The organism is Aeromonas sp. 600282, assembly GCF_049175755.1.
GTDB classification, from domain to species: domain Bacteria; phylum Pseudomonadota; class Gammaproteobacteria; order Enterobacterales; family Aeromonadaceae; genus Aeromonas; species Aeromonas veronii_A.
This window is the reverse complement of sequence record NZ_JAAKVR010000005.1, coordinates 1-224,727: the sequence shown is the minus strand read 5'-3', so window position 1 is coordinate 224,727 and position 224,727 is coordinate 1. Positions and strand designations below refer to the sequence as shown.

At 57.7% G+C, this 224,727-nt stretch carries 205 protein-coding genes, 3 tRNA genes, 1 pseudogene and 1 other annotated feature; of the genes and pseudogenes, 114 read left to right on the top strand and 95 right to left on the bottom strand.

Annotated features, from left to right (window positions below; translation table 11 throughout):
- The 5 genes from G5137_RS07675 to G5137_RS07655 all read right to left on the bottom strand — a co-directional run bounded on the left by G5137_RS07675 (nt 1) and on the right by G5137_RS07655 (nt 2,157).
- Nucleotides 1-77: transfer RNA gene (locus G5137_RS07675), tRNA-Val, on the bottom strand.
- Between the two features lie 18 nt (nt 78-95).
- Nucleotides 96-172, bottom strand: a tRNA-Val gene (locus tag G5137_RS07670).
- 13 nt (nt 173-185) lie between these two features.
- Nucleotides 186-262 (bottom strand) — tRNA-Val (locus G5137_RS07665).
- Nucleotides 263-421: 159 nt separating this feature from the next.
- Nucleotides 422-1,801 carry an MATE family efflux transporter gene (locus tag G5137_RS07660; RefSeq protein ID WP_040069252.1) on the bottom strand — a complete coding sequence of 460 codons (1,380 nt, stop codon included), beginning with the start codon at nt 1,799-1,801 and terminating at the stop codon, nt 422-424.
- Nucleotides 1,802-1,950: 149 nt separating this feature from the next.
- Nucleotides 1,951-2,157 (bottom strand): YaeP family protein, encoded by a 207-nt coding sequence (locus G5137_RS07655; RefSeq protein WP_005345813.1) that lies wholly within the window; start codon nt 2,155-2,157, stop codon nt 1,951-1,953.
- A gap of 132 nt (nt 2,158-2,289) precedes the next feature.
- Between G5137_RS07655 and G5137_RS07650 the strand changes: the two genes are divergently transcribed.
- A complete protein-coding gene (locus G5137_RS07650; RefSeq protein ID WP_216978855.1) occupies nt 2,290-2,907 on the top strand; it encodes a riboflavin synthase subunit alpha in 618 nt (205 codons plus the stop codon).
- Nucleotides 2,908-3,081: 174 nt separating this feature from the next.
- Here G5137_RS07650 and G5137_RS07645 read toward each other — a convergent pair whose 3' ends face one another.
- From G5137_RS07645 to G5137_RS07630, 4 genes are all read right to left on the bottom strand, one after another.
- Complete coding sequence (locus G5137_RS07645; RefSeq protein ID WP_005336871.1) at nt 3,082-3,285, bottom strand: CPXCG motif-containing cysteine-rich protein; 204 nt, start codon at nt 3,283-3,285, stop codon at nt 3,082-3,084.
- A gap of 271 nt (nt 3,286-3,556) precedes the next feature.
- Entirely contained in the window at nt 3,557-4,216 is a 660-nt protein-coding gene (gene hxpB / locus G5137_RS07640) for a hexitol phosphatase HxpB (protein WP_421204960.1), read from the bottom strand.
- 126 nt (nt 4,217-4,342) lie between these two features.
- Nucleotides 4,343-5,521, bottom strand: a complete 1,179-nt coding sequence (purT, locus tag G5137_RS07635) for a formate-dependent phosphoribosylglycinamide formyltransferase (RefSeq protein ID WP_421255177.1) — start codon at nt 5,519-5,521, stop codon at nt 4,343-4,345.
- An 85-nt stretch (nt 5,522-5,606) separates the two neighbouring features.
- The gene (locus tag G5137_RS07630; protein WP_224967576.1) at nt 5,607-6,497 is read right to left on the bottom strand and encodes a DMT family transporter; all 891 of its coding nucleotides are present in this window, start codon (nt 6,495-6,497) and stop codon (nt 5,607-5,609) included.
- 226 nt (nt 6,498-6,723) lie between these two features.
- On the opposite strand from G5137_RS07630, the gene G5137_RS07625 reads away from it, so the two are divergent.
- Nucleotides 6,724-7,311, top strand: coding sequence for an FMN-dependent NADH-azoreductase (locus G5137_RS07625; RefSeq protein ID WP_005352326.1), 588 nt, complete (start codon nt 6,724-6,726; stop codon nt 7,309-7,311).
- Nucleotides 7,312-7,495: 184 nt separating this feature from the next.
- Here the strand turns inward: G5137_RS07625 and G5137_RS07620 are convergent, their stop codons facing one another.
- The 4 genes from G5137_RS07620 to G5137_RS07605 form a co-directional block, all read right to left on the bottom strand.
- The gene (locus G5137_RS07620; RefSeq protein ID WP_421255176.1) at nt 7,496-7,675 is read right to left on the bottom strand and encodes a hypothetical protein; all 180 of its coding nucleotides are present in this window, start codon (nt 7,673-7,675) and stop codon (nt 7,496-7,498) included.
- Nucleotides 7,676-7,838: 163 nt separating this feature from the next.
- Nucleotides 7,839-8,027 carry a DUF4250 domain-containing protein gene (locus G5137_RS07615; protein ID WP_204383253.1) on the bottom strand — a complete coding sequence of 63 codons (189 nt, stop codon included), beginning with the start codon at nt 8,025-8,027 and terminating at the stop codon, nt 7,839-7,841.
- Between the two features lie 2 nt (nt 8,028-8,029).
- Entirely contained in the window at nt 8,030-8,494 is a 465-nt protein-coding gene (locus tag G5137_RS07610; protein ID WP_005345795.1) for a MarR family winged helix-turn-helix transcriptional regulator, read from the bottom strand.
- Nucleotides 8,495-8,664: 170 nt separating this feature from the next.
- Nucleotides 8,665-9,879: a YecA family protein gene (locus G5137_RS07605; RefSeq protein ID WP_421243529.1), complete on the bottom strand. Its 1,215-nt coding sequence runs from the start codon at nt 9,877-9,879 to the stop codon at nt 8,665-8,667.
- Nucleotides 9,880-10,110: 231 nt separating this feature from the next.
- Between G5137_RS07605 and G5137_RS07600 the strand changes: the two genes are divergently transcribed.
- Both G5137_RS07600 and G5137_RS07595 read left to right on the top strand, forming a co-directional pair.
- On the top strand, nt 10,111-10,989 hold the full coding sequence (locus G5137_RS07600; protein WP_005345791.1) for a CvfB family protein: 879 nt from the start codon (nt 10,111-10,113) through the stop codon (nt 10,987-10,989).
- A 1-nt stretch (nt 10,990) separates the two neighbouring features.
- Nucleotides 10,991-11,302: a DUF1289 domain-containing protein gene (locus G5137_RS07595; protein ID WP_005345788.1), complete on the top strand. Its 312-nt coding sequence runs from the start codon at nt 10,991-10,993 to the stop codon at nt 11,300-11,302.
- 55 nt (nt 11,303-11,357) lie between these two features.
- On the opposite strand, the gene G5137_RS07590 is transcribed toward G5137_RS07595, so the two are convergent.
- Complete coding sequence (locus G5137_RS07590; protein ID WP_005336851.1) at nt 11,358-11,681, bottom strand: HI1450 family dsDNA-mimic protein; 324 nt, start codon at nt 11,679-11,681, stop codon at nt 11,358-11,360.
- Between the two features lie 147 nt (nt 11,682-11,828).
- On the opposite strand from G5137_RS07590, the gene G5137_RS07585 reads away from it, so the two are divergent.
- On the top strand, nt 11,829-11,957 hold the full coding sequence (locus G5137_RS07585) for a hypothetical protein (protein WP_019445852.1): 129 nt from the start codon (nt 11,829-11,831) through the stop codon (nt 11,955-11,957).
- A gap of 3 nt (nt 11,958-11,960) precedes the next feature.
- Here G5137_RS07585 and mtgA read toward each other — a convergent pair whose 3' ends face one another.
- The 5 genes from mtgA to minC form a co-directional block, all read right to left on the bottom strand.
- Entirely contained in the window at nt 11,961-12,752 is a 792-nt protein-coding gene (gene mtgA / locus G5137_RS07580) for a monofunctional biosynthetic peptidoglycan transglycosylase (protein ID WP_410489648.1), read from the bottom strand.
- A complete protein-coding gene (locus tag G5137_RS07575) occupies nt 12,737-13,063 on the bottom strand; it encodes an HI1450 family dsDNA-mimic protein (protein WP_421255175.1) in 327 nt (108 codons plus the stop codon). Before G5137_RS07575 ends, mtgA begins: the two co-directional genes overlap by 16 nt.
- Before the next feature lie 196 nt (nt 13,064-13,259).
- Nucleotides 13,260-13,529 carry a cell division topological specificity factor MinE gene (minE, locus tag G5137_RS07570; RefSeq protein WP_005345779.1) on the bottom strand — a complete coding sequence of 90 codons (270 nt, stop codon included), beginning with the start codon at nt 13,527-13,529 and terminating at the stop codon, nt 13,260-13,262.
- Nucleotides 13,530-13,531: 2 nt separating this feature from the next.
- Nucleotides 13,532-14,344 carry a septum site-determining protein MinD gene (gene minD / locus G5137_RS07565; RefSeq protein WP_005336847.1) on the bottom strand — a complete coding sequence of 271 codons (813 nt, stop codon included), beginning with the start codon at nt 14,342-14,344 and terminating at the stop codon, nt 13,532-13,534.
- Nucleotides 14,345-14,362: 18 nt separating this feature from the next.
- Nucleotides 14,363-15,082 carry a septum site-determining protein MinC gene (gene minC, locus G5137_RS07560; RefSeq protein ID WP_013723728.1) on the bottom strand — a complete coding sequence of 240 codons (720 nt, stop codon included), beginning with the start codon at nt 15,080-15,082 and terminating at the stop codon, nt 14,363-14,365.
- Between the two features lie 107 nt (nt 15,083-15,189).
- On the opposite strand from minC, the gene G5137_RS07555 reads away from it, so the two are divergent.
- The gene (locus tag G5137_RS07555) at nt 15,190-15,468 is read left to right on the top strand and encodes a YcgL domain-containing protein (protein WP_421255174.1); all 279 of its coding nucleotides are present in this window, start codon (nt 15,190-15,192) and stop codon (nt 15,466-15,468) included.
- Between the two features lie 853 nt (nt 15,469-16,321).
- Here G5137_RS07555 and G5137_RS07550 read toward each other — a convergent pair.
- The 3 genes from G5137_RS07550 to G5137_RS07540 all read right to left on the bottom strand — a co-directional run bounded on the left by G5137_RS07550 (nt 16,322) and on the right by G5137_RS07540 (nt 19,790).
- Nucleotides 16,322-17,692, bottom strand: coding sequence for an L-serine ammonia-lyase (locus G5137_RS07550; RefSeq protein WP_005336844.1), 1,371 nt, complete (start codon nt 17,690-17,692; stop codon nt 16,322-16,324).
- A 275-nt stretch (nt 17,693-17,967) separates the two neighbouring features.
- Nucleotides 17,968-19,353, bottom strand: a complete 1,386-nt coding sequence (locus G5137_RS07545) for an L-serine ammonia-lyase (protein ID WP_421208999.1) — start codon at nt 19,351-19,353, stop codon at nt 17,968-17,970.
- 152 nt (nt 19,354-19,505) lie between these two features.
- Nucleotides 19,506-19,790: a pyrimidine/purine nucleoside phosphorylase gene (locus G5137_RS07540; RefSeq protein WP_421255173.1), complete on the bottom strand. Its 285-nt coding sequence runs from the start codon at nt 19,788-19,790 to the stop codon at nt 19,506-19,508.
- A gap of 270 nt (nt 19,791-20,060) precedes the next feature.
- Here G5137_RS07540 and G5137_RS07535 point away from each other — a divergent pair, with 270 nt between their 5' ends.
- On the top strand, nt 20,061-21,302 hold the full coding sequence (locus G5137_RS07535) for a dicarboxylate/amino acid:cation symporter (RefSeq protein ID WP_040069277.1): 1,242 nt from the start codon (nt 20,061-20,063) through the stop codon (nt 21,300-21,302).
- A gap of 1,596 nt (nt 21,303-22,898) precedes the next feature.
- Here G5137_RS07535 and pfkA read toward each other — a convergent pair.
- The 3 genes from pfkA to elyC form a co-directional block, all read right to left on the bottom strand.
- The gene (gene pfkA, locus G5137_RS07530; RefSeq protein WP_005336840.1) at nt 22,899-23,870 is read right to left on the bottom strand and encodes a 6-phosphofructokinase; all 972 of its coding nucleotides are present in this window, start codon (nt 23,868-23,870) and stop codon (nt 22,899-22,901) included.
- Between the two features lie 149 nt (nt 23,871-24,019).
- On the bottom strand, nt 24,020-24,775 hold the full coding sequence (gene tpiA, locus G5137_RS07525; protein ID WP_120414341.1) for a triose-phosphate isomerase: 756 nt from the start codon (nt 24,773-24,775) through the stop codon (nt 24,020-24,022).
- 135 nt (nt 24,776-24,910) lie between these two features.
- Nucleotides 24,911-25,681, bottom strand: coding sequence for an envelope biogenesis factor ElyC (gene elyC, locus G5137_RS07520; RefSeq protein ID WP_421255172.1), 771 nt, complete (start codon nt 25,679-25,681; stop codon nt 24,911-24,913).
- Between the two features lie 101 nt (nt 25,682-25,782).
- Between elyC and cmoM the strand changes: the two genes are divergently transcribed.
- The 6 genes from cmoM to G5137_RS07490 all read left to right on the top strand — a co-directional run bounded on the left by cmoM (nt 25,783) and on the right by G5137_RS07490 (nt 34,447).
- Nucleotides 25,783-26,559, top strand: a complete 777-nt coding sequence (gene cmoM / locus G5137_RS07515) for a tRNA uridine 5-oxyacetic acid(34) methyltransferase CmoM (RefSeq protein ID WP_421204955.1) — start codon at nt 25,783-25,785, stop codon at nt 26,557-26,559.
- 100 nt (nt 26,560-26,659) lie between these two features.
- Nucleotides 26,660-27,994 carry a chromosome partition protein MukF gene (gene mukF / locus G5137_RS07510; RefSeq protein WP_026034988.1) on the top strand — a complete coding sequence of 445 codons (1,335 nt, stop codon included), beginning with the start codon at nt 26,660-26,662 and terminating at the stop codon, nt 27,992-27,994.
- On the top strand, nt 27,975-28,694 hold the full coding sequence (gene mukE, locus G5137_RS07505) for a chromosome partition protein MukE (protein WP_421255171.1): 720 nt from the start codon (nt 27,975-27,977) through the stop codon (nt 28,692-28,694). The genes mukF and mukE overlap by 20 nt, the downstream gene beginning before the upstream one ends.
- Nucleotides 28,695-28,697: 3 nt before the next feature.
- Nucleotides 28,698-33,125, top strand: coding sequence for a chromosome partition protein MukB (mukB, locus tag G5137_RS07500; RefSeq protein ID WP_421255170.1), 4,428 nt, complete (start codon nt 28,698-28,700; stop codon nt 33,123-33,125).
- Nucleotides 33,126-33,371: 246 nt separating this feature from the next.
- Entirely contained in the window at nt 33,372-33,761 is a 390-nt protein-coding gene (locus G5137_RS07495) for a septal ring lytic transglycosylase RlpA family protein (RefSeq protein ID WP_421255181.1), read from the top strand.
- Between the two features lie 158 nt (nt 33,762-33,919).
- Nucleotides 33,920-34,447, top strand: coding sequence for a DUF6979 family protein (locus G5137_RS07490; protein WP_337072288.1), 528 nt, complete (start codon nt 33,920-33,922; stop codon nt 34,445-34,447).
- A gap of 36 nt (nt 34,448-34,483) precedes the next feature.
- On the opposite strand, the gene G5137_RS07485 is transcribed toward G5137_RS07490, so the two are convergent.
- The 3 genes from G5137_RS07485 to G5137_RS07475 form a co-directional block, all read right to left on the bottom strand.
- On the bottom strand, nt 34,484-35,110 hold the full coding sequence (locus G5137_RS07485; protein ID WP_236348320.1) for a heme-binding beta-barrel domain-containing protein: 627 nt from the start codon (nt 35,108-35,110) through the stop codon (nt 34,484-34,486).
- Nucleotides 35,111-35,408: 298 nt separating this feature from the next.
- A complete protein-coding gene (locus G5137_RS07480) occupies nt 35,409-35,612 on the bottom strand; it encodes a hypothetical protein (RefSeq protein ID WP_042055946.1) in 204 nt (67 codons plus the stop codon).
- A 479-nt stretch (nt 35,613-36,091) separates the two neighbouring features.
- A complete protein-coding gene (locus G5137_RS07475) occupies nt 36,092-37,333 on the bottom strand; it encodes an alpha/beta hydrolase (RefSeq protein WP_204479376.1) in 1,242 nt (413 codons plus the stop codon).
- A 212-nt stretch (nt 37,334-37,545) separates the two neighbouring features.
- Between G5137_RS07475 and G5137_RS07470 the strand changes: the two genes are divergently transcribed.
- Complete coding sequence (locus G5137_RS07470) at nt 37,546-38,550, top strand: Wadjet anti-phage system protein JetD domain-containing protein (RefSeq protein WP_042055949.1); 1,005 nt, start codon at nt 37,546-37,548, stop codon at nt 38,548-38,550.
- Nucleotides 38,551-38,591: 41 nt separating this feature from the next.
- On the opposite strand, the gene G5137_RS07465 is transcribed toward G5137_RS07470, so the two are convergent.
- The gene (locus G5137_RS07465) at nt 38,592-39,185 is read right to left on the bottom strand and encodes a hypothetical protein (RefSeq protein ID WP_005336813.1); all 594 of its coding nucleotides are present in this window, start codon (nt 39,183-39,185) and stop codon (nt 38,592-38,594) included.
- 612 nt (nt 39,186-39,797) lie between these two features.
- Between G5137_RS07465 and ygeW the strand changes: the two genes are divergently transcribed.
- From ygeW to G5137_RS07430, 7 genes are all read left to right on the top strand, one after another.
- A complete protein-coding gene (gene ygeW / locus G5137_RS07460) occupies nt 39,798-40,985 on the top strand; it encodes a knotted carbamoyltransferase YgeW (RefSeq protein ID WP_421255169.1) in 1,188 nt (395 codons plus the stop codon).
- A 156-nt stretch (nt 40,986-41,141) separates the two neighbouring features.
- Entirely contained in the window at nt 41,142-42,341 is a 1,200-nt protein-coding gene (dpaL, locus tag G5137_RS07455; protein WP_139396288.1) for a diaminopropionate ammonia-lyase, read from the top strand.
- Nucleotides 42,342-42,480: 139 nt separating this feature from the next.
- A complete protein-coding gene (locus tag G5137_RS07450) occupies nt 42,481-43,698 on the top strand; it encodes a YgeY family selenium metabolism-linked hydrolase (protein ID WP_187267268.1) in 1,218 nt (405 codons plus the stop codon).
- A gap of 105 nt (nt 43,699-43,803) precedes the next feature.
- A complete protein-coding gene (hydA, locus tag G5137_RS07445) occupies nt 43,804-45,228 on the top strand; it encodes a dihydropyrimidinase (RefSeq protein WP_421255180.1) in 1,425 nt (474 codons plus the stop codon).
- A 95-nt stretch (nt 45,229-45,323) separates the two neighbouring features.
- A complete protein-coding gene (gene arcC / locus G5137_RS07440) occupies nt 45,324-46,256 on the top strand; it encodes a carbamate kinase (protein WP_421255168.1) in 933 nt (310 codons plus the stop codon).
- Between the two features lie 171 nt (nt 46,257-46,427).
- Complete coding sequence (locus G5137_RS07435) at nt 46,428-47,351, top strand: DMT family transporter (RefSeq protein WP_076491567.1); 924 nt, start codon at nt 46,428-46,430, stop codon at nt 47,349-47,351.
- 160 nt (nt 47,352-47,511) lie between these two features.
- Nucleotides 47,512-48,597, top strand: coding sequence for a calcium/sodium antiporter (locus G5137_RS07430; RefSeq protein ID WP_151285962.1), 1,086 nt, complete (start codon nt 47,512-47,514; stop codon nt 48,595-48,597).
- A gap of 119 nt (nt 48,598-48,716) precedes the next feature.
- On the opposite strand, the gene yqeB is transcribed toward G5137_RS07430, so the two are convergent.
- Nucleotides 48,717-50,309 (bottom strand): selenium-dependent molybdenum cofactor biosynthesis protein YqeB, encoded by a 1,593-nt coding sequence (yqeB, locus tag G5137_RS07425; protein WP_421255167.1) that lies wholly within the window; start codon nt 50,307-50,309, stop codon nt 48,717-48,719.
- 27 nt (nt 50,310-50,336) lie between these two features.
- Entirely contained in the window at nt 50,337-51,185 is an 849-nt protein-coding gene (gene yqeC / locus G5137_RS07420; RefSeq protein ID WP_421255166.1) for a selenium cofactor biosynthesis protein YqeC, read from the bottom strand.
- A gap of 1 nt (nt 51,186) precedes the next feature.
- On the opposite strand from yqeC, the gene mocA reads away from it, so the two are divergent.
- The 11 genes from mocA (at nt 51,187) to xdhC (ending at nt 69,123) form a co-directional block, all read left to right on the top strand.
- A complete protein-coding gene (gene mocA / locus G5137_RS07415) occupies nt 51,187-51,834 on the top strand; it encodes a molybdenum cofactor cytidylyltransferase (protein ID WP_421255165.1) in 648 nt (215 codons plus the stop codon).
- Between the two features lie 332 nt (nt 51,835-52,166).
- A complete protein-coding gene (gene ygfK, locus G5137_RS07410) occupies nt 52,167-55,277 on the top strand; it encodes a putative selenate reductase subunit YgfK (RefSeq protein ID WP_421255164.1) in 3,111 nt (1,036 codons plus the stop codon).
- Nucleotides 55,278-55,307: 30 nt separating this feature from the next.
- Nucleotides 55,308-56,636, top strand: a complete 1,329-nt coding sequence (gene ssnA / locus G5137_RS07405; RefSeq protein WP_421255163.1) for a putative aminohydrolase SsnA — start codon at nt 55,308-55,310, stop codon at nt 56,634-56,636.
- Nucleotides 56,637-56,716: 80 nt separating this feature from the next.
- Complete coding sequence (gene ygfM, locus G5137_RS07400; RefSeq protein ID WP_421231025.1) at nt 56,717-57,493, top strand: molybdopterin-dependent oxidoreductase FAD-binding subunit; 777 nt, start codon at nt 56,717-56,719, stop codon at nt 57,491-57,493.
- Nucleotides 57,490-60,387 (top strand): molybdopterin-dependent oxidoreductase Mo/Fe-S-binding subunit, encoded by a 2,898-nt coding sequence (locus tag G5137_RS07395; RefSeq protein WP_421255162.1) that lies wholly within the window; start codon nt 57,490-57,492, stop codon nt 60,385-60,387. The genes ygfM and G5137_RS07395 overlap by 4 nt, the downstream gene beginning before the upstream one ends.
- 95 nt (nt 60,388-60,482) lie before the next feature.
- Complete coding sequence (locus G5137_RS07390) at nt 60,483-62,006, top strand: nucleobase:cation symporter-2 family protein (protein WP_421255161.1); 1,524 nt, start codon at nt 60,483-60,485, stop codon at nt 62,004-62,006.
- Between the two features lie 52 nt (nt 62,007-62,058).
- On the top strand, nt 62,059-63,375 hold the full coding sequence (guaD, locus tag G5137_RS07385) for a guanine deaminase (protein WP_139429891.1): 1,317 nt from the start codon (nt 62,059-62,061) through the stop codon (nt 63,373-63,375).
- Nucleotides 63,376-63,772: 397 nt separating this feature from the next.
- On the top strand, nt 63,773-65,074 hold the full coding sequence (locus G5137_RS07380; protein WP_180343373.1) for an NCS2 family permease: 1,302 nt from the start codon (nt 63,773-63,775) through the stop codon (nt 65,072-65,074).
- 377 nt (nt 65,075-65,451) lie between these two features.
- Complete coding sequence (xdhA, locus tag G5137_RS07375) at nt 65,452-67,770, top strand: xanthine dehydrogenase molybdenum-binding subunit XdhA (protein WP_421255160.1); 2,319 nt, start codon at nt 65,452-65,454, stop codon at nt 67,768-67,770.
- The gene (gene xdhB / locus G5137_RS07370; protein WP_421255159.1) at nt 67,763-68,641 is read left to right on the top strand and encodes a xanthine dehydrogenase FAD-binding subunit XdhB; all 879 of its coding nucleotides are present in this window, start codon (nt 67,763-67,765) and stop codon (nt 68,639-68,641) included. Before xdhA ends, xdhB begins: the two co-directional genes overlap by 8 nt.
- The gene (gene xdhC / locus G5137_RS07365) at nt 68,638-69,123 is read left to right on the top strand and encodes a xanthine dehydrogenase iron sulfur-binding subunit XdhC (RefSeq protein WP_058056839.1); all 486 of its coding nucleotides are present in this window, start codon (nt 68,638-68,640) and stop codon (nt 69,121-69,123) included. The genes xdhB and xdhC overlap by 4 nt, the downstream gene beginning before the upstream one ends.
- A gap of 115 nt (nt 69,124-69,238) precedes the next feature.
- Here xdhC and G5137_RS07360 read toward each other — a convergent pair whose 3' ends face one another.
- A complete protein-coding gene (locus G5137_RS07360; protein ID WP_026035120.1) occupies nt 69,239-69,778 on the bottom strand; it encodes a glycine zipper 2TM domain-containing protein in 540 nt (179 codons plus the stop codon).
- 501 nt (nt 69,779-70,279) lie between these two features.
- Here G5137_RS07360 and G5137_RS07355 point away from each other — a divergent pair.
- On the top strand, nt 70,280-70,468 hold the full coding sequence (locus G5137_RS07355; RefSeq protein ID WP_040069812.1) for a hypothetical protein: 189 nt from the start codon (nt 70,280-70,282) through the stop codon (nt 70,466-70,468).
- A 62-nt stretch (nt 70,469-70,530) separates the two neighbouring features.
- Here G5137_RS07355 and G5137_RS07350 read toward each other — a convergent pair whose 3' ends face one another.
- Entirely contained in the window at nt 70,531-72,057 is a 1,527-nt protein-coding gene (locus tag G5137_RS07350; RefSeq protein WP_421255158.1) for a YfcC family protein, read from the bottom strand.
- Between the two features lie 667 nt (nt 72,058-72,724).
- Here G5137_RS07350 and G5137_RS07345 point away from each other — a divergent pair.
- Nucleotides 72,725-74,347, top strand: coding sequence for an acyl-CoA synthetase (locus G5137_RS07345; protein ID WP_421255157.1), 1,623 nt, complete (start codon nt 72,725-72,727; stop codon nt 74,345-74,347).
- Nucleotides 74,348-74,446: 99 nt separating this feature from the next.
- Here the strand turns inward: G5137_RS07345 and G5137_RS07340 are convergent, their stop codons facing one another.
- Nucleotides 74,447-75,736, bottom strand: a complete 1,290-nt coding sequence (locus tag G5137_RS07340) for a GGDEF domain-containing protein (RefSeq protein ID WP_337072267.1) — start codon at nt 75,734-75,736, stop codon at nt 74,447-74,449.
- Between the two features lie 359 nt (nt 75,737-76,095).
- Here G5137_RS07340 and G5137_RS07335 point away from each other — a divergent pair, with 359 nt between their 5' ends.
- Nucleotides 76,096-77,571 carry a KAP family P-loop NTPase fold protein gene (locus tag G5137_RS07335; protein ID WP_421255156.1) on the top strand — a complete coding sequence of 492 codons (1,476 nt, stop codon included), beginning with the start codon at nt 76,096-76,098 and terminating at the stop codon, nt 77,569-77,571.
- A 35-nt stretch (nt 77,572-77,606) separates the two neighbouring features.
- Here G5137_RS07335 and hisIE read toward each other — a convergent pair whose 3' ends face one another.
- The 8 genes from hisIE to hisG are packed head-to-tail and all read right to left on the bottom strand — an operon-like array spanning nt 77,607 to nt 84,852.
- On the bottom strand, nt 77,607-78,257 hold the full coding sequence (hisIE, locus tag G5137_RS07330; RefSeq protein WP_421247344.1) for a bifunctional phosphoribosyl-AMP cyclohydrolase/phosphoribosyl-ATP diphosphatase HisIE: 651 nt from the start codon (nt 78,255-78,257) through the stop codon (nt 77,607-77,609).
- Nucleotides 78,250-79,023, bottom strand: a complete 774-nt coding sequence (gene hisF, locus G5137_RS07325) for an imidazole glycerol phosphate synthase subunit HisF (RefSeq protein ID WP_058056834.1) — start codon at nt 79,021-79,023, stop codon at nt 78,250-78,252. The genes hisIE and hisF overlap by 8 nt, the downstream gene beginning before the upstream one ends.
- On the bottom strand, nt 79,023-79,784 hold the full coding sequence (hisA, locus tag G5137_RS07320) for a 1-(5-phosphoribosyl)-5-[(5-phosphoribosylamino)methylideneamino]imidazole-4-carboxamide isomerase (protein WP_042030922.1): 762 nt from the start codon (nt 79,782-79,784) through the stop codon (nt 79,023-79,025). The genes hisF and hisA overlap by 1 nt, the downstream gene beginning before the upstream one ends.
- Entirely contained in the window at nt 79,785-80,426 is a 642-nt protein-coding gene (gene hisH, locus G5137_RS07315; RefSeq protein WP_421255155.1) for an imidazole glycerol phosphate synthase subunit HisH, read from the bottom strand. It lies immediately after the preceding gene.
- Complete coding sequence (hisB, locus tag G5137_RS07310) at nt 80,426-81,535, bottom strand: bifunctional histidinol-phosphatase/imidazoleglycerol-phosphate dehydratase HisB (RefSeq protein WP_421255154.1); 1,110 nt, start codon at nt 81,533-81,535, stop codon at nt 80,426-80,428. Before hisB ends, hisH begins: the two co-directional genes overlap by 1 nt.
- A gap of 15 nt (nt 81,536-81,550) precedes the next feature.
- Nucleotides 81,551-82,621, bottom strand: a complete 1,071-nt coding sequence (gene hisC / locus G5137_RS07305; RefSeq protein WP_421255153.1) for a histidinol-phosphate transaminase — start codon at nt 82,619-82,621, stop codon at nt 81,551-81,553.
- Nucleotides 82,618-83,943, bottom strand: coding sequence for a histidinol dehydrogenase (gene hisD / locus G5137_RS07300; RefSeq protein WP_421204935.1), 1,326 nt, complete (start codon nt 83,941-83,943; stop codon nt 82,618-82,620). The genes hisC and hisD overlap by 4 nt, the downstream gene beginning before the upstream one ends.
- A 12-nt stretch (nt 83,944-83,955) precedes the next feature.
- Nucleotides 83,956-84,852, bottom strand: a complete 897-nt coding sequence (hisG, locus tag G5137_RS07295; RefSeq protein WP_071910208.1) for an ATP phosphoribosyltransferase — start codon at nt 84,850-84,852, stop codon at nt 83,956-83,958.
- A 28-nt stretch (nt 84,853-84,880) separates the two neighbouring features.
- Nucleotides 84,881-85,005, bottom strand: a sequence feature (His leader region).
- Between the two features lie 187 nt (nt 85,006-85,192).
- On the opposite strand from hisG, the gene G5137_RS07290 reads away from it, so the two are divergent.
- From G5137_RS07290 to rnd, 7 genes are all read left to right on the top strand, one after another.
- A complete protein-coding gene (locus G5137_RS07290) occupies nt 85,193-85,438 on the top strand; it encodes a hypothetical protein (protein WP_047440092.1) in 246 nt (81 codons plus the stop codon).
- Between the two features lie 67 nt (nt 85,439-85,505).
- Nucleotides 85,506-87,425 carry an ATP-dependent DNA helicase gene (locus tag G5137_RS07285; RefSeq protein ID WP_421255152.1) on the top strand — a complete coding sequence of 640 codons (1,920 nt, stop codon included), beginning with the start codon at nt 85,506-85,508 and terminating at the stop codon, nt 87,423-87,425.
- A 90-nt stretch (nt 87,426-87,515) separates the two neighbouring features.
- Nucleotides 87,516-88,217 carry a tRNA (adenosine(37)-N6)-threonylcarbamoyltransferase complex dimerization subunit type 1 TsaB gene (tsaB, locus tag G5137_RS07280; protein ID WP_219594273.1) on the top strand — a complete coding sequence of 234 codons (702 nt, stop codon included), beginning with the start codon at nt 87,516-87,518 and terminating at the stop codon, nt 88,215-88,217.
- A 119-nt stretch (nt 88,218-88,336) separates the two neighbouring features.
- The gene (locus G5137_RS07275; RefSeq protein ID WP_019446435.1) at nt 88,337-88,852 is read left to right on the top strand and encodes a Slp family lipoprotein; all 516 of its coding nucleotides are present in this window, start codon (nt 88,337-88,339) and stop codon (nt 88,850-88,852) included.
- A gap of 20 nt (nt 88,853-88,872) precedes the next feature.
- Nucleotides 88,873-89,739: an alpha/beta fold hydrolase gene (locus G5137_RS07270; protein ID WP_421255151.1), complete on the top strand. Its 867-nt coding sequence runs from the start codon at nt 88,873-88,875 to the stop codon at nt 89,737-89,739.
- Between the two features lie 198 nt (nt 89,740-89,937).
- Nucleotides 89,938-91,614, top strand: a complete 1,677-nt coding sequence (gene fadD, locus G5137_RS07265) for a long-chain-fatty-acid--CoA ligase FadD (RefSeq protein WP_421255179.1) — start codon at nt 89,938-89,940, stop codon at nt 91,612-91,614.
- Nucleotides 91,615-91,722: 108 nt separating this feature from the next.
- Nucleotides 91,723-92,835, top strand: coding sequence for a ribonuclease D (gene rnd, locus G5137_RS07260; protein ID WP_421255150.1), 1,113 nt, complete (start codon nt 91,723-91,725; stop codon nt 92,833-92,835).
- A 190-nt stretch (nt 92,836-93,025) separates the two neighbouring features.
- Here the strand turns inward: rnd and G5137_RS07255 are convergent, their stop codons facing one another.
- From G5137_RS07255 to G5137_RS07230, 6 genes are all read right to left on the bottom strand, one after another.
- Nucleotides 93,026-93,670, bottom strand: a complete 645-nt coding sequence (locus G5137_RS07255) for an MBL fold metallo-hydrolase (protein WP_193859206.1) — start codon at nt 93,668-93,670, stop codon at nt 93,026-93,028.
- 22 nt (nt 93,671-93,692) lie between these two features.
- Entirely contained in the window at nt 93,693-94,808 is a 1,116-nt protein-coding gene (gene mnmH / locus G5137_RS07250; RefSeq protein WP_421255149.1) for a tRNA 2-selenouridine(34) synthase MnmH, read from the bottom strand.
- Nucleotides 94,805-95,842 (bottom strand): selenide, water dikinase SelD, encoded by a 1,038-nt coding sequence (selD, locus tag G5137_RS07245; protein ID WP_421255148.1) that lies wholly within the window; start codon nt 95,840-95,842, stop codon nt 94,805-94,807. Before selD ends, mnmH begins: the two co-directional genes overlap by 4 nt.
- A 413-nt stretch (nt 95,843-96,255) precedes the next feature.
- Nucleotides 96,256-97,440 (bottom strand): acyltransferase family protein, encoded by a 1,185-nt coding sequence (locus G5137_RS07240; RefSeq protein WP_421255147.1) that lies wholly within the window; start codon nt 97,438-97,440, stop codon nt 96,256-96,258.
- 345 nt (nt 97,441-97,785) lie between these two features.
- The gene (locus tag G5137_RS07235; protein WP_421221715.1) at nt 97,786-98,979 is read right to left on the bottom strand and encodes a class I SAM-dependent methyltransferase; all 1,194 of its coding nucleotides are present in this window, start codon (nt 98,977-98,979) and stop codon (nt 97,786-97,788) included.
- A 113-nt stretch (nt 98,980-99,092) separates the two neighbouring features.
- Complete coding sequence (locus G5137_RS07230; protein WP_421255146.1) at nt 99,093-100,523, bottom strand: methyl-accepting chemotaxis protein; 1,431 nt, start codon at nt 100,521-100,523, stop codon at nt 99,093-99,095.
- Nucleotides 100,524-100,605: 82 nt separating this feature from the next.
- Here G5137_RS07230 and G5137_RS07225 point away from each other — a divergent pair, with 82 nt between their 5' ends.
- Nucleotides 100,606-100,878, top strand: a complete 273-nt coding sequence (locus tag G5137_RS07225) for an acylphosphatase (RefSeq protein WP_005345583.1) — start codon at nt 100,606-100,608, stop codon at nt 100,876-100,878.
- A gap of 15 nt (nt 100,879-100,893) precedes the next feature.
- A complete protein-coding gene (locus G5137_RS07220) occupies nt 100,894-101,760 on the top strand; it encodes a CHAD domain-containing protein (RefSeq protein WP_227342957.1) in 867 nt (288 codons plus the stop codon).
- 137 nt (nt 101,761-101,897) lie between these two features.
- Here G5137_RS07220 and metG read toward each other — a convergent pair whose 3' ends face one another.
- Nucleotides 101,898-103,931: a methionine--tRNA ligase gene (gene metG, locus G5137_RS07215; RefSeq protein WP_026034905.1), complete on the bottom strand. Its 2,034-nt coding sequence runs from the start codon at nt 103,929-103,931 to the stop codon at nt 101,898-101,900.
- Nucleotides 103,932-104,117: 186 nt separating this feature from the next.
- Here metG and apbC point away from each other — a divergent pair, with 186 nt between their 5' ends.
- From apbC to G5137_RS07190, 5 genes and pseudogenes are all read left to right on the top strand, one after another.
- Nucleotides 104,118-105,200: an iron-sulfur cluster carrier protein ApbC gene (gene apbC, locus G5137_RS07210; RefSeq protein ID WP_005345574.1), complete on the top strand. Its 1,083-nt coding sequence runs from the start codon at nt 104,118-104,120 to the stop codon at nt 105,198-105,200.
- 110 nt (nt 105,201-105,310) lie between these two features.
- Nucleotides 105,311-105,955, top strand: coding sequence for a uridine kinase (udk, locus tag G5137_RS07205; protein WP_005345570.1), 645 nt, complete (start codon nt 105,311-105,313; stop codon nt 105,953-105,955).
- A gap of 63 nt (nt 105,956-106,018) precedes the next feature.
- Complete coding sequence (gene dcd, locus G5137_RS07200) at nt 106,019-106,600, top strand: dCTP deaminase (protein WP_421255145.1); 582 nt, start codon at nt 106,019-106,021, stop codon at nt 106,598-106,600.
- 377 nt (nt 106,601-106,977) lie between these two features.
- Complete coding sequence (locus tag G5137_RS07195; RefSeq protein WP_216950818.1) at nt 106,978-108,447, top strand: inorganic phosphate transporter; 1,470 nt, start codon at nt 106,978-106,980, stop codon at nt 108,445-108,447.
- Between the two features lie 135 nt (nt 108,448-108,582).
- Nucleotides 108,583-109,205: pseudogene (locus tag G5137_RS07190) on the top strand (IS3 family transposase); the annotation flags it as partial.
- 446 nt (nt 109,206-109,651) lie between these two features.
- On the opposite strand, the gene rne reads toward G5137_RS07190, so the two are convergent.
- Nucleotides 109,652-112,729 carry a ribonuclease E gene (rne, locus tag G5137_RS07185; protein WP_421255144.1) on the bottom strand — a complete coding sequence of 1,026 codons (3,078 nt, stop codon included), beginning with the start codon at nt 112,727-112,729 and terminating at the stop codon, nt 109,652-109,654.
- Nucleotides 112,730-113,142: 413 nt separating this feature from the next.
- On the opposite strand from rne, the gene rluC reads away from it, so the two are divergent.
- Nucleotides 113,143-114,087, top strand: coding sequence for a 23S rRNA pseudouridine(955/2504/2580) synthase RluC (gene rluC, locus G5137_RS07180; RefSeq protein ID WP_005351815.1), 945 nt, complete (start codon nt 113,143-113,145; stop codon nt 114,085-114,087).
- Nucleotides 114,087-114,773: an HAD family hydrolase gene (locus G5137_RS07175; protein ID WP_421255143.1), complete on the top strand. Its 687-nt coding sequence runs from the start codon at nt 114,087-114,089 to the stop codon at nt 114,771-114,773. Before rluC ends, G5137_RS07175 begins: the two co-directional genes overlap by 1 nt.
- Before the next feature lie 105 nt (nt 114,774-114,878).
- Here the strand turns inward: G5137_RS07175 and G5137_RS07170 are convergent, their stop codons facing one another.
- Complete coding sequence (locus G5137_RS07170) at nt 114,879-115,460, bottom strand: Maf family protein (RefSeq protein ID WP_216953600.1); 582 nt, start codon at nt 115,458-115,460, stop codon at nt 114,879-114,881.
- A 119-nt stretch (nt 115,461-115,579) separates the two neighbouring features.
- On the opposite strand from G5137_RS07170, the gene yceD reads away from it, so the two are divergent.
- The 15 genes from yceD (at nt 115,580) to G5137_RS07095 (ending at nt 127,754) form a co-directional block, all read left to right on the top strand.
- A complete protein-coding gene (gene yceD / locus G5137_RS07165; protein ID WP_337072246.1) occupies nt 115,580-116,101 on the top strand; it encodes a 23S rRNA accumulation protein YceD in 522 nt (173 codons plus the stop codon).
- A 19-nt stretch (nt 116,102-116,120) separates the two neighbouring features.
- Entirely contained in the window at nt 116,121-116,288 is a 168-nt protein-coding gene (rpmF, locus tag G5137_RS07160; RefSeq protein WP_005300935.1) for a 50S ribosomal protein L32, read from the top strand.
- A gap of 9 nt (nt 116,289-116,297) precedes the next feature.
- Nucleotides 116,298-117,317, top strand: a complete 1,020-nt coding sequence (plsX, locus tag G5137_RS07155) for a phosphate acyltransferase PlsX (protein ID WP_005351844.1) — start codon at nt 116,298-116,300, stop codon at nt 117,315-117,317.
- Between the two features lie 7 nt (nt 117,318-117,324).
- Complete coding sequence (locus tag G5137_RS07150; RefSeq protein WP_040065495.1) at nt 117,325-118,284, top strand: beta-ketoacyl-ACP synthase III; 960 nt, start codon at nt 117,325-117,327, stop codon at nt 118,282-118,284.
- A 71-nt stretch (nt 118,285-118,355) separates the two neighbouring features.
- Nucleotides 118,356-119,291, top strand: a complete 936-nt coding sequence (gene fabD / locus G5137_RS07145) for an ACP S-malonyltransferase (RefSeq protein WP_255912249.1) — start codon at nt 118,356-118,358, stop codon at nt 119,289-119,291.
- A 13-nt stretch (nt 119,292-119,304) separates the two neighbouring features.
- Nucleotides 119,305-120,039: a 3-oxoacyl-ACP reductase FabG gene (fabG, locus tag G5137_RS07140; RefSeq protein WP_005333159.1), complete on the top strand. Its 735-nt coding sequence runs from the start codon at nt 119,305-119,307 to the stop codon at nt 120,037-120,039.
- Between the two features lie 158 nt (nt 120,040-120,197).
- Nucleotides 120,198-120,434: an acyl carrier protein gene (gene acpP, locus G5137_RS07135; RefSeq protein ID WP_005300909.1), complete on the top strand. Its 237-nt coding sequence runs from the start codon at nt 120,198-120,200 to the stop codon at nt 120,432-120,434.
- 82 nt (nt 120,435-120,516) lie between these two features.
- Complete coding sequence (gene fabF, locus G5137_RS07130; protein ID WP_005360452.1) at nt 120,517-121,758, top strand: beta-ketoacyl-ACP synthase II; 1,242 nt, start codon at nt 120,517-120,519, stop codon at nt 121,756-121,758.
- 68 nt (nt 121,759-121,826) lie between these two features.
- Nucleotides 121,827-122,633 carry an aminodeoxychorismate lyase gene (gene pabC, locus G5137_RS07125; protein WP_421255142.1) on the top strand — a complete coding sequence of 269 codons (807 nt, stop codon included), beginning with the start codon at nt 121,827-121,829 and terminating at the stop codon, nt 122,631-122,633.
- A complete protein-coding gene (mltG, locus tag G5137_RS07120; RefSeq protein ID WP_042083043.1) occupies nt 122,623-123,624 on the top strand; it encodes an endolytic transglycosylase MltG in 1,002 nt (333 codons plus the stop codon). Before pabC ends, mltG begins: the two co-directional genes overlap by 11 nt.
- Nucleotides 123,624-124,265 (top strand): dTMP kinase, encoded by a 642-nt coding sequence (gene tmk / locus G5137_RS07115; RefSeq protein ID WP_421255141.1) that lies wholly within the window; start codon nt 123,624-123,626, stop codon nt 124,263-124,265. Before mltG ends, tmk begins: the two co-directional genes overlap by 1 nt.
- Nucleotides 124,250-125,197: a DNA polymerase III subunit delta' gene (gene holB / locus G5137_RS07110; protein ID WP_421255140.1), complete on the top strand. Its 948-nt coding sequence runs from the start codon at nt 124,250-124,252 to the stop codon at nt 125,195-125,197. The genes tmk and holB overlap by 16 nt, the downstream gene beginning before the upstream one ends.
- A gap of 25 nt (nt 125,198-125,222) precedes the next feature.
- Nucleotides 125,223-126,002 carry a TatD family hydrolase gene (locus G5137_RS07105; RefSeq protein WP_421255139.1) on the top strand — a complete coding sequence of 260 codons (780 nt, stop codon included), beginning with the start codon at nt 125,223-125,225 and terminating at the stop codon, nt 126,000-126,002.
- Nucleotides 126,003-126,287: 285 nt separating this feature from the next.
- Nucleotides 126,288-127,316: a site-specific integrase gene (locus tag G5137_RS07100; protein ID WP_115522457.1), complete on the top strand. Its 1,029-nt coding sequence runs from the start codon at nt 126,288-126,290 to the stop codon at nt 127,314-127,316.
- Nucleotides 127,317-127,469: 153 nt separating this feature from the next.
- Nucleotides 127,470-127,754, top strand: coding sequence for a RepB family protein (locus G5137_RS07095; protein ID WP_041235150.1), 285 nt, complete (start codon nt 127,470-127,472; stop codon nt 127,752-127,754).
- A gap of 226 nt (nt 127,755-127,980) precedes the next feature.
- On the opposite strand, the gene rsmF is transcribed toward G5137_RS07095, so the two are convergent.
- The 4 genes from rsmF to G5137_RS07075 form a co-directional block, all read right to left on the bottom strand.
- Entirely contained in the window at nt 127,981-129,411 is a 1,431-nt protein-coding gene (rsmF, locus tag G5137_RS07090) for a 16S rRNA (cytosine(1407)-C(5))-methyltransferase RsmF (protein ID WP_268011495.1), read from the bottom strand.
- A gap of 146 nt (nt 129,412-129,557) precedes the next feature.
- Nucleotides 129,558-132,110, bottom strand: coding sequence for an MlaD family protein (locus tag G5137_RS07085; protein ID WP_421255138.1), 2,553 nt, complete (start codon nt 132,108-132,110; stop codon nt 129,558-129,560).
- A 55-nt stretch (nt 132,111-132,165) separates the two neighbouring features.
- The gene (locus tag G5137_RS07080) at nt 132,166-132,768 is read right to left on the bottom strand and encodes a paraquat-inducible protein A (RefSeq protein WP_421236500.1); all 603 of its coding nucleotides are present in this window, start codon (nt 132,766-132,768) and stop codon (nt 132,166-132,168) included.
- On the bottom strand, nt 132,752-133,378 hold the full coding sequence (locus G5137_RS07075; protein ID WP_411663468.1) for a paraquat-inducible protein A: 627 nt from the start codon (nt 133,376-133,378) through the stop codon (nt 132,752-132,754). The genes G5137_RS07080 and G5137_RS07075 overlap by 17 nt, the downstream gene beginning before the upstream one ends.
- A 147-nt stretch (nt 133,379-133,525) precedes the next feature.
- Here G5137_RS07075 and prpB point away from each other — a divergent pair, with 147 nt between their 5' ends.
- From prpB to G5137_RS07060, 3 genes are read left to right on the top strand one after another with little or no spacing between them, the layout of a single operon-like run.
- A complete protein-coding gene (gene prpB, locus G5137_RS07070) occupies nt 133,526-134,413 on the top strand; it encodes a methylisocitrate lyase (RefSeq protein WP_151286052.1) in 888 nt (295 codons plus the stop codon).
- Nucleotides 134,414-134,423: 10 nt separating this feature from the next.
- On the top strand, nt 134,424-135,551 hold the full coding sequence (gene prpC, locus G5137_RS07065) for a bifunctional 2-methylcitrate synthase/citrate synthase (RefSeq protein ID WP_421255137.1): 1,128 nt from the start codon (nt 134,424-134,426) through the stop codon (nt 135,549-135,551).
- Between the two features lie 10 nt (nt 135,552-135,561).
- A complete protein-coding gene (locus tag G5137_RS07060; protein ID WP_421255136.1) occupies nt 135,562-137,007 on the top strand; it encodes a bifunctional 2-methylcitrate dehydratase/aconitate hydratase in 1,446 nt (481 codons plus the stop codon).
- 99 nt (nt 137,008-137,106) lie between these two features.
- Here the strand turns inward: G5137_RS07060 and G5137_RS07055 are convergent, their stop codons facing one another.
- Nucleotides 137,107-137,835 carry an FFLEELY motif protein gene (locus G5137_RS07055; protein ID WP_337072236.1) on the bottom strand — a complete coding sequence of 243 codons (729 nt, stop codon included), beginning with the start codon at nt 137,833-137,835 and terminating at the stop codon, nt 137,107-137,109.
- Nucleotides 137,836-138,094: 259 nt separating this feature from the next.
- Between G5137_RS07055 and G5137_RS07050 the strand changes: the two genes are divergently transcribed.
- Together G5137_RS07050 and G5137_RS07045 are read left to right on the top strand one after the other, a co-directional pair.
- Nucleotides 138,095-138,427 carry a polyhydroxyalkanoic acid system family protein gene (locus tag G5137_RS07050; protein WP_100645872.1) on the top strand — a complete coding sequence of 111 codons (333 nt, stop codon included), beginning with the start codon at nt 138,095-138,097 and terminating at the stop codon, nt 138,425-138,427.
- 255 nt (nt 138,428-138,682) lie between these two features.
- On the top strand, nt 138,683-140,113 hold the full coding sequence (locus G5137_RS07045; RefSeq protein WP_005333122.1) for a wax ester/triacylglycerol synthase family O-acyltransferase: 1,431 nt from the start codon (nt 138,683-138,685) through the stop codon (nt 140,111-140,113).
- Nucleotides 140,114-140,229: 116 nt separating this feature from the next.
- On the opposite strand, the gene G5137_RS07040 is transcribed toward G5137_RS07045, so the two are convergent.
- The 4 genes from G5137_RS07040 to G5137_RS07025 form a co-directional block, all read right to left on the bottom strand.
- Nucleotides 140,230-141,018, bottom strand: a complete 789-nt coding sequence (locus tag G5137_RS07040; RefSeq protein ID WP_421255135.1) for a hypothetical protein — start codon at nt 141,016-141,018, stop codon at nt 140,230-140,232.
- A gap of 25 nt (nt 141,019-141,043) precedes the next feature.
- Nucleotides 141,044-141,685: a TetR/AcrR family transcriptional regulator gene (locus tag G5137_RS07035; RefSeq protein WP_227342928.1), complete on the bottom strand. Its 642-nt coding sequence runs from the start codon at nt 141,683-141,685 to the stop codon at nt 141,044-141,046.
- A 1-nt stretch (nt 141,686) separates the two neighbouring features.
- Nucleotides 141,687-142,874 (bottom strand): patatin-like phospholipase family protein, encoded by a 1,188-nt coding sequence (locus G5137_RS07030; protein WP_042055038.1) that lies wholly within the window; start codon nt 142,872-142,874, stop codon nt 141,687-141,689.
- 94 nt (nt 142,875-142,968) lie between these two features.
- A complete protein-coding gene (locus tag G5137_RS07025) occupies nt 142,969-143,541 on the bottom strand; it encodes a phasin family protein (RefSeq protein ID WP_005333118.1) in 573 nt (190 codons plus the stop codon).
- 248 nt (nt 143,542-143,789) lie between these two features.
- On the opposite strand from G5137_RS07025, the gene G5137_RS07020 reads away from it, so the two are divergent.
- Nucleotides 143,790-145,763 carry an SDR family oxidoreductase gene (locus G5137_RS07020; protein ID WP_266134647.1) on the top strand — a complete coding sequence of 658 codons (1,974 nt, stop codon included), beginning with the start codon at nt 143,790-143,792 and terminating at the stop codon, nt 145,761-145,763.
- 90 nt (nt 145,764-145,853) lie between these two features.
- Here the strand turns inward: G5137_RS07020 and G5137_RS07015 are convergent, their stop codons facing one another.
- On the bottom strand, nt 145,854-146,729 hold the full coding sequence (locus tag G5137_RS07015; RefSeq protein WP_335844080.1) for an esterase/lipase family protein: 876 nt from the start codon (nt 146,727-146,729) through the stop codon (nt 145,854-145,856).
- A 170-nt stretch (nt 146,730-146,899) separates the two neighbouring features.
- Between G5137_RS07015 and G5137_RS07010 the strand changes: the two genes are divergently transcribed.
- The 7 genes from G5137_RS07010 (at nt 146,900) to fabA (ending at nt 153,132) form a co-directional block, all read left to right on the top strand.
- A complete protein-coding gene (locus G5137_RS07010) occupies nt 146,900-147,202 on the top strand; it encodes a YebG family protein (protein WP_005333111.1) in 303 nt (100 codons plus the stop codon).
- A 378-nt stretch (nt 147,203-147,580) separates the two neighbouring features.
- Nucleotides 147,581-148,864 (top strand): tyrosine-type recombinase/integrase, encoded by a 1,284-nt coding sequence (locus G5137_RS07005; RefSeq protein WP_421255178.1) that lies wholly within the window; start codon nt 147,581-147,583, stop codon nt 148,862-148,864.
- Nucleotides 148,865-149,299: 435 nt separating this feature from the next.
- Entirely contained in the window at nt 149,300-149,677 is a 378-nt protein-coding gene (locus G5137_RS07000) for a hypothetical protein (protein ID WP_421255134.1), read from the top strand.
- A gap of 70 nt (nt 149,678-149,747) precedes the next feature.
- Entirely contained in the window at nt 149,748-150,029 is a 282-nt protein-coding gene (locus G5137_RS06995) for a hypothetical protein (protein WP_421255133.1), read from the top strand.
- The gene (locus tag G5137_RS06990; RefSeq protein ID WP_421255132.1) at nt 149,950-150,390 is read left to right on the top strand and encodes a hypothetical protein; all 441 of its coding nucleotides are present in this window, start codon (nt 149,950-149,952) and stop codon (nt 150,388-150,390) included. The genes G5137_RS06995 and G5137_RS06990 overlap by 80 nt, the downstream gene beginning before the upstream one ends.
- A 127-nt stretch (nt 150,391-150,517) precedes the next feature.
- Complete coding sequence (locus G5137_RS06985; protein WP_421255131.1) at nt 150,518-152,494, top strand: Lon protease family protein; 1,977 nt, start codon at nt 150,518-150,520, stop codon at nt 152,492-152,494.
- 98 nt (nt 152,495-152,592) lie between these two features.
- On the top strand, nt 152,593-153,132 hold the full coding sequence (gene fabA / locus G5137_RS06980; protein ID WP_196783564.1) for a 3-hydroxyacyl-[acyl-carrier-protein] dehydratase FabA: 540 nt from the start codon (nt 152,593-152,595) through the stop codon (nt 153,130-153,132).
- A gap of 84 nt (nt 153,133-153,216) precedes the next feature.
- On the opposite strand, the gene rmf is transcribed toward fabA, so the two are convergent.
- The 6 genes from rmf to G5137_RS06950 form a co-directional block, all read right to left on the bottom strand.
- Nucleotides 153,217-153,396: a ribosome modulation factor gene (gene rmf, locus G5137_RS06975; protein ID WP_005315693.1), complete on the bottom strand. Its 180-nt coding sequence runs from the start codon at nt 153,394-153,396 to the stop codon at nt 153,217-153,219.
- Between the two features lie 158 nt (nt 153,397-153,554).
- Entirely contained in the window at nt 153,555-155,468 is a 1,914-nt protein-coding gene (locus G5137_RS06970) for an ABC transporter ATP-binding protein (protein WP_421255130.1), read from the bottom strand.
- Between the two features lie 73 nt (nt 155,469-155,541).
- Nucleotides 155,542-155,772, bottom strand: a complete 231-nt coding sequence (locus tag G5137_RS06965) for a glutaredoxin family protein (RefSeq protein ID WP_064336064.1) — start codon at nt 155,770-155,772, stop codon at nt 155,542-155,544.
- A complete protein-coding gene (gene rlmKL / locus G5137_RS06960; protein WP_021230101.1) occupies nt 155,772-157,967 on the bottom strand; it encodes a bifunctional 23S rRNA (guanine(2069)-N(7))-methyltransferase RlmK/23S rRNA (guanine(2445)-N(2))-methyltransferase RlmL in 2,196 nt (731 codons plus the stop codon). Before rlmKL ends, G5137_RS06965 begins: the two co-directional genes overlap by 1 nt.
- Before the next feature lie 140 nt (nt 157,968-158,107).
- Nucleotides 158,108-158,233 (bottom strand): type B 50S ribosomal protein L36, encoded by a 126-nt coding sequence (gene ykgO, locus G5137_RS06955; RefSeq protein WP_123173069.1) that lies wholly within the window; start codon nt 158,231-158,233, stop codon nt 158,108-158,110.
- Nucleotides 158,234-158,497, bottom strand: a complete 264-nt coding sequence (locus tag G5137_RS06950; RefSeq protein WP_042055007.1) for a type B 50S ribosomal protein L31 — start codon at nt 158,495-158,497, stop codon at nt 158,234-158,236.
- A 72-nt stretch (nt 158,498-158,569) separates the two neighbouring features.
- Between G5137_RS06950 and G5137_RS06945 the strand changes: the two genes are divergently transcribed.
- Nucleotides 158,570-158,890 (top strand): hypothetical protein, encoded by a 321-nt coding sequence (locus tag G5137_RS06945; RefSeq protein ID WP_254204265.1) that lies wholly within the window; start codon nt 158,570-158,572, stop codon nt 158,888-158,890.
- On the opposite strand, the gene G5137_RS06940 is transcribed toward G5137_RS06945, so the two are convergent.
- The 9 genes from G5137_RS06940 to G5137_RS06900 all read right to left on the bottom strand — a co-directional run bounded on the left by G5137_RS06940 (nt 158,878) and on the right by G5137_RS06900 (nt 172,549).
- A complete protein-coding gene (locus G5137_RS06940) occupies nt 158,878-159,414 on the bottom strand; it encodes a cell division protein ZapC (RefSeq protein ID WP_270656823.1) in 537 nt (178 codons plus the stop codon). The genes G5137_RS06945 and G5137_RS06940 overlap by 13 nt on opposite strands.
- A gap of 90 nt (nt 159,415-159,504) precedes the next feature.
- Nucleotides 159,505-160,515 (bottom strand): quinone-dependent dihydroorotate dehydrogenase, encoded by a 1,011-nt coding sequence (gene pyrD / locus G5137_RS06935; protein WP_005336601.1) that lies wholly within the window; start codon nt 160,513-160,515, stop codon nt 159,505-159,507.
- A gap of 77 nt (nt 160,516-160,592) precedes the next feature.
- Nucleotides 160,593-165,431 (bottom strand): NAD-glutamate dehydrogenase, encoded by a 4,839-nt coding sequence (locus G5137_RS06930; protein WP_421255129.1) that lies wholly within the window; start codon nt 165,429-165,431, stop codon nt 160,593-160,595.
- Nucleotides 165,432-165,709: 278 nt separating this feature from the next.
- Nucleotides 165,710-165,931 carry a DUF2835 domain-containing protein gene (locus G5137_RS06925; RefSeq protein ID WP_033136823.1) on the bottom strand — a complete coding sequence of 74 codons (222 nt, stop codon included), beginning with the start codon at nt 165,929-165,931 and terminating at the stop codon, nt 165,710-165,712.
- A gap of 70 nt (nt 165,932-166,001) precedes the next feature.
- Nucleotides 166,002-168,626 (bottom strand): aminopeptidase N, encoded by a 2,625-nt coding sequence (gene pepN, locus G5137_RS06920; protein WP_421255128.1) that lies wholly within the window; start codon nt 168,624-168,626, stop codon nt 166,002-166,004.
- A gap of 144 nt (nt 168,627-168,770) precedes the next feature.
- Complete coding sequence (gene prc / locus G5137_RS06915; RefSeq protein ID WP_421255127.1) at nt 168,771-170,786, bottom strand: carboxy terminal-processing peptidase; 2,016 nt, start codon at nt 170,784-170,786, stop codon at nt 168,771-168,773.
- Between the two features lie 8 nt (nt 170,787-170,794).
- Entirely contained in the window at nt 170,795-171,433 is a 639-nt protein-coding gene (proQ, locus tag G5137_RS06910; protein WP_005351923.1) for an RNA chaperone ProQ, read from the bottom strand.
- A gap of 102 nt (nt 171,434-171,535) precedes the next feature.
- Nucleotides 171,536-171,994 (bottom strand): GAF domain-containing protein, encoded by a 459-nt coding sequence (locus G5137_RS06905; RefSeq protein WP_040065573.1) that lies wholly within the window; start codon nt 171,992-171,994, stop codon nt 171,536-171,538.
- Nucleotides 171,995-172,087: 93 nt separating this feature from the next.
- Entirely contained in the window at nt 172,088-172,549 is a 462-nt protein-coding gene (locus tag G5137_RS06900) for a hypothetical protein (protein WP_040065751.1), read from the bottom strand.
- Nucleotides 172,550-172,830: 281 nt separating this feature from the next.
- On the opposite strand from G5137_RS06900, the gene ccoN reads away from it, so the two are divergent.
- From ccoN to ttcA, 11 genes are all read left to right on the top strand, one after another.
- Complete coding sequence (ccoN, locus tag G5137_RS06895) at nt 172,831-174,255, top strand: cytochrome-c oxidase, cbb3-type subunit I (RefSeq protein WP_005336616.1); 1,425 nt, start codon at nt 172,831-172,833, stop codon at nt 174,253-174,255.
- A gap of 16 nt (nt 174,256-174,271) precedes the next feature.
- Nucleotides 174,272-174,886 (top strand): cytochrome-c oxidase, cbb3-type subunit II, encoded by a 615-nt coding sequence (gene ccoO / locus G5137_RS06890; RefSeq protein ID WP_021230095.1) that lies wholly within the window; start codon nt 174,272-174,274, stop codon nt 174,884-174,886.
- A 10-nt stretch (nt 174,887-174,896) separates the two neighbouring features.
- Nucleotides 174,897-175,076: a CcoQ/FixQ family Cbb3-type cytochrome c oxidase assembly chaperone gene (locus G5137_RS06885; protein WP_005336620.1), complete on the top strand. Its 180-nt coding sequence runs from the start codon at nt 174,897-174,899 to the stop codon at nt 175,074-175,076.
- The gene (gene ccoP, locus G5137_RS06880; RefSeq protein ID WP_421221769.1) at nt 175,076-176,059 is read left to right on the top strand and encodes a cytochrome-c oxidase, cbb3-type subunit III; all 984 of its coding nucleotides are present in this window, start codon (nt 175,076-175,078) and stop codon (nt 176,057-176,059) included. Before G5137_RS06885 ends, ccoP begins: the two co-directional genes overlap by 1 nt.
- 140 nt (nt 176,060-176,199) lie before the next feature.
- Entirely contained in the window at nt 176,200-176,700 is a 501-nt protein-coding gene (locus G5137_RS06875; protein WP_421255126.1) for a FixH family protein, read from the top strand.
- An 86-nt stretch (nt 176,701-176,786) separates the two neighbouring features.
- Nucleotides 176,787-179,171 (top strand): heavy metal translocating P-type ATPase, encoded by a 2,385-nt coding sequence (locus tag G5137_RS06870; RefSeq protein ID WP_421255125.1) that lies wholly within the window; start codon nt 176,787-176,789, stop codon nt 179,169-179,171.
- A gap of 138 nt (nt 179,172-179,309) precedes the next feature.
- Complete coding sequence (gene ccoS, locus G5137_RS06865) at nt 179,310-179,498, top strand: cbb3-type cytochrome oxidase assembly protein CcoS (protein ID WP_005360558.1); 189 nt, start codon at nt 179,310-179,312, stop codon at nt 179,496-179,498.
- The gene (locus G5137_RS06860; protein ID WP_279502064.1) at nt 179,482-180,168 is read left to right on the top strand and encodes a sulfite exporter TauE/SafE family protein; all 687 of its coding nucleotides are present in this window, start codon (nt 179,482-179,484) and stop codon (nt 180,166-180,168) included. Before ccoS ends, G5137_RS06860 begins: the two co-directional genes overlap by 17 nt.
- Before the next feature lie 68 nt (nt 180,169-180,236).
- A complete protein-coding gene (locus G5137_RS06855; protein ID WP_005336632.1) occupies nt 180,237-180,992 on the top strand; it encodes an FNR family transcription factor in 756 nt (251 codons plus the stop codon).
- 151 nt (nt 180,993-181,143) lie between these two features.
- Nucleotides 181,144-182,091 carry a universal stress protein UspE gene (gene uspE, locus G5137_RS06850; protein WP_201956730.1) on the top strand — a complete coding sequence of 316 codons (948 nt, stop codon included), beginning with the start codon at nt 181,144-181,146 and terminating at the stop codon, nt 182,089-182,091.
- A 74-nt stretch (nt 182,092-182,165) separates the two neighbouring features.
- The gene (gene ttcA, locus G5137_RS06845) at nt 182,166-183,074 is read left to right on the top strand and encodes a tRNA 2-thiocytidine(32) synthetase TtcA (protein ID WP_005336634.1); all 909 of its coding nucleotides are present in this window, start codon (nt 182,166-182,168) and stop codon (nt 183,072-183,074) included.
- A gap of 103 nt (nt 183,075-183,177) precedes the next feature.
- Here ttcA and G5137_RS06840 read toward each other — a convergent pair whose 3' ends face one another.
- Together G5137_RS06840 and G5137_RS06835 are read right to left on the bottom strand one after the other, a co-directional pair.
- Nucleotides 183,178-183,864, bottom strand: a complete 687-nt coding sequence (locus G5137_RS06840) for a DUF2987 domain-containing protein (protein ID WP_368174065.1) — start codon at nt 183,862-183,864, stop codon at nt 183,178-183,180.
- A gap of 16 nt (nt 183,865-183,880) precedes the next feature.
- Nucleotides 183,881-184,618, bottom strand: a complete 738-nt coding sequence (locus tag G5137_RS06835; RefSeq protein ID WP_279502858.1) for a hypothetical protein — start codon at nt 184,616-184,618, stop codon at nt 183,881-183,883.
- Between the two features lie 201 nt (nt 184,619-184,819).
- On the opposite strand from G5137_RS06835, the gene potA reads away from it, so the two are divergent.
- The 4 genes from potA to G5137_RS06815 all read left to right on the top strand — a co-directional run bounded on the left by potA (nt 184,820) and on the right by G5137_RS06815 (nt 188,713).
- The gene (potA, locus tag G5137_RS06830) at nt 184,820-185,923 is read left to right on the top strand and encodes a spermidine/putrescine ABC transporter ATP-binding protein PotA (RefSeq protein ID WP_005351940.1); all 1,104 of its coding nucleotides are present in this window, start codon (nt 184,820-184,822) and stop codon (nt 185,921-185,923) included.
- Nucleotides 185,910-186,797, top strand: coding sequence for a spermidine/putrescine ABC transporter permease PotB (gene potB, locus G5137_RS06825; RefSeq protein WP_421255124.1), 888 nt, complete (start codon nt 185,910-185,912; stop codon nt 186,795-186,797). The genes potA and potB overlap by 14 nt, the downstream gene beginning before the upstream one ends.
- Entirely contained in the window at nt 186,794-187,564 is a 771-nt protein-coding gene (gene potC, locus G5137_RS06820) for a spermidine/putrescine ABC transporter permease PotC (RefSeq protein ID WP_005336644.1), read from the top strand. Before potB ends, potC begins: the two co-directional genes overlap by 4 nt.
- An 81-nt stretch (nt 187,565-187,645) precedes the next feature.
- Entirely contained in the window at nt 187,646-188,713 is a 1,068-nt protein-coding gene (locus tag G5137_RS06815; RefSeq protein ID WP_421255123.1) for an extracellular solute-binding protein, read from the top strand.
- Nucleotides 188,714-189,104: 391 nt separating this feature from the next.
- On the opposite strand, the gene G5137_RS06810 is transcribed toward G5137_RS06815, so the two are convergent.
- Nucleotides 189,105-189,896, bottom strand: a complete 792-nt coding sequence (locus tag G5137_RS06810) for a hypothetical protein (RefSeq protein ID WP_266134629.1) — start codon at nt 189,894-189,896, stop codon at nt 189,105-189,107.
- A gap of 653 nt (nt 189,897-190,549) precedes the next feature.
- Between G5137_RS06810 and G5137_RS06805 the strand changes: the two genes are divergently transcribed.
- The 7 genes from G5137_RS06805 (at nt 190,550) to G5137_RS06775 (ending at nt 197,302) form a co-directional block, all read left to right on the top strand.
- Nucleotides 190,550-191,167: a glutathione S-transferase family protein gene (locus G5137_RS06805; protein WP_266134628.1), complete on the top strand. Its 618-nt coding sequence runs from the start codon at nt 190,550-190,552 to the stop codon at nt 191,165-191,167.
- Between the two features lie 233 nt (nt 191,168-191,400).
- Complete coding sequence (gene rbsD / locus G5137_RS06800) at nt 191,401-191,820, top strand: D-ribose pyranase (RefSeq protein WP_021230086.1); 420 nt, start codon at nt 191,401-191,403, stop codon at nt 191,818-191,820.
- Between the two features lie 36 nt (nt 191,821-191,856).
- Nucleotides 191,857-193,386 carry a ribose ABC transporter ATP-binding protein RbsA gene (rbsA, locus tag G5137_RS06795; RefSeq protein WP_421255122.1) on the top strand — a complete coding sequence of 510 codons (1,530 nt, stop codon included), beginning with the start codon at nt 191,857-191,859 and terminating at the stop codon, nt 193,384-193,386.
- Nucleotides 193,383-194,351 (top strand): ribose ABC transporter permease, encoded by a 969-nt coding sequence (rbsC, locus tag G5137_RS06790; protein ID WP_005336670.1) that lies wholly within the window; start codon nt 193,383-193,385, stop codon nt 194,349-194,351. The genes rbsA and rbsC overlap by 4 nt, the downstream gene beginning before the upstream one ends.
- A 30-nt stretch (nt 194,352-194,381) precedes the next feature.
- Nucleotides 194,382-195,257, top strand: a complete 876-nt coding sequence (gene rbsB, locus G5137_RS06785; RefSeq protein WP_005351947.1) for a ribose ABC transporter substrate-binding protein RbsB — start codon at nt 194,382-194,384, stop codon at nt 195,255-195,257.
- A gap of 108 nt (nt 195,258-195,365) precedes the next feature.
- Nucleotides 195,366-196,298 (top strand): ribokinase, encoded by a 933-nt coding sequence (gene rbsK / locus G5137_RS06780; protein WP_216962783.1) that lies wholly within the window; start codon nt 195,366-195,368, stop codon nt 196,296-196,298.
- Nucleotides 196,298-197,302 (top strand): substrate-binding domain-containing protein, encoded by a 1,005-nt coding sequence (locus tag G5137_RS06775; protein ID WP_216962786.1) that lies wholly within the window; start codon nt 196,298-196,300, stop codon nt 197,300-197,302. Before rbsK ends, G5137_RS06775 begins: the two co-directional genes overlap by 1 nt.
- 87 nt (nt 197,303-197,389) lie before the next feature.
- On the opposite strand, the gene G5137_RS06770 is transcribed toward G5137_RS06775, so the two are convergent.
- The 13 genes from G5137_RS06770 to G5137_RS06710 all read right to left on the bottom strand — a co-directional run bounded on the left by G5137_RS06770 (nt 197,390) and on the right by G5137_RS06710 (nt 215,371).
- Nucleotides 197,390-199,039 (bottom strand): diguanylate cyclase domain-containing protein, encoded by a 1,650-nt coding sequence (locus G5137_RS06770; RefSeq protein WP_421255121.1) that lies wholly within the window; start codon nt 199,037-199,039, stop codon nt 197,390-197,392.
- A complete protein-coding gene (locus G5137_RS06765) occupies nt 199,039-199,515 on the bottom strand; it encodes a hypothetical protein (RefSeq protein WP_421255120.1) in 477 nt (158 codons plus the stop codon). Before G5137_RS06765 ends, G5137_RS06770 begins: the two co-directional genes overlap by 1 nt.
- 89 nt (nt 199,516-199,604) lie before the next feature.
- Nucleotides 199,605-200,378 carry a Sir2 family NAD+-dependent deacetylase gene (gene cobB / locus G5137_RS06760; RefSeq protein WP_421255119.1) on the bottom strand — a complete coding sequence of 258 codons (774 nt, stop codon included), beginning with the start codon at nt 200,376-200,378 and terminating at the stop codon, nt 199,605-199,607.
- 59 nt (nt 200,379-200,437) lie between these two features.
- Nucleotides 200,438-201,079: a GNAT family N-acetyltransferase gene (locus G5137_RS06755; protein WP_421255118.1), complete on the bottom strand. Its 642-nt coding sequence runs from the start codon at nt 201,077-201,079 to the stop codon at nt 200,438-200,440.
- Between the two features lie 3 nt (nt 201,080-201,082).
- Nucleotides 201,083-202,327: a response regulator gene (locus G5137_RS06750; protein ID WP_216978764.1), complete on the bottom strand. Its 1,245-nt coding sequence runs from the start codon at nt 202,325-202,327 to the stop codon at nt 201,083-201,085.
- Nucleotides 202,314-206,303: an ATP-binding protein gene (locus G5137_RS06745; protein WP_421255117.1), complete on the bottom strand. Its 3,990-nt coding sequence runs from the start codon at nt 206,301-206,303 to the stop codon at nt 202,314-202,316. Before G5137_RS06745 ends, G5137_RS06750 begins: the two co-directional genes overlap by 14 nt.
- Nucleotides 206,304-206,318: 15 nt before the next feature.
- The gene (gene ihfA / locus G5137_RS06740) at nt 206,319-206,615 is read right to left on the bottom strand and encodes an integration host factor subunit alpha (RefSeq protein ID WP_005300715.1); all 297 of its coding nucleotides are present in this window, start codon (nt 206,613-206,615) and stop codon (nt 206,319-206,321) included.
- A gap of 3 nt (nt 206,616-206,618) precedes the next feature.
- On the bottom strand, nt 206,619-209,006 hold the full coding sequence (gene pheT / locus G5137_RS06735; protein ID WP_421255116.1) for a phenylalanine--tRNA ligase subunit beta: 2,388 nt from the start codon (nt 209,004-209,006) through the stop codon (nt 206,619-206,621).
- Between the two features lie 12 nt (nt 209,007-209,018).
- Nucleotides 209,019-210,002: a phenylalanine--tRNA ligase subunit alpha gene (gene pheS, locus G5137_RS06730; protein ID WP_421255115.1), complete on the bottom strand. Its 984-nt coding sequence runs from the start codon at nt 210,000-210,002 to the stop codon at nt 209,019-209,021.
- Between the two features lie 469 nt (nt 210,003-210,471).
- Entirely contained in the window at nt 210,472-211,458 is a 987-nt protein-coding gene (locus tag G5137_RS06725) for a phage integrase (protein WP_421255114.1), read from the bottom strand.
- Between the two features lie 358 nt (nt 211,459-211,816).
- Nucleotides 211,817-212,470 carry a DUF2290 domain-containing protein gene (locus tag G5137_RS06720; protein ID WP_421255113.1) on the bottom strand — a complete coding sequence of 218 codons (654 nt, stop codon included), beginning with the start codon at nt 212,468-212,470 and terminating at the stop codon, nt 211,817-211,819.
- A complete protein-coding gene (locus G5137_RS06715) occupies nt 212,467-214,590 on the bottom strand; it encodes a DEAD/DEAH box helicase (RefSeq protein ID WP_421255112.1) in 2,124 nt (707 codons plus the stop codon). Before G5137_RS06715 ends, G5137_RS06720 begins: the two co-directional genes overlap by 4 nt.
- Before the next feature lie 91 nt (nt 214,591-214,681).
- On the bottom strand, nt 214,682-215,371 hold the full coding sequence (locus G5137_RS06710) for a LexA family protein (RefSeq protein WP_421255111.1): 690 nt from the start codon (nt 215,369-215,371) through the stop codon (nt 214,682-214,684).
- A 129-nt stretch (nt 215,372-215,500) separates the two neighbouring features.
- Between G5137_RS06710 and G5137_RS06705 the strand changes: the two genes are divergently transcribed.
- The 12 genes from G5137_RS06705 to G5137_RS06650 all read left to right on the top strand — a co-directional run bounded on the left by G5137_RS06705 (nt 215,501) and on the right by G5137_RS06650 (nt 221,335).
- Entirely contained in the window at nt 215,501-215,785 is a 285-nt protein-coding gene (locus tag G5137_RS06705; RefSeq protein ID WP_323916897.1) for a Cro/CI family transcriptional regulator, read from the top strand.
- Between the two features lie 40 nt (nt 215,786-215,825).
- On the top strand, nt 215,826-216,095 hold the full coding sequence (locus tag G5137_RS06700; RefSeq protein ID WP_213387180.1) for a DNA-binding protein: 270 nt from the start codon (nt 215,826-215,828) through the stop codon (nt 216,093-216,095).
- Between the two features lie 37 nt (nt 216,096-216,132).
- The gene (locus G5137_RS06695) at nt 216,133-216,642 is read left to right on the top strand and encodes a phage regulatory CII family protein (protein WP_421255110.1); all 510 of its coding nucleotides are present in this window, start codon (nt 216,133-216,135) and stop codon (nt 216,640-216,642) included.
- An 8-nt stretch (nt 216,643-216,650) separates the two neighbouring features.
- Nucleotides 216,651-216,875, top strand: a complete 225-nt coding sequence (locus G5137_RS06690) for an ogr/Delta-like zinc finger family protein (protein WP_005351998.1) — start codon at nt 216,651-216,653, stop codon at nt 216,873-216,875.
- A gap of 49 nt (nt 216,876-216,924) precedes the next feature.
- The gene (locus G5137_RS06685) at nt 216,925-217,377 is read left to right on the top strand and encodes a hypothetical protein (protein WP_421255109.1); all 453 of its coding nucleotides are present in this window, start codon (nt 216,925-216,927) and stop codon (nt 217,375-217,377) included.
- A 65-nt stretch (nt 217,378-217,442) separates the two neighbouring features.
- Nucleotides 217,443-217,631, top strand: coding sequence for a hypothetical protein (locus G5137_RS06680; protein WP_058056131.1), 189 nt, complete (start codon nt 217,443-217,445; stop codon nt 217,629-217,631).
- Nucleotides 217,632-217,634: 3 nt separating this feature from the next.
- A complete protein-coding gene (locus G5137_RS06675; RefSeq protein WP_005352009.1) occupies nt 217,635-217,895 on the top strand; it encodes a helix-turn-helix domain-containing protein in 261 nt (86 codons plus the stop codon).
- A 193-nt stretch (nt 217,896-218,088) separates the two neighbouring features.
- The gene (locus G5137_RS06670) at nt 218,089-218,295 is read left to right on the top strand and encodes a hypothetical protein (RefSeq protein WP_421255108.1); all 207 of its coding nucleotides are present in this window, start codon (nt 218,089-218,091) and stop codon (nt 218,293-218,295) included.
- Nucleotides 218,292-218,492: a hypothetical protein gene (locus tag G5137_RS06665; RefSeq protein ID WP_111809537.1), complete on the top strand. Its 201-nt coding sequence runs from the start codon at nt 218,292-218,294 to the stop codon at nt 218,490-218,492. Before G5137_RS06670 ends, G5137_RS06665 begins: the two co-directional genes overlap by 4 nt.
- Complete coding sequence (locus G5137_RS06660) at nt 218,470-218,781, top strand: hypothetical protein (protein ID WP_201889344.1); 312 nt, start codon at nt 218,470-218,472, stop codon at nt 218,779-218,781. Before G5137_RS06665 ends, G5137_RS06660 begins: the two co-directional genes overlap by 23 nt.
- Entirely contained in the window at nt 218,778-219,035 is a 258-nt protein-coding gene (locus tag G5137_RS06655; protein WP_005352024.1) for a hypothetical protein, read from the top strand. The genes G5137_RS06660 and G5137_RS06655 overlap by 4 nt, the downstream gene beginning before the upstream one ends.
- Nucleotides 219,032-221,335 (top strand): replication endonuclease, encoded by a 2,304-nt coding sequence (locus G5137_RS06650; RefSeq protein ID WP_421255107.1) that lies wholly within the window; start codon nt 219,032-219,034, stop codon nt 221,333-221,335. The genes G5137_RS06655 and G5137_RS06650 overlap by 4 nt, the downstream gene beginning before the upstream one ends.
- 500 nt (nt 221,336-221,835) lie before the next feature.
- Here the strand turns inward: G5137_RS06650 and G5137_RS06645 are convergent, their stop codons facing one another.
- From G5137_RS06645 to G5137_RS06635, 3 genes are all read right to left on the bottom strand, one after another.
- Entirely contained in the window at nt 221,836-222,639 is an 804-nt protein-coding gene (locus tag G5137_RS06645; RefSeq protein ID WP_421255106.1) for a hypothetical protein, read from the bottom strand.
- 140 nt (nt 222,640-222,779) lie between these two features.
- A complete protein-coding gene (locus tag G5137_RS06640) occupies nt 222,780-223,106 on the bottom strand; it encodes a hypothetical protein (protein WP_421255105.1) in 327 nt (108 codons plus the stop codon).
- Between the two features lie 33 nt (nt 223,107-223,139).
- Nucleotides 223,140-224,102: a hypothetical protein gene (locus G5137_RS06635; protein ID WP_421255104.1), complete on the bottom strand. Its 963-nt coding sequence runs from the start codon at nt 224,100-224,102 to the stop codon at nt 223,140-223,142.
- Nucleotides 224,103-224,727 lie beyond the last annotated feature (625 nt).

The window sequence follows — 224,727 nt, the reverse complement described above, 5'->3', positions numbered from 1 at the left end:
TGGTGCGTCCTAGTGGATTCGAACCACCGACCCCCACCATGTCAAGGTGATGCTCTAACCAGCTGAGCTAAGGACGCATAATCAGTGTTCTGTAATGGTGCGTCCTAGTGGATTCGAACCACCGACCCCCACCATGTCAAGGTGGTGCTCTAACCAGCTGAGCTAAGGACGCATCTCAGAAAAAGTGGTGGGTTTAATTGGATTCGAACCAACGACCCCTACCATGTCAAGGTAGTGCTCTAACCAACTGAGCTATAAACCCACTTTCTCTTACTTCACTACGCCAGCGCTGCTGACGTGGTCGGCATACTACCCATGCCCCCCAAGGCTGTCAACAGGCCATATGCACAAAGGAGACTGTTTGCCCAGTTCTTGCGCAGCCTGTTGATTTTGCAGGCGAGTTGTCGCTTGCCAAGCCCTGTTACTGAGATCGCGACAGGGTAGTGCAGGCCTCCGGAGTGGCAAAACGGCCGTAGATGTAGCGCAATCTTGCCCCCAGCATCAGGGCCGCACTGGTGAGGCCGACGATAAAGCCGATCCAGAAACCCTGCGGCCCCATCCGTGGCACCAGCCAGTCGGTCAGACCCAGGATCATGCCGGTGGGCAGCCCCAGTCCCCAGTAGGCGACGATGGTGACGTAGAAAATCGCCTGGGTATCCTTGTAACCGCGCAGTGCGGCGGCCGCGACCACCTGTACCGAGTCGGAGATCTGATAGATGGCGGCGAAGAACAGCAAAATGGCCGCCAGGACGATCACCTGCTGATCATCGGTATAGATGGAGGCGATCTGCTCGCGCAGTAACACCGTCATGGCGGCAGTGGCAGCGGCAATGGCCATCCCCAGCATCAAGCCGGTGCGAGCCGCCACCCGAGCATGATGGGGCTGCCCTTCGCCGATGCTGTGACCGACCCGGATGGTGACACCCACCCCGATGGAGAGGGGCAGCATAAAGACCAGGCTGGAGAAGTTCAGCGCAATCTGGTGGCTCGCCACCGTCTCGGCGCCGAAGGGGGCCAGCATCAGGGCCACCACGGTAAACAGGGTCACCTCGCAGAAGATCGCCATGGCGATGGGGAACCCTAAGCGGAACAAGCGCCAGATCCGGCTGCCGTTGGGGCGAGCCAGCTGGGAGAAGAGCCGGATCTCGGTGAAGTGACGGGAGAGCTTCACATAGAGGATCATCGCCAGCAGCATGGCCCACAGCACGATTGCCGTGGCCACGCCACAACCCACCCCGCCAAGCTTGGGCATGCCGAAGTGACCGTGGATGAAGATGTAGTTGGCGGGAATATTGACCGCCAGCCCGACAAAGCCGATCACCATGGTGGGCATGGTGTGGGAAAGCCCCTCACTGAAGTTGCGCAGCACCTGGAACATCACGAAGGCGGGCAGGCCCCACAGGATGGCGTGCAGGTAACCAGTGGTCTTGGCGGCCATCACAGGCTCCACATCCATGAACTGCAACGCCAGCGGGCTGTAATAAAGCGCAATCATCGCCAGCGGGGTGACGATCAGTGCCAGCCAGAAACCCTGATGAACGGCCGGGCGAATGGCTTCGCGTTTACGGGCGCCATTGAGCTGGGAGACGATGGGGGTGAGCGCCATGATGATCCCCTGCACCAGCAGGATCACCGGTAGCCAGAAGCTGGACGCCACCGACACGGCGGCCAGATCGACCGCACTCACCTGACCCGCCATCACGGTATCGACGAAGTTCATGGCGACCTGAGCCACCTGGGCGACCAGAATGGGGCTGGCTAGACGGACGAGCTGCTTCGCCTCGGACCAATAACGTTGCACTGACACCTCCGAGTGGATCAGATAAGAGTAAAAAAGAGCGGAAATCGGGAAGAGCCTTTGCACTTTCGGACGAAAGTGCAAAGGGTGGGGGAGGCATTCTAGCCTGAAATTCAGCCAGGACGAAATAGTTGCCACCCCAAGGGGCAGGATCAGGCGTCTTCGTGATCGCTGATCAGCAGGTTGGCAGCGGCATAGGCAGCCTGCTCGCGCAGCTCGGCGGGTACCCGCTCATCAGCGGCGACCGCGTTGAGGGCGCGGATAGTAGCGGCGATGGCGTTTGGCACATAGCCCTGCTCGCCGGAGCCAATCTGGTTATAGGCGATACGGATCGCTTCACAACATTGATATACCTGCATTTCTTTTTCCTTGTTTACCCGGATGTGAACGGCGTCACTATAGCGATCGGGCGCAAGCTTGTCAGCCTGTACCCTTGTCTCACCCTCTGCCCGAGGTTAACCTGCCCTTTTTGCAGTAGCAGGAGACGAGAGATGTTCACTGGCATAGTGCAGGGGACCGCCGAACTGGTGGCCATCGAAGAGCAACCCAACTTCCGTACCCATGTGATCCGCATGCCCAGCCGGGAGTGGGGGGAAGGGTTGGCCCTCGGTGCCTCGGTCGCTCACAACGGCTGCTGTTTGACCGTCACCCGGGTCGAGGGGGAGCTGGTCAGCTTCGATTTGATGCAGGAGACCCTGCGCCTGACCAACCTCGGCAAGCTGCAGGTGGGGGACAAGGTCAATGTGGAGCGGGCTGCCCGCTTTGGCGACGAGATCGGCGGTCATGCCATGTCTGGCCATATCATCGGCATGGCAGAGGTTACCTCGGTGATCGACACACCCAACAACCGTCAGGTGTGGTATCGCCTTGCTCCCGAGCTGATGAAATATGTGCTGACCAAGGGGTACATCGGCATTGACGGCATCAGTCTGACCATCGGCGAGGTGCGTGAGCGGGAGTTCTGCGTCCACCTGATCCCCGAGACCTTGGCCCGCACCAACCTGGGTTGGGCCAAGGCTGGCTGGCAGACCAATATCGAGATCGATCCTCAGACCCAGGCCATCGTCGATACCGTGGAGCGGGTGCTGGCGGCACGCGGGGGTAACTGAAAGGAAACGGCTCTGTTTCAATCCCCTCATAAGCAAGGGCCTGCAGTGTGCAGGCCCTTGTTATTTACATGGTGAAAAAATCCACTCAACTTTTTATGGCTCGCAGTCACAACATCTGCTCAGCTCTTTGCGACTTGCATGCAAAACAGCTGCTCGGCCTTTTGTGACTCGTAATCAAAACAGTTGCTCGTCGTCTGCATCCACAAACAACTGCAAACAGTCGCGTGCTTCGTCGCGGTGAAGCCGCAGATGGATCGGATTGCAACAGGCCATGCAATCTTCGTAAAACTCCTGATCACCCTGGCTGGCATCCAGCTCGACCCGGGTATGGTGGCCGCAGTGGGGGCAGACGATGCGCTTGCTGGTGTACTCGATCATGATAACCTCCTCGGGCCCTGAGGCCGCCTATCTACCCTGATTCTAGTCGGGCTGCAGGGGGTTAACCGCGAGCAAACGCACGTTTATGACAGAGATCAAGCCTGAGGGATGGCAAGGTGAAACCGGCTGGACTGGTCGTGTGCGATAAGCACAATCCGGTTGTGATTGACGGGTGAAAAGAGGGGAATTGCCAACGGTTGTTTGGCAATAACAGGGGGCTGGAGCCCCCTGCGGATATGAGAACGCGAGCGCAGCAAGGCGCCGATAGGCGCTATTTGACCCAGCTGGCCAACATGTCGGCATTGAGTTCGGCCAGCGAGCCGAGCTGGTAGTTGGCGATGGCCAAGCGTGGGTCGCCCACTAAAGCGGGATCCGGCACGATCAGCGCTGTCATGGAGGCCGCCTTGGCCGCCAGCAAACCGGTAAAGCTGTCTTCGATGGCCAAGCAGTGCACCGGTTCCACCCCCAGTTTCTCGGCGGCGTGGATATAGACATCCGGGTGCGGTTTGCCGAAACGCTCGATTTCCGCAGAGTGAACCGCCATAAAGCGATCGCGAATGCCGAGTTTGCCGAGTACAGCTTCTACCATGGCAAAGGGTGAGGAGGTCGCCAGACCCACTTTCAGGCCGCGGGCCTCGATAAGGTCGAGCGCCTCCTGCACACCGGCTTTGGCCTGACCTTCGGAGAGGATCAGGGCGTTGACCCGATCCAGAATGCGCTGTACCACCTCTTCCTGAGTCGGGCCGCTCCACGGGCGCAGGCGATACCAGTGGGCAACCAGCTGATCTATGCGCACGCCGATGGTCGACTCACAATCCTCGACGGTGTGGGGGTGGCCCAGATCGGAGAAAACGGCGATTTGGGCCCGTTGCCAAAAGGGTTCCGAGTCGATCAGAACACCATCCATATCGAAGATCACGGCAGCTAACATCTTGTACTCCTGACAAATTTGAAGAGGGGATTATAAGCCTGACGGGGAAATGCAAAAGGGGCATTGCCATGCCCCTTGCGCTCGATCACATCGGCAAACGTTTGTTTTGCTGTGGCAAAAAAGCCCTTAGAACAGTACTTCGACCTTGGCGGCCACAGCTTTGGCTTTTTCCACCGCATCCTGGCAATCCGCTGCGCGGGTCAGCGCCACGCCAAGACGGCGGCGACCGGCGATCTCCGGCTTGCCAAACAGCCGCAGCTGGGCGCCCGGCACCAGCGCCAATGCCTCACCAATTCCCTGATAGCGGATGTCCTGGCTGTGCCCTTCGCGCAACACCACGGCGGAGGCACTCGGCCCGTACTGGGTGATGGTGCCGACCGGCAGCCCCAGAATGGCGCGCACGTGCAGGGCGAACTCGGAGAGATCCTGCGAGATCAGGGTCACCATGCCGGTATCGTGGGGGCGGGGGGAGACTTCGCTGAACCACACCTCATCCCCCTTGATGAAGAGTTCGACCCCGAACAGGCCGTAACCGCCGAGGGCCTCGACCACCTTGGCCGCTACCTCTTTGGATCGGACCAGCGCCAGCTCGCTCATCACCTGTGGCTGCCAGGATTCGCGGTAGTCGCCATCTTCCTGCCGGTGGCCGATAGGGTCGCAGAAGTGAATGCCATCGACGGCGCGTACCGTGATCAGGGTGATCTCGTACTCAAAGGGAACGAAGCCCTCGACGATCACCTTGCCACGACCGGCGCGGCCACCCTCCTGGGCGTAGGTCCAGCTCTCATCCAGCTTGGCGAGATCGCGCAGTACACTCTGCCCCTTGCCGGACGAACTCATCACAGGTTTCACCACGCAGGGCAGGCCGATAGCCTCGACGGCGGCGACAAACTCCTCTTTGCTTTGGGCAAAACGATAGGGTGAGGTGGGCAGACCCAGGGTCTCGGCGGCGAGGCGGCGGATCCCTTCCCGGTTCATGGTGAGTTGGGTAGCGCAGGCGTTGGGCACTACCTTGACCCCTTCTTGCTCAAGGGCAGCCAGGGTATCAGTGGCAATCGCTTCAATCTCGGGGATGATGAGGTCGGGTTTAACCTCGGCAACCAGGGCACGCAGGGCGTTGCCATCGAGCATGTCCAGCACGTGGGCTGCGTGGGCCACCTGCATGGCGGGGGCGTTGGCATAGCGGTCGGCGGCGATCACTTCGATCCCGAACCGTTGCAACTCGATGGCGACCTCTTTGCCAAGTTCGCCGGAGCCCAGCAGCAGGGCACGGGTGGCGCCGGGGCGGGTTGCGGTTCCAAACATACGATCTCTCCTGATGTCGATGGTCATTGTTGATGATCGCTATCGCACGAATAGCGGACAAAAAAAGAGGCACGCATGGCGTACCTCAGGAAACGGGTTTGTGAGCGCGCTGCTCCAGATGGGTCAGCAAGGTAATGGCGCCAATGATGATGGCGGCGCCAAGCCACAGACGGCCGGGGGGCGCCCAGCCAAATACCAGCCAGCCCGCCAGCACGTTCATCGGCAGCTTGGCAAAATCGAAAGGCTGCACGAAGGAGGCCTCTGCCACGCTGTAAGCGCGAGCGATGGACATTTGGGCCAGTGCCGTCAGCACGCCGGAGGCGGCTACCAGCAGCCACTGGCTCTCGCTTGGCCACTGCCACTCCGGCAGGGCCAGCATGATGTTGAACGGGGTACTAAAGATAAGCAGATAGACCACAATGGTGTGGGATGATTCGTTGGCCGCCTGATAGCGCACCATCAGGGAGTAGCCGGCCCAGAACAGCGCCGCCGCCACCGGCAGCAGGGAGGCCCAGTTGAACTCGTCAGTCCAGGGGGCGAGGATCAGCATGGCGCCGGCAAAGCCCGCCAGGGTGGCCAGAATGCGGGTGCGGCTCACCTGCTCCTTGAGCAGCAGGGCGGAGCCCAGGGTGGCAAACAGCGGTGAGGTCATCAGCAGGGCGATCCCCTGCCAGATGGGGACGGGGTACGCCAGTGCCCAGAGCCAGAGCTGGATGCCGATCACTGCCAGCAATACCCGCAACAGGTGCAACCGGAACTGATTGGTCATCAGGGATTGGCGCAAGCCATGACGAACCAGCCAGGGCAGCAGGCAGATCAGGGCGATCAGGTATTGATGGAAGGCGACCTGAGTCGATGGGAGGCCAAGCTTGAAGCTGACATACTGGCTCAGGCTGTTGACGGCGGCGAAGCAGAGTCCTGCCACCATCATCCAGACTGCACCGGCCAAAGGAGAGTGCCTGCGCGAGGGTATCATGGGATCCGGGTCGCTGGAAAAAAGTGCGGCGGATCATAACGGCAATCGTTTGTTCTGCCAAGGGTGGAAGCGCGGCCGCAGGGTTGGCTGGCGAGGAAGTGGCCTTGCATCAAAAAATTTGAACAAGTTGAGCATCTATTTTCGCTATCAGCAAATAAGCACAATGTTTAGAGTGACCTCCATCGACAGCAAGGCTGTTCAACCGACAACCAAATGGAGTTTCACCATGGCCAATATCCTCGTACTCAAATCCAGCATCCTGGGTCAATATTCCCAATCCAACGCCCTGATCGACGGCTTCCTGGCTGATCATCAAGATGATGCCGTCACCGTGCGTGATCTGGCGGCCCTCAACCTGCCGGTGCTGGATGGCGAGCTGGCCTCCGGCCTGCGTGGTGGTGATAACCTCAATGAGCGTCAACTGGCGGTGATCGCCCAGTCCGACGAGCTGATCGCCGAACTGAAAGCGAGCGACTTGGTGGTGATTGCGGCCCCCATGTACAACTTCAACATCCCGACCCAGCTGAAAAACTGGATCGATCTGGTGGCTCGTGCTGGCGTCACCTTCCGCTACACCGAGACCGGTCCGGTGGGTATGGTTGAAAATACCCGTGCGCTGGTGATCAGCCCCCGCGGCGGCATGCACGTCGGCAGCGCCACCGATCTGGTCACTCCCTACATGCGTACCGTGCTCGGTTTCATCGGTATCAAAGAGGTGGATTTCATCTACGCCGAAGGGATGGGGATGGGCCCGGATGCCCAGAGCAAGGGGATGGAAGCGGCCAAAGCGCAGCTTGAGGCTCTGGCTATCTAAGGGCTCTCTTTTATAAGGGCTCTCTATCCCGTCAGGGGTTATCTCTTCAAGGGGTTGCCCCACCAGATACAAGAACGCAGCCATCAGGCTGCGTTTGTTTTTTGGCTCGATATGATTGTGACAGGCGTTGCTGCTACAGAGAGTATCGCGGCAAGCGGTCGGTATGGACGCTCTGGCGGAGTCACTACTCCATCATAAAGCGGCGACAACCGCGCGCCAGCAGCAGTGCCACCGCGACCAGCAGGCCAAGCAGGAGGGTGGTTAGCCACTGTTCGGTACTTTGCGGCAAGTGGGGCGTGAAGAGGCTGATCATCAACAGGGTGCAGAGCGTGATCAACAGGCTCTGTCGGGTCATCAGTATCATGGGGTCATCCTTGGTTTGCTCACCTGAAACGATTTTAATGCCCTCTTGTGACAGGGTGATGTATCCGTGCATCACCCTGTTGGGGCTCTTCAGACCATATCAGGTTTTTACCGCAGAGCCAGCGCCATCACTGGCGCTGTGATCCCGATCCCGCTAGCTCTCTTTATCTGAACTGTTTCTGCGCCGGCTGGTAGTGAAAATCGCCGCTGGCGAGCCGCGCTTCCAGTGCTGCTTGATCGATCTCCTGCGCCTTGCAGAGATCATCCAGGTCGTCATAGTGATCACGCAGCTGCATATTGACGACGCTCAACAGCATGTTGATATCCATGGTGGCGAACTTTTTCAAATCCATGATTATTTCTCCCGATCCAGTGATTGCAGCTGCTCGATGGCGGCGCTGACGCTGTGCAGATGCTGGCGGATCGCCTCGCGGGATTCGCTCGGCAGATAGTCGGTCAGGGTATGTTGCCAGCTGCCAGCTTCGCTCTTGAGCTGCAGGAAGAGTGCCTGGCCGGCATTGGTGAGGGAGACCAGGCTGATGCGTTTGTCCTGCTCGCTGCTCTCGGTGAAGATGATCCCTTTTTCGACCAGACGGCGGATCTCGCGGGAGATGCGCACCTTGTCCATGCCGCTCGCCTCGACCAGCTCTTTCTGGCTGATGGGGTAGTTGGGGCCGAGCACCATCATCAGGCGCCATTGCGGCACGGTCAGCTGGTAACGCTGTTCATAAAACTGTTCGAAGGTATCCCGTAGCATCTCGGCGGCATGTACCAACTGATAGGGCGGGTAGTGAGCGAGTAACGCTATGATTTTTGACATATTACACCCTGCTGTGACGGCTGCATCAGATGCAGTTTCTTTTGATACTTTGACATTGATGATACGAAACTCAAGCTGATTTGTCTGACCCGGTTGCGATGAAATGTGCGGTGGCGCACGCCCTCAAGGAAAAACCGGGTCTGACCGACGGGATTTTAAGCCAACGCTGTTCAGCCTTTACGCAACCAGATGAGGGCGTTCTGCTTGAGCCAAGCCTCGCGAGTGTGGATGGCGTAGAGCGCCGCCTCGTCACGGCTGCCCGCTTGCCAGCTTTGCGGCTCCTGTTTGGGCAGCTTGCGCTGACCCAGCAGGCAGGCAGGAATGTGCGGGTTGGCCTCGATGGCGACCAGCAGATGGGGCTTGGCTGCCTCGGCACCCTCGGTGGCAAAGACCATCAGCGCCTTGTTGTATAGCAACCAGCTGGAAGCTTCATCAAAGCGCACCAGCAGGGCGGCCAGCGCCTGCCAATCCCCTTGCAGTGCATAGAGAGTGGAGAGGTTGTAGCGGCAACCCAGCTCATCGGCCACGCAGATCGTCAGCAGATCCAGATACTCCGCTTTGGCTTCACCCAGCTTGCCAAGCCGCAACAGGCAGTCGGCGCGCCCGGCTCTGGCGGCCAGCAGGGGGCGCAGTTCGGGGGCACTCCAGCCGTGGCCAGCGATTTGCTGCCAAAAGGCTTCATCAAAGAGCGGAGTGGCATCGGCGATGATCTTCTCGAACCAGCCGAGGCGGGCCTGATGATCGCGGCAGCTGTCGGCCAGTTCGAACCAGGTCTGCCACTGTTGGGCCTGTTCGCCATTGAGGGAGACATCAGCGCTGGGAGCTGCCTGATACTGGTCGAGGTTGAGCAACTGGTTGAGGGCGGTTTTCATATTCTGGCGCTGTCGTTTGCAGAACTCGACAAAGGGGAGTTCGCTGGCGGCGGCGCTATAGAGCATCTGGGCCATCTGCTTGTCGCGAAACAGGCTCAGCTCGGCGGCCAGACTGAAGCGGTACTGGGTGGTCGGGTCGTTCAAATCCTTCGGCTTGGGCCAGGTGGCAAAGCCCTGGCTGAAACCGTAGCACCACTGACCGAGGGGATGGCTCTGCTCGAACACCTGCTCCGGGTTATCGCTGGGCAGGCGGCATTGGCTCGGCAGTGCCAGCTGGGCGTCGTCGGCCTGGGCTTCCAGCTCGGCGATCAGATGGTTGAGGGCTTCTGCGCTTTTTTCATCCAACTCGGCATCCTGTTCCAGCAATCCAGCCAGCGGGCGTTGCCAGTCAGGGGTCTCTGGCCCTACCAGACGGGCACAGAGAAAACCGTGCAGGGCCGGGTAGGTCATGTCTTGCTGGCTGTGGCTCTGGATCCATTGATTAAGATGGCGGGTACGAGTGGATGGGTTCATCGACAGTTCCTCTGGATTTGAACAGCCGCGAAGTCTACCTAAAAGTGGGGTTATTTGCAGCAAATGGCCGCCTGTTTGGCGATTTAATCACCATTGGCGGATAAGATAAGGGCGAAATGGCGGCCAGTGGTGGCTTGGGGACTAGGCCGGATCACCGCTCTTGAGGTAACATGCGCGCCCATAGGGGCCATGATCAATTGGCCCATCCGGGTAATGAGAAAAGAGAGCACCATGATACAGATTGGCAAGATGAACACCCTCACCGTTGTTGAACTCGAAGATCGCGGCGCCTGGCTTGCGGCCGATGAGTACGGTGAACTGCTGCTGCCCAAGCGTCAACTGCCGGAAGGGGTGAAAGAGGGGGATAGCGTGCAGGTCTTCCTCTATCTGGATGCCGATTGCGAGCCGGTGATCACCACCGACAAGCCGTTTGCCATGGTGGACGAATTTGCCGGTCTGAAAGTGGTCAATGCCAACAAGATTGGTGCTTTCCTCGACTGGGGCATGAAAAAGGATCTGTTTGTGCCCAGCCGCGAGCAGAACAAGCCGATGCAGGTGGGCCACGTCTATCTGGTGCGTCTGCAACTGGATAACGAAGGACGCATGGTCGGCACCAGCCGCATCGAGCGTTTCCTGACACCGGCCGGCAGCAACTTCAAGGTCGGTGACGAAGTGACCGCGCTGCCGGGGGAGCATTCTCCTCTAGGTATCAAGGTGATCGTCAACGGTCAGTATCCCGGCATGCTGTTCAAGAACGAAGTGTTTGGCCGAGTGATGACCGGTCGGCCGCAAACCGCCTGGGTCAAGCAGGTGCGCGAAGATGGCAAGCTCGATCTGACCCTGCAAAAGCCGGGTCTGGCGCGGGTCGATGATGCCGGTGAGCGCATTCTGAGCCGGATGAAAAAGCAGGGCGGCAGTCTGGCGGTGGGTGACAAGAGCGAACCCGAGCTCATCTACAAGCTGTTCAGCATGAGCAAGGGCACCTTCAAGAAGGCGATCGGCGGCCTCTACAAGCAGGGCAAGATTGTCATCGAAGATAACGCCATTACCCTGACCGACGCCGGTGCCGCGCAGGTACAAGCAGGTGAGCAGGCGCAGGATAGCGAATAAGATGCCGAGCCCCTGTGTTGGCCTCTGCAAGGCGAAAGACGGGCTTTGCCTTGGTTGTGGCCGCACCCTGAGCGAGATCGGCCACTGGTCGGCGATGGATAGCAAGGCCCAGCTGGCGGTGATGGCCGAGCTGAATGGCTCGAAAAGTACTCACCTCTGTCCGGGTTGTGGCGAACCGGCCTATTGCGCCGTCTCTGCCGGTCAGACCATTGCGCAGTGCTGGTGCAGCCAGTTGCCGGTACTGCCGATGCAGGAGGCCAGCGCTTGCTGGTGCCGCCGCTGTCTGGCCAAGGCCATCGCGGCGCAGGATTAGCAGAAAACTGAATTAAGTGAAAATAGAAACAAGAAAGGCGCCGATGGCGCCTTTTTTATGCCTGCTGCTGGCGATGCCAGCGCACATGCACTTGATCTTCGGTCAGCAGACGGGGCAGCAGGAAGGTGGCGAAGATCACCTCAAACTCATCCTGATGATCCAGCAAACCGACCCACACTTCGACCCAGCGCTCCATATCGACCGGTTCACCCAGCTCGGTCGACCAGTCGGCATTGGGCAGGGTCGCCTCCACGGCGCCACGCTGCTCAAACTCCAGGGTGATGTCGACTATTTGTTCGGGGGCCAGCATATCGGCGGCCTGCTCAAGAAACTGATCATAGGCCCATTCGACCAGCTGATCCGGGGTACGCTGTTCCATGAAATCACTCCAGATACATCGAGGTTCGTTACTGTAACAATTATTGGCTGTGGCGGCCAGACCAGTGCGCCGGGCGTGGCTGGCCTGTCCAAGTTGCCGTTGGGGGAGTATGGTTAAGGCGCGGATCAGCTGGCAGGGAGTAAGGGGATGAAGCAGCGGGGACGGCGGCAACAGATCAAGCGACGGCGCGAGGCCTGGTGGTGGCACTATCTGCCGCTTCACCGCGAAACGGTGGGCGGCCATCTGGGCCCACCGGAGAAACCCGATGAGCCCTGAGGATCAGTCGGCCTGATGCACCCGATTGAGGGTGATCTGGCCCAGTTGTCCCATCTGGCGGCGGATCCAGACCGAGCGCTTCTGCACATAGGGTGAAGGGGGCTTGACCCGATAGCGCCACGGATTGGGCAGGGCAGCAGCCAGCAGGGATGACTCGTAGCGGGTCAAGCGGCTGGCCGGTTTGCCAAAGTAGGTGCGGGCAGCGGCTTCGGCGCCATAGATGCCGGGGCCGAACTCCACGATATTGAGATAGACCTCGAGAATACGGGCCTTGTCCCAACCCAGCTCCATCAGCAGGGTAAACCAGGCCTCCAGCCCCTTGCGCAGGAAGCTGCGATCACTCCACATAAAGAGGTTCTTGGCGGTCTGCTGACTGAGGGTGCTGGCGCCGCGCACCCGTTCGCTGTGCTGGTTGTGCTTGAGGGCCGCGTTGATGGCATCCATGTCAAAGCCGTTGTGATCGGCAAAGCGCTGATCCTCGGCGGCGATCACCGCCAGTTGCAGCTCCTTGGAGATGGACTCCAGATCTACCCATTGATGGCGCACCTGGGTGATCTTGGCGGGCGGAAAGAGGGCCCGCTCGATACGCCAGCTCCACATCGGCGGATCGATAAAGCGCAGCAAGGCGACCGAGCCGACCGAGCAGAGCAGCCCGGCCAGCGCGATCTTGCCTGCCCACCTCAACACCCGGCGCCCAAGGGATGCAGATGGGCGTACGGGGGCCACGGCGTCAGGGCTAGACTCCCACTGATAGTGGCTGGGATCATCGGGATCCGGAATTATTGGGGCAGCCATTCGATGTGGCAGAACTTCTCGTCAACACGGCGGGAGAGCAGCATGCGGGCAAACAGATGCTCATACTCTTGTTCTTCATTGCCAAGGCCAACCCAGATCTCGGCATAGTCGGTGTCGCTCACCGCAAAACCCACGTCCGCTTCCCAGTCATCGGCCGGGTCGGTTTCGGCCAGCAGGCCGCGGTCGTTGAACTCCTGATTGAAACGGGCGATCTCCTGCCCCGGCAGGTTGTCAGAGGCCAGCTCCATAAAGAGTTCGAGGGCGGTATCGAGCAGTTCCTCGACGCTGTGCATTTCGTCATTCATAGACATAAGCGGTCTGTTCCAGAAAAGAGAAAAAGGTGCCAGCGCAGATCACTGCCTGCGGGGCGGCGCTATTCTAGCGGTCGGCAGACCCCTTGGCGAGATGAGGCGAGCCGCTGTGACCTGTTTTTGTGCCAATAAAAAACCGGATCCTGCCAGGGGATCCGGTTTCATTGGGGGAAGGGGTCACGCATAGGGCGTCAGCTCATCCCTTCTTGTTGTCATCGGCGAAGGTGATGTTGAGCTCCAGCACTGACAGCTCATCACTCTTCTGATCCAGTTGAACGGTTATCTTCTCCGGATCAATGTTGACGTATTTACGGATCACATCGAGGATATCCTGCTTGAGCTGGGGCAGGTAATCCGGCCCCCCTCTGGATGAACGCTCGTGAGCAACGATGATCTGCAACCGCTCTTTGGCCAGTTGTGCGGTGTTCTGTTTCTTGTTGGAACGAAAATAATCCAATAATGACATGTTTAACTCCCGAACAGTCGGCTAAAGAAGCCCTTCTTCTCTTCTTCCAGAAAACGAAATTCCTTGGCATCGCCCAGCAGGCGGGACACCGCATCTTCGTAGGCCTGACCGGCATCGGACTCCTTGTCCAGGATGACCGGTTCGCCGGAGTTGGAGGCGCGCAGCACCGCCTGGGACTCCGGGATCACCCCGAGCAGCGGGATGGCCAGGATCTCCTGCACATCCTGCACGCTCAGCATGTCGCCGCGGTTGACGCGGGTCGGGCAGTAGCGGGTCAGCAGCAGGTGCTCCTTGATGGGGTCTTCGCCACGCTCGGCGCGGCGAGACTTGGAGGCCAGGATGCCAAGGATGCGGTCGGAGTCACGCACGGAAGAGACTTCCGGGTTGGTGGTGACGATCGCTTCATCGGCAAAATAGAGCGCCATCAGTGCGCCCGCCTCGATCCCCGCCGGGGAGTCGCAGACGATGTAATCGAACTTCATCTCCGCCAGTTGATCCAGGATCTTCTCGACCCCCTCACGGGTGAGGGCATCTTTGTCCCGGGTCTGGGAGGCGGGCAGGATAAACAGATTTTCCGAGCGTTTGTCCTTGATCAGCGCCTGATTGAGGTTTGCTTCCCCATTGATGACGTTGACGAAGTCATACACCACGCGCCGCTCGCAGCCCATGATGAGATCCAGGTTTCTCAGACCGATGTCAAAGTCAATGACCACTGTCTTGTGACCACGCTGGGCTAAGCCGGTGCTCAGGGCCGCACTGGTTGTGGTCTTGCCAACGCCACCTTTACCCGATGTAACGACTATGATTCGCGCCATTCTCGCTTCCTTGTAACTCTATTTGATACGGTCTATTCGGAGTTGTTCATTGTCCAGCCGGACGTGTACCGGTTGCTGGATCAGGCCTGCCGGCAATGCATCGCTCAGCTGGAATGTGCCCGCGATGGAGAGCAGCTCGGCCTGTAATTGCTGGCAATAGATCCGGGCCTGGGTGTTTCCCCGGGCACCGGCAATGGCTCTGCCACGCAGGGTGCCATAAATATGAATGCTGTCGTCGGCGAGCACTTCGGCTCCTGGACTGACGGACCCCAGCACCACCAACGAGGTACCGGCGGCATAAATCTGCTGGCCGGAACGAACCGGTCCCACATGTACCTTGCTCGGGATCAAGGGGGCGGGTTCGGGCTCGGGAACCACCTCAGGGGCGGCTGGCGCGGGGGCAGGCTCGGGTTCCGGTTCGCTCTTGCGACTCTTGCCCGAGGCCATCACTGCCAGTCCCACCGCCTTGGCGGCCGTCTTCATCTCTTCACTGCGCGCCCCCGTGATGCCAACCAGCACAAACTCTTCGGACTCCACCAGCTCCTTGAGCTGTTCGAAATCGGGAATATGTTCCAGTCGGGAAACATTGATCACCAGCGGCGCACAATTAAAAAAGTAGGGTGCCTGGGCCACTTTTTCGGCCAACAACTGACGTATCCGCTCAGGCTCGCCATCGCTGATATGCAACACAGAAATAGTGAAGGTGGTCCCTTTCAATTCGTTATCGCGCTCAACCATGAATCTTCCCCGAGGCAGAGATGCTAATCCGTTATTGTTATTCAATTCCTGATGTTATAGTTTGCCCCCATCAGAGGCAATAAACTCGTCGGATTATATCAATTTCCATGTTGTGTGCAGTCTATAAAAGTCGCAAAAAAGCCGAGACCTACCTTTTTGTTGAGAGAAGAGAGGATTTTTCCCGCGTCCCCGCGCCCTTGATGGGGGTGTTTGGCCGCCCAGAACTGGTATTGATGACCAAACTGGACCCCGCTAAGCCCTTGGGAATGGCCGATGTTGGCAAGGTAATGGAGGCGCTGACGACTCAGGGCTTCTACCTGCAGGTGCCGCCGCCCCCCGAGAATTTGCTGGAGCAACACAAGGCCAGCCTGAAAAAACCAGCCTGAATATCCAGCCCCGTTGTGCGTTCTGCCAAGCGGGGCTAATTCTTTGTGACTCTGCATGACGCATTTCGGCCCCGAAGAGGTAGCTTGCGATAATCCCGTGACAGGATCTGGCCAAATTAAACCCTCCCTTTGGTGATATTCACTTTTCGCTGTTTAAATAGAAAGTCAATCTGCTCCCAACACCATATCCTCAACCTTTGCTGGCGCTCACAAAAATAGCGAGTAGCGCGTACTCATATCCTCCATTTCAACGACTATTGGCTCATTCATCGATTATTTTCAGCCTCTTCCTTGGGCGCTTTTTGGCCTCCACTGCCCGATGCGTTTTACATCAAATAGGGCGTAAAGAGGGCGGTGATAACTGTGCTAAAACCAGTTTGTGCGATGCGCTGTGGCTAAAATGATGAGCTAACCCTCTGTTTGTGTGCTTGATTGTTTGCCCTGATCACGAAAGTACCACATAGGAGGCAATCAATGTGGCGGCGTGATAATCCGCAGGGTGAGCGGTAACCGCGTCTTGCCAAACAAGGGTATGACCAAAGGGGGGATATTGAGCTGAGGGGCCATCTCGATATCGATTAGTTGTGAAATTGTGACCGGGGCAAGATAGCAGGTACAGGTTTCATGTAGGGGCGTAATGTCCCTCTCAATGCATTGAGAAGAGTTAATCAAGGTATGTAATTAGAGAGGTATGCAGACAAGGCAATCCGCATTGCGGTGGCGTAGCAGGGTATATCAGCGACGCCCTACAGTGAAATGGTCGGTATGCCGGTATAAGTGCCCGGCATCCCATTCGGGCAATAAAAAAGGCGGGATATCCCGCCTTAGTTCAGATGAGGGTCGCAACCCTTATTTATTCGCAGGCAACCTGCATCACCTTGATGGCCAGACCGCCACGGGAGGTTTCACGGTACTTGGAGTCCATGTCCTTGCCGGTGATGTACATGGTCTCGATCACCTTGTCCAGGGAGACGCGCGGCTTGGAGGTACGACGCAGGGCCATACGGGAGGCGTTGACTGCCTTCATGGCGGCGATGGCGTTACGCTCGATGCAAGGCACCTGTACCTGACCGGCAACCGGATCACAGGTCAGACCCAGGTTGTGTTCCATACCGATCTCGGCGGCTTCGCAAACGTGCTCCGGGCTACCGCCCATCAGCTCGGTTAGACCGGCAGCAGCCATGGAGCAGGAGACACCCACTTCACCCTGACAGCCCACTTCGGCGCCGGAGATGGAGGCGTTCATTTTGTAGAGGATGCCGACGGCACCGGCAGCCAGATAGAAGCGGGTGTACTCGTCGCGGCCAACCGGCTGGATGAACTTGTCGTAGTAAGCCAGTACGGCCGGGATGATACCGGCAGCGCCGTTGGTCGGGGCAGTGACCACGCGGCCACCGGCAGCGTTCTCTTCACTCACGGCCAGAGCGAACATGTTGACCCAGTCAACGATGTTCATCGGATCGCTCGAGAGGTTCTCGTTGGTGTTGAGCTGACGATAGAGCGGCGCGGCACGACGGGGTACGCGCAGCGGGCCGGAGAGCACGCCTTCGGTACGGCAGCCGCGCTCGATACCTTCGCGCATGGTGTTCCAGATCTTGCCGAACTTCTTGTAGATCTCTTCCGGAGTGTTGAAGCACTTCTCGTTTTCCATCATCAGGGCAGAGATGGAGAGACCGGTCTGGCTGCAATGGGCAACCAGCTCAGCGGCGCTCTTGAACGGATAGCGTACGGACATGTCGCCGCTGTCAGCCTTGCCGAAGTTCTCTTCGTCAACGATAAAGCCACCACCGATGGAGTAATAGGTCTTGCTGTAGACCACTTCATCTTCGATCAGGGCAGTCAGCTTCATGCCGTTTTCGTGCAGCGGCAGGGCTTCGTCGTGGAATACCATGGCGTCGCGCGGGAAGCTGACGGTGTGGCAGTGCAGGCCGATCGGCAGGCGCTCGGTCTGCTCAACACGGGAGATAAACTCGGGGATGGCATCGATATCGACATTTTCCGGCAGGTTGCCAGCCAGGCCCATGATGATGGCAGTGTCGGTATGGTGGCCTTTGCCAGTCCAGGAGAGGGAGCCGTAGACATCGACATTGATCCGGGTTACATCGCGGATCTTGCCGCCCGCGCGCAGCTCGTCAACAAACTGCTTGGCCGCTTTCATCGGGCCAACAGTGTGGGAAGAAGAGGGGCCTACACCGATTTTGAAGATATCAAAAACGCTGATCATGTCACTATTACCTCAGGGTAGAAGGGGGCGGCATGCCCACTCACAGAAATTTGGGAGATCCATGGAACGCGCTTGTCAGCGCAGGTCACAGAACCAGATAACCGTAGTGTAACGGCTCCAGACCTAAAAAAAGTTGAAATAGATCTATTTTTGTTGAATCTGAGGCGCGAGTATAAAATTTATTTTTGTGCTTATCCATTTTGTTAAGCGTTTGCCCATAAAAATACCCGGCGATGCCGGGCATTTCGGAACCAAATGGATTCACTTTCCGTTTTTTAACATTCGGTAATGTTAACGGCGAGGCCACCACGGGCCGTCTCCTTGTATTTGGTCTTCATGTCGTTGCCGGTCTCCCACATGGTCTTGATCACCTTGTCCAGCGACACCTTGTGCTCGCCGGTGCCGCGCAGGGCGAGACGAGCTGCATTGATCGCTTTCACTGCGCCCATGGCGTTGCGCTCGATGCAGGGCACCTGTACCAGCCCGCCAATAGGATCGCAGGTGAGCCCGAGGTTGTGCTCCATGCCGATCTCGGCGGCGTTTTCCACCATGGCCGGGCTGCCACCCAAGAGTTCGGTCAGCGCGCCGGCCGCCATGGAGCAGGCCACGCCAACCTCACCCTGACAGCCCACTTCCGCTCCCGACAGGGAGGCATTCTTCTTATATAAGATGCCGATGGCAGCCGCGGTGAGGAAGTAGCGGATCAGCGTCTCGTCATCCACCTTGTGGACGAAGCGATCGTAGTAGTGCAGCACGGCGGGGATGATGCCCGCAGCGCCATTGGTGGGGGCGGTGACCACCCGGCCACCGGCGGCGTTCTCTTCATTGACCGCCAGCGCAAAGAGATCGACCCACTCCATCACCATCAGCGGATCCTTGTTGAAGTTGGTCTCGCAGCTTAACTGGCGGAACAGCCCCGGGGCGCGGCGCCGAACCTTGAGGCCTCCCGGCAGCACCCCTTCGCTCTTGCAGCCACGATCGACGCAGCCTTGCATCGCCTGCCAGATCTTGCGCAGCCCCGCTTTTATCTGCTCATCGCTGCGAAAGACCCGCTCATTGGCCAGGATCAGCCCCGAGATGGAGAGGCCGCTCTCCTGACAGTGGGCCAGCAGTTGGGCGCCGCTGTCGAACGGATAGGGGACAGGGTGTTCGGCATCGGACTTGGCGGCCTCCTCCTTGGCGGTAGCAAAGTGGCTCTCTTCAATGATGAAGCCGCCCCCGATGGAGTAGTAGGTCTGGCTGAAGCGCAGGTTTTCCTCTTTATCAAAGGCCCGCAGAGTCATGCCGTTGGTGTGGGCCGGCAGGGTTTTGCGGCGGTTGAAGATGATGGCACCGATGCGGGGAAAATAGCTTGGCTGTTCGCCAGCCAACTGTAGGCTCTGCTCCTTTTCCACGTGTGCCAGAATGGCGGGGATGGCATCGATATCGACAGATTCCGGTTCAAAGCCCGACAGCCCCAGAATGATCGCCTTGCCGGTACCGTGTCCCTTGCCGGTCTGTCCCAGCGAGCCGTAACACTCCACTTCGACTCGCGCAGTATGAGGCAGATGGCCATGGAGCTTGAGCTGCTGCACAAAAGCATAAGAGGCGCGCATAGGACCGACTGTATGGGAAGAGGAGGGGCCGATACCGATAGAGAAAAGGTCAAACACACTGATCATGACACCACTCCGGTGATGGTTTATGTCTGTTTATTCTAGGATTTTTGCCATGGATGAAAAGCGGGGATGTGCGGTGCTGTGACATGGACACAGATAATGGGGCTGGGGGGGCCAATAAGGTTGAAGGGGGTGCTCCCCTTCAACCGGCCTGATCAGTCGAGAAATTCGCACAGATAGGCAGTGGGAGTTGTCACTTCCAGTTTGAAGGAGGAGTGACCGGCCACCAGGAAGGATTCACCCTGGCTGTAGGTGTGCCACTCATCTTCATCAGCCAGCTGGATGGTGAGGGCGCCCTTGATCACTGTCATCCGTTCGGGGGCGGCAGTGTTGAACAGGTAGTCACCGGCGTTCATCACCCCGACGGTTGATTTCTCGCCTTTTTGTTCGAAACCGATGGATTTTACATTTCCGTCGAAATACTCTTTAACTTTCAGCATCTTTACATCCCTGTGTGTACGTTTGTGCAGCCAAACTAGCACAATCTTTTGCCAGTTGTCATGGGGGATGAGGTAAAAATCGCCGAGGCCGCTTTGAATCTTCACTTTTTCGCAAACTTATTAATAGCCAAGGTTAATGATTTGCTGATTTAAAACAGCAATTAAATGTGAGATAACACGCGCAAACAGGGGAATGGGCAGCCGCTCATTCCCCTGTTTGGTTAATTGCACTGGGAAAAGTGTGAATTTTGCTACATAAAGGAACATATTGTGTTAACTAAAGGACTCATAAAAAATATCGGCTTCCAGGTTGTGGTCGCCATGGTACTGGGCGCAGTGGTCGGCGCGTTCATGGGTGAACAAGCCATCGTGTTTGCACCGCTCGGTACCCTGTTTATCCAGCTGATCAAGATGCTGGTGATCCCGCTGGTGGCGGTAGCCATCCTCTCCGGCGCCGCCAATCTGGGCGCCAGCCCCGCTGCGGGCAAGATCGGTGCGGCTACGCTGGCCTTCTTCCTCGTGACCTCAGCGTTGGCCGTGTTGCTGGCACTGGTGATGGGGCAGATCTTCAAACCGGGTGTCGGGGTCGATTTCGCTTCCGTCGCTTCCATGTTTGGCGGTGACTATGCCGATAAAGGGGCGTTGCCGGATGCAGTCGCCACCTTGCTTGGCATGATCCCCACCAACGTCTTCAACTCCCTCAACGAAGCGAACATCCTGCAGATCCTGGTGTTCTGCATGTTCCTCGGCATTGCGCTGGCCAAACAGCCGCGCGAGCGGGCCAAGCCACTGGTCGATGGGCTCAATACCCTGGTGGATGCCTTCGTCTGGATGATCAACAAGGTGATGATCATCGCGCCGCTCGGGGTGTTCGGTCTGATGGCGGAAGCCATCGGTACCTATGGCTTCGATGTGCTGACCCTGGTACTCAAGCTATTCGTGGTCTATGTGGCTGCCATCCTCATCTTCGGCTTCGTGGTTTATCCGCTGCTGGTGATGATGTTCTCCAACACGCCGGTGATGAAGTACCTCTCTGCCATGAAGAAGCCGCAGATCGTGGCCTTCTCCACCGCCTCTTCCATGGCGACCCTGCCGGTCAATATGGAGACCTGCGAGCATGATCTGAAAGTGACCAACGCGACCGCCTCCTTCGTGTTGCCGCTGGGTGCCACTATCAACATGAGTGGCAACGCCATCTATTACGGCCTGGTCGCCATCTTCTTCGCGCAGGTTTACAACATCGATCTGAGCGTCGGCGCCTGGGCGGCCATCATTGTGACCTCCACTCTGGGGGCGATCGGTCAGGCCGGTGTGCCGGGCCCAAGCTTCCTGGTGGTTGCCGTGCTGCTGGCGGCCGGGATCCCCATTGAAGGGTTGCCGCTGCTGTTCGCGCTGGATCGTCTGTTCGACATGATCCGCACCTCCCTCAATATCACCGGCGATGCGGCCTGTGCTGTCATTGTTGACCGCTTTAGCCCGGAATATGACCCAGAGCGCTGGAACAAGGCATAATTGCTTTGAGCTGGACTGAGATATAACAGCCCTGAGCTGACACTGCGTAACGCGAGCCCCTGCCATGATGGCGGGGGCTTTTTATATCTGCCGGACAAGCATCAGAGCAAAGGTGTGCACAAGAGATTGCTGACGGATTTAGCTGTGTTGAATGGATAGCACAGGAGGGGAAAACATCAGTTGTGGGCATGGGCCGTATGGCGTTAACCGGCCTGTTGTAGATGCCGGGGTAGGGGATTGTCAAACGGCGGGTAACAAAAAGGGGAGCCTCGCTCCCCTCGGATATGATTTGCTGCTGGTTCTACTCCATCAAGCCATATGGTTAAACCATCCTGGTTACACCCTTGTGGCGAAAGAAACAGCGTCAACGTGATGAAATCATATCTATGTTGACCATCTCGGCATTATTACTGAAAAGCGCCAGTTGGTGGTGATTAAACAGACATGGCAAAGAGGGTCGGTCCGGATTGATGCCTCTCTATCCGGCTCAGAACTGTGACAGTGAGGGCAGAGAGACAGCAACCAGGGTGAAAAACACCGTGAAAACGGCAGTAACGACAAACTCTTTCATTTTTCTCTCCCTAAGTTGTTGGTTGATGTAGTCAAGATACCATAACAAGGGGGTAAAACAAGGTGTAAATTGATAAAATAGCCATTTTATGTTTTGGGTTGGTTGAAATGGCTGTTTTTGTCATATTGAGCTGATTTTATCACCTGCTCTGGCATGGTAGGCATTCAAGATTCTGTTTTTATGATTATTTCATTTAAATTCAATTGGTTGTTGAGATGCTGGTTGGCTTGGTGGTGGGTCTTGTATGGAGCTTTAGTGGCGTTTTATAAGTTTTCACCCTTGCAACAGTGCCATTGAGGCCATAAAAAGTGTGTAAGGCCATAGTTTGACGATTCCTGACGTAGATAGCTCATCCAAAAGAAGTCTATGGAGACAATCTGGTTGCCAGCCCTTGTCTTACCATCACTTTATCAGTCCGGAGTCTCCGCATTTTTACAGCAATATACTGGGTTCATAGGGAGGAGAGCGGTGCATCGGGGGGATACAGAGTAGCAGCTGGCTGTTTTATCACCGCCAATTTTCCCGTCGGTCTCGGTATAGACATGGCCGCAGCAAGAGTGAGGTGCGCAATAGGCCAGAGGCGTATCCTCTGGCTGGGCTGGGTGCGAGCAGCGATTTGCGTGGGCGGTACATCTGCGTGAGTCATGTGAGTGCAATACGAGAGCTGCGCCGGAGCATGGTTGGGTGAGATATCTGAATCCCTTCTGCAAGATTGAGACATAAAAAGCGGCGTATGACGAGGAGGCCGAACAAGCTCGTTTCAGGGTCGACAGAACACAGGTCAACGTAATCCGGTTCGCAGTGATAAAACATCCACGACAATACCGGAACTCTGTTCGTAGGCTGAAGCCGGTTGCTGTGAGGAGAGGAAGGCTAGTGATCAGTCAGATGGCGCAAGGGTTGGAATCAGGCAACCCGTATGGTGAGGGCCACACAGCGTGTCGATGCCCCCGTTTTTGTAAGATATTAAAAAACCCTCCGATGGAGGGTTTTTGTCATCAACAGCCGGTAAAAAGCCGCGAGGCTTAGAACAGGGTGGTGGAGAGGTTGTAAAGCTCCTGATCGAACGGACGCTTCATGTTCTCGATGCAGTCGATGATGTCGTGGTGTACCAGCTCGTTGCGCTGGATACCGACGCAGCGACCACCGTGACCAGCCAGCAGCTGCTCAACGGCGTAAGCACCCATACGGCTGGACATGATGCGGTCACGAGCAGTCGGGGCTCCGCCACGCTGGATATGACCCAGGATGGTGGCGCGGGTTTCACGACCGGTCAGGGCTTCGATGTCTTTCGCTAGGGCGTTCACGTCGGTAACGTGCTCGCAGATGGTGATGATGGCGTGCTTCTTGCCCTTGGCTTCGCCTTCCTTGATCTGCTTGAGCAGCTTCTCTTTGTCGAAGGCTACTTCCGGCACGATCACATATTCGGCACCACCGGCAACGGCGGCAGACATGGCCAGGTCGCCACAGTGGCGGCCCATGATCTCGACCACGGAGATACGGTGATGGGAGCTGCAGGTGTCGCGCAGACGGTCGATGGCGTCAACAACCACGTTCAGGGCGGTATCAAAGCCGATGGTGAAGTCGGTACCGGCGATGTCGTTGTCGATGGTGCCCGGCAGGCCGATGCAGGGGAAACCTTCTTCGGTCAGCTTCTTGGCACCCATGTAGGAGCCGTCACCACCGATGACGACCAGCGCATCGATACCGTGTTTTTTCAGGTTTTCGATCGCTTCGGCGCGCACTGCGGGGTCTTTGAAGGCAGGGAAACGGGCGGAGCCGAGGAAAGTACCACCACGGTTCACCACGTCGGAGACGCTGTGACGCTCTAGCTTGACGATGCGATCCTGGTGCAGACCGAGGTAGCCATCATAAATACCGTAAACTTCCAGGCCATGATGCAAACCGGCGCGAACCACGGCGCGAATGGCTGCGTTCATACCCGGTGCGTCGCCACCACTGGTCAAAACACCAATACGTTTGATTTGTTTGGTCATGAGTGCCTCTGGATCTGAGTTGTCAAATACGAATGTTTAAATAGACAAGCCACTTTTACTATATCGGCTTTCATATGGGATGCGGGGGCCACCATAGGAAAAGCGATACAAGAGAGGGGACGAGCCCCTCTCTTTGCCGTAATCAACGATTACTTGGCAGCGCCAGCGATGATCTGGGAGAAGTCGTCCACTTTCAGGGACGCACCACCGACCAGGCCACCGTCGATGTCCGGCTGACCGAACAGGTCGGCTGCAGTGGCGCCAGTGACGGAACCGCCGTACAGGATCTGTACTTTGGCAGCAACGGCGGCATCAAAACCGGCCAGGTACTGACGGATGTGAGCGTGAACGGACTGAGCGATCTCCGGAGTGGCAGTCTTGCCAGTACCGATGGCCCATACCGGCTCGTAAGCGATAACGGCGTTGTTGAAGGAGGCGATGCCGCAACGGTCGATAACGGCTTTCAGCTGGGTCTCAACCACGTTCTTGGTCACGCCGGCTTCGAACTGCTCCAGAGTTTCACCGATGCACAGAACCGGGATCAGGCCGCCTTTCTGTATCGCTTCGTACTTGGCAGCAACCACGTCGTCACTCTCTGCGTGCAGGGTACGACGCTCGCTGTGGCCGACCAGAGAGTAGGTGCAACCAAAGGCTTTCAGCATGGAGGGGGCGTTTTCGCCGGTGAAGGCACCAGACTCGTGAACGTCAGCGTTCTGGGCACCGTAGGCAATCTTGCTGCCAGCGGTCAGTTGCTCAACCAGACCCAAAAAGATAACCGGCGGGCAGACGGCGACTTGTACAGAAGGATGAGCGGCAGCAGCCGGGGTCAGTCCTTTGATCAGAGCTTCTACAGAAGCCTTGGTGCCGTTCAGTTTCCAGTTACCCATTACCAGGTGCTGTCTCATCTTGTATATCTCCTAGGCATTTGATTGCGCGACATTATATGAATTGAACCGAGCCCAAGATAGCTGACCCGGCGGCAAATGACGTAATTTTTTTTCGCTTTCCTGATCCAAATCAGGAATGAAACGCTTGATCGCTCATTCGTTAACCTGCCCCCGCAAGCGAGCCCACCATACCCCAATCCATTCGTGGATGGCAGCTTCGGAATACATCAGATAACGTCCTTTGGGTAAATAACTGTAGAGCGGCTGGGGTACCTGGCTCTGCTTGGCGGTGTAATCGGTGGGGGCCGGCACGGCATTGAGTCCCTGACCCTGATAGAGGGCCATGGCACGTGGCAAATGAGTGGCCGAACTGACCAGCGCCACCTCTTTTCCTTTCAGATGGCGGCTGATACTGACCGCTTCATCATGAGTGTCTTTGTTGTTTTCAAACAACGTCATCCGCGAACGGGGAATGCCGAGGCTCTCGGCCATCCGGGCATTGACCTCGGCATTGGAGAGGGGATCCCCCGATACATAGCCGGAGAAAACCAGTTCGGCTTCGGGATAGGCCTGGGCTAGGCGCACCCCTTCGAGAGTTCGTGCCAGCGAGATATTGTTCTGCCAACTGCGCATCGGTACCGCCGGGTCGCTGACATGACCATTGCCGAGTACCACGATGGCGTCGATTTTGGGATGCTGGCTCACCTCGAACGGCGGGAAGGTTTGCTCCAGCCCGCGGGCCAGTTCGTAGCTCACCGGCCGCATTCCCAGCAGGGCAACCAGCAGCAGCGAGAGAGTCGCCAGCAGTTTGCCGGTTTTCTGAAAACGGGTGAACCAGAGCAGCAGCAGGGCGATCAGCAGCAGGGAGAGGGAAAAGGGGAGCGGCATCAACAGTTGACCCAGCCACTTTTTGAGCACAAACACGGCAGACACTTCCTTGAGTTTTCAGCAAATTCGGGATGTGACAGAATACCTCTCTTTTTTGGGATGGCCACAATCCTGTGGCGCTAATGTTGAGTTTCTCCTTGAAGCACGATCAGAGTTTTGACGGGCGCGCCGACAAGTTCGCCCGCAACATTTACGACTCCACCAAGGGGCGCATCCGCACCACCATTGTCTGGAGCGACATCGAAGCCTGCCTGGCCCGCCTTGGCAACCGACCGCTGCGCATCCTCGATGCGGGAGGCGGTTTTGGCTATTTCGCCCAGAAGCTGGCGGCCATGGGCCATCAGGTGGAGCTGTGCGATCTGTCAGCCGAAATGCTGGAACTGGCCCGCAGCCAGATCGCCGAGAAGGGGCTGGAAGACAAAATTCGTCTCATCCAATGCCCCATTCAGGATCTGAAGCAACACGTGACCGGTACCTTTGATCTGGTGCTCTGCCATGCGGTGCTGGAGTGGCTCGCCGAGCCGCGCCAGACCTTGCTGGGTCTGTTCCCTTTCGTCAATGCCGGGGGCATACTGTCGCTGCTTTTCTACAACCGTCATGGTTTGCTGTTCCAGAGCTTGGTGGTGGGCAATTTTGACTATGTGCGCCTTGGTCTTCGCAAGAAGCGGCAGACTGCGCTTACGCCCACCAACCCCCAGTTGCCGGAGCAGGTCTATGACTGGATTGGTCGCGGGGGGCTGCGCATCATCGGCAAGACCGGGGTGCGGGTGATCCACGACTATATGCGTCACAAGCAGGATCAGGTGGAGAAGTTCGACGATCTGCTGGCCATGGAGCAGCAATATTGCCGTCAGGAGCCTTTTGTCGCCCTCGGTCGCTATATCCATGTGATGGCCCAGAAGCCGGCCAGTTGATTGCTCGCGGTTCACTTCGATGTGAACCATGTTTTCGATGCTACCGGATGTAGCCGCGCGCACGATTTTGCGCCCAATACAACAACGAGATGACAACATCATGATGAGTACATCCCGTACCCTGCCAGAGCGTTCTTTACCGGAGCTAGTAGGGTGGGTCAGACAGGAGGGGTTGGCGTTGAGCCTGCCAACCGACCGGCTGGCCTTTCTGATTGCAATCAAGACCCTGTCCGAAGATGAGTCGGACTTGTCGGAAGCGGCGCTGCACGACGCCTTTGGCTATGTCAGCAGCGCTTTCGGCCAGATGGACGAGACCCTTACCGGTCGCGCCAACAACGCCATCAACGATCTCATTCGCCAGCAGCTGCTGTCGCGCTTCAACACCGACATGGTGGCGGGGGAGAGCCTCTACCGCCTGTCACGCCTGGGTGTGAGCATCGTCGACTTCTTTATGGATCAGCGTCAGGTTGACTCCATCAAGCTCTCCATTCTGCTCGAACACCTGGCTGCCGAGCTCGACACCGCCCGCAAGGCGGCGCTGGAAACCAACACCCGTGAGCAGTGGGATGCCGAGGTGCTGCCGCGCCTCACCTTCTCGCTGGAAGAGACCCTGGGGCGCATCGATCTCACCCAGCGCGCCATGGATGAGCAGCAGAATCAGGTCAAAAGCGAAATCGCGGCCCTGCTGACCCAGAACTGGGTCGATGCCATTCACAGCTGCGAAAAGCTGCTGCACGAGACTGGCCAGACCCTGCGCGAGCTGCAAGATACCCTGGATGCTGCCGGCCACCGCTTGCAGGCGGGGCTGCTCAATATTCAGGAAGCAGCGCAGGGGCGCGACGATCTGTTCCACGTCGAGGAGCTGACTCACGCGTTGCAAGGTCGTCTTGACGTCATCACCAGCTGGGGTCAGCAGTGCATCGAGCTCTGGTCCCGCTACGACAGGCACGTCCACAAATTTATCCGCAACGCCATCGACATGGACAAGAACCGCGCCTTCAGCCAGCGGCTGCGCGAGTCCATCCGCAATTTCGAGCAGCACAACTGGCAGCTGCGGGTGGCCGAAGAGCCCCGTCTGCTGGAGTTGCGCGACGAAACCATCGCCATCCATGACGAGGAGGTGACCGGTGAGGTGCCCCTCGAGATGGAGTACGTCGAGATGGTGGACATCAACCAGGAGCTGGCCGAGCGGATCGAGCGCTATCTGGCCCGCTACCCCGAGCAGGGTCAGCAGCTGGACTTGGCCGATGTGCTGCGGGAATACCTGCTGGACTACCCGGCTCATGCCCACTTCGATGTGGCGCGTCTTCTGATCGACCAGGCCGTGCGCCTGGGCCATGCCAGCGGCGAGCGCGAACTGCATCGCCAACCCGCATGGAAACCCATTAACCAAGCTGGATCCAAGGTTCAGGCCTATGTCATTGATCAATTCTGAGTTTCCCTTGCCGCTGCGCCTTGCAGAGGCGATTGCCAACCCCTTGTTTCCGCGCATCGACACCGCCTTGCGCTCCGGCCGCCACATCAGTGCCGACGAGTTCGAGCAGCATTCGGCGCTGGTCGAGTATCACAGCGAGCTGGAGATCTTCTACGGCCGCTATCAGGTGGAGCTGATCAAGGCGCCGGAAGGCTTCTTCTATCTGCGTCCGCGCCCGAGCTCTGACATCGGCACCACTGTGCTTTCCGAGCTCGATATGCTGGTGGGCAAGGTGCTCTGCTACCTCTATCTGAGCCCGGATCGTCTCGCCTCGGAAGGGGTATTTGCTATGGCCGAGCTGCAAGAAGAGGTGTTGAGCCTCGCCGACGAGAAGCAGCTGCTGCGGATGGTCAACAGCCGCTCCGGCGGTACCGATCTCGACAAGAAGAAGCTGCTCGAAAAGATCCGTACCTCCATGCGCCGTCTGCGCCGCCTTGGCATGATCACGGCTCTTTGTAACGGGGATAAATTCCGGGTCAACGAATCGGTGTTCCGTTTCGCCGCCGACGTGCGCTCCGATGAAGATCCGCGTGCCGTTCAGCTGCGGATGATCCAGGAGGGTGAAGCCATCTTCCACGACGACGAAATGCCGAGCAGCGACTCGCTCTTTGATGACATCGAGGCGGATCTCGATGAAGAACAACTGGATCTGGAGGTATAACCGGTGCGAGGCAAGTTCAAATCCCTGACCATGGTCAACTGGAACGGCTTCTTTGCCCGGACCTTCGATCTCGACCAGCTGGTCACTACCCTTTCCGGCGGCAACGGCGCGGGCAAGTCCACCACCATGGCGGCCTTTATCGCAGCGCTCATCCCCGATCAGTCACTGCTTCACTTCCGCAATACCACGGAAGCGGGATCGAGCAGTGCCTCCCGTGACAAGGGGCTCTACGGCAAGCTGCAGCGCGGCCACTGCTACTCACTTCTGGAAGTGATGAACAGCCGCGAACAGCGGATCTGGGTCGGCGTGCACCTCGAGCAGGTGGCCAACCGCGACAACAAGGTCAACATCACCCCGTTTGCGCTGGTGGATGTGCCGGAGAATCTGGCACCGACCGATCTGCTGCTGGAGAAGCTTGATGGCGGCAAGGGGCGGGTACGTGCCTTTACCGACCTGAAAGGAGCGGCCGCCGAGCTGGGGGCGCTGAAAGTCGCCAAATTCAATACGGTGACCGACTATCACAACTTCATGTTCGAGTTCGGCATCACCCCGAAGAAGCTGCGTGATCAAAAAGATCGCGGCAAGTTCTACCGCCTGATCGAAGCCTCTCTCTACGGCGGCATCTCCTCGTCCATCAGCCGTTCCCTGCGCGAATACCTGCTGCCGGAAAACTCCGGGGTGCGCAAGGCGTTTGCAGACATGGAGGCGGCCATCTACGAAAACCGCCGCACGCTGGAAGCGATCAAGGAGACCCAGGGTCAGCGGGATCTGTTCAAGAACCTGATCACCGAGACCACCCACTATGTGGCTGCCGACTATGTGCGCAACGCTGCCGAGAAGAGCCGCCTCTCCGAGCTGGCCCTCAAGGCGCGTCAGGAGCTGGCCGACAAGCGCCGCATTCTGGCCGAAGAGAAACAGCGCGCCATCTATCTGGCCGATGAAGTGGAGCAGCTCACCAACCGCGAAAAATTGCTGACCGACGAGCTGGAGTCTGCCTCCGAGCATCTGGCCAAGGTGATGGCCGCAGTCAGCTTGCAGAAGAAGATCGAGATGTACCGCGCCGATCTGGCGGATCTCTCTGACAAACTCGAACAGCAGCAAGCGGTGGTGGAGGAGATCCACGGCCAGCTGCTGGAAGTGGAAGAGCGCAAGGAGCTGGCACAGGCAGAAGTCGACAGCCTCAAGACCCAGCTGGCCGACTACCAGCAGGCGCTCGATATCCAGCAGACCCGCGCCATCCAGTACCGTCAGGCGGTGCAGGCGCTGGAGGCTGCCCGCGAGCAGTGCGAGCTGCCGGGGCTGACCGCCGAACAGGCGAGCGACACCCTGCACCAGTTCCGCGCAGCTGAGCAGAGCCTCACCAGCCGGGTGCTGGGGGCAGAACAGCAATTGGCGCTGGCCAAGGCGGCAGTGGCCGAGCACGAAGCGGCACTGGCACTGCTTTTGAGCATCGCCCCCGAGACAGTGCGCGAGGCCGCCTGGCCCACTGCGCAGGCGCTGCTCAAGCGTCACATCGAAGACAAGGCCCGCATTGCCCAGGGGCAGGGGCTGCGCGCCGCGCTGGCTCGCCTCGAGAAAGAGAGCGAAAGCCAGAAGAGTCTCTTCAAGCTGCGTGACGAGCTGCAGCAGGCCTCCGGCCAGCTGATTGCCAGTAGCGATGAGCTGGAGATCTTCCTCGAAGCCCAGCGCACCCGTCAGGAGGATCTCTCCGAGGAGCAGGCGGAGGTGAACCAGCGCCGCGCCGGCCTCGAGCATCAGGGCACCCAGCTGGGGCGCGATATCAGCGATCTCACCAAGCTGGCGCCGCGCTGGCTGAAATCGTTCGAGAAGCTCGAGCAGCTGCGCGAGCAGAGCGGTCTGCCGCTGACTACCGCCGAAGAGCTTTCGGCCGGTATGCAGACCGTGCTCGACAAGGAGCGCGAGTTCGAACAGGAGAGCAACCGCATTGCGGCGCAGAAACAGGCGCTGGAGCTGCAAATTCGCAACCTGCAGCTGGGGGCAGGCGAGGCCGATCCCCGTCTTGCCCGCATCGCCGAGCAGGTGGGGGGGGTGCTGCTCTCCGATGTCTACGACGACATCTCCATTGACGATGCCCCTTACTACTCGGCGCTCTACGGCCCGGCTCGCAGCGCTCTGGTGGTGCTCGACCTTGAGGGTGCCATCGAGCGGCTGAAAAAGCTGGAAGATTGCCCGGAAGATATCTACCTGATTCAGGGCAACCCCGACTCCTTTGACGAGGATTTGGTAGAAGCTGACGAGCTGGGAGACGCCGTGCTGGTGCGCACCAGCAAGCGTCAGGTGCGCTTCTCCCGCTACCCCGAGCTGCCGCTGTTTGGTCGCGCCGCCCGGGAAAAACGGATCGAGCAGCTCGACCTTGAGCGTGAAGGGCTCATCGAGGGTTACGCCAAGGCCGCCTTCGAGCAGCAGAAGTACCACCGTCTCTACGGTCACTTCCGCGACTTTATCGGTCAGCATCTGGATATCGCCTTCCGTCCCGACCCCGAAGCCGAAGTTCAGGCCAAGCAAGCCGAACTGCGCGCGCTGCAAGGTGCCATCGGTGAGTGCGACAAGCAGTTGGCCGAGGCCAAAGCGGCCGGCGCCCAGCTGACTCGCCATATCCAGCTGGTGCAGGGCATGCTGCCCTTTGCCCACCTGTTTGCCGAGACTGATTTGGCGGCCCGCCTCGAGGCGGTTCACGCCGATGTGGAAGCGCTAAAACAGGCCGAAGCCTTTATCGCCAAACACGGCAAGTCGCTGGAAAAACTGGAAACCATGGTGCAGGTACTGCGTCAGGATCCGCAGGATCTTGCGGTGCTGCAGGCTGCTTACGATGAGGTGAGCGATCTGCTGGCCGAGCAGAAGCGCCGTTGCTACGCCCTCGATCAGCTGGTGGCCCGTCTGCCGCACTTTGCCTATCAGGATGCACAAGATCTGCTGGGCAAGGCCTCTGAGATGAGCGAGCGGCTCAAAGAGAAGCTGAAAGCGGCCGAGCTTGCCGCCCGCACCGCTGGCGAGCAGCACAAGCAGATTGCCCTGCGCCACACCGAGGCGTTGCAGCTGCGCACGGCCCTTAACTCCAGCGTCGAGGCCAAGCGCCAGACCCTGACCGAATTCGAGCAGGAGCTGGCGGCCATGGGGCTGACCCTCTCTGACGATATGGAAGAGAAGGCGCGCGCTCACAAGAAAGAGATCGAAGAGCTGCTGATCCGCACCCGTTCCCGTCGCACCAGCGCCGAGGCCCAGTTGCAGGTCACCAAGCGGGAGATCGAATCCCTCGGTGGCCGTCTCAAGCTGGAAGGCAAGGATTACTACAGCGCCCGTAAATCCCTGGTGGGTCACAAGGCGAGCTGGTCGCGGGTGGTGCGGCTGGCGCGGGAGACCGATGTCGAGAAGCGTTTAAATAAGCGCGAGCTGGCGTACCTCGACAGCGACGAGCTGCGCTCCATGTCGGACAAGGCCCTCGGCGCCCTGCGGGTGGCGGTGGCGCACGACGAGGCCCTGCGTGATGCGCTGCGTCTCTCCGAGGGCAACCGCAGCACCGAGCAGAAGGTCGCCTTCTACGTGCAGGTCTACCGTTATCTCAAGGATCGCATTCGCAACGACATCATCCGTTCCGATGATCCGGTCGAGGCGATCGAGGAGATGGAGATCGAGCTGGCCCGTCTGGCTGACGAGCTCAAGCAGCGGGAAACCCACCTGTCGCTCTCCTCCCACGAGGTGGCGGCCAAGATCACCAACATCATCCGCCGCGAGCAGAACCGCATCCGGGTGCTCAACCAGGGCTTGCAGAATATCGCCTTTGGTCTGGTGCGGGGGGTGCGCCTCAACGTCAATATCCGCGAGGCCCACACTCGTCTGCTGACGGCACTGGCCGATCAAACTGCCATGCACAACGATCTGTTCGCCGACAAGGAGCTCAGCTTCTCCGAGGCGATGGCCAAGCTGTTCCAGCGTCTCAATCCGCAGATCGAGCAGGGCGATCGCAGCTATCAGGTGATGGGCGACGTGCTGCTCGACTATCGCAACTATCTGGAGCTGGAGATCGAGGTGCAGCGCGGGGCCGATGGCTGGCTGCGTGCCGAGAGCGGTGCGCTCTCCACCGGCGAGGCGATCGGTACCGGTCAGGCCATCCTCTTGATGGTGCTGATCAGCTGGGAGGAGGAGTCCCGCCGTCTGCGCGGCAAGGATATCGCCCCCTGCCGCCTGTTGTTCCTCGACGAAGCGGCCCGTCTGGATGGCAAATCCATCGCCACCCTGTTCGAGCTGTGCGAGCGGCAGGATATGCAGCTGCTTATCGCGGCGCCCGAGAACATCAGCCCCGAGAAGGGCACCACCTACAAGCTCATCCGCAAGGTGCAGGGCAAGCACGAGCACGTGCATGTGGTGGGCCTGCGCGGCTTCGGCTTTAGCGATGACAAGCTGATTGCCTGAGAAGTCTCTGGCCCATCCCGACAAGGGATGACCGGTAACTAGTTGAAAGGGAGGCATTTGCCTCCCTTTTTGCATGGAAGATATGGCAAAGTAGCCGCGCGGTCGCTGCTGCCTGACAACAAGGCGAGTAACATGATGAGTGCCTTGGAGCTATGGCAAGGTGAGGTCTCCGCCCGTGTCGCCAGCGTCACCTGCCGTATCGAAGAAGAAAAATTGCGCATAGCGAAAAGAAGAGAGGAGAGGGGAATGGTGCAATATATCCAGAAAGGGCTGCTGTTATCTCTTTGCCTGCTGCTGGCGGCCTGTAGCAGCCGTTATGACGAGAGCCACGGTGGCAGCTGGCGCGGTTATAGCGAGACCGGTTACGCCAGTTATTATGCCGACCGTTATCACGGCAAAAAGACTGCCAGCGGCGAGATCTATCGCAACAACCTCAACAGCGCCGCCCATATGGAATTGCCCTTTGGCGCTATGGTGCGAGTCACCAACCTCGCCAACGGCAAGAGCGTAGTGGTCAAGGTCAATGATCGCGGCGCCTTGAAAAGGGGGCGTATTATCGATCTCTCCAAATCTGCGTTTAGCACCATCGGCAATATTCGTGACGGGATTATCAATGTAAAAATAGAGGTGCTCTAGGCTGGGGGAACCTGTTTATACACGAAAATGGATGTTGATGAATGATATTGGGAGGCTGACATCGACCAGTCAGCCTTTCGGTAGATAAAGATATAACATTGATTTGGATCAATATTTAATTCATCTACAAATGGATTTGTTATCAATGGAAAAACTCGATGGTCGTGATTGATATTTATTTTAGCCTATCTCGCCTGTTTGGCCTTACTATGTGGCAAACGGAGGGATTAGTGATGATTATCTATGGTAAATACGGTGGAGCAGCGCTGAGAGCTGTTCATCTGATGGTACAGAATAATTACGGTCATGTCACCGCCTGGGATATGGCTATTGCTGAAGCATTTGGTGATGATATCAGTACAGGTAAATTTAAAAATAATCCAAAGGTCACGTTTCTGACTCTTTGCAGTCTTGGTTGTATCAGTTGCATCATGCCAGTTCATTATGTAGCTGCGACCAAAACCAGAGCATATGTGTTGGCTGCCATTGATTTATTGTCACACAAGGATATTACCAAACCGATCGATCCCGAGCAGTTATGGCTGGAGGTGCTCTCGGCCTGTAAGAGCGGCAAGGTTGTGAAGCATAACAATCAGATGGATGTCATTCTGACACTCTGGTATGCCGGTGTGCTCAATCCCGAGTGGGATAAGGATGCCATCAGGATAGACTATCGACGAATATAAAAAAGCCAAGATAATGAATACCTTGGCCATGAAACATCAATTGGTTCTGGTCAGGGATGCACTATCGGAGTGTGCGAATGGCTTGCCATACACCATTAGGTTGGTGGTTTGACTGTATTTGAGGAGATTTTTCTCTGAGAAGTCCAGAGTCATCGAGAAATCCGCGGTGGAATCATTAATGGTCATATAATTGCTTTCCGCAATACCGCGCTTGCCCGTCTTGAACTCGATTTTGTTACCCGCTTTGCCTTCAGTGACCACACAGACTGCACGAGGTATACAGTATGAGTTGTAAACAAGCTGATTGGTCTTGTCATAAATCAGATAACCGCGTTGGTCATGAAATTTCCCATTATCGCTTTTTCTGAATACTTCCTGCTTGTAATACATGGCTACCAGATATTGTTCGCTGGCATTTTTTGCATCGGCCGCCGGTTCAAAGGTGATGATTTCGTAAAAGGGTTCCACTGCCGGCCCCCCTTTGCCAACTTTGCTACCCTCCTGGCCGGGTGCTACATCTACACCACCAGCATCGGTGCTTTTCCATGTGCCAGCCAACTGAGCTAATGGACCAAAATCCAGACCGTTGATAATAGTGCTGGACTCTGCGTGAGCGAGCGTGGCACAGGTAATTAATGCTATGGGTAAGATAACTTTATTCATTGTGATAACTCCATCACTAATAATGACTTGCGAATAAATATGTTCAGCAAAGTAATTGTTATAACGCACCAAGGGTGTGGTCAATGATATTGAGTGATAGTGGTTCGTTTTTGTGATGTATGATTTGCTTTTTCGTGGCTAAATAAATTGAATTTGATATAAGACAATGTTGTATTTTTTCATCGCGCTTCCTCAGATATATCGTGATAGAGATAAAGGAACATTGACATGATGCGATGATTATTATGTCAACGGCGTGAATATTTCACTCAGCCCCATCAATTGAAGGCGATAGCCACTAACTCTGTGGCACCCTGACCCCTTTATCGAGATAGAGGCTGCTGTAGTGGGCGCGGTGGGTGACAAACATCACCTGATGGCGGCTGCCGTCGGAGAGGATAACAAAATCCCCCGCCTGAGCGGGGCTCTGCAAGGTGATCTCCTGCTCGGGGGCGGTCAGGCGATCGACATCTTCCTTGAAAGTGAGGGTGTAAGAGTACATATGGCGCTCCACTGCTGGCTCATATCAAACACTCCGTTGAAGGTAGTTGCTGACAAGGGGGCGCGCGGCGCCCGATTGGCGCTGTTAGACCAAATAGCGGTGATGAGAACGTGCGTGGTTTCAGCTGGGTTGTTCTGCTGAGGTGCGCTTGAGGCGTTTACATCAAGGCCATTGGTATCAAAACGATGGTAAAGGGGCGAAAGGGGGATGAAAAAACCGCCTATTGGCGGTTTTTCTTATGCAATGGGCCCTACTTCAGGGCCTTCTTCAGCTTCTTGATCTTGCTTTCATGCTTGGCAATTTTCTCAAGACGAGCGGCGATCTTCTTCTTGATCTCTTTTTTGCTTGCTTTGGTCATCGGTGGCGCTCCTTTGCAGTGGGGACACATCAAGTGTCAGTGTGGGTCTTCCCTTTGACGTCCCAGAGTGCCACAGGGCTCCTTTGTGAACCAGCATTCTGTTGCTTTAATAGCCAGTTCGCTATAACTGCAAGGGGCTGAGCCAGCGCAGCAGTTGCTGGCCAACCTGCGGGTTGGCCAGCAGGGCCATATGGCTGGTGCGATAGACAATCAGGGTATGGGCAGGAAGAAAAGCCAGCTGATGGCGCGCTTCGTTGTGCTGACCGAGGGCACTGCGTAGCGGCACCAGTCCATCGCCAATCAGCCGGTCGGCCAGCAGGCTGCGCTTGGCGGCAGTGGTCGCGGCGATGGCATAACAGTTGACGCTGCAGGGTAAGGGGAGTGGAACGCGGGGATCGCGCAAGGGCACGGCGGGGTCGGGTTGGGCCACTTCGTCGATCACCTTGCCGTGGCGCAGATCCTTGATGCCTGCACTGCGCAGCCGCGCCAGTCTGACGAAGGGTTCGCTGTAGGCGGTAGCGGGCAACAACTGTTCCAGCCAGTGACCTGCATGTTCGAGCGGTGCGCCGTGGTGTGGTGTGCCGAGAAATATCAGGTTGGCAAGGTGCGCAGGCCAGGTGAGCCCGGCCACGCCGGCATGGTGGCAGGCGCTGCGTGCAACCAGTCCCCCCATGCTATAGCCCATTATCGTTATCTCTTTGAGCTCTCCCGGCCAGTGGGCGAGCAACTGCTCCAGCAACAGAGCAAGTTGCTGCCCGTTTTGTGCGATGGGCAGGCCCGAGTTGTAGCGCAGGTAAAGAGGCTGATAGCCAAGCGCGTTGGCAAGTTGCTCTCCGTGATTGACCGGCTTGCCTTGATGCTCGGTCTGCCACTGCCGATCGTTCATGCACAGGCCATGGATCATCAGCAGCACCCGTCCCTCGCGGGGTAGATCCTTTGGCATCGCCTGCCAATCGAGGGGCTTGCCCTGATAGCGCAGTGTCATGGGGGTGGCGAGGGCATTGTGGTGATCGACCAGCTTGTCCCCCAATACGCCGTTGAGCGTGGCGATCAGGGCTGCACGTTTCGGGGTTTCGGGGATCTGGTGGGGCGGCGGAGTGGCAGGCAGGCGGCTGAGCAGTTGGTTGATGCCGCTGCCCAGGGTGTTGGCGGTGCCATGTACCCCCTTGTAGACCAGCCCGGTGATCCCGGCTGTTTTTCCCTCATCTCGTCCCTTGAGCCCCATACCGCTCAGTACCGCCTGATGTACCGCTTCGGTGATCTCTACCGCGGCGGGCAGCGCCAGAGTCAGCAGGTGCGCCAGCTCGCGGATATCCGAAAGATGCCAGGAAGAGGATGGCGATGGGTCTGTGGCGTCGGTCATGGCAAGCCCTTGTGAAAGCGGGTATCGCGTTGTTGTGCCGCGAAGAGCGCAGTGTGTCTCTATATCAAACCAGCTTGCGCCCTTTGTGGCAGGTTTACCAGTAACGGGCCATGCATGGCGGGGCTGATAAGAACCGCTTGCGAAGCCGGTCACGGTAATGACAGGGAAAATCACCTCTACTTCGTCATATGAAGCCACATGGAGAGGTGAGGATGTCGTTGTTTGATGAGGTGCGGGTACAGGATTTGTGTGCACGGTTGCTCGATAGCCAGAACGAGAAGGGGTGCACCCTTGAGAGCAGGCATGGCCGCAAGTTGAAAGAGTTGTTGCAGACGAATTGTGGGTTAAGACCTTTTGGGCGAAGCGCTCGTCATGTATTAACCGAGGCGGGACGGGCTTATCTGATCAGACAGCTGGCGCAGGTCGATCCCCCCGAACCGAACAAGGGTGAGCTGCTGCAACGTTTGGGAGTGAGTTTGCCTGCACGGCTCAATCAGGCCTGCTTTTATGCCCTCTGGCATGGGGACAGCAAGCATTCGCGGTCAGCATCCCTTGCAGCGCCACAGCTTGCGGACTTGACGCTCACGCAAGATGAGGTGATCCGCATCCGCACCCTCGAGCCGCTCTCACTGGTCGATCGGCAAGGCCAGCAGCACGATATGACGGTAATGATGGCACTACTGGGAGAGTTGGCGTTGCCGGAGCGGACTCTGGGCACGCTGGCGGCCATCGGCTGGCAGGGGGAGCGGGTCATTACGGTGGAGAACAAGGGGGCCTTTGTCGACTACCAGCTGCAACCCGGGCAACTGCTGCTCTTTGCTCCCGGTCGCAATACCTCCCTGGCCAAACAGCTGATTCCGCTGCTGCCTGCGGGCGTGCAGTGGGCACATTTTGGCGATCTCGATCAACGGGGTATCGATATTGCCGTCGAGTTGGCGCGCGAGCTAAATCGACCGGCCATGCTCTGGCTTCCCTGTGAGTTGCAACCTTATCTGGAGCACTATGCCCGCCCTGTTCGCACCTTTGCAACGGACAGTGGCAAGGTGCCCTGGCGTGTGACGACGCAGGCTGATCAGGTTGATGGTCATGGCACGCCGGCAGGTGTTCCCTGGCTCGATAAACTGATCACAGACGGGACTTGGCTGGAGCAGGAGGTTTTGATTCTGGCCCCTCACTGGCGGAGCTGGTCATTGGAAGAGATGGGCAATCAGGGGTGAAACGGGGAGCCTGTGCTCCCCGTTATTTCGTGGTCAGCTGTTTACTTGGCGTTGATGGGCCCCTTGGTGCCGGCATCATTATCGACCCAGCCATCTTCACCCTTGATGCGGCGATCCCCCTGAATTGTGTAGATGACCATGCCATCCTTGAACACCAGCGCGCCATCGGATTTCTTGGCATTGACCTTCTTGTCGTTGACCCACACCTGATCCTTGCCATCGATGCGGATATTGGCCACGGTGGCGCCGGTTTGAGGGAAGGTGGCGATCCAGTTGCCCGCATAGGGGCTGCCGCTGGTTGCCGCGGCCGGAGCATTGCCAACACCGGCAGCAGCGTTCTCAGCCTTGGTTTTGTTGATATCGCAGCCATTGAGCTCGCTCACCTGAGTGCAGCCCGAGCGCTCCAGCTTCTGCTCATAGCTCAGATTCAGACCGCCCTCCGCCGCAGGGGCGGCCGCGCCAAATCCCGCCTTGGCATTTTCCGCTTTGGTTTTGTGAATGTCACAGCCCTGCGCCTCGGTGACCTGGGTGCAGCCGGATCGCTCCAGTTGCTCGGCATATTTGGCACTGATGGCGTGGGCAGGGGTGATACCGAGCAGGGTCAGGGTGATGAGCAGAGCAGCATTCCTGGACATAGATAATCCCTCAAAGATGTAAGTCATGCAGGTTCATCCGCGCAGTTGCGGCAGTGAACGTCGGCCTCTTCTGAGCATCCGAGACAGATGCGCAGCTGGCGTATTCACGTTAGCACCTTGGGCCAACCGCGCCCAGCAATGTGGCCGGAAGATAAGGCGAGAGGCGATACGGGCGGGGAGTGCAAGGGAGGTTAAATGGCAGTGACACTTCTGCAGAAGAGGTGGTAACAAAAGAGCAAGTCACTGCACGGCATTATCATAATGATAACGGCAACCCCGCTGATATCATTTCAGCCCCTGAAACTGACCTTTGATGATAATTCTCACCGGCGCAGGGATATTGCCTCTGATTATTATCACCTTGCTATTTTATCGCTTGGCCACCCTATCCATCCTTTTATGGAGTAAACCGCTGAAATAGCCGCTGATTTTGTGGGTGGCATCACACACTTTTTCCATTTATTAATATCTGCCTGCATCTTATTGGTTTGGCACGGTTATTGATTGCCTCATATCGACGCTAACCGACGCGCTCACCCACAACCGGGATGCTGGTGACATCGTGAGTGAAAGGGGAGCTATCCATATCTCATCCAATGATTGGGGCGAACGATGAAAGCAGTTAACGAATTAATCAAAGAGATCAGAGTACTCAAATCCAACCTGCATGAAAAAGATTTTCTGCTGACCTGGGAGCAAACCCCTCAGGAACTGGAGCTGGTATTGAAACTGGCCGAATCACTCAAGACCCTGCGCGCCGAAAATATCTGCACCAAACTGTTTAACAGCGGGCTCGGTATCTCGGTTTTCCGCGATAACTCCACCCGAACCCGCTTCTCTTATGCCTCTGCGCTGAACCTGCTCGGTCTGGCCCAGCAGGATCTGGATGAGGGCAAATCCCAGATCGCCCACGGTGAAACCGTCCGTGAAACCGCCAACATGATCTCCTTCTGCGCCGATGCCATCGGTATCCGCGATGACATGTATCTGGGGGCCGGTAACGCCTATATGCGCGAGGTGGGCGCCGCGCTGGATGAAGGGTTCGAGAAGGGGGTGCTGCCCCAGCGTCCGGCGCTGGTCAACCTGCAGTGCGACATTGATCACCCGACTCAGTCCATGGCTGATCTGGCTTGGTTGCAGGAGCACTTCGGCAGCCTGGAAAACCTCAAGGGCAAGAAGATTGCGATGACCTGGGCTTACTCCCCGAGCTACGGCAAGCCGCTCTCCGTGCCGCAGGGCATCATCGGCCTGATGACCCGCTTTGGTATGGATGTGACCCTGGCCCACCCGGAAGGGTATGACCTGATCCCGGACGTGATCGAAGTGGCCAAGGAGAATGCCAAGGCATCCGGCGGCAGCTTCCGCCAGGTCACCTCCATGGAAGAGGCCTTCAAGGATGCCGATATCGTCTATCCCAAGTCCTGGGCTCCCTACAAGGTGATGGAGCAGCGTACCGAACTGCTGCGTGCCAATGACCACGCTGGCCTCAAAGAGCTGGAGAAACACTGCCTTGAGCAGAACGCCAAGCACAAGGATTGGCACTGCACCGAAGAGATGATGAAACTCACCAAGGGTGGCGAAGCGCTCTATATGCACTGCCTGCCGGCCGATATTTCCGGTGTCTCCTGCAAGGAAGGGGAAGTAACCGAAGGGGTATTCGAGAAATATCGTATCGCCACTTATAAAGAGGCGAGCTGGAAGCCCTATATTATCGCCGCCATGATCATGGCTCGTAAATTCTCCGCCCCGGGAGAGACCCTCGAAACGCTGCTTAAAGAGGCCCAGAAGCGGGTTAAATAAATAGCGTTGGCTGAAATAAACAAAAGAAATGGCAGGGGTAATCATTCCCCTGCCTGCTACAACAGCAGAATTGTCGTGAGTTTTCTCCCCGTGGTATCTGAATATCGGATTTCCCGGTGAGATGGCTCCCGACCCCATAATCTGGATGAGGTACGCATGTCCCAATTTTCTCTGAAGATGGATATTGCCGATAACCGTTTTTTTACCGGTGAACCATCTCCCCTGTTTTCTCGCGCCGAAGCACAAAAGGCCCGTGCCTTTCATAAAAAACTGGCCGGTTATGAACCGACTCCCCTGTGCGACCTGAAAGATCTGGCCGCCTATATCGGGGTAAAAAATATTCTGGTCAAGGATGAGTCAAAACGCTTTGGTCTCAATGCCTTCAAGATGCTCGGTGGCGTTTATGCCATTGCCAACCTGCTCTGTGAAAAATACGGGGTGGCCGTCGAGGATTTTTCCTTCGATCTCATCAAGCGCACCATCAAGGAGCCGATGACCTTCGCCACCACCACAGATGGCAACCACGGTCGTGGCGTTGCCTGGGCCGCCAAGCAGGTGGGCCAGCATGCGGTGGTCTACATGCCCAAGGGCTCTGCCCAGGAGCGGGTTGACCACATTCTCAATCTCGGTGCTGAGTGCATCGTCACCGACATGAACTATGACGATACCGTGCGCCTGACCATGAAGATGGCCGAAGAGCGCGGTTGGCACATCGTTCAGGACACCGCCTGGGAGGGCTACACCAAGATCCCGACCTGGATCATGCAGGGTTACTCCACTCTGGCCGACGAAGCGGTCGAGCAGATGCAGGATATGGGCATCAAGCAGCCGACCCACGTGCTGCTGCAGGCCGGGGTAGGGGCGCTGGCGGGCGGTGTGCTCGGTTATCTGGTGGACTGCTTTGGTGCGAAAAACCTGCACAGCATCGTGGTCGAGCCGGATCAGGCCGACTGCATCTACCGCTCCGGCGTGGCAGGGGAGATGGTCAACGTGGGGGGCGACATGCGCACCATCATGGCCGGTCTCGCCTGCGGTGAACCCAATCCGCTCGGCTGGCCGCTGCTCAGGGGCTGCACCACCCAGTTCATCTCCTGTCACGACAAGGTGTCGGCATTGGGGATGAGAGTGCTCGGCAACCCTCTTGGCAATGACCCCCGCATCATCTCCGGTGAGTCCGGCTCGGTCGGTACCGGCGTGCTGGCGGCGGTGCGTCACCACCCGGATCGTGCGGCGCTGATGGCTCGCCTCGGGCTGGATAGCAACTCGGTGGTACTCATCATCAACACCGAAGGGGACACCGATGTGAAGCACTACCGGGAAGTGGTGTGGGAAGGCAAACATCCTGCCTGCGATTAACCCCGGCTGTGAGTAATCCCTGCGAGAGCAGAGACACGAATTGAAGCATTGATCGCGCCTCGCCAACGGGGCGCGGTAACGGGCACAGGGCGCTGCCGACGAACAGGCTGCGCACTCTCAGTTGTTATGGAGAATCACAATGAGCAAGCAAATTCCGTTTGAAATGGTGTTGGAGAAGGCCTACCAGTACAAGGCCGAGATGAGTCAGTTCCTGCGCGACATGATCGCCATCCCGAGCGAGAGCTGCGATGAAGAGCGCGTTGTGCTGCGCATCAAGCAGGAGATGGAGAAGGTTGGCTTTGACAAGGTCGAGATCGACCCCATGGGCAACGTGCTGGGCTATATCGGCCACGGCCCGCACCTGATCGCCATGGATGCCCACATCGATACCGTGGGCGTCGGCAACATGGCCAACTGGACCTTCGATCCCTATGAGGGGATGGAAGATCACGAGATCATCGGTGGCCGCGGCGCCTCCGATCAGGAAGGGGGCATGGCCTCCATGGTCTATGCGGGCAAGATCATCAAGGATCTGGGGCTGGAAGATCAGTACACCCTGCTGGTGACCGGTACCGTGCAAGAGGAGGATTGCGATGGTCTCTGCTGGCAGTACATCATCGAGCAGAGCAAGATCCGCCCCGAGTTCGTGGTCAGTACCGAACCCACCGACTGCCAGATCTACCGTGGCCAGCGTGGCCGCATGGAGATCCGCATCGACGTGCAGGGGGTCAGCTGCCACGGCTCCGCGCCGGAGCGCGGTGACAACGCCATCTTCAAGATGGGCCCCATCCTTGGCGAGCTGCAGGAGCTCAGCCACAACCTCGGCAATGATGACTTCCTCGGCAAGGGCACCCTGACCGTCTCCGAGATCTTCTTCACCTCCCCAAGCCGCTGCGCCGTGGCCGACAGCTGCGCCGTCTCCATCGACCGCCGCCTCACCTGGGGCGAAACCTGGCAAGGGGCGCTCGACGAGATCCGCGCCCTGCCAGCGGTAAAAGCCGCCGGTGCCGAGGTCTCCATGTACCAGTACGACCGTCCGGCCTATACCGGTCTGGTCTACCCGACCGAGTGCTACTTCCCGACCTGGAAGGTGGAAGAGGATCACATCACCGTCAAAACCCTCTCCAAGGCTTATCGCGAGCTGTTCAACAAGGAGCCGGTGGTGGACAAGTGGACCTTCTCGACCAACGGGGTCTCCATCATGGGTCGCCACGGTATTCCGGTCATCGGTTTTGGCCCGGGTAAAGAGCCGGAGGCCCACGCCCCGAACGAGAAGACTTGGAAAGAGCATCTGGTCAAGTGCGCCGCCATGTACGCCGTGATCCCCATGCTCTATCTGGCCGAGCTGGACAAGTAAGGGGTCTGCCGGGTGGTAACTCTCATCACCGCCCGGCTGTTGCAAGTGCCCCGTCTCCATTGAGGCGGGGCTTTGCTGTTTGAAGTGATGTTCGAGGTGGTGGGGATGAAACGGCTGATCAAAAACGGTGTGCTGGTCGATGCACAGGGTGAATATCGTCAGGATCTGCGGATCGATAACGGGGTGATCCGAGCGCGGGCCGCCGCTATCCAGCCCGATGGCGAGACCGACGTGATCGATGCCAGCGGCTGCTACGTGATGCCTGGCGGTATCGATGTCCACACCCACTTCAACATCGATGTTGGCATTGCTCGCAGTTGCGATGATTTTTTTAGCGGTACCCGTGCTGCCGCCTGTGGTGGCACCACCACCATCGTCGATCACATGGGATTTGGCCCGGCGGGGTGTAACCTGCATCACCAGCTGGCCCGCTATCACGAGTACGCCGCCGATCAGGCGGTGGTCGATTACAGCTTTCACGGCGTTGTCCAGCATGTGGATGACGCTATCCTCCACGAAATGGCCGCCATGGTTCAGGAGGAGGGGATCAGCAGCTTCAAGCTCTATCTCACCTACCAGTACAAGTTGGGGGATCACGACGTGCTGCGCGCGCTGGCCCGCCTCAAGGAGGTGGGGGCGCTCGCCACCGTCCATCCCGAGAACGATGCCGCCATCGCGGCGCGCCGTGCGGCCCTGCTCGCCGCCGGTCACCATGAACCCTGGTATCACCCGCAAAGCCGCCCACTGGAGTGCGAGGCGGAGGCGATCGCCCGGATGATCAATCTGGCGGGGCTCGCGGGCAATGCGCCGCTCTATATCGTCCACCTCTCCAATGGCTTGGGGCTGGAGTATCTGAAACTGGCGCGCCGTCAGGGCCAGCCGGTCTGGGTCGAGACCTGCCCGCAATATCTGCTGCTCGATGAGCAGTGTTATTACAAGGAGAACGGGGTCGACTATCTGCTGAGCCCGCCGCTGCGCTCGCGCCGCGAGCAGGACAAGCTGTGGGTCGGTATCGCTGCGGGTGACATCGACACGGTGGCGACCGATCACTGCAACTTCTCTCACGCCCAGCGCATGACCCTCTCGGGGGGCGATTTCAGCCGCTGCCCCAATGGTTTGCCCGGGGTCGAAAACCGGATGCTGCTGCTGTTTTCCCACGGGGTACTAGGCGGGCGCATCTCGCCGTCGCGCTTCGTGGCACTCACCAGCGCCAACCCGGCGCGCCTGTTTGGCCTCTGGCCGCGCAAGGGCAACCTGCAAGCGGGGTCTGATGCCGATCTGGTGATCATGGATCCCCGCGGTGACACCCTGATTTCTCACCCACTGCTGCATGACAACGGCGACTACAGCCCCTACGAGGGGATGCATTGCCCCGGCCGGATCAGGATGACCCTCAGTCGTGGCGAGATAGTCGCTCGCGACGGCGAGTTTCTGGGGCGGCGTGGTCATGGTCGGTTTTTGGCCAGAGCGCCCTTTGATCCGGCGTTGGCTTCGGATCTGCACTCGCCTTGCCCCGCGGTGTCAGGCTGACAATCCGTTCGAAATACGCAAATCAGCAAGCTTATGTTAACAACGAAAGGTGAGCCGGTATCGCGCCGGCTTGTCCCATCACTGGAGATAACAAGATGAAACAGAGAATCGTACTGGCCCTTGGTGGCAATGCGCTGGGCAACAACCTGCCCGAGCAGATGAAGGCGGTGCAGAGCACGGCGGGCACCATTGCCGACCTGATCGCCCAGGGGCACGAGGTGGTGGTGACCCACGGCAACGGCCCGCAGGTAGGGATGATCCAGCAGGCGTTCGAAGTGGCGGCCCGCCACGAGCCAAAATCCCCCCATCTGCCGATGTCGGTCTGCGTGGCCCTGAGTCAGGGTTATATCGGCTATGACCTGCAAAATGCCCTGCGCGAAGCCCTGCTTGAACGCGGCATCCACAAGCCGGTCGCCACTCTGGTGACCCAAGTGGAGGTAGATAAAAACGATCCCGCCTTCCTTGACCCGAGCAAACCCATCGGCGGTTTCTTCAGCAAGGAAGAGGCCGAGGCGCTGATGGCCAAGGGCGAGCGGCTCAAAGAGGATGCCGGTCGCGGCTATCGCCGGGTAGTGGCATCCCCCAAACCCGTCGATATCATCGAGAAAGAGACCGTCTCAGCGATGCTGGCCGCCGGTCAGGTGGTGATCACCGTCGGTGGCGGCGGCATTCCGGTGCTGCGGGAGGGCAATCACCTGCGCGGTGCCAGTGCGGTGATCGACAAGGATTGGGCCAGTGCCAAGCTGGCGGAACTGATTGACGCCGACATGCTGATCATCCTTACCGCGGTAGAGAAAGTGGCCATCAACTTCGGCAAACCCGATGTGCAGTGGCTCGATCAGCTGAGCGTGGGAGATGCCCAGTGTTTTATCGAGCAGGGGCAGTTTGCCAAGGGATCCATGCTGCCCAAGGTGGAGGCGGCGCTCTCGTTCGCTACCTCCATGCCGGGGCGCAAATCCCTGATCACCTTGCTGGAGAAGGCCGCCGACGGCATTGCCGGCAAGACGGGAACCCTTATCTGCCGCTAGGCGTTCCAGCTCGGGTTGCGTGTGATTGCGGGGGCCGACGGCCCCCTTGTTCATTTCGGGGCGACCATGGTCAGCGGAGGATGAGCGGCGTAAGATGGCCGCCTTCAAGCGCGGGCAAGAGGCCGAGAACAGACCCGGCGCAATGAGTGACAAGAGGTGAGTAACAAGCAAATGAGCGGAAAGATCAATATGGCGGCGCTGGTGGGATTGATCCTGCTCACCGCCATCTGGAGTTACAGCTGGATCGTGATGAAGCAGGTGATGCTTTACGCGGGGGCGTTCGAGTTCACCGCTCTGCGCTGCCTGTGCGGATCTCTGGTTCTGCTGCTGGTATTGGCCCTGCGCGGGCGCCGTTATCTCAAACCCACTCCGTTTCGCTATACCCTCGCCATCGCCCTGTTCCAGACCTGCGGCATGGTGGGGTTGGCCCAGTGGGCTTTGATCAGCGGCGGGGCGGGCAAGGTGGCCATTTTGAGTTATACCATGCCGTTCTGGGTGGTGATCTTCGCGGCGCTCTTTCTCGGCGAGCGGATGCGCAAGCTCCACTATCTGGCAGTCGGGGTGGCTGCCTGCGGGCTGCTGCTGGTGATCGAGCCCTGGCAATTGCATCTGGATTCCATGAAGAGTGCGCTGCTGGGGATTGCTTCCGGCATTTGCTGGGGGATTAGCGCCATCATCGCCAAGCGGATGTATGCCCGCCATCCCGCGGTGGATCTGATGTCCCTCACCACCTGGCAGATGATCTACGCCACCATGGTGATGGCCGTGGTGGCGGCGCTGGTGCCGGAGCGACCCATCGACTGGCAGCCCTATGTGTTTGGCGCGCTCGCCTACAGCGCCATCTTCGCCACGGCGCTGGCCTGGAGCCTCTGGCTGTTCGTACTGAAAAAGCTGCCGGCAGGGATCGCCAGTCTCAGTACCCTGGCGGTGCCGGTGAGCGGCGTGCTGCTCTCCTGGTGGCTGCTGGGCGAAAATCCGGGGCCGGTGGAGGGGAGCGGCATTGCCCTTATCGTGCTGGCGCTTCTCGTCATCAGCCGCAAGGGCAAGCGCTCTGTGGTGTCGGTGGCGGGGGAGACTCGCATCAAGCATGGTTGAGTGGTGACTGGGCTGCCAGTGGCACGATAAACGGCACTCAAAAGAGCCCGCGACAGGGGACCAACCCCTCGTTACAATGGCGTGGTTTGACTGTGCTGGAGCACAGGTATCTGATTTATTGTGATTATTTCAACGAACCTAACGGCAAGGATGAGACCGTATGATGACGCTGGTGTGGTTGGCTGTAGGCCTGGTGTGTCTGGTGGTGGGGGCCGAATCTCTGGTGCGGGGCGCATCTCGCCTCGCCACCATGATGGGGATATCGCCACTGGTGGTGGGATTGACCATAGTGGCCTTTGGGACCAGTGCTCCCGAGCTGGCTGTGAGCATCCAGTCTGGCCTCGAGGGGCAGGCAGGGATCGCAGTGGGAAACGTGGTCGGCAGCAATATTTTCAACGTGCTGTTTATTTTAGGTATTTCGGCACTGATCGTACCGTTGACCGTCTCCCAGCAACTGGTACGTCTCGACGTTCCCTTGATGATAGTGGTCTCTTTTCTAGTGTTGTTGCTGGGCTACGATGGCCGTATTGCACCACTGGAAGGGGCGCTGCTGTTTGCCGGCATCATCGCCTACACCGTGTTTCTCTTTGTCCAGAGTCGACGGGAAAACAAAGCGGTGCAGGCGGAGTATGAGCAGGAGTTTGGTACCCGTGAAGCGAGTACGGCGGGCAACTGGTTGCGCAATCTGCTCTTTATTGCCGCAGGTCTGGGTCTGCTGATCCTCGGCTCCCGCCTGCTGGTTGGCAGTGCGGTTGAGATTGCACACTACTTCGGGGTGAGCGATCTGATCATCGGCTTGACCATAGTGGCGGCCGGTACCTCCTTGCCCGAAGTGGTGACCTCCATCGTCGCAGCCCTGCGCGGGGAGCGGGATATCGCTGTGGGGAACGTGGTGGGCAGCAATATCTTCAATATCCTCTGCGTGCTGGGGCTCACCTCCATCGTCACTCCCGGTGGGCTTGAAGTGTCGGCCACCGCCCTTCAGTTCGATATTCCGGTAATGATTGCGGTGGCGCTTGCCTGCCTGCCCATCTTCTTTACCGGTTACACCATCGCCCGCTGGGAAGGGGCGCTGTTTCTGGCCTACTACATCGGCTACACCTGCTGGCTGATCCTCCACGCCACGTCCAGTCCGCTGCAAGGTCAGTTCAGTGCAGCGCTAACCGGTTTTGTGTTGCCGCTCACCGCCATCACTCTGGTTGTGCTGGCGGTGCGAGCCTGGCGATTGCAACGAACCCGGTCGTGATGCAGGTTCTCCTGATGTAAAGGAGCTGCATCAACCGACAGGCCGAAAAAAGCCCCACCATCATGGTGGGGCTTTTGCTTGGTGCTGAACTTGGTGCTGAAGAGGGACGCGAAGCGCCGTCATCGGCGCTGGGCCAGATGCATCATGGCTTCCAGCACGGCACCGCCGATGGCGCGAGCCTTGTCCGATACCGTAGTGGCATCGGCCCGCTCGCCTCTGGGATCGATGTCACCGATCTTGAAGCCGACGGTGACCTCGATGCCATCGCTGAGCAGACCTCGCACCATGCCGGAGAGCGGCGCGATAATAGGGGCGTCACCCACATGGGCGATCACATCCCCCTCCTGCACCAGATCACCGAGCTTGATAATGCTCTTCATCACGCCGGGGGCGGGGGCGCGCACCACCCGGCGGGCGGAGTGCCCCTCGATCACCCCGGGAATGCCGGTATTGGGCTGGGCGGGGCCCTGATAGATGACACGGCCCAGATGATGGCCGCGGTTGGTCTCAATGACCGCATCACAGTCGCGTCCCGCCTCAAATCCCGGGCCAAGGGCCACCGTAATGGGGGCCATCTCCTTGTGGGTGCCGAGATTCTGCTTGGCGAGGATGGCATCCACCAGATAGCGGGGCTTGAGCTCGGCGAGGGTGGTGCAGTCGGGGTCAACCAGCAGCGGAATGATGCCCCGATCCAGCTGCTCGAACGCTTGCTCAACGCTCTCGACCCGCTTGGCGCGCACACCCTCGACACTGGTTTCACCATCGAACATCCCTTGAGCGAAGGCGACGGTGCGGCGGATCACCGTGGGCTTGTCGAGATCCAACATCACCACCTTGAAACCGGCATTGTGCAGCCGCAGCGCCACCCCGGTAGCGATATCGCCGGAGCCGCGCATCACCACCAGCTGATCCCGCTTGAGGCGAACATCGTCCTGCATCAGCCCACCCGATTTGCCGTTTTTCACCTGCAGCAGCTCGGCGAGGATGCTGATGGCGATCTCCTCGGGGGTTTCGGCTCCGATGTTGTAACCGATGGGGGCGTGCAGCTGCTGCAGTTGCTCCTGGCTCACCCCTTGCTGGCGCAGCGCCTGGGTGAAGGTCTGCACCTTGCGCTTGCTGGCGAGCAGCCCCAGATAGGCGAGGGGGCGATTGATGAGCCGCTCCAGCGCCTCCTTGTCCTGATGGTTGGTGGCGATGATGACGAAGTTGGCGGGCTCGATGGCCAGCGCCTCGATCACCGCGCTGATGGTATCGGCCTGTTTGAGATGGGTGCCGACGGGGAAGTGATCGGGGTTGAGGCTCCCTTCAAAACAGTCGCCCACATGGATATCAAAACCCAGTGGCGCCGCAGCATGGGCCAGCGCCCGGTTGACGTGACCGGCACCAATGAGCACCAGCCGGGGGCGCAGGCCATAGACATCGATATAGACCGACATGGCTCCACCGCAATCCGACCCGACCGCATGCTCACCGTTGCGCGCCATCCGGCCGTGGAAGATGCGCGGCTTGCGCTCGGCAATGGCGGCCACGGCCTCTTCGATCACCAGCCGCTCGATCATGCCGCCGCCTATGGTGCCGAGGATCTGGCCATCGGCCATCACCAGCATCTGGGCCTGATGGCGGGGGGTGGAGCCACGGCTCTCGATGATCTGGGCCATGGCAAACGGCGTGTTCTCCTGTTCCAGTCGGGCTGCGTGTGTAAACAGATTCATAAGGTACCTCTTCTTATCCTTAAACCATCATGGGCGAGGCGGCTGTGCCTCATCCTGAGCGAAGTAACCGAGTGCGAGGCGAATGGGTTGTGGTTCGCGAACCGCCCCCTGCCAGATGGTGTGGAGCTCGGGGTGGCGGGTATACAGCTTTATCAATTCATCGAGCCACGACGCCTCATTTTGATAATCCCCATTGATAAACCAGATCCGGCGCGCTCTGGCCGGGGTGCCCTTGAACAGCCCCTCGGGGTGGGAGAGCAGCTGGTGAAACAGAACCCAGTCGAGGGGGTCACCAGCCTCTATCCCGCACAGGGCCTGAAGCTCTGCCCAGCGGTGGATCTGCTGCGGGTCGGCCTTGGCCCCCACCATGGCGCCGCCCGTCAGGGCGATCACCCAATCACTGTGCTGAGGAATGCAAGGTTCGTGCAAAGCGGGCACTTTCAATAACTTGTGATGGGCGCCATCCGCTTCGACCAGGATCAGATCGAAGCGCTGCTGCCCCTTGATGAGATCAATCTGCTGGGGCGTGGGGCCCGCCACCTTTCCGGTGCGCTCGTCGAGATGGCTGAACAGGGCAACCAGCGCCGGGCCATCCGGTAGCGCCTGACAGCGGGTCAACTGGCGGACGGGATCGGCTTCCAGGATCAATTCCCGATAGTGTGACGGGGCAGGCAGAAACATCCGGGTGGTGGTGGTAATTAGCACCCTTTTACCCTGTTGATAAAAATATTCCGCCAGCCAGAACAGGGTGCTGGTTTTTCCACCGGCCCCACAGAGGCTAATTAAGGTGGTATGGCTATCAATATTTTTGGTGAGCGGGTTTAATAGCGGATCTATATCTGGAAATGCGACAGCAACAGCGTGTGGGTGCGACATAATGACGACCAAAATAAATATCGAAGGGAGTTGGAAACAACGTTGCCAGGAACAAGAGCAGTGTGACTGTATAATAACGGCGGCGGGTTTATCTTCCCGAATGGGTACCTGGAAAATGATGCTACCTTATTGCCAGGGGACAATGCTTGATGCAAGTCTCAAAAATGCCCTGGCTTTTTGTCAGCGCGTTATTCTGGTGGTGGGCCATCGTGGCGAGGAACTTCAAGCGCGCTACGGATCACGGCCGGATATTGTTGTCGTCCACAACCCCGACTATCGGCAGGGGCTGGGCAGCTCCATCCGCTGCGCCCTGGCGGCCAGTGACGCCAACTACCTCTTTATCAGCCACGGGGATCTCCCCTGTATCCCGCGCGATGTCTATCAACAGATCTGGCAGGCACGGGGTTGTGAGGCTCTTTTCCCCACCTGGCAGGGGGAGGCGGGCCATCCGGTGTTGCTGCCAAAATCCCTTGCCCGCGAGCTGGCTGCTGCCCCGGTGCAGTCGTCGGTACGACGCTGGTTGCAAGGGCATCCCCATCGTATGGTGCCCGTCGACAGCCCCGCCATCCTGTTTGATGTGGATACCCCGGAGCGCTATCAGGCGCTGCTGGGTGGTATTCTTGAAAATGAGAGCGAGCCCACGAAATAACCCTGTTTTAAAAAGATAACGGGGAGATAAATGGCGTATCAAAGTGATATTTCTCGCACTTGATCTGATAGGGCGAGTTCTTTTTGAACTGCTCATCAAGTAAATTTCAGAGTGATTGATAACTACTCGCAATACCCATAATGGTGATATCGTAATTTCTCATCATTAATTGGAGCTGCCTCACGCTTTCACCCTAAAAAATAGTTTTGTAGCTCGTTTTATAACTGTAGTGGCCTGATAGTTGCTCCTCTCCTTGCCAAGGGGGAACACCCGTGCGGGATACCCCATTTATTCATGCTGCCAATGCGCAGAACAGCTGCAAGGAGATAGCCATGGGCGATATTATGCGACCCGTTCCCTTCAAGAACCTTCTGACCCGTATTTTTGCGGAATATAAAGAGAGTCAGAGCATTTTCGGTATTCCCGCCGCACAATTTTATCGTAAGCAGGACGAGCGCAAGATCAAGGTGTTCGGTGAAACCTGCGAGACCCCCATCGGCCCGGCAGCCGGCCCCCATACCCAGTTGGCCCAGAACATCGTCACCTCCTGGCTGACCGGCGGGCGCTTTATCGAGCTCAAGACGGTGCAGATCCTGGACCGTCTCGAACTGGAAAAGCCCTGCATCGATGCAGAAGACGAGTGCTTCAACACCGAGTGGTCTACCGAGTTCACCCTGCCCAAGGCGTTTGACGAGTATCTGAAAGCCTGGTTTGCCCTCTACCTGCTGGAAGAGGTGTTCGATCCCCGTCTCGACGGAGAGGCCAAGTCCTTCATCTTCAACATGAGCGTGGGTTACAACCTCGATGGCATCAAACAGCCACCGATGCAGCAGTTCATCCACAGCCTGATGGATGCCAGCAGCAGTCCGAAATTTGCCGAGTACCAGCAGGTGGTACGTGACCTCGTGGCCGACGAGCAGTTTATCGCCGAGCTGGGACTGGGGGCGCGCCGCGCTCGCCTGCAACAGCTGGTGGAGCACATCCCGGCCAATCTGGTGCACGGCGTCACCCTCTCCACCATGCACGGCTGCCCGCCGAACGAGATTGAGGCCATCTGCCGCTACATGCTGGAAGAGAAGGGGCTCAACACCTTCGTCAAACTGAACCCGACCCTGCTGGGCTACCCGCGGGTGCGCGAGATCCTCGATACCTGCGGCTTTGATTACATTGGTCTGAGCGAAGAGTCATTCGATCACGACCTCAAGCTGGATCAGGCCAAGGCGATGCTGACCCGCTTGATGGCGCTGGGGGCCGAGAAGGGGCTCACCTTCGGGGTCAAGCTGACCAATACCCTTGGCACCATCAACCGCAAAGGGGCGCTGCCGGGGGATGAGATGTATATGTCCGGCCGGGCGCTGTTCCCCCTCTCCATCAACGTGGCCGCCGTGCTGTCTCGCGCCTTCGAGGGCAAACTGCCTATCTCCTACTCCGGTGGTGCCAGCAAGTTCAACATCGCCGAGATCTTCGAGACCGGTATCCGCCCCATCACCATGGCCACCGACTTGCTGAAACCAGGTGGCTATCTGCGCCAGATCGAGTGCCTCAAAGAGATAGATGCATCGGACAGCTGGGGTATGAGTCAGGTGGATGTGGCCAAACTGGAAGCGCTTGCCGCCAAGGCGCTCACCATGGATTACACCCAGAAGGAGTGGAAGTCCAACGATCGCATCGAAGTGGGTGGCGGCCTGCCGCTGACCGACTGCTACGTGGCGCCCTGCGTCACTGCCTGCGCCGTGCATCAGGATATCCCCGAGTACATTCGCCTGATGGGCGAGGGGGAGTATGTGGCAGCCCTTGAGCTGATTTATCAGCGCAACGCCTTGCCTGCCATCACCAGCCACATCTGCGATCACCAGTGCCAGTACAACTGCACCCGTCTCGACTACGATAGCGCGCTCAATATCCGCGAGCTGAAAAAAGTGGCGCTGGAGCGCGGCTGGGAAGGGTACAAGGCCCGCTGGCACAAGCCGGCAGGCAGTGGTGACAAGCACCCGGTTGCGGTGATTGGCGCAGGCCCTGCCGGTCTCTCCGCCGGTTACTTTCTGGCCCGTGCCGGCCATCCGGTCACCGTGTTCGAGCGCGAAGCGGATGCCGGTGGCGTGGTCAAGCACATCATCCCCGAGTTCCGCATCCCGGCCGAGCTTATCCAGCACGACATCGACTTTGTCGCCGCCCACGGGGTCAAGTTCGAGTTTGGTTGCGATCCGGCGCTCACCGTCGACAAGCTGCACGCCCAGGGCTTTACCTATGTCTTCGTCGGCATCGGTGCCGACAAGAATGGCGGCATGCGCCTCGAAGGGGGACATGATCGGGTCTACAAGTCCTTCCACTTCCTGCGCAGCTTCAATCAGGGCAAACCGCTGCCGCTCGGCCGCCATGTGGCGGTGATCGGCGCCGGTAACACCGCCATGGACTGCGCCCGCGCCGCCCTCAAGGTGCCTGGTGTCAGCGATGTGACCGTTATCTACCGCCGCAGCGAGAAAGAGATGCCCGCCTATCGCGAGGAGTATCTGGAAGCGGTGGAGGATGGGGTGCGTTTCTGCTTCCTCACCAATCCGGAGCGCTTTGACAAAGATGGCAAGCTCACCGTGCGGATGATGGCGTTGGGGGAACCTGACGAGCAGGGCCGCCGCCGTCCGGTGCCCACCGAGCAGACCGAAGTGATGCAGATGGATGCGCTGATCACCGCCATCGGCGAGCAGCCTGATTGCGAAGTATTGAAAGCCATGGGCATTCCCTTGGGCAGCGATGGCTGGCCCGAGGTGGATAGCCAGACTGGTGAAACCAGCCGTCGCAACGTCTTCCTGATCGGTGACGTGCAGAGCGGCCCGTCCTCCATCGTCGGTGCCATCGGTGGTGCCCGCCGTGCCGCGGATCTGGTGCTCTCTCGCGAGCATATCGCCAGCCAGCAGAGTGAAGTGACCATTCAGCCGTCGGGCAAGGATGAGATCTACCGCCGCAAGGGGAGCATCGCCGTCACCCTGGTCGACAAGAGCGAGCGGGAGGCCTTCGTGGCGCAAGAGGCGCACCGTTGCCTCGAGTGCAACTACCTCTGCAGCAAGTGCGTGGATGTCTGCCCCAACCGGGCCAACGTCGCCATTGCGGTGCCGGGCTTCAAGGATCAGTTCCAGACCCTGCACCTGGATGCCTACTGCAACGAATGTGGCAACTGCGCCCAGTTCTGCCCGTGGCAGGGCAAGCCCTATCAGGACAAGGTCACCATCTTCAGCCTGCCCGAGGATTTCGACAACAGCCGCAACCCCGGTTTCTATCTGGCGGATGGTGGCGAACTGCGGGTGCGTCAGGATGGCGAGACCTATCGCCTGACCATAGACGCCCAGAGCCGGATCAAGGATGCGCCAGCGGTCCTTGGCGACGTGTGCCGCATCATCAGCCATGTCCATGCCCATCACCACTACCTGCTGGGGGCCGTCGAGGCCTGAGCGAACCACGAATAAGCGAAGGAGCACACCATGTTTATTCTGAAAAACGTCACCGCTGTCCAGCTGGAGCCGACCCGGGTGCTGGAAGGGGTGGATATCGCCATCGAAGGCACCCTTATCAAAGCGGTGGGGCCCAATCTGCGGGTCCTCTACCCGGAGGCCAACTATCGGGAGATGGGCGGCAAGCTGGTGATGCCGGGCATCGTCTGTGCCCACAACCACTTCTACTCAGGCCTGTCGCGGGGGATCATGGCCAACATTGCCCCCTGCCCGGACTTTATCTCCACCCTGAAAAACCTCTGGTGGCGGCTCGATCGGGCGCTCGATGAGGAGTCCCTCTACTACAGCGGTCTCATCTGCTCGCTGGAGGCGATCAAGAGCGGTTGCAGCGCGGTGATCGACCACCACGCTTCGCCCAACTTCATCAAGGGCTCCCTGAATGTGCTGCGCAAAGGGTTTATGGAGGCGGGCCTGCGCGGCATGACCTGCTTCGAGACCACGGATCGCAACGGCGGCCTCGCCGAGCTGCAGGCTGGGGTGGAGGAGAACATCCTATTTGCGCAGGCCATTGATGCCGCCAAGGCCAAGGGGAACGAACCCTATCTGGTTGAAGCCCATATCGGCGCCCACGCCCCCTTCACCGTACCAGACGAAGGGCTAGCCATGTTGCGCGAAGCGGTGCAGGTTACCGGTCGCGGGCTGCATATCCATGTGGCGGAAGACCGCTACGACATGGCCCACGGCCACCACCACTATGGCAAGGAGCCCATCGCCCGGCTGGACGAGTTTGGCCTTATCGACAGCAAGTCACTTGTCGCCCACGGCATCTACCTGAGCCCGGCTGACATTGAGCTGCTCAACAGCCGCGATGCCTTTCTGGTGCACAACGCCCGCTCCAACATGAACAACCACGTGGGCTACAACATGCACCTGCCGGAGTATCGCAATCTGGCGCTCGGTACCGATGGCATCGGCTCCGACATGCTCGAAGAACTCAAGTTCGCCTACTTCAAGCACAAGGATGCCGGTGGCGCCCTGTGGCCCGACAGCTTTGCCCGCTTCCTCTGGAACGGCAACACCCTGCTGGAGCGCAACTTCGGTGCCAAATTTGGCCACCTGGAGCCGGGCTACAAGGCCGACCTCACCATTTGCGACTACGACGCACCGACCCCGCTGGCGCCGCGCAACCTCGGCGGCCATCTCGCCTTTGGTATGGGATCGAACAGCGTCAACAGCGTGATGGTGGAGGGGCGCATGGTCTATCAGGATCGCGAGTTCCCGTTCGATGTCGCGCCCATTTACGAGCAGGCCAGCAAGGTGGCGAGCCGCCTGTGGCAACGGATGGATCAGCTGGCCTAAGGCCACCTTCCACAGTTTTGGACCGGATTGCCCGCCCTGTTGATTTTCCCGGCGGCGGGCAGCAAGAGTAAGGACGACACATGATTGAGCAATTCTTCCGACCCGAGCAACTGGGTCAGGCTTTGGAACTCAAGGCCAGTTTCGGCAACGACGCCGTCTACATGGGAGGCGGCAGCAAGCTTAACGCCGCTCCGACTCGCACCGACAAGAAGGTCGCTATCTCGCTGGACAAGCTGGGACTGAACCAGATTGAGCAGCAGCACGGCCAGCTCCATATCGGCGCCACCGTCACCCTGCAGACCCTGAAAGAGGATCCCCGTACCCCGGCCGCCCTGTGCGATGCGCTGGGGTTTGTCTACTCCCGCCATCTGCGCAATCAGGCCACCATCGGCGGCGAACTTGCCTGCCAACAGCAGGACTCCCCCTTGCTGCCGGTGCTGCTGGTGCTCGAAGCGGTGGTGGTGCTGGAGAACAACCTGCTGCAACCCATCGACGCCTATCTGGCGGGTCAGCGCAATGCCCTGGTGCTGGGGGTTGTGCTGCCGGAGCCTGAACTGCGCTGCGCCACTCGCCGCATCAGCCGCAACGCCGATGGCTTGGCGGTGATGACCGCCGCCGTGGCCCTCGACAGCATTGGCGAAATGCGGGTGGCTGTCGCTGGCGTCACCCCGCAGCCGATGCGCCTGCGGGATCTGGAGCGCCGCGAACTGCACGATGCCGCGCTGGAGGCCGCCGTAAGCGAGCTGATTGCGCCCCGTGAAGATCTGGCGGGCAGCATAAGTTACAAGCGGTATATCACCGGCGTGGTAGTGGCGGATCTGCTGGTGGATTGCCAGCAGCAGGAGGTGCAAGCATGATGGAACTCAACTTTACCCTGAACGGTGCCCTGCGCACCGTCATCTGCAAGGCCGGTGACAATGCCCAGCGGGTGCTGTTCAACCAGTGCCGGATGCACTCGGTGCGCAACAGTGACGACGGCTTCGGCTTTGCCGGTTCTGACGCCATTCTCTTCAACGGCAAGGTGATCAACGCCTCTCTGCTGATCGCCGCCCAGCTGGATGGATCAGAGGTGCGCACCGCCGAGTCGCTCGGCAGCTGGAACCAGCTCAGCCTGGTACAGCAGGCGATGGTAGATGTGGGCGTGGTGCAGTCCGGCTACAACGATCCGGCTGCGGCACTCATCGTCACCGACCTGCTTGATCGCCACCCCGAGCCTACCCGTGATCAAATCGACGATGCCCTCTCGGGCCTCTTTCACCGGGACGGCGGTTATCAGCAGTTTTATCAGGCCATCGAGCTTGCCTGTTCACGGATGAAGGATCCCGATTACCTGTGCCAGATTGCTCCCGAGTTTCGTGACGACCTGCGCCATATCGGCAAGAGCTGTCCGAAAGTGGACGCCGCCAAGATGGTGCAGGCCAAGCCCTGTTATGTGGAGGATCGGGTTACTGAAGATGCGTTGATCATCAAGATGCTGCGCAGCCCCCATCCCCATGCGGTGATCACCAAACTCGATGTGAGCCGCGCCGAGGTGCTGCCGGGCGTCGTGCATGTCATTACCCACCTCAACTGCCCGGATGTGTTTTACACTCCGGGTGGTCAGAGTGCTCCCGAGCCGTCACCGCTTGATCGCCGTATGTTCAGCCGCAAGCTGCGCCACGTAGGTGACAGGGTCGCCGCCGTGGTGGCCGAGAGCGAAGCCATCGCATTGGCAGCCCTGAAACTCATCGAGGTCGAGTATCAGGTGCTGCCAGCGGTCATGAATATCGATGAGGCGATGGCCCCCAATGCACCCCTGGTACACGACGAGCCCATTGTCTACATGGCCGGTGCGCCTGCGGATCTCGAGCAGCAGAACGCCTGCTCGGTACGTCGCGGCGACGAGCACATGATCATCAACTTCCCCATCGGCTCCCGCCCGCACGAGAACCTGGCCGCAAGCGTCCATGGCCAGATCGGCGATGTGGCCAAGGGCTTTGCCGAGGCGGACGAGATAGTCGAACGTACTTACGAATCGACCCAGGCCCAGCAGTGCCCGACCGAGCCGCACATCTGCTTCACCTATATGGATGGGGAGCGTCTGGTCATTCACGCCTCTACTCAGGTGCCGTGGCACGTGCGCCGTCAGGTGGCGCGTATCGTCGGCCTCAAGCAACATCAGGTGCACGTGATCAAGGAGCGGGTAGGGGGCGGTTTTGGCTCCAAGCAGGACATCCTGCTGGAAGAGGTGTGCGCCTGGGCGACCAAGGTCACCGGCCGTCCGGTCACCTTCCGCTACACCCGTGAAGAGGAGTTCATCAGCAATACCTCGCGCCATGTGGCCAAGGTGAAGGTGAAAGTGGGGGCCAAGAAAGATGGCACCATCACCGCCATCGAGATGGATTTTCGCGCCAACACCGGCCCTTACGGCAACCACTCGTTGACGGTGCCGAGTAACGGCCCGGCGCTCTCCCTGCCGCTCTATCCGTGCGACAACGTGCGCTTTACCGTCAACACCTACTACAGCAACATCTGCCCGACCGGCGCCTATCAGGGCTACGGCGCGCCCAAGGGCAACTTCGCGCTGACCATGGCCATTGCCGAACTGGCCGAGAAACTGGGTATCGATCAGCTCGACATGGTGGAGCACAACCGGGTGCATGAAGGGGACATCCTCAAGGTGCTGGGGGCCATCGGCGAGGGCAAGATGCCGACTTCTGTGCCCCACGCGGCCAGTTGCGCCCTCGAGCCCATCCTCAAACAGGGTCGCGAACTGATTGCCTGGGATAGCCCCAAACCCGCCGATGGAGATTGGCGCATCGGTCGTGGCGTCGCCATCATCATGCAAAAATCGGGGATCCCGGATATCGATCAGGCCAACTGCATGGTCAAGCTGGAATCGGACGGCACCTTTATCGTCCACTCCGGTGGCGCCGATATCGGTACCGGCCTCGATACCGTGGTCGCCAAGCTGACCGCCGAGGTGCTCGGTTGCCCGCTCAGCGATGTGCATGTGATCTCTGGCGACACCGACCACGCCCTGTTCGACAAGGGGGCTTACGCTTCGTCAGGCACCTGCTTCTCCGGCAATGCGGCCAAGATGGCGGCCGAGAACCTCAAGGCGAAGATCCTGTTCCACGGCGCCGCCATGCTGGGCGAGCCGGTGGAGGATGTGGAGCTGGTTCATCCGGGTATAGTGCGCGGCAAGCAGGGGGAGGTGACCCTTGCCAAGCTGGCCCACAAGGCGGAGACCGGTACCGGCTTCGGTATCCTCGTGGGCACCGCCAGCTACATCACCTCTGAGCTTGCCTTCCCGTACGGGGCCAACTTCGCCGAGGTGGCGGTCAACGTCAGAACCGGCGAGATCCGGCTCGACAAGTTCTACGCCCTGCTCGACTGCGGCACCCCCATCAACCCGGAACTGGCGCTCGGTCAGATCTACGGGGCGACCATGCGGGCCATCGGCCACACCATGACCGAGGAGATCTGCTACGACAGCAAGGGCATCCCGCTGACCCGGGATCTGAAGAGCTATGGCGCGCCCAAGATTGGCGACATTCCCCGCGACTTCCGGGCCTTCCTGGTGCCGAGTGACGACAAGGTTGGCCCCTACGGCGCCAAGTCCATCTCGGAGATCGGGGTCAACGGCGCGGCGCCTGCCATCGCCACCGCCATCCACGACGCCTGTGGTGTCTGGTTGCGCAAGTGGCACTTCACGCCGGAGCAGATCCTGCGCGAACTGGGCAAGCTGGAGCAAAAAGTGTCGGCATAACAAAAGAAAAGGTGAGGGGCGGGCACCAGCTCGCCCCCAGCGCCTGACGGCGGAATGAGTACTCCGCCTACATTCTGTGTGATGGGACAAACACGATGTCTAAAACAACACGCAAGCACTCGGATCTCATTTACGAGCTGGAAGACAACCCCCCGTTTTATCAAACCCTGATGGGCGCAGTGACCCATCTGCTGGCGATTTTTGTCCCCATGGTGACCCCGGCGCTGATCGTCGGCGGCGCCCTGGGCCTCTCCACCGAGATCACCGCCTATCTGGTCTCCATGGCGATGATCGCTTCCGGTATCGGCACCTGGCTGCAGGTAAACCGTTATGGCCCCATCGGTTCGGGGCTGCTCTCCATCCAGTCGGTCAACTTCTCCTTCGTCACCGTGATGATCGCGCTCGGCGGCGCCATGAAAAAAGATGGCATCCATGAGGAGCTGATCGTCTCGACCCTGCTCGGGGTCTCCTTTGTCGGCGCCTTTCTGGTGATGGGCTCCTCCTTTGTGCTGCCCTACCTCAAGCGGGTGATCACCCCGACCGTGAGCGGTGTGGTGGTACTGATGATTGGCCTGAGCCTTATCAAGGTGGGGATCATCGATTTTGGCGGCGGCTTCTCCGCCATGAGCAGCGGCACCTTTGGCAAATACGAGCACATCGGGCTGGGGCTCTTGGTGCTCTGCGTTATCGTCGCCTTCAACTGCAGCCGAAGCCCGCTTCTGCGGATGAGCGGGATCGCCATCGGTCTGATGGTGGGCTATGCGGTGGCCCTGATGCTCGGTATGGTGGATTTCTCCGCCCTTGAAAACCTGCCGCTTATTACGGTGCCGATCCCGTTCAAGTACGGTTTCTCCTTCGATTTTCACGCCTTTATGTTGGCGGGCACCATCTATCTGTTGAGCGTGCTGGAGGCGGTGGGGGACATCACCGCCACCGCCATGGTCTCCCACCGGGATATTCAGGGTCCCGAGTTTCAAAAACGGCTATCCGGCGGCGTGCTGGCTGATGGGTTGGTGTCGGTGATCGCCTCTGCCCTCGGCTCTTTGCCACTCACCACCTTTGCCCAGAACAACGGCGTCATCCAGATGACCGGGGTGGCCTCACGCCATGTGGGCAAGTTTATCGCCGTCATCCTGGTGCTGCTGGGGCTCTTCCCCGTAGTAGGGCGCTTCTTTACCACCATACCGTCACCTGTGATGGGGGGCGCCATGGTCATCATGTTCTCCATGATCGCCATCGCCGGTGGTCGCATCATCATCAGCCACGGCTTCGATCGGCGGGAGACTCTGATTGTCGCCACCTCGCTTGGCCTTGGGCTCGGTGTTTCCTATGACCCGAACGTCTTCAAGGTGCTGCCAGCGGGTATTTACATGCTGGTGGAGAACCCCATCTGCGCTGGCGGCATCACCGCCATCATCATGAATCTGGTGCTGCCGCAAAGCCGCAAACGCAAGGCGGCCGTCAGGGATGCCGAGGCGGTGGAGGTGATCCAGCTGAGCGACAAGCCGGATGTGAGCTTTACCGCCCGCAGTGCGGGCCAGCCATCGGCCAGCAAGGGTGAGGGGTCACCAGAGCCAGTGCCCGGGCAGGCGGTGGCGCCACAAGTGGAACGGGTCTGACGGTTAAATCGGCAAAAAACGTCAACAGAACAAGAAAAACAGGGAAACGGTTATGAAAAACGACAACTCTGTCAAAGCGGTACGCGGCAGTTTCTTCGATATCACCCGGGTGGTGGATCAGCCCGAGGAGATTGAGTCCAACGCCCGCCTTATCGAGGATGGTCTGCTGATCATTCGCAACGGTTGCATCGACTGGTTCGGTGAGTGGGAGGAGGGGAAAGATCGCATTCCGGCCGAAGTGCGGGTGCGCGATTATCGCGGCAAGATGATAGTGCCCGGCTTTGTCGATACCCACATTCACTATCCCCAGAGCGAGATGGTAGGGGCCTATGGCGAGCAGCTGCTGGAGTGGCTCAACCGCCACACCTTCCCCGCCGAGCGGCGCTACAACGATCTCGAGTATGCCCGCGAGATGTCCACCTTCTTTATCAAGCAGTTGCTGCGAAACGGCACCACCACGGCGCTGGTGTTCGGCACCGTTCACCCCGAGTCGGTGGATGCCCTGTTCGAGGCGGCCAGTCGCATCAATATGCGAATGATCGCGGGCAAGGTAATGATGGATCGCAACGCGCCCGACTATCTGCTCGATACCGCCGAGAGCAGCTATGAACAGAGCAAGCAGCTTATCGAGCGTTGGCATGGTAACGGTCGACTTCTATATGCCATCACACCGCGATTTGCACCCACCTCGACACCCGAGCAACTGGCGATGGCGCGGCGACTGCGCGAAGAGTTTCCCACCACCTATCTGCACACCCATCTGTGCGAGAACAAGGATGAGATCGCCTGGGTCAAATCCCTCTTTCCGGCGCACAAGGGTTATCTCGATGTCTATCACCAGCATGGCCTGACCGGCCACAACTGCGTCTTTGCCCACTGCGTCCATCTGGAAGAGCAGGAGTGGGATTGCCTGAAGGAGACCGGCTCCACCATCGCCTTCTGCCCCACATCGAATCTTTATCTGGGCAGCGGCCTGTTCAAGCTGCACAAGGCGTGGCGCAAGCAGGTGAAGGTGGGGATGGGCACCGACATCGGCGCGGGCACCACCTTCAACATGCTGCAGACCCTCAACGAGGCTTACAAGGTGATGCAACTGCAGGGCGAACGGCTCTCGGCCTATCAGGCCTTCTATCTAGCCACCCTGGGCGGCGCCCATTCGCTGGGGCTGGACGAGAAGATCGGCAGCTTTGCGGTGGGCAAGGAGGCGGACTTCGTGGTGCTCGACCCGGTCGCCACCCCGCTGCAGCAGCTGCGTTATGACAACTCCACCACCCTGCGGGACAAGCTCTTTGTGTTGCTGACCCTGGGGGATGACAGATCCATCTACCGCACCTATGTGGATGGCCAACTGGTGCATGAACGGGGGTAGGGGCTGGAGTGGGCTGCCGCGGCGCAGCCCCAACGAATACGGCGGCTGGCGTGCTCCACAGGGGCGCCAGTCTTGCCGCACGACAGGGGATCTCCCCGCATAGAACGTGAAATGGCCCGGTTTTTTTGACCAGCAAGGCAAACGTTTGAGTCAAGGCTGCCTGCCCTGGTCTGTCTGTCGCATCCTCTGCCACCATCGCCTGTTTCTCATCAGACTGGCGCTCGGCAGACCCGCAGATCCTGTCGCCATTTCGTCATGGAACATTCAGGCGCGTGTGAAGGAGTTGGGTATGACCCAAGCAAACAGCAGGACAAACAGCGTGGAACAGCTGGCCAATGATGACGCCAGCCAGAGCGCAGCAAAGCAACAGCCGCTCACGGCTCTTGATCGCTACTTTATGATCAGCGAGCGGGGCAGCAACGTCAGACAGGAGGTGCTGGCGGGCCTCACCACCTTCCTTGCCATGGTCTACTCGGTGATCGTGGTGCCGAGCATGCTCGGCAAGGCGGGCTTTCCTCCCGGCGCCGTGTTTGTCGCCACCTGTCTGGTGGCGGGGTTCGGTTCACTCTTGATGGGGCTTTGGGCCAAGCTGCCGATGGCCATCGGCTGCGCTATTTCCCTCACGGCGTTTACCGCCTTCAGTCTGGTGCTGGGGCAGCAGATCCCCATTCCGGTGGCGCTGGGGGCCGTCTTCCTGATGGGGGTACTGTTTACCGCCATCTCGGTGACCGGGGTGCGTAGCTGGATCCTCGACAACCTGCCGATGGGGATTGCCCACGGCACCGGCATCGGTATCGGTCTCTTCCTGCTGCTTATTGCCGCCAACGGGGTGGGGCTGGTGATCAAGAACCCGCTGGAGGGGCTGCCGGTGGCGCTGGGGGCCTTTACCTCTATGCCGGTCATCATGTCCCTGATCGGCCTTGCGGTGATCTTCGGGCTGGAGAAGCTGAGAGTACCGGGGGGGATCCTGCTGGTGATCATCGCCATCTCCATCTTCGGCCTCATCTTCGATCCGGCGGTGAAGTATCAGGGGCTGTTCGCCCTGCCGAGCCTCTCGGACGATCAGGGCAAGTCCCTCATCTTCAGCCTGGATATCATGGGGGCGCTCTCGCCGCTGGTGTTGCCCAGCGTGCTGGCGCTGGTGATGACAGCGGTATTTGATGCCACCGGCACCATCCGCGCCGTGGCGGGGCAGGCCAACCTGCTGGATAAAGATGGTCATATCATCAACAGCGGCAAGGCGCTCAGTGCCGACTCGGTCAGCAGCATCTTCTCCAGTCTGGTGGGGGCGGCCCCCGCTGCCGTCTATATCGAATCGGCAGCAGGCACGGCGGCGGGGGGCAAAACCGGCCTCACCGCGACTGTGGTCGGCGGCCTGTTCCTGTTGATGCTGTTCCTCTCGCCGCTCTCCTATCTGGTGCCGGCCTATGCCACCGCACCGGCCCTGATGTATGTGGGACTCCTGATGCTGAGCAATGTCACCAAGCTCGATTTCGATGACTTTGTCGGGGCCATGTCCGGGCTAGTGTGTGCGGTCTTTATCGTGCTCACCTGCAATATCGTCACCGGCATCATGCTTGGCTTCAGCTCGCTGGTGATCGGCCGCATCTGCTCGAAGGAGTGGCACAAGCTCAACGTCGGCACCGTGGTCATCGCCCTGGCGCTGGTGCTCTTTTATGCTGGGGGGTGGGCTATTTAGGGATAACCCGCCCGTTTGGGGCCGCACTGGCGGCCCCGTTTTTATACCTGTTATTTTTAGCCCACCCATGCTGGCTATCACGTCTCGGCCGTCTCCGCAGTTGGGTGGTCTCATCGCGATACCATTTTGATAAATCCCCCTACCAGATTGATAGGCTCCCACCCTTGCTCTACTCGCTCTGCCGTTTTTTTCACCGCTGATGTGCCCCGTTTGCTCAGGGGCTGCCCTTGGCTTGTCGCTGCGGGCCAACAAAAGCAGGCTAGATGGGATCCCCTTCACACTTCTCCCCATTGTCCTGACGATGGCGGGAAACAGGCGCATATCTTGCTGTTTTTTATGCCGGTTCCAGATTTTTCCATTCGAAAAAGGACTTGCATATGTCCATAGGATTACCGCTCAAGCGGGTGGATGCCGAGGCCAAGGTGACCGGCAGCGCCCGCTATACCGATGACAACATCATGCTCGGGATGCGCCACGCCAAGTACGTGCGAAGCAATATCGCCCACGGCAAGGTGCTTGCCATTGATGCGACCGAGGCACTGGCCCTGCATGGGGTCGAAGCCGTGTTTACCCATGAAGATGTGCCCACCACCTGTTTTCGCACCGCCGGTCACGCCTGGTCTCTCGATGAGGCGAAACGGGACGTGAAAGACCGCCGTCTGCTCACCGACCATGTACGCCACTTCGGCGATGGCGTCGCCATCGTGGTGGCCCGGGATCCGCTGGTGGCCGAGAAGGCTGCCGCCCTGGTCAAGGTGACTTACGAGCCGCTGCCAGTGATGACGGATGCCGAAAGTGCGCTGGCCGACGGTGCCTATCCCATTCACCCGAGTGGCAATCTGCTGCGCCAAAGCCAGCTTCGCGCCAATGACCCGGAGCAGGCCATCGCGGCGGCCGATCTGCAGTTTCAGGGGCACTACCGGACGCCGGTGGTGCAGCACTGCCATCTGGAGACGGTGACCTGCTACGCCTATATGGATCAGCCGGACCACATCATAGTGGTCAGCAGTACCCAGATCCCCCAGATAGTGCGCAGCCGGGTGGCCAAGTCCCTCGGCCTGCCCTGGTCGAGCGTGCGGGTGATCAAGCCCTATATGGGTGGCGGTTTTGGCAACAAGCAGGATGTGCTGGAAGAGCCGATGGCGGCGTTTCTGAGCTACAAGCTTGGCGGTGTGCCGGTCAAGATGACCCTGAGCCGGGAGGAGTGCTTTTTTGCCTCCCGCACCCGCCACGGCTTTGCTATCGATGGCAAGATGGGCCTCAATCGCGATGGCACCCTCAAGGGCTATCAGCTCGACGTGCTCTCCAACACCGGCGGCTATGCCTCTCACGGCCACTCCATCGCCAGCGCCGGGGGCAACAAGGTCAGCTACCTCTATCCGCGCAGCGCCTTCGGTTATGACGCCAAAACCTTCTACAGCAACCTGCCCACCGCCGGTGCCATGCGCGGTTACGGCGCGCCGCAGGTGATTTTTGCCCTCGAATGCATGCTGGATGACGCCTGCGCCGAACTGGGGCTGGATCCGCTTGATGTGCGCATCGCAAACGTGGCGAGGGAAGGGGACGTCAATCAGGTCAACCAGAAGACCATCTACAGCGCCGGGTTGCCCGACTGCCTGATCCGTGGTCGCGAGATGTTCGAGTGGGATCGGCTCAAGGCCGAGTGTCTGGGGCAGGATCCGGCGAGCCGGCTGCGACGCGGCATCGGGGTTGCATGCTTTAGCTACGGCTCCAACACCTATCCGGTGGGGGTTGAAATTGCGGGCGCCCGCATGCTGCTCAATCAGGATGGCACTGTCAATTTGCAGATCGGTGCTACCGAGATAGGGCAGGGATCGGATACCGTCTTTGCCCAGATGGCGGCCCAGACATTGGGCATTCCGTTTGAGCAGATCCGGGTCATCTCGACTCAGGATACCGACATTACCGCCTACGATCCGGGCTCGTTCGCCTCGCGTCAGAGCTATGTGGCGGCCCCCGCCATTCATCAGGCGGCGCTGCAACTGCGGGCCCGCATCCTCTCGCTGGCAGCCCAGCTCTGCCATCAGGATGTGGGATCGCTCACCCTGATCGACGGCTACGTGGTGCTGGCCGGTGCGCCGGACAAGGTGCTGATCAGCGTCGCCGAGGTGTCGGTCAACGCCTACTACCACCTCACGATCGGCGGCCAGATCACGTCGGAAGTCTCCCACAAGACCACCACCAACCCGCCCAGTTTTGGCTGCACCTTTGTCGATCTCAGCGTCGATATCGATCTCTGCAAGGTGACCATCAATCGCATCATCAACCTGCACGATGCCGGCAAGATCCTCAATCCACAGCTGGCGGAGGGGCAGGTGCATGGCGGCATGGGGATGGGGATCGGCTGGTCGCTGTTCGAGGAGATGATCATCGACGCCAAAACCGGCGTGGTGCGCAACCCCAACCTGCTCGATTACAAGTTCCCCACCATGCTGGATTTGCCCGAGCTGGAATGCGACTTCGTGCAGACCTACGAGCCCCAGTCGGTCTATGGCCACAAATCCCTGGGGGAACCGCCCATCATCTCGCCGGGCCCGGCGATCCGTAACGCCATTCGCATGGCGACCGGGGTGGCCATCAACGAGCTGCCCATTACCCCCAAGACCCTGTTTCGGGAGTTTGTCACGGCGGGTCTAATTGGCGAGGGAGCAGGGGAGGAGCAACACCATGTTTGATATTGCCCGTTACTACAAGGCCCGCAGTGTGGCCGAGGCGGTCACCCTGCGTCAGGCTGACCCCGAGGCGCGTTTGCTGGCCGGTGGCACCGATGTGATGATCCAGCTGCATCACCTCAACGCCGCCTATCGTCATATCGTCGATATTCACGACTTGCCCGAACTCAAAGGGGTGAGCGAGCTGGCTGACGGTTCTATCCGCATCGGCTCCGGCACCACCTTTACCGAGCTCATCGAGAACGAACTGGTGCAGCGCCGCCTGCCGATGCTGGCCGAGGCGGCCGCTACTATCGCCGGCCCGCAGATCCGCAACGTCGCCACCTATGGCGGCAACATCTGCAACGGCGCCACCAGTGCCGACTCGGCGGCGCCTACCGTCGCGCTGGAGGCCGAGCTTGAGATTGCTGGTCCTAACGGCACACGCCGCATCCCCATCGCCGGTTTTCATACCGGCCCAGGCAAGGTTGCGCTGCAACCGGCGGAAATTCTGGTGGCGTTTCACTTTGCCCCGGACTCGCACCCCCATGTGGGCTCCCACTACTTCAAATACGCCATGCGCGATGCCATGGATATCGCGACCATCGGCTGCGCCGCCTACTGCCAGATTGAGGATGGTCACTTCAAGAGTCTGCGGCTGGCCTATGGGGTGGCGGCACCGACACCGGTACGCACGCCTCACGCGGAAGCTGCGGCCGAAGGGCAACCGCTGACTCGCGCCACACTGGCAGCCATTGCCGAGGCGGTGGTAGCCGATGTGGCGCCGCGCTCCTCCTGGCGGGCGGAGAAGGAGTTTCGCCTGCACCTTATCAAAACCCTGGCGCAGCGGGTGGTCGCCTGCGCAGTCGAACGTGCCGGAGGCAAGATCCTATGATGCAACCGCAAAGCTGTCCCGCAGTGGAGATCCAGTGCGAGATCAACGGCAAGCCTTACTCCTATGCAGTGCCGCCCACCATGTCGCTGCTCCACTTCCTGCGCGGGCAGGGGCTGATCAGTGTGAAAGAGGGGTGCTGTGTCGGTGAGTGCGGCGCCTGTACCGTGCGGGTGAATGGCACCGCTATCGACAGCTGCCTCTATCTGGCGGTGTGGGCCGATGGCAAATCCATTCGTACCGTGGAGGGGGAACGCAAAGGTAACGAGCTCTCCGACGTGCAGCAGGCCTTTATCGACGAGGGGGCGGTGCAGTGCGGTTTTTGCACCCCGGGCCTCGTGATGGCGAGCGCGGCTCTGCTCGACAAGACCGAGCGCCGTCCACTGACCGATGCGGAGATCCGCCGCGGCCTTTCTGGCAACCTCTGCCGCTGTACCGGCTATCAGAACGTGGTGCGGGCGGTGAAGAAGTGCTGCAAGGGGTGATAGTTCTAGTGCCGTGAGTGGTGCGTGCCGTTGTTTGAAAAAGGAAACAAGCCGTCCAAAAACACAGGCCCGCCTCGAAAGAGGCGGGCCTGCTGCTGAGCGGGGTCAGGAGAAATCACACTTTTGGCTGGTCGATCACCAATTTGCCATCTTTGACCGGAATGGTTGCACCGGGGGCTTGCTTCATGCGGATCACCCCCTCCTGACCTGCGAGGCGATAGGTCACGTCATAACCAATTGTGTTGACGCTAGTATCCTGCACGGTTTTGCAGCGCTGCTCGGTGGTGGTGTAGGTATCGCCAGCCTGCATATTGCCCTGCACCTGATTACCGGCATAACCACCCGCGACAGCCCCGGCAGCGGTGGCCACCTTCTTGCCACTGCCGCCACCAAACTGGTGGCCGACCACGCCCCCCAGCGCCGCGCCCACCACGGTGCCGAGGATCTTGTGCTCATCCTGTACCGGCTTGCGGTGGGTCACGGTGACGTTGCGACACTCCTGGCGGGGAGTCTTGATGGTCTCGGTGATCGGCTTGCTGGCAATCACCTCGGCAAAGGTGGGTTGTGGTGTAAAGAGCGAGCCACTGGCCGCCGCCGAGAGCGCCAGGGCCGAGGCGATGCCAATACCGATACCTGCCATCATGGATCTGTTCATCTTGTTGTTCTCCTGCATACCCATACGGGCTGTTCCAATCTGGCGCCATCTTGTCATAACCGGTTGGCCGAACAAGGCGAGGGGGATGGGTCTGCGACAGGCGCTGGCAAGGTCAAAAAACAGTCACCCCGAAAAAGTGTCTGGCTTTGGCGACAACGGACTAAAAGTGACCGGTTTCCGGCGCATGGTGGACTGTGCCAGTGTAATAAGGAGCAATTCGAGTCGCAATTTGCAAGGCGTGCGGTGAGCAGAATGCCAGAGTGGCAAAGTGCTGACGGGGGCAGGTCAAGGGAGGCCTTGAGCAAGGGCTCTGTTCGTTGAGATGGCCACGCAAGTGGTTGATAAATGGCTCCAGCCCCATCGGATGTTGGCCGATAAGAGATCACGGCAAGCATTTTGCTTTGATTGGGTGAAGCAGAGGGTGAACGGGTCGGCAGACAACTGCGTAAGACCTGATATGAAGAGGTTCACCCGAGATCACCGGATCAACGAGGGGGAGATATGTCAATGTTACCCAGCTGGATCACCCCGGCCATCCAGGCCAACATCATCACGGCGCAGCAGGCTGAACGTCTGCTCTCATCCCTCTACCGGCCCCTGGCCGAGCAGGGAGAGGAGCTTCCCGCCGATATCGCCGACATCAGCCTTAAACTCTACTGCTTCCGCCAGCAGGGGCGGGTGCGCCACTAAGGCTGACAAAAGAACACCCCGCGCCAGGCTCGGGGTGTTGTCACTCATGTATCACAGGCCCATCAGGCCAACATCACTTGCGCCACCAGCATCAGGGCGCCAAATCCCAGCACAAAGCCCACCATGGGCAGCACGAACTTGACCCACTTGTTGAACTGGATGCCGAGCATCTGCAGGGTGACCAGCACCAGTCCGGTGGGGGCCAGGAACAGCATGGCGTATTGGCCCCAGTTGTAGGCCGACAGCACGATATAGCGGGGGATCATCACGGTATCTGCCAGCGGCGCCATGATGGGCATGGAGAGCACTGCGAGCCCGGAGGAGGAGGGCACCACCAGCCCCAGCAGGGTGAACACCAGCATCTGCGCCACCGCGAACACGGCGCCGTGCATGCCGGAGACCAGATCGGAGGCGTAGGCCAGAATGGTGTCCGAGATCATCCCCTGATCCAGCACCAGATTGACCCCCCGTGCCAGCCCGATTATGAGGGAGACCGCCACCAGCTCCGACGCCCCCTGAGTGAAGGCCTCGACTGCCTCTTTCTCTTTGAGACCCGAGATAAAAATGATGATGATGGCGATGGTCAGGAAGGTGGCTGCCATCTGCGGAAACCACCAACCGGCCATGGAGACGCCCCACACCATCAGCGGGAAGGCGAGGATAAACAGGGTCAGAATGATCTTGCGGCGCAGGGTGAAGGGCACCCCTTCGTCCATAGAGCCCTCTTTGAGAAAACGGGCGCGAAAACTCTCTCTGTCCTCATAGGTGTAGGAGAAGGCCGGGTTGGCCTTGATCTTCTTGCAGTACCAGTAGAGATAGCCGATCACCACCAGGGTGCCCACCAGACAGCCAATGGCGCGAAAGATCAGCCCCTCGGTAAAGGGAATGCCGGCGGCATTGGAGGCGATCACCACCGAGAAGGGATTGATGGTGGAGAAGGTGGTTCCCATGGAGGCGGCGAGGAAGATGGCCCCTACGCAGACGATGGAGTCATAGCCGAGCGCCAGAAAGATGGGCACCAGTATGGGGTAGAAGGCGACCGCCTCTTCCTCCAGTCCGCAGGTGGTGCCTCCCAGCGCCATTACGAAGCAGACCAGCGCCACAAACAGGAACTCGTTGCCCCGGGTCTTGCGCGACAACGCCACCAGCCCTGCACTGAAGGCACCTGTCTTGTTGATGACGCCGATCAGCCCCCCGAGCACCAGAATAAAGACGATGATATCCGCCCCCTCTATGGTGCCCTTGACCATGCTGACCGCCACGTCACCGAACCCCTTGGGCGCTTGCTCCAATCGGGCATAGGTGCCGGGAATGGCAATGGGCTTGCGGATGGTGCCGTTGGTAAATTGCTCCACCGCAATATTGATGTTAAGTTTTGCCAGGGCATCCTGGGTTGCGGGAAGTCGGCTTATTTCCCCCTGTGGGCTATTGACCATCAGACTTTCACTGGCTGGATTATAAGAGAGCTTGGCATAGGCGCCCGCCGGAATTATCCAGGTCAGTGCAATGGCCAGTAACATAATAAGAAACAGAATGGTAAATGCAGTAGGGAATTGTCTGCGTGGTGTGGTATTCGGCACGGCACACATAAAATGCTCCTTGATAAAGCAGGTTTGGGCTCGGCGGAATATCGGGTCGATAGGGTTTCTGCGTCATACATCCAAGGTACGCAAACTCACTGTGGATTGCGTAGTGATTGGCGAGAAATCTGGCCTGATATTGAACATCCGGTAGATTGTTTCACGTTGTAACCGTAACCCGTGTGTGGCTGAATGAACATGGTGCCATGCTCGCTTTATGGGATGGCTCACAAAATTTATTTTCCATGGATTTAACAGCTGATATGAAATAAAAGTTATTATGCAATAACTATTTCGGCTTTCGTTTTATGCGGTTTACCTTAAATAAAGGTCATGAAAATAGTGCGTGCCGAGATGAATGAAATGACATATAAAGCAGTTTTGACGGAATAATATTCCATTATCGTCATTTTTCGTTATTCGCCAAAAACAGCCTGTGAAAAAAATGGCACGCTTTCCCGTAATGAAATATTTTTTTGCAACGAAAACAGGGGGCCTCTGTTGGCAGCAGGCTGCCCCTGTCTAAGACGTTTTGCTAATACCTGCCGCCGCAGGCTCACTGTTAGGCTGTCATCCCCATAAGAGACCAGTGACGGGCAGGATGCCTATGTCGCTTGCTGATCTCTGAATCATCCCGAAACTGCCCGTTTTGTGCCACCTGTGAGGAAGGAATCCGATGACAGTGCAGAACATCTATGAGCGTGACCTTGCCAAAACCGCCGCCAATTTCGAGGCCCTGACCCCCATCAGCTTTTTGGGGCGGGCGGAGCGGGTCTATCCCGACTATCCGGCGCTGATCCACGGCCCGCTGCGCCAGAGCTGGGGCGAGACCGCCCGCCGTTGCCGCCAGCTGGCCTCGGCCCTGCGGCTTAGCGGTATCGGGGAGGGGGATACCGTCTCCATCGTTGCACCCAATATCCCGGCGATGTTTGAAGCGCACTTCGGGGTGCCCATGAGCGGCGCCGTGCTCAACACCATCAATACCCGGCTCGATGCCGAGTCGATGGCTTTTATCTTCCAGCATGCCCAGAGCAAGGTGGTGCTGGTAGACAGGGAGTTTGGCGCCGTGGTGCGCAAGGCGCTGGGTCTGCTGGAGAGCCAACCGCTGGTCATCGCCATCGATGATCCCCTCTACCGGGAGGGGGCGCTTATCAGTGACCTCGACTATGAACAGTTCCTTGCGCAAGGGAGTGGTGATGAGCCCGGCTGGTTGCCGCAAGATGAGTGGCAGGCTATCTCCCTTAACTACACCTCCGGCACTACCGGCAATCCCAAGGGGGTGGTCTATCACCATCGCGGCGCCCACCTCAACGCCATCAATAACGTACTCTCCTGGGAGCTGCCCAAACATCCCGTCTACCTCTGGACATTGCCGATGTTTCACTGCAACGGCTGGTGTTTCCCCTGGACGCTGGCGGCCACCGCCGGGGTGAGTATCTGCCTGCGTCATGTGCAGGCAGACGCTATTTATGAGGCGCTGCACGAGCACAAGGTGAGTCACTTTTGCGCAGCGCCCATCGTGCTCAATATGCTCAACAATGCCGAACCAGCGCTCAAGCAGGGGCTGGATCTCCCCATCAAAGTGATGACCGCTGGCGCTGCGCCTCCCGCCACCGTGATCGCCGGCATGGAGGCGATGGGGATCGCCGTGACCCACGTCTATGGCCTCACCGAAACCTATGGTCCCTGCGTGCTGTGCGAGCCGCAAAGACGCTGGCAGGGGCAGGATGCCACCACGCTGTCGCGTTTGAAGGCGCGCCAGGGGGTAGCCTCACCCCTGCAGGGGGAAATGCGGGTCATCAATCCGGTCAGTGGCGAGCCGGTGGCCAAAGATGGCAAAACCATGGGGGAGATAGTGCTGCGGGGCAATGTGGTGATGAAAGGCTATCTCAAGAACCCGGCGGCCAGCGCCGAGGCGATGGCGGACGGCTGGTTTCGCAGTGGGGATCTGGCGGTGTGGCACCCGGATGGTTATGTGGAGATCAAGGACAGATCCAAGGACATCATCATCTCCGGCGGGGAGAATATCTCCAGTCTGGAGGTGGAAGATGTGCTCTATCGCCATCCCGATGTGGACGAAGCGGCGGTGATCGCCATGCCCGATGAGAAGTGGGGGGAGGTGCCCTGCGCCTTCGTCAAACTGAAAGAGGGGCGAGAGACCACCCAGGCGGAGCTGATCGCCTTTTGCCGGGAGCAGATGGCCCACTTCAAGGCGCCTAAGCGGATCATCTTTACCCCGCTGCCGAAGACCTCCACCGGCAAGGTGCAAAAGTTTGTGCTGCGCAAACAGCTGGGTTAGGTGCTAATCGAGCGTGAGTGAAAGCAGCGTGCAATAGGATGACTAAGCTGTCGGGATAAATGCAGCAAGGGAAGTGGGAGTGCCTGACTGGCCAGCCAGCTATCGTGCCTTGCACGCGACGCAGTTGCGGCCGCTCTGTTTGGCCTGATAGAGCATCTGATCGGCGCGCGCGTAGAGGCTCTCCATCTGCTCCCCCTTGCTATTTTCCACCAGCCCGGCGCTGATGGTGATAACCAGCTCATCCCCATCGGCAAGGGGTAACGGGCTTTGCATCACCTGCTTGCGCAGCCGTTCGGCCAGTGATGCGGCGGCCGAGAGGGTGGTGTTGGGCAGCAAGATGGCAAACTCGTCACCGCCGATGCGGGCCAGCACATCTTCGCTGCGCAGCACCGATTGCATCACCCTGCCCAGATGGATCAGCGCCTGATCGCCCAGCGGGTGACCGTAGCGATCGTTGATGCATTTGAACTGATCCACATCCAGCACTATCAGCACCGAGGTGAGCTGGTGGCGCATGTTCATACTCAGGTTCTTTTCGCACACCTCGAAGAAGAAACGGCGGTTATAAAGTCCGGAGAGGCTGTCACGAACCGATTGATATTGCAGTTGTTCCTTGAGCTGGTGCAGCTCGGTGATATCGGAGGAGATACCGATCAGGGTGGGGGTACCATCAGCCAGCTTGAAGGGGACTTTGACAGACCAGTAGTAATGTTGCTTGCCTTCGGTATCGGTCAGTGACTCTTCACCGGCTTGCAGCTCACCCGTTTCGAACACCCGGTTGTCCAGCTGCCACAGCTGGTTGGCTCCGTGTGGGGAGAACAGCTCATTATCGCTGCGGTTGATGATCTGTTCGGCGGGTAAACCGAGCAGGGCACACACCTTCTGATTGACGTAGAGAAAGCGGTGCTGGCTGTCCTTCATATAGATATGGGCATCCACGTTGGCCAGGATGATCTCCAGCAACTGATGCTGCTCGGCCATACGGGCCTCAATCAGCTTGTGTTCCGTGATATCGGTGGAGATGCCGCACAGACCGATCAGCGTGCCATCCCGGTCGTACATCGGCTTTTTCACGCTCCAGTAGACCCGTTTCTCTCCCGTGGGTTTGAGGTAGTTGATCTCCTCCCGGGCGATGGCGACCTGCTGCTCCAGCACCTGACGATCATTTCGTCTCAGATCTTCCGAGAAGTCGAGGTCAAAAAAGGCGCGATCATCCTTACCTTGCAGTTCGGCCAGGGTACAACCAAAGAGATCCAGCACAGCCTGATTGGCATAGATATAACGGCCATCCAGATCCTTGGTAAAGAGGTAAGCCCCCATCTCGTTAAAGATGGATCTGAGGTGATCCAGCTCGTGCTGCAATCGGGTGGAGAAGGGTTCATCCTTCATGAAGTTGGCCATCCTTGGGTCGCTGTGATTGGTTGGCTGAACACGAGGCCAACGTGCATCAACTGCTTTAAATTAAGCACTCTTCACGGCATATTTCTCATTTATTTCCGCAGGTTCTGCGTTATGTCACATGGTTGTAACCTCTGAGCAAATCAAAGGAAATCAGTTGAGTCCATGGTTGTTGAGATAGCTTGCCACCATGTATCGACCCTCTATCATCGGCTCTCGGCAGAGAAGTTGAACAACAGCTAAATAAACCTCCCCAAGTGGCAAAAAGGGTAACGAACAGGTCTTTAGTCAAACTATTTCCTCGGTGTCCCTGATATCATCTCCAGCAACGCAATATGGAGAGATACGAGATGGCAGTGGCACCGTTTAATTGGAATGACACAGTTCAGTGGGACGGGCCGGGGGCCATTGCGGGTAGCGAAGAGAGTTTGAGCGCAGATCGGCTGGATCGCGCCCGCTATGCCGAATTTCTGACCAAATACCTCGCCGCCGAAGGCAAGCAGCGCAACTATGTGCTTAACCTCAATGCCGAGTGGGGGGCGGGTAAAACCTGGTTTATCAAACGCTGGTATATGGAGCTGAAAGCGCACTATCCCACCGTCTATATCGATGCCTGGCAGCAGGACTTTTCCGATGATCCCTTGTTGACTGTCATTTCGTCGATTATTGAGCAATTGAGAGACGCTACAGGAAAGACGGTTGCCATACCTGATGGCATCAAGTCCAAGTTATTGGGGTTGCTCAAGGTTGGCGGGAAATTGGTACTCAAGTCTTCCATTAAAAAAGCTGGGCTTGAAGATAGTGACTTCTCTGTGGAAGGCGAAGACGCAGATAAGCTGGTTGATACGCTCTGTAGCAATCACAAAGAGCGTTATGAATCTATCCAGTATCTTAAACAAGAGATACGGCAATGGGTTGAGGGAGCTGTTGGTTTAAATGAAGGAGAACTGGACTATCCCGCCTTTATTTTGATTGATGAGCTGGATCGTTGCTGCCCCTCTTATGCAGTAGAGATGCTTGAGACCATCAAGCATATTTTCGATATTCCTATGGTGGTATTTGTGCTGGCAACAGATACCGAGCAGTTGCAGCATGCTATCAAGGTAATTTATGGGGAAGGGTTTGATGCTCAGACTTATCTAGGCCGATTTTTCAAACGACGTTTTTATTTGAATAAATGCCCTAGCCATTTTCTCATAGAAGATTTTGTTGCAGCTCGATTTGAGCTTTTATGTAGTAAAACATTTCATTGTTTTTCAGATTCTAGTGACTTTTCTAAAACACTTGCAAAAATTGTGGATGCATACCATCTCACCGCAAGAGAGACTGAGTCATTCTTGGATACGTTGTTTGCTATATTGCATTCAGTGTCGGAGCGTTCCATAGATATTATCTATTTGTCTGCCTTACTGATTATGCATGCAAAAGTTCCTGCGGCATATATAGTTCTTCGTAGCGGCGGGAAACTTTTAGATGCTGAAATTGATAAGGTTAATGTAAATAAAGACAATGTTTTCTCATTTAAAAACAAAGCAAAATTATCAATGGTGATTAATTATTGGTCTGATGTTAAGTCAGGTCGTAATGAAAAGGTAATTTTGAAAAATGATGATTTTTATGCCTATATAGTACATGTTCATAAAATCCTCAGCGGTTACTACTTAAACAATAATAATAAGCCGGATGATATAAATGGACTCACAATTATTCGTTCGGACGGAAGATATGATGATAATGGTGGGTATTATATGGCTTGCTTGCAAAATAAAGGGTTGTCAAATAATGACTATATAGAGCTGGTCGAATTATCTACCTTGTTATTATGATGGATGGGCTAAACGCCCATCTATCATAATGCAGTTTATTTATTATGCCGCTTATAAAGCCGCTGTACGACATCTTGTAATCCCAGCCCCTCATTTTGCAGCAGCACGGTCAGGTGGTAGAGCAGATCGGCGGATTCGTTGATGAGCTCCTCCCGATCCTTGGCCATGGCGGCGAGCGCCACTTCGACACCTTCCTCACCAACCTTCTGGGCGATGCGCTTGGTGCCTTTGCCGTAGAGGCTGGCGGTGTAGCTGGTGGCCGGATCGGCCCCTTTGCGGGCGGCCAGTACCTGTTCCAGCTCTGCCAGAAAACCGAGGGGTGGCAGAGGGTGACCATGGAAGCAGGAGGTGGTGCCCTTGTGGCAGGTGGGGCCGACAGGGTTGGCGGCGATCAGCAGAGAGTCCTGATCGCAGTCGGTGCTGATGGCCACAAGTTGGAGCACATTGCCCGAGCTTTCACCCTTGGTCCACAGTCGCTGTTTGCTGCGGCTAAAGAAGGTGACCTGACCGGTGGTCTGGGTTTTTTCCAGCGCCTCGCGGGTCATAAAGCCCTGCATCAGCACCTCGCCGCTGGCGGCGTGCTGGACGATGGCGGGGATCATGCCATCACATTTTTCCCAGTCGAGCTGCTCGGCAAGGGGGCGCGCGCTGGCGGTTGTTTGTGCATTTTCAGAGAAGTTATTCACGGATGGCGACTCCTTCAGTTTTCAGCCAGCGTTTCAATTCGGGAATGGGGATAAGGCCCTTGTGGAACACAGAGGCGGCCAGCGCCCCGTCCACATCGGCGAGGGTAAAGGCATCGCGAAAGTGTGCCATGGCACCGGCGCCGCCGGAGGCGATCAGCGGCACCTTGCAGACGCCGCGCACCAGTTTGAGCTGATCGAGATCATAACCCTGACGCATGCCGTCCTGATTCATCACGTTCAGCACGATTTCGCCCGCGCCGCGCTTTTGCACTTCTTGCACCCAGTCGAGGGTGTGCCAGGCGGTGGTGCGGGTGCGACTCTCGTCACCGGTAAACTGTTTGACCTGATAGTGGCCCGTGTCGGCGTCGAAGTAGGAGTCAATGCCTACCACCACGCACTGTACGCCAAAGCGCTCGGCCAGTCGGCTGATGAGAGTCGGGTCGGCAAGGGCCGGGGAGTTGATGGAGACCTTGTCGGCGCCAAATTCGAGGATCTGGCGGGCATCTTCCACGCTTTTGATGCCACCGGCGACGCAGAAGGGGATATCGATCACCTCCGCCACCCGGCTCACCCAGCTCTTGTCCACCACCCGGGCATCGCTGGAGGCGGTGATGTCATAGAACACCAGCTCGTCAGCACCCTCTTCGGCGTAGCGGCGTGCCAGTTCGACAATGCCGCCCATCACCTCGTGGTTGCGAAACTGCACCCCCTTGACCACCACGCCATCTTTCACGTCGAGGCAGGGGATAATGCGTCTTGCCAGCATCAGTTGCCTCCTGTGGTATCGGCAGCGGGGGCTTGCCAGCAGGCGATGGCGTCACCTACCGAGAACTTGCCCTCCAGCAGGGCGCGGCCAAGGATGATCCCCTTGACGCCGGAGCCCTTGAGCGCCTCGATATCCGCGATACCGCCAATGCCACCGGAAGCCTGAAAAGCGACGCTCGGGTAGCGGGCGCAGAGATCCCGATAGAGTTCGACGTTGGTGCCAGCCAGGGTGCCGTCACGGCTGATGTCGGTGCAGAGCACATGCTTGAGCCCGGCGGGAAGGAAGCGCTCGATCAGTGCCTCGATGGTCACACCGCTGTTCTCCTGCCAGCCTGCTACCGCGATATGGCGATTGCCCTGCTCATCGATATTGACGTCCAGCGCCAGCACGATCTGCTCGGGGCCATATTTCTCCATCCAGCTGGCTACCAGATCCGGGGATTTGACGGCGGTGGAGCCAATCACCACCCGGCTGGCGCCGGCGGCCAGCAGATCCGCCACATCCTGTTCGGTGCGCACGCCGCCACCGACCTGCACCGGTGCTTCGGTGGCCGACAGCAGTTGGGTCAGCAGGGGCAGCTGGCGCGCCTTGGCATCCTTGGCACCGTCCAGATCCACCAGATGGAGCTGCACCGCCCCCTGGGAGACATATTCATCGAAGCGGGCTTGCGGGCTGCTGCTGTATTCGGTCTTCTGCTCGTAGTCCCCCTGATAGAGGCGAACCACCTGACCGTTGATAAGGTCAATTGCGGGAATGATCATTCATAGCTCCAGAAAATTTTGCAGCAAACGGGCACCGGCTGCGCCTGAGCGCTCCGGGTGGAATTGGGCGCCGAAGAAGTTGCTGTGCTCTGCAACCCCACCGACGATGGCGGTAAACGGCTGGCCGTAGTCGCAGGTCGCCAGCGTCGCTTCGGTTACCTCCAGCGCATAGGAGTGCACGAAGTAGAAGTAGCTGCCGCTCGGGATCCCCTTGAGCAGAGGATGGCTCTCGTCGTGCTCAATCTGGTTCCAGCCCATATGGGGCAGGCGCAGATTGCCCACTTCCATCAACCGGATCTTGCCCGGTACTATACCAAGGCAGTCGATAAGGCGCTCTGACGAGTCATCCGTACCCATGCTCTCTTCGGAGGCCTCCGCCAGCATCTGCATACCGAGGCAAAAGCCCAGCAGCGGCTGCTTGGCGGCGCGAATAAGGGGCACCAGCCCGCGCTCGTTGAGGTTGTTCATGGCGGCTACCGCGGTGCCGACACCGGGCAGGATCAGCTTGTCCGCCTGCTCGATATCGGCGGCCTGGCTGGTGACCAGCGGCTGCACGCCGAGGCGCTCGAATGCCATGCGCACCGAGGCCAGATTGGCACAGCCGGTATCGATAATGACCAGCTTCTGCTTGTTCACATCCATCACAGCACTCCCTTGCTGGAGGGAAGCTCGCTCCCTTCCACCCGAATAGCCTGACGCAGGGCACGGCCAAAGCCTTTGAACAGCGCCTCCACCTGATGGTGGGTGTTGCCGCTGCCCACCTTCATCTGCAATGTGATGGCCATGGCGTCCGAGAGGGAGCGGAAGAAGTGGGGCACCATTTCGGTGGCCATCTCGCCCACGTTGTCGCGGCCAAAGCCGCTCGGGCAGTCAAACACGAAGTAGGGGCGGCCGCTGAGATCCAGCGCAGTGCTCACCTCCTGCTCGGTCAGCGGGCGCGCATCGATCACCGCTTGCACTTCGTCCATTGCCAGCACGAAGCCGAAACGGCCGATGCCGCGCTTGTTGCCAAGGGCCTGACGCAGCGCCTGACCCAGCGCCAGTCCGACGTCTTCCACCGTGTGGTGATCGTCGATATGCAGGTCGCCGCTGACGTTCAGCTTGAGCTGGAAACCGGCGTGGGTGGCGATCTGATCCAGCATGTGATCAAAGAAGCCGATACCGGTGGCGATCTGGTTGCCGCCGCTCTTGTCTAAGTCCAGCGCCACCTGGATGCGGGTCTCCTTGGTGTAGCGTTCCACCGAGGCTACGCGGCCTTTGCATAACAGCTGATCACGGATGGCGAGCCAGTTGTGATCCTGCGGGTGATAGCGAATGCCGCCAATGCCCATGTTCTCGGCCAGCTGCAGATCGGTCTGGCGATCGCCAATCACGAAGGAGTTGGCAAAGTCGATGCGACCGGAGGCGAGATACTCCTTTACCAGCCCGAGGTGGGGCTTGCGGCAGCTGCAACCGTCGGTGGGGAAGTGAGGGCAGATCAGCACCTGCTCCCACTTCACCCCTTGCGATTCAAAAAGGTGCATCATCAGGTCGTGAGGCGGCTGGAAGTTCTCCAGCGGCAGGCTGGCGGTGCCCAGCCCGTCCTGGTTGGTCACCATCACCAGCACGTAACCGGCGGCCTGCAACTCGCGCAGTACCGGAATGACCATGGGCTCGAAGCGCAGCTTGGCGAGGCTGTCCACCTGCTTGTCGGTCACCGGCTCTTCAATCAGGGTGCCGTCGCGGTCGATAAACAAAAACGGGGTCTTCATCGCTACATCCTTGTTTTAAAGAGAGGGAGAGGGCAGATCACGCAGTACCGCCAGCACGGCATCCATCTCGCCCTGATAGCCGATGGTGATGCGAATGCTGTTGTCCAGACCCGGCTTGCTGGAGAAATCCCGCAGTATGATGCCGGCGGCCTTCATGGCGGCAAAGACGGTGGCGCCATCCACAAAGCGCACCAGCACGAAGTTGCCCTTGTCTTCGAACACTTCCTTCACGCAGGCAAGCTTGGCCAGCTCTGCCTTGAAGGCGGCTTTTTGCTTGTTGAGCTCTACCACTCGCTCGCGCATCAGCTCCAGTCCCATGGGGGAGAGGGCCTGCGCCGCGATCTGGGCGATGGGCTCGGGGATGGGATAGGGGGCGATCACCTTGGCCAGCATGGCGATCACCTCGGGGCTTGCCAGCGTAAAGCCACAGCGGATCCCCGCCAGGGCAAAGGCTTTGGAGAGGGTGCGGGTCACCACCAGATTGGGGAAGCGGGCCAGCAGGTCCACCACGGACGCCTCGGGGCAGAACTCGATATAGGCCTCGTCCACCACCACGATGGCGCGATCCCGGGCTTTTTCAAGCAGGGCGATAAGGTCGTCGCGACCAACCAGATCCCCGGTGGGGTTGTTGGGGGAGCAGAGAAACACTAGTTTCACATCGCTGAGGCGATCGGCGATGGCGGGCCAGTCGGGCTGACGGTTGGCGGTCAGCGGCTGCTCAACAATCCCCACGCCACAGGTCTCGGCGCTGATGGCGTACATGCCGTAGGTGGGCGGGCAGATGAGGATCTGATCTTCACCCGCTTCGCAGAAGGTGCGAATAAGCAGCTCGATGGCCTCGTCGGCGCCGCGGCTCACCAGCACCTGATCCGGATTGACCCCGGCATAGGCGGCATAGCCGTTCACCACCTCGGCCGGTTGGCACTCGGGGTAGCGGTTGAGGCGGCTCCCCTCGATGGTGAAGGGATAGGCCAGCGGTGCTTCGTTGGCATTGAGCCAGACGTGGCCCTTGCCGCCGATGCGGCGGGCAGATTGATAAGGGGTGAGGGCCCGCACCACGCGGCGCGCCAGATTGGCAATACTCATAACAAATCCTTCTGCTGTGCTGTTTGTTGGGGCGCGGCGGCCAGGGCGTTCAACCTGAGGGTGACGGCATTCTTGTGGCCATCGAGCCCCTCGGCCTGGGCGATGCGCTCGACGATAGGGCCAAGGCCGCGAATACCTTCGGTGCTCAGCTCCTGCACCGTGTAGCGGCGCTGATAATCGGCAAGGCCAAGGCTGGAGCAGGTGCGGGCATAGCCATAGGTAGGCAGAGTGTGGTTGGTGCCGCTGGCGTAATCGCCGACTGATTCTGGTGTCCATGCTCCCAGAAAGATGGAACCGGCATTCTCAAGCTGGTCCAGCAGCTCGCGGGGTGCGCGGGTCTGCACAATCAGGTGCTCCGGCGCGTAGGCGTTGGAGATGGCACACGCCTCGGCCAGATCGTCACAGAGGATCACCAGACTGCTGCCGAGCGCCTGCGCGGCGATATCGCGGCGGCTCAGTTTGGCCAGCTGGCTCTTGATCTCCCCTGCGATGGCATCGGCCAGCAGCGGTGAGGTGGTCACCAGCACCACCTGGCTGTCGGGGCCATGCTCGGCCTGGGAGAGCAGATCCGCCGCCACGAAGGCGGGGTTGGCGCTCTCGTCGGCAATCACCAGCACCTCGGAGGGGCCAGCTGGCATGTCGATGGCAGCGCCGCGCCAGTCGCGGGAAACCTGCCCCTTGGCTTCGGTCACATAGGCGTTGCCCGGGCCGAAGATCTTGTCCACCTTGGGAATGCTCTCGGTGCCGTATGCCATCGCCGCGATGGCCTGGGCGCCGCCGATGGCGAACACCTTCTCGACCCCGCAGGCGCGGGCGGCAAACAGGATCTCGTCGCTGGCGGGGGACGGGGTGCAGAGCACCACTTCACGGCAACCGGCGATAGCCGCCGGAATAGCCAGCATCATCACGGTGGAGGGGAGCGGCGCGCTGCCGCCAGGCACATAGAGGCCGACCCGGTTGATGGGCTGGGTGCGCAGCTCGCACACCACCCCGGGCTGGGTTTCTACCCGTACCACTGGCGGCACTTGCGCGGCGTGGAAGGTGCGAATATTGGCAATGGCCGCTTCGATGGCGCTTTTTATCTCGTCATCCAGCCGCGCGCAGGCGGCTTCAATCTCGGCCTCGCTAACGCGCAGCTGTTCACGGGGGGCGCGCTCGAAGCGCTGGCTCAGCTCGCGCAGGGCCTCATCGCCACGGCTGCGCACAGCGGCGATGATATCTCGCACCACGGCGCCGATATCCGCCTCGTCACTCAAGGCCGGTCGGGTCAGCACGTCGGCCTGCTGGGCGGGGGAGAGGGTTTTCCAGATCAGGGTCTGCATGATATCCCTTCCTTATTCCATCATTTTTTCGATGGGCAGCACCAGAATGGAGCTGGCACCCAGAGCCTTGAGCTGCTCCATGGTCTCCCAGAACAGGGTCTCGCTGGAGACGACGTGCAGCGCCACCTGATTGGTGTCACCGGCCAGTTGCATGATGGTGGGGCGCTCGGCACCCGGTAGCAGATCGGTGATGGCATCGAGCTTGTCTTTGGGGGCGTGCAGCATGATGTACTTGCTCTCGCGGGCCTGCTGCATCCCCTGAATGCGGGGCAGCAGTTTGTCGATGAGCTTCTGCTTGGCATCGGACAAGGGGTTGGGGGCCTGTACCAGCACCGCTTTGGAGCGGTAGATCACCTCCACCTCTTTCAGGCCATTGGCTTCCAGGGTCGCGCCGGTGGAGACCAGATCGCAGATGGCATCGGCCAGGCCCGCGCGGGGCGCCACTTCCACCGAGCCGCCCAGCATCACGCTCTTGAAGCCAAGGCCCTTTTCATCAAAGAAGCGCTTGAGCAGCCCGGGGTAGGAGGTCGCGATGCGCTTGCCGGCAAGGCTCTCTGGCCCTGTGTAGGTCACATCTTCCGGCACCGCCAGCGAGAGGCGGCAGCCACCGAAGTCCAGCTGCTTGAGGGTTTTGACCTCGAAGGGCAGTCCCTGTGAAGCGCGAATAAGCTGCACCTCTTCCAGCACGTTCTCGCCGATGATGCCAAGGTCAACCACCCCTTCCATCACCAGACCCGGGATGTCGTCATCGCGCACCCGCAAGATATCGATGGGCATGTTCTCGACATGGGCGATAAGGCGCTGCTCGCGCAGGTTGATTTTCAGGCCGCAGCTCTTGAACAGGGCTTGGGAGTCCTGGCTCAGACGACCGGACTTTTGCATGGCGATACGCAGACGTTGTGTTTCCATTGCTCGATTTCCTTCTAGTCAAAAACGAAAAAACCCTCGGAAGTGGGTGCTTCCGAGGGTTTATGAATCTTGCGGTCCTTTTGGAAGTCACCAGTTAAGTGTCTTCCAGCAGTCAACCTCCTGAAAGACTAGTCGGGATGATGATGGTGGTGATGAGTCTTCAGGGTGGTGAACTTCATGTAATCAATCCTTTACAAAATAAGATGTCGTAATTGACGCCTGATTTAAACTACCTGCCTTGACAGAAAATGCAACCCGAAATTGTGATTTGATCGATTAAAGTGGCGAAAACGGTTTTCTGGTCGATAACTAGACAATAACCCCTGCAGGAGTCGCCATCATGCCCAGCCAGGACCTGTTGTTCCCCATTTTGCCCCGGGCACCTGCCGCGCCCGGCAGCGAAGAGATCAAGCGGGAAGTGAATCAGATCAGCAAGAAGCATCAGCTGCGCAAGACCAGCACTGACAACAGTGATTCTCAGCAGCGCCAGCAGGCGTATAACACGCCCGCCAAGCGTGATCAGCCCAAGGCGGAGGAGGGTGATCACAAGCCGGATCCCGAGCATCAGATCGATCTGTTCGTCTAGGCAGATTATCTGTCCCGCTTTTGCCGCGCTTTTGGCATAATGGCCGCTTTTGCTGCGGGACGCCCTTTTGACCATCCAGACCCTGTTCAAGCCAGATGGCCCTCTGGCCAGCCATATCGACGGTTTCAAAGCCCGCGCTCCCCAACTGGAGATGGCCGAAGCGGTCGCGCGCGCCATCAAAAGTGGTGGCCGTCTGCTGGTGGAGGCGGGGACTGGTACCGGCAAGACTTACGCCTATCTGGTGCCAGCGCTGAAATCCGGCAAACGGGTGGTGATCAGCACCGGCTCCAAGAACCTGCAGGAGCAGCTCTTCTATCGGGATCTCCCGACCATCACAGGAGCGCTCTCCTACACCCCGCCGGTGGCCTTGCTCAAGGGGCGCAGCAACTATCTCTGCATCGAGCGGATGAACCGGCTCTTGAGCGAATCCCATCTGCAAAAGCCTGAGATCCTGAACGATCTGGTGAAGGTCAAATCCTGGTCTACCGCCACCGATAACGGCGATGTGGGGGATATTCCGGGATTGCAGGAGAACGCCGAGATCCTCGCCCACGTCACCAGCACCAACGACAACTGCCTCGGTCGCGACTGCCCCTATTACGACGACTGCCATCTGGTGGTGGCCCGACGCCGAGCCATGGACGCCCAGGTGGTGGTGATCAACCACCACCTCTTCTTCGCCGATATGGCGGTGAAAGACACCGGATTTGGCGAGTTGGTGCCCGAAGCGCAAGTCTATGTCTTTGACGAGGCACATCAGCTGCCGGAGATCGCCACCAACTACTTCGGCAAGTCGGTGGGCAGCCGAACGATTCAGGATTTGGCGCAGGATATCCAGCTTGCCTATCGGGCCGAGGCCCGCGACATGGCCCAGCTTGGCAAGGCGGCAGACCGGCTCGCTATCGCCAGTCAGGATTTACGGCTCGCCTTCGGAGTGGATGGCGGTCGCGGCAATACCCGCGACATGCTGCGCCAGCCGCTCTGGGGTCAGGCCTTGGCTCGTCTCAACGATGCTATCGGGCTCTGCTACGAGGTGCTGAAACTGGCTCTCGGCCGGGGCGAGCAGCTGGATCACGCCTTCGAGCGCATCAGTGAATTGCGCACCCGCTTGGGTGAAGTGCTGGCGGTCAACCAGACCGGTTTCTCCTACTGGTACGACTGCTCGCGGCTTCATTTCACCCTCAATCTGACGCCGCTATCGGTGGCCGAGCGATTCAGTGCCGAGGTGCAAAGACCGGAAGTGGCCTGGGTCTTCACCTCCGCTACCCTGACGGTGGATATGCGGTTTGATCACTTCAAGGCCGAGCTGGGGCTGGCGGGCAGCGCCGAGCTGATCCTCGACAGTCCGTTCGACTATGGCGAGCAGGCGCGGCTCTGTGTGCCCCGCTATCTGCCGGAGCCCAACGCCTTTGGCCGTGGCGAGCAGCTGGCCAATCTGATGATCCCGCTGATCAACAAGACACCGGGCGGCTGCTTCTTCCTCTGCACCAGCCATCAGGTGATGCGTCAGGTGGCCGAGGTGCTGCGCCGGGAAATTGGTCGCACCGTCTTGCTGCAGGGGGAGGATAACAAGCAGCGGTTGCTCAAGGAGTTTGTCGAGAATGGCCGCGCCGTGCTGGTGGCGACCAGCAGTTTCTGGGAGGGGATCGACGTGAGAGGGGCGGCGTTGTCGTGTGTTATCATCGACAAACTGCCGTTTGCCAGCCCTGATGATCCGCTGCTCAAGGCGCGGGTGGATGATTGCAAACTCAAGGGGGGGGATCCCTTCGCCGAGCTGCAGTTGCCCAAGGCGGTGATTGCCCTCAAACAGGGGGTGGGACGGCTTATTCGTGATCGCAGTGATCACGGGGTACTGGTGATCTGTGATCCACGCATGGTCAACAAGCCTTATGGCGCCACCTTTATCAAGAGTCTGCCCGCCATCCCCCGTACCCGGGAGTTGGGAACGTTGGGGAGTTTTTTCGATCGCACTGAACGCGGTGAATAAGTGTGCCGCCAGCTAACAGATTTGAACAACGGGTGAGCATATCTCGCTTGCCTGTTATGTAATTGACTGATTTTATAGAGATTGGAAAGCATGAACGAGTTGAAGATCCTGGCCGTTGATACCGCCACCGAAGCCTGCTCCGCCGCCTTGCTGGTGGGTGACAAGCTGTTCTCCCGCTGGGAGGAGGCGCCACGGGATCACACCCGAAAAATCCTGCCCATGGTTCAGGCTGTGTTAGAGGATGCCGGGATAAGTTTGAGTGACCTTGATGCCATCGCGTTTGGTCGCGGCCCGGGCTCCTTTACCGGCGTGCGGATCGGCATCAGTGTGGCGCAAGGTCTGGCGTTTGGTGCGGGTGTGCCTCTGATTGGCATCTCGACCCTGGCTGCCATGGCGCAAGGAGCCTATCGACTGGATGGCGCCCAGCAGGTGCTGACCGCCATCGATGCGCGGATGAACGAGGTCTATTTCGGCCGCTATGAGCTGATTGATGGCCGCATGCAGCTGGTGGGTGACGAGGTGGTGAGCGATCCCGTGGCGTTGGTTGACGCCGGTGGCAAGCTGGCGGGCCCTGTGACCTGCGTCGGCACCGGTTTTGAAACCTATGGCGAGACCCTGAGTGGTCTGGCCGATGAGCTGGCGGAGAGTCAGGTGCGCTTCCCGGCGGCAGAGGACATGCTGCCGCTGGCCCGCGCCGCCTGGCTGGCGGGGGAGGCGGTGCCTGTGGAGCAGGCGACGCCGGTTTATTTGCGTGACAAGGTGACCTGGAAAAAACTGCCGGGTCGCGAATAAGGGCAGGAGCACTGATAGCATGTCGCTCTTGCCGCTCATCAGCTGCAACAAAAGCGGATGGCCCCGACAGGCCACGCTGGCAACAGGAGAGTGACATGATGCGTAATACCAGAAGCGATATGATGAAACGCACTATGGTGGTCGGGGCGCTGGCTCTGCTGCTCGGGGCCTGTAGCTCGGTTCCCAAGGAGCTGGCCTATGAACCAGAAAACCAGCTGGTGGCCTATCAGCCCGCCCTTGGCGGAATGGAGGGCAAACCGGCCCGCTGGAGCGGCGTTATCTCGGCGGTGCACAACAAGGCGGATCAGAGCGTTATTGAAGTGGTCTATCTGCCGCTTAAATCCAACGGTGTGCCGGAGCAGACCGAGCAGAGCCCGGGGCGTTTTCTGGCCATCATGAAGGGTTTTGTCGATCCGACCCTTTACGCCAAGGGGCGCAGCCTGACGGTGCTTGGCACCATAGGCCAACCGGTTGATAGCCAGATTGGCGAGCACAAGTACCGCTTCTCGGTGCTCAATGTGACGGGCAGCAAGCTGTGGCCGCCAGTCAAGGAGGTGGAGGTGCGCTATATGGACCCCTACTTCTATGACCCCTTCTATGATCCCTTCTGGCCGAGACGGCCGCTGCGTCGCTAAGGCTTGCCATGATTAACGCTATGATGAGCACCATGCACGAGCGGCTGCTTACGCTGGCGGATGGTCGGCAGGTGGCCTTGCTGGAGAATCAATCCGCTGAGCATGATCAGCAGGGCAAACCCCTGTTGATCGCCTTGCATGGCTGGCTCGACAACAGTGCCAGCTTCTTGCCGCTGGCGCCCCATCTGGGGGATTTTCACCTCATCTGTGTCGATCTGCCGGGACATGGTCACTCCGATCACAAAACCACCCCTTATGTCTTTGTTGACTGGCTGGACGATCTCTACCAGATCGTGCAGGCGGCAGGCTGGTCGCGCTTCACTCTGCTCGGTCACTCCCTCGGGGCGCTGATCGCCTCCGCCTATGCCGGGGTGTTCCCCGAACAGGTGGAGCGGTTGGTCATGCTGGAGGGGCTGGGGCCGCTGAGCCAGCCCGATGAGGAGGTACCTGCCCAGCTGCGACGTGCAATTTTAAACCGCAGCCGCACCCGGGAGCGCAGTGCCAACGGCTTTGCCTCCATCGATGAGGCTGTCGCCGCCCGTTGCAAAGTGGCGGATATCACGCCGCAGGCGGCGCGTCTTATCTGTGAACGGCAGCTTGAGATGAGGGCAGGGCGCTGGCACTGGCGCAGCGACCCCCGCTTGCGGGATCTGTCGCCCCTGAGAATGAGCGAAGGACAAGCTCGTGCACTGATGGCGGCTATCCGTTGTCCGGTGCTGTTGATTCAGGGGGAACAGGGCTTTGCTGCGCTTGAAGCCCAATGGCAGGCCCGTCAGGATGCCTTCCAGCAGATCGAGCGGGTCATATTGGGTGGAAACCACCATTTTCATATGGAAAATTCGGTTGATACGGCCGTTTGTATCGTAAAGTTTTGTCAAGTTCGGTAGAATCGCCAGCTTTCAATAATTCCAGGTTTGTTTTCTCCCTCACATTTTTCTGTTGTTAATTTGCTGTTAATTGATGTTGCGCTGTGTAAATATGTGCGGCATTAGAGCATCAGCTTAAAACAACCGATTAAAATGGATGTGAACCGGGACGGAGGCAACACAGTGAGCGCACAGGTGCTAGTTATGCAGGAGAAGTTTGTGGAAAAAGTCTGGCTGAAACGTTATCCGGAAGGGGTCCCCGCCGAGATCAATCCAGACCAATACAGCTCCCTGGTCGAGATGTTCGAATCCTCGGTAACCCAGTTTGCCGATCAGCCCGCCTTCGTCAACATGGGCCAAACCATCACCTACCGCCGGCTGGAAGAGCAGTCCCGCGCCTTTGCTGCCTACCTGCAAAACGAGCTGAAGCTGGAGAAAGGGGATCGGGTTGCGGTGATGATGCCTAACCTGCTGCAATACCCCATCGCCGTGTTCGGCATCCTGCGCGCCGGCATGATCGTGGTCAACGTCAACCCGCTCTATACCCCGCGCGAGCTGGAGCATCAGCTCAAAGATTCGGGTGCCAAGGCCATCGTCATCGTCTCCAACTTCGCCCATACCCTGGAAAAGGTGGTCTACGACACCCCGATCAAGCACGTTATTCTGACCCGGATGGGGGACAACCTGGGGCTGGCCAAGGGCACCCTGGTCAACTTCGTGGTCAAGTACGTCAAGAAGCTGGTGCCGAAATACAATCTGCCCCACGCCACCACCATGCGTCAGGCCCTCTCCAAGGGGCGTTTCCTGCAGTACATCAAGCCGGAGATCACCAACGACGATCTCGCCTTCCTGCAGTACACCGGCGGCACCACCGGCCTCTCCAAAGGGGCCATGCTGACTCATCGCAATATGATTGCCAACGTCGAGCAATGCCTCGGCGTCTACGGCCCCATGCTGGAGCGTGGCAAGGAGTTCGTGGTCACTGCGCTGCCGCTCTACCACGTCTTTGCCCTGACCGTGAACTGCCTGCTCTTTATGCGTATCGGCGGTTACAACCTGCTGATCAGCAACCCGCGCGACATCCCGGGCTTTGTCAAAGAGATCAAGAAGTACCCCTTCACCTGCATTACCGGGGTTAACACCCTGTTCAATGCGCTGGTCAACAACGAAGAGTTTCAGGGGATCTCCTTTGAAAAGCTCAAGCTGACCATCGGTGGCGGCATGGCGGTGCAGCGCGCGGTCGCTGAGAAGTGGAAGACACTGACCGACACTCCGCTGCTGGAAGGCTATGGCCTGACCGAATGTTCGCCACTGGTGAGCGTCTGCCCCTACGATCTCACTGATTACAACGGCTCCATCGGTTTGCCGGTCTGCTCCACCGATATCCGTCTGGTGGATGACAACAGTCAGGTGATCCACGCTCTCGGCACCCCGGGCGAGATGCAGGTTCGTGGCCCGCAGGTGATGGTCGGCTACTGGCAGCGCCCCGAGGCCACTGCCGAAGTGATGCAGGATGGCTGGCTCTGTACCGGTGATATCGCCGTGTGTGACGAGCAGGGCTTCTTCAAGATCGTCGATCGCAAGAAGGACATGATCCTGGTCTCCGGTTTCAACGTCTATCCGAACGAGATCGAAGATGTCGTTGCCCTGCACCCGAAAGTGCTGGAAGTGGCCGCGGTCGGTGTGCCACACAAGGTCTCCGGCGAGCTGGTGAAGATCTTTGTGGTCAAGAAAGATGCAAAATTGCAGGAGGACGAGATTATTGCCCACTGCCGCAAACATCTGACTGCCTATAAGGTGCCGAAACTGGTAGAATTTCGTGACGAACTTCCCAAGACCAATGTGGGCAAGATCCTGCGCCGCGTACTGCGCGACGAGGAGATTGCCAAGCAATAACCGGATTGTGGCTGCAGAAGCCTCTGCAAACCAGCACCGTCGTTATGCAAAACCGTGGGTCATCCCACGGTTTTTTCTTTTTGGCCCTGATCAACCGCGCAGGCACAGATGCACTATCAACTTATCACTCAGCAAGACGAACTTGAGCAGTATCTCGCTTCTCTGGCCGACGTTCCCCTGGCTATCGATACTGAATTCGTTCGCACCCGTACCTACTACCCCCAGCTTGGCCTGTTCCAGATCTATGACGGCGAGCATCTGGCGCTGCTGGATCCGCTGACCCTGGATCTCTCCGCCCTCTGGCAGCGACTGGGTCGGGAAGGGCAGATCGCCATCCTGCACGCCTCTGGCGAAGATCTGGAGCTTATCCAGCATCAGGCGGGCCACCTGCCCAACCAGATGCACGACACCCAGCTTGCTACCGCCTTTCTCGGTTACGGCGTCTCGGTCGGCTTTGGTGCGCTGGTGAATGAATTCCTCGGGGTCGAGCTGGAAAAAGATCAGGCGCGCACCGACTGGCTGGCCCGCCCGCTTACGCCGCGTCAGCTCGAATACGCGGCGGCGGATGTCTTCTACCTGATGCCGCTCTACGAGAAGGTGATGGCCAAACTGCGGGAAAGCGGCAAGTTTGCCTGGTTCGAGCAGGAGTGCCAAAACCACTCCGCCCGCAAGACCCAGGGCAGCGATCCCCGTCAGGCATATCTTGACATCGTCAACGCCTGGCAACTGGGTCGCCGCGAGCTCGCCATTCTGCGCGAGCTGGCCGCCTGGCGCCAGCAAGAGGCGGTGCGCCGGGATCTGGCCCTCAATTTTGTGGTGAAAGAGCTGCACCTGTTCAAGGTGGCGGAGCGTCGTCCTGCCTCCCTGAGGGATCTCAACGAGCTCGGCCTCTCGCCCATCGAGATCAAGATACACGGCAAGCGGATGCTCGATATCGTCGCCAAGGCGCAGGAGAGCGATCCTGACAGCTGGCCCGAGCCCATTCGTCGACTTGTGGACTATCCCCAGTACAAGGCCGAGCTCAAGCGGATCAAGGCGCTGGTGGAGGAGAAGGCCAAAGCGAGCAACATTCCGCCCGAGCTGATTGCCAGCAAGAAGATCATCCACCAGTACTTCACCTGGAGCTGGCGGATGAACGACGAAGAGCGGGCCCGCAGCGACAAGCCGATGCTGCTGCAAGGGTGGCGTCATGAGCTGGTCGGTCACCTGCTGGCACAATAAGCCACCAGCGTGCTGAACCCATAAATCAATCCTCACCCTCGGGTGGGGATTTTTATTGGGCGAAAGGTAAAAACGGGCATGCCGATTTGGGGAAAACAAAGTGTTAGCACATGACCGGATGGCCCGGAATGGGAAATAAAAAAGAGAGCAGAGAAGGAAAGGCAGCGGCTAACACCGCTGCCTTTTTTGATCACCAGATAGGCTGGGTCAGGTAGGGGTTGCTCACCTTCTCGCGGCCGAAGGTAGAGCTGGGGCCGTGGCCCGGGATAAAGACGATTTCGTCACCCAGCGGCAGCAGGGTCTCGGTGATCGACTTGATCAGCGTACCGTGATCCCCACGGGGGAAGTCGGTGCGGCCGATGCTGCCGGCAAACAGCACATCGCCAACCCAGGCGAGTTTTTCGGCCTGACTCAGCAGCACGATATGGCCCGGGGTGTGGCCGGGGCAGAAGTAGACCTCCAGTTCGCACTGGCCAACCTGCACCTTGTCACCCTGCTCCAGCCAGCGATCCGGCGTGAAGGCGGGGGTATGGGCAAAGCCGAACATCTGGCTCTGCTGGGGCAGCATGTCGAGCCAGAAGGCGTCCTCCTTGTGGGGGCCGGTAATGGCGACGCCGGTCTTTTCCCGCAGAGCGGCGGCGGCACCCACATGATCCAGATGACCGTGGGTCAGCAGGATATGAGTCAGGGTCAGGCCGCGCTTGGCGATGGCGGCCAGCAGTTTTTCCGCTTCGCCGCCCGGATCGATCAGGGCCGCCTGATGGGTCTCGTCACACCAGATGAGGGAGCAGTTCTGGGCGAACTGGGTGACCGGGATCACCTCGAATTTCAACATAGAGTTCCTCTCTTGGGATGGGTCAGCCGCGCAGCGAGCTGGCATGCTGCTCGGCGAAATAGTCGAGACAGGCCTGTTTGTCACCGCGGAATACGATGCGCTCCTGCTTGTTGCCAAGCTGGTAGAGATACATGGGGTCGTAGTAGCGGGTCAGCAGCAACGTGATCCAGGCTAGATGCAGCGCGGTATCACCGCTCTTTTCCTGCTCGGTGAGAGCGGTCTGCATCAGGGCATCCAGCTCGCGGTGGGCCTGATCGCCGAGGCGGCGCTTGAGACGGGCCAACGCATCGGTGAGATAGGCGGCAAACAGCGGCCATCCCTCTTCTTGGCCATACATGGCTTGATAGCGCAGCCAGAGATCGTGCACGTAATCTTCGCGGATCTGCTCGGCCCGATCGCACTGCGGCACATCCACCACCACCAGCGGTGCCTGACTCATGGCCTCATGGAGGGAGAGGGGCAGGCAGCAGCGGCCGATCAGGCGACTCTCATCTTCCACCACAAAGGCATGCTCACCCTGATGGCGGCGCTTGAGCAGCTCGATGGCGAGGTTGTTTTCAAAATTGATGTTGCTGGGCTGGCCGCCGGGCAGTTGACCAAACGACGAGCCCCTGTGATGGGCGTGTCCTTCCAGATCGAGCGCCTGGGCCACGTGGTCCAGCATATGGGTCTTGCCGGAACCGGTCATGCCGGTCAGCACAGTCCAGTGGCACTCGGCAGAGGCCTTGTCCTGGGTGTCGATCAGGAAGCGGCGCAGCTCCTTGTAGCCACCGGCGACGCGGGGGCGAGTCACCCCCGCTTCAGCCAGCCACTGTTGTACGGTTTGCGAGCGCAGGCCGCCGCGAAAGCAGTAGAGCATGGCATCGGGCTGCTTGCGCAACTGCGCCAGCCAGCCTTCGAGTCGCTCGGCCCGTACTGCTCCCCCCACCAGCTTGTGTCCAAGCTCAATGGCGGCGGCCTGCCCCTGCTTCTTGAAGCAGGTCCCCACCTGGGCGCGCTCATCGTCTGTCATCAAGGGCAGGCTGGTCGAGCAGGGGAAGGCCCCCTCCTTGAACTCGATGGGGGCGCGCACATCAATCAACGGCACATCGCCTAAAAAAATCTGGGCGTAGTCCGTGGCCAGTGGCAATTCACTCATTGGACAATCTCGATAAAGCGGGAGCCCTCAAGGGGCTTGATCTGACCGATGGGCGAGAGTTCTAGGCCAGCGTCTTGCGCGATGGCGAGCAGCTCGGCTTCGCTCTCTTTACCCACGGCGACCAGCAGGCCGCCGCTGGTTTGCGGGTCGCACATGATGTTGCGGGTGCGATCGTCCATGGCATCCAGCTTGTGGCCGTAGGAGTCGTGGTTGCGCAGGGTACCGCCCGGAACGCAGCCCTCACTCAGGTAGTAATCCACCTCATCCAGTAGCGGCAGCGCCTTGAAGTCGAGGCGGGCGCTGACATTGGATCCTTCACACATCTCCAGCAGATGGCCAGCCAGACCAAAACCGGTGACGTCGGTCATGGCGTGCACACCCGGCAGCTCGGCAAAACGCTGGCCAATCTTGTTGAGGGTGCACATGGCGTTGGGGGCCAGCTGCTCGTGTTCAGGCTTCAGCTTGCCCTTCTTCTGGGCTGTGGTGAGGATGCCGATACCAAGGGGCTTGGTCAGATAGAGGGTGTCACCCACCTTGGCGGTGTCGTTCTGCTTGATGGCATCCAGAGGCACGATACCGGTCACCGCAAGACCGAAGATGGGCTCGGGGGCATCGATACTGTGACCACCGGCCAGTGAAATGCCCGCTTCGTGGCACACCTGACGGCCACCGTCTATCACCTGCTGGGCCACTTCGGCGGGCAGGGTATTGATGGGCCAGCCGAGGATGGCGATGGCAACGATAGGCTTGCCGCCCATGGCGTAGATATCGCTGATGGCGTTGGTGGCGGCGATGCGGCCAAAGGTGAAGGGATCATCGACGATGGGCATGAAGAAGTCGGTGGTGGAGACAATGCCCTGACCGTTGCCGATATCGACCACGGCCGCGTCATCCTTGCTGCTGTTGCCAACGATCAGGGTCGGGTCGTTGAAGCCCGGGATCTTGCTCTTGAGAATGGTGTCGAGCACCTTGGGAGAGATTTTGCAGCCACAGCCAGCGCCGTGGCTGTATTGGGTCAGACGAATGGAAGACATACTTACCCCTTTTATTTGCAAACAGAGCAGAGGCTCTGTGGAGCCGTCTTGGTCAATGGGCGGCCTTGTAGTGAGGAAGACAAGAAGCCGCAAATATGGGTGGCCTCGGTGCCAACAGGGGCAGCGATGACTGGCAGTTATGAAAGACCGCCAGGCCGGACGGGGAAGAAATGGGCGACAAGGTACGCCAGCGCAGCCCCGCCAAGGGCCACAGGACAGGGCATTATGCCACAAATGCCCCCTCCGGTTCGAACAGGAATTCACACAAAGCGAAGGGGATTGGCGGGTGAAAGGTAAGGGAGGAGGGCGCTGGCATGAGCCGCTCAGTTATCGGCAGGGGTGAAGAGAAATCGTGGACTTGCCCCGCAGAGGTTGGCTTAACCTCTGCGGGGCAATCAGCTGGCGAAAGCAGATTAGCCGGCTTGCTCCAGCACCGGTTGGCGAGCCTTGCCCCAGCGGCGCAGGCACCGTTGCAGTGGCCGCTCCAGCAGGTTGTAGCTCAACGCCGAGAGCCCGATCAGCACCGCCAGCATCAGCAAGGTTGCCACTACCCCCAGCAGCGGGTTGGTCTGGCCATACCACCACTCGGTGATCCCCGGCGCCAGATAGTGGATGAGCTCGCAGCCAGTGAGCAGTACCAGCGCATGGAGCAGGTAGATGGAGTAGGAGAGATCCCCCAGCCAGTTGGTGAAGCGGTTATCCAGGAGGTGCAGCAGCGGGCTTTGGCGATCGCCTTGACAGGCGGCAATCCAGATCAGCAGCACGTAGGAGCTGATCAGCAGCAGTGTCAGTGGTGGCGTCATGGTGAACTGCATCAGCGCGAAGGGCAGCATAAAGGCGACCAGCAGCGGCAGATCATGCTTCATCATGGGGAAGTTTTTCGCGGCCTTGACCCTCGGCAGTAGCCAGAGGCCGAGCACAAATTCACTCACCCCGCGCCCCACCGCCAGCGCGCCGCTGGTGACATCCAGAGTGCCGCTACTGTGCACGATAAAGGCCAGCACCGTCAGCGCCAGCAGGGGGGCGAGATGGCTCCAGCGACTGCGGGTGACCGCCAGCGGGATCAGCAGCGGGAACAGCAGGTAGCTGATCCACTCCACGCTGAGCGACCAGGCTGCGAAGTTCCAGGTCAATCCGTGATCGGTTACCACCTGTAGCAGTAGGAAGGCGCTCGGCAACGCCTCGGCCGGGGTGAAGGGGGAGCCGAAGGGGGGCATCCCTTCCCACTCCCACATCTTGAACAAGGGGCCGGCGTAGAAGCCCACCCCGTGCTGCGCCTTGTAAAGCTCCCAGCCGACCAGCAGCAGCAGGGTGACGAGGTAGAGGGGGTAGACACGGGTCAGCCGCAGCCAGAGAAAACGGCCATAGCTCACGGTGCGGGGCGTGCGGGTGAAGGCCTCGCCATAGACATGGGCCAGCACCACGCCGCTCAAAATAAAGAACAGGTCGACCCAGAGGTAGCCATTCTCGATGAGTTGGGTGTGGCCTGCGATCGACTCCATCCACTGGGGAAAGAGCAGCAAGCGGGCATGGAACAGCACCACCATCAGGGCAGCGATGCCCCGCAGCGGCGTTAACAGCGGCAATGATTGATTCATAACGGGATCCCTTGTGATGTTCAGCTTGGCCTGACATCGATTTTTGTTGTTGTACCGTCCATCACTCCTGATAGGACGGTTGCTCCGGCTTGGCTGCCGCAGGCGAGATCACACTACGGAAAAGAGAGTCATACGGGTGTGATTTAAATCATAAATGTGCAGTTATTGTGCAAAAAAATTTAAACAGATAAAGACGTGGGACGCAGGCAGGGAAAGAGGAGGAGAGAGAACACCAATAAAGCAGAGAGGGTGGTCAACGGGGCGAGGGGCAGGTCTATAGGCGTTAAGCAAAACAATCAGGCCCGCAAGGGGCCTGATTGATCACAAGGGGAGGGTGGTTGCCGATCAGCGGGCGCGTACCACCAGACCCTTGAGGTAGAAGCCTTCCGGATAGGCGGTACCGATGGGGTGATCGGAGGCCTGGGAGAGCAGCTCCAGGATCTGGGCATCGCGACCGGCATCGAGCGCTGCATCGGCAACGATCTTCTGGAACAGACTCTGCTCCATCAGGCCGGAGCAGGAGTAGGTCAAGAGCACGCCACCCGGCGCCAGCAGCTGGAATGCCAGCATGTTGATGTCCTTGTAGCCGCGGCAGGCACCCAGCAGCTGGGCTTTGCTCTCGGCGAACTTGGGTGGATCCAGCACGATGACGTCGAACTTCTCGCCCTTTTCGCGATATTCACGCAGCAGCTTGAACACGTCGTGACGGACAAACTGGGTGTTGCTGATATCCAGCCCGTTCAGCTCGGCATTCTGGCGGGCGATATCCAGCGCATTCTGGGAGAGATCGACGTTGACCACTTCCTTGGCGCCGCCCTTGAGGGCATAAACGCCAAACCCGCCGGTGTAGCAGAAGCAGTTGAGGACGCGCTTGCCTTCGGTGTATTTGGCGGCAGCCTGACGGTTGTCCCGCTGATCCAGATAGAAGCCGGTTTTATGGCCGTTGCGAATATCCACCAGGATCTTGACGCCACCGTTCTCCTCGATGACCACGGGCTCGTTCGGGGTCTCGCCATAGATGACGCCGGTGCGCTCTTTCAGCCCTTCCTTCTTGCGCACTGCCACATCGGAGCGCTCATAGATGCTGCACTCTGGGTAGAGGGTACGCAGTGCTTGCGTTATCAGCTCACGCTGGAACTCGGCACCGGCAGAGAGGATCTGGCACACCAGAAAATCGGCATAACGGTCGATGGTCAGACCCGGTAGGCCGTCGGATTCGGCGGCGCAGAGGCGATAGCCGGTGAGACCCTGACGCTTGATCAGCGGATCGCGAGACTCCTGCGCATATTTGAGACGACGGATAAAGAAGTCGAGATCGACGGTCTCATCCTTGTCGAAGGTCCAGACTCGGGCACGGATCTGGGAACTGCCTGACCAGGCGCCACGGGCGAGCCACTTGCCATCGTTGGCATAGATCTCGACGGTATCGCCGTCAATGGGGTTGCCCTGAACCCGCTCAATCCCCTTGGAGAAGATCCAGGGGTGGCGACGCAGCAGGGATTTTTCGCGGCCTTTGACGAGATAGATGGAAGCGCTCATGGATGTTTGCCGATGGTAGAAAGAAAAGGGGCCACATTCTATGTGGCCCGCAGGTAAAACTCAAACAACCCTGTGTAATGGATGGGGTTGCCCTGATCTGACACCTCATACGGTCAGAGCTTAATCCCCTTGAGTGCCTGGGTCAGCTCGCTGGCGGTGGCTTTCAGCCCTTGCGTGCCAGCCACCGAGGCGCTGGCGGACTCTTCCACCTGCGCCGCTTCATGGCGTACCTGATCCAGATTGTGGGTGATCTCGGCGGCGACCGAGCTCTGCTCCTCGCTGGAGGTGGCGATCTGGGTGCTCATCTCCAGCACCGCATCGCTGTGGTTGCTCAGCTTCTCGATATCGAGCCCCACTTCGCTGATGAGCTGCTGGCTGCTGGCGGCGCGCCCTACAGTCTTTTCCATGATCTCGTTCAGCGCGCCGGTACCGGTCTGCAGCTCTTCGATCATCTGCTGGATCTCCACCGTAGCCTGCTGGGTACGGCTGGCGAGGGTACGCACTTCATCCGCCACCACCGCAAAGCCGCGACCCTGCTCACCGGCACGGGCCGCTTCGATGGCGGCGTTGAGGGCCAGCAGGTTGGTCTGCTGGGAGATGGCGTTGATGACGTTGACCACCTCGTTGATCCGGTTGGCGTTGTGGGTGAGCCGCTCGACTGCACCGGAGGCGTTGCCAATCTCGTCGGCCAGGGTGCTGATCGCCTCTATGGTGCGGGCTACTCGGTTGGCGCCATTCGCCGCCTCTTCGCTCGACTGGCGGGTTTGTTGCAGGGTGTCGTTGGCATTGCGCGCCACTTCGCGGATCGCCGCCGACATCTGCTCCATGGCGGTAGCCAGCGAATCCATGTGCTGGCGTTGGGAACGCGCCATGCTCTCGCCTTCGCGGGCATGGTCACGAAACTCGTCGGCGGCCAGGGTCAGCGCTTCGGCAGACTCCTCCACCAGTTTGACGATCTGGTGCTGGCGGTCGGTAAAGCGGTCGATGCTGCCCGCCAGGGTTGAGAACTCGTCCCGCACCGGGAAGAAGTTGAGTCGGAAGGTGAGATCGCCGTCCGCCACGGTTTGCAGCGCCTTGTTGGTGGAGTAAAGCGCTCCGGAGACAAAGGTCATCATGTAGTGGATCACCAGCGCCATCAGGGCGGCCAGCGCGCCGATCAGAAGCAGGGTCGAGCCCTGACCCTCCCACATGGAGAGGTTGCCGGTGTCAAGATCACCGGTGACGTAGCCCGCCTGACCTGCTGGCGCGGTAAAGAGGTAGTGCTCCCCTTGTTGTTGCAACCCGCTGCTGCCTTGCCGGGTCAGACGCAGATCAGCAGGCAACACCAGAGTGGGCTGCTGGCTGACCAGCTGCGCTGTGGTCTCGACCCGTTGCTGCAACTGCGCTACCCGCAGGGAGATCTCCTGCTGATGGCTGGCCGCCAGCATATACCAGCTGAGAAAGGCGATGATGAAGAGAGGTAACCAGAACGCGATATGGAATTTTTCACTGATGGTGAGGTGAATGAGATAGCGGTCAACCCACCGGAATTTAACTTCTTTCATAATGGAGCTGCATCCTGCAGAGATAGAGTGTCGGGCACATTATCGTCTCGGGAATTTTTTTCTTAAGCGGAAGGTGTGAGAAATGGGAGAGCAATCGTTTGTCATTCGGGTGTGGGGGCAGGTGCAGGGGGTGGGATTTCGATATTTCACCCGTGAGCGGGCGCTGCAACTGGGTTTGCGGGGCCATGCCTACAACCTGGAGGATGGCTCGGTGGAGATCCTCATCAGCGGCCCCGCGCAGGGGGTGCAGATGATGCTGGGTTGGCTGGAGCATGGCCCGCGCACCGCCAGGGTGACCCGGATGGAGTATGAAGAGGCGCTGCCGCCCACCGGCCAGGGCTTTCACACCAACTGAAGGGGCGGGGACGAGATGGACGCTGACAAGGAAAGTCTGTTGCTGACTCAGGCAACAAGCTGGGTCGCCCGTTATCAGGAGGCGGCGCGAGCGGTGCGCGAAGAGGCCAGCGAACCGGCCGTGCATGGCTACCGTATCGCGGCGCGCCGCTTGCTGGCACTGCTCGCCCTGTGGCGACCACTCGCCTATCATCCCGAGCTGGAGCGGCGTCTGCTGCGCTCGGTCGGGCGGCTTTCGGCGCTGCGGGATGCTCAGGTCTACGCCGAGCGTTTTGGCAAGCCGCCTGCCAGCACGGGCAATACCCACAAATCGGCCTGTCGCGTGCCCCTGTTGTCGAGGCGACTGGCCCGCTGGCTTGCAGCGGTGGCGCAGGTGCCGGATGCGCGGGCATTGGCATCGCTCTATCAGCAGCATCTGGCCCTGCGCCTTGATGAGGCGCAGGGCGCTCTCGATGAACCTATTCCCTGCGTTGGAAAATCTGCCAGCTCCCGTCAGCAACAGTTGCGCCGCTGGCATCGGCTGCGCCTCGAGATCAAGCAGGCCCGTTATGGCGTGGAACTGTTGCTGGATCTGGGGAGTGGAGATCCCGGCTGGTTGAGCACCCTGACTCACTGGCAGGAACGACTCGGCCAGTTGCAGGATTGGCGTCAATGGCGGCGGAGGTTGCGAGCAGAGCAGGGGAACACCCGCAAGCAGACGAAACTGCGGCAGCAGTTGAAGCAAAAGATCACTGCCCGTTTGCGTCAATTGGACTGCCAGCAGGCGGAGCTGGTGGCGCTCAAACTGGCGATGCAGGCAGGCCACAACATGAATGACATGCCAAGTCGGCTGGTCAGGTATTCAGAACAAAATGTATCGACCGCGAATCCCGGTTGTGGATAGCCCCGAGACCGCAATCTGCGGAAGTCATCCGCGACCAGCATCTACAGAAACTATCCAAGCCAAATATGTGAGACAAAAAAAGAGAGGCCGTTTGGCCTCTCTTCTCTATCTGGCTGTGGTCGCAGTCAGCGATACGCTTACTTGACGCGCATGCCCGGCTGGGCGCCTTCCTGCGGCTCCAGGATCCAGAGATCCTTGCCGCCCGGGCCTGCAGCCAGCACCATGCCTTCGGACATGCCGAAACGCATCTTGCGCGGCGCCAGGTTGGCCACCATCACGGTCAGCTTGCCTTCCAGATCTTCCGGGTTGTAAGCGGACTTGATACCGGCAAACACCTGACGGGTTTCGCCGCCGATATCCAGTTGCAGCTTGAGCAGCTTCTCGGCTTCCGGTACCGCTTCGGCCTTCTTGATCAGCGCGACGCGCAGGTCAATCTTGGCAAAATCGTCATAGGTGATGGTTTCGCTGATGGGGTCATCAGCCAGCGGGCCGGTCACTTTCGGTGCCTGCTCTTTGGCCAGGTCTTCCTTGGAGGCCTCGATCATGGCTTCAATCTTCGCCGGCTCGATGCGTGAGAAGAGGGCCTTGAACGGTGCCACGGTGTGATCGACCAGCGGCATCTCGATGCCATCCCAGCTGAGGGTTTCGGCCAGGAAGGCTTCGGCACGCTCGGCCAGCAGCGGCATGACGGGCTTGAGGTAGGCCATCAGTACGCGGAACAGGTTGATACCGACGGAGCAAACAGCTTGCAGCTCGGCGTCAGCCCCTTCCTGCTTGGCGATGACCCAAGGAGCCTTGTCATCCACATAGCGGTTGGCCTTGTCGGCCAGCGCCATGATTTCGCGGATGGCACGGCTGAACTCGCGGCTCTCATAAGCCTCGGCAATGGCGGTGCGGGCATTGGCGAATTCGGCGTAGAGCTCGGGTTCGGCGCAGGTCGCCGCCAGCTTGCCGCCAAAACGCTTGGCGATAAAGCCGGCGTTGCGGGAGGCGAGGTTAACCAGCTTGTTGACCACGTCAGCGTTGACCCGCTGCACGAAATCTTCGAGGTTCAGGTCCAGATCGTCGATGCGGCTGTTGAGCTTGGCGGCGTAGTAGTAACGCAGGCACTCCGGATCCAGGTGGTTCAGGTAGGTGGATGCCTTGATAAAGGTGCCCTTGGACTTGGACATCTTGGCGCCGTTGACGGTCACATAGCCGTGTACGTTGACCTTGGTCGGCTTGCGGAAGTTGGCACCTTCCAGCATGGACGGCCAGAACAGGCAGTGGAAGTAGGCGATATCTTTACCGATGAAGTGGTAGAGCTCGGCGTCGGAGTCCGCTTTCCAGTAGCTGTCAAAGTCGATGTCGCCACGCTTGTTGCACAGGTTCTTGAAGGAAGCCATGTAACCGATGGGGGCATCCAGCCAGACGTAGAAGTACTTGCCCGGGGCGCCGGGAATTTCGAAACCGAAGTAGGGGGCGTCGCGGGTGATGTCCCACTGCTGCAGGCCGCTCTCGAACCACTCCTGCATCTTGTTGGCCATCTCTTCCTGAATGGCGCCGGAGCCGCGCACCCACTCAGAGAGCCATTTTTCAAACTGTGGCAGGTCGAAGAAGAAGTGCTCGGAGTCCTTCATTACCGGAGTCGCGCCGGAGACGGCAGATTTCGGATCGATCAGCTCGGTTGGGCTGTAGGTGGCGCCGCAGCTGTCGCAGTTGTCGCCATACTGCTCCGGAGATTTGCACTTGGGGCAGGTCCCCTTGACGAAACGATCCGGCAGGAACATGGATTTTTCCGGATCGAACAGCTGGGAGATGGTGCGGCTCTTGATAAAACCACCATTTTTCAGGCGGCCATAGATCAGCTCCGCCAGCTCACGGTTCTCGTCGCTGTGGGTAGAGTGATAGTTGTCAAAGCTGATGTTGAACCCGGCGAAATCGGCCTGGTGCTCCTTGGAGACCGCGGCAATCATCTCTTCCGGGGTGATCCCCATCTGCTGTGCCTTGAGCATGATCGGGGTGCCGTGGGCATCATCGGCACAGATGAAGTGCACCTGATGGCCGCGCATTCGCTGATAACGAACCCAGATATCGGCCTGGATATGTTCCAGCATGTGGCCAAGATGGATGGAGCCATTGGCATAGGGGAGGGCGCAGGTTACCAGCATTTTACGAGGATCAGTTGCCATATTACGTTCTTGATGTGCTTGTTGGGATGATAGAGTGCCGTGCATGTTACCCGAATTGGGGGTAGCCTGCCTAGGGTTGTGGCTATGCCAACCTTGGCAGCACCTGCCGTTATGATGGCAGGCAAGCCACTGATTTGTGTGCGGTAACCGTTCACCTCAAGATAATGACAAGATAATGAGGAGTTAATGGTGATTGATTCAGTAAAACAGATCCTCGCCGAATTTAAGCCAGCAGGCTGGCACAAGGATCTGGTGGATGCCGGATTCGTTCGCGAGATCATCAATCAGGGTCAGGGGCTTACTATCCGGCTGGTCTTGCCGTTTGCCGGTCTCTCGCTGCTCGATCAGCTCAAAGAGAACTACGATGCCAGGCTGCGTAGTGCCACCGGCGCTGCCCGTATCGACTGGGCATTGGAGATTGACGTCGCCAGCATGCCGCGGGCGCAGGGCCTCAATGCCGTGCAGGGCATTCGCAACATCATCGTGGTTGCTTCCGGCAAGGGCGGTGTGGGCAAGTCCACCACCGCAGTCAATCTGGCGCTGGCGCTGCAAAAAGAGGGGGCGCGGGTCGCTATTCTCGATGCCGATATCTATGGCCCTTCCATTCCCACAATGATGGGCACCCTCAAGGAGCGCCCGGTCAGCCATGACGGCAAGCTGATGGAGCCGGTGATGGCCTGCGGCCTCAAGAGCAACAGCATCGGCTATCTGGTCTCCGAGCAGGATGCCACCATCTGGCGTGGCCCGATGGCGAGCAAGGCGCTGGCGCAGATCCTCCATGAGACCCGCTGGGGCGAGGTGGATTATCTGGTGGTAGACATGCCGCCGGGCACTGGCGATATCCAGCTCACTATGGCTCAGCAGGTGCCTACCTCGGCGGCAGTGATCGTCACCACCCCGCAGGATGTGGCGCTGGCCGATGCCCGCAAGGGGATCGCCATGTTCAACAAGGTCAATGTGCCAGTGCTCGGTATTATCGAGAACATGAGCTACCACGTCTGCAGCGCCTGTGGTCATCATGAGCCGCTGTTTGGTACCGGTGGCGGCCAGAAGATGGCAGAGCAGTATCAAGTGGCACTGCTTGGTCAATTACCGCTGCACATCGATATCCGCCAACACATGGATGATGGCTGTCCGACGGTGTTCGGCGCACCGGAAGGAAGCCTGGCTCAGGCCTATTTGAAGCTGGCGCGCAGGGTAGGGGCAGAACTCTTTTTCAGCGCAAAACCGATTGCGACCCCCCTCTATGCCATGGCGCTGGATGAATAATCGGCGGTCGGTCACTTGAAAGGGAATTGAGGGTGGGCATGACCCACCCTTTTTTATATAATGGATCGGTTTAAACCATCCCCACTGCTCTTCTCTTTTAGGTATTTGTCATGTCTGATACTCAACATTCGTGTGTGATCATCGGTATTGCGGGCGCATCTGCGTCTGGCAAAAGTCTTATAGCCCAGACCATTTATGAAGAGCTGGTGGCCGAACTGGGCGCAGGTCAGATTGGTGTGATCACCGAAGATTGCTACTACCGTGATCAGACCCACCTGACCATGGAAGAGCGGGTCAAGACCAACTATGACCACCCCAATGCCTTGGATCACGACTTGCTGGTACAGCACCTGAGCCAGCTGGTCAAAGGTGACGCGGTAGCCATTCCCCAGTACTCCTACACCGAACACACCCGGATGAGCGAAGTGACCCCGTTTGCGCCGCGCCGGGTGATCATTCTGGAAGGGATCCTGCTGCTGACCGACAGCCGTCTGCGGGATCTGATGGATGCCTCCATCTTCATGGACACCCCGCTCGACATCTGCCTGCTGCGCCGTCTGGTGCGTGATGTGCAGGAACGTGGCCGTACCATGGACTCCGTGCTCAAGCAGTATCAGAAGACGGTGCGTCCGATGTTCCTGCAGTTTATCGAGCCGTCCAAACAGTATGCCGATGTGATCGTGCCCCGTGGTGGCAAGAACCGCATCGCCATCGACATGCTCAAGGCGCGTATTCGCCACATGTTGATCGGTTAAGATGAAACAAGCCGGGTGATGCCCGGCTTTTTTAAAAGCACAATTTGTCAGGAGAGTCGCCCAATGCGTCTGTGTGATACCGATATTGAACGCCATCTGGATGAAGGCAAGATCGTCATTGAGCCACGGCCCGGGGTAGAGCGGATCAGTGGTGTCAGTGTCGATGTGCTGCTGGGTAACGAGTTTCGGGTGTTTCGCGATCATACCGCGCCCTATATCGACCTGAGCGGCCTGAGCAGCGAGATGGCCGATGCCATCGATCGGGTGATGAGTGACGAGATCCATATCCCCGATGGCGAAGCCTTCTATCTGCACCCGGGTCAGTTGGCGCTGGCGGTGACCTACGAATCCGTTACTCTGCCTGCCGATATCGTTGGCTGGCTGGATGGCCGCTCTTCACTGGCGCGCCTGGGTTTGATGGTGCACGTGACCGCGCACCGCATCGATCCGGGTTGGTCCGGTCGCATCGTGCTGGAGTTCTACAACGGCGGCAAGCTGCCGCTGGCGCTGCGCCCGAAGATGAAGATCGGCGCCTTGAACTTCGAGATGCTTTCCGGCGTCGCGGCCCGTCCCTACAACAAGCGGGAAAATGCCAAGTACAAGAGCCAGCAGGGCGCCGTCGCCAGCCGCATCAATCAGGACTGATAACTGGCAACACAGCAACGATTCGAGGGAGCACAAGGTGCTCCCTTTTTGCATCTGGAATCAAACGGATATGGGATTGATGGTGCTGGTCGGATGAGATTGGTGGGGTAGGGGCGTTTTATCACCAATTTTGCCTGTTTTTATGTCATAAAAACGTCATAAAAATGAAATCATTGGCTTAATTGTCAGCTAATTTTGCCATTTCCTGCAATCATTGATGGCTTTAATTAATCGATGGCAAGCCGTATGAGGACTGGCTCTAGGATATTTTTTTCCAAAAAGCTCTTTTTTTTTATGGCTGAAATATTTCAATGGTGGCTATGGTGTTGGCCGCCATCTGGCATAATCCGCCGCAACTCATAAACAGGCTTTTTTTTATGTTTGAAATGTTTAGTGGTTTGGGTTTGTGGTGGTCAATCGGTTTGGTATTGGCCGTTTTTTTTGTGCTTGCCTATGAATTTATCAACGGCTTTCACGATACCGCCAACGCGGTAGCAACGGTTATCTATACCAAGGCGATGCCGGCTCACCTGGCGGTTGTCGCATCGGGGATCTTCAACTTTTTTGGCGTCATGTTCGGCGGTCTGGGGGTGGCTTATGCCATTGTCCATCTGTTGCCCATCGACCTGCTGCTTGGGATGGACTCCACCCAAGGGTTGATCATGGTCTTCTCCTTGCTGTTTTCCGCCATCGTGTGGAACCTGGGCACCTGGTTCTTCGGGATCCCGGCCTCCAGTTCACATACCTTGATCGGTTCCATTCTGGGGGTAGGCGGCGCCTATGCCTGGATCACCCATAAACCGGTGACAGAAGGGATCAACGTGGGCAAAGCGATCGACATCATGCTTTCCCTCATCATCTCTCCCACCATAGGTTTCATCATCGCGGCGCTGCTGCTGCTGGCAATGAAACGCATCTGGACCAGCAACAAGATCCACAAAACACCGGAAGAGCGTCAGCTGGTGGATGGCAAGAAGCACCCGCCGTTTTGGGCGCGTCTGACCCTGGTGGCATCGGCCATGGGCGTCAGCTTCGTGCACGGCTCCAACGATGGCCAGAAGGGTATCGGTCTGGTGATGCTGGTGCTGATCTGCATGGCACCCGCCTATTTCGCGCTGGACATGAACAGCCGCTCTTATGACCTGGATCGGACCCAGGATGCCAACCAGCGCATCATGGAGATCTACCAGCGCAACCAGTCCGCCCTCTCTGGTGTCATCAACTTCTCTGCACCGGCAACGGCTCAGGAAGAGCTGATGACTCACTGCTCCGCCGATGGCGTGCTGCAGGCGATGGCCACCCTGGATGCCCGTCTGGGGGCTGTGCGTACTTATGATCAGATGAGCCTGACCGACCGTCGCGAAGTGCGTCGTCTGCTGCTCTGTATCGATGACACTGCCCGCAAGGTTGCCAAGCTGCCGCTGCCCGCCAAGGAGCTGACCGACCTGGCCAAATGGCGCAAGGATCTGACCGCGACCGCTGAATACGCACCGACCTGGGTGATCGTCTCCATCGCACTGGCGCTCGGTTGTGGCACCATGGTGGGCTGGCGTCGTATCGTCCATACCGTGGGAGAGAAGATCGGCACGACCGGCATGACCTACAGCCAGGGCATCGCGGCCCAGATCACGGCTGCGACCTCCATCGGAGTCGCCAGTCTGACTGGTATGCCGGTGTCCACCACCCACATCCTCTCTTCTGCGGTGGCGGGGACCATGATTGCCAACAAATCCGGCCTGCAGAGCCAGACTATCAAGACCATCCTGATGGCCTGGGTGCTGACCCTGCCGCTGACCATGCTGCTCTCCGGCGGCCTGTTCATCGTCAGCCATCATCTGTTTGGCTAAATGCCAATACCATATTCGATAAAGGGCCTGCGGGCCCTTTTTTGTGTTTCCTGTCCTCTCATGAATACGGTGTCCCGTCCTGAATATGGTTTACACCTTTCCCCCCAATAAATGAACAGTCCTATGGGATAAGGTGTGAAACGGACACCGCGCGATGACTCGCTGACGTTTAAACTGGCGTTGGTCGAACAGATTGAAAAAGGCGAGCTCAGCTGCCTGCAAGCACAAGCCCGATATGGCATTCAGGGCAATTCGACCATTCTGGTGTGGTTTGCGTAAACATGGTTGGCAAGATTGGAGCCTGAGGTATCTGTGCCCGCCGGCAATAGCATCACCATGCCTGACCCCGACAAACAGACGCACCAACAATGTATCAAAGAGCTCGAGCAGCTGGCGCTGATAAGCCTGAAGGCCCAAGTCGTCGATGTGCTGAAGAACGACTAGGCGTTTCCATCGTAAAAAAGCGACCCGACAAGTCCTCTCGCAGCGGCAGGTCGAGAGGCTGACCATTGTCAGGGCTTGCCTGTTTCTGGGAATAAGCCGGCAGGCTTTCTACAAGCGCAATCGGGTTGCGGACGGACATCTAAGCTCAGGGGCTGCAGGTGGTGCGATTTGTGCGTCAGGTTCAGCTGCGACAACTGCAGGTCGGCACTAGCAAGCTGCATTATCTGCTTCAGGGTCAGGATGATGCCTAGTTCAAGGTCGGGCGGGACAGGCTGTTTCGGATATTGGCCGAGTACCGCTACTGGTGCAGCCCAGTCTAGGGTTTCCTCGTCGCGCAGTAATGCCGATTAATCCCTGTTTGTATTGTGTATGCACTGAGCGATGCTTTGCTGTTATATGCCAACAGAATAGAAATCGAATATCATTTTTAACGAGTCGGAAGATAGAATGAAAATCTTGAGCCGGTTTAGCAAACCTTTACGACACAGACACAGTTTGTTGTCGCCAAGCTCCCGGTTCAAACAGAGGAGAGAGTCATGAGCCAGTCTGTGGCTTGGTCAATGCCATGCGGCGTATCGGTAGCGGATTTGTTTGTCCATATCCGAGGTATTACTGACCGGAGTCGGGTGTTCAAGAGGATATTTGCATTAGGTTCCTCATCCAAACTCCTTATCGATGAAGCTCGAGCAATCTATGTCATGAAGATAAAAAAAGAGCCACACAATGGTGTGGCTCTCGATTTAGTCGTTACCGGTGGATATCAGGGGCGGCCGGCCGGGCAGGTGGCCACGTTGACGGCGGCAGTGCTGCCACCGTGACGACCTGATGTGCTCACTTCGTTGCGTACCAGCGGCGGGTAGTTAACCGGCTCACGAGCAGGCAGGGCAGGGGCTTCGGCGGGGGTTGCCATCGGCGCGGATGCTTTGCGGGCACGAGCCAGCAGGCCAGCTCCGTGAGCTACCTGTTTGGTGACGGCCGGAGTCTCTTCCACCGCAACGGCAGCGACAGGAGTCAGGGCTTCGACAACAGCAGCTGGCATTTCGACTGCAACAGGTACAGCTTCCACGACAGGAGTGTTGACTGCAGGGGCTTCTTCAACAACCGGAGCGGTTTCAACCACGGTTGCGGCAGCCACGTCGACAGCCGGAGCGTCGACAACGGCAACTTCCGGCTCTGCTGCAACCACGACCTCAGCGACAGCTGCAACAACCGGGCTGGCAGCCACATCGGCTTGAGTTGCTTCGACCTGGGCAGCAGCCTGCTCGGCCGCTTCTTCAGCAACGGCTTCGACAACCACATGCTCGGTCAGTGCCGCAGAGGCTTGCAGAGCAGCAGCGACGGCTTCAGCGCTCGGGATGGTAACAACAGGCACTACCGGCTCTTCAACCTGCGCTTTGGCAATATCTGCCTGGGCTGCGGTGGTCAGAGTGGTGGTATCTTGCTGTTCTTCGTCACGCTGGCTGCGGACATCTTCGTTGATGCGCTTGCGGCGCTGACCTTCGATACGCTGGCTGCGCGGAGTGCGGCGTGAACGGCGCTGGCCTTCACTCTGCTCTTCCTGCTCGTTACCCACGGTGGCATCGATCACTTCAGCTTGCGCTGGTACTTCGTCAATCGGCAGGGCAGGGGTGTCAGCAGCGGCGACATCGACGCGGATCTGCTTGCGCAGTTGGCGACGTTCGCGGCGCTCGGCCACTTTCTGCTCTTTTTCCTGACGTGGCTGGACGGCAGTTGCATCAACGGTGTCTACCGCTTCAACAACGACTTCGGCGCGCGGCTCACGGGGAGCACGAGGTTCACGGGCCGGACGTGGTGCACGTTCCTGGCGCGGTTCGCGAGGCTCGCGTTCCTGACGGGGTTCACGTTCCATGCGCTGTTCGCTGCGCACTTCGCCACGAGCTTCACGCTCCTGACGAGGCTCGCGCTCTTTGCGGGGACGGCGATTGCGGTTTTCACCACCTTCACGCTTCTCGCCAGCTTCCGCATTGTTGCGGTTGCCACGATTGTCATCACGACGAGGACGCTGACCACGGCCACGGCCTTCTTCGCGCTGGTGACGTTGACCTTCATCCTTGCGTGCTTCACGAGCTGCTGGTTTCTCGGCGGGCGCTTTCACGTCGGCAGGGGCGGCATCGCTGCTGAACAGGCCGGTAATGCCTTTGATCAGCTTGCTGAAGAAGCCGGCTTCTGCAGGGACCGCAGCAACGGGAGCTGCTGGCTGTTGCGGTGCAACAGGGGCCGGTTGTGCCGGTTGGGCAAAGCCTTGCAGCAGCGGTTGCTCACGCTCGATCACCTGAGCTTGCTTCGGTTGGTAGACCGGCTTGGCAATCTCGGTTTTCAGCTCATAGCTGGCCGCTTCCGGGATCTCGTTCTGACGAATGCGAGTCACTTCGTAGTGCGGGGTTTCCAGATGCTGGTTCGGAATGATGTAAACACGCACATCATTGCGCTGTTCCAGACTGGCGATTGCGGCACGCTTCTCGTTGAGCAGATAGGCGGCAACATCCACCGGCACTTGGCCGTGAACCTGCTCGGTGTTGTCCTTCATGGCCTCTTCTTCGATGAGACGCAGGATGGACAGGGCAAGGGATTCGTTGTCACGGATCACGCCTTGGCCCTGGCAACGGGGGCAGATATGGCTGCTGGACTCGTTGAGGGAGGGGCGCAGACGCTGGCGAGACATCTCCAGCAGACCGAAACGGGAGATCCGACCCAGCTGGATGCGGGCACGATCCTGATGAACTGCTTCACGCAGACGGTTTTCCACTTCGCGCTGATGGCGAACCGGGGTCATGTCGATGAAGTCGATTACGATCAGGCCACCCAAGTCGCGCAGACGCAATTGACGGGCAATTTCGTCGGCCGCTTCCAGGTTGGTTTGCAGCGCCGTCTCTTCGATATCGCCGCCCTTGGTGGCGCGGGAGGAGTTGATATCGATGGAAGTCAGGGCTTCGGTCGGATCGATAACGATGCTGCCGCCGGAGGGGAGGCGCACTTCACGCTGGAAGGCTGATTCTATCTGGCTCTCAATCTGGAAGTGGTTGAACAAGGCGACTTCACCCTTGTACAGCTTCACACGGTTGAGAAAATCGGGACGTACCAGCTCGATATGGGCCTTGGCGCGTTCGAAAATCACCGGATTGTCGATCAGTATCTCGCCCACATCGCGACGCAAATAGTCACGGATGGCACGCACGATGACGTTACTTTCCTGGTGGATCAGTACCGGCGCAGCGCGCTCCTGGGAGGCTTTGTGGATGGAGTCCCAGTGGTTGAGCAGAACGTTCAGATCCCACTCCAGCTCTTCCGGAGACTTGCCCACACCAGCGGTGCGCACGATCAGGCCCATGCCTTCCGGCACGGTCAATCCACTCAGGGCTTCTTTCAGTTCAGTCCGCTCATCACCCTCGATGCGGCGGGAGATACCACCAGCACGGGGGTTGTTGGGCATCAGTACCAGGTAGCTACCTGCCAGGCTGATAAAGGTGGTGAGGGCTGCACCCTTGGTGCCACGCTCTTCCTTGTCGATCTGGACGATAACTTCCTGACCTTCGCGGACCACTTCTTTGATGTTGGGACGACCCTGATAGGAGTAACCGGAGGGGAAGTAATTGCGGGCGATCTCCTTCAACGGCAGGAAACCGTGGCGCTCGGCGCCGTAGTCGACAAAAGCAGCTTCAAGGCTGGGTTCTACGCGGGTGATCTTACCCTTGTAAATGTTCGCTTTCTTCTGCTCGTGTCCCGGACTTTCAATATCCAAATCGTAGAGCTGTTGTCCGTCAACCAGCGCTACGCGCAACTCCTCTTCTTGAGTTGCGTTGATAAGCATTCTTTTCATTGAGTTCTCATTATTGTGTCATTTTGATTTCCTCCATCTGGGTCCTGCCAGCGCCGGCCTCGGGTCTTCAGCATACTGGGGCAACCTCCCGGTTGGGGTATGCATGAGGCGCAAACTAAGGGCGTTCTGGTCATCACTTCTCGAGAAGGAATGAATAAGGATGCCGAAATGGAGACAAATAAACGGTGATGTTTGTGTTCTCCATGCGTTGTACCTCGCACCCGGGAACCGTCATGTTCTTGTATACACGGTGTTTCGGGATTGGGTGGCATACTTTTTGGCCACTTAGTACAAGGCTTGAACACAATGACAAAACCTTGTTTATTATCCCATTTAAACCTCTTTTATAGCAAGGCGCCATTTTTCAACAAACCATGCAGCCAAGGGGCGCTGGCAGTGTTAAAATCCGCGCCATGACACAGATACAACAACAAGTGCAGCTGCTCACCATCGAAGCTGAGCATGACGGGCAGCGCATCGACAATTTTCTCAAGACTCAGCTAAAGGGCGTCCCCAAGAGCCTGATCTATCGCATCCTTCGTAAAGGCGAAGTGCGAGTAAACAAAAAGCGCATCAAACCGGAGTACAAACTCTGCGCAGGTGACGAGGTGCGGGTGCCCCCCGTGCGCGTTGCCGAGAAGAATGAGCTGCCTTCAGCTAACCTCGGGGTTATCCAGCGTTTGGAGAGCCAGATCCTGTTCGAAGACGATGCCATGATCGTGCTGAACAAGCCCTCCGGCATGGCAGTACACGGTGGCAGCGGCCTGAGCTTTGGCGTGATAGAAGGGCTCCGAGCTCTGCGGCCTGAAGCCCGCTTCCTCGAACTGGTTCATCGACTGGATCGCGACACCTCCGGCGTGCTGCTGGTTGCCAAGAAGCGCAGCGCCCTGCGCAGCCTGCATGAGCAGTTGCGCGTCAAGACCATGCGCAAGCAGTATCTGGCGCTGGTGCGTGGCAAGTGGCAGGCTCACGTCAAGGTGGTTAATGCGCCGCTGCGCAAAAACGATCTGCAATCCGGTGAACGGGTAGTACGGGTCAGTGCCGATGGCAAGCCCTCCGAAACCCGGTTCCGCATCGTGCGTCAATTTGCCGAAGCGACCCTGGTCGAGTGCAGCCCCATCACCGGCCGTACCCACCAGATCCGCGTGCACACCCTGCATGCCGGTCACCCGATCGCCTGTGACGATAAGTACGGTGAAGCGGCGTTTGACGAGAAAATGCGCAGCCAAGGTCTGAAACGGCTCTTTTTGCATGCCTGGAAGCTCAGCTTCACCCATCCGGCCGATGGTCGCGAAATGCAGGTAGAAGCGCCGCTGGCACCTGAGCTCGACAACTTCCTCAACGGCTTGCCACGCTGATGCAGGATATCCGGCTCGCCATTTTCGATTGGGACGGCACCCTGATGGATTCGGTAGGCCGGATTGTTGCCTGTGTGCAAGGGGCCGCCAGAGATTGTGAGCTGGCGGTACCTGCTCCAGCCCAGATCCGGCAGATCATCGGATTGAGCCTTGATGTCGCCATGTCCCGTCTGTTCCCTTTAAGTAGTGGCAGTGGCAGTGGCAGTGGCAGTGGCAGTGGTAGTGCCTTTGATGAGCGCCAGATTGCCGCACTCATCGATCGCTATCGTCATCACTATCTGCACGATGCCACCCCCAGCCCGCTGTTTGCCGGGGCAGGAGCGTTGCTGCATGATTGGCGGTCACGAGGGGTGCAACTGGCCGTCGCGACCGGCAAATCACGCCGTGGGCTGGATCGGGTATTGGATGAGACCGGACTGCGCCCGTTGTTTGTAACCAGTCGCGGGGCCGATGAGGCTCGCTCCAAGCCTGATCCGCTGATGCTTGAGCAGATCCTGGATGAGCTGGGGCTGTCAACCCGGCAGGCGGTAATGATCGGCGACTCTGTTCACGATATGGCGATGGCCGAGGCGATCGCCATGCCGCGTATTGGTGCCACCTGGGGGGTGGATAGCCGCGATGCCCTCAGTCGTCACGGGCCAGTGGCGGTGGTGGATTCTATGGCGGCTCTTCGCGGGCTGTTATAGATGCCTCTCTTTAAGAGACATCAATCTGATTGATAACAGAAGCCCGGTCTATTGATCGGGCTTTTTATATGCTCGATCTAGCTTATCTATTCGTCTCGTCCGCAATCAGGGCAGGGCAATACCGTGGCGCTCCAGCAGTTCGATCAGGCCGATCAGTGGCAGACCGATCAAGGCGTTAGGATCGCGCCCTTCCAGCCCCTTGAACAGTACGATGCCCATACCTTCGCATTTGAAGCTGCCAGCACAATCGAGGGGCAGTTCAGCCTCTACATAGCGGCGAATGGCGGCTTCGTCGAGATCGCGAAAGTGAACCGTAAACGGTTCAATCAATTGATGAATCTCATTGGTTGCAGCGTTAAGTACGCACAGGCCGGTGTAAAAGGTGACGCTGCGCCCCTGAGCCGCCATCAGCTGGGCGATGGCATTGTCTATGGTGCCCGGTTTGCCGAGGATGTGGCCATTGCAGACACACACCTGATCAGAGCCGATGATCAAGCCGTGATCACGATATTGGGCGATGGCATCAGCCTTGGCACGAGCCAGTCTGGCCACCAGCGCCTCGGCGTATTCGCCAGCCAGCGGTCGCTCATCCACATCGGGGGCGGCACATTCAAAGGGGAGACCAAGCTTCTCCAGCAGGGCTTTGCGATAGCGAGAAGTTGAGGCGAGGATCAGATTCTGTGGCATAATCGAGTTACCGATGAAAGCGAGTACCGGCATTCTAGGGACTTGTGACGTTAAAATCATCGGCGGTAAGGACTTTTTCCTTTGACTATCAGTTGTTGGACCTATATTATTCGCGCCCTATGCAAAAGGTGAAGTTGCCCGTTAAGGTTGATCCAGTCCGTAGTGCCTTGAAGCTGCTCGACTATGTCGGGATAGTGGAAAAGTCGCAGATGCCCAGGCTGGAGGAATCAACCGCTGGCTTGCTGAGTGATATCGAGGTATCGCTGCACTTTGGCAAAGATGTCCAGAAGTTGACCGTTATGAAAGGCACTGCCCATGCCAAGGTCGACCTGGTTTGCCAACGTTGCGGAGAGACTTTCGAGCATCTCTGTGAAGCTGAATTTATCTACACTCCGCTGTTCGAAAGAACAAACGAGGAAGAACTGCCGGAAGCTTATGAGCCCATTGAGTTGGACGAAAACGGCGAGATAGACCTTCATCAAATCCTGGAGGATGAACTCATCCTCTCGTTGCCTCAGGTAGCCATGCATTCTTTGGATGCGTGTCCCCGCGGTAACATGGAGATGACCTGGGGTGAAATCGAACCTGCTGATGAGCGGCCGAATCCCTTTGCAGTTCTTGAAGAGCTTAAACGTAAGTGAATTTAGGAGTTAGCCTACAATGGCCGTACAACAGAACCGTAAAACCCGTGCCAAGCGTGGCATGCGTCGTTCCCACGATGCGCTGACCACCGCTGCCCTGACTGTTGATCAGACCAGTGGCGAAATTCATCGTCGTCACCACGTGACTGCCGATGGTTTCTACCGCGGTAAAAAGGTAATCGCTTAAGGATTGCCTTTGTCTACGCAAACTGTCGCGCTAGACATCATGGGGGGAGATATTGGCCCCTCGGAAACAGTGCCTGCCGCCGTGCAGGCACTGTCTCTTTTACCCCAGCTAAAACTGATCCTGGTCGGCGACCAGCACCAGACCTCTTCTCTGCTGCAGCAACATGGCTTGCTGAATCATCCCCGCGTTCGTTTCGTACATGCATCCCAGGTGGTTGGCATGGGCGATAAACCGATCGTGGCGCTGCGTACTCTGAAAGACTCCTCCATGCGGGTGGTACTCAATCTGGTGAAAGCCGGTGAGGCCGATGCTTGCGTCAGTGCTGGCAATACCGGTGCGTTGATGGCGATGGCCAAGTGCGTGCTCAAATCCCTGCCCGGGGTAGACAGACCTGCCCTTATCAAGGCGCTGCCGACATTGAGCGGCAAACGCACCGTGATGCTGGATCTTGGCGCCAACGTCAGTTGCGATGCCGATACCCTATTGCAGTTTGCGGTGATGGGCTCCGTCGTGGCCGAAAAGGTAGAAGGCATTGCATCACCCCGTGTTGCCTTGCTCAACATCGGCGAGGAGGAGATCAAGGGCAACGATCTGGTGCGTCACAGTGCCGAATTGCTGCGTCAGTGCCACGCGCTCAATTATGTCGGGTTCGTCGAAGGGGATCGCATCTTCAGCGGCGACAGCGACGTGATCGTCTGCGACGGTTTTGTCGGCAATGTCGCCCTCAAGACGGCAGAAGGGGTGGTGCGGATGATGGCTCAGCTGGCCGGATATCCCCGCAAGAAACGCACTTTTCTTGGCCGGATCGCCGGATTTATGTTCAAACGGCGTTTTTCTTACCTGAACCCCGACCAGTATAACGGAGCAAGTCTGTTAGGATTGCGCGGCATTGTGGTAAAAAGTCATGGGCGGGCCGAACGGCGCGCTCTGTGTAATGCGATCCTGCTGGCCGCACAAGAGGCCAAACATCAACTTCCACTGCAAATAGCAGATCGCCTTGAAGCTGTCTTCTCTGACAGGGATCTATAAGAACTCTATGCATAGCAAAATTCTGGGTACTGGCAGCTACCTGCCGAGTTCAGTGCGTACCAACGCCGATCTCGAGCAGATGGTTGAGACCAGTGATGAGTGGATCGTGGAACGCACCGGTATCCGTGAGCGCCGTATTGCCGGGGCTGACGAAACCGTTGCCACCCTCTCTTACCAGGCCGCCCTGCGCGCCCTGGATGCAGCCGGTCTGACCGCTGCCGATCTCGATATGATAGTGCTGGCCACTACCAGTGCTGAAAATGCCTTCCCGGCTGCCGCGTGCGAGCTGCAGGGGCTGCTCGGCGTTCCGGGCATTCCTGCCTTTGACGTGGCTGCTGCTTGCGCAGGCTTCACCTACGCACTCTCCATTGCCGATCAGTTCGTCAAATCCGGCGCCGCCCGCCATGTGCTGGTCGTCGGGGCCGATGTACTCTCCCGCATGTGCGATCCACAAGATCGCGGCACCATCATCCTGTTTGGTGATGGGGCAGGGGCTGTGATTGTCGGTGCCAGCGAGACGCCGGGTATCCTCTCTACCCATCTTCATGCCGATGGCCGTTATGGCGAGCTGCTCAAGCTGCCGCACCCTCGTCGCGGCATGCCGGGTGCCGAGCTCGAAGCCTACATGTATATGAAGGGCAACGATGTCTTCAAGGTCGCGGTCACCCGTCTGAGCGAGATCGTAACCGAAACGCTGGCCGCTGCTGGCATCGAGCCGAGCGAGCTGGATTGGCTGGTGCCGCATCAGGCCAACTTCCGCATCATCAGCGCCACCGCCAAGAAGTTGGGTATGAGCCTCGATAAAGTGGTGCTGACCCTCGACAAGCACGGCAATACCTCTGCCGCTTCCGTTCCGGTCGCCTTCGATGAAGGGGTGCGGGATGGCCGGATCAAACCGGGTCAGCTGGTTCTGCTGGAAGCCTTTGGCGGCGGTTTTGCCTGGGGCTCTGCGCTGGTTCGCCTCTGATCTTCGGCGGGATGGTGCGCCCATCATCCCGTCATCGATTTCATTTTTGTCTTATCTAAAAGGAATCAATGATGACCCAATTTGCCATTGCCTTCCCGGGACAAGGTTCCCAGTCCGTAGGCATGCTGGCCGAGCTGGCCGAACAACATGCCGTGATCAAGGAGACCTTCGCCGAGGCGAGCCAGGTGCTGGGTTATGACCTGTTTGCCCTGGTGATGGATGGTCCGGTTGAAGATCTGAACAAAACCTGGCGCACCCAGCCTGCGCTGCTGACTGCCTCTGTCGCCCTGTGGCGCCTCTGGCAACAGCTGGGTGGGGCAACGCCTGCCATGATGGCGGGTCACAGCCTGGGTGAGTACTCGGCGCTGGTTTGCAGCGGCGCACTCGATTTTGCCGATGCGGTCAAACTGGTCGAGCTGCGTGGTCTGGCCATGCAGGAAGCGGTACCGGAAGGCACCGGGGCCATGGCGGCTATCATCGGTCTGGATAACGAATCCATCGCCGCCAACTGCGAAAAAGCGGCAGAAGGGCAGGTGGTCTCTCCGGTCAACTTCAACTCCCCGGGCCAGGTGGTTATCGCCGGTCACAAAGAGGCCGTTGAGCGCGCCAACGTGCTGATGAAAGAGTCGGGCGCCAAGCGTGCGCTGCCGCTGCCGGTCTCCGTGCCGTCTCACTGCGCGCTGATGAAACCTGCCGCAGAAAAACTGGCAGCTGCGCTGGACGGGATCGAGATCAAGGTTCCAACCATCGCGGTCATCAATAATGTCGACGTATCCTGTGAACAGGATCCGGCCGCCATCAAGCAAGCACTGGTTCGTCAGCTGTTCAGCCCGGTTCGTTGGACCGAGACTGTCGAGCGGATGGCCAATGAGGGGGTTACCCTCGAGATCGAGATGGGACCGGGCAAAGTGTTGACCGGGCTCGCCAAGCGTATCGACAAGCGCGTGGAAGGTATTCACGCCAACGATGCCGCCTCTTTCGAGCAGGCGCTGGCCCAGATCAAGTAAACAGGAGCAAGTGATGAGCTTTACCGATAAGGTTGTGTTGGTGACCGGTGCCAGTCGTGGCATCGGCCGTGCGATTGCCGAAACATTCGTGGCCCGTGGCGCGAAAGTGGTCGGTACGGCGACCAGCGAGAGCGGTGCCGAGGCGATCAGCGCCTATCTGGGCGAGAATGGTTGTGGCATGGCACTCAACGTGACCAGCCAAGAATCCATCGAAGCCGTCTTCGCCGCCATCAAGGCGCGCTTTGGCGACATCGACATCCTGATCAACAACGCAGGGATCACCCGTGACAACCTGTTGATGCGGATGAAAGATGACGAGTGGAACGAGATCATCGATACCAATCTGACCTCGCTTTACCGTCTGAGCAAACCGGTGTTGCGTGCCATGATGAAGAAACGTCACGGTCGCATCATCAGCATTGGCTCCGTGGTGGGAACCATGGGCAATGCCGGTCAGGTCAACTATGCTGCCGCCAAGGCCGGTCTGGTTGGTTTTACCAAATCGTTGGCGCGGGAAGTGGCATCCCGTGGTATCACAGTGAACGCGGTTGCTCCCGGTTTCATCGAAACCGACATGACCCGTGCCCTGAATGACGATCAACGTGCCGGCATCATGAGTCAGGTGCCTGCCGCCCGTTTGGGTGATCCAAAAGAAATTGCCGCAGCTGTGGTATTCTTGGCTTCTGATGAAGCAGCCTATATCACCGGCGAAACCCTGCATGTTAATGGCGGGATGTACATGGTGTAATCAATTTGTCGTAAGATCTGTTCAAATTTGCGATAGTACGCCGAAGTTTGGCACATTTCGTGGTTTGACCAGCGGCAAGCTACTTGCAAACTCACGTCAATTGAATAAACTACCCCAACCAGACGCAAATAGCGTATTTTTAAAGGAAAATTCAGGTCATGAGCAACATCGAAGAACGCGTAAAGAAAATCATCATCGAACAACTGGGTGTTAAAGAGGAAGACGTTAAGAACGCTGCCTCCTTCGTCGACGACCTGGGCGCTGACTCTTTGGATACCGTTGAACTGGTAATGGCGCTGGAAGAAGAATTCGATACCGAAATTCCTGATGAAGAAGCCGAGAAGATCACCACTGTTCAAGCGGCTATCGACTACATCACCGCTAATCAGGAATAAGTTCCTGTTCTGAAAGAAGCGGCCCAAGGGCCGCTTCTTTTGTATTTGTTCCTTTTCAAAACACCTCTCGGAGACTACCTCAGTGTCAAAACGCAGAGTCGTGGTGACCGGCTTGGGGATGCTTTCCCCGGTGGGTAACACTGCCGAATCCAGCTGGCAAGCACTGCTCAACGGGCAGAGCGGTATTTCCCTTATCGAACACTTTGATGCCAGCGAGTTTGCAACCCGCTTCGCGGGTCTGGTCAAAGATTTCGATCCCGAGCAGTACGGTATCAACCGTAAAGACGCTCGCAAGATGGATCTCTTCATTCAATACGGCATCGCGGCCGGTATGCAGGCGCTGGATGATTCCGGCCTGACCATCAATGAAGAGAATGCCGAACGTGTCGGCGTGGCCATTGGCTCCGGTATCGGCGGTCTGGGTCTGATTGAACAGAACCACGAAAGCTTGGTCAACGGCGGCCCACGCAAGATCAGTCCCTTCTTCGTTCCGTCCACCATCATCAATATGGTGTCCGGTCATCTTTCCATCATGAAAGGTCTGCAAGGGCCGAACATCGCTGTGACCACCGCCTGTACCACTGGTACCCATGCCATCGGTATGGCTGGCCGGATGATCGCTTACGGTGATGCCGATGTGATGGTCGCTGGCGGCGCCGAGAAAGCCTCCACCGCGATGGGGATGGGGGGATTTGCTGCCGCCAAGGCACTCTCCAACCGCAACGACGAGCCGCAAAAAGCGAGCCGTCCGTGGGATAAGGATCGCGACGGTTTCGTGCTGGGTGACGGTGCCGGTGTACTGGTGCTGGAAGAGTACGAACACGCCAAGGCCCGTGGCGCCAAGATCTACGCCGAGCTGGTCGGTTTTGGCATGAGCGGTGACGCGTACCACATGACTGCGCCTCCTGCAGATGGCAACGGTGGCGCTCGTGCCATGAAAAATGCCATCAAGGATGCCGGCATTGCCCCCGAGCAGATTGGTTACATCAACGCGCACGGTACCTCCACCCCGCTGGGTGATGTGGCTGAACTGCGTGGCATGAAGTCGGTGTTTGGTGAGCACGCCAAATCCCTGATGGTCAGCTCCACCAAGTCCATGACCGGTCACCTGCTTGGCGCCGCCGGTGCCATCGAGGCGATCATCACAGTGTTGGCCCTGCGTGATCAGGTGGCTCCGCCCACCATCAACCTGGACAACCCGGATGATGAGTGCGATCTGGATCTGGTACCCCATGTGGCCAAGCCAGGCAGCTTCGAGTACGCCCTTTCCAACTCGTTTGGTTTCGGCGGCACCAATGGCTCACTGATCTTCAAACGCGTATAATTTGCCGCAGGGCAAAGACACAGGCCCGATACTGCCGGTATCGGGCCTTTTTTATCGGAGGGATCCCTTTGCTTATCAATGGCATGAAGCTTGATACCATCTCGGCCCATGATCGGGGGCTGGCTTATGGTGACGGTCATTTCACCACCATGGCGGTCAGGGAGGGTTGCGTGTTGCAGTGGCCTGCCCATCTGGCACGGTTGCAGCTGGCCAACAACCGGCTGGGATTGGTTGAACCGGACTGGGATCTCTTGACCCTGGAGGTTGAAGAGATGGTGTCCGAGCAGCCACAATGCGTGGTCAAGGTGATCCTGACCCGCGGCGAGGGGGGGCGGGGCTATGATGGCAGCGGATGTCAGCACACAACCCGGATTGTCACTCTGGCGCCATTTCCCACTCACTATGGCCAGTGGCAACAGGAGGGGATCGAGATGGTGGTGTGCCGCCAGCGGATCGGTGATGCGCCTATGCTGGCCGGGCTTAAAACCTTGAATCGTCTGGAGCAGGTATTGCTGAAAAGCGAACTTGTCAGCCGAAATGCAGTCGAAGGGATAGTGCTTAACAGTCGTGGTTTTCTGATTGAAGGGGTCAGTGCCAATCTGTTTTGGCGTCGGGGCAAGACGGTGTTTACGCCCGATCTCGCCCGCGGTGGTGTCGATGGCATCATGCGCCGCCAGGTGATGGCGATGTTGAAACAGATGAGTATTGAGTTGCGTGTGGTAGAGGCTCCGCTGGAGTCACTATGGCAGGCGGAAGAGGTGTGGCTCACCAATACCCTGATGGGGGTCGTGCCGGTCAATGGCATCGAGGATATCCATTATCCCCCAGCGGTATTGAGTCGCCGTTTACAGGAGCGTTTGGTCATTGAAGTTTAATCGGCTTTACACCCTGCTCGCGGGGGCGGCACTGACGGTAGCCGCTGCCGGGGGCTATGTACATTACAAATGGCAACAGGTAGAGACGCTCACCAACAAGGGGCCGACCCGACTCTTTACGGTGGAGAAGGGCGCCCATGCGGCGCGCCTCATTGCCGAACTGGGGGAGGGGGAAGCCAGCCCCTGGGCGGTGCGGCTCTGGCTGCGCAGCCATCCCGAACTGGTGGCCATCAAATCGGGCACCTATGAAATCAAGGAAGGGGCCCCTCTCAAGGAGACCCTCTCTCTGTTCGCATCGGGCAAGGAGTTTCACTTCAGCCTCACCTTCGTCGAAGGTTCCCGTTTCGAGGATTGGCAGAAGCAGCTCTCCAGCGCCCCATACCTTGAGCGATTGACTGTCGAGCAATCCGAAGCCGACTTGGCGCAGGAGCTCGGCATTGAGAATGGCAAGCTGGAGGGGTGGTTCCTGCCGGAAACCTACGCCTATACCACCCATGCCAGCGATCTCTCGATCTTGCGCCGTGCCCATCAGGATATGGAGACTTTCCTGCAGCAGAGCTGGGAGAAGCGGCAGGCCAACCTGCCTTATAAAACGCCCTATGAGGCGCTGATCATGGCCTCCATCATCGAGAAAGAGACCGGCCAGCCGGACGAGCGGGCGCAGATCGCCTCGGTGTTTGTCAATCGACTGCGTCTGGGTATGAAGTTGCAAACTGATCCCACCGTCATTTACGGGGTGAAAGATCGCTACGATGGCAATATTCGCCGCAGCGATCTGACCGACAAGAATCCCTACAACACCTATGTGATCGACGGCCTACCGCCCACGCCCATCGCCATGCCGGGCAAGGCCTCCATCGAAGCAGCGCTCAACCCCAAATCGACCGACTATCTCTACTTTGTCGCCAAGGGGGGCGGTGCCCACTATTTCTCCAAGACCCTCGATGAACACAATCGGGCGGTTCGCGAATACATATTGAAGAAACCCTAATGTCTAAATTTATTGTGATCGAAGGATTGGAAGGGGCAGGGAAGAGCTCGGCCGTTCGTTATGTGACCGACTATCTGCAGCGTCACGACATCAACCGGATCGAGTGCACCCGCGAGCCGGGTGGTACGCCACTGGCCGAGCGGATGCGAGCCATCGTCAAAGAGGTGCACGACGAGCGCCTCACCATCGAGGCGGAATTGCTGCTGATGTATGCCTCCCGGGTACAACTGGTGGAGACCCGCATCAAGCCGGCACTGGCCGACGGTGTCTGGGTGGTGGGGGATCGCCACGATCTCTCCTCCCAGGCCTATCAGGGGGGCGGCCGTGGTATCGATGCCCAGCTTATCCGTGCCATCAAGCAGGCGGTGCTCGGCAACTTCAAGCCGGATCTCACCCTCTATCTCGATATCGATCCCGCCCTTGGCTTGCAGCGCGCCCACCATCGCGGCGAACTGGATCGCATCGAACTGGAGCAACTGAGCTTCTTCGAGCGTACCCGAACTCGTTATCTCGAACTGGCCGCCCAGGATGATTCCATTGTGGTGATCGATGCGGCGCAAACGCCGGAACAGGTCAAAGCGGCCATCGAGTGTGCATTGGATCACTATCTGTCGAACGAGCCGCTATGTATCCCTGGCTGATCCCTGACTGGCATGCCCTGAGCCAGACGGCCCAGTCCGGTCGTCTCGGCCACGCCTGGTTGTTGCTGGGCGATCCCGGTCTTGGCAAGGAGCAACTGGCTGAGCGGCTGGCGCGTTTGCACCTTTGCCAACAACCGGATCGTGGAGAACCGTGTGGTCAGTGCCACTCCTGCCAGTTGTTTGACAAGGGCAACCACCCGGATCTCGGCACCATAACGCGCGACAGCAAGACCATCGGGGTCGAGGCCATTCGCGAGATCTGCACCCGGCTGCAGGGCTCTGCCCAGCTCGGCCGTGGCAAGGTGGTGATAATTCCAGATGCGGAGCGGATGACCGAATCGGCGGCCAACGCCCTGCTGAAAACCCTGGAAGAGCCGGCCGGCGACAGCTTGCTGTTGCTGATCGCTTCCCAGGTTTCCCGGTTGCTTCCCACCATTCTCAGTCGCTGTCACAAACATGTCTGTCAGTTGCCTGCAGAAGGGGAGACAGTACGCTGGTTGGCCGAGCAGGGTCATCAGGCCACTCTGGCTCAGGTGCGGATCTGTCAGGGTGCCCCGCTGCGGGTACTCGACTATATCGAGCAGCAACAGGACGGTACTCGCCGCGAACTGCTGGAGCAGTTTGTCGCCCTGAGTCAAAGTCCGGTCAAGGCGACGGCTTTGTGCAGCCAGCTTGGTCAGGAGACGCAGGTCAGGTTGCACTGGTTGCAGCTCTTCTTGTGTGATGCCCTTAAAACCCAGGCCGGATGTGTTCACCATCAGCTGGCCATGCCTGATCTGGCCATCTTGAGTCAACGGTTGGCGGAGCAGCACTCCAGTGAAAAACTGCTGGAAGCAGAGCAGCAGTTGGTTGCCCTCAAGGCCGCTTGCCAGCCGGGCCAGCTCTCCAATCCCACCATCCATCTGATGAACTGGCTCAGTCGCTGGTTATAAGTACCGACAAGCAGAAAGGTTTTATATGTTACTCGTTGATTCCCACTGTCATCTCGATCGCCTCAGCTATGGCAGTAAGCAGACCAGCATGGCTGATGTACTGGCTAAGGCCGCGAAACTGGACGTGGGATATTTTCTCTGTGTCAGTGTGACTCAGGCACAGTTCTCGACCATGCTCGAGACGATCGCCCCCTATCCCCAGGTGTTTGCCTCCTGCGGGGTACATCCGCTCAATCAGGAACCCGGGGTGGATGCAGCCTTGTTGCTGACACAGGCTGCTGACGAAAGAGTGATCGCCATCGGCGAAACCGGACTCGACTACTTCTACTCTCCCGAGAACAAAGAGGTGCAGCAAGCCTCTTTCCGCGAACATATCCGGGTTGCCCGCGCGCTGAACAAGCCGCTGATCATCCACACTCGTGATGCCCAGCAAGATACTTTGCAGATCATGCGCGAAGAGGGAGCGGATCAGGTCGGCGGTGTGCTGCACTGCTTCACTGAATCCCTCGAGATGGCGCAAGCGGCGATGGCGATGGGGTTCTATATCTCCATCTCCGGGATCGCCACCTTCAAAAATGCGTCTGCACTGCAAGAGGTGGTCAAGGCACTTCCCCTCGACAGATTGCTGGTCGAAACCGACTCGCCTTATCTTGCACCCGTGCCGCATCGGGGGAAGGAGAACGAACCCGCCTTTGTGCGAGACGTTGCGCAGTTTATTGCCGACCTGCGCCATATTCCGCTTAACGAATTGGCAGAAGCCACCAGCCGGAATTTCTTTGAACTATTCAAACTGGCGAAAAAATAACACAGGAGCCCCGTTGCTCGGGGCTTTTTATATTTCAAATGCCAAGCTGATTACCCACCTGAATATAAACTGCACACAGTGTTATCTCTCACTTTCCCTGCCAATTTTACTCTTTCGTTTTTGCTAAACCGGGTCGAATGATATTCCGATGTTTCCTTTATTCAGCGTGGTCAATGGGTATTAAAGTAGGATGCTCTAAGTATCGATAATATTCATTATCGATACTTGATGTGTGTGGAGGATCCTGTAAGATCCTCTCAAACTTCATATGAATCATAGAGTTCCGTGGCATATCCATCCTTGTCCAATCCAGCTCATCAATCACTGCAGACTGTTTTCGATGCACAGCTTAATAGTCGGGCACGCCGCTTTTTGCGCAGTGCAAAAGCGGATTCCACCCTCAATGCCTATCAGGCGGATACCCGTATTTTTGTCTTCTGGTGCCAATTGCACGGGCTGGATCCGCTGCAAACGACCCATCACGACATCATGAACTTTCTCGCAGATCAGGCTGACGGCGTATTGGCCGACTGGGTATGGCTGGATAAAGAGGAGGGGAAGGGGGAGCTGCGTAACGGTGAACCTCGTAAACCGGCAACCCTGGTGAGACGTTTGGCGGGGATCCGCTATGCCTTCAAGCAGAAAGGGATTCACCCCATGCCCACCGAACATCCCGAAATCAAGGAGATGATGCGCGGTATTGTCAGGTTGGGGGATAACCGCAAACGCAAAACCGGTGCCCTGACGCTGCAACCTTTGACCCAGGTGCTGGATGGCATCGACACCAATGACCTCGCGGGTTTGCGTGATCACACCCTGATACTGCTGATGTTCAGTGGCGCCTTGCGCCGTTCGGAAGCGGCCCGAATTGAGGTGAGCGATCTCGATTTTATGGGGCAGGGGATCCGCCTTCGCCTCAAACCGAGCAAACATCAGCTGCATGAAACCGAGATCGCCCTGATCCCGGGCAAGCACTACTGTCCCGTGTCGGCACTGCAAAAGTGGCTACACAAAAGCCGGATCAGCGAGGGGCCGCTATTTCGGCGCATGAATCGTTGGGGTCAACTGATGGCCGAACCACTCGGCCCCCAGGGCATCAATCTGATGATCAAACGCCGAACCGGCCAAACCATCGACGATCTTTACGTCAGTGGCCATAGCCTGCGGCGCGGATTTATCACCTCGGCGGTGACTGCCGGCAAGCCAATGAACAAGATCATCGAGGTGACGCGCCACAAGGATATGCGAACCCTGCAGGAGTATTTCGATGACGCCCACAAATTCTCCGATCATGCCCTTGATGGCTTGCTTTGACTCCACTGCGTCACTTCATTTTTTATGTTAAATGATATCTTGTTGATCTGATGATATATTTGCCGTGCAGCCCAAAGGGGAAGGGCATCTTCCAATGGATAATGGCATGTGGTGAGAGATAACAAACTCGGAAACGTAATATCGCAAGGACATATGAGCCAAGAAATGACAGTGCGTGAAGAGCAAGAGGCGGGGCCCCAAAACAATGCCGAGCGGCAGCGCCAACATGTAAAACGCAAGCAGGAGACCCATACCCGGCTGCAATGCTGGATCAGCAATCGCCACGCCGAACGATTGGCCGCACTGGGTCTTCATCTCGAAGACAGTCAGGCATCACTCATCGAGCAGGCGATCGATCTGCTCTACCAACATGAGCTGGGTAGAGAACCTCCGTTTGAAAACAGAGTCGCCACACAGGTCGAAGAGACCGTCGAATAGAGCCAAGAGTGAAGTAACAGCGATACGTGAAGAGATAAAAAAAGCCAGGTACGAATTCCTTGTACCTGGCATAGGGGAATTGGCTCCTTGCAGAGCCGTGCGCTAACTGGTGTTCGGATTGCCTTAAGCTTAGACAAGGCTCAAGGCTTTTCAAGATCCGAAGAAAAGTTCAACCAGAGTGTGGGTATTTCAGACTCGTTCAAGTGCTGATGCACCGAACAACCCACTACGCATTGAACAGATTGTTGTCACGCACCAGCTCGCGGGGGAGGGCATTCTTGACCCGACTCCCCACCCATTTCCCCATGCCCAGGGTATGCCCCTGATAGCGGACGATCACCTCGCCAGTACCAGCATCCTGTTCTGGCCAGACATCCCGCCCCATCATGAATTCCCGCGCATTGGCGCTATCCAGCTCGACCACGCCCTTGCTCGCTTTATCGCCATAGGCCAATGCCCACTCATGAGTGAGGCGATAACCTTTCTTGAAGGTCTCGGCCAACTTGATGCCGATGCGATCGAAGCGCAACTTGCCCTGCACCTGATCAAACCGCTGGGGGAAGAGCCAGATCTCGTCATTGCGGCCAAACAGCAGACCCTGTGGTGCCACCCCGAAGTTGGCTTCAATCTCGCGCAACATGGGTTCCGCCTCTTTGGTAGGAAGCGGCGCAAAGGGGAATTTACCCAGCTTGCCCGGCTTGAACATGGTGTTGGGAACCGAGTGATGCTTGCGCAATCTGGCGACGAAAAAGCCTTCACTGTCGAAGATCTGGGGCCAAACGTGCAGGTATCCCTCGGATGTGCAGGCCTGCTCTGCATGAGGGAACAGGTCTGCCAGCGAGTCAAAACTCAAGGCATCGCCAAACTTGTCCAGCAAGGATTGGCAAACCGCTTGGTTCTCCTGCTCACTCAAGGTGCAAGTGGAGTAGACCAGCACCCCCCCCGGTTTCAAGGCATGGAAGGCGCTCTCCAGCAACCCTTGTTGCACCGTCGCAATCTCGTCGATGCTCTCGATGCTCCAGTTGCGCAATGCATCTTCATCCTTACGCACCGTACCTTCACCGGAGCAGGGGGCATCGAGCAGGATGGCATCGAAGGTCTCCGGCAACCACTGGCCAAATACCTTGGCATCAAAATGGGTCATCCCCACATTGGTCACGCCACAGCGCTGGATATTGGCGCTAAGCACTTTCAACCGGCTGCTGGAAAACTCGTTGGCAACCAGCATTCCCTGGTTGTTCATCAAGGCGGCTATCTGGGTGGTCTTGGAGCCGGGGGCCGCCGCCGCATCCAGCAACATGCCATCCGCTTTGATCTTGTCGCTGGCAAAGAGTGCCGTCACCGGCAGCATGGAGCTCGCTTCCTGAATATAGAAGAGCCCGCTCAAGTGCTCGGCGGTGTTGCCAAGTGGGACAGTTTCATCGCTGCGGGTGAGCCAGAAGCCGGTATCACACCAGGGGACAGGGTCAAGCTGCCAACCCAGTGGCTCCATCAGGGCGACGAAATCCGAGACGGCGATCTTCAAGGTGTTGACCCGAATGCTGCGGCGCAGCGGACGTCGACAACTGGCCACAAACTCATCCATCGAGAGATGGGCCGGCATGATGGCCGCAATGTGGCGTAAAAAGTAATCGGGAAGGAAGGTGTTGTCGTGCACTGTGCCGTCTCGTTGACCGAAAAAGAGGGGCGATATCCTACCACAAGGCTAAGAATATTCTGAATCTGAACCCTATCAACAGGTACCGGAATATAAAAAAGCCCGGCACTGTGCCGGGCTTGGATGAGGTACGTAAAGGGAAGAGATCAGGGCTGGATACGCGGACTCCACTCCAGCCACTCTTTCTCGGCCTTGCCGTAGAGCGGATAGCTGTGGCCAGCCTTGACGGTTGGCCCCATCTCTCTCTCCGGCGTATTGAAAGCAATACCGCCGGCCAACAGACTCTGCACCGTCTCTACTTCGATAGTGCCGCCGGTCAGCCCGATATCCGCCTTGACCCCGGAGACATTCCAGAAATGGGAGTTGGCCCGTACCAGATGGGCATACTCCTGATCCACGTTGACGTCGATCACCACCTCGCTGCCATCCCGAGCCAGCGCCACCTTGGTGACACTGCCCACCACCATCTTGCGAAACAGTAGCGGACTGCCGACGCTCAGGCCATTGACGGATGGGCTCTTGAGGGTCAGGGCCAGACCCACCGGGCCGACTTGACTCAAGGGGAAGCGATCTTTGCCAGCGCCTTTACCCGGTTGTGCCTCCACAAACGCCCCCTTGATCAGGGTATCGAGGTGCGCAACCCCGCCGAGCCCCAGCTTGGCCTGCACCAGAGTAAAGCGGGCGCCGGACTGCAGGAAACGCTCGGCATAGTGGCCATCGAGTTCGGCCTTGAAGATCACCTGACCCAGAGACGGCTCCAGCTCGATCTCTTCAATTTTGCCGATATCGACCCCACGATAGCGGATCGGGCTGCCAATCCCGAGCCCCGGATTGCTCTCTGCTACCAGTGACAGCTGGCGCACCTTGGCCTTGGCTTGCTCCCTGGAATCGAACAGTTGATGACTGCTGCGGCCATTGGCCAACCGATCGAACTCGATGGCGCCACGCAGCAGGGTACCGAGGTTGCCCACCTTGACCTGCACACCATCGACCCGCACCTTGGTGTCGATGGCCGGTTTTTTCCAGAATTGGGGTTGCTGGGCGAGCAGAGGCGCATACACCCCATCAATCTCGAGCTCGATCTCGACCCCCTCTTTGGCGGCGCGCAGCTGTTTGACCTTGCCCGCTTCCAGCCCCAGATAGAGCACAGGCGAGCCAATGCCAATGCCATCGGCCTGATCTGCCTTGAGCAACCAGCGCTGCGGCTTGGCATCACGGGTGCCGAGCAGTGCCAGCTCCTGACTGGGGTAGAGACGGTTAATCCGCTCGCCACTGCTGGCTTGTACCAGCTTGATCCCGCCCCCCAACCAGGCACTGGCCGGACTGGTTTCTACTTTGATGCCGCTCAGATCGGCATCGATCTGCAACGGGGCGGCGCGATAGAAGCGGGCACGGTTGAGCAGATGGCCATAGTTCGGCGCCATCACCAGCTCAATGCTGGCATTGCCGTGCGCATCCAGGGTGAGCTGGCTGATACGGCCCACCTGCAATCCCTTGTACCAGACAGGTGCATCCTGATTGAGCCCCGCCAGATCGTCAGCCTGCAGCGTCACCTTGGTGCCGCTCTGGGGGGCGCGATCGGTCAGGGTCATCTTCTGTACCGGTTTGCCCGCCACATAGTCGAGGCGAATGGCCGGGCCGGAGAGCAGGCGATCTGCATGCTGCACACCGGTCGCGGAGAGGGAGACACTCTCCCACACCAGTTGACTCTTGTCGGTAATGCGATAAGCCTGCTCCGGATTGATCAGTGCCGTTACCACCCGCCCCTTGTCAGTAAGGTGGATGGGATCGACGCGACCAATTTCGATTCCTTCGAAGAGAATGGGCATTCCCTCCTTGATGGGCAGATCGCCCGCCATGATATCGATGCGCTCGCCGCGCGCCGCTTCCGCCAGCCCTTTATAGAGGACGAAAGTCTGTCCCTTCTCTGGCTCCGGTGAATCTTTGGGCGAGTCAAAGGCAATGCCGCCGCTCAGGATGGAGGTGAGGCTGCCTGCCTCCACGTTGACGCCAGCCAGACTGAAGGAGCCCTTGATACCGCTGATGTTCCAGAAGCGGGTATCAGCTTTGACCAAATGTTCGAAACGCGGTTCGATCACCAGATCCAGAATGACGTTCTGGTTGTCCTGACCCAGGCGGGTATTGATGACGCTGCCCACCTCGATGCCGCGAAAATAGAGCTTGGCGCCAATCCCTACCGAACCCAGCGAATCGGCGGTCAGGTGCAGCATGCGCCCCTGAGCCTGATAGCCGGGAGGAGGGCCTTCCAAGGCATCGAAGGTCTCCTCCAGCGGATTGCTTTCACGCCCCGGTTGCAGGTTGATGTAGTTGCCTGAGACCAGGGTATCGAGACCGGAGATCTCGGTGAGCGACGCCTTGGGGCTCACCAGCCAGAAGTCGGATCCCTTGCGGATCAGCGGTCTGGCACGGCTGTCAATCTTGGCCATCACCGCAATCTTGCGGCCATCTTCAGCCAGCTCCAGCTCTTGCACCACGCCGATGGCCACCCCCTGATAACGAATCTGGGTTTTGCCCGGCAAGATGCCGTTGCCTTGCGCGAAGTTGATCTGGATAAGCTGGCCACGGCTCAATACCTGCTGATAGAGAAAGCCACCTGCTAGCAGCAGGGCTATCAGGGGTAACAGCCAGACCGGCGATAACCAGCGACGCTTTTCAATGACGGGTTCAGCCCCGATCATACCGACTCCTTATTGGCTGTATTAAACAGCACATCAGACAAAAACAGAGAAATCATTAACGGGCCGCCTTGTCCCACAGTAAACGGGTATCGAGCATGCGGGCCGACATCATGGTCAGCACCACCACACCGGCAAAGGCGGTAGCCCCCGGGCCAGCGCGGACACTCAGCAGTACACCCCGATCGACCAGTGCCACCATCAGCGAAATCACGAACAGGTCCAGCATTGACCAGCGACCGATAAAATCGATCACCCGATACATCACCAGCTGGCGCTTGCGCCGCACCGGCTTGGCCCGCTGCAACTGCCAGCAGATCCAGCCCAACCCCAATATCTTGCCCACGGGTACCAGTATGCTGGCGGTGAGGACTATGGTGGCAATCCCGCTCATTTTGCTGCGATAGAGCATCATGATACCGCTGAAGATGGTATCCGACTGCAATAGCCCCTTGTTGTAGAAATGGGTGATGGGCAGCAGGTTGGCGGGGAGCAGCATAAAGGTGGCCAGCGCCAGCAAGCCCCACGACCAGGCTAGCGAATGAGGGATCCGCACCTGCAGCTTGCTGTCGCAACGTGGACAGACGCATCCCGCCTGATAACGCACCAGCAGGCCGCAGGTATGGCAGCGGCAAAGCCCCATCTCACGGGCGCTGGTCATCGCCTTTCTCCTTGAGCGGGATCCGATCCCAATAGGGGGACGGATCAAAGAGGATCAGCAAACTCATGTTGAGCAGCATCAGAATGCCGAGGCTGAGCAGCCCGCCACCCAACCTGACATCGGCGATATCGATCAGTTTGAACAAGGCAACCAGCAGGCTGACGATATAGACCTCCAGCATGGCCCAGTGACGAAACACTTCGACTGCCTTCAAGGTTGGCGCAAGGAGATGCCAGCGTTTGGCAAGGCCCGATGCCAGCGCAAAGATCCCGGTCAACAGACCGATGGGGGCCAGCACAGCGCACCAGAGCACCAGAGAGGCAACCCAGAACTCCCCTTCGCCCAACAGCACAAAAATCCCGTGCAACAAGTTGGCATCAGAGTTGACCCCAGCCAGGCGCAGATAGATCAGCGGTTCAAAAAAGGCGGAGGGCAGCAGCAGAAATCCGGTGATGGTCAGGGCCATCAACTGGGAGGGACGAAAGGCATAACGGCCATAGAGATGTTGGTGACAACGCGGGCAGTGGGCATGGCGACGCAGCGGCAGTGCTTTGCGCTGGATCAGCAAGTCGCACGCCGGACAGACAATCACGGAACCGGGCTCCATCATACAATTCAACCTGTTGAAGGAATTGGTGAAATTTACCCTAAAACCGGTTTCCTGTCTTGCCTGCGGCCAGAATGTTACGAAAGTATAATTGACGTTGACGTAAACGTGATATTAGATAGCCAGACTAGACAGGTGAAAGGAGTCATGATGTCCAGTTTGTCCCCCTCGGCAGGCCTGCGCTTTCGCACCGCCCTTGCCAATGAACATCCCCTGCAGATCGTCGGCACCATCAATGCCTATATGGCGCTGATGGCCGAGCGCAGCGGTTTTCAAGCCCTCTATCTCTCCGGCGCCGGAGTGGCCAATGCCTCCTACGGCTTGCCGGATCTCGGAATGACCTCCCTCAACGACGTGCTGATCGATGCCGAGCGGATCACAGCGGCGACCCGTGTGCCGCTTCTGGTTGATATCGACACCGGCTGGGGCGGGGCATTCAATATCGCCCGCACCATTCGCGCGTTCGAGCGAGCAGGGGTTGCCGCCGTCCATATGGAAGATCAGGTGGCCCAAAAGCGCTGCGGCCACCGTCCCAACAAGGCGGTGGTCACGCTGGAGGAGATGTGCGATCGCATCAAGGCAGCAGTGGATGCCCGCGAGAATAGCGAGTTCGTCATCATGGCCCGCACCGATGCACTGGCGGTGGAGGGGATGGAGTCTGCTCTTGAACGCACCGCTGCCTATGTGGCCGCCGGTGCCGACATGATCTTCGCCGAAGCGGTGACCGAGCTTGCCCAGTACGACCAGTTCAAGCTGGCGGCCAAAGTGCCGATCCTCGCCAACATGACCGAGTTCGGCAAAACCGAGCTGTTTGACAAAGAGCAACTGGCCGCCTACGGGGTCGACATGGTGCTCTACCCATTAAGTGCCAACCGCGCAGCCAATCAGGCCGCCCTCAACGTCTATCACCATATTCGCCAGGATGGCCATCAACGGGCCGTCGTGGAGACCATGCAGACCCGGGAGTCGCTCTACGACTTCCTCGGATATCACCACTACGAGCAGACACTGGATCGTCTGTTTACAGCCAAGGAATAGGAGGCAGCTTATGGGACAGCAAAAACCGTTGGGCGGGGCCGGTCTGCGCGGTCAAAGCGCAGGGGAGACCAGTATCTGCACAGTAGGCAAGAGCGGCACCGGTCTTACCTATCGCGGATATGACATCAAGGAGCTGGCCGACAGCGCTCAGTTCGAGGAGGTCGCCTATCTGCTGCTCAAGGGGGAATTGCCCGGTGAGCAGCAGCTTGACGCCTACAAGCGCGAACTGCGTCACCTGCGCACCTTGCCCCTGCCGCTGCTGGAGGTACTGGAGCGCATTCCCGCCGATGCCCATCCCATGGATGTGCTGCGCACTGGCTGCTCCATGCTCGGCGATCTGGAGCCGGAAGATGGTTTCGAGCATGAGCACGAAGTGGCGGATCGGCTGCTGGCCGCCTTTCCGGGCATTCTGATCTACTGGTACAAGTTCAGTCACGAGGGCGTTCGCATCGCCCTAGATACCGATGAAGAGTGTATCGGTGGCCATTTCCTCGCGCTGCTGCACCAGAAAGCGCCGAGCGAGCTGGAGCGTCGGGTGATGCATGTCTCCCTCATCCTCTACGCCGAGCATGAGTTCAACGCCTCCACCTTTGCGGCGCGGGTTTGCGCCTCGACGCTCTCTGACATGTTCTCCTGTATCACCGCCGCCATCGGCACCTTGCGTGGCCCGCTCCACGGCGGTGCCAACGAGGCGGCCATGGCGATGATTGAAGATTGGCAAGACGAGGCGCAGGCAAGGCGCGAACTGCTGGCCAAGCTGGCGGCCAAGGAGAAGATCATGGGCTTTGGCCACGCCATCTACCGCACTTCTGATCCGCGCAACGTCATCATCAAGGAGTGGTCGGCCAAGCTTGCCGAGGCGGTGGGTGATGATCGCCTCTATCGCGTCTCCTGCGAGGCGGAGAAGGTGATGTGGGAAGAGAAAGAGCTCTTTCCCAACGCCGACTTCTTCCACGCCAGCGCCTATCACTACATGGGGATCCCGGCCAAGCTGTTCACGCCTATCTTCGTCTGCTCGCGGGTCACCGGCTGGTGCGCCCACGTGATGGAGCAGCGCGAGCACAACCGGATCATCCGTCCGAGCGCCGATTATGTCGGCCCGGCCCCCCGTCACTTTGTCTCCCTACAACAACGATAAGGAAATCACGATGTCCGCCAACGTCGACGTCAACCACAGACCCGAGCCCGATCAGGTACTGGTAGATATTGCCGATTATGTCTGCAACCACCCCATTACCAGCTCTGCGGCTCTCGACACCGCCCGCTACTGCCTGATGGATACGCTCGGCTGTGGCCTGCTGGCCCTGCGCTTCCCCGAGTGCACCAAACACCTTGGCCCCATAGTCCCCGGTACACTGGTACCCCATGGTGCCCGGGTGCCCGGTACCCAGCTTTGCCTCGATCCGGTCAAGGCGGCCTGGGATATCGGGGCCATCATCCGCTGGCTCGATTACAACGACACCTGGCTGGCCGCCGAGTGGGGTCACCCATCCGACAATCTGGGCGGTATTCTCGCCACCGCCGACTGGCTCTCCCGTACTCGCGTGGCCGAGGGCAAGGCGCCGCTCACCATGGCCGATGTGCTGGTGGCCATGGTCAAAGCCCACGAAATTCAGGGTGTGCTGGCGCTGGAGAACTCCTTCAACCGGGTGGGTCTCGATCACGTGGTGTTGGTCAAGGTCGCCAGCACCGCCTTGGTGACTCATATGCTGGGTGGCACCCGCGATCAGGTTATTGATGCGGTCTCCCAGGCCTGGGTCGATGGCCAGAGCCTGCGTACCTACCGTCATGCCCCCAATGCGGGGTCGCGCAAGAGCTGGGCAGCGGGGGATGCAACCTCGCGCGCGGTGCGCCTCGCCCTTATCACCATGAGCGGCGAGATGGGCTATCCAGGCGTACTGAGCGCGCCCAAGTGGGGTTTCTACGATGTGCTGTTCAAGGGCAATCAGTTCGCCCTGCATCAGGGATACGGCAGCTATGTGATGGAGAACGTGCTGTTCAAGATCTCCTATCCCGCCGAGTTCCACGCCCAGACTGCGGTGGAGTGCGCCATGAAGCTGCATGGGCAGGTGAAGGGGCGGATCGACGAGATAGACCGTATCGAGCTAACAACCCATGAGTCGGCCATTCGCATCATCAGCAAGGTCGGCGCCCTCAACAACCCGGCTGATAGAGATCACTGCCTGCAGTACATGGTGGCGGTGCCGCTCATCTTCGGTCGCCTCATTGCCGAGGATTACGAGGATGATGTAGCAGCCGATCCCCGCATCGACGCGCTGCGTAGCAAGATGGTGGTGCAGGAGGAAAAACGCTACAGCCGTGAATATCTGGAGGCGGACAAGCGCTCCATCGCCAACGCCATCCAGATCTTCTTCAAGGACGGCACTCACACCGCCAAGGTGGAGGTGGAGTATCCGGTCGGCCATCGCCGCCGGCGGGAGGAGGGGATCCCGCTGCTGGTGGAGAAATTCCAGCACAATCTGGCCACCCGTTTCCCGGCCAAACGGGTCAACGACATTCTGGCCCTTTGTCAGGATGGGCCGCGCCTTGCAGCCACCCCGGTACACGCCTTTATGGATCTGTTGGTGATCTGACCGGTCTTGCATTGGCCAACATATCGGCAAACAGTGATAAACGAAAAGCGGGCTCATAGGCCCGCTTTGTTATTCCGGCGGCTGATCCCTCGATAAGCCTTACCCCAGCGCACTGTCGTCGCCGTTAAAGAGTGCCGTCATGATGGCCGTCTCGCGACTGGCGATGGTCTCGAGGAACTCGTTGGCACGCCCCATCTGATGACACACCTGATAGCCGCGCTCGACAAAGGAGAAGAGCTCGCCAAGCCCCGCCAGATGGGCGGGCCCTGACACCAGCTTGAGGGTCGCACCCAGTAGCGGTTTTCTCGCCAGTCTGTCCAGTGTCATGCCAAGCTCGCTCACCAACGCAATCTGATGTTCCCGGCGCGCCTGCTCGCCTACGGCACGATAGGCGATGGTGTAATGGTCCGGCGTGATGGGAGCAATGCCATCAATACGCCGCAGCGCCACCACCATCAGGTAATCCAGCTCTTCGGAGAGAGCGTCGAGCTCGATCGCCTGCGCCAGCACCTTGAGACCGGACTCCGGCAACAACCGCTCGGCGGTCGGCATCACCCGCATCACATCTGCATCGCGGCGGGCGCAATCCCCCGGGCCATAGAGGTCGGTCAGGAAGAACTCGGCGGCAGGGCCGTAGCGGTCACTCTCCAGCAGATCACGATGGGTTCGCCCCAACCGGTCGGCCTGCCACTGGCGTAGCCGATCCCGATCCTGCTGATCTTCCGGGTGGGCACGCATCTGCTCGCGCAAGGCTGCAACCCGCTTGAGCTGGCGGTAGAGCCGACCCAGGGTGCTATCGTCGTCGTGGGCATGTTCTTGATGCGTCATCTACAGCTCTCTGGCCTTGGGCCCATTGATGGGGATTCGGTGATACGAAGATACAAATGAATGAAAAATAAGCAGCTTTTGCTGACCGTTCCGTGACAAGTGTAGCGCGCACGGGGGAGGGAATAAATGCCATGCCCCGCTGATGGCCTGCATCCCTCTCGACTCTGTTAAGTGAGTCCCATTTATGTGAACCATCCTTTCATTTGTTGTGAACATGTGTTTAATATCAATAACTAACTTATGACCCAGAGTAACGACCATGTTCTTCAACTCGCTCGCTGGCAGCAGCGCACTCTCTACCATCCAGATCAGCCGTCAGCATCCGCTGGGATTGGCCGCCGCTCGGATCGCGGCCGAAGCCATCGCTGCGGACATGAGCGAGAGCTATCAACTCGATTGCGAATGGGCAGATGAAGAGGAGACCGAGCTTCGTTTTCGCGGCTCAGGGGTACATGGCACTCTCACCCTGGACGAAGATACCTTGGAACTGGAAGTGCATCTTGGTTTGATGCTGTTGCCAGTACGCAGTGTACTGGAGCAAGAGATCCTCGATTATGTCGACAATCGCTTACCTTGCCCCAAACGTGTTTGAAACTCTTCGTTGCACTGGTTTTAAATAAATCAGCTGTAAACGATGGCTGTTTGAAATAAGTTGGTAAGCCATATGGTTTGTCAGATTTATTCTCCAGCGAGGTCTCGATTCTATTTTGCAAGTAATCTTTCATCTTTATTTCATATTTCGAGTCGGCACTCATTAATGTCATTCTGATTGCATCAAGTCTTCATCCGGATATGAAGACAGGAGCAATTTGCCGCCTCGGTAAATTCATTTTGTAGGGAAACAACCATGCCACTGAGTGAATTTATCTCCTGCGTCGATACCGCCTGGTTACGCATGGACAGACCCAACAACCTGATGCAGATCATCGGTGTCCTGATGTTTGAAGGGGAGCTTGATGAAGCGCGTCTGCGGGCCGGATTGCGCCATACCATTTCGGTGCAACCCCGCTTCCACCAGCGGGCCGTGCTGGAGGGGGGCTCCTACTACTGGCGTCATGATCCCGATTTCGATCTCGATCAGCACCTCAAGCGAGTGATCCTGCCGGGTGAAGCGGGCAAGCTGGAGCTGGAGAAGCTGGTGGCCGATCTCGCCTCGACGCCGCTCAACCACCAGCGCCCCCTGTGGGATATGCACCTGACCGACACGTCGCTGGGTGGGCAAGCGCTGGTGGTGCGCATTCACCACGCCATGGGCGATGGTTTCTCGCTGGTGCGGGCCATGCTGACCATGATGGATAACACACCGGAAGGGGCGCCGCGACCACCGTCACCGGAGCCACTGGATGACAGCGATGACGAGGATGAGGAGGATTGCCACCAGGGTAGCCGTCTGGTGCGGGCTGGTCTCAAACTGACCGGTAGCCTCTGGTCCAAATATGTCGAAGTGGTCACCCATCCCACCAAGGCGGTGGATTACCTCAAGACCGGGCGGGATGTGGCGAGCGAGCTGTGCAATATCGCCACCCTCGGTGATGATTCACCCTGCCGCCTGCGGGGCAAAACCACCAGCACCAAGCGGGTGGCCTGGTCGGAGCAAATTGATCTGCCGGATATCAAGGCGGTGGGCAAGGTGCTGGGCTGCTCGGTCAACGATCTGCTGATCGCCGCCACCGCAGGGGCGTTTCGCCACTACCTGCAGGAGAAGGGGGATGATGCCAACAAGGTCAAGATCCGCGCCCTGGTGCCAGTCAATATGCGTGCACCGGACGATGAGGGGGCACTTGGCAACCGCTTCGGGCTGGTGGCCCTGGACTTGCCACTGGATGTTGAACACCCGTTGCAGCGGCTCTATACCGTGCGTGACCGGATGCAGGCGCTACGCACCTCGCTGCAACCCGTGGTGGTGCTCAACTTGTTACATGCCCTTGGCATGGCCCCCAATGCGGTGCAACAGCAGGCCGTCGAGCTGCTCACGGCCAAGGCCAGCGCGGTGATCACCAATGTGCCCGGCCCGCAGCAGACCCTCTATCTGGCTGGAGCAAAATTGCGTCAGCCGCTGTTCTGGGTGCCGCAATCGGGGGATATCGGCGTCGGCGTCTCCATCCTCTCTTACGATCACAAGGTGCAACTGGGCCTAATCACCGACAAGAAGCTGGTACCGGACCCGGATCGGGTGGTCGAGCGGTTTGCGGTGGAGTTCGAGCAACTGCTGTTGCTGGTGCTGATGGAGCCGGAGCTACTGTTTGACCCCAACGGACTGGATGCGCTGCTCGGTTGAGTGTGCACTTGAGCAACCAGTGACGGCGTAGCCAACCGGTCAGCTCCCATCATAAAAGATGGCCAACCCGCGGGTTGGCCTCTTGTTTTGTTGTCTATCCGTGGCAAGAGTGGCGGTTAATCCTCCAACTCTTCGCGCGCCGCCTCCACATCGAGGCGCTCCATGGCATCCATGGGTTCGCACTCGGCCGCTTCGGCATAGAGGGCTTCGGCGGCTTTCAGGCGGCTCTTGCCGTGCAGCATCACCTGAGCGTTGGCGTACTCCATGCGGGCGATAGCCGAGTCGGGGATCAGCGCCAGCGCCTCCTTGAAGTGACGCTCGGACTCCTCCTTCTTGGCGCCATAGGTGAGGCCGCCGATCATGGCCCCCAACTTGTCGACGATCTCCGCATGCCAGGCGCCAAAGGCAATATGGGCCTCGGCGTGATCTGGCGCCAGCTCCAGAGTCTTCTCAAGGCTTGCCTTGATCTTGTCGCCAATTCCTTGCGAGAGGGCCTTGGAGATGGAAATGACCTGACTGTAGCGACCGAGGGCCAGAGCGTGGAAGTACCAGGCGTTGGCATTGTCAGGCTGGCGTTTTTGCAGCTTCTCGGCATGGCTGGCCGCCCGCTCGAAGGCGGCGCGCTTGGCATACTTGTCTTCCAGCAGATAGCTGGCATGGATCACCAGTGCCTTGTTCGCCACATTGAGGCCCGCCTCACCGGCCGCTTCGCCAAGGGCGACGGCCCGGGCAAAATCCCCGGCATGATAGGCCCGCCAGGCATCCTGTACCTGTTCATCCTCGGGCCAGGGTTCGGCATCCCCCTGATGGAGGCGATCCCAGTTGTCCGCCAGCTTCTGGCCGGCATAGTCATAGGCCGCATCCGCGTAGGGGAAGGTGACAAATTCGAGTTGTGAAGTGGTCATGCTTGTTCTCCCTGTAGCATGTGAATCAAACCTTGTCGGTGTAGTGGTGGGCGAGGGCGCCCAAATGAGCGCGAGCATCGGCCCGCAAATAGGGTGCGACCAGCTGCATCACCTGAAAGACGCCGAGGGCAATATCGGCGTCCGCCTTGGGGTGCAGTGCCCGCTGATAAGAGATCCAGAATGTGCCCACCAGCGCCACATTGGCCGCCAGCGTGCGCATCTGTTGCGCCGTGCCCTCCATCAGCCCGACCGTTTGCAGATGGTTGCAAATGGCGATGGCAGTCTGCTCCTTGCGGCGCAGCAGGGCGGAAAAGCGGTGCTCTACCTGATGATAACCACTCATCAGGGTCGCGATATCGTAGTAGAGGAAACGGTACTGCCAGATGGCTTCAAACATCAGGTGGAGAAAGAGCCAGATATCTTCTGGCTCATCGGACGGGGTGCTGACCGCCTCCAGCAGGCGATCCATCTGCTGTTCAAATTCGCAGAACAGGGCGTTGACGATCTCCTCCTTGTTGTGGAAGTGGTAGTAGAGATTGCCCTGGCTGATCTCCATCTCGGCCGCAATGGCCGAGGTGGTGACGCTGGGTTCCCCTTGTCGATTGAAGCAGGCGAGGGCAGTGGTCAGGATCCGCTCCCGGGTACGGCGTTTGGGTTTGCGATCCATGCTACTCCTTTGGTGATGAACGGCGCACGCCGTGGCGATAGCGTTTGGCAAGCCAGTGCTGCAACTGCTCCAGCGACTTGTCGAGGGCGGCGACCGAGCCAATGCCGGGGGCCAGCAGGGTGCGATCTTCATCGGCCAGCGCGGCCAGATTGAGCTCTAGGCCATGCTTGGCCAGCACCGGCGCAAGCTCGTCACGGCGCTGCCAGAGATCGCGGCGGGTATGCTGGTAAGCGTGCTCGCAGAGGCGACGACGATCCCGATAACTGAACACATTGGTGAAGAACATCTCGCCATCGGCTGAAGAGGGCTCAAACAGCAGGGCATCGGCGTCGGGATATTGGTGTCTGTAGCGATCCATCCCCACATGCATGCGGGAGTGGATGATGGCGCGAAAAGTCTGGGCCAGCACCACCGGCAGACCGCTGTCCACCAGATTGGTCGGCGCACCGGCGGCCATGTCCGCATCATAGGGCACCAGCGGATTGATGCAGAACACCAGATCCGCCCCCTCTTCCAGCGCTACCGAAGCGTGCAGAGTCTTGATCAGCGCCCCGTCCACATAGTAACGACCGTTGATCAAGGAGGGCGGAAAGAGACCGGGCAGGGCGGCTGACGCCTGTACCGCCGCCGAGATGGGCACATCATCGAGCCCCGAGCTGCCGAAGGCGACCGGATGACCGGTGTCGAGTTCGGTGGCTACCACAAACAGTCGACTGCGCAACTGGCGGAAATCGTTGCTGCGGCCGGGACGAGAGAAAAACTGGGTCAGGGTGCGATCCACCCCGCGGTTGTCGAACAGTCCGGTCGGAATGGCCTTGGAGAGCCCCTGCAGCGATTCAAACAGGCTGCGCTTCCAGGGCGCCGCCAGATAGTAGGTCAGGCTCTGCCACGCCAGTGGCGGGATCGAGGTCAGGCGGTCGGCATATTCACGAAAGGCGGGGCGCAGCAAGGTGGCCGGGTCAAACATCTCCCCCGAATCATCGCTGAGCAGGATCCGCACCAGCTTAGCCGGCGAGATGCCGTTGGCCAGCGCCGATGCCACCACGGCCCCCGAACTGACGCCGACATAGATATCGGCATGGTCAAGGCGCAGGCCGTTGATGCTGTCAGAGAGGGCTGCGCAGGCACCGATCTCGTAGATGCCGCCGAGCGGCCCGCCGCCAGCAAGGGCAATTGCGATGGTACTCATAGCGTCGCCTCTCTATCCATGACATTCACCATGACAAGACCGGCCCAGCGCAGGGCATGGGCCGGTATCAATCACCTTCCGTCACCGCGAGGGATCAGGGCAGGACGCTCTCTGCTTTGGCTTTCACCTCTTTCACCGCATCTTCAGCGGCGGAGAGGAGATCGGCGGCCTGCTCAACCACGGCCTCTTTAGCCTTGGCTACCGGCGCCTTCTTTACCGGAGGCTTGCGGGCAGCGGGCTTTTTGGCGGCAGCCGGTTTGGCTTCAGCGGCAGGGGCTTCCTCTTCCTGCGCATCCAGCAGTTGCTGGACTACATCGGTCAGCTCGGCCATGCGCTTGGAGAGCTTGTCGATATCCTTGCGGGTCGGAATGCCGAGGCTGGCCACAGCGCGGGCCACGCGATCTTCAAACACCTGCTCCAGACGACCCCAGGTATTGGCGGTCTTGTCGGTCACAGCGGCAATCTTCTCATCTGCGCTCTGACGGGTTTTGGCCTGCAATGCTTCCCCTTCCTGCACCAGGGCTTCAAAGATCTTGCCACCCTCTTCCTGCGCCTTGGCATAGGCACCCAGACCCGCCAACCAGATCTGCTGGGTGGACTCCTTGATGGTGGAGGTGAGTTGGTTGTCGGTCACTGACCCTGCCAGCGCTTTCAATTTCTTAGCCATGATCTTCTCCTTGAATAACGACAGTTAAATGTAATGGCGACAACGAAACTGCAATCGGGTTGTGGCATTACTGATTTTTCGACTTCAGTCTAGGGACAAAAAATAGAGGGTTCTACCTAATAACGGAACAGGCACACCACCGAAATTAGGGTTTGCTCACGAACCGACAATCAAATTGCAGATTCCCATATGAATCGTGATATATCTAACAACCTAGTAACACCCTAATCAGTAGCAGGATTCTCTTTATGAACTATTTCATTACTGGCGGTAGTGGTTTTATCGGGCGTCGATTGATCAAAAAGTTATTCCAACAGCATCCCGACTGTACCGTCTATTTTCTGATGCGCGCCTCTCATCAGGAGAAATTGCCAGAGCTGTTCTCATTCTGGAATGTGGATGAATCGCGCGCAGTCCCGGTTTTTGGCGACATGACACAACCGCTGCTGGGGGTATCGGTCGAGATGCAGGAGCAGTTGATCGGCAAGATCGACCACTTCTTCCATCTGGCTGCCATCTATGATCTCAACGCCAAGGCGGGGATCCAGCAGCAGGTCAACACCGAAGGGACCCGTCAGGCTGTTCAACTTGCCGAGCGGCTGGGGGCGGGGCAGTTCCACCACTGCAGCTCCATCGCTGCAGCGGGCCTGTTTGACGGTCTGTTTCGCGAGGACATGTTCGATGAAGCCGAACACCTCGACATGCCTTACTTCCAGACCAAGCACGAAGCGGAAGGGATTGTGCGAAACGAGTGCACAGTTCCGTGGCGAGTCTATCGACCGGGGATCGTTGTCGGTGACTCCAATACCGGCGAGATGGACAAGATCGACGGCCCTTACTACTTCTTCAAGACCATTCAGAAGCTGCGCCGTCTGCTGCCGCCCTGGATGCCAGCCATCGGGGTTGAGGGCGGGCGCATCAATATCGTGCCGGTCAACTTCGTGGTCGATGCCATGGTGCATATCGCCCATCAAGAGGGCGAGGAGAACAAGACCTTCCACCTGACCGACCCCAACCCGATGCGGGTCGGCGACATGCTGAGCACCTTCTCCCGCGCCGCCCATGCGCCGGAGCCTGCGATCCGCATCAACGCCTCTCTCTTTAATTTCATTCCCCGCCACCTGACCGCCATGCTGATGACCATGGCGCCGGTGCGCCGCATCCGCGATGCCGCCATCGCCGATCTGGGTCTGCCCAAGGATGTGTTCCGCCTTATCAGTTATCCCACCCGTTTCGACAGTCGCGAAACCCAGCGAGTACTGAAAGGGACCGGTATCGAAGTGCCACCACTGCACAGCTACGCCTGGCGGCTGTGGGATTACTGGGAGCGTCACCTCGACCCGGAGCTCTTCATCGATCGCTCCTTGCGTGGTCGGGTAGAGGGCAAGGTGGTGCTGGTGACCGGGGCCACCTCCGGCATTGGCCGAGCAACCGCACGCAAGCTGGCGGGGGCAGGGGCCAACGTCGTTACCATCGCGCGCGACGAGCAGAAGATTGCCGAGACTAAAGCTGAGTTTGCCGAGCTGGGGCTGACCATCGAGATCTATCAGGGGGATCTCGCCAATCTGGCGCAAGCCGAGGAGATCACCGCTCGCATCGTGGCCGATCACGGCGGCGTCGATATTCTGGTCAACAATGCCGGCCGCTCCATCCGCCGCTCCATCGAGGACTCCTTCGATCGCTTCCACGATCTGGAGCGCACCATGCAGCTCAACTACTTCGGTGCGCTCAAGGTGATCATGGGGGTACTGCCCACCATGATCGAGAAGAAAAAAGGGCACATCATCAACATCTCCTCCATCGGGGTGTTGACCAATGCGCCGCGCTTCTCCGCCTATGTTGCCTCCAAGTCTGCCCTCGATGCCTGGGTGCGTACCGCCGCCTCCGAGTTTGCCGATAAAGGGGTGAGCTTCTCCATCATCAATATGCCGCTGGTGAAAACGCCGATGGTCGCGCCGACCAAGGTCTATGAGCAGGTGCCGATGATGACGCCGGAAGAGGCGGCCGATCTGGTGTGCGATACCATCATCAACAAGCATGTGCGACTGGCCACACGCCTCGGGGTGTTTGGTCAGGTGGTGCATGCCCTGGCACCTCGTGTTGCGCAGGTGATCATGAACACCAGCTTCCGCACCTTTGCCGATCCCAAGGATGGCGACAAATCCAAAGCCACCGCAGATCAGGTTGCCGTCTCGACCCTGATCAAGGGTATCCACTTCTAACCGGGTGATGGGATAAAGAGATCAACAGGGGCTTGAGCAATCAGGCCCCTGTTTTATTTGGAACAACAGTTGAAGGACGAATAAGGAGGGTCAGACTCGGGACAACAACTCAATCAGCAGATCAGTCGTGCGGCGGGAGTAGAGCAGAGAGAGATGGCCAATGGCAGGCAACTCGATATCTTCCATTCCCGCCAATCGTTGTCGCTCCTGCGGCATCACCACATTGTCGTGACTGGTGCGCACCGAGATGCCGGGCACGCAAAGCGGCACAGAGGCAAAACGCTGCAACCAGCCGGAACCGGGCTCCATCTCGCGGGCATTGGCCCCAAGCCCAAGGGCGGCAAGCTGACTCCCCTGATGAGGCGTAGCCAGGGTGATCAGGTGCGCGACCTTGTCACCACCATGGATAGCCAGATAGTCGCGGCAGACCAGCCCCCCCATGCTGTGACCGACCAGCACCAGCTTGTCAGCCCCGGTCTGCGCCAGCACATCGTCAATCCGGGTGGCCAGCAGCGGCACCATTTCATCGATATGACCAAATGGTGGCATCAGGGTAATGGTAGCGACCACATGGCCTGCGGCCTCCAGCCGGGCGCGCTGGGTGCGCCAGATCCCGCGACTGCAACCGTAACCATGTACCAGCAATACGGGACGCTGGCATGGCCGCAGCCGATCGGGTGCCATCAACAAAGGCTCGAATGGCAAGAGCAAGGTGAAGGTGTAGAGGTAGGCCAGCATCTCCTGCGCCATCATCTTCACCCTGCGCCAGGGGCCGATAACCGGGGAGGGGTAGAAACGGGTAAACAGCCAGCTGCCGAGCACCACCAGACAGCGCAACCCCAGCAGGGCAAACACCACAAACAGCAGGGTCAGCAGCCAGGGGAGTCCCACGACCAAGTGGGCGATACTCCCGAGGAGCAGCACCTCTACCATCAGCAGGATAAACAGGTGTCGTACGATCGTCATAAGGCCATGATCCGACCAGTCAGGCGTGGAAGTCAAATGGCACTTTGAGACAGCTTGATCCAGCGCGGCTTTTGTCGCTAAACCCCGGCGAACTCTTTTCCGGTGAGGTTATTTGCAATACTGTATATCCATACATATACTCTATCCATCATCACCAAGAGGAGGCCATCATGGCTGTCGAGATCAAATATGTGGTTGTTCGTGGGGGAGTGGAAAAAATGACCTTTGCCAGCAAAAAAGAGGCCGATGCCTATGACAAGCTGCTGGATACGGCCGACGAGTTGATGACCCTGTTGGCTGGCGCCCCGATCGAGTTGGCGCCAGAGCAGCAAGAGAGTCTGGCATTCTACCTGGCAGAGCAGCGCGATGTGCTGCAAACCCTGCTGCGCGGCGGCAAGGTTCAGGCAGGTACGAAAGAGGAAGAGGCCCCAGCAGCCAAGCGCAAGGAGAAGCCACTCAAGCAGGTGGCCTGATTGCCCAAGCCTGCTATTTCTCGGGATAAACAGCTCGCGACATTCACCTTATTTGCATTTAAAACCATTTTCACGGCTATTTACCCCGAGAATTTTTTAACAACGGTGCATATCGAATGCATAACTGAATAGCGTGCACCACTGAGCGACATCAGCCAAGTCTATGAGGAAATAATTGAGCAAACGGTGGAGAGAACGTTATCCAGATCGCTCCCGGTGACCTTAATCAGCAACAAGAGGCAGTACCAATCCCAATAGAAGCCGCATTCATCTATCACGAGTCCTTTTCTATCAACTCGGCTCACAGGCTCATATCGACTCATCTCAGCATCAACAAGCATCACCATGACTCAACACCCATTATCCTTGCCGCCAGCCATGCCGCTGTTTGACAGCCTTATCTATCTGGAGGCCGGTAACCCGCAGGTCAATCAGTACCTTGCCAACCTCAGCCTCAACGATGTGCCCGATGCAGGGCTAGTTTACGAACTGGCGGTCGATTGGCTGCTGGAGCAGCGCAACAGCGAAAACAACTACAAAACCTATCGCAGCGAACTGACCACTTTTTTGCACTGGTGCTTTCGAGAGGCGGCCATCAGCCCGAAAGATCTCACTCGCCGCATCATGTTCCGCTATCTCGACTACTGTCAGTCCCCCCCTGACGAGTTGATCGCCTATCGCAACGTAGCGCAATTTGTCCTCGACAAGGAGTGGGGAGAGCGGTTGCCCAATCCGCAATGGCGACCGTTCCTCGGCAAGCGGGAACTGGGCCGCACCTTGCCCTATCGTCTTAGCGAGCAGGCGATGAAGACCAAGCTCGCCATCTTGTCGGCCTTCTTCCAGTTCCTAATCCAGGAGGAGTACATGGACAGGAATCCCGCTCTGCTACTGCAGCGGGTCAAACGGCCGCAACAGCAGGAAGCCGATGATCAGGTGCAGGCCTTCAGCGAGTTGCAGTGGTCATACGTGATGCAGGCCGCCGATACCCTTGCCAACGACCATCCGGAGCAGCATGAGCGCAGCCGTTTTCTCACCATTCTGATGTACGCCTGCTATCTGCGGATCTCTGAGGTTGCAGCCCGGCCGGGCTTTACACCTGTGATGGGGCAGTTCAGGCGGGATCGCAAAACCGGCGTCTGGGGCTACTTTATTCCGCAAAGCAAAGGGGGCAAACGGCGTACCGTAGCGGTATCCCAAGCGCTGCTGGCGGCACTCGAACGCTACCGCCGTTTCCTCGGTCTCTCTCCCTTGCCGACACCGGATGAACAGACGCCACTGTTCGTTCGCCATAAAGCGGCAGCCCACGGCCGCGAGCAGGGGGAGATCAACGCCAACCTCGGCATTCGCCAGCTACGAGATTTGATCATGGTGATCATCGGTAAAGGCGCAGAATTGGCAGAGCAGGATGGATTTGCCCAGGATGCAGCCGAAATGCGGCAACTCTCTCCCCATGCGATCCGCCATACCGGGATCACCCATGACATCAATCTGCACGGGCGGCCGCTCTCCCACGTACAGGCCGATGCAGGACATGACAGCATCGACACCACTTCGAAATACCTGCACACCAGCAACAGTGAACGACATGAGAGTGCGCAGCAAAAACCGTTGGACAGATTAAGTAACGAAGTGAGAGATGACATTCCTAAAGATTCACGATAAGTGAGACATTACCCTGAACTTTACTGTTCATCTTTAGAACAAGCCTTGAGTCATTAATGTCTCATCCAAGCAGGTGCGGTTATTTTTACTGATCCGGGATGGCAATCGGTTCAAGGAACCATGGAGTAGTCAGGAACCAGAGCCTGACCAGCACCCCATGCCAAAATGAAAGCGCCGGTTGGGCCGCCTGATTTAATTGATTCGCGTACCACAAGGCCTTTATCGCCAGATAGGGGCCTTGTTCAATTCCATTGATTTGTCACCAATATTCCAGCCCCTTGCTCCTTGTGATTGCCTTAATACACTGGTCACAGGGGAGGGGTGTTATCTCTCACAAGAAGGTTTTTTGTCAGTAAAGGCTTGGTTTGCAAGCAATAGCCCCAATATCCGTATGGAGCATGCCGCTCAATAGAGAATCTGACTCGAGGTGTCGTGATGCAGCTAGAGGAATTTGTTCAATCGGCTATTCAACAAATAGCCAGAGGCGTATCCAATGCGTCTGATAATGTTGCCAGCCTGGGAGGGCGAGTGAACCCTCATGCTCACATTGCATCATCATCAAGATATCCACGTCTTACGAATATAGATTTTGATGTTGCGCTTGTTGTAACTGAGAGTCAGCAATCAGAAGCAGGGGCTAGGCAGTCAGTGATCAACGTTTTGAGCCTTGGTGGAAAGACCCAAGGGAACGACGTATATCAGCAAACTAGCAGGGTAAAGTTCACTGTTGCCGTAGAGCTACCAAAGGATTCAAGTGTCCGAGAAGAGCAAGGTGCTGCTTTACAGATCCCAAGCACTGTAACCGGTTGGTAATGGAGCTTTTCTCATTAGATGCCGATAAACACGGTTATCGGCATCTGTAAAAACGACAAGGTAACGTGACATGGCAAAAGCTAAAAGACAGCCCGACATTATCTATCGTGAGATGATGACTGAAGCGCTCTATCATCTAGGTTCCGCTGATAAGCTAATGAAAAATAGCAATAATTTTCAAGATAGAGTTCAGGTTGACAGTGCGATTTTGCAGATGCGAAAAGCAATGGAGGCCATTGCTTTTTCTTCAATTGCGCCCAGTGAAAAGCGTTATGAAGACCTTCATAGACATAAAGAAAATTGGCGATCACTACCATGCCCAAAAGATCATGACCTCGTTAGCTGCGATTAACCCTGATTTTTATCCAATACCAGTTGTCCCAGCAATTCGTCAGCCAGATGGAAGCTTGCATGTTGGTCGCAAAACAACGGGGTATATGACGAGAAAACGCTTTGAAAACTTCTACGCCCGGCTCGGTAAATATCTGCACACGATAAACCCTTGGGGCAAGGATCCGCAGCTTCATCAGTTGTGCAATGACTTGCCTGCAGCAATCGATGCTGTATACGAGTTGCTGGATGTGCACTTAGCAGTTCTCCACATTGAAGAACCATCCGCAACGCAAGTATGGGTCGTTGATGCAAAGCGTGATGGCACCGTAGCTATGGTGATAGCAATGGCTGACGGCCCATGTGTGATTCAACCTGCCTGACTGATACCCCTAAGCCTGACTGCGCATAATGTATATTATGTTAAATTTGGTATCTTGTTTCCTGTCACCACTTATTGAACTGTGTATAATGGCAACAATTGATCCTATCTTCGACCGGATGTCTTAAGTGGCTGAATTAACATCAGAACAATTAAAACCCGCTTTTGCGATTGAACAGTTCCCCAGGCTTTGTGAGCTTGATCCCATCCCCTTTGCCGCTCTGCAACCCAGAGCAATCTCCGGTATCAAACGTCTGGCCAGTTTTGATGGTGATTGCCCGGTTATGCTGCTCAACGGTTTCCCCGGTGCCGATTATGAAGATGTGTGCCGCACTCTGATTGCCGACTCCAATGGTAAGGATGGCGATCTGTTCGACCTCTGCTATACCGAGAATCTCAACAACCCGTTCAAACCTATCTGGCTGCGACTGCAACCCGGTACTGGCGTTGAGTTTTGCGAAATGGTTGGCGAGCTACTCAAGTTGCTTAGCCACCATCTCGATGCCGAGCGAATCGTAACCCGCATCATGCGCAAGCAAAACAACGATCCAAAGATCGATGACTTTCTCTCGGATCTGGCGGCCCATGTGGCATTGGGACTGGAGTTTCAGCATCCGGTGCTGATCAACCTGCTTATTCATCACCAAGAGCAGGAAGCACCGGTAATTTACGGTCGTGATCTCAACTGGGATACCCTGTTTGGTTCCATCAACTATCAGACAGAACAGGGTTCTGTCTACGCGAATCAGCACTTGCTGGAACCAGGTTTGCTACGTCAGGCCAATGGTGGCTACCTTATTCTTCAACTGGATGAGCTGCTCGACCAGCCTCATCTTTGGTTTAAGCTCAAAAATGCTATGCAAAAAGGCGAGCTGGACTGGAACGCCTATCAGGAAGGCAAGACACTAACCCCCTTCTTTGCACCTGAAGCGACCCCCATCAAGCTCAAGCTGATCTTGGTGGGTGACCGACTGGACGTGGCTGAGTTCCAGATGCTGGATCGTGACATGTCAGAGCGTATATTCCTGCGCGCCGACCTAGTATCCGAAGTAAACATAGAGGAAGACCTGCAGGAGTTTCTGCAGTATCTGGCCTGGTTACGTGAACGCTGGAACTTGCTGGATTTCACACCGGCAGCCCTTGTCGCACTCTGTCGCCATGCCAGCAGACTCTGTGATCACCAGGAGTGGCTCTCTCTCTCCGCGGTACAACTCTCCGCCATCATGAGGATGGCTGACAGTCTGGCACGGGAGCTGGAAGCGGAAGAGGTCACCGACGAGCACATTCGTGGTGCGCTGGAGGAGCAGGATTATCGCCTCAACTATCTGGTTGAGCAGTCCGATCAGGGGGTTATCGACGGCCAGATCCTGCTGCAGACTGATGGTGAAGAGATTGGCCAAATTAATGGTCTCTCCGTCATTCAGGTCTCCGGTCACCCATATGACTTTGGCGAACCGGTACGCCTGACCGCCACTGTTCACTTGGGTGATGGCGACGTGGCGGATATCGAGCGCAAGGCTGAACTGGCTGGCCATATTCATGCCAAGGCGATGATGATCATTCACGGCTACCTCTCCAACAAGTTCGGTGCCGAGAACCCCTCCCCTCTGTCGGCCAATCTGGTATTCGAGCAGTCTTACCACGAAATCGATGGTGACAGTGCCTCCCTGACCGGCCTGTGTGCCCTGCTCTCTGCCCTCGCCCGCCAGCCTATCTATCAGCACTTCGCCGTGACCGGTGCGGTCGATCAGTTTGGCAATGTGCAGGCCGTTGGTGGCGTGAACGAGAAGATTGAAGGCTTCTTCCGGGTGTGCAAAATCCACGGCATCACCGGCAAGCAAGGGATCATTTTACCGGGCACCAACATTCAGCAATTGAACCTCTCTGACGAGGTGATTGCAGCGGTTGAAGCGGGCCAGTTCCACATCCACCCGGTGGATCATGTGGAAGAGGCCATCGAGTTGCTGACTGGCTGTGTCGCCGGTGAGCCTGATATGCCCGATACCCTGTTTGGCCGTATTCAGGAGCGGTTGGACGAGTTGAACGGCTCCACTGCCAAAGTCGGACTGCTGCAATCCCTGCTGGGGCGCCTGTTTGGCCGCTGATGAAGTGATCGGAGTTGTTTAGCGAACAACTGTAAGCTAAATTGGCCCGGCTTTGACCCATTTGAAGGAAATACCGCGTGACCGTAGACAATACCACCATGGAAGCCCGCCTTTCCCTGTGCGAACAGGGCAAGAACTCTTTTACCCGTGAAGAGCTGCTGGCTTGCAGCCGTGGCGAACTGTTTGGTGAGGGTAACAGTCAGCTACCTGCCCCCAACATGTTGATGATGGACCGCATCGTCAAGATCAATGACAACGGCGGCGAGCACGGCAAGGGCGAGATCCTCGCTGAGCTCGACATTACTCCGGATCTCTGGTTCTTCGATTGCCACTTCCCGGGTGATCCTGTAATGCCTGGCTGTCTCGGTCTGGACGCCATGTGGCAGCTGGTTGGCTTCTTCCTTGGCTGGAAAGGTGGCCCCGGCAAGGGTCGTGCTCTGGGCGTAGGTGAAGTGAAATTCACCGGTCAGATCCTGCCGACTGCCAAGAAAGTGACCTACAAGATCACCTTCAAGCGCGTCATCAACCGCAAGCTGGTGATGGGGATTGCTGATGGAGTGGTCGAAGTTGACGGCCGTCCGATCTACAGCGCCACCGACCTGAAAGTGGGCCTGTTCAAAGATACCACCGCATTCTGATCTCTCTGATTGGTGGTAAAACAGCATTAACGCAAAGGGGCCACAACGGCCCCTTTCCTTTTGTAATGAGTGTAATGAAGTAACTTACTTCATGAAGAGGCCTGAGCCCCGCCCTTCCATGGCGTCACGCCAACCACCAAGCCAATGCCCTCGGGCATCCAGGCATTGATACGGACACGCTTCTTTCTGTTTGCCGACCACGCCAGCCTGATAACCACGAGCACGAGCTCTTTCCAGACGGTCCCGCTTCTGTCTCTTCATCATCTACGACCCTCTTCGTGGAACAAAAAAAGCGACCAATTCTGCATCGGTCGCTTTCATCTTTACTCCTGCGAGCGCACCGGGTCAAACAAAAACTTCCACCCTAACCGGGCTATGTGACACAAGGCACTGAACTGGATTAAGTTTTAATTACAGGGAACTTACTCCTGATTTTTGAGTCCTTCCAGCTCTTCCCAGCGAGCAAATGCCTGCTCCAGCGCGGCTTCAGCGGCATTGAGCGCATCAAGCTTCGGCTGGGTTTTATCTGCCGGCAGCGAGAAGAACCCAGGCTGGTTGATCTCGCTTTGCAGCGCATCCAGCTCGGCTTCCAGCTGCTCAAGACGAGCAGGCAACCCTTCCAGTTCAAGCTGCAGCTTGTAGGAGAGCTTCTTGCTCTTCTTTGGCGCTTCTGGCGCGGCGGCAACGACCGGCTCGGGCGCCTTCACCAGTGTGCTCTTGGCCTGTTGTTGAGCACGCTGCTGCTCACGGGTCGCCATCATGTCGGCATAGCCGCCCACGTAATCGCTGATGCGGCCATCCCCTTCAAACAGCCAGCAGCCGGTCACTGTGTTGTCGATGAAGCGACGATCGTGACTGACCAGCAGCAGGGTGCCGGGGTAGTCGGAAAGCAGCTCTTCCAGCAGCTCCAGGGTTTCCACATCCAGATCGTTGGTCGGTTCATCGAGGATCAGCAGGTTGCTCGGCTTGAGGAACAGCTTGGCCAGCAGCAGCCGGTTCTTCTCGCCACCGGAGAGCGCCTTGACCGGCGTACGGGCCCGCTTGGGCTCGAACAGGAAGTCCTGCAGGTAACCAAGAATGTGACGGGAGCGGCCGCGCACCATCACCTCCTGCTTGCCCTCACCCACGTTGTCCACCACGGTCTGCTCGGGATCGAGCTGCTCGCGGTACTGATCGAAGTAGGCCACCTCCAGATTGGTGCCCCCCTTGACGGTGCCACGGGTTGGCTCAAGCTGACCCAGCAACAGCTTGATCAGGGTCGATTTGCCGCAGCCATTAGGACCGACCAGCGCAATCTTGTCACCGCGCAGCACTTGCAGATCGAGCCCCTTGAACAGGGTGCGATCGCCAAAATCCAGCCCCAGCCCTTCGGTCTCGAACACCAGCTTGCCGGAGCGATTGACCTCGTCCAGTTGCAGCTTGGCCTTGCCCTGCAACTCGCGACGCTGGGAACGCTCCATCCGCATCGCCTCAAGGGCGCGCACCCGACCTTCGTTACGGGTACGGCGAGCCTTGATACCCTGACGCACCCACACCTCTTCCTGGGCCAGTTTGCGGTCGAACTCGGCATTTTTTAGTTCTTCGACCCTCAGCCACTCCTCTTTCCCCTGCAGGTACTCGTCGTAGTTGCCCGGCCAGGAGGTGATGGCGCCGCGATCGAGATCGATGATCCGGGTCGCCAGCTTGTGGATGAACTCCCGATCGTGAGAGATAAAGACGATGGCGCCGCGAAAATCCTTGAGGAAATCTTCCAGCCAGTTGATGGCTTCGATATCCAGGTGGTTGGTCGGCTCATCGAGCAGCAACAAGTCGGGATCGCAAGCCAGCGCACGGGCCAGCGCCACTTTGCGCAGCCAGCCGCCGGAGAGGCTGTCGAGGGTCACGTCAGGATCCAGCCCCAGCAGGGTCAACACCTGACTGATACGGGTCTCGAATTGCCAGCCGTTCTGATAATCGAGCTGCTCTTGCAACTCGCTCATCTTGCGAATGTTGGCATCTGACGGATCGCTCGCCAGCTCCATGGAGATGTGGTGGTACTGCTTGAGCAGCTCACCGACTCCGGCCAGCCCTTCGGCGGCGTAATCAAACACGGTGAGCTCGCTCGAGGTGGGCGGATCCTGCTCAAGACGAGTCACTTTCAAGTCCTGCTGCAACACCAGACGGCCATCATCGAGGGGCAATTCACCGGCAATTACCTTCATCAGGGTGGACTTGCCCGCCCCGTTGCGGCCCACCAGACAGAGGCGCTCGCCTCGCTCTATGGTCAGCTCGGCCTTGTCGAGCAACGGAAAATCACTGAACGACAGACACGCGCCGTGCAATGTTAAAAGAGCCATGTGTGTTCCTTATTTCATATGAAAAAAACGGGCAGCAGACTGGGTCTGCCCCCGTTTTATCGTCAAATCACTCTCACCCCTGACGGGCGGCCCAGCTTTTGAGCTCGGCCAGTGTGAAGGGCCAACCGAGCTCGCGGCCTGCTTCGTCACGCAGCACCGGAATGCGCACCCGATAGGCGGCAAGCCACTGCTCATCATCCATGATGTCGCACTGGCGGGTGGCGGTGGCAAGACCAGCCTCCTCCACCAGCGCCCAGGCCTGCTCGCACAGGTGGCAACCGTCGGTATGAAACAGGGTCAGCATCACGCCTCGCCTTGCTCCGGCGCATGGGTGATGATCCAGCAGTTGTGGATGTGCTGGTTGCGCTCGAAATCCTTCGGTCGCGTCTTCTGGGTGATGTTCTGGGCCTTGAGACCAGTGGCCTCTAGACCGGCCAGATCCATCTTGAAGTGACGCTTGTTGTTGGAGAAGACCAGAGTGCCGTCCGCCGCCAGCAGGCGCTTCAGGTGCTGCATCAGCAGCAGGTGATCGCGCTGTACGTCGAAGCTCTCGTCCATCCGCTTGGAGTTGGAGAAGGTGGGCGGATCGATGAAGATGAGGTCGTACTTATCATCGGCTTCAGACAACCACTTCAGGCAATCTGCCTGGACAAACTTGTGCTGACGGCCCACCAGCGAGTTGAGACGCATGTTGTCCTGCGCCCAGTTCAGGTAGGTGTGGGACATGTCCACTGTGGTGGTTTCGCTGGCGCCGCCAAGACCTGCGTGCACGGTGGCACTGCCGGTGTAGGCAAACAGATTCAGGAAGCGCTTGCCCTTGGCCATCTGACCCAGCATGCGGCGAGTCTGACGGTGGTCGAGGAACAGGCCGGTATCCAGATAGTCGTAGAGGTTGACCCACAGCCTGGCACCGTACTCCTGCACTTCCATCCGGTGCTGCTCTTCGGAGAGCTTCTGATACTGCTGTTTCCCTTCCTGACGCTCGCGCACCTTCAGGATCACCTTCTCGCCGTCCATCCCGGTCACCTTGATGGCAGCCTGCACCATGTCGAGCAGACGTTGACGGGTCTTCTGGGCGGGAATGTCTTTGGGTGCGGCATACTCTTGCACCACCAGATAGTCCTGATAGCGGTCGATGGCGGCGTTGTATTCCGGCAAGTCGGCATCATAGATGCGATAGCAATCGATGCCCTCTTTGTTGGCCCACTTCTCGAGGGTTTTAAGATTCTTGCGCAGACGGTTGGCAAAATCCTGCGCCACCTCTTTTTGGGAGGCCACGGAGTCCAGTGCGATCTGGTAGTTACGCAGCTGACACTCGAGGGCGCCGTTGAACAGGCGATATTGCTTGTCGGCGCGCAGGCGCAGACAGCTGAGCAGTTCGGGGGATGCGGAAAGAATGGAGACTCTCCACCCTTGGAAGCTGCGACGCAGGGCATCGCCAAGGGCCTGATGCACTTCCAGCAGCGCCGGGAACTCGCCAAGACGCTCGCCGTAAGGCGGGTTGGAGATAAGCATGCCGACCTGGCGGGCCTCCCCTTGACCTGCTTCCCCTTCAACAGGGGCAGGCATCGGCAGCGGGTTTTCCAGCTTGGTGACGTCGGCCTGCTTGAAGGTGATGAGGTGGGCCACACCGGCTGCTTTGGCGTTATCACGGGCTTTGAGCAGCACACGCTGGTCGGCATCACAACCAAACAGTTTTACTTCACAGCGCTGCATGCCGCGTTTGGCGCGCACTTGCGCTTCCATCATCAGGCTCTGCCACAGCTCGCTATCGTGCTGCAGCCAGCGATCGAAACCGAAGCGCTCGCGGCGCAGCGCAGGCGCCATGTCGGCGGCGATAAAGGCCGCTTCAATCAGCAAGGTACCGGAACCGCACATGGGGTCCATCATGGGCTCACCGGCCCAGCCGCTACGGGCAATCATGGCGCAGGCCAGGTTCTCTTTGAGCGGTGCTTCACCTGTGCCTTGACGATAGAAACGCTGGTGCAGCGCCGGGCCTGACAAGTCTAGCGTGATATTGGCCTTGCCCTTGCCCAGGTGCGCCATGATGCGAATATCCGGCGACTTCTTGTCCACGTCAGGACGCACGTGGCCGCGCTTGGTGAAGCGGTCGACGATGGCATCCTTGATCTTCAGCGCGCCATATTGGGTATTGCGAATGGCGGGGTTGGTACCGGTAAAGTCCACCGCGATGGTAGAGGTACCGGAGAAGTGCTCTTCCCAGGGAATGGTGTGGGCGCCCAGATATAGATCCAGATCGTCGTTCATCTGGAATTCGGAGAGCACCAGCACGATGCGGGAAGCAAAACGGCTCCACAGGCAGGCCTTGTAGCCAATCGCCAGTTCGCCTTTGAAGTGGACGCCAGCCACGGTCTCACGGACCTGCTCTGCGCCAAGATTGGTCAGCTCATCGGCCAACAGGTTTTCCAGCCCCTTGGGGCAGGTTGCAAAAAATTCTTTCATCACGCTCACGGGGAACCCATAAAAATAGTGCCGCATTATACCTCATCAGGCGGACTGGAGCATGCAAAAGTCGGCGCAAACAGCAGGATGGAAACAGATTGATATGGGGCGATAAAGGTAAAAGGCCCCATGACTACCCGATGGCGAGATCATGGGGCCAGACATCATTTAGCGGCTCACTTCATGCGAGCCTTGAAACGGGGATTGCTTCTGCAAATCACGAACAATTTGCCGCGGCGGCGCACCAACTGACAATCGGGATGACGCGCCCGTGCGGATTTGAGTGAACAGACGACCTGCATTCAGGACTCCTTCTTGCTTGAAAATGCGCCAAAACGCTTGTTGAAACGGGCAACACTTCCCTCACTAGAAACCTGCTTCTGCTTGCCGGTATAAAACGAGTGCGACTGGCTGGAAACATCGAGCGATACATAGGGATACTCCTTCCCGTCTTGCCACGTATAGCGGCGATCGCTCTTGATGGTTGAACCGACCAGGAAAAAGGCATCTGCCGCCGTGTCATGGAACAGCACCAAACGATAATCCGGGTGAATATGAGACTTCATGGCAACTCCATTTTGTTATGTTATAACAAAATGTAAGTGAGAATAGCTCTCGTTTCAAGCAAAAAATGTCGTATGAAGAACATCGCTGCAGTGAGTGATGTGTTGATAGTTAGGGGGAGACACTACGCAAGCAGAACGAAACAAGAGGAAGACACCATGCTTGCAGCACGGAAGACCAAGATACTGCGTGGGTTAGAACACAAGGTGCAAGTGGATGTAACAAGCCTCAAGAGAGGCTGGATCACAACCATGAAGATCAATGAGAATGGGCAATATGTACGCGGATCAATGAAGTATCAGAAACGAGGCGCGATTGAGGTGACAACAGTAAAAAGAGGCAGCGGTGTAATCACAGAGATAAAAAGATTGGTGAAAAGATATCAACTGACCTGACGATATTGCTCGGTCACGGTAATACGCGGCTTCATCCGGTTATTCATCACCTTGATCACCCCGAAACGCGGCAGAGTTTTACTGGTGGTCAATACCAGATCGGCTGTGAGGTTCAAACAGACGCTGGCCTGCTCCCCTGCCTCAATGACCATAAATTCGCCGTTACCATGGGGTGTATTCATCAGGACCAGATCACCGTTTTGCGGGATCACTTGCGGATGTTGTTCACTAAAAAACCAGCTTTGCGGCATCAGGGGTTTATAAAAGCGACTGACCGCGATGGCATTAAGCACCAACTGAACCTGATGGGGAATACTCCACTCAAGTTCGGCTGCTTTATCCATCAACTGATAATAGAGGGCGGCATCATCGACACAAAAAGGCTGGGCTGCAAACGAACTGGGCACCAATTGTCGCCCTTTATACTCGGTCGCAAATAACATGTTATCAGACAGGTCCAACATCAGACGGTCACTCTGGGCATCATAGTGCCATTGCCAGCTATCGGTCGGTTGGATAAACATGTTGGAGCCCTTACTTGATAATTACCAGTTGACTTTATTCCATATGCAGGAAATCAGCAACGTCAAATAAAGGGCTCCGCCATCTATTTCTTAAATATTGGTCACAATCTCTTTGACCAACCCCGGCCCTTTATAAATAAAGCCGCTATAAATTTGTACCAGACTGGCACCGGCGGCCAATTTTTCACGGGCGGCCATGGCACTATCAATACCACCCACACCGATAATTGGCAGAGCACCATTGAGCGCCTTGGCCAGATGACGGATCACCTCGGTACTCTTGTGCTGCAGCGGACGACCGCTCAAGCCACCCGCTTCACCGGCGTGGGGCATGTCATAAATCATCTCGCGCTCGAGGGTGGTATTGGTGGCGATAACCCCATCAATACCATTCCGTACCAGCGACGCGGCCACCTGATCTATTTCTTCAAGGCTTAAATCCGGGGCAATTTTAACCGCCAGCGGCACATACTTTTTATATTGGGCGGCCAGCTCTTGCTGACGCACCTTGAGGGCGGCCAGCAATTCATCCAGCGCCTCGCCATATTGCAGTGAACGCAAACCCGGGGTGTTGGGGGAAGAGATATTGACGGCAATATAACCGGCATGATCATAAACCTTGTCCATGCAGATCAGGTAATCATCCTTGCCCTGTTCGATGGGAGTGTCTTTGTTTTTGCCGATATTAATGCCGATGACTCCCTGATATTTGGCCTCTTTTACCTTGGCCACCAGATGATCCACCCCCTTGTTGTTGAATCCCATCCGGTTGATGATCCCCTCTGCCGGAATAACCCGGAACAGGCGCGGCTTGTCATTACCGCTTTGGGGTCTGGGGGTGACGGTACCGACTTCGATAAAACCAAATCCCATGGCGCCCAGCGCGTCAATGCACTCACCATCTTTATCCAGACCGGCCGCCAATCCCACCGGATTGGCAAAAGAAAGCCCCATGACAGTGACGGGGCGTTTCGGCAAATTCTGGCGGAAGAAACAATCGAGTGGCGTACCGAGAAGGCGGGGCAAATATTTCATGGAGAGATCGTGAGCCTGTTCCGGATTGAGTTTGAACAGGAAATGCCTGGCGATGGGGTACAACATCTTTGCTCCTTAAAGAAAGCCCCGGCAACTGGCCGGGGCTTTAGGTGTAATGTCGGTGTCATGCCTTAATCTGGCAATTAAAGTGCCCGACAATTCAACTGGAGCAGGTTCAACTCTCGCAAGGCCACCGAGAACTTGGCGAACTCGTGGGTACTGGTGGTCTTGAAGTCGGCCAACATGTGGGTCCAACGGGACAAGAGTTGCTCATGCTCCGAAATCCAGTCGGCCAGTATGGTAGCGCATTCTCCCTGATCTTTGCACCCTTCCAGTACCACAGAAGTGAGACTGCGTTGCTGCCAGTCAAGATCTTCGCGGAAGGAGGCACGCGCCATCGCCTGCCAGTGGTTGCCGACCGGCTGATGGTTGATCTGGTCGAGGAACCAGTGCAGATCAAGCTTGGCCCCGAGGCGATAGTAAACATTTGCGGCGCGCAGGATATCGGTCTTGTGCTCCGCGGCAATTTGCGCCAGATCCAGGCTGGAGAAGAGGCTGCTCATATGGGCGACCTGACGGGCAATGGCCTCCGGCACCTGTTTCTCCATCCACTTGGCGACAGCCTGACGATGCTCGGCCACTTCGCTCTCATCCATGACCTCGTAGAGGTGCTTCCCTAAGGTTTCGAACGCCGGGCGGAAGAAGGCGATGTTCTCGCTGATACTCCAGCTGCGATTGCGAGCACGCAGGAACCAGCGGGTGGCTCGGCGCACAATGCGGCGGCTGTAGAACATCAGTTCGAGCTGAGTCTGGGCATCCACCAGGTTGTCGCACCCTTCGATATCGCGCCACAGCTGGTTCATACCAAACACTTCGCGGGCCATGGCGAAGCAGCAAGCCACTTCGGCGACCGAGGCTCCGGTCTCGTCCTTCATCCGGCTGGCGAAGTTGAGCCCCATGTCGTTAACCAGCATGTTGGCCACCCGGGTAGCGATTATCTCGCCGCGTAGCGGGTGATCGGCCAGCTGGGCACCAAACTGCTGCTGCACCTTGGCCGGGAAGCTGGTGACCAGCATGTTGGCGAGGAAGGGCTCGTCGGTCACTTCCGGGCAGTTGAGCTGCTCTTTCAGCACCATCTTGCCGTAGGCCACCAACACCGCCAGTTCGGGGCGGGTCAGTCCCTGCCCTGCCGCCATCCGTTCGGAGAGCTCCTCGTCAGAGGGGAGGAACTCCAGCGCACGGTCCAGCTTGCCTTCCCGCTCCAGTCCCTGAATAAAGCGCTGCTGCTCTTTCAGTTGTTCAGAGCCGCGGAAGCTGGTGACCGAGATAGACTGGGACTGGCGATAGGCGTTGGTGATCACGATCTGCGCCACGTCGTCGGTCATCTCATACAGCATCTGGTTACGCTGCTTGAGGGTCAGATCCCCTGCCGCCACCAACTGGTTCAGCAGGATCTTGATGTTCACCTCGTTGTCGGAGCAATCCACCCCGCCCACGTTGTCGGTAAAATCGGTATTGATGCGACCGCCCTGACTGGCGTACTCCACCCGGCCCAGCTGGGTAAAGCCGAGGTTGCCCCCCTCACCCACAATGCGGGCCCGCAGATCGCGACCGTTGACCCGCAGAGCATCGTTACTGCGATCGCCCACCTCGGCATCGCTCTCGCGAGCGCTCTTCACATAGGTGCCGATGCCGCCGTTCCACAGCAGGTCGACATTGAGGCAAAGCAGTGCCTTGATGAGCTCGTTCGGCGCCATGCTGGCCTTGTCGGTGCCGAGTAGTGTCTGCATCTCGGGGCTGAGCTTGATGGATTTGGCCGAGCGCAGGAAGATGCCGCCCCCTTGTGATATCAGCTCGCGGTTGTAGTCATCCCAGCTGGAGCCCGGCAGATCGAACAGGCGCTGGCGCTCGACAAAACTCTTGGCCGCATCCGGAGTGGGGTCGACGAAGATGTGCATGTGGTTGAACGCGCCCACCAGCCGGGTGTGCTCGGAGAGCAACATGCCGTTGCCGAACACGTCGCCGGCCATGTCCCCAATCCCCACGCAAGTGAAGTCGGTGGTCTGGCAGTTGACGCCAATTTCACGAAAATGCCGCTTGACCGACTCCCAGGCACCACGGGCGGTGATGCCCATCTTCTTGTGGTCGTAACCGACCGAGCCGCCGGAGGCGAATGCATCGCCGAGCCAGTGACCGTATTCGAGGCTGATCTCGTTGGCAATATCCGAGAAGGTGGCTGTGCCCTTGTCTGCGGCGACTACCAGGTAGTAGTCATCCTCATCGTGACGCACCACGGATTTGGGCGGGATCACCTCGCCGCCGATGATGTTGTCGGTCACATCGAGCAGGCCACGAATAAACAGGCGATAACAGGCCTTACCCTCCTCCTGGATGACAGCACGGGGCGCCCCCGCCGGCATCTGTTTGCAGTAGAAGCCGCCTTTTGCCCCCACCGGCACAATGACGGTGTTCTTCACCTGCTGGGCTTTCACCAGACCCAGCACTTCGGTGCGGAAGTCCTCTTTGCGATCTGACCAACGCAGACCGCCACGAGCCACTTTACCCCAGCGCAGATGCACCCCTTCCACCCTCGGCGAGTAGACGAAGATCTCGAATTTCGGCAGCGGTAGCGGCATGTCGGTGATGCTGGAGGGAGCCAGTTTGAAGGAGATGTAGGGCTTGATGTTGCCCGCCTTGTCCAGCTGGTAGTAGTTGGTGCGCAGGGTAGCGTCGATCATCTCCACATAGCGGCGAATGATGCGATCGTCGTCCAGGTTGGCGACCTGATCCAGCTTGGTGGCAAGCTCCTCATGCAACTTGGTTTCTGCTTTGGCATCCTGCTTGCCAGCCGGGTCGAGGCGCTGCTCAAACAGGGTAAACAGCAGCTGGGCGATATCAGGGTAACGGGTCAGGGTCTCTTCGATATAGGACTGGCTGAAGGAGACGCCGGTCTGGCGCATGTATTTGGCATAGGCGCGCAGCACCGACACCTGGCGGCCGGTGAGACCCGCCCCCAGCACCAGCCGGTTGAAGCCGTCATCTTCCAGCTGCTTGTTCCAGATGGCGGCAAACGCCTGCTGGAAGCGCTGCTGGCTCTGGGCCAGATCAAAGGGCTGCTCGCCATGCAGCAGCATGGAGAAGTCGAGGATCCAGAACAGATCGCCCCCCGGAGTGCGTACCTGATACGGGGTCTCGCCGATCACCCGCAGCCCCATGTTCTCCAGCATCGGCAGCACATCGGAGAGGTGGATGGGTTCGGTGCGATGGAACAGCTTGAGCCGTACCCGACGGTCGTTCTCCTCCTCCTGGGCGCGGTAGAACAGCATGCCCAGCGGCTCGGCTTCGCTCAGGTTATCGAGCGCCATGATGTCGGCCACGGCAGAGCCAGGCAGCACATCTTCCTTGTAAGCGCGAGGGAAGGCAGTGCTGAAACGACGGCGCAGCTCGTTGCCACGGGCCTCACCATAGTGAGAGAGCAGCACGGAGTCGAGTCTGTCGTCCCAGCTGCGGGCCGCTTCAATCAGGTTGTTCTGTACTTCGTTCACATCCACATCCACGTTGTTGTTGTTGACCCGCACTATGTAGTGGGTCCGCGCCAGCACGCCTTCGGTGAAGTAGACGTTGAACTCCACCTCTTCATTGCTGCCAAAATATTTCTGCAAAATTTGCTGGGTTTTGATCCGCAGCGCCGTGTTGTAGCGCTCCTTGGTGACATAGACCATGCAGGAGAAGAAGCGACCATAGACATCCCGGCGCACGAATAGCCGCAGCATGTCCCGCTCCTGCATCTCCAGCACCCCAAGGCCGGTAGCCAGCAGCTCCTCTTCGCGGGCCTGGATCAGTTCGTCACGGGGATAGGTTTCCAATACGTTCAGCAGCGCCTTGTAGGCGTGGGAGCCCTTCTCGTGACCGGAGGCGGCCATGATGCGTTCGAGACGATGGCTGATGAGCGGGATCTGGGTCGCGCTGGTGTTGTAGATGGAAGAGGCGTAGAGGCCGATGAAGCGATCTTCCCCGATCACCTTGCCATGCTCGTCAAAGCGCTTGATGCCAATGTAATCCACATAAGCCGGACGGTGCACCCGGGACTTGCTGTTGGATTTGGTGAGGATCAGCAGATCAGAACTCAGAGCGGCGTGACGGGCGCTGGCTGGCATGTTGCCAAGGCGCTGACCCACCTCCTTGATGGAGTTTTTCATCAGCCCCAGGCTGGAGCTCGCCTGCGGCAGGATCTCGTGATCCCCCTCCACCGCCTTGACGTCGTAACGGCGATAACCCATCAGGGTGAAGTTGTGGGCAGCCACCCATTTGAGGAAAGCAACGCAGGAGGCCACCTCCTCCTTGCTGACCGGGTGCTTGCGCTTGGGCAGTTCGTCAATGATCTCATTGAGCTTGGCCAGCATGGGCTGCCAGTCGCCGACTGCCAGTGCCACTTCACCTGCCACCGAGTTGAGCTCGGCAGCCAGCGCGGCCATCTGCTCCTCGCTGGTGAGGTGATCGATCTCGATAAGGAAGGCCGTTTCAACCGAGGTCTGCCCGTCGGTGTTGTCGAGCGCCAGAATGGCGTCAATCTTGCCATCCGCACCGCGAATGAGGTGCAGCGGTTGGTGCAGCATCATGTGGGCGGTGATATTGAGCCGCTTGAGCGCCATCCGGATGGAGTCCACCAGGAAGGGCGAGTCCTGCAGGATCACCTCGACGATGGTATGGGGCGATTGCCAGCCGTGACGGGTCAGCTCGGGATTGTAGACCCGGATGTAGGGATCGGTACCGCTGCGCTGATTGAGGGCATTCCACAGGCTCAGGGCCGCACCGTAGAGATCGCTGTCATTGCGATCGTGCAGGTCGGAGCTCGCCATGTTGCCGTAGAACTTGGCAACGAAGCGCTCGACCAGAGAGGCGCTGTTTTTGGGCAACTTTTGATGGATCAGGCTGAGAACGTTTTCGAGCAGAACTGAGGTAGGGGCGTCTTTCAATGCCATTTTTATATTCCTTATCGGACGACATTAACCACCGACGCAGAGGCAACCACCCTGGTTACCCGCTGGTGCAGAGTTGTTGCGAAGTGTAATGGCTTGGATAAGGGAAGGCGAGGAAAGGTGCTAACGAGATGTTAAAAACAAGGTACAGATCACGGCTTAAACTGTGAGAAATTTTGCAAATAACCAAAAATACAGAAATTCCCACTACCTTTGTGCCAGTTTGCCGGATAGATAGTGACGCAAAGCAGATAAACAGTCGGTAATCTGTTCGATTTTTGTTAATTTATGCGTTCGAGGCTGATAAAGCGGTAATCGTCCTGGGTTTTCAGCCGAAAATAGCCATGCACACCATTGATGGCGACAAAGGGGCGTATTTTTTCTATGCCAAGCTCCAGGGTCAATCCCTGTTCGCTGCGCACCACCAGCCGTCTGGCATGGCCCTGATACATCAGCATCACCTCGTCACTGCTCAATGAGAGCCGAAAAGTAAACTGCTTCACACTTGCTCCTGATCACACGACAAATCACACAATAGGGGCAGGCGCATTCACGCCCCTGCCCCGTCGACACTTACTGCTGCAGCGCCTTGCTTACCTTCTCGAACAGATCCCGTGCCAGCCCCTCAAGGTTGGCAAGACGGGTCAGCTCGGCGCGGATCAGGGCCTTTCGCACCTCATCCAGTCGCTTGAACTGGATAAGCGGAGTGATGAGGCGGGAGGCCACCTGCGGATTGACCTCGTTGAGCTCGATCAGCAGATCGGTCAGGAAGCGGTAACCGCTGCCATCCACCGCATGGAACTGCACCTGATTGCTCATGGCGAAGCTGCCGATCAGCGCCCGCAGCCGGTTCGGATTGCGAATGCTGAAAGTGGGGTGATTCATCGCCTGTTTCACTTCGCTAAGAACATCGGCAGCCGGTTTGCTACCAATCAGCCGCAGCCAGTTGTCCAGCACCAGTCCATCCTTGGCCCACTTGCCTTCAAAATCGGCCAGCAGCGCAGCGCGGCATGGCAACAGATAGCCGTTGGCCACCTGCAGCGCCGCCAGGGTGTCGGTCATGTTGTCGGCAGTTGCATACTGCTCGCGCACCAGCGCATCAGCATGCTCCGCATCCAGCGCAGCCAGATAGCCGAGCACCACCCCTTTGAGGGCCCGTTTGGCCATGTCGGCATGCACCACCTGATAACCATTCAGACGCAGACTCTGATAGGTTGCCGCCAAACGCGCGCCAAAGGCCTCGGCAAGACGGGTGTGGATCGCGTCGCGCACCTGATGGATGGCATCAATATCGGCCACCTCGAACAGCTCGGCCAGGGTCGCTTCACCGGGCAGCGCCAGGAGCTCCGCCTTGAGGGCCAAATCGAGATCGCTGTCGTCCAGAATGGCGACGAAGGCGGCCAGCAGGGTTTGGGAGAGCTCAACCCCCTGCCCATGCTGGACCCGTGCCACCCCATCGATGACTGCTTTGTTGATCAGCATCTGGGCCGCATCCCAGCGGGCAAACTCGTTGCGGGCAAAGCGCATCAGGAAGGCGAGCGCTTCGTCGCTGTAGTCATAGTGCAGCTTGACCGGCGCGGAGAAGTCCCGCAGCAGGGAGGGAACCGGTTTGACCGGCACCCGATCGAACTCGAAGGTCTGCTCCGCTTCCAGCACATCGAGCACGTTGCCGATGGCCTTGCCCTGATACTGCAGCGCAATGACAGCACCCTGCTCGTCATATAGCTCGATATCGAGAGGGATATGCAGCGGCAGCTTTTGCGGTTGATCCTGAGTCGGCGGGGTGTGCTGGCTTACATGGAGGCGATAGATACCGCTGGCGGCATCGTACTCGTCGGTAACGGTCAGCTCGGGGGTGCCGGACTGGCTGTACCAGCGACGGAAACGACCGAGATCCACACCGGAAGCATCCTCCATCGCCTGCACGAAATCATCGCAGGTAGCGGCCGAGCCGTCGTGACGCTCGAAGTAGAGACGCATGCCGGCCTGGAAGGCAGCTTCACCCAGCAGGGTGTGCATCATGCGGATCACTTCCGACCCCTTCTCGTAGACGGTCAGGGTGTAGAAGTTGTTCATCTCGATCACCACATCCGGGCGGATCGGGTGCGCCATGGGGCCGGCATCTTCGGCAAACTGCGGGCCGCGCACGGTACGCACGTTGTTGATGCGGTTGACACCACGGGAGCCCAGGTCGGAGGAGAACTCCTGATCCCGGAATACTGTCAGCCCCTCTTTCAGGCTGAGCTGGAACCAGTCTCGACAGGTGACGCGGTTGCCGGTCCAGTTGTGGAAATATTCGTGACCGATCACCCGTTCGATACCGTGGTAGTCGCTGTCGGTGGCGGTGGCCGGATTGGCCAGCACGAACTTGGAGTTGAAGATGTTGAGCCCCTTGTTCTCCATGGCGCCCATGTTGAAGAAGTCCACTGCGACGATCATGTAGATGTCGAGATCATACTCGAGGCCGAAACGCTGTTCGTCCCAGCGCATGGAGTTTATGAGGCTCTCCATGGCAAAACCGGCGCGATCGAGGTTGCCCTTGTCGACGAAGATCTCGAGGGCAACCTTGCGGCCGCTCTTGGTGGTGTAGTGGCTGCGCTCCACATCGAAATCACCGGCCACCAGCGCAAACAGGTAGCTGGGTTTGGGGAAAGGATCCTGCCACTGCACGAAGTGACGGCCGCCATCCAGATCACCGCTGTCGACCTTGTTGCCATTGGAGAGCAGGAAGGGGAACTGGGCTTTGTCGGCGGTAATGCGGGTGCTGTAACGCGCCAGAATGTCGGGGCGGTCCAGATAATAGGTAATGCGGCGAAAACCCTCCGCTTCACACTGGGTGCAGTAGGCATCGCCAGACTTGTAAAGCCCTTCCAGCGCGGTGTTGGCAGCCGGATCCAGCAGGGTGACGATTGTCAGCACACATTCGGACGGCAGGTTGAACAGGGTCAGACTGCTCTCGCCTTGCTCGTAGTGGTCACAGGGTATGCCATCAATGGCAACGCTTTTGAGGGTCAGCTGCTCACCATCGAGGACGAGCGGCGCATTGTGCTCGCCGTTGCGGCGAATGCGAGTGATGGCGGTGACCTGGGTCAGCGGCTCCTGCAGTTGGAAATCGAGGTCGATGGTGTCGATCCAGTAGAGCGGCGCCTGATAATCCTGGCGATATTTGGCCGTCATGGCCTGGGAGTGATCGGTCATTATTGTCTGCTTCCACGCTTGTTAAAGGCGAGAAAGAGGCTGTCACAACCAACTGGTGGGGTCAAACAATTTGCATTACGTCAAATACGTCAGACAAAAAGAAAGGGCGACCGCAGTCGCCCTTGTGCATTGGAGGTCGCCTTGTCAGCTGCGTTTGCTGACCTTGGCCAGATCCGCAGTGATATTGGCCGCTTCGATGAGATACTCATCGGGTGCTTCAAAATCAGCGGGCAGTTCATCCAGACTCTTCACCGCCGGCTTCCCAAGACGTGCCAGACGCTCGTTGGTACGTTTGAGCGCTTTCTCATCCTGTTTCGCCTGCTCTGCAACACGCTCCGCCTCGTTGAGGGAGACCGACTTCTTGTCTTTCTCCTCCTTGTAGTCGGCGATGTCCTGCATCACATAGGCAAACTCGGGATCCTTGGCGATCCGGGCATCGTGCGCCGCCTGCAACTTGGGCAGTACGCTGGCGAAGTTGCCGAGTTTCTCGTAGTTGGCGGAGGCAATCTTGTCCCACGGCAACGCATTGAACTCACGGCTTTCGCCCGTCTCTTCCGGAGCAACCGGTGTCGGGAAGCTGATATCCGGCGCAACGCCCTTGTTCTGAGTGCTGCCACCGTCGATCCGGTAGAACTTGGCGATGGTGTACTGCACGTGACCGAGCGGCTGCTCGTAAAAGTCATAGACCTTGGCGAGACTGCGATGCTGCTGCACCGTCCCCTTGCCGAACGAGTTTTCACCCAGAATCAACGCGCGGCCATAATCCTGCATGGCGGCAGCGAAGATCTCGGAGGCCGAGGCACTGTAGCGGTCGATCATCACCGACATCGGGCCGCCGTAGTAGACGTTGCCATCGTCATCGCCATTGACCGTGATACGGCCCATGTGATCACGAATTTGCACCACGGGCCCGCTGGCAAAGAAGAGACCGCTCAGGGCGGAAGCTTCAGTCAGAGCGCCACCGCCGTTACCGCGCAGATCGATGATCAAGCCATCGATCTTCTTCTTGTTCAGGCTGGAGAGCTCCTTGATCACGTCATCATGCAGATTGACGTAGAAACTCGGGATCTCGATGACGCCTATCTTCTTGCCTTCGGCGTTAATCACCTTGGACTTGGCTGCCCGGTCTTCAAGGCGCACCTTGTCGCGGGTCAGCTCGATCTGCTCGGTCTTGGCGGTTGCGCCCTTGCCGCGCTGGATCTCCAGCTTGACCTTGCTCCCCTTGGGCCCCTTGATGAGCTCAACCACGTCATCAAGACGCCAGCCGATCACATCGACAATCTTGCCATCTTCCTGCCCCACCCCGGTGATCTTGTCATCGGGTTTGAGATGGTTGGATTTGGCAGCCGGGCCACCGGGCACCAGAGAACGGATGACGGTAAAGTCATCTTCCGCCTGCAACACGGCACCAATCCCCTCCAGCGAGAGGTTCATCTCGGTGTTGAAACGATCGGCACTGCGCGGGGAGAGGTAACTAGTGTGTGGTTCGATGGCGCGAGCGAAGGAGTTCATGAAGAGCTGGAAGACATCCTCGCTCTCGGTCTGGGACATCCGCTTGATGGCGTTGTTGTAACGCTTGCCAAGCAGTTCCTTGATCTCGGGCCACTCCTTGCCGCTGAGCTTGAGGCTCAGGGCATCGAACTTGACCCGCTGACGCCACAGCTCGTTGAGCTCTGCTTCATCTTTGGGCCAAGCCGCCCCTTCCCGATCGAACACATAGTTGTCGGGCTGGGTGAAATCAAAGGGAGTATCAAGCAGTTTGAGGGCGTATTCGAACCGCTCATAACGCCGTTGCTGACTCAGGTTGAACATCTCGTAGGCGGGAGCCAGACGGCCTCTTTCGAGGTCGGTGTCAAAACCGTTACGGTACTTTTCAAAACGGCTGATATCAGAGGCCAAAAACAGGTTGCGGCTGTAGTCCAGATTCTCCAGATATTTATCGAAAATCACGGAGGAAAAGGCATCGTCCAGCTTGAACTGTTTGTAGTGCGAGCGGGTAAACAGATTGGTAATTCGCTTGCTGGCCGTAGCATGTTGGCTCTCTTGAGCCAACACAGGCAAATCACTCTCCTTGAGCACCGGCTCGATGGCCTGTGCAAGCCCGGCAAGCGCCAGGCTACAGGCTACGAGGGAAAAACGAATTACGCCATGCTTCAACATTTGTCTCCTTAGAGAACCAAGTGCTCTGATTTGACCCGCACCATCATGCCGGTCTGCAGTTGGACCTGTACATCGTCCTTGGTTACTTCCTTGATGGTTGCCGGAACCGGGAATTTACCCATAACGACGCGCACATCCTGGCCCACTTTCAGCGTAGCGGCATCCACTTTAACCAGCGGAGCGTCAGCGACCGGTGCCTTGGCGGCAGCTTTCGGCTTGGCAGCTACATCAGCTTTCTCGGTTTTGCGCACAGCAGGACGACGGGGCTTCTTGGCCTTCTCATCCTTCTCTTTGGTATTGGTACGACGGCTGGCGAATACGCGTTCTTTGCTCTCTTTCAGAGCTTGCTTGGCGTGCTCGATGTGCTCTTCGGTCAGCAGCTCGCCCGGGTTGCCATCCAGATCAACGCGAGCCTGGCCAGCTTTGAGACCGTGCAGGTAGCGCCAGCTGGAGGTGTATTGACGCAGTGCGGAACGCAGCATGGTCTTGGAGACTCTGGCATCGTCAGCAAGACGCTCGGCCAAATCCTGGAAGATGCCAATCTTGAGCGGCTTGGCCTCTCCTTCAGCAACGAAGCAGGCCGGGAATTTCTCGACCAGGTAGGCAACGATCTCTTTACTGTTCTTCAGCTTCTCAGTGTTTTCCATGTATAACCTTGGCTTTCATATAAACGCACGGGCACGTCCCGAGCACAACAAAGGCCCCATTATAGAGAGCTTGGGGCCTTTTGCGAACCATCTAGCAATGACTTAGAGCATGCTTTCCAAAATTTGCACCGTTTCTTCGAGGCCAATCCGGTCTTCCTGGTCGAAACGGTTAAAAATCGGACTGTCGATATCGAGTACCCCGATGATCTCGCCACCACGGCGCACCGGGATCACGATTTCCGAGTTGCTCGCGCCATCACAAGCGATGTGACCATCGAACTGGTGGACATCGTCAATGAGCTGGGTTTTCCCCTCTGCCACTGCCGTACCACACACACCGCGGCCGACCGGGATCCGCACGCAGGCTGGTTTGCCCTGAAATGGCCCCAATACCAGGGTCTCGCCCTGCAACAGATAAAAACCGACCCAGTTGATCTCCTCCAGCTCCTGATTCAGCAGCGCGGAGAGGTTGGCCAGATTGGCAATAAGATCGGTTTCCCCCTCCAGCAGCGCCTTGGCCTGCTGGTTGAGGGTGCGATAAAATGGTTGTTTTTCAATCATGATTAAATGAACTTCACTCCCTGATGGTTTGGGGAAGGTAACGCCTGGCCGGGAAATTTCAAATATTTTTTCCACTCCCCGCTCCTTGCGCCGTTATTCCCGGGCAACGGAAAGCGCCAATTGCTGGCGTTGACCATTACTCCACTCGATATTTAACAACCAGATCATGACGGGTGATGTACAACTCCCCACCTGGGTTACCCCCTGCCACTGTCCGTCTATTTGTTCAAAGTTCACCGGAATGGTGCCCATAAACATATCTTTGCCTTCGAGTGTCGCTTTCACCGGTTTGATGGCCGGATCGCCGCCGCTAATAGCGATGACAAAGTCATGTTCAGCGCGCAGCGGTAATTCCTTGATGGCGACCGTCAGCGACTTGTCACCAATCAGCGCGCTGCAAGGGGTGTGGGAAAGATCACAAATCTGATCTTTTGTCTGGTCAGCAGAGACGCTGTTATCGACCGAAAACCAGGTGCGATAGGCCATCAGCGCCAATAACAGCGCCAATACCAGTACGAGGTGCAAAACTTTACGTGCGGTAAGTCTCTCTTTCATCAAAAACAGCCCGATTAAGATGCAATTAAAATAGTTTTTTGTGATCTCGAACAAGGTAAAAAACTGCCATATCGAGACCGGACGGAGCCAAATATATCACTGTTTATACTGTTATTTTACCTGTCACTTCAGTATCATTCCCATGCAGTTTTCATTTAGCCATCTTTTGCTTTTCCTTTCGTTAACAGATGTTAACAACTGGTCGGCGGTGGCTGATGAAGCCAGTCCGGTTCTCCGGATACAAAACCAAACAACAGCAGCATCGGAAGCGGAATATAACGATGAGCCATACAACTAACCATCCTGAGTACAACTACACCGTTGTTCGCCAGTTTACCGTCATGACGATTGTCTGGGGAATTGTCGGCATGTCGGTTGGCGTACTGATCGCAGCCCAGTTGATCTGGCCTGCCCTCAACTTCGAGACCCCGTGGCTGACTTACAGTCGTCTGCGGCCCCTCCATACCAACGCAGTGATCTTCGCCTTCGGCGTCAGTGCACTCATGGCCACCTCGTTTTACGTGGTGCAGCGCACCTGTCAAACCAGACTGTTTGGTGGCCCGCTGGCAACCTTCGTCTTCTGGGGCTGGCAAGCAATCATCCTCTCTGCCGCCATCTCTCTGCCGCTGGGTTACACCTCCGCCAAAGAGTACGCCGAGCTGGAGTGGCCGATTGATATCGCCATCACTGTGGTATGGGTCGCCTATGCCATCGTCTTCTTCGGCACCCTGATGAAGCGCACCACCTCCCACATCTATGTGGCGAACTGGTTCTTCGGCGCCTTCATCATCACCGTTGCGGTGCTGCACATTGTCAACAACATGGAAGTGCCGCTCTCCGGCATGAAGTCCTACTCCATGTACTCCGGCGCCATGGACGCCATGGTGCAATGGTGGTATGGCCACAACGCGGTAGGCTTCCTGCTGACCGCCGGCTTCCTGGGGATGATGTACTACTTCGTGCCCAAGCAGGCCGGTCGTCCGGTTTACTCCTATCGCCTCTCCATCGTGCACTTCTGGGCGTTGATCTCCCTCTATATCTGGGCCGGTCCGCACCACCTGCACTACACCGCACTGCCTGACTGGGCTCAGTCACTGGGCATGGTGATGTCCCTGATCCTGTTCGTACCCTCCTGGGGCGGCATGATCAACGGCATCATGACCCTCTCCGGTGCCTGGCACAAACTGCGTTATGACCCCATCCTGCGCTTCCTGATCGTCTCCCTCTCTTTCTACGGCATGTCGACCTTCGAAGGCCCGATGATGGCGATCAAAACCGTCAACGCCCTCTCCCACTACACCGACTGGACCGTTGGTCACGTGCACTCCGGTGCGCTGGGCTGGGTTGCCATGGTCTCCATCGGTGCGGTTTACCATCTGATCCCGAACCTGTTCGGCCAGGGCCGGATGTACAGCGTCAAGCTGATCAACGTTCACTTCTGGCTGGCGACCGTGGGCACCGTGCTCTACATCGTTGCCATGTGGATTTCCGGCGTGATGCAGGGCCTGATGTGGCGTGCAGTCAACGAAGACGGCACCCTGACCTACAGCTTCGTTGAAGCGCTGCAGGCATCCTATCCCTTCTATTTCGTGCGCTTCCTGGGTGGCTGCTTCTTCGTCACCGGCATGTTGCTGATGGCTTACAACGCCTATCGCACCATCACTGCGCCCAAAGGTTCTCTGGAACCTGTCGCCCAGCCAGCATGATTGAAGAGGTCAACCCATGAGCAACAATAACCGTCACGAAATATTTGAAAAAAGCGTTCCCATGCTGGTGGTCGGCATCATCTTCGCCATCAGTCTGGGGGGGCTGGTTGAAATCACTCCGCTGTTCTTCCAGAAGCAAACCACCGAGCCGGTGGAGGGCCTCAAGCCCTACACAGCCCTGCAGATGGAAGGACGCGACATCTTCATTCGCGAAGGCTGCACCAACTGCCACAGCCAGATGATCCGTCCGTTCCGTGCCGAAACCGAGCGTTACGGTCACTACTCGGTCGCTGGCGAGAGCGTCTGGGAGCACCCCTTCCTGTGGGGATCCAAGCGTACTGGTCCGGATCTGGCCCGTGTTGGTGGCCGCTACTCCGACGAGTGGCACAAGGTTCACCTGATCAACCCGCGCGATGTGGTACCGGAATCCAACATGCCCGCCTACCCCTGGCTTGATACCAATGTGCTGACTGGCGAGATGACCGGCAAAAAACTGGCGCTGTTCCGCGATCACTTCGGTGTGCCCTATACCGACGCCGATATTCAGGGTGCTGGCGAAGCCGTCAAGGGCAAAACCGAGCTAGATGCGCTGGTGGCCTATCTGCAATCACTGGGTCATGCCCTGAAATAAGGAGGCGAAAATGGACTACGGCACATTTCGCGGTCTGTATACCCTACTGTTGATGGCCATCATGATTGGCATCATCGTCTGGGCCTACAGCAAACGCCGCAAGACCTCTTTCGACGAGGCTGCCAATCTGGTTTTTGCCGATGATGAGCAACCCGGTGCTGATAAAAAGAACGCAGGAGCGAAACAATAATGAGCACTCTGTTTAGCATTTTTGTGACTGTCATCAGTCTGGGAACCATCCTCGGCTGCTTCTTGCTGCTGATGTGGTGCCGCAAGGACAAGATGGGTGTTGAAGAAGGCAAATCGATGGGTCACTCCTTCGATGGCATCGAGGAGATCAACAACCCGCTGCCGAAGTGGTGGACTTACATGTTCCTCTTCTTCATCGTCACCGGTCTGGTCTATCTGGTCGCCTTCCCGGGGCTTGGCAACTTCAAAGGCCTGTTGGGCTGGCAAAGTTCCAACCAGAACGTGCGCTCGTTGGCCGAATCCAAGGCTGCAACCGAATCGGCCAAGGCTGAAGGTCGCGCGGTGGAGTATGACCGCGAGGTCGCCAAGGCTGACGAGATCTACGGCGCCAAGTTCCGTGAACTCACCTACGAAGCGGATGGCAAAACCTATCGTGCCATTACCGAGATCGCCAAGGATCCGGAAGCCCTCAAAGTGGGGCAGCGTCTGTTCCTGCAGAACTGCTCCCAGTGTCACGGCTCCGATGCCCGTGGTGGCCGCGGCTTCCCGAACCTGACCGACAGCGAATGGCAATGGGGCGGCCAGCCTGATCAAATCAAGACCACCATCATGGGCGGTCGTCAGGGGATCATGGCTGCTTGGGGTGAAATCCTCGGCAAAGATGGCGTTCAGGAAGTGGCCTCCTATGTGCTGAGCCTCTCCGGTCGCAAGGTCGACCTGGTGGAAGCGAAGAAAGGTGAAGCACGCTTTGCCATCTGCGCTGCCTGCCACGGGGCCGATGCCAAGGGCGGTGTTGCCGTCGGTGCGCCAGATCTGACCAACAACACCTGGCTCTACGGTGGCTCCCGCGAAGTGGTGGTACAAACCATCACCCACGGTCGTCACGGCGTGATGCCAGCCTGGAAAGATATTCTGGGTGAGGACAAGGTTCACCTGCTGGCCTCCTACGTTTACAGCCTGTCTCATCAACAGTCTGCCAAATAAGGTTCGCCCGTAACGTTGTAACATGTGATAAACACGTGATTACACAGCAAAAAGCCTCGACTCCTCGAGGCTTTTTGTTATCTTGTGTTGCGTAAAAACCATCTTCCACGTTAATCATTCGTTTCATGGCAGTAGCAATCATGACCCAACCTCTATCCAAACCGTGGTATCGCCAATTCTGGCCCTGGTTTATCATCGCCCTCCCCACTGCCGCCGTTGTCGGCAGCATCGCCACCGCCATCATCGCCAGCAAGGATGGGGTCAATCTGGTGGCCGAGGACTATTACAAACAAGGGAAAGAGATCAATCAGGACTTGAGCAAGTTTGACCGCTCCGAAGCCCTCAATATCCGCTTTGGACTGGAGGTTGACGGCAACGAGCTGACCCTCAAACCCATCAGCGGTGACATTCCTGCCGGGCAAGCTCTCTATCTCTCATTGTTCCACCCGACCTTGGCCGGTCAGGACAGTGAACACATGATCACCGCCGATGCGAGCGGTACCTATCGCCTCCATTTCGACAAGCCGCTGGTCGGCAAGTGGCACATTCGGGTCGATGCCTTTGATCACCAATGGCGATTGCAAGAGACCGTCCAGCTGCCCACCCAGGCCCCTGTCGAACTCGACCCGAAAGGACGCTAAGCCATGACCGGCTGTTCTCACTGTGGCGAGCCGGTGCTCGCCAGTGCCCCTGCTGCTTGCATTCTGCATTCAGGGAGGCATAACGCATGACCCCCTGCTTTCACTGTGGCGAGCCGGTACCCGCCAATAGTGGCTATTCCCTCGAGATAAAGGGGATTGTTCGCCCCATGTGCTGCCCCGGCTGTCAGGCTGTGGCAGAAACCATCATGGAGTGCGGCCTCGCCAGTTACTACGATCACCGCACCGCTCCCGGCACCAAGGGCGATCTGGTGCCCGAGGAGCTGGCCGCCCTCACCCACTACGATCTGGCAGAAGTACAACAGGATTTTGTCACCGACAACGGTACCCTTCGCGAAATCCAGCTGACAGTTGAAGGGCTCACCTGCGCCGCCTGTGCCTGGCTTATCGAACGTCACCTAATGACCCTTGGCGGCCTGCGCTACATCAACGTCAACACCACCACCCACCGGGCCCGCATCAAGTGGGATCCGGGCCAGCTCTCCCTGAGTGACATCCTCAAGGGATTTGCCCAGATCGGCTATCGCGCCTATCCGTTCCAGACCCATCAACAGGAGGCGCTCTACGCCAAAGAGGTGCGCAGCTATATGTTCCGGCTGGCACTGGCAGGGCTTGGCTCGATGCAGGTGATGATGTGCGCCGTGGCTCTCTATATGGACCTCTTCATCAGTGTTGAAGATGAGTTCATGGTCTACTTCAAGTGGATAAGCCTGTTGCTCTCCACCCCCATCATGATCTATTCAGCCCAACCCTTTTACGTGGGTGCCTGGCGCAGCCTGAAACAGGGCCATCTGTCGATGGATGTGTCGGTGTCGCTGGCGCTGATCGGGGCTTTTATCGCCTCCATGTGGGCCACCGTGTTCAATACCGGTGAGGTCTATTACGACTCCATCACCATGTTCGTCTTCTTCCTGCTGCTGGGGCGCTTTCTCGAGTTGCGGGCCCGGCGCAAGGCGTCGGAATCGAGCTCCAACCTGGCACGACTGGTGCCCATCATGGCGACCCGCATCGATGATGAAGGGGAGCATGAGGTAGCGGCCAAGACCTTGCAGGTCGGCGATCGGGTACGGGTGCTGGCCGGAGCAACCTTGCCGGCGGACGGCATCATTGTCGAAGGGCAAGCCAGCCTCAACGAATCCATGCTGACCGGTGAACAGCTGCCCCTGCTCAAACAGCCCGGTGAGCAGGTCTATGCCGGTACCATCAACACCGATGCCCCGCTGCAGATCCGGGTCAGCCACCGTATCGAAGAGTCGCGGATCGCCCAGATCATGCGGCTGCAGGATCACGCCCTCGACGACAAACCGGCCATCGCCCAGATGGCGGATCAGCTGTCGCGCCACTTTATTCTGGTGCTGCTGATCATTGCCGCCGCGGTCTGGACCTTCTGGCACTTCCATCAACCGGATCAGGCGTTCTGGGTCACCCTCGCCGTGCTGGTTGCCACCTGCCCCTGTGCCCTGTCGCTGGCCACCCCGACGGCGCTGACCTCGGCCACCGCCAATCTGACCCGTAACGGCATTCTGCTGCGCCGTGGTCATGTGCTGGACGTGCTGACCAAGGCCAACCGGATCGTGATGGACAAGACCGGTACCCTGACCACAGGGGAGATCAGTCTGACGCAGACTCAAGCGTTGGCCGACCTTGACGTGGCCCACTGCCTCGCCATCGCTCGGGCCATGGAGGCGCAATCCGAACATCCCATTGCCCGTGCCTTCCGACTGCCCGCCGACAGCATCGCCGTGTTGCCATCCGTTCGCGAGATCACCCCGGTCATCGGTCACGGCATCACGGCGCTGGTGAATGGCGTACGTTACCGCATCGGCAGTGCCCGCTGGCTTGGGCTGGATCCGGCGCAAGAACGCGGCCGCGGTCTGGCTATCTATCTGGCCGACGAGCAGCAGGTCTTGGCCCGCTTCAATCTGGAAGATACCCTGCGCCCCGATGCTAGGGCGCTGATCGCGGCATTCAAGGCGGCAGGTCTGCAAACTACCGTGCTGACTGGCGACAGCTCTTTTCAGGCAGACGAGATTGCCCGCGAGCTGGGCGTGGATGAGCTGGTCAAGGGGGTCTCACCCGATGGCAAGCTGACCTACCTCAAGGCCCGGGAAGCCCAGGGGGATATCAGCATCATGGTGGGCGATGGCATCAACGACGCCCCGGTACTGGCCGGAGCGCACGCCTCGTTTGCCATGGCTGGTGGCACCGATCTGGCGAAAAACAGCGCCGATGCCATCCTGCTGGCCGATGACCTGAGCCGACTGCTCGAGGCCAGAGTGCTGGCAATGCGTACCCGCAAGATCATCATCGAGAACTTCGCCTGGTCCATCGGTTACAACCTGCTGGTGTTGCCGCTGGCGGCCTGCGGCTGGCTGCCCCCCTATCTGGCGGCGGCGGGCATGTCGCTCAGCTCACTCATCGTGGTAACCAACTCCATGCGCCTCAACCGATGAGGCTGGTGGCGGAAAATAGCTGAAAATGTGGCCTGCCTTCGATGCAGGCCACATTTCTAATTGATAGCGGCTGGCCCCCTGCCCGAACAGGGTTACCATAGGGGACGCTTGCCAAGGAAGAACGCCAAGGTACCTCTCATGAATATAATTTTTGTCCTGATCCCCATCGCCATCCTGTTTGTGATCATCGCCGGGGTCGTCTTCTTCTGGGCCATTCGCTCCGAGCAGTTTGAAGATCTCGACCGGCAGGGTTCCAACATCCTGTTTGACGAAGAGCAACCCACCCACAAACCCGCAAAGCCTGCTGACCATGACCCACAACCTTGATCTGGCCGGCGCCCTGCTGGTCGGACTGGCAGGCTCCGCCCACTGCATCGGCATGTGTGGTGGCGTCTCCGCCGCGCTCTCCATGGCAATCCCCGCCAACAAACAACACTTCTGGGGGCGGCTCGCCTATCTGCTCAACTACAACCTCGGCCGGATCCTGAGCTATGTCATTGCAGGTGCACTGGTGGGCGGCCTGCTCGCCACCACCAGTGAGCTGGGCGCTGGCAAACACGCTATTGCCGGCTTGCGTCTCGTGGCAGCGCTATTGATGATTGCGCTTGGTCTCTATCTGGCGGGCTGGTGGCAAGGGATCTTGCTGCTGGAGCGGCTCGGCGCCAGATTTTGGCCACGTATCAAACCGCTGGCGGGCAAATTTATCCCCTTCACCTCACCTGTGCAGGCACTGCCCTTTGGCATGGTGTGGGGTTGGCTCCCCTGCGGGCTGGTCTACTCCATGCTGACCTGGAGCGCAGCGGCGGGTTCGGCCAGTGGCGGGGCGCTCATCATGCTATTTTTTGGCCTCGGCACCCTGCCCACCCTGTTTGCGTTGGGCGGGCTCGCCGATCGCCTGAGATACTGGCTCACCCTGCGCAGTTTGCGCCTTGGCGGTGCCCTGCTGCTCATTTTGTTCGGGGTGCATACCTTCTGGATTGGCATTGCTTCCTTTTGAAACCCTATCCAAAACGGATGAGTTGATGGTAAACTTGTTTGATATAAATCAATTATTCGTATGAGCCTATGATCCCGGAAAAGAAACCTGGCAGACGTATCCAGAGCGGTGGCTGTGCAATTCATTGCCAGGATTGCAGCATCAGTCAGCTCTGTATTCCCTTCACTCTGAACGACAACGAGCTTGATCAGCTGGACAGCATCATCGAGCGCAAGAAGCCGATCCAGAAGGGTGAAGAGCTGTTCAAGGCTGGCGATGAGTTCAAATCGCTCTATGCCATCCGTTCCGGGACCATCAAGTCTTACACCATCACCGAGCAAGGGGATGAGCAGATCACCGCGTTCCACCTCGCTGGCGATCTGGTCGGTTTTGATGCCATCCACAAACAAGCACACCCCTCCTTCGCCCAGGCGCTGGAAACCGCCATGGTGTGCGAGATCCCCTTTGAAGTGCTGGATGATCTCTCCGGCAAGATGCCCAAGCTGCGCCAGCAGATCATGCGTCTGATGAGCAACGAAATCATGGGCGATCAGGAGATGATCCTGCTGCTCTCCAAGAAGAATGCCGAAGAGCGCCTCGCCGCCTTCCTGCACAATCTGTCGGTACGCTTCTCCGAACGCGGCTTCTCCGCCAAGGAGTTCCGTCTATCCATGACCCGTGGTGACATTGGCAACTATCTGGGGCTGACCGTTGAGACCATCAGTCGTCTGCTCGGCCGTTTCCAGAAGTCCGGTCTCATCAGCGTTAAAGGCAAATACATTACCGTACTGGATCAGGTCGCGCTGGGCATGATGGCCGGTGCAACTCGCCCGCCCTGCGGCTGATTTTTCCGCTTACCCTCTCACTTTTTTCCTGCTTTCCCTGCCGGATCCTTTCCTCTGGAATGTGATCCGGTACGTTCCCCATACCCTCCTCCTGCGCTAAGCTGTAATGGCTAAGATTCTGCTGTCATTGGACTTTTCCAAGGAGGAGAAGATGGTCAAATATCAGAATATTCTGGTGGTTATCAATCCAGAAGAGGAGCGCCAAATCGCCCTCGAACGGGCAGTCAAAGTCGCCGAGCTGGACGAAAACGCCCATCTGACCCTGCTGCTCACCATCTATGACTTCTCGTATGAAATGACCGCCATGCTCTCGGTGGACGAGCGGCAAGAGATGCGCGACGGCGTCATTTCACAGCGACGTGAGTGGCTGGACGAGATCCTGACCCCCTATCGGGCACAGGGGATCGAATGCGAAGTGAAAGTGGTCTGGCACAATCGCCCCTTCGAGTGTGTCATTCAGGAAGTGCTGGAGCAGCGCCACGATCTGGTGGTCAAAGCCACTCACCATCACAGCTTCCTGCAAACCTTCATCTTTACCCCCACCGACTGGCACCTGCTGCGCAAATGCCCCTGTCCGGTGCTGCTGGTCAAAGAGGGTCACTGGCAACGGGACGGCAACATCATCGCCGCCATCAACTGCTCAAGCGACGATCCGGATCAGAAACTGCTCAACGAACGGATCACCCAGGAGGGAAGCGACATCGCCGAGCTGCTGGGCTCCAACCTCTATCTGGTCAACACCTACCCGGGCACCCCGGTCAACGTGGCCATCGAGCTGCCGGAGTTTGACCCCAACGCCTACAACGAAGCGATCCGCAAGCACCACGAAAGCCTGCTGCTCAGCCATGCCGACAAGTTCGGGATCGGTCATCTCTGGACTCGGGTAGCAGAGGGACTACCGGAAGAGGTGTTGCCGGATATGGCAGAAGAGCTCAAGGCAACCCTGATGATCATGGGCTGCGTCGGTCGCACCGGGCTTTCTGCTGCTTTGCTCGGCAATACCGCCGAACATGTGATTGACCGCCTCTCCTGCGACATCCTGATCCTCAAACCGGCGGACTACAGCTGCCCGGTCGACAGCCGTCGCAATCAATCATAAGGTGCCTGGCACCTTGCCCTCCCCCGGGACATGGCTATAATAACGCGCTTATTTGTGTCCCGGGTTTTACGAGCATGCTAGAAGAGCTGAACGCCAAAGAAAAATACAGTTTTAACAAACTGCAGAAGCGCCTGCGGCGCAACGTGGGTCAGGCCATTGCCGACTTCAACATGATTGAAGAGGGCGACAAGGTCATGGTCTGCCTCTCAGGCGGCAAGGACAGCTTCGGTATGCTCGACATACTGATGAGCCTCAAAGCCAGCGCCCCCATCCATTTCGATCTGGTTGCCGTCAACCTGGATCAGAAGCAGCCCGGTTTCCCCGAGCATGTGCTGCCCGAGTATCTGGATTCCCTCGGCATCGAGTACAAGATTGTTGAAGAGGATACCTACTCCATCGTCAAGGAGAAGGTACCGGAAGGCAAAACTACCTGCTCTCTTTGCTCACGGCTGCGCCGCGGTATTCTCTACCGCACCGCCCAAGAGCTGGGTTGCACCAAGATTGCCCTTGGCCACCACCGCGACGACATCCTCGAGACCCTGTTCCTCAACATGTTCTACGGTGGCAAGCTCAAGTCCATGCCGCCCAAGCTGGTGAGCGACGATGGCAAGAACGTGGTGATCCGCCCGCTGGCCTACTGCAAAGAGAAGGATCTGATCCGCTACGCCGACGTCAAAGCCTTCCCCATCATTCCGTGCAACCTGTGCGGCTCGCAGGAGAACCTGCAGCGTCAGGCCATCAAACAGATGATGCAGGATTGGGATCGCCGCTTCCCCGGTCGTATCGAAACCATGTTCACCGCCATTCAGGACGTGATCCCGAGCCACCTGCTCGACCACAAGCTGTTTGACTTCAAGAGCATCAACCGCGACTCCGGCATCATCGATGGCGGCGACAAGGCCTTTGATCCGCCCGAGATGCCAAAGGCGCCGCTGCTGGATATCGACGAGATGGACATGCTGGATGTGATTGAAGTGCGCTAAGCCGCGCTCACAGGGCAAACACCACGCAATAAAAAAGGAGCGATAATCGCTCCTTTTTTGCTTTCTTGACCTGCCTGTTACCAACGTGACAACACCATCGGCATCAGTCCTTGTGCAGCCAGGGGGTCAGTCGCAGCACGTCACCCTGCAGGCGCAGTTGCCCGGCAGCGAACGCGGCCAGTTGCTCATTGCTTAGCAGCAGGTGGCCTTCCTGCCAGGGCAGCGCTTCCTGACGGGCGCCATCAATCAGATAAGCAGTGCCGCTCTGCTGCACCAGGGTAATGCGTACCCCTTCCATCTTCGGCAGGAAGTGCTTGCCGACCATGCCCGCCATCTTGTCGAGCAGCGACTGCATCTGCTGCTGACGGGCCGCCAGCTCGGCCAGCGGCAGCTCGGGCCCGTTCGGTGCGTCAGCCATCACCTGTACCGTCATATCGCATGTAGCGTGCTCTTCTTTCAGGCCGACGGTTACGATCCCCTTGTCGAGGTTGAGATCCTCATCAAAAGGCAGGCGCAGTTCGCTATCGATTGTTACCTCGCCCGCAACCTCCTTGCTGTCGGTTGCAACCCGGGCAAAGGTGAGGCCACAGCGCTGACCATTTTGCGGATCGGTCAGATAAAACCCCAGTCTGGCGTGACCAAACTCCCCTTTGGCAAAGGTCTTCATCTGGCTGTAGAAGGTGCTGTATTGCAGATCCAGCACCGGCTCAGCCAGCGCCAGCCCTGGCAGCAAGAGCGTGGCCAGCAGGCTCTGGCGCACAGCCTTGGTCACTCCATATCGACGGGTCATTCAACGTCCTTTTGCATCATGCATTGAAATGGTTGGGGCCTTCTGTCACCTCGTTAACCTCTACCCCCACCCCGCAGAGATCCCGATAGAGGATCCCCTTGCAGTTGAAATAGAGCGGTGCCACCCAGATAAGCCCCAACCCCATGGGGATCAGAGCCAGGAAGAAGAGCGCGGTCATCACGCCGTGGAACAGCACAATGCTGGGCCAGCCGCGCGCAAAGAGTTTAAGAGAGACCAGAATGGCCTGGGGCGGCGTCAGGCCGCGCTCCAGCACCAGCGGGACGGTAAAGAGCAGCCCCATACCGATCAGGGCCGAGGGAATGAAAGAGAGTACGGCGGGCAATCCCAGCAGATCGAATAGCGGGCCAAACAGGCTGGTGAGCAGACTGCCAAGCAGGCTCAACATGCCGAGGCGTACAAAGTGGCGGAAGAAGTCGAACACCTGGTTGGCGCGGGCACGCACCCCGACCGACTGCTGCAACCCCAGCATATCGAGGGAGCTGGTCATGGGGGCCATCACCACCGTCATCAGCAGGCTCAGTACCATGGCCACATTCATCTGGCTGTCATCCCCCAGATAGGGCAACAGCAGCACATTGCTAAGCAGGATCCAGATCGCCATCACCCCGACAATCGCCAGCAGCAGGCCAAATCCGGTACGGCGGGTCTGTTGCCATCCCTCCTGGATGACCCCTTTCAGATCAAGGCGGTAGCCCTGGTTCAGAGACTGCTCAAGGGAGCCGCCAATACGCATTTTATTACTCAATTGACTATCCAATATCGAAAACGACCAAATCAGGTGGCACATTATAGCGATTTGGTCTGCTATTCGTAGCCGTTTTTCCTGCGCACTTGCGGCTAATTCGGGCCAAAAAGCCTTTAATTTCATGTGTCGGCTGCATAGAATGCGGCCCTCTTTCAACACGATGGCCACTGGCTGGGGTGAGACTGGCGGATGATGAACAATCCACAGGTAATTGTCGCGCTGAACAAGATCAGCAAAAAATACGATGGCAAGGTGATCCTGAGTGACCTTGACCTTGAAATCTATGACGGTGAATTTCTTACCCTGCTGGGCCCTTCCGGCTGTGGCAAGACCACCCTGCTGCGCCTGCTGGCCGGGCTCGAATCGGTCGACGGTGGCACCATTCATCTGGCCGGTGACGAGATCACCCATATCCCCGCCGAACACAGGCACATCAACACCGTGTTTCAGAGCTATGCGCTCTTCCCCCATATGACGGTGTTTGAAAACGTCGCCTTTGGCCTCGAGATGCAGAAAGTGCCTGCCAGCGAGATCCGCCAGCGGGTCGAGGAGACCCTCGCCATGGTACAGCTCACCGAGCTGGCCAATCGCCGCCCGGATCAGCTCTCCGGCGGGCAGCAGCAACGGGTCGCCATTGCCCGCGCCGTGGTCAACAAGCCCCGCCTGCTGCTGCTCGACGAATCCCTCTCGGCGCTCGACTACAAGCTGCGCAAGCAGATGCAGAGCGAGCTCAAGGCGCTGCAGCGTCGCCTTGGTATCACCTTTGTCTTCGTTACCCATGATCAGGAAGAGGCACTCACCATGTCTGATCGCATCCTGGTGATGGAAGGCGGCAAGATCATCCAGCGCGGCACCCCGCGCGATATCTACGAATCGCCAGCCAATCTGTTCGTGGCCCGCTTTATCGGCGAGATCAACGTGATGGATGGCAAGCTGATCAGCCAGCGCGAGCCCGGTATCTGGCAGGCGGAGGTAGAGGGGCGCGAATGTCTGCTTCATACCACCTTGCCGTTCCAGCCTGACGACAAGGTGCTGGTACTGCTGCGCCCGGAAGATCTGCGCATTCTCGATCAGGATGACGATCAAAGTGGCGCGCTGCGGGGCAACATCCGCGAGCGCAACTACAAGGGGGCGACGCTGGATTCGGTGATCGAACTCGAAAGCGGCAAACAGCTGCTTATCTCAGAGTTCTTCGACGAGGATGACCCCGACTTTGACTACCGTCTGGGTCAGGAGGTGGCGATCCACTGGGTCGACAGCTGGGAGGTGGTGCTGCCCTATGAGCCTCACTAATCTGCGGGTAGCGCACAGCTTTGCCCACAACGGCTTTCGCAACGGGGCCATCGCGCTGATCCTCGGCTGGCTGACGCTGTTTGTCTTCCTGCCCAACCTGATGATCATCGGTGTCAGCTTCCTCACCCGTGACGAGTCCGAGCTTATCGCACCGCTCTTTACCCTGAGCAACTATGGCCGCCTGCTGGACCCCCTCTATTTCGAGGTGCTGCTCCACTCCCTCTGGCTGGCGCTGCTCGCCACCGCCATCTGCCTGCTGGTGGGCTACCCCTTTGCCTGGATGCTGGCCCATCTGCCAGCGCGTATCCGCCCGCTGCTGCTGTTTCTGGTGGTGGTGCCGTTCTGGACCAACTCCCTCATTCGTACCTATGCGCTGAAAGTGCTGCTCGGCACCCGGGGGCTCATCAATGGCTGGCTGCTGGATCTGGGGATCATCGAGCGGCCGCTGCAGATGATGTATACCGAGGTGGCCGTCATCATTGGGCTGGTCTATGTGCTGCTCCCCTTTATGGTGCTGCCGCTCTACTCCAGCATCGAGAAGCTGGATGGCCGTTTGCTGGAGGCGGCGCGAGATCTTGGCGCCAACGGCTGGCAGCGACTGGTGCGGATCATCCTGCCCCTCACCCTGCCCGGCATCATCGCCGGTTGTCTGCTGGTGTTCCTGCCCGCCATGGGGATGTTCTATGTCTCCGATCTGCTGGGGGGCGCCAAACACCTGCTGATCGGCAACCTGATCAAGACCCAGTTCCTCAACAGCCGTGACTGGCCCTTCGGCGCGGCCATCAGCGTGATGCTAACGGTACTGATGGCACTCTTGGTCTACTGCTACTGGCGGGCGGGCAAGCTGCTCAGCAAGAAAGGGGAGCTGGCATGATGCGCGCACTGAAGGCTCTGTTCCTGCTGCTGGTGTTTGGCTATCTCTATGTGCCCATCGGGGTGCTGATCGCCAACTCCTTCAACCTGTCGAAATATGGCATCGACTGGCGCGGCTTTACCCTGGGCTGGTATGAGAAGCTGTTTGCCAGCGCCAGCCTGATGCAGGCGGCCCAGCACTCCCTGACCATCGCCGCCCTCACCGCCACCGCCGCCACCCTGATCGGTACCCTCACCGCCGTGGCGCTGTTTCGCTATCGCTTTCGCGGCAAGCAGTACGTGAGCGGCATGCTGTTCGTGGTGATGATGTCCCCCGATATCGTGATGGCTATTTCGCTCCTGACCCTGTTTGTGGTCACCGGCATTGCGCTGGGCTTCTGGTCGCTGCTGATCGCCCACATTACCTTCTGCCTGCCGTTTGTGGTGATCACTGTCTACTCGCGGCTGTGCGGTTTTGATGTGCGGATGCTGGAAGCTGCGCGGGATCTGGGGGCTGGCGAGTGGATCATCCTGCGCCGCATCATACTGCCGCTGGCCCTGCCGGCGGTGATGGCGGGCTGGCTGCTCTCCTTTACCCTGTCGCTGGACGACGTGGTGGTGAGCTCCTTTGTGACCGGCCCGGCCTACGAGATCCTGCCGCTCAAGATCTACTCCATGGTCAAGGTGGGGGTCTCCCCCGAGGTCAACGCCCTGGCCACCCTGATGCTGGTCGCCTCCCTCGGGATGGTGCTGCTGGCGCAACTGTTACTGCGTAAACGGCAGGGTTGACCCTGCCCGTTTCGTCCCCGCCATCTTTGGCGAACTCTGTCACGGTAGGCCGCAAGGCCCCATAACCCCAAGGAGTTGTTGATGACAATCCAACACAAGGCCAGCGCCCTGCTGGCAGCCGCCCTCACCCTCACCACCCCGCTGCTGAGCCAGAGCGCTTACGCGGCCGACGACAAGGTGGTCTACTTCTACAACTGGTCGGAATATGTGCCGGACGGCCTGCTGGAGCAGTTCCAGCAAGAGACCGGCATCAAGGTGATCTACTCCACCTACGAATCCAACGAGACCCTCTACGCCAAGCTGAAAACCCATGGCGACGGCTATGACGTGGTGGTGCCCAGCACCTACTTCATCTCGAAAATGGCCAAAGAGGGAATGCTGCAGCCGCTGGATCGCGCCCAGCTGCCCAACTTCAAGCACCTCGACCCCACCCTGCTCAACCACGAGTACGACCCGGACAACCGCTACTCCATCCCCTACATCTGGGGCGCAACCGGGATCGGCACCAACACCGACATCATCGAGCAGCCGGTCACCAGCTGGAAGCAGCTCTGGGCACCGGAGTGGAAAGAGAGCCTGCTGCTGATGGACGATGCCCGCGAGGTGTTCCATATCGCGCTGGTGCAGCTGGGTTACAGCCCCAACACTCAAGACAAGGCGCAAATTTCTGAAGCCTTCGAATACCTGAAAAAGCTGATGCCCAACGTCAAGGCGTTCAACTCCGACAACCCGGCCGACCCCTTTATCGCCGGTGAGGTCAATATCGGCATGCTGTGGAACGGCTCGGCCTACGGCGCCCAGCGCGAATATCCCTCCATCCAGATGACCTACCCCGAAGAAGGCGCCGTGCTCTGGATGGACAACCTCGCCATCCCGGCCAAAGCCAAACATGTGAAAGAGGCCCACGCCCTGATCAACTTCCTGATGCGCCCCGATGTGGCCGCCAAGGTGGCCGAGGCGATTGGCTACCCCACCCCGGTCAAGGATGCTATTCCACTGCTCACCCCGGCGTTTCGCAATAACCCCATGGTCTTCCCGAACGACGAGATCAAGCGCAAGGGCGAATTCCAGTCCGATGTGGGTGATGTCTCCCGCCTCTACGAGCAGTACTTCCTGCAGCTGAAAGCCATGGTGGCCAAGGCCGGTTAAATCGGCGGTTAATCGGCCCTCACGGGCTTAATGGATAAAGGGGGCAATATTTGCCCCCTTCTCTTTTTAACCACCAGCTCAATTTTTAAGCACGACAGTCATAGACACAGAGAGGCACAGGCGCGCATCGATTAACAGCAAAATATATAGATAGTCATCTTTAAGCCAGACAGACCACAATTTTTGTAAGTGCTCCACTGCAGCCGGCTTCAGATCAAATTTGTAGGGAAATATGAGGGGGGCGATGTATTTCTCCATTTAGAAGGGAGGAACTCATAGCGACCCCACTGTGGAGATATAGGCAAAATGGATGTGTTTATGGGGAATAACTGTGCAATTTTATCGAAACAGCTAACGTCCGATTACGATTCGCTAATCTAACTAACAGTCTTTATACCCCCTTTTCATAGGATAAATTATTATTTAGTGGATCGCCATATGCACTCTCTAAAACAGTATTTTGTTTATAGCTTGACATTTTTTCCTCCATAACGAATTTAAAATTAACTATCGATGGTAGCGGTTTATTATGAACTTTATAGTTACGTCTATATGTGTTTACTTCACTTTGATTCAGTCGCTTACAAACAACACCACCTTTTGATTTGTTAAGACCAACATCTGGTCGGCATGAAATATTTACACTCCCCAGTTTTAACTCACTCCAATTGCTGTATGCTGAAGATAAAAAATACCCTTGACGATTATGTTGATCTGAAGGGTTAGCTTTCAAATTAGCCTCCAACTCGGAACCTGCCTTCACTATAAAATAGCCAACAGAATCTAACACCCAATTACATCGGCCAGGCAATAAATAGTCTTTTGACACTTTTACACTGAATCTGTTTGATTGATATTTCTTAATGGGGTTATCTATTTGCCATCCCCTGAGTCTAGTATTTGCAGGTATAACTCCGAACGCATAAAAAGTTTTGCTGCAAGTAGAGTCAGTTTTATTAGATGCAATGAAAGTACTATTAACAGCTAATTGATACCCCTTATCAAAAGGAAACTCGCCCTGAATAGTAAACAATTCTGTTGGGGTGGGATTAATCTCTGGCTCAATATAGGGCTCTTTAAGCCACCAGTACCACCCTCCGCATATCACTGCCAAAGCTACAAAACCCGATATCAGTTTGGTTTTATTTTTGATATTGCTTGACTTTCCCTTGTCATCATCCATTGATCACCTCTTTATTTTCCTTAACCTACTTCCTACCTTTCCTTAAAACTCTCAATTTCGCTGAGTTTCACTCCCCTTCTCTTAGTAAACAACATGGCTACTGCATATATATTTTCAACTCCCTACATGCTATTTTATAACCGGATTAAAGCATGATAAAACATTACAGCTACCATGACAGCAGTGGAAAGTTTGTAGAAGAACATGGTATCAAACGCAAACGATTGCAGTCATCAAAAAGTTATCTAAAAAGGCCGTTTTCTGTTTGATGATCTAAATGAAGATCAATCTTGTTAGATAGGATTCATTGTAACGACCCAAACATTAGAATATCTGATGACGATCAGATCGTGCAAGAGCGGGAGAACAACCAAGGACGCTACTGTGCCCCAGTCCTTTCAGTACCAACCACCCATCCTCAGGTATCAATTATCCCATCAAGTTCAACACCATCTGATTTGCGCCCTTAGCCGAGGAATTTATGAAATGGGCAAACAAACCGATTAATTCTGCGCTTTTTCATCGCCCCTTAGGGGTGTAGATTGGTTGGGGGCAAACGTTGCCCCCTCTCTTTTTTCATGACCCCTCGAGATATCACGGAAAACACGCTTTTCGCCGATATCGCGGGTGGCCTGAGCCAATCAGGAGTATTCATGTCCGATCTGACCCTCTATTTCGCTCCCGGCACTTGTGCCATGGCCGTGCAGATTGCCCTGCTGGAAGCGAATGCCCTGTTTCAACCCCGTCTCGTCAACCTCGCCGCAGGGGAGCAGCGTGATCCTTCGTATCTTGCCATCAACCCCAAAGGGCGGGTGCCTGCCCTTGTCACCGAGCAGGGCACCCTGACCGAGACCCCGGCCCTGCTGTACTATGTGGCACAGCGCTTCCCCGATGCCAAACTGGCGCCGCTGGACAACCCGTTCCTGCTGGCCCGCATGCAGGAGGTCAACAGCTTCCTCGCCTCCACTGTGCATGTCTCCCATGCCCACGGTCGCCGTGGCAGCCGCTGGGCCGATGACGAGCAAGCCATTGCCGCCATGCAGCAGAAAGTCGCCAGCAATATGCGCGATGGCTTTGCCCAGATTGAGCAGCACTATCTCGCCGGTCCCTGGGTACTCGGCGAGCAGTTCAGCGTGGCGGACATCTATCTGTTCGTGGTCGCGGGCTGGCTGAAAAGCGATGGGGTCGAGATCAGTGAATTCCCCAAAGTGGCCGATCATTATCAACGCATGCTGAGCCGTCCGGCGGTCGCCAAGGCACTGGCCAACTAACCATAAAATCAATAGCTCGATGAATAACAAGGGTGCCAGGGCTCTGCTGACACCCTTCCTGCCTCCTCCCCTGTACTTCTTCTCCCGCCTTTGAGATCGTTTTCACATTTCCGTGGTTTTGCCGTGGCCCTTCCTTAGTAAAAAGCCTATCTTTGCGCCATGACGCAACCGGTTGCGTAACCGGTTGCCTAGCGGTTCACAGATTGACGGGCCAAGGCCTGATGAGGTGCTGTATGAAACGAGGCGTACTGCTCAATGCTCCCCTGAGTGCTCTGGTGGCACAGATGGGCCACACCGACGAGATCACCGTCTGCGATGCCGGCTTGCCCATTCCGGCAGGTCCGGAGCGGATCGATCTGGCGCTGATGGCGGGGACGCCCAGCCTTGCAACCGTACTGACCGCCCTGCTCACCGATCTGGTGGTGGAGAAGGTGATCATGGCGAGCGAGATCAAGCAGATCAGCCCCGCCGCCCATCAGGCGCTGGTCGATCAGCTTGAAGCGCACGCAGCCGCCCAGGGCAAGCCCATCGCCATCGAATACTGCCTGCACGAAGAGTTCAAAACCCGCTCCCGCCAGAGCAAGGCGATTGTGCGCAGCGGCGAGGTGACTCCCTACGCCAACCTGATCCTCTGCGCCGGTGTGGCGTTCTGACATTCTTCAAAGAAGGCCTCTTCAAGGAAGCTGCAAATGAGCACAACCTCCCCCCTCTCACCCATTCTGGAGCTGACCGGGATCGTCAAGACCTTCCCCGGTGTGCGCGCCCTCGACGAAGCGGGTCTGCGGGTCTATCCGAGCCAGGTGATGGCCCTGCTCGGTGAAAATGGCGCCGGCAAATCCACCCTGATGAAGGTGCTGACCGGCATCTATCAGGCCGATGCGGGCAGTGTCAGCTACCGCGGTCAACCGGTTCACTTCAAGGGCCCCCGGGACTCTCAGGATCAGGGGATCAGCATCATCCATCAGGAGCTGAACCTGCTGCCGGAGTTGTCGATTGCCGCCAACATCTTCCTCGGTCGCGAACCGCGCACCCGTTTTGGCAGCATCGACCACAAACAGCTGCGCGAACGGGCAAGCACCCTCCTGGCCCGTTTGGGCGTTAAACACGGGCCGGATACCCGACTCGGGGATCTCTCCATCGGCGAACAGCAGATGGTAGAGATTGCCAAGGCGCTGTCGTTCGATGCCAGCGTCATCATCATGGATGAACCCACCGATGCGCTGACCGATACCGAGACCGAGCAGCTGTTCAAGGTGATCCGCGAGCTGCGTGAGCAGGGTTGCGGCATCGTCTATATCTCCCACCGCCTCAAGGAGATCTTCGAGATCTGCGATCGGGTCACTGTGCTGCGCGATGGCAAGTGGATTGGCGAGAAGGCGGTGAGCGATCTGGATGAAGACAAGATCATCGAGATGATGGTAGGTCGCCGACTGGAAGAGCAGTACCCGCGTCTTGAGCGCGAGCTCGGCCCCGTCAGCCTGCAGGTGAAAGATCTGGCCGGTCCCGGTGTGCGCGGGGTGAGTTTTTCCCTGCGTCAGGGGGAAATTCTGGGCTTTAGCGGCCTGATGGGCTCCGGCCGCACCGAGCTGATGAAGCTTATCTATGGCGCAAGTCCCATCAGCGCCGGTGAAGTGGCAGTGGACGGTCATGCTCTGGTGCCCAAAAGCCCGGCCGACGGGTTGGCCGCAGGCATCGCCTATATCTCCGAAGATCGCAAGGGGGATGGCCTGGTGCTGGAGCTGTCGGTGCGCGAAAACATGAGTCTCTGCGCCCTCGACGAGTTCATCAGCAACGGCAAGATCGACGGCAAGGCCGAGCGGCAGGCGGTGAGCGACTATGTGCGCCTGTTCAACATCAAGACCCCGAGTCAGGATCAGCTGATAAAGCTGCTCTCCGGCGGCAACCAGCAGAAGGTGGCCATCGCCAAAGGGCTGCTGACAAGGCCCAAGGTGCTGATCCTCGACGAGCCGACCCGCGGCGTCGACGTGGGGGCGAAGAAGGAAATTTATCAGCTGATCAACCAGTTCAAGAAGGAGGGGATGAGCATCATTCTGGTCTCCTCCGAAATGCCGGAAGTGCTCGGCATGAGTGATCGCATCATGGTGATGCATGAAGGGCGCATCAGCGCAGAGTTCAACACCCGCGATGCCAATCAGGAGAAGCTGATGGCGGCGGCAGTCGGTAAACAGTGGCAAGCAGAGCAAGAGGCATCCCAATGACAACCCAAACCCTTTCCCGCCGTGGCGTCATGAGCAAGGCGTGGTGGATCGAGAACAAATCCCTGGTCGCGCTGCTGGTCCTGATTGGTGTGGTCTCCTTTCTGAGCCCCAACTTCTTCACCGCCGACAACCTCCTCAACATCCTGCGCCAAACCTCGGTCAACGCCATCATGGCGGTCGGCATGACGCTGGTTATCCTCACCGCCGGTATCGATCTGTCGGTCGGCTCGGTACTGGCTCTGTGCGGTGCGCTGGCGGCGACCATGGTCGCCATGGAGCTACCGATCTGGCTGGTGGTGCCCCTCACTCTGGGTGCCGGTGCCCTGCTGGGCGGCGTCAGCGGCCTCATCATTGCCAAGGGCAAGGTGCAGGCATTTATCGCTACCCTGGTCACCATGACTGCCCTGCGCGGTATCACCATGGTCTATACCGAGGGTCGCCCCATCTCCACCGGTTTCAGTGACGGCGCCGATCACTTCGCTTGGCTCGGTACCGGTTACCTGTTCGGTCTGCCGGTGCCCATCTGGCTGATGGCCATCGTCTTCCTGCTCGCCTGGTTCATGCTCAACCACACTCGTCTGGGTCGCTACATCTACGCGCTGGGCGGCAATGAATCGGCTACCCGCCTCTCCGGCATCAATGTGGATCGGGTGAAGCTGGCGGTGTATGGTCTGTGCGGCGCGCTGTCGGCACTGGCGGGTCTTATCGTCACCTCCCGCCTCTCCTCTGCCCAACCGACCGCCGGCATGGGTTACGAGCTGGACGCCATCGCCGCCGTGGTGCTGGGTGGTACCAGCCTGATGGGCGGCAAGGGCCGCATCATGGGGACCCTGATCGGTGCCTTGATCATCGGCTTCCTCAACAACGCCCTCAACCTGCTCGACGTATCCTCCTATTACCAGATGATCGCCAAGGCCAGCGTGATCTTGCTTGCCGTGATGATCGATAACAAAAGCAATCGTTGATAAGACAAGCCACACACAAGGAATGAAATGATGAAAAAGCTCAATACCCTGCTCGCTGCCGCCATCATGTCCGTGCTGGGCACCGCCCATGCCGCCGATCAAACCCTGGCGATGGTGGTCTCCACCCTCAATAACCCCTTCTTCGTCACCATGAAGGAGGGTGCCGAAGCCAAGGCCAAGGAGCTTGGCTACGAGCTGGTGGTGCTGGATTCCCAGAATGACCCGGCCAAAGAGCTCTCCAACATGGAAGATCTCACCGTGCGCAAGGTCGGCGCCATCCTGATCAACCCGACTGACTCCGAAGCGGTGGGCAACGCCATCCGTCTGGCCAACCGCGCCAACATCCCGGTACTGACTCTGGACCGCGGCGCCGCGCAGGGTGAGGTCAAGGCTCACATTGCCTCTGACAACGTGGCGGGCGGCAAGCTGGCTGGTGACTTTATCACCGAGAAACTGGGTACCGGTGCCAAGGTCATTCAGCTGGAAGGGATTGCCGGCACCTCCGCCGCCCGTGACCGTGGCGAAGGCTTTGCCCTGGCCGTAGCAGCCAACAAGCTGCAGGTGCTGGCTTCCCAGCCTGCCGACTTTGACCGCACCAAGGGTCTGAACGTCATGGAAAACCTGCTGGCTGCCCATCCGACCGTACAGGCTGTGTTCGCCCAGAACGACGAGATGGCGCTGGGTGCTATCCGCGCCGTGCAGGCTGCCGGCAAAGAGGTAATGATCGTCGGCTTCGACGGCACTGACGATGGCAAAGCCGCCGTTGCCAAGGGTAAACTGGCCGCCACCGTGGCCCAGCAGCCTGCCCTGATCGGTGCCATCGGCGTCGAGACTGCCGACAAGGTGCTGAAAGGTCAGCCGGTCGAGAAATCCATTCCGGTACCGCTGCAAGTGGTCAGCAAGTAAGTGCTCGAGGGGAGGTTCGCCTCCCCTTTTCCCTTTCGTTCAGGTGCCTCCCGGCTTGGGCTCACTCAGTCACAGTGTTCAAGCCAAGATGCATCAGGAGTAGTCAACATGAATCGTCTCGTCGTTCTGGGCAGTGTCAATGCAGACCACGTGCTGCGCGTTCCCCACTTTCCTCGCCCGGGTGAAACCCTGACCGGCCACAGCTATCAGGTGGTGCCCGGTGGTAAGGGGGCTAATCAGGCAGTCGCTGCCGCCCGCCTCGGCGCTCCCGTCTCCTTTATCGCCCGCATCGGTGATGACGCCATCGGCCACCAGATGAAGAGCGGTTTTGCCAAAGACGGTATCGACGTCAGTGCTGTCGAACTCGATCCCAAGCTCCCGACCGGTATCGCCATCATCTATGTGAGCGATGAGGGGGAGAACAGCATAGGTATCTCCGCCGAGGCCAACGGTGCCATCACCCCTGCCGTGGTGAAAAACCACGAAGCGATGATCGCCGACGCCCACACCCTGCTGTTGCAGCTGGAAGTGCCGCTGGAGAGCGTCCATGAAGCTGCACGGCTGGCCCGCGCCCATGGTACCCGGGTGGTGCTCAACCCCGCCCCCGCCCGTCCGCTCTCAAGCGAGCTGCTGGCGCTGGTCGACCTTATCACCCCCAACCAGACCGAAGCAGAGCTGTTGACCGGCGTAAAAGTCACCGACGAAGCGAGCGCCCGCGAGGCGGCAGCCCGCTTCCACCAGATGGGCATTGCGGACGTGATGATCACCCTGGGCGCGCAAGGGGTTTACTGCAGCAACGCCCAGCAGCAACAGCTGATCCCGGGCTTTCGGGTCAAGGCGGTGGATACCACTGCCGCGGGCGATACCTTCAACGGCGCCCTGCTGGCGGCGGAACTGGCTGGTGCCGATTTCCACAGCGCGGTGCGCTTTGCCCACGGGGCGGCGGCACTCTCCGTCACCCGATTCGGCGCCCAGAGCTCCATCCCGAGCAAACAGGAGGTTGACGCCTTCCTACTTGAGCAGACTGCGCAGGGGCACTGATGGCCAATATCAAGGAGGTGGCGGCGCTGGCGGGGGTGTCGACCACCACCGTCTCCCACGTCATCAACGAGACGCGCTTCGTCGCCGAGGAGACCCGCGAGCGGGTCTTTGCGGCCATGCGCGAGCTCAACTATGCCCCGAGCCTGGTGGCTCGCAGCCTCAAGGTGAAGGAGACCAACAGTATTGGCATGCTGGTCACCACCTCCAGCAACCCCTTCTTTGCCGAGGTGGTGCGTGGGGTGGAGCGTTACTGCTTCGAGCAGGGCTACAACCTGATGCTGGGCAACACCGAGGGGCAGGCAGAAACCGCTCTCTCCTACCTCAAGATGATGCTGCGCAAGCGGGTCGATGGCCTGCTGATCATGTGCAGCGAAGGACAGCAAGAGGTGTTCAACCAGCTCGACTGGCTCAAAAGCCTGCCGGTGGTAGTGATGGATTGGGGGCTGGTCAGTGAGGATGTTGACCTTATCGCTGACAACTCCTTCCACGGCGGTTATCTGGCGACCCGCCATCTGATTGAGCTGGGCCATACCGCCATCGGTTGCATCACAGGCCCCCACAGCCGCGCCCCCGCCAACCAGCGCCAAGCTGGCTTCGAGCAGGCGTTGCAGGAGGCAGGTCTCACGCTCAATCCTGACTGGATCCAGGAGGGGGACTTTGATTGCGCCAGCGGCCATCAGGCGATGACTCGTCTGCTGGCATTGCCCGAGCGCCCCACCGCCCTCTTTGTCTGCAACGACATGATGGCGATGGGGGCTATCAGTGCCGCCCATCAGGCGGGGCTGGTGATCCCCCGGGATATCTCCATCGTCGGCTATGACAATGTGGCGCTGGCCGAATTTATGTCGCCGCCGCTCACCACCGTCAATCAGCCCAAAGAGGAGCTGGGGCGCCTCGCCGTCACCCGCCTGCTGGCGCGGATCAACGGCGAAGCGGTGGAGAATCACCTGATCACCGTCGACCCGGACCTGGTGATCAGGCAATCCTGCGCCCCTCGCACCTGACGTTCAGGGGCAATAAACGAAACAAGGCGACCCCGAGGTCGCCTTGTGTCATTTTGTCTCTTGCCAGTGCAATACCTCTTTTTGCCCTCAGGCCAGCGACCTAGTCTTCCTGGCTGCCAGCACTTGCAGTGGCGCCAGCCCCAATCGTCTTGCCAGAGGTTGCAGCAACTCGCCATCTTCATCACCCTGCGGCAGCCAGTAGCGGACAGGCCAGCCTGCTGCCAGCTGTGCCGCGGTGGTGCTGCCAATCTCTCTGAGCGCCAGAGTGCAACCCTGCTGCCGCAATCCCGCCAGCAAGACACCATCCGGCTGCAGCGTCGGTATCAGCAACACCAGCGGCGTGCGGGAAGCCCCCGGCAGATAGGCCAGTAGATGGGTCAGCTGGGCCTGGTTGTCGAGCGGGACCAGCAGTGCCTGACCATCGGCATACTGCGCCTCGTGCGCTTGCAGCACACGGGCCAACACGGGCCCAAGCACACCGCACTCCTGCAGCCAGCGCATATGGCAAGGCACTCCCTGCTCACGCCACTCAAGCGCCAATTGCCACATCTCGTTGCCCTGCCCGTCCGTCAGCTCCTGCAATGCCACTCGCAGCGGTGCAGGCTCGCGCCCCGCCAGCCACTCTCGCAGCTGATGAAGCTGCTGCTGACTCAACTGCAACTGCTGCAGCATGGCTGGCTCAAACCAGCTGATCGCCCCCTCCTGGCTACGCTTGGCCTGGTTGAGGGCCAGGATGGCCTGATCCAGCAGCCGGGCGGCATCCTGTTGTTGCGCCTTGGCGACCCCGAGCCGACAGGCCAGATCGAAGCTGCACTCCCGTGTCACGAACTCGAAATGGAGCAGATCCACCAGCTCATGAATGGCGGTTTCCAGCGCATCATTCGCCTTGGTCAGCACCACTGCAAATTCATCTCCGCCGAGGCGGTAAGCGTGGCTGCCATGGGCCTGCTGCAGCTTGTTGGCCACCATCTGCAACAGCCGATCACCGACCTGATAACCCAGCAGATCATTGACCTGCTTGAAGCGCTTGAGATCGAGCACCACCAAAGCGCTCACCTCGCCGGCATGCAAAGCGCGAGAGAGCTGCTCCTGCAGGGCACGGCGGTTGCCAAGCTGGGTCAGGGGATCGAGCAGGGCAAGCCGACGGTTCGCCAGATTGGCGCGAATGAGGGCAGCGACCAGAGCGCCACCGGTCAGTAGCAGGATCAGTTGCCAGATCTGCAGCCAGAACAGGCTGTTGCGGATTTGGCTGACCGAATGCTCCCGCTCCTGGCCGGAGAGGATCTGATCCCCTATCTGTTCGATGAGACGGGTCTGGCTGGCGATCGCCTCCTGCAAGCGGGCAAGCTCAGCCCCCTCGCGCAGCACACCGGCCTCCATCTGGGGTTCGAGCTGCTTGATCTGCTCGAACAGGGTGGCCAGCACCTTGCCGAGTCCGTGCCGCTGGCGCATCTCGGCGGTCTCGCTGCTGATGAGGAAGATGTCGAGCCGGTTCCACAGCAGATCGTAATCGAGGCTCAGGGTCTCCATCGTCACTCTGCCGGCCCGATAGAGCTGCAGATCGTAGAGGAAACGCTGGGATTCGAGCATCACCTGGCTGATGTTCCAGTGGACATTGCGGTAGAAGGTATCGACCAGCTGCTCCTGCCGATGCTGCAGATAGAGGCTGCTGCCCGACGAGATCAGAAACAGCAGCGACACCGCAACCAACAGCAGTTTGTGGCGGGACAGCCCCATCAATCGACGATCTCGATGCGGGTCACCTGCCACACCATGCAGTTATGAATGGCAGGCACGTCCAGCTTGGGATAGGTGGTGAACGGGATGAGCAGCCATAGCGGCCCTTTGTTGCGCCGGGTCAGCGGTTTGCCGTCCTCCTGACGCACCAGGGTCAGCTGCACGCCGTCGAACAGGGCCAGATCCACCACCTGCTGATAACCGTTGAGGGCCGAGACGACAATCTTGCGGGCATCCGGGATCCCTTGCGCCGCCAGCACGGCTGACAGGGTCGGCCCGCGATAGTGGTGGGCGCCCTGGGTCCAGGGGGTAGTGGTGGTGAACTCGGTCTGTGGCAAGGCGGAAAGGGCCGTCTCATCGAGGGTCACCTGCTGGCCGCCTGGCAGTACCAGGGTCATCAGGGGAATGGAGGCCGATACACTGGCACTGGCCAGCATCAAGAGAAAAAAAGCGATCCATTGCTTTACTGCGTTCATGGTAATTTGCGCCAACTGCGTCCCATTTTTTGTGGCTGCCAGTGTGGCGATTTCACCGTTCCATTGCAACTGCCCGATCGCACACTAGCTCAGGGACCGCGCATCTCCATCCAGTTGTGCCCCTCGACTTGCCTCGGTTGATGAATGCCGCACGCCTCCAGCAACTCATCGACATAGGCGGGTACCAGCAAGGAGGCCGGCCCATAGCGTTTTTCGTCAAACTGGCTACCCACCTCGCTCGGCTCGAGATTGAGCTCTATGGTGTGGGCCCCGTTCAATCCCGCTTCGTGCACGAAACCGGCGGCCGGATAGACGGCGCCCGAGGTGCCGATGGAGATGAACAGATCGCACTGGGCCAGCGCACTATAGATGCGATCCAACCCGAGCGGCATCTCGCCAAACCAGACCACGTGGGGGCGCATCGGCTGGGGGAACTGGCAGCAGGAGCAGAGCTCGTCCTGATGGAGATCCCCGCGCCACTCGATCACCTGACCGGACTCCGGGCAGCGAGCCTTGAGCAGCTCGCCGTGCATATGGATAAGGTTCTTGCTGCCAGCACTCTCGTGCAGATTGTCGATGTTCTGGGTGACCAGCGTCACCGAACCGGGCAGCAGTCGTTCGAGGCGGGCCAACGCATAGTGGGCCGGATTGGGGTGAACCTGGGGCTGTTGCAGCTGTTTGCGGCGGGAGTTGTAAAAGCGCAGCACCAGATCGGGATCACGGGCATAACCCTCGGGGGTCGCCACGTCCTCGACCTTGTGCTCTTCCCACAAACCGTCGCAGGCACGAAAAGTCTTGATGCCGGATTCGGCAGAGATCCCCGCTCCGGTCAGGATCACGATATGTTTGTATGACTGCGCCATAAGCTGCTCCGTCTATCCCCGCATAATAGTGTGACCTTAGCACAGGGAAAAAAGCGCCACTATTCGCCCTTGGTCTTAAAAGCTTGGCGTGGCTGTGCGGGCAACCACTCATCCAGCACGGTCAGATCGAGCCTGACAAAAACCATCTCCCGCCCGGTTACCAGGGTCAGCGGCAGACCAAGGCGCTTGAGCAAAGTGAGCATGGGACGATTCTGGGCCAGCACCTCCGCGGTCCACTCACAGATCCCCTCAGCTCGGGCCAGCAGTGCCAGCGCCAGCAGAATGCGCCGTCCCGCTCCCTTGTGCTGGAAATGATCTGCCACGATGCAGGAAAATTCGGCACGCTCCGGATGGAGTCGACGCCGGATGGACTGAGCCTGAGCCAGCGGCTCACCGGCAAGATCGGTCAGCAACAGCGAGATCTGGTGTTCGGGATGGTAATTGAGAAACTGGGCCACCTGCTCCGGCGGTGGCCTCCGTTTGGGGCGCATAAAACGCAAGTAGATGCTCTCCTCACTGAGCGCATCATAGGCGGCCAGCATACGGTCAGGATCCACCCCCTGCAGCTCTCGTAGCAGACAAGGTTGGTCGGCGACCTCCATCGTCAGTGGCAGTACCGACCGCGAAGCCGGATGGGGCCAGCCTGCCAGCCCCTTGCAGAGACGCTCCCGATGGATGGGCCAGCAGAGATAACGGGGCACGGGTTACCAGCGCCCCGCAATACCCTGCTCCCGCCACACCTCGGCGTCGAGCAGATTGTAAGGATCATCGAGATAGACGGCGATCCCCAGCTCTCTGACTCGGGCCATAAAGCGTCCCAGCAGGGAGTCCATGGCCAATGACTCTATTTCGGGTAAAAGCGCCTGCCCCAGCAGCAAAGCGCTCAACGGCAAACGCTCCAGCAGATCGAATGGCAAATGCTGGCTGTTATCGAGCAGCAACGCCAGCTTGCTCCCCGCCAGACTCGCTTGCAGTACCAGCGCAAACCGCTCTCCATTGCTCAACAGGTGATCCCGACGATGGATCAATAATGTCAGCTCTGTGGGGCTACGTGACTGATCCGTCAACCACTCTTTAAGTGCCTCCCAGCGGCCGGGTAAACCCGTTACCGCCAGCCAGACCGGATGAGGAGTCGCGGGGCTGGAGAGCAGGCCAAGTTGCCCCTGCACTTCCCCCTGCCAACGACGAATTGTTCGACGTTGGCCACTCAGCCGACGCTGACGCAGAGGCCCCAGATAGAGTCCGCGCAGCAACCTGAGCAACTCGTTGCCATCGAGTGGCTTGGCCAGTGCAGCGAGCACATTGAAACCGGCATCGTGCAGCAGACGGCGGGCACCGTCGATCAATGTCTGCTCGTGCGCCGACAAGAGAATGATCGGCAACCCGCTGCGCTGAATTTGCGGCTGGCTCATCAGCAGGCTGATGGCATCCTGCTCCACCAGACTGAGATCACACACCAGCAGACTGATGTCGCCAGCCTCCAACGCAGCAAGACAGGCGGTTTCATCCTGCACCCACTGGCAGGAGAGCCCCAGTTCGGCGATAGCCTGCTGTAACTGCATCCCCTGAAACGGGTGATCTTCTAGCAGCAGCACCCGCTTGGCCGCCAGCCAGTTGTTCCAGTCACGGTAACTGGCGGCAAGTCCTCCCAGCCAATCTTCACCAATGGCATAAATTCCCTGATGATGCTGCAACTCGGGGAAATAGTCCGCCTGCTGGTGAGCGGCAGGATCGTAAAGGGCAATGGCTCCTGCCGCAAACAACCCTTCCCACTGCCAGCAGGCGTCCGGTTGGGTGCGCTGCAAAGTGACATAGGAGGGGAGTGTCGTGCTCTTTGCCAGCTCATGGGAGGCCCGATCAAGCGCATACAGCAAGACAGGGCAAAAATCTGCCGCCTCGTGCTCTTCCGAGTCGAGCAACGCCAGCAGTTCTTCATCAGTAATGATCATCTTGGGTCCTTTTCGAGAAATGCTGGCTGAACTCATCCAACGCCCGGTTCAAACTGCTCTGGAGATCTGGATGAGGGGCTTGTTGCCACTCGTCAATCACCGTCACCAGCGCCGTGGCTCCTACCATTCTGGCGGCCCCCTTCAGCTTGTGTAAAGCAGCATTCACGCCAACTTCATCTTCTTCTGTGCAGCAGCGTTCAAGTTCGGCCAAATCATCACGGGTAGCCTTCAGATAAAGGGCAGCCAGTTCATCGGTCAGCAACGAGGCAACCGGCGTCGGGGCGACAGCATTGCTCCCCTCTTTGCCAATATGGCGCAGCAAGGTCGCCAGCACCTTGAGGGCGACCGGCTTGTCCAGATGACCATCGCAACCGCAGGATTGCAGCTCCCTTGCCGCTTGCTCACTGAGATCTGCGGTGATCACATAGACCGGAAGACGGGCCCAACGCGCGGATTTGCGCAATTGCCTGCACAGTTCGGCCCCGTTCATCACCGGCATCTGCAGGTCTGTCAACACAAGATCCACCTGGTGCTTCACCAGCATCTCCAGCGCCAGCTGCCCATTGGCGGCACTGACTACGCTTGCACCGAGTTGCCCCAGTTGCATACAGATCAGCTCCCGGTTGACATCGTGATCCTCAACCAGCAGTACCCGCATACCAAGCCCGGGCTGCATCTCACCCACAGGTTGCTCTGATGTCATCCGTGGCTGGAACAGGCTGATCATGGTGCCCGGCACCCAGGACTCCCCCTGCCATGACCAGTGATACAGACTATCCTCGTCTCTCTCGGCCTGCAGCAGATCAACCGCACGACTGGCAACATGAATACCGAGCCTGGACAACCAGGGCGTGACCCCCAAAACCTCATCGTGAGGCAGTGAGAGGGATAACTGGCGTACTCTTGGCTGCCAATCGATATCTTGCTGAACCTGTTGCAACGGCAACTCGCAGAAGAAGCGGCTACCACCGCCCGGGCGTCCCTCGACATCGATCAACCCGCCCATCTGCTCGAGCAGCTGCTTGCAGATCGCCAGACCAAGGCCGGTGCCCGGCGCCCGCAACTGCCCTTCAACAGCAAACTGTTCGAATGGCATAAAGAGAGTAGGACGCATCTTGGCGGTGATCCCCGGCCCTTCATCATCGACCCCGAAGCGCAAGGTCGATGCGACTACCTCGACCCACAGCACCACTTCCCCACGCAGGCTGAACTTGATGGCATTGGAGAGCAGGTTGTGGAGCACTTGCCGTACCCGATGGGGATCGAGAGTCAGCAAGGCTGGCAAGGCGGGGTCAAGCCGCAATCGTAATTGCAGCCGCTTGGATCTGGCCTTGCTCCAGTGCACCGCCGCCACGTGCTCGCACAGCTCGGCGAAATCGGTGGGCTGGGGCGAGAGGGAGAGTTTGCTGTTTTCGTTGCGACTAAAGTCGAGTACATCGTTGAGCAGGCCGAGCAGCTCATCCCCCGCCTGACGCACCCGCGCCAGCGCCGAATCCTGTTCTCTCGACAAAGGGGTGCTGGCCAGCCACTCAAGCAAGCCGAGCATGGCGTTCATCGGTGTACGGATCTCGTGGCTAATCGCCGCCAGGAAACGGCCCTTGGCCTGCACCGCCTGCTGCGCCTGTTCATGGGAGTGCTGCAATGCTTGATCCTGCTCGACCCGGGCAGTGGCATCCTGCATCACCGCATAAATTCGCCAACCATGCGGTTGACTGCGGCCACGGCCATAGAGCTGCAACCAGCGCAGACCCTTGGTCGGATGGTGATAGCGCAGGGTGAATGCGAAGGGTTTGCCAGCCTGCAACATGGCGAACATCTCACGGCTTACCCGGCGGCGATCCTCGCGCTCAAGCATAATGAGCACCCGTTTGGGCTCACGGCGGATCTGCTGGCTCGCCAGCCCCAGCAGCTCGTAACAGCCTCGGCTGATAAACTCGATGGCCCCTACCCGTCCCCGCTCGAACATAAACTGCAGCACTACGCCGGGGACTGTATTGGTCAGGGCACGCAGGCGGCGCTCTGCCTGACGTAGAAAACGGGCCTGCTCACGCAGCACACTGATATCCGACAGGGCGATGAGATCGGTGGCAGGTGCTTGCTTGTCCAGCCGCAGCGGATGCTGGGCATAGGCGAAGACCTGCTCCCCCAGCACCAGCTCCCCTTCGCTCTTTTGCGGCTGAACCGGCGGCAGCATCAACTGCTGAGAGTAGCGCAGGGCCAGACGTCGCCCCTGTTTATTGGATTTGATCACCTTGCCCTGGCTGTTGCGCAGATAGACGGGCACCGGCAACGCCTGAAACATGGTTTCCCGCAGCTCGCTCTCGATGGCCAGCGCCTTCTCGGCGGCGTGACGCTGGGCCACTTCCCTTGCCAGTTGCTGGCGGGAACGCCAGATCCCGCCGATGACAATGCCGCTGATCAGCAGTGCCATGGCGATGGAGCCAAACCAGGCGGCGTAGCTCACACCGGGTTGCTGCACGACGAGCAAGCGGCGCCAGCGCTGGTTAAGTTCGTCGATCTGGGTGCTGGTCAGCGCCATCAGGTTGCGGTCCATCACACCGGCTAGCTCGGTCTGACTCTTGTTGATGGCAAAGCCTAGGCCGAAACGATCTTCCAGCTCCTCGATATCGAGCCCTTCCAGCAAGTTGGTACGCTGGGGATATTGCAGCTGATATAGCTCGCTCAGCATGGCGTCAGCCTTGCCTTGCTTGATCGCTGCTAACCCCTGCTCGAGGCCGTCGGTGCGAAGCCACTCCTGATCACCAAGCAGGGCGAGCAAGGAGGGATCGTAGAGGGATTCAGGTACCAGAATACGCTGCCGCTTGAGCTGGGTGATGCGATCGGCAGCCAACTTGCGCTTGCTGATCAAGGCAAACCGATTGGTGGAGATCGTCCGACTGAAAATGAACTGATCCGTCAATGCCGGGGATTCCGGCAAGCCGGCCATCATATCCGCCTCACCAAGGCGCAGCTTTTCTACGGCCTCCGCCTTGCTGGCTGCAGGTACCAGCTTGTATTTCAGGCCGGTCTCCTGGGTGACCCAGCGCAGCACATCCGCGCTCCACCCTTTCGGCTCCCCCAGATCATTGACACCGCTATAGGGCATCAACTCGGGATTGACCACAAGACGAATGGTGCGCCCGCGGCCGGATAACCAGGCCTGCTCGGTATCGCTGAAGTGGGGTTGGTTGACGTAGAGCGACCCCTGATCGAGATAACGGGCCAGATCGGTATAGATAGTACCGGCGGGCATATGACGGATCAGGGTGTCCACCAGATTGGCCAACTCCGGCTGATCACGCATCATCAGGCGATAGCTGATGATCCGATCCTCACCAAACAGGCGGCGCAGGCGCAAACCATCGGCAGGAAACTCGCGCATCAGATAGCGCAGTTGCAGATAGTCCCCCAGATAGGCATCACCCTTGCCACTCTGCAGCGCATCGTAGACCTTCTCTCCGCTCTTTAGGGAAATAATGCGTGCCTGAGGATAGAGCTCGTGCAGCAGGCGGGCAGAGTCTGCCACCGAGTAGACCAGAAAGCGGGCCTGTTTGAGATTTTCACCCTTGTAGAGGATGGCGGCATCTGTCTCCATCATCGGACGACTTAACCGCATGCCCTCCACGGCCTTCTTGCGGGTTCCGACATAGGGAATGATGTCGCATTCCCCCTCTGCGAGCCCGTTGCGCAATGTCTGCCAATCGGGCAACTCTTTGAGCACCAGCGGAATCGGGAACAGCTCCTGCAACCGGGCAAGACGATCCTTGAGCAGTCCCCCCTCGGCCATCAGGTATGGTGGAGGAAGCGTCGCAGGATAGCAGAGCGAAAGCTGGCTAAGTGAATTTACATAGGCTTGGGTCGCCGGCGCCAACGGCAGCACTGTTGTCTGCAAAGGCTTGGCGTGCAACGGCAGTGCCAGTACGGCACCCAGAAGAAAAACGGGGAATTTGGTCATCTGAAAACAAAAGCCAGGCATCTGCCTGGCTTTTTATCACTCGTTGGGTTCAACATTTTCTACCCTGGCCTTGAGCTTCTGGCCAGGCCGGAAGGTCACCACGCGGCGGGCGCTGATAGGAATATCCTCGCCCGTCTTGGGGTTGCGTCCGGGACGCTGATTCTTCTCACGAAGGTCAAAGTTACCGAAGCCTGAAATCTTGACTTGTTCACCACGCTCAAGCGCCTGTCGGATTTCCTCAAAGAAGGCTTCCACCATATCTTTGGCTTCACGCTTGCTCATCCCGAGCTGGGTGAACAGGTGCTCTGCAATGTCGGCTTTGGTAAGCGCCATAGATCAATCCCTCAAGGATGCATTCAACTCTTCACCAAGGGCCCGCACGACATTGTCTACGGTCTCGGCAATCTCTTTCTCCTCCAGGGTGCGCTGGGTGTCTTGCAATACAAGACTGATGGCCAGGCTCTTCTTGTCCTCTGCCATACCAGCACCCTGGTATACGTCAAACAAGTTTATTCCAACTACCTGATTTCCGCCAACTTTTTTAATTACCGCAAGCACATCACCTGCCAGAACCTGACGATCGACCACCACGGCAATGTCGCGACGGTTCGCCGGGAACTTGGAAACTTCGGCAGCCACAGGCACCTTGGCCGGGGTCAGCTTGTCCAGCTCCAGCTCAAACATCACCGCGCGGCTCTTGAGGCCCAGCTTCTTCTCGAGGCTCGGGTGGATCACGCCGATGTAGCCGATGATCTCGCCATTACGCAGAATGGCTGCGCTCTGGCCCGGGTGCAGGGCGCTGTGCTCGGTGCGCTCGAAGGTAAAGGTGGCCCCTTCGGCGGTCAAATCCAGCACCGCTTCCAGATCCCCTTTCAAATCAAAGAAGTCGGCTGCGCGGGTTTTGATATCCCAGTGCTCGTCGCTCTGGTTGCCAGTAATGATACCGGCCAGCATCGGCTCCTGACGGATGCCGTTCTCGGCGCTTTCATCCTTGATGAAACGCAGACCCTGTTCAAACAGACGCACCCGCGGCTGCTGACGGTTCTGGTTGTAAACAACGGCCTGCACCAGACCCGGGAACAGAGAGACACGCATGGCGGACATCTCGACCGAGATCGGGTTCGGCAGCACGATGGCATCGCTCTGCGGGAACAGGGTTTGCTGGGTCTTGGGATCGACGAAGCTGTAGGTGATCGCTTCCTGGAAGCCGCGGTCAACCAGCAGGTCGCGCACACGCTTCAGGGTCACCTGCCCTTCTGCCTGCTCCACCATCGCCAAGGAGGCAGCGGGTTTCAGGTTCGGGATGTTGTTGTAGCCGTAGATGCGAGCCACTTCCTCGATGAGGTCTTCCTCGATGGCGATATCGAAACGCCAGGAGGGTGCCAGCGCAGTCCAACCGTCAGCATCCACAGTGACTTGCATGCCGAGGCGAGTCAGGATCTCGACCACCTGAGCATCCGCCACGCTGATACCGATCACCTTGTCGAGCTTGCTGCGACGCAGTTTGATGGGTGCCGCTTTCGGCAGATGGGCATCGGATTTGACCTCGATGACCGGACCCGCTTCACCGCCGCAGATATCCAGCAGCAGACGGGTGGCTCTGTCCATCACCTTGGCTTGCAGCTCCGGATCAACCCCACGCTCGAAGCGATGGGAGGAGTCGGTGTGCAGACCGTAAGCACGGGCACGACCGGTGATGGAGAGCGGCGCGAAGAAGGCGCACTCCAGCAGGATGTCGGTGGTGGTCTCGGATACACCGGTGCGGTTGCCGCCGAAGATACCGGCCATGCAGGCAGGACCTTTGGCATCGGCAATCACCAAAGTGGTCTCTTTGAGCTTCACTTCGTTGCCGTCGAGCAGGGTCATCGGCTCATCGGTGTGGGCACGACGCACCACCAGTTCACCTTCCAGGGTAGCCAGATCGAAGGCATGCATCGGCTGACCGTATTCCAACAGCAGGTAGTTGGTGATGTCGACAATGGCGTCGATGGAGCGGATACCACCACGGCGCAGCTTCTCTTGCATCCAGAGCGGGCTCTGGGCCTGCAAGTTCAGCCCCTTGATGACGCGACCCAGATAACGGGGGCAATCAGCTGGTGCTTCAACCCGGATCGGGAAAGTTGCATCAATGGTGGCAACAGCCGGCGTCCAGGTCGGCTCGACCACGTCCACGCTGTTGAGCACGCCGATTTCGCGGGCCAGACCGGCGATACCGAGGCAATCGGCACGGTTCGGAGTCAGATCCACGTCGATGGAGACGTCGTTCAGATTGAGGTAGTCACGAATATCGGTACCGATGGGGGCATCGGCCGGCAGCTCGATGATGCCATCGGCTTCAACGTCGATACCCAGCTCACTGAAAGAGCAGAGCATGCCATGGGACGGCTGGCCACGCAGCTTGGCTTTCTTGATGGTGAAATCACCCGGCAGGGTCGCCCCTACTTTGGCCACGCACACTTTGAGGCCCTGGCGGCAGTTCGGCGCGCCGCAGACGATGTCCAGCAGCTCGGCTTCACCCACGTTGACCTTGGTCACCCGCAGCTTGTCGGCGTCAGGATGCTGGGCGCACTCGACCACTTCACCCACGACCACATTGTTGAACTGGCCAGCCACCGCTTCCACGGCGTCCACTTCCAGACCGGCCATGGTGATCTGCTCGGCCAGTGCATTGTCACTCAACTCGGTGCGGACCCACTCCATCACCCAGGATTTACTGAATTTCATGTTCTCTCGCCCTTACTTGAACTGCTTGAGGAAGCGCAGGTCGTTTTCGAAGAAGGCACGCAGGTCGTTGACCCCGTAACGCAGCATGGTCAGGCGCTCAACGCCCATGCCGAAGGCAAAGCCGGAGTATTTTTCCGGATCGATGCCGACCGAACGCAGTACGTTCGGGTGCACCATGCCGCAGCCTAGCACTTCCAGCCACTTGCCGTTCTTGCCCATCACGTCGACTTCGGCGCTCGGCTCGGTGAACGGGAAATAGGAAGGACGGAAGCGAATGGTCAGGTCTTCCTCGAAGTAGTTGCGCAGGAAGTCGTGCAGAATGCCCTTCAGCTCGGTAAAGCTGGCATGCTCGTCAACCAGCAGACCTTCAACCTGATGGAACATCGGGGTATGGGTCATGTCGTAGTCGTTACGATAGACGCGGCCCGGTGCAATGATGCGGATCGGCGGCTGCTGATGCTCCATGGTACGGATCTGCACGCCCGAGGTGTGGGTACGCAGCATCAGATCAGGATTGAAGTAGAAGGTATCGTGATCGGTACGCGCCGGGTGATGAGCCGGAATGTTCAGTGCATCGAAGTTGTGGAAGCCATCTTCAATCTCGGGACCACGGGCAACCTTGAAGCCCATCTCGCCAAACAGGCGCTCAATGCGCTCGATGGTGCGGGTTACAGGATGCAGACCACCATTCTCAATGCGACGGCCCGGCAGGCTGACATCGATGGTCTCGGCGGCCAGCTTCTGGTTCAGCACGGCAGCTTCGAGCGCTTCACGACGCCCGTTCAGCGCATCCTGAACCTGCTGTTTTGCCTGGTTGATCACGGCGCCCGCGGCGGGACGCTCTTCGGCAGACAAGGCACCCAGGCCCTTCATCTGCTCGGTAAAAAAGCCCTTTTTACCCAGATATTTGACCCGGATTTCGTCGAGGGTCGCGATATCGCTCACGCCCTCAATTTCGGCTCTGGCTTGGCCGACTACTTCTTCAAGCTGTTGCATGTCTTCCTCGTCACCACTCCCGGTACAGGAGCCTTTAGGCTAAATAAGGTCAAGAGTGGAATAATACAAAAAAAGCCCCTTCGCTGACCATAGTTAAGGTGGGCTTTTCTCCCTACAAATCATTTTGTTATATCAAGCGAGTCTCATCGATTTACCGTCACTCTTGAAATAGTAGAATAAAGACATAGTTTGTTGGCATACAATCCATTTATAGAACTAGTGATCTCCCACATGTCACTTTGTATGGAGAAAACTGTAGCGCGTGTAAAACAGTGGACAAAACGTGGACGGGAGAAAGAAAAACGTGATGTAAAACCGTGAATGACAGATACAAAAAAGGAGGCCTGAGCCGCCTTAACATACCCAACAAAAACAATAACTTAGATTAAAATCAATGAGTTAGGGACTACAAGGGGTGACGCTTAGTCACCCCAGATGACCCTGTTTGGGGCAATTTGTGGACACTTTGTCATATAGTGGGCAGCGGATTTTCCAGCGGGTTGAAGCGCACAGCATCGCTCAGGTAGTCCGGTGCGAAGTGGGCATAGGTCATCGTCTGCTGGATGTTGTGATGGCCCAAAATTTTTTGCAGCGCGAGGATGTTTCCCCCGGACATCATAAAATGTGACGCAAAAGTGTGTCGAAACACATGCACCGCCTGCCCAGCAGGCAGATCCGGCGCCACTGACTTGATCACCTCACGCACAAACATATAGTCGAGGTCACGGAACAGCGGGCCCCGATTTACCCCATTCGTTATCTCTTTCGTCAGATCGGCCGAGATCGGCACGGTGCGGTTCTTGCCATTCTTGGTATTGATGTAGGTTACCCGATGGGCCCGCACCTCCTCGCGGCGCAGATTGGCCGCCTCACTCCAACGCGCCCCCGTGGCCAAGCAGAGTTTGACCACCTTCAGGTTATCCCCCGATAACGCGGCCAAGACTTCGCTGATCTCATCCTGGGCTAGGTAGCCCATCGACCGCTCAACCAGTTTGACCTTCTTCATTTCTTTGAGCGGATGTTCATGGTGGTAATGGCCGAGGTCTATCAGTACCGAGAACACCCCACCCAGCATCTCCTGCTCGCGGTTCACCGTCTTAGGCTGTCGGCCAGCGTTGAGTCGCTGCGCCCGATACTCGGAGAACAGCGCCCGCGTCACCTGCCTTGCCAATGGGTGGCGCAAAGCGGCATCGATATTGTAAAGTTTCTTGCGAACCGCCTCCCCTGCTTTCAGGGTTTGGCCATGGTAGCGCCACCAGAGCTCGATAAGCTCGGAGAGCGTCCGATTGTCTGCCGGACGCTCCACCCACTCTTTGTTGTGTTCGGTGGCAATCACCCAACGCTCGAACTGCTGAGCCTCGGACTTGGTCTTGAAACGCTTGCGGATCCGCTTACCGTTCCTCCCTTGTGGGCGGATATCGACCAAGTAACCCTCGGGGGTGGGCTTAATGCTCACCGTCCCACCTTATCCTGGAAGGGCCAACTAATCGATACAGCCTCCAACCACAGCACTCTCACAGTCATCACACCTCCGCCAAAACACTGTTATTTTATACAGCATTTTATAATGATTGACAGTGTTTAGCTGAAGCAAATGCATACATGAGAAAGCAGGGAGACGGCATGATCATAGCTATGATCTCAGACACCATATTTCATGCACTGGTATGGTAGATAATATCTTGCCACCCCACAGAAAAAACCTCAGGATGGCATAGTTAGGATATTATATCATTATAGTGTAAATAATACCGTAATTAACAAACATACTGATCACCACTGAATTTAACTAAGAATTAAATAAAACAAAATAATCAAAGTATTGCAAAATGTAATACATCCTTTTCATTATCAGTTATGCTGTCCTCAAATCTGTGGTGTTTTCTCTTTAGGCTTAGTTCCATAAATGCTGTATTGTAAAATGAAGATAATACGAAGTTCACGAATGTTACAGGGCATAGTGGTGATACTACTGGAATACGACAGTTTTTATATTGACCAAACGTCATATGTGATTTTGGATGGATAACATCTTGATGATTCGCGGGGTCGTAATCTACCCTTACAGGAACAGGAAGAATTGATTTAGCTATAATATCAGAGTATAAACAACCTTCATCCATGTATAGTTCTGGCATATCTTGAAAAGGTGCAAATGTCGGAGAAGGAAAGTAACACAACCGATGTTTAACAAGATGTCCTTTGCGGTTAAACTGATATAGCAGCTGAATAAGTGCACCATCTACCAGTTTCATATTATATTGTTTGTTTTTGTCTAAATAGTCATAAACGATGCTATATTCAACATCCTTTAATGCTATTGAAACATCATGAAAACCACTAAAGACCAAATCGGTATTTTTATTATCTTGTAGAACTACTGGGAAGTTAGGGGCATCACATACCCCTTCCCTAATAAGATCTTTGGTTATCATTGCAACTTCTTTTGCAAGTGCATCAATATTCATAACGCACCCTGCCCTTTGAGCATTGCAATTAAGCGATTTCTTACATCCAATGGTATGTCTTCTGGATTAACCTCAGAACTAAGCAACATCGTTAAGTCTTCGGCCTTACTTCTAGCTTGATTGACTCTACGGCGTTCAGATGCAGTCATATCACGGTTGACAACCCTCATTGTTTCCCGTTGCTCTGATGTTGGATAAGTAAAGCATAATTTGAAATCATTTGATTTCACCATTTCAAACTCTGCTAGCAACTTCATAAAATTTGAACCAGAACCACATACTCTTAACCAAGCTTTAGTTCTTGTCATTGCGGTGAAAAGAACATTTCTACGTTTTGATAATTCGTATACCGCATTGCACCACCCAGCACCCAAAATATACACTACAGCAGCTTCATTGCCTTTTGCTCTATAAATGGAGGTAAAAGTTATACTGTCATCAGAAAAAAACTCATCTGGTGAGCTAGTAACGCCAGCTATATTGCTTTTTACGCCAAGAGAATACAGTTTATCTCTAAGGTACCCGACACTAGACCTTAATTTTATCGCATCAGGAAAAATTACAATTATATCACTAGGGAGAAGCTCATCTTCGTGCAGATTTTTAAGTATTTCTGAAGCAATCCAATCAGACTCTTCATTTAAATTATTGAAGTATTTGAACTGAATTAGATCGTCCACTGTATTATGACTGGTTAGCAGTGTTGGACTTGAACGCGATGAACGAGCGAGTTCAACATATTTTCCCTCCGCCAGTTCACCGGCTTTGACTTCATACCCTATTTCAGACCACAATTCAGAAAAATCAAACATCTGGATCATTTCATCTCTATATATCCCAAAACCCAATGCATGTGCAGCAGATAAAATTGGGCCAGGGTTTCTATAGCAAACATCCAGTATAATATCACACGCCTTATTATTGAAAGAAACTACAGGCTGACCAGAACTGTCAAGACCCCATATTTCATCCGGAGACGGCATTGATGAGTCACTTAAATTTTGCAATTCATCATACGCATAAACCAATCTTTTTTTATCACCAAGCAACTCATAGCAAAGCTTAAGAAATTCAGGGGTGAAATCCTGAGCTTCATCTATCAAAATCAAATCATACATTTTTTTGATGTTGATTGGTTTATTGTCAAGCCAGTTTTTACATACAGACTGAAACTCTGTTTCGCCAGGCGCACGAATATATTTAGCCATACTGAAATCATAATATTTCACGTTATTATCAAGGCATGCCTTGTAATAAATACCTTCCGAGTTTGGGCTTCCCCAAGCATGCAAGATATTAACTTTCTTCCAGTTTGGCTCTTCATTAGTCTGCCTAGCATCTTTATAAAATAGTGAAATAAGCCTAGTGAATTGCTCTTTTAGTGAACGAGTGTTGAAAGTAACAGCTATATTCCAATCACTATGCTGAGCATGTAGGTGAGCGATTTTTCGTGCAAGAACGATTGTTTTACCTGATCCCGCAAGCCCCCTAATTCGTTGGACTGAATCCACATTTTCAAGAACTGCCCGAGTTTGATTGATATCAAGAGTAGCCAAATCACTTTCTAACTTTCGCAGGGCAGCCCCTTTAGAATCCGGACTTTTAAGGTAATCCCTTTTTTGCGTCTTGGATTTTAGACCTGTCAGAGATTGCATTCTTGATAATACGGCCTTCATATTTATAGCCGCATCCCAATCACTCGCGACAAGGAGCTGAGGTAATTCAGACGTATGTCTTATGATAAACATATCGTCCTCTTCAAAATCGATCTCACCATTAATCAAACGTGGAGCATATACGAAAGATGTGACAGGAACAATTAACTGTCGTTTTCTATTCAGCGACTTTACTTCGGATAGCAATGAGATCACTCTTAAATGTGCATTCTCTACAGTTTCAAAAAATGCAACATTATATTCTTGTTCTTCATAAATATGGAAAATCAAAACACCATAATCATCTGCGCAACATAATGCATCTAGCTGTATAGAGCCATCAAATGTCGATATTATAGGGAAATTTCTATAGTAGACACCTTCAGCATCAGGAATATTATCAATTTCTTTTTCTAAGTTACCAGCTAGGATGCCTTTTTTTGACGCGCTACCTATAAACTGCATATTTGCCTCCTCATCCCAACTAAATAAAATCATTGTCATTATTAATGACGATAATAAATTATTTTTTTATAAATCTTTTATAACAATAAAACTAACATCTTCCATGCTTTTTTCTAAAAGTTCGGTGTTCTACCATCACACCAATGATCTGGATGTGCTGTCGGTCGGAGTGCATGGTGGGGTAATCGTCGTTGAGGGGGACCAGCTCAAACACCTCTTGACCGTTCTCATCAATTCCGCGGGGCCGGTACTTTTTGAACGTGGCACCATCGCTGCCGTTCTTGGCTACGACGTAATCCCCCGGCTGGGGTCCTTCGTCGGGGTCAACGATAATGAGATCCCCTTCCTTAAATAGCGGCACCATAGAGTCACCACGTAACCAAAGGCCAAATCCGTAGGGACCGATCTCACCACCTGCCGATACATATTCGACATTCCCATCGAAGGCAGTAGCCTGCTCGCACATCTCACGCCAGTTGCCCGCTTGGACATAGCTAAGAATCGGGATCCGTTTGCCCTGATAGATCACTGCTGGTTCGACGTTGTGATAACCGGGCAAGCTTGTCCCAGTGCTGCTTGCAGCACCGTCACCGAAAAGCAGCCATTCCGGCTTAACTCCAAGAATCTCAGCAAGCCTAACTAGGTTGTTACCTTTCGGCGAGGTGTCTCCTCGCTCCCACTGGCTGATAGAGACGCGGTTAATTCCCAGCTTTTTAGCCAAGGATTCTTGGGTCAAGCCGTGAACTAATCGTTGTGATTTTATGCGCGAATGTATGTTCATGTAAGTTATCTTACACAACGGCTGCGTAGTTTTTACTTTCTTTTTTGGTAAGTTTTTGTTGCCTTAGCCCGCAAGCGATCTTACATTTACTTCCATTGAGTATATGAGCCCTGCCGAGAGAGTAAGAAAATGAAAAAACATGACGCAGTTCAGCATTATGGCAGCGTAGTCCAATTAGCTGCCGCCCTAGGTATCAAGCCGCAGTCAGTTTCGCAGTGGGGCGAGACAATCCCCCAAGGTCGCGCCTATCAGCTCGAATTGATGACCGGCGGTCAGCTTAAGGCTGACACCACCGCTCTGCCTGGCCAAGAGCGGGACACACAACGCGTCGCAACAACGGCTATCCCGGCTGATTTTCCGTGTGTGAAGCGAGCCATTGCCGCGGCAAACGCTCTATCTGGCAACGCTTCCTGACAATCCCCCCTGTGTTTGAACCCCCTAAGAAGGATTCATCATGACTACTCGAATCAAACCTATCCGCATCCCCAGTGATGTGAGCCAACTACCGCTTGATTACCCGTTTGGTGATCGGGTCAGCGAAAGCCTAGAGGAGTACGCCAAGCGCCAAGGCTTGACGATTGGAGCCGTTAAAAAGCGTGCCGACCGCGGCCAGTTGCCCATTTTGCAAGACGGCCCGGGCGCACCTCGCGAGGTCAATCTTTACGCCCTGTTCCTGAAAGCCCGTTATCAGGCTGAGCGCTACGTCACCATGACGCTCGCGTGAACCTGCAAACACCATAACGGATCAAGGAGAACCTCGCATGTTTACCGAATACGCCAGCAAACATCCGCACTGGATCAGCGCATGCCAACGCTTTGCGGCCAGTCACAACATGGCCGAGATCGCCCAACTAACGGGCATGAATCCGCAGATCCTGCGCAACAAGTTAAACCCCGAGCAGCCCCACGAACTGACCGTGGCCGAGCTGATTGCCATCACCCAGGCGAGTGAGGGGGATGAAACCCTGTTCGATGGTGCCCTGTTCTGCTGTGGCCTGACGGCCATTGCCATCCCCGAACGGGAGAAGGGCCCTAGCCTGGCCCATCAGGTGATTGACACCACGGCCAAGGTGGCAGGTCTCGGCGCGCAGGCGCTGACGGTAGTGGAGAGCGGCCGCGTCACCAAAGGGCAACGCAATGCGCTGGTCGGTGCTGCAACGGCAGCCATGGGCAACCTCGCCCTGCTGATCACCGAGATCGAGCACAAATACCAAGCCATTCCCTCTCTGTCTTGTGCGCTGGATATGGCGCGCATGGCGGCCGGGGCTTAGGAGAACCCATGAGACTGATTTGCCCCCACTGTGGTGCCCGCGCCAGCACTCGCACATCCATCCGGATGAGCCCGCTTTGCGGCATCGCCACTTATCAATGCAGCAATGTGGATTGCGGCCACACCTTCAAGGCGGGGTTCGAAATCATCGCAACCATCAGCCCCAGTGCCATGCCCAATCCGGCCATTGTGCTGCCCATTGTCCCGCGCAGGGTGAAAGAGGTGGCCCAGTGACCCCCTCACTGGCCGCCAAATTCTGCGCACAGGTGAAGGAGAAACCAGCATGCAACACACCCAACACGAACCCCGCAACATCGCCGGTCTGACCGCCGAGGAGCAGGTGTTGATGAATACCGCAGGCATTGCGCTGTTGCGGGAGCACCTCAACCGGGCTGGTTCAAACCTCGACGGTGATTGGCTTAATGCGCCCAAGACCAAGCGAGTCGCCATTTGCGCCATCGCTCGCCAGCCGTGGGATTCGCTGATGATGGCGACCCTCTCTGCCCTGCCCTATCAGCAGCGTGAGGCGATCCGCCTTGCGGTGATTGCGCTGGATTATCAGTCGCTGTTTCACAGCGGGTGTGATCCGAAGGTGTGGCACCCATCGGTGAAGGTGACCCCGGCTGAAGTGGCCGAGCGGAAGAAGAGAGAACAGGCCAAACGCCGGCAACTGGATCATGCGGTGAATGTCGCTGGCCAGATTGACCAAGAAGGCCCGAGAGCAATCGGGCACTAAAAAGCCCGCTTAACGGAGCTGCAACTCCAAGCGGGCCTTTATCAACAACGTATGAGGAAGTCGACATGGCAACTTTAGCGATCCCCTGCGCACTGCGCAACCTTCGCATCCAGCAACGCAAGCTGACGGGCCGATATGGCGCCCGTCTGAGCCAACACCCGGACGGTGTGGCGCTGCTCGAGCGTTCCACCGCCTTGGCTTGGGCTTCTCTGTTCAGCCGCATCAACCCCTGCACACCTCAACAAGGAGCCTGACCCATGACCGCACAGCCAACCCAAATCAATCTGCTCAACCACCATGCCGCCAAACGCCTGCGCCAGTTGCGGGAACAGCTGAAATTGAGCCGCCCGAAGTTTGCCGATCTGCTGGGTATTCCGCCCACCACGCTCAAGAACTACGAGTTGGGGTACCGCGAGATTGGCGGCGGTTTGTTCCTGCTGATTGCCAACCACCCGGAGCTGAAACGGCACATCGACTGGCTACTGACTGGCATCGCCACACCGGAGGTGCAGCCATGAGGCAGATCTTCCACCCCATATCCCAACAGGAGGCGCTGGCAGAGTTGCCGCGCCTTCAGCAGCGGCTGACCGCCAAAGCTCGCCCTGCTTCTTTTACCTATCGGGGGTCAGAGGGCAAATCCCTGTTAGTCCAGGCGCAGCAGTCATTGCGCTGGCACCAGTTGTTTCACCACCTCAACCGGAGGACCCGCCCATGAGTGATGCCATCAAGATTGCCAACCAAGCACCCAAGGTGATCGAGGGTCTGCTAGCCGAGATGTTTACCGCACGCGCCGAGGATAACCGCATCGCCCTAGGCGCACTCTACTCGGGGAATGAATACATCCAGGTGCAACTGGTGGTGACCAGCAAGCCTGCGGATCTGCTCGATGACGATTTGGTGATGGGGGATGAGGCATGAGTACCACGCTGTTCACCCTGGCCAGCCTGAAAGAGTGGCTGGCCCAGAACGAACCGAAACTGCTGCCGACAGCCCCGCTCTGCTGTGGTGGTGAACTCGGTATCTCAATCCGCATCGAGGCGGGCCATATCGCCATCGATGCGCCGGACTTTCAGGCAATAGATGAGGCATGCGATGAGCAACTTCGAACTGTTTGAGCTGGACGCCCAACAAGAGCAGAGCGAAGCCGGCCCTGCACATATGCAACCCACCACACCGGTCAGCCAGCTAACCACCCATTGGTTTGCCGCCCGTGCCGAGTTTATCGCTGCGGGCAGCGATGCCAGAGGCAACCGGGATCAGGTGGCCGAGCTGCTGGCGCTTGGTGCAATGCGCACCGTCTACTGGTTGGCCGCTGCAAATCTGGAGTTGGCACTAGCCCGGGAAATTGCCGAGTGGTGGGCCGAGTGCGCACCACTGCATGGACAGGGGGAGATCATCAAATGAGCCATGGACTGCAATGGGAGCTCACGCTCCTGCAAGATCGCTGGCAAGCCACCTACCGGGAAGACGCGGCACGGCTGCGTCTTTATCAGCGAGAGCTGGCCCATGCGCGCCGACTACCTGCCCGCCCCCACGCCAGCATCAAACAGTTGCTACGCCAATGTGCGGCCGCCCGCCGATTAAAAGAGCATGCCCAAATGAGCGTTCGTGGCTGCCAGTTCCGCATCAAACAGCTATCCGGTTATCTCTCTGCATGACCAGCAAGACCAAACGCCTGCCGCTGTCGAAAAGAACACTGCGGCAGCGCATCGATACCCTTTGCAACTCTCTGCCCGGCGTCAACTTTGACGCCGCTTTTGCTGGTGACCGCGGCCAGTACGACCTGATCTGGGCCATGCAACTGCTCGATGGGCTCTCCACCGAGTTGACCAAGAACCTGTTCAAGCAGTACATCCGCCGCCGCAAGGATTGCAGCTTTACCCATTGCCGCTCCGCCAACATCTGGTTGAGGGAGCGAACCAAGTGGGTGCGGATGCAGCTCCAGACCATCCCGGTCGATCCAAAACAGATGCGCGATGACTCCGGCCGCAAACAGATTGCCCACCAGTTTGCCAACCAGACCGCAGCCATTTACAAGCACATCGAACAGAGCATCAAAGAAGGTGCCGAAGCGGATCTGCTGCAGACCTGGGAGCTGATGCGCCAGCCTGCCGACCAGTGGGGATTTATCGGCGAGCTGCCGAAGTTCAAAACCGACGAGATGCGGGATAACTGGATCCTGAGCGTGCTGGTGCGCCTGCTCTCTGCCAAGTGGTGGGAAAAGCGCGTCAACCGCTGCTGGGACAGACTGCAAGAGCATATCAACATTCTGCTCGGCAAAGTGCGCAAGGGCGTATCTGCTTATGTATCGAACGCCACCATGAAGGTGGTGCGCGAACGCAAGCGGGCCATGATGCGCTGGCTGGCCGAGTCGGAAGTGGTGAACGAGCGTTATGACCTGGTCGTGTCGATGAAGGATTGCTGGGAGGCCAGCAACGCCAACCCGGTGAACCGCCGCAACGAAATGATGGTGCGTGCTCGGGGGTTCAATGACTATGCCGAGGAGCAGGGTCATGTGGGGGTCTTCTTCACCTGGACAGCCCCTAGCCGCTTTCATGCCTGGACACAAAAGCACAACGGCAAAGCGGTAGAGAACAAGCGATATCAAGGGGCCACGCCGCGGGAAACCTGCGTCTATCTGGCCAGGCTCTGGAGCCGTGCCCGAGCCGCTCTCAAACGGTGGAACGCCCCCGTTTATGGATTTCGTGTTTGCGAGGCTCACCATGACGGCACCCCGCACTGGCATCTGCTGCTATTTATGCGCCCGGAAGATCGCAACCGGGTGATCGGCATCCTGCAACGCTATGCCCTGACCGATGACCATGACGAGCTGGTACGGGATATCAAGGGCGCCCCACCCTTTACCGACTTTACTCCCCGCTTTGACTGGAAAGAGATAGACCCGGCCAAGGGGGATGCCGCGGGCTATATCGCCAAATACATTGCCAAGAACATCGACGGCGCCTACCTGGACGATGACGAAGAGGCCGGCACCGCCGCCGATGAGGGCGCCCTGCATGCCGTGGCCTGGGCCAGTTGGTGGGGCATTCGCACCTTCCAGCAGATCGGAGGCGCTCCGGTCGGGGTATGGCGCGAGCTGCGCCGTATCAGCAACGCCAAGAAAAATGCCGAACTGGTTGGCCCACCCAAGCCCGTGCTACAAGACCCACGCTTTGAGGCCGCCCGCTTTGCCGCAGATAACGGCATCTTTCGCTGCTACCTACACGCCATGGGCGGTGCACTGGCCACCCGTGCCGAACACCCCATCAAGCTGGCCCACCTTATCGAAGAGCAGGCCAACAGCTATGGTGAAGACATCAAACGTCTGATGGGCATTACCTCCGCTCGCCTGGGCATCAAGACCCGCCTGCAAGGGTGGGAAATTGTGCCCGCCGGCACCCATGAAGCCAGGAAAGCCGCCGAGGTTGCAGCGAGGGGGGTTGGGGTTATGACGGGCGACAGCCCGGCACCTTGGAGCTCTGACAATAACTGTACGCGGCCGGATCCTGATGCCTTCGCAGACCAGATCATGAGGGAACAATGGGGATTATCGCCCTTCTCCATCGAGCGTTTGCGGGCTGGTGCCAATGTTACTGCAGACGGTTTCACTCTCTGGCTGGAGAACGGCCAAGTGCAATCGAGCCGCTTGACACCATCGGGCAATGACGACCCACTTATCGAGCTGGAATGGCTGCGTGCCATGGTCGGTGTTCCAGATCCGGACGAACAGCCCGACACTATTCCTCCCGATGATGAGTATTGGCCGACGCTAGTGATGGATTGCTACGAGCTGTTCAACACTTGCGGATTTGCCGCATGCCATCAGTGGATCTCCGCGCTGCCCAATCCATATCGATGTGAACTCTGGAGAGTGCTTGATAAATTAGACTGGGCAGAGCGACACGAAGTGGAAAGCCCGTTGTTTGACGAACTGATGAGCGAGGTAGAGTTTGACTGACCTATTTTTCAAGCAGGAAGCCCTGCAGGGCTAACTCCCCGACACGCCCTATACCTACAAACCACTGACGGCGCCGCAATTCGAGGAACTGGATGGTCAGATTTACCGGATGGGGCCCCACGGCATGGCCGCCTGAGCAGATGCTTGAATGGCTGCAACAGCAACCGCCGCATATTAGAGGGGTGGCCATCGCCATGATGCGCCGGGTTTTCCGGCTGGAGCGGGTAGGGCTCCCTTCCCTACCCCAGGCCATTCCCGGCCACCAGAAAGTCCCCAAGCCAATGGCTAAACGACCCCCATCCCAACCTATGCTCCGCCTGCTTTCAATCGATGGCCGCCCCGTGGGCAAAGGCCACCTTGTGGATATCCTGGTGTCGGTGAACATCGACCAGAGCGGTACCATCCGTTTTGCCTGCACTGGCCGCACCCTCTGGATAGCGCCGGGTAACCCGACTGAACCACGCTAAACCCGTAACTTCATACTAGAAGCACCGGTCATGCTATTTCATATAACTACGGATTTTTTGAACTAGCGGATCAATGACATCCTTATCTGTCCAATATTGTCCATGACTCCATGGGTTCCAGCTAGAGAAAATACCGCCAACGTTAATTTCATAATCTTTCACCAGAGCCTTGTATGAGTCACTTAGTGGCGATAGCGGCCAGCCGAGAACATCGTTTTTATCGAAGTAGTTAACCCAGGTGAACTTATCATTTGGTTTTTCAATTGCTTTAATAGGATTAAGGCCACCGACAAACATTGGAATATTACACCCAGTAGTTAATAACTGAACGCAGCTTTTGAGACGTCTAAATTCCTTTATTTCGCCAGATGCGTCTGGCTCAAGACTTTTAAATATACCCGTTCCATTTCTTGCATCCCAAATGTAATTTGATATAACTTGACACCCAAGCGATTGCGCAATGATTATTACAGGTTTATTTTTCCCATCAAGCTGAAAATATACATTATCCAATGCCTGCATAATTTCTTTTTGAACTTGAATATACTGGTCACTTGCGCTAGATCTAGCGCTATACTCTAATGAACCCGCATCAGAGAAACCAAATAGTAGAAAGCGCCTTAGTATAGATCCATCTAACTGATAAGCGGCATTCATTTCTTCCCAAATTTTATTTTGATTATTTTGTAGTATTGGCTGATATTGTACTGCCTCAAAGACAACCTTCTGCCAGTCAGTATCTAGTTTTTTGGCGAGCTCACCTTTTAGTTCCTCATAATAATCATGCTTATAGTCACCCATTCCATGTAGTGTAATTATTGCAATTTCTTTTTCCATGATGTCCACCTTTATTATCAAGACTTATGGAACTAAAAATAAATAAAAAATCAAACATTTTTCAGAACTGAACGTTGTAGTCTAATAATTCCGTATACCAAGCTGTATTCGGCTATCACTCTATTTTTGCTATTAGCTTTCTACAAAATAGCAATAAAGCTTGCGAGTGCAGCTACAGCCGCTGCAATTTTATCAATTGTATCTGCCACTTTGTTGATATTTCCCCCAGTTTCCTCAATTGATTTTTTTGCTTTATTCGCTGACTCTGTGACCTTAGTCAATGCATCTATCGCATTATTTAACTCAGGCCCATAATTGATCAAACTTTTATGTGCTAACTCTGATGCTTGATCATTTAATTTTTTTCGTTCCGATAGGTATTTATCTCGCTGAGCACCACTCTTAAGCAATGGGAAAAGCTCATTCAATGCATTAATCGCCTTGTTCGATTCAGAAAGTATAGACATAACCCACCTCCTATATTAATTAGCGTCGTGTTTCTATTTGCAGATAATGCCTTTTTCTTTGTCTGCAATGATTTCTGTTTCACAACTACTCATAAGCTCTTCTAAATCATCAAAGTTTTTATGCACAGTCTTTATGTTTTGAATAGCGTTAGAAATAGATTCACTATCAAAGTTGCCATTTTCAAGCTCGACAGCAAATTCGTTGTGGGCTTGTGTTACTGACAAGATAGCTTTCTCCGCTTGAATTACTGTTGCTGTTGTTGACTCCATAACAATATATTTACCATAAATATCATCCAGTGCTTTTTTCTTTTGTGAAAAAGACAGACTATCTACTTTGGCGTTATAATCATCAAAGTACCCTGCCAGCTCGTTACCCTTCATTGTGTACAAACGCTCTTCAATCACCCCTTTCAGAAGTTCATTGCTAATAATTTTACCAATTTTTTGTATCGCAGGATTTGCTGACACAATAACTTCTTTAAGAGCCTTGGCTCTTTTGTACTCGACATAGTAGGATGATATTTCTGTAATGACACGACTTATTTTTCCGCTATTTTCATCACTCATGAGATTATCATTGGTATTGTTCAGCACTTTATACTGCTCATTCATTTCTTTCAGTGATTTAGATAGATTCACACCGGCTAGGGCTAACTCTTCATATGATCCTGCATTAGATAAAGCAGTCAGTGCCGCGGCATACTTCCCTAGTGCATCATTCGCCCTATATAAAGAAAAACCCTTTTTATCAGAATCCCTAATTATTATTTTTTTTATTGGATCCATGTCAGATTTAACAAACTTCTGATTTGATTGAGCCATAATTACCAATTGATCATTAACATTGGCTTGGTTGTAATCACGGATTACCGCATCAATCTTACTCGTAACATCTGCAGTAGCCACACCAAATGCTTCAATATTTTTTGTCGATATCGAAGTACATCCAGACAACACTACTACAGTGACTAATGCTATTGGGGCATATTTCATAAAGTGCACCTTTCATTGAAAAATACCAACCTCAGCTCACAGCATGTTGTTTTAATCTGATTGCAGAGGAAACAATGCCGTATCGTTTGGAACCAAGTTAGTTCAACCAATTCTAGACAACCGACATACTTGGCGAATGAGAAGTTATCTCTACTACGTTGAATTTTTTAATTTTTACAGTGAAGATCACATTTTGGGGTCAATGAAGAGGCGAAACGCTACGATGCCACACCTAGCGATGATCTCCCATTCAAGCCTGAAAGGATCTGAAGGATTACGAAGGATCACAAAGTGGAACAGTATCCCCACACGCGACCAATGCTGGCGCGGGGAGCCTCTCCCCGTCCCCCGTCGTTCACCTGCATGATTTTCCACACATCAAGCGCGCAGGCGAGGCGGGGTCCCGATTGCGCGCGCTGGGTGTTGAAGGGCCTTTCGAGGCTCCGCTCATGCTCGCAGGTGCGCGTGAAGGATCTCGGGAGTGTGATGGGCGAAGGGTTGGCCGAGGGTGGCCTGTAGCGCGACTGGTGGGCTCTGGCAGGATGGGCGCTCAGCCAAAACAAAGCCCCCTGGGTAGGGGGCTTTGAATTAAATCATGGAGGAATTTGGAGGAATTCCAATTTGA

Bases quoted from the DNA above. Each gene is read 5' to 3' on its own strand.
- G5137_RS07655 (WP_005345813.1), bottom strand. From the start codon at position 2,157: ATGCAGGTATATCAATGTTGTGAAGCGATCCGTATCGCCTATAACCAG.
- G5137_RS07650 (WP_216978855.1), top strand. From the start codon at position 2,290: ATGTTCACTGGCATAGTGCAGGGGACCGCCGAACTGGTGGCCATCGAA.
- G5137_RS07645 (WP_005336871.1), bottom strand. From the start codon at position 3,285: ATGATCGAGTACACCAGCAAGCGCATCGTCTGCCCCCACTGCGGCCAC.
- hxpB (WP_421204960.1), bottom strand. From the start codon at position 4,216: ATGTTAGCTGCCGTGATCTTCGATATGGATGGTGTTCTGATCGACTCG.
- purT (WP_421255177.1), bottom strand. From the start codon at position 5,521: ATGTTTGGAACCGCAACCCGCCCCGGCGCCACCCGTGCCCTGCTGCTG.
- G5137_RS07630 (WP_224967576.1), bottom strand. From the start codon at position 6,497: ATGATACCCTCGCGCAGGCACTCTCCTTTGGCCGGTGCAGTCTGGATG.
- G5137_RS07625 (WP_005352326.1), top strand. From the start codon at position 6,724: ATGGCCAATATCCTCGTACTCAAATCCAGCATCCTGGGTCAATATTCC.
- G5137_RS07620 (WP_421255176.1), bottom strand. From the start codon at position 7,675: ATGATACTGATGACCCGACAGAGCCTGTTGATCACGCTCTGCACCCTG.
- G5137_RS07615 (WP_204383253.1), bottom strand. From the start codon at position 8,027: ATGGATTTGAAAAAGTTCGCCACCATGGATATCAACATGCTGTTGAGC.
- G5137_RS07610 (WP_005345795.1), bottom strand. From the start codon at position 8,494: ATGTCAAAAATCATAGCGTTACTCGCTCACTACCCGCCCTATCAGTTG.
- G5137_RS07605 (WP_421243529.1), bottom strand. From the start codon at position 9,879: ATGAACCCATCCACTCGTACCCGCCATCTTAATCAATGGATCCAGAGC.
- G5137_RS07600 (WP_005345791.1), top strand. From the start codon at position 10,111: ATGATACAGATTGGCAAGATGAACACCCTCACCGTTGTTGAACTCGAA.
- G5137_RS07595 (WP_005345788.1), top strand. From the start codon at position 10,991: ATGCCGAGCCCCTGTGTTGGCCTCTGCAAGGCGAAAGACGGGCTTTGC.
- G5137_RS07590 (WP_005336851.1), bottom strand. From the start codon at position 11,681: ATGGAACAGCGTACCCCGGATCAGCTGGTCGAATGGGCCTATGATCAG.
- G5137_RS07585 (WP_019445852.1), top strand. From the start codon at position 11,829: ATGAAGCAGCGGGGACGGCGGCAACAGATCAAGCGACGGCGCGAGGCC.
- mtgA (WP_410489648.1), bottom strand. From the start codon at position 12,752: ATGGCTGCCCCAATAATTCCGGATCCCGATGATCCCAGCCACTATCAG.
- G5137_RS07575 (WP_421255175.1), bottom strand. From the start codon at position 13,063: ATGTCTATGAATGACGAAATGCACAGCGTCGAGGAACTGCTCGATACC.
- minE (WP_005345779.1), bottom strand. From the start codon at position 13,529: ATGTCATTATTGGATTATTTTCGTTCCAACAAGAAACAGAACACCGCA.
- minD (WP_005336847.1), bottom strand. From the start codon at position 14,344: ATGGCGCGAATCATAGTCGTTACATCGGGTAAAGGTGGCGTTGGCAAG.
- minC (WP_013723728.1), bottom strand. From the start codon at position 15,082: ATGGTTGAGCGCGATAACGAATTGAAAGGGACCACCTTCACTATTTCT.
- G5137_RS07555 (WP_421255174.1), top strand. From the start codon at position 15,190: ATGTTGTGTGCAGTCTATAAAAGTCGCAAAAAAGCCGAGACCTACCTT.
- G5137_RS07550 (WP_005336844.1), bottom strand. From the start codon at position 17,692: ATGATCAGCGTTTTTGATATCTTCAAAATCGGTGTAGGCCCCTCTTCT.
- G5137_RS07545 (WP_421208999.1), bottom strand. From the start codon at position 19,353: ATGATCAGTGTGTTTGACCTTTTCTCTATCGGTATCGGCCCCTCCTCT.
- G5137_RS07540 (WP_421255173.1), bottom strand. From the start codon at position 19,790: ATGCTGAAAGTTAAAGAGTATTTCGACGGAAATGTAAAATCCATCGGT.
- pfkA (WP_005336840.1), bottom strand. From the start codon at position 23,870: ATGACCAAACAAATCAAACGTATTGGTGTTTTGACCAGTGGTGGCGAC.
- tpiA (WP_120414341.1), bottom strand. From the start codon at position 24,775: ATGAGACAGCACCTGGTAATGGGTAACTGGAAACTGAACGGCACCAAG.
- mukF (WP_026034988.1), top strand. From the start codon at position 26,660: ATGATGAGTACATCCCGTACCCTGCCAGAGCGTTCTTTACCGGAGCTA.
- mukE (WP_421255171.1), top strand. From the start codon at position 27,975: ATGTCATTGATCAATTCTGAGTTTCCCTTGCCGCTGCGCCTTGCAGAG.
- G5137_RS07495 (WP_421255181.1), top strand. From the start codon at position 33,372: ATGGTGCAATATATCCAGAAAGGGCTGCTGTTATCTCTTTGCCTGCTG.
- G5137_RS07490 (WP_337072288.1), top strand. From the start codon at position 33,920: ATGGTCGTGATTGATATTTATTTTAGCCTATCTCGCCTGTTTGGCCTT.
- G5137_RS07485 (WP_236348320.1), bottom strand. From the start codon at position 35,110: ATGAATAAAGTTATCTTACCCATAGCATTAATTACCTGTGCCACGCTC.
- G5137_RS07480 (WP_042055946.1), bottom strand. From the start codon at position 35,612: ATGTACTCTTACACCCTCACTTTCAAGGAAGATGTCGATCGCCTGACC.
- G5137_RS07475 (WP_204479376.1), bottom strand. From the start codon at position 37,333: ATGACCGACGCCACAGACCCATCGCCATCCTCTTCCTGGCATCTTTCG.
- G5137_RS07470 (WP_042055949.1), top strand. From the start codon at position 37,546: ATGTCGTTGTTTGATGAGGTGCGGGTACAGGATTTGTGTGCACGGTTG.
- G5137_RS07465 (WP_005336813.1), bottom strand. From the start codon at position 39,185: ATGTCCAGGAATGCTGCTCTGCTCATCACCCTGACCCTGCTCGGTATC.
- ygeW (WP_421255169.1), top strand. From the start codon at position 39,798: ATGAAAGCAGTTAACGAATTAATCAAAGAGATCAGAGTACTCAAATCC.
- dpaL (WP_139396288.1), top strand. From the start codon at position 41,142: ATGTCCCAATTTTCTCTGAAGATGGATATTGCCGATAACCGTTTTTTT.
- G5137_RS07450 (WP_187267268.1), top strand. From the start codon at position 42,481: ATGAGCAAGCAAATTCCGTTTGAAATGGTGTTGGAGAAGGCCTACCAG.
- hydA (WP_421255180.1), top strand. From the start codon at position 43,804: ATGAAACGGCTGATCAAAAACGGTGTGCTGGTCGATGCACAGGGTGAA.
- arcC (WP_421255168.1), top strand. From the start codon at position 45,324: ATGAAACAGAGAATCGTACTGGCCCTTGGTGGCAATGCGCTGGGCAAC.
- G5137_RS07435 (WP_076491567.1), top strand. From the start codon at position 46,428: ATGAGCGGAAAGATCAATATGGCGGCGCTGGTGGGATTGATCCTGCTC.
- G5137_RS07430 (WP_151285962.1), top strand. From the start codon at position 47,512: ATGATGACGCTGGTGTGGTTGGCTGTAGGCCTGGTGTGTCTGGTGGTG.
- yqeB (WP_421255167.1), bottom strand. From the start codon at position 50,309: ATGAATCTGTTTACACACGCAGCCCGACTGGAACAGGAGAACACGCCG.
- yqeC (WP_421255166.1), bottom strand. From the start codon at position 51,185: ATGTCGCACCCACACGCTGTTGCTGTCGCATTTCCAGATATAGATCCG.
- mocA (WP_421255165.1), top strand. From the start codon at position 51,187: ATGACGACCAAAATAAATATCGAAGGGAGTTGGAAACAACGTTGCCAG.
- ygfK (WP_421255164.1), top strand. From the start codon at position 52,167: ATGGGCGATATTATGCGACCCGTTCCCTTCAAGAACCTTCTGACCCGT.
- ssnA (WP_421255163.1), top strand. From the start codon at position 55,308: ATGTTTATTCTGAAAAACGTCACCGCTGTCCAGCTGGAGCCGACCCGG.
- ygfM (WP_421231025.1), top strand. From the start codon at position 56,717: ATGATTGAGCAATTCTTCCGACCCGAGCAACTGGGTCAGGCTTTGGAA.
- G5137_RS07395 (WP_421255162.1), top strand. From the start codon at position 57,490: ATGATGGAACTCAACTTTACCCTGAACGGTGCCCTGCGCACCGTCATC.
- G5137_RS07390 (WP_421255161.1), top strand. From the start codon at position 60,483: ATGTCTAAAACAACACGCAAGCACTCGGATCTCATTTACGAGCTGGAA.
- guaD (WP_139429891.1), top strand. From the start codon at position 62,059: ATGAAAAACGACAACTCTGTCAAAGCGGTACGCGGCAGTTTCTTCGAT.
- G5137_RS07380 (WP_180343373.1), top strand. From the start codon at position 63,773: ATGATCAGCGAGCGGGGCAGCAACGTCAGACAGGAGGTGCTGGCGGGC.
- xdhA (WP_421255160.1), top strand. From the start codon at position 65,452: ATGTCCATAGGATTACCGCTCAAGCGGGTGGATGCCGAGGCCAAGGTG.
- xdhB (WP_421255159.1), top strand. From the start codon at position 67,763: ATGTTTGATATTGCCCGTTACTACAAGGCCCGCAGTGTGGCCGAGGCG.
- xdhC (WP_058056839.1), top strand. From the start codon at position 68,638: ATGATGCAACCGCAAAGCTGTCCCGCAGTGGAGATCCAGTGCGAGATC.
- G5137_RS07360 (WP_026035120.1), bottom strand. From the start codon at position 69,778: ATGAACAGATCCATGATGGCAGGTATCGGTATTGGCATCGCCTCGGCC.
- G5137_RS07355 (WP_040069812.1), top strand. From the start codon at position 70,280: ATGTCAATGTTACCCAGCTGGATCACCCCGGCCATCCAGGCCAACATC.
- G5137_RS07350 (WP_421255158.1), bottom strand. From the start codon at position 72,057: ATGTGTGCCGTGCCGAATACCACACCACGCAGACAATTCCCTACTGCA.
- G5137_RS07345 (WP_421255157.1), top strand. From the start codon at position 72,725: ATGACAGTGCAGAACATCTATGAGCGTGACCTTGCCAAAACCGCCGCC.
- G5137_RS07340 (WP_337072267.1), bottom strand. From the start codon at position 75,736: ATGAAGGATGAACCCTTCTCCACCCGATTGCAGCACGAGCTGGATCAC.
- G5137_RS07335 (WP_421255156.1), top strand. From the start codon at position 76,096: ATGGCAGTGGCACCGTTTAATTGGAATGACACAGTTCAGTGGGACGGG.
- hisF (WP_058056834.1), bottom strand. From the start codon at position 79,023: ATGCTGGCAAGACGCATTATCCCCTGCCTCGACGTGAAAGATGGCGTG.
- hisA (WP_042030922.1), bottom strand. From the start codon at position 79,784: ATGATCATTCCCGCAATTGACCTTATCAACGGTCAGGTGGTTCGCCTC.
- hisH (WP_421255155.1), bottom strand. From the start codon at position 80,426: ATGGATGTGAACAAGCAGAAGCTGGTCATTATCGATACCGGCTGTGCC.
- hisB (WP_421255154.1), bottom strand. From the start codon at position 81,535: ATGAAGACCCCGTTTTTGTTTATCGACCGCGACGGCACCCTGATTGAA.
- hisC (WP_421255153.1), bottom strand. From the start codon at position 82,621: ATGAGTATTGCCAATCTGGCGCGCCGCGTGGTGCGGGCCCTCACCCCT.
- hisD (WP_421204935.1), bottom strand. From the start codon at position 83,943: ATGCAGACCCTGATCTGGAAAACCCTCTCCCCCGCCCAGCAGGCCGAC.
- hisG (WP_071910208.1), bottom strand. From the start codon at position 84,852: ATGGAAACACAACGTCTGCGTATCGCCATGCAAAAGTCCGGTCGTCTG.
- G5137_RS07290 (WP_047440092.1), top strand. From the start codon at position 85,193: ATGCCCAGCCAGGACCTGTTGTTCCCCATTTTGCCCCGGGCACCTGCC.
- tsaB (WP_219594273.1), top strand. From the start codon at position 87,516: ATGAACGAGTTGAAGATCCTGGCCGTTGATACCGCCACCGAAGCCTGC.
- G5137_RS07275 (WP_019446435.1), top strand. From the start codon at position 88,337: ATGATGAAACGCACTATGGTGGTCGGGGCGCTGGCTCTGCTGCTCGGG.
- G5137_RS07270 (WP_421255151.1), top strand. From the start codon at position 88,873: ATGATGAGCACCATGCACGAGCGGCTGCTTACGCTGGCGGATGGTCGG.
- rnd (WP_421255150.1), top strand. From the start codon at position 91,723: ATGCACTATCAACTTATCACTCAGCAAGACGAACTTGAGCAGTATCTC.
- G5137_RS07255 (WP_193859206.1), bottom strand. From the start codon at position 93,670: ATGTTGAAATTCGAGGTGATCCCGGTCACCCAGTTCGCCCAGAACTGC.
- mnmH (WP_421255149.1), bottom strand. From the start codon at position 94,808: ATGAGTGAATTGCCACTGGCCACGGACTACGCCCAGATTTTTTTAGGC.
- selD (WP_421255148.1), bottom strand. From the start codon at position 95,842: ATGTCTTCCATTCGTCTGACCCAATACAGCCACGGCGCTGGCTGTGGC.
- G5137_RS07240 (WP_421255147.1), bottom strand. From the start codon at position 97,440: ATGAATCAATCATTGCCGCTGTTAACGCCGCTGCGGGGCATCGCTGCC.
- G5137_RS07235 (WP_421221715.1), bottom strand. From the start codon at position 98,979: ATGAGCGCTTCCATCTATCTCGTCAAAGGCCGCGAAAAATCCCTGCTG.
- G5137_RS07230 (WP_421255146.1), bottom strand. From the start codon at position 100,523: ATGAAAGAAGTTAAATTCCGGTGGGTTGACCGCTATCTCATTCACCTC.
- G5137_RS07225 (WP_005345583.1), top strand. From the start codon at position 100,606: ATGGGAGAGCAATCGTTTGTCATTCGGGTGTGGGGGCAGGTGCAGGGG.
- G5137_RS07220 (WP_227342957.1), top strand. From the start codon at position 100,894: ATGGACGCTGACAAGGAAAGTCTGTTGCTGACTCAGGCAACAAGCTGG.
- metG (WP_026034905.1), bottom strand. From the start codon at position 103,931: ATGGCAACTGATCCTCGTAAAATGCTGGTAACCTGCGCCCTCCCCTAT.
- apbC (WP_005345574.1), top strand. From the start codon at position 104,118: ATGGTGATTGATTCAGTAAAACAGATCCTCGCCGAATTTAAGCCAGCA.
- udk (WP_005345570.1), top strand. From the start codon at position 105,311: ATGTCTGATACTCAACATTCGTGTGTGATCATCGGTATTGCGGGCGCA.
- dcd (WP_421255145.1), top strand. From the start codon at position 106,019: ATGCGTCTGTGTGATACCGATATTGAACGCCATCTGGATGAAGGCAAG.
- G5137_RS07195 (WP_216950818.1), top strand. From the start codon at position 106,978: ATGTTTGAAATGTTTAGTGGTTTGGGTTTGTGGTGGTCAATCGGTTTG.
- rne (WP_421255144.1), bottom strand. From the start codon at position 112,729: ATGAAAAGAATGCTTATCAACGCAACTCAAGAAGAGGAGTTGCGCGTA.
- rluC (WP_005351815.1), top strand. From the start codon at position 113,143: ATGACACAGATACAACAACAAGTGCAGCTGCTCACCATCGAAGCTGAG.
- G5137_RS07175 (WP_421255143.1), top strand. From the start codon at position 114,087: ATGCAGGATATCCGGCTCGCCATTTTCGATTGGGACGGCACCCTGATG.
- G5137_RS07170 (WP_216953600.1), bottom strand. From the start codon at position 115,460: ATGCCACAGAATCTGATCCTCGCCTCAACTTCTCGCTATCGCAAAGCC.
- yceD (WP_337072246.1), top strand. From the start codon at position 115,580: ATGCAAAAGGTGAAGTTGCCCGTTAAGGTTGATCCAGTCCGTAGTGCC.
- rpmF (WP_005300935.1), top strand. From the start codon at position 116,121: ATGGCCGTACAACAGAACCGTAAAACCCGTGCCAAGCGTGGCATGCGT.
- G5137_RS07150 (WP_040065495.1), top strand. From the start codon at position 117,325: ATGCATAGCAAAATTCTGGGTACTGGCAGCTACCTGCCGAGTTCAGTG.
- fabD (WP_255912249.1), top strand. From the start codon at position 118,356: ATGACCCAATTTGCCATTGCCTTCCCGGGACAAGGTTCCCAGTCCGTA.
- fabG (WP_005333159.1), top strand. From the start codon at position 119,305: ATGAGCTTTACCGATAAGGTTGTGTTGGTGACCGGTGCCAGTCGTGGC.
- acpP (WP_005300909.1), top strand. From the start codon at position 120,198: ATGAGCAACATCGAAGAACGCGTAAAGAAAATCATCATCGAACAACTG.
- tmk (WP_421255141.1), top strand. From the start codon at position 123,624: ATGTCTAAATTTATTGTGATCGAAGGATTGGAAGGGGCAGGGAAGAGC.
- holB (WP_421255140.1), top strand. From the start codon at position 124,250: ATGTATCCCTGGCTGATCCCTGACTGGCATGCCCTGAGCCAGACGGCC.
- G5137_RS07105 (WP_421255139.1), top strand. From the start codon at position 125,223: ATGTTACTCGTTGATTCCCACTGTCATCTCGATCGCCTCAGCTATGGC.
- G5137_RS07095 (WP_041235150.1), top strand. From the start codon at position 127,470: ATGAGCCAAGAAATGACAGTGCGTGAAGAGCAAGAGGCGGGGCCCCAA.
- G5137_RS07085 (WP_421255138.1), bottom strand. From the start codon at position 132,110: ATGATCGGGGCTGAACCCGTCATTGAAAAGCGTCGCTGGTTATCGCCG.
- G5137_RS07080 (WP_421236500.1), bottom strand. From the start codon at position 132,768: ATGACCAGCGCCCGTGAGATGGGGCTTTGCCGCTGCCATACCTGCGGC.
- G5137_RS07075 (WP_411663468.1), bottom strand. From the start codon at position 133,378: ATGATGGAGCCCGGTTCCGTGATTGTCTGTCCGGCGTGCGACTTGCTG.
- prpB (WP_151286052.1), top strand. From the start codon at position 133,526: ATGTCCAGTTTGTCCCCCTCGGCAGGCCTGCGCTTTCGCACCGCCCTT.
- prpC (WP_421255137.1), top strand. From the start codon at position 134,424: ATGGGACAGCAAAAACCGTTGGGCGGGGCCGGTCTGCGCGGTCAAAGC.
- G5137_RS07060 (WP_421255136.1), top strand. From the start codon at position 135,562: ATGTCCGCCAACGTCGACGTCAACCACAGACCCGAGCCCGATCAGGTA.
- G5137_RS07055 (WP_337072236.1), bottom strand. From the start codon at position 137,835: ATGACGCATCAAGAACATGCCCACGACGACGATAGCACCCTGGGTCGG.
- G5137_RS07050 (WP_100645872.1), top strand. From the start codon at position 138,095: ATGTTCTTCAACTCGCTCGCTGGCAGCAGCGCACTCTCTACCATCCAG.
- G5137_RS07045 (WP_005333122.1), top strand. From the start codon at position 138,683: ATGCCACTGAGTGAATTTATCTCCTGCGTCGATACCGCCTGGTTACGC.
- G5137_RS07040 (WP_421255135.1), bottom strand. From the start codon at position 141,018: ATGACCACTTCACAACTCGAATTTGTCACCTTCCCCTACGCGGATGCG.
- G5137_RS07035 (WP_227342928.1), bottom strand. From the start codon at position 141,685: ATGGATCGCAAACCCAAACGCCGTACCCGGGAGCGGATCCTGACCACT.
- G5137_RS07030 (WP_042055038.1), bottom strand. From the start codon at position 142,874: ATGAGTACCATCGCAATTGCCCTTGCTGGCGGCGGGCCGCTCGGCGGC.
- G5137_RS07025 (WP_005333118.1), bottom strand. From the start codon at position 143,541: ATGGCTAAGAAATTGAAAGCGCTGGCAGGGTCAGTGACCGACAACCAA.
- G5137_RS07020 (WP_266134647.1), top strand. From the start codon at position 143,790: ATGAACTATTTCATTACTGGCGGTAGTGGTTTTATCGGGCGTCGATTG.
- G5137_RS07015 (WP_335844080.1), bottom strand. From the start codon at position 146,729: ATGACGATCGTACGACACCTGTTTATCCTGCTGATGGTAGAGGTGCTG.
- G5137_RS07010 (WP_005333111.1), top strand. From the start codon at position 146,900: ATGGCTGTCGAGATCAAATATGTGGTTGTTCGTGGGGGAGTGGAAAAA.
- G5137_RS07005 (WP_421255178.1), top strand. From the start codon at position 147,581: ATGCCGCTGTTTGACAGCCTTATCTATCTGGAGGCCGGTAACCCGCAG.
- G5137_RS07000 (WP_421255134.1), top strand. From the start codon at position 149,300: ATGCAGCTAGAGGAATTTGTTCAATCGGCTATTCAACAAATAGCCAGA.
- G5137_RS06995 (WP_421255133.1), top strand. From the start codon at position 149,748: ATGGCAAAAGCTAAAAGACAGCCCGACATTATCTATCGTGAGATGATG.
- G5137_RS06990 (WP_421255132.1), top strand. From the start codon at position 149,950: ATGAAGACCTTCATAGACATAAAGAAAATTGGCGATCACTACCATGCC.
- fabA (WP_196783564.1), top strand. From the start codon at position 152,593: ATGGAAGCCCGCCTTTCCCTGTGCGAACAGGGCAAGAACTCTTTTACC.
- rmf (WP_005315693.1), bottom strand. From the start codon at position 153,396: ATGATGAAGAGACAGAAGCGGGACCGTCTGGAAAGAGCTCGTGCTCGT.
- G5137_RS06970 (WP_421255130.1), bottom strand. From the start codon at position 155,468: ATGGCTCTTTTAACATTGCACGGCGCGTGTCTGTCGTTCAGTGATTTT.
- G5137_RS06965 (WP_064336064.1), bottom strand. From the start codon at position 155,772: ATGCTGACCCTGTTTCATACCGACGGTTGCCACCTGTGCGAGCAGGCC.
- rlmKL (WP_021230101.1), bottom strand. From the start codon at position 157,967: ATGCGGCACTATTTTTATGGGTTCCCCGTGAGCGTGATGAAAGAATTT.
- ykgO (WP_123173069.1), bottom strand. From the start codon at position 158,233: ATGCAGGTCGTCTGTTCACTCAAATCCGCACGGGCGCGTCATCCCGAT.
- G5137_RS06950 (WP_042055007.1), bottom strand. From the start codon at position 158,497: ATGAAGTCTCATATTCACCCGGATTATCGTTTGGTGCTGTTCCATGAC.
- G5137_RS06945 (WP_254204265.1), top strand. From the start codon at position 158,570: ATGAAGAACATCGCTGCAGTGAGTGATGTGTTGATAGTTAGGGGGAGA.
- G5137_RS06940 (WP_270656823.1), bottom strand. From the start codon at position 159,414: ATGTTTATCCAACCGACCGATAGCTGGCAATGGCACTATGATGCCCAG.
- pyrD (WP_005336601.1), bottom strand. From the start codon at position 160,515: ATGTTGTACCCCATCGCCAGGCATTTCCTGTTCAAACTCAATCCGGAA.
- G5137_RS06930 (WP_421255129.1), bottom strand. From the start codon at position 165,431: ATGGCATTGAAAGACGCCCCTACCTCAGTTCTGCTCGAAAACGTTCTC.
- pepN (WP_421255128.1), bottom strand. From the start codon at position 168,626: ATGACCGATCACTCCCAGGCCATGACGGCCAAATATCGCCAGGATTAT.
- prc (WP_421255127.1), bottom strand. From the start codon at position 170,786: ATGTTGAAGCATGGCGTAATTCGTTTTTCCCTCGTAGCCTGTAGCCTG.
- proQ (WP_005351923.1), bottom strand. From the start codon at position 171,433: ATGGAAAACACTGAGAAGCTGAAGAACAGTAAAGAGATCGTTGCCTAC.
- G5137_RS06905 (WP_040065573.1), bottom strand. From the start codon at position 171,994: ATGATTGAAAAACAACCATTTTATCGCACCCTCAACCAGCAGGCCAAG.
- G5137_RS06900 (WP_040065751.1), bottom strand. From the start codon at position 172,549: ATGAAAGAGAGACTTACCGCACGTAAAGTTTTGCACCTCGTACTGGTA.
- ccoN (WP_005336616.1), top strand. From the start codon at position 172,831: ATGAGCCATACAACTAACCATCCTGAGTACAACTACACCGTTGTTCGC.
- ccoO (WP_021230095.1), top strand. From the start codon at position 174,272: ATGAGCAACAATAACCGTCACGAAATATTTGAAAAAAGCGTTCCCATG.
- G5137_RS06885 (WP_005336620.1), top strand. From the start codon at position 174,897: ATGGACTACGGCACATTTCGCGGTCTGTATACCCTACTGTTGATGGCC.
- ccoP (WP_421221769.1), top strand. From the start codon at position 175,076: ATGAGCACTCTGTTTAGCATTTTTGTGACTGTCATCAGTCTGGGAACC.
- G5137_RS06875 (WP_421255126.1), top strand. From the start codon at position 176,200: ATGACCCAACCTCTATCCAAACCGTGGTATCGCCAATTCTGGCCCTGG.
- G5137_RS06870 (WP_421255125.1), top strand. From the start codon at position 176,787: ATGACCCCCTGCTTTCACTGTGGCGAGCCGGTACCCGCCAATAGTGGC.
- ccoS (WP_005360558.1), top strand. From the start codon at position 179,310: ATGAATATAATTTTTGTCCTGATCCCCATCGCCATCCTGTTTGTGATC.
- G5137_RS06860 (WP_279502064.1), top strand. From the start codon at position 179,482: ATGACCCACAACCTTGATCTGGCCGGCGCCCTGCTGGTCGGACTGGCA.
- G5137_RS06855 (WP_005336632.1), top strand. From the start codon at position 180,237: ATGATCCCGGAAAAGAAACCTGGCAGACGTATCCAGAGCGGTGGCTGT.
- uspE (WP_201956730.1), top strand. From the start codon at position 181,144: ATGGTCAAATATCAGAATATTCTGGTGGTTATCAATCCAGAAGAGGAG.
- ttcA (WP_005336634.1), top strand. From the start codon at position 182,166: ATGCTAGAAGAGCTGAACGCCAAAGAAAAATACAGTTTTAACAAACTG.
- G5137_RS06840 (WP_368174065.1), bottom strand. From the start codon at position 183,864: ATGACCCGTCGATATGGAGTGACCAAGGCTGTGCGCCAGAGCCTGCTG.
- G5137_RS06835 (WP_279502858.1), bottom strand. From the start codon at position 184,618: ATGCGTATTGGCGGCTCCCTTGAGCAGTCTCTGAACCAGGGCTACCGC.
- potA (WP_005351940.1), top strand. From the start codon at position 184,820: ATGATGAACAATCCACAGGTAATTGTCGCGCTGAACAAGATCAGCAAA.
- potB (WP_421255124.1), top strand. From the start codon at position 185,910: ATGAGCCTCACTAATCTGCGGGTAGCGCACAGCTTTGCCCACAACGGC.
- potC (WP_005336644.1), top strand. From the start codon at position 186,794: ATGATGCGCGCACTGAAGGCTCTGTTCCTGCTGCTGGTGTTTGGCTAT.
- G5137_RS06815 (WP_421255123.1), top strand. From the start codon at position 187,646: ATGACAATCCAACACAAGGCCAGCGCCCTGCTGGCAGCCGCCCTCACC.
- G5137_RS06810 (WP_266134629.1), bottom strand. From the start codon at position 189,896: ATGGATGATGACAAGGGAAAGTCAAGCAATATCAAAAATAAAACCAAA.
- G5137_RS06805 (WP_266134628.1), top strand. From the start codon at position 190,550: ATGTCCGATCTGACCCTCTATTTCGCTCCCGGCACTTGTGCCATGGCC.
- rbsD (WP_021230086.1), top strand. From the start codon at position 191,401: ATGAAACGAGGCGTACTGCTCAATGCTCCCCTGAGTGCTCTGGTGGCA.
- rbsA (WP_421255122.1), top strand. From the start codon at position 191,857: ATGAGCACAACCTCCCCCCTCTCACCCATTCTGGAGCTGACCGGGATC.
- rbsC (WP_005336670.1), top strand. From the start codon at position 193,383: ATGACAACCCAAACCCTTTCCCGCCGTGGCGTCATGAGCAAGGCGTGG.
- rbsB (WP_005351947.1), top strand. From the start codon at position 194,382: ATGAAAAAGCTCAATACCCTGCTCGCTGCCGCCATCATGTCCGTGCTG.
- rbsK (WP_216962783.1), top strand. From the start codon at position 195,366: ATGAATCGTCTCGTCGTTCTGGGCAGTGTCAATGCAGACCACGTGCTG.
- G5137_RS06775 (WP_216962786.1), top strand. From the start codon at position 196,298: ATGGCCAATATCAAGGAGGTGGCGGCGCTGGCGGGGGTGTCGACCACC.
- G5137_RS06770 (WP_421255121.1), bottom strand. From the start codon at position 199,039: ATGGGGCTGTCCCGCCACAAACTGCTGTTGGTTGCGGTGTCGCTGCTG.
- G5137_RS06765 (WP_421255120.1), bottom strand. From the start codon at position 199,515: ATGAACGCAGTAAAGCAATGGATCGCTTTTTTTCTCTTGATGCTGGCC.
- cobB (WP_421255119.1), bottom strand. From the start codon at position 200,378: ATGGCGCAGTCATACAAACATATCGTGATCCTGACCGGAGCGGGGATC.
- G5137_RS06750 (WP_216978764.1), bottom strand. From the start codon at position 202,327: ATGATCATTACTGATGAAGAACTGCTGGCGTTGCTCGACTCGGAAGAG.
- G5137_RS06745 (WP_421255117.1), bottom strand. From the start codon at position 206,303: ATGCCTGGCTTTTGTTTTCAGATGACCAAATTCCCCGTTTTTCTTCTG.
- ihfA (WP_005300715.1), bottom strand. From the start codon at position 206,615: ATGGCGCTTACCAAAGCCGACATTGCAGAGCACCTGTTCACCCAGCTC.
- pheT (WP_421255116.1), bottom strand. From the start codon at position 209,006: ATGAAATTCAGTAAATCCTGGGTGATGGAGTGGGTCCGCACCGAGTTG.
- pheS (WP_421255115.1), bottom strand. From the start codon at position 210,002: ATGCAACAGCTTGAAGAAGTAGTCGGCCAAGCCAGAGCCGAAATTGAG.
- G5137_RS06720 (WP_421255113.1), bottom strand. From the start codon at position 212,470: ATGAATATTGATGCACTTGCAAAAGAAGTTGCAATGATAACCAAAGAT.
- G5137_RS06715 (WP_421255112.1), bottom strand. From the start codon at position 214,590: ATGCAGTTTATAGGTAGCGCGTCAAAAAAAGGCATCCTAGCTGGTAAC.
- G5137_RS06710 (WP_421255111.1), bottom strand. From the start codon at position 215,371: ATGAACATACATTCGCGCATAAAATCACAACGATTAGTTCACGGCTTG.
- G5137_RS06705 (WP_323916897.1), top strand. From the start codon at position 215,501: ATGAAAAAACATGACGCAGTTCAGCATTATGGCAGCGTAGTCCAATTA.
- G5137_RS06700 (WP_213387180.1), top strand. From the start codon at position 215,826: ATGACTACTCGAATCAAACCTATCCGCATCCCCAGTGATGTGAGCCAA.
- G5137_RS06695 (WP_421255110.1), top strand. From the start codon at position 216,133: ATGTTTACCGAATACGCCAGCAAACATCCGCACTGGATCAGCGCATGC.
- G5137_RS06690 (WP_005351998.1), top strand. From the start codon at position 216,651: ATGAGACTGATTTGCCCCCACTGTGGTGCCCGCGCCAGCACTCGCACA.
- G5137_RS06685 (WP_421255109.1), top strand. From the start codon at position 216,925: ATGCAACACACCCAACACGAACCCCGCAACATCGCCGGTCTGACCGCC.
- G5137_RS06680 (WP_058056131.1), top strand. From the start codon at position 217,443: ATGGCAACTTTAGCGATCCCCTGCGCACTGCGCAACCTTCGCATCCAG.
- G5137_RS06675 (WP_005352009.1), top strand. From the start codon at position 217,635: ATGACCGCACAGCCAACCCAAATCAATCTGCTCAACCACCATGCCGCC.
- G5137_RS06670 (WP_421255108.1), top strand. From the start codon at position 218,089: ATGAGTGATGCCATCAAGATTGCCAACCAAGCACCCAAGGTGATCGAG.
- G5137_RS06665 (WP_111809537.1), top strand. From the start codon at position 218,292: ATGAGTACCACGCTGTTCACCCTGGCCAGCCTGAAAGAGTGGCTGGCC.
- G5137_RS06660 (WP_201889344.1), top strand. From the start codon at position 218,470: ATGAGCAACTTCGAACTGTTTGAGCTGGACGCCCAACAAGAGCAGAGC.
- G5137_RS06655 (WP_005352024.1), top strand. From the start codon at position 218,778: ATGAGCCATGGACTGCAATGGGAGCTCACGCTCCTGCAAGATCGCTGG.
- G5137_RS06650 (WP_421255107.1), top strand. From the start codon at position 219,032: ATGACCAGCAAGACCAAACGCCTGCCGCTGTCGAAAAGAACACTGCGG.
- G5137_RS06645 (WP_421255106.1), bottom strand. From the start codon at position 222,639: ATGGAAAAAGAAATTGCAATAATTACACTACATGGAATGGGTGACTAT.
- G5137_RS06640 (WP_421255105.1), bottom strand. From the start codon at position 223,106: ATGTCTATACTTTCTGAATCGAACAAGGCGATTAATGCATTGAATGAG.
- G5137_RS06635 (WP_421255104.1), bottom strand. From the start codon at position 224,102: ATGAAATATGCCCCAATAGCATTAGTCACTGTAGTAGTGTTGTCTGGA.